The organism is Klebsiella sp. CTHL.F3a (assembly GCF_019890895.1).
Taxonomy (GTDB): Bacteria; Pseudomonadota; Gammaproteobacteria; order Enterobacterales; family Enterobacteriaceae; genus Klebsiella; species Klebsiella grimontii.
Genome location: NZ_CP082360.1, coordinates 1,596,052 through 1,826,737 on the forward strand (window position 1 = coordinate 1,596,052; position 230,686 = coordinate 1,826,737).

Here is a 230,686-nt window from a genome sequence, read left to right on the forward strand (position 1 = left end):
GCCTATCGGGCCTACAGTTATCACTACGTCTTGTAGGCCGGGTAAGCGAAGCGCCACCCGGCTTTTTTATTGAGTAGAAATCGTGAATACACTCGAACACACCATCGGCAACACTCCTCTGGTCAAACTGCAGCGCATGGGGCCGGACAACGGCAGCGAAATATGGGTCAAACTCGAAGGCAACAATCCCGCGGGCTCGGTGAAAGACAGAGCGGCGCTGTCGATGATTGTCGAGGCTGAGAAGCGCGGAGAAATTAAGCCCGGTGATGTGCTGATTGAAGCGACCAGCGGCAACACCGGCATTGCGCTGGCGATGATCGCCGCGCTTAAAGGCTATCAGATGAAGCTGCTGATGCCGGACAACATGAGCCAGGAGCGCCGTGCCGCCATGCGCGCCTACGGCGCGGAGCTAATTCTGGTGACGAAAGAGCAGGGAATGGAAGGTGCGCGTGACTTAGCGTTAGAAATGGCACAGCGCGGCGAAGGCAAGCTGCTCGATCAGTTCAACAACCCGGACAACCCGTACGCGCACTACACCACCACCGGGCCGGAAATCTGGCGGCAGACCGACGGGCGGATCACCCATTTTGTCTCCAGTATGGGCACCACCGGCACCATTACCGGCGTATCGCGTTTTCTGCGCGAGCAGGATAAAGCGGTGAGCATCGTCGGACTGCAGCCGGAAGAGGGGAGCAGTATTCCCGGAATTCGCCGCTGGCCTGCCGAATATATGCCGGGTATTTTTAACGCGCAGCTGGTGGACGTGGTGCTCGATATCCATCAACAGGATGCCGAAAACACCATGCGGATGCTGGCGGTGAAGGAAGGGATTTTCTGCGGCGTCAGTTCCGGCGGCGCGGTGGCGGGCGCGTTGCGCGTTGCCCGCGAAAATCCCGGCGCGGTAGTGGTGGCGATCGTTTGCGATCGCGGCGATCGCTACCTTTCTACCGGTGTATTTGGCGAAGAGCACTTTACCCAGGGCGCGGGAATTTAAACTTCGGGCATGTCGAGCAGGTCGGTTCCGTAGGAGTTGTCCACGGTGCAGAGCCAGCGTTCGCCCTGCTGACGAAAGACATAGGTTGCGCGCCGCGTGACCTGTGTTATCCCGGCTTCTGTCGGGATATCCAGTCGGGTCTCCATAATCACCAGCGCATTATCGCCGCCTTCGATGATCTCCATTTTTCCCTGCGTCACCACCAGCCGGTGCTGGAAATAGTCGGCAATGGCGATAAACGCGTTGCGAATATTTTCTTTGCCTCTGACCACCATGCCTGGTTTGACGACAAGCGCGGCGTCTTCAGCGTAATATTCCATCAGTGTTGCGTAATCTTCCTGGGAGATAGCGCGATCGCAGGCTTCGATGGCGGCTTTAAGTTGCGGGTTGGGATTGTGCATTTCTGGCGATCCTCGCATTGTCGGGCTTGAATAAAAGCGTTTTGCTTACTTTGCCGTCAGCTTATCAAGGAACACCCATAGCTTCTCATTCATTTCGCGATAATCCCAGGCGCGCATCTCCTGTTCACTGCGAATGAAACGCCTGCCTCTGGCGGCGCTGAGCTCCAGCTGTGAATGAGAGATCAGCAGCTCGATGACCTCAGCATCAAACTCCATGTGGCACTGGAAGCCATAGACCCGGTCGCTGTATTTCACAATTTGCCGCGGGCAGCCTTCGCTGGAGGCCATCACTTCCGCCTCTGGCGTCAGGCCAGGCATATCGTTATGCCAGTGGCCGACGACCAGCGAGGGGCCAAAATGGGCCAGTTTGTCATCCTGCAGACCTGCCGTGGTGAGCGTGATAGGATAGTGGCCGACCTCTTTTTCTGGACTCTGCATAACCGGCGCGCCCAGCGCTTCACCGATAAGCTGCGAGCCGAGACAAATCCCCACCACGATCCGCCCGGCGGCAATGGCCTGTGCAATCAAACGCTGCTCGGCGTGGCTATCAAACCAGGGGCACTCAGTTAATGTTGTGCGCGGAGATTGTGGGCCGCCGAGCACGACCAGCATATCAAAAGCATCGGCGTTTTCCGGGAGCGCATCTCCCGCATATACCCGCGACCAGCTGGTACCGTAGCCGCGCGCCTGCGCCCAGCGCAGGTAAGCTCCCGGCGCTTCAAAGACTTCATGGACGATAAAGTGGATCTGCATAGCGTTAACTCCCGTCACTGTTGTTGTAATATCTGGTATAAGTCATTGGCGAGCTTATTAATTTCATTATCGTTAAGCGTTGCAAGCGACAACCGCAGCCCGTGCGCTGGTTCGCGGATACCGAACGTTTCGCCTTCGCGAACCAGCCAGCCGGCGTGCGCCAGACGGAGCGCCACCGGCTGGCTCGGCTCCTGCAGCGGGAACCAAAAATTAAGCCCGTCTCCTGGCGTCAGGTGGGTGATTCCGCGGCTGGTGAGGGCGGCAATCAGCTTTTCATGCTGCTGACGATAGTGGCGCCGGGTTTCCGCCAGAGAGGCCATAAAGGCGTTGTCGTTAAGGCAGGCGATGACCAGATCCTGCAACAGATGGCTGACCCATTGGCTACCGGAATTCAGCCTCAGTCGCAGTGCCGCCGACGTGTCGGCGTCGCTGGCGACGATGGCCAGACGCATATCCGGCCCCAGGGTTTTTGACAGGGAGCGTACCAGCGCCCAACGCTGGCTTTCCACGGCGATAGGGGAGTACCAGGGCGTGGCGGAGAGCAGCGCGAAATGATCGTCAACAATTACCAGAACCTGCGGATAGCGGGCCAGTATTTGGCGTATTGCCCGGGCGCGGGAATCGCTGAGGCTACAGCCGGTCGGATTGTGTGCGCGCGGGGTGATAATGACCGCCCGGGCGCCGTTGCGCAGCGCCTCTTCAAGGGACTCAGGTTGCATGCCTTCCCCGTCGACCGGCACCGGGGAAGGGTGAAAACCGGCATAGCGCAGCATATTGATGCTGCTGAGAAAGCAGGGATCTTCGATGGCCACGCTATCGCCGGGCAGCAGCAGGGCGCATAGCAGGCGCTCAAGCGCATCGACGGCGCCGCTGGCGAGGTTAATCTCGGCGTCCATCTCCAGATCCGGGTTAACCCAGCGGCTGGCCCACGCGGCCAGCCGGGGCTCAACCGCCGCATCGCCGTACAGACGGGGCGCTAAAGCAATCGCACCGAGGGAGTGCTTGAGGTCCGCCAGGCGAGCGGGATCGGGATTGCCGCTGGAAATATCCTTCAGCGGCGAAGAGGGATCGCCCCCTTCAATGGCGGGAAGAGTATTATGCGTTTTAATGGCGGTGCCATTACGCCCCTGACTGATGGCCAGACCGGAGGTTACCAGGCGCTTATAGGCGGCAGCGACGGTATTGCGATTAACCGCCAGCTTGCCAGCCAGCTCGCGGACCGGCGGCAAAATATCGCCAGGCTTGAGCGCGCCGCTTTGTACCAGATGGCGGATGTTATCGAAGATCTCACTGGCAGTTTTTCCAACGATCATTATTGACCTATGACAAAATGAATTTTAGCATAGGACGAATGATAATCAGAGTCTGACTCGCTGTCCAGCGGGAGGAGAAAGGATGGATCAGCAAGATGAAATACAATCGGTGCTCTTTAACGATAAAAGCCGGGCGCTGCAGGTCGATATTGTGGCCGTGCAGTCGCAGGTGGTCTACGGCAGCGTAGGCAACAGTATTGCGATACCGGCGATAAAGCAGCATGGCCTGCGGGTCATCGCGGTGCCGACGGTGCTGTTCAGCAATACGCCGCACTATGATACTTACTATGGCGGCGTTATCCCGGAAGAGTGGTTTGCCGGCTATTTAAAGGCGCTGGAGGAGCGTGACGCGCTCCGCGAGCTGCGGGCGGTAACGACCGGCTATATGGGCAGCGCCGTGCAGATTAAGCGTCTGGCGCAATGGCTGCTGCGCATTCGCGAGCACCATCCTGAACTGTGTATTATCGTTGATCCCGTCATTGGCGATGTGGATAGCGGCATCTACGTCAAGGCCGAGATCCCTGAAGCCTACCGTGCGCATTTGCTCCCGCTGGCTCAGGTGATCACGCCCAATCTGTTTGAGCTGGAGACGCTAAGCGGCCTGCCTTGTCATAATCAGCAGGAGGCGATTATTGCCGCCCGTAGTCTGCTCTCTGATTCACTGAAATGGGTCGTTATTACCAGCGCACCGGGAGCGGATAGCGCCACGATCAACGTGCTGGTGGTTAGCGCAGAGTCGGTCGAGGTGATCGAACATCCGCGTGTAGAAACCGACCTTAAGGGAACGGGCGATCTTTTTTGCGCCGAACTGGCCTGCGGCCTGGTGGGCGGAATGCCGCTGGGCGACGCCGCTAAAGTCGCCGCGCAGCGGGTGCTGGCGGTTATGACGTGGACCGATGAACAGGGCTGCGATGAGCTCATTCTGCCGCCGAGAGGGGAAGGAGTATGAAGAGCTATCGCTTAGTGGTGCGTCAGCAGGGAAGAGTCGTCGGTCATTTTGAAACGACCGGCAGCGAAGCGCTGGAAGATATCTGCGAAATTGGTTCGCTCTTTGGCGCCGTGGGTGGATATCAGTGTGATTTGCTGGTTTCTGATAGCGAGAAGCGGATTCTGGAAAGCAGTCCAGAAGGGATGAAAATACTTTCGCGAGAGAAGCGCTACCGGCCGTTTAAAGCGGCGATATAAAAAAATGGCGCCGAGAGGCGCCATTCTTCTGCGGCAAGAATTACTTCTTGATGCGGATAACCGGAGTTTCACCCACGGTTACGCTACCGGACAGTTTGATCAGCTCTTTGATCTCGTCCATGTTGGAGATAACAACCGGAGTCAGGGTAGACTTGGCTTTCTCTTCCAGCAGCGGCAGATCGAATTCGATAACCGGGTCGCCGACTTTCACGCGCTGGCCTTCTTCAGCGATACGTTTGAAGCCTTCGCCTTTCAGTTCAACGGTATCAATACCGAAGTGAACGAACAGTTCAATGCCGCTATCAGATTCGATTGAAAAAGCATGGTTGGTTTCAAAAATTTTACCGATGGTACCATCTACCGGCGCAACCATTTTGTTGCCAGTAGGTTTGATAGCAATGCCATCACCCACAATTTTTTCCGCGAAAACTACATCCGGCACGTCTTCAATGTTGACGATCTCGCCAGAGAGCGGGGCAACAATCTCAATAGTTCCGGTGTCTTTTTTGTCATCAGAAACCAGAGATTTCAATTTATCGAACAAACCCATGATCTTCTCCTAAGCAGTAATTTGGGCCGCGCATCTCGTGAATTAGCAGATTGTTTTTTCTTCAATGAACTTGTTAACCAGCGTCATTAACTCGTCCGTTGTCGGTTGAGCAAGAGCCTGCTCTGCTAATACTTTCGCATCTTCGAAGTTCGTGTTACGGATAATCTTCTTGATGCGCGGGATGGAAATGGCGCTCATAGAGAACTCGTCCAGACCCATACCCAGCAACAGAAGTGTAGCACGTTCATCGCCCGCAAGCTCACCGCACATGCCAGTCCATTTGCCTTCAGCATGAGAAGCATCAATAACTTGCTTAATCAGCGTCAGCACGGACGGGGACATTGGCTGGTAAAGATGTGAAATCATATCATTACCACGGTCAACTGCCAGAGTATACTGCGTTAAATCATTGGTACCGATACTAAAGAAATCAACTTCTTTGGCTAAGTGACGAGCAATTGTCGCAGCGGCTGGGGTTTCCACCATCACGCCAATCTCAATGGACTCATCAAAAGCTTTACCTTCGTCGCGCAGTTCCTGTTTGTAGATTTCGATATCTTTCTTCAGTGCACGCACTTCTTCAACAGAGATGATCATCGGGAACATGATGCGCAGTTTACCGAAAGCGGAAGCACGCAGGATTGCACGAACCTGGTCGCGCAGAATCTCTTTGCGATCCATGGCGATGCGCACCGCGCGCCAGCCGAGGAACGGGTTCTCTTCTTTCGGGAAGTTCATATACGGCAGCTCTTTGTCGCCGCCGATGTCCATGGTGCGAACGATAACCGCCTGCGAGCCACACGCTTCGGCAACGGCTTTGTAAGCGGCGAACTGTTCTTCTTCAGTTGGCAGCGAGTCGCGGTCCATGAACAGGAATTCTGTACGATATAAGCCAACGCCTTCTGCGCCGTTACGCTCGGCACCTTCAACGTCGCGTACGGTACCGATGTTTGCGCAGACTTCAACCTGATGGCCGTCCAGCGTGATTGCCGGCAGGTCTTTCAGCTTAGCCAGTTCCGCTTTTTCTTCAGCGACCTGAGCCTGCAGGTTGCGCAGTTCTTCGATTTGTTGGTCGTTCGGGTTAACCAGAACCTGATTATTCACCGCGTCGAGAACCAGATAGTCGCCGTTTTTCACCTGGCTGGTCACGCTGCCGGTGCCCACGATGGCCGGCAGTTCAAGGGAACGCGCCATGATGGAGGTGTGGGAAGTACGGCCGCCTGCGTCGGTAATGAAACCCAGTACCTTGTTCAGGTTCAGCTGCGCGGTTTCAGACGGAGTGAGGTCAGCGGCAACCAGAATAACTTCATCCTGAATCGCGCTCAGATCGATGATGGCCAGACCGAGGATGTTGCGCAGCAGGCGCTTACCGATGTCGCGTACGTCAGCTGCACGCTCTTTCAGGTATTCGTCATCCAGTTCTTCCAGGGCAGTAGCCTGACCTTCGATAACTTCATTGGCTGCCGCATCGGCAGTCATATGCTTATCTTTAATCAGGGCTATGATTTCCTGCTCAAGCTCCTCATCTTCCAGCAGCATGATGTGCCCTTCGAAGATGGCTTCTTTTTCTTCACCGAAAGTTTCACCAGCTTTGGTTTTGATGACCTCCAGCTGGGCGGAGGCCTTGGAGCGGCCGTTCAGAAAACGTTCAACTTCCTGATCAACCTTATCGGCAGAAATTTTCTTCCGGTCGATGACAATTTCATCTTCTTTCAGCAGAAGAGCTTTGCCGAAAGCGATACCCGGGGATGCTAAAATGCCTGAAATCATAACCCTACCTTACTTGTGACTGATATTAAAAAGAACCCGTGAACTTACTCGAGTTCAGCCATCAGTTTAACCAGATGCTCAACTGCTTTCTGCTCATCTTCGCCTTCGGCAGAGAGAGTCACAACGGTACCCTGGGTCAGGCCCAGAGTCTGCAGTTTGAACAGGCTTTTGGCGCTGGCGCTTTTGCCGTTGGAGGTTACAGTGATCTCAGAAGTGAAGCCTTTTGCTTCTTTAACAAACTGAGCAGCAGGGCGGGTGTGCAGACCGTTCGGAGCGGTAATAGTAACTTCTTGCTGGAACATTATATTTCCCCAACTTATAGGTTTAGTGTTGTGGACCTAAAGTTTAGCCTAACGGCCAAACTTTAGCCTGTATCGTTAGCGCCGGCATCACGTATCCGGCTCCGGCACCAGCAGCGGTGAATCGCTGTGGAAACCTTCGGCCGTTAACGTCTACCACGTCATTAAACATTATGCCGCTAAAGGAAGACTTGAACCAAATCATAAAATCGATTCAGCTTATGGAAATCCAAATCGGAATAATTTCGCGCATCGAAATAAATGTGCTGGTTAAATACCAGACCCAACGAAGTGAATCAATGCCAGGAGGGGTAAAAGTTTGACGTGTGCCACAAAAAAGCACCTGAAAAGGTGCTTTTTTACACGATATTAACAAGCTGGCATTACTGTTGCAGTTCTTTCTCAGTGAAGAGATCGGCAAACAATGCGGTGCTTAAATAGCGCTCACCTGAAGAAGGTAGGATAACCACAATATTCTTATTGGTAAAGGATTCATCCTGCTGCAGCTTCAGCGCAGCGGCAACGGCGGCGCCGGAAGAGATCCCGGCCAGAATACCTTCCTCTTCCATCAGGCGGCGCGCGGTGGAAATGGCTTCTTCGTTGGTGATCGCAATCACTTTATCCACCAGTTTCAAATCCAGGTTGCCTGGGATAAAGCCTGCGCCAATACCCTGAATTTTATGCGGTCCGGGCTTAAGCTCTTCGCCCGCCAGCGCCTGGGCGATAACCGGGGAATCGGTGGGTTCAACGGCAACGGTAATCAGATCTTTTTTACCTTTGGTGCCTTTGATATAACGGCTCACGCCGGTCAGTGTACCGCCAGTACCGACGCCGGAGATAAATACGTCAACCTGACCATCGGTATCTTCCCAGATTTCCGGGCCGGTGGTTTTTTCATGAATTTCCGGGTTCGCCGGATTGCTGAACTGCTGCAGCAGGAGGAATTTTTCCGGATTGCTGGCGACAATCTCTTCGGCTTTCTGGATGGCGCCTTTCATGCCTTTAGCGCCTTCGGTCAGCACCAGATTGGCGCCCAGGGCCTTCAGCAGCTTGCGGCGTTCGATGCTCATGGTCTCCGGCATGGTCAGCGTCAGCTTATAGCCGCGCGCCGCAGCCACGTAGGCCAGAGCGATACCGGTATTACCGCTGGTCGGTTCCACCAGCTCAACGCCGGGTTTCAGCACGCCGCGTTTTTCGGCATCCCAAATCATATTGGCACCGATACGGCATTTTACGCTAAAGCTCGGGTTACGAGATTCTACCTTTGCCAGGATGCGCCCGTTACCGATGCGGTTCAGTCGTACCAGCGGCGTATGGCCGATAGTCAGGGAGTTGTCTTCAAAAATCTTACTCATGGCCCGTCCTTAACTGTATGAAATTTGGGAGTACGGCTTCAGCATACCCGCTTAAAGAATATGCGGAAGTAAGGATTTAGCATATCTATATTCGGAAGAGAAATAATGATAAGCCAGAAGTAATAAGGAGCGGCATAAGCCGCTCCGAAAGCGATAGCGCTACTTCCACATCGCGTGTTTGTCGCGGTAGCAATCAACCCACATTGCCGTCGCGCCGCAAATCGCGACGGGCAGGATGACCAGGTTCAGCACCGGGATCATGGTAAACAGGCTGGTCAGGGCGCCAAACTGCATATTGGTCACTTTACGCGTGCGCAGCGCCTGACGCATCGTTTTAAACGGTACCTTATGGTTATCAAAAGGATAGTCGCAGTACTGAATTGCCAGCATCCAGGCGCTGAACAGGAACCACAGCACAGGAGCTATGGTCTGGCCGATACCGGGAATAAAGTAGAGGATCAGCAAAACGATGGCCCGCGGGAGATACCAGGCGAACTTCTGCCACTCGCGCTTCATGATGCGCGGCACATCTTTCAGAATGCCGAAAACCCCGACGTCCGGCGGCGTCGCACCCGTCAGGCGCGCTTCAAGCTGCTCGGCCAGCAGGCCGCTGAAGGGAGCGGCAATCCAGTTGGCGATTGTCGAGAAGAAGTAGCCGAAGACAAGCAGAATCGAAATGACCACCATGGGCCACAGCAGATAGTTAAGCCATTGCAGCCATTCAGGAACATGGCTCATCAAAGAGGGGATCCAGCTGTCGAGACGCGTGAACAACCACCAGAATGCGCCGCCCATCAGAATAATGTTGACGAGCAAAGGGAGGAATACGTATCGACGTATCCCCGGCAGCCCGATCAGCTTCCAACCCTGCGAAAAGTAGTAGACGCCACTGCGCGGGGTCGTTACGGATGATGAAACCATAGTCAGGTAATGCTCCTTTTTTGACATCCAGGCTGAATGCCGGGCTATTTTATCGGGTTAGCAGACAATAACCAGTTAGGAAATGTTCGAAAAAACAGCAAAAAGCACGATTTAGTTCATCTTTATGTAGTGAAAGCCCCACACGCACTTGCACTTGATGTAATCGGCAAATACTCTTAGTGAGTAAATGTTTGCCGTGGTGGCAAGGTGTTAGAACAACAGAGAATATAATGATGCAGGATTTGCGTCTGATATTAATCATTGTTGGCGCGATCGCCATAATCGCTTTACTGGTGCACGGTTTTTGGACCAGCCGTAAAGAGCGCTCCTCGATGTTTCGCGATCGCCCACTGAAACGTATGAAGTCACGCGACGATGAAGAGTCGGAAGGCGACGACTTTAATGACGATGTTGAAGGCGTTGGTGAAGTCCGGGTTCATCGGGCCAGTCATGCGCCGAATGGCGTTCATGGGGAGCATGAAGCACCTCGTCAGCCGCAGCACCAGTATCAGCCTCCTTATGAGCGTCAGGCGCAGCAGCCACCTGTGCGCCCGGAAGAGCCTGTCCGTGCAGCGCAGCCGCCGCAACAACCGCCTGTTCACCCCCAGGCCCCGGTTCAGCAACCGCATCACGCCGTGCCGCCTCAACAGCCGGTGATGCAGTCGCCGCAGCAGGTCCAGCCGCCGCAGCCACAGCAACCTGTTCAGCATGTGCAGCAGCCGGTTCAACAACCTGCCGTCGCTCCAGAGCCTCAGCCGGCGCCAGAACCTCAGGCCCCTGCATCGCAGCAGGCCGCCCCGCAGCCTAAAGAGCGTAAGGAGACGGTCATCGTGATGAACGTCGCCGCGCACCATGGTTCACAGCTCAATGGCGAGCTGTTAATCAATAGCATCCAGCAGGCGGGTTTCAAATTTGGCGATATGAATATCTTTCATCGCCATCTCAGCCCGGACGGCAGCGGTCAGGTGCTCTTCAGCCTGGCCAATATGGTTAAGCCCGGCACCTTCAATCCGGACAGTATGGCGGATATGATGACGCCAGGGGTCACTATCTTTATGCAGGTTCCATCCTTTGGCGATGAACTGCAAAACTTTAAGCTGATGCTGCAGTCCGCGCAGTACATTGCCGATGAAGTCGGCGGCGTAGTACTGGACGATCAGCGTCGGATGATGACGCCGCAAAAACTGCGTGAATATCAAGATCGAATTCGTGAAGTGAAAGAGGCTAACGCCTGATTCATCTTCTTGCGTTTCATCTACTTATCCTGAACCCCCGCCCGTCGGGGGTTTTTTATCATTGATGGTGTGATATGGAATCGAACGAACAAAAACTGACTGAACTGCGAACCACGCTTCGCCATCATGAATACCTGTACCACGTCATGGATACGCCGGAAATTCCTGATGCTGAATACGATCGGCTGATGCGTGAACTACGTGAACTGGAAGCTCAACATCCTGAATTGATTACGCCCGATTCACCTACCCAGCGCGTCGGCGCCGCACCGCTAGCCGCGTTCAGCCAGATTCGCCATGAAGTGCCGATGCTGTCGTTGGATAACGTTTTCGATGAAGAGAGCTTCCTTGCGTTTAACAAACGCGTTCAGGATCGTCTGAAAAATACCGATGACCTGACCTACTGCTGTGAGCTTAAACTCGATGGCCTGGCGGTCAGTATCCTGTATGAAAACGGCGTACTAGTACAGGCGGCGACCCGCGGCGATGGAACGACCGGTGAAGATATCACCTCCAACGTACGCACCATTCGCGCTATCCCTCTGAAGCTACACGGTGACAATATTCCGCAGCGGCTTGAGGTTCGCGGAGAGGTTTTCCTGCCGCAGGCAGGGTTTGAAAAAATTAATGAAGAGGCGCGGCGAACCGGCGGTAAAGTCTTTGCTAACCCGCGTAACGCGGCGGCGGGGTCTTTACGCCAGCTCGACCCGCGGATTACCGCGAAGCGTCCACTCACTTTCTTTTGCTACGGCGTGGGCGTACTGGAAGGCGGCGAGCTGCCGCGTAGCCACTCAGCGCGCTTGCAGCAGTTTAAGTTCTGGGGGCTACCGGTTAGCGAGCGTGTAAAGCTCTGCCATTCGCCAGAGGAAGTGCTTACTTACTATCGCAAAGTTGAAGAAGATCGGCCGAATCTGGGGTTTGATATCGACGGTGTGGTTATCAAAGTGGATTCGCTTGATCTCCAGGAGCAGCTTGGTTTCGTGGCCCGCGCGCCGCGCTGGGCAGTGGCGTTTAAGTTTCCGGCCCAGGAGCAGATGACTTTCGTGCGCGACGTCGAGTTTCAGGTTGGCCGTACTGGCGCCATCACGCCGGTAGCGCGTCTGGAGCCAGTACAGGTCGCCGGAGTTCTGGTTAGCAACGCGACGCTGCATAATGCTGATGAAATAGAACGCCTGGGGCTGCGCATCGGCGATAAGGTGGTTATTCGCCGCGCCGGGGATGTTATCCCTCAGGTCGTGAACGTCGTCCTCTCAGAACGCCCGGAGGAGACGCGTGAAATCGTGTTTCCCACGCATTGCCCGGTATGTCATTCCGACGTTGAACGCGTAGAAGGCGAAGTGGTGACGCGCTGTACCGGCGGCCTGATCTGCGGCGCCCAGCGTAAAGAAGCACTCAAGCACTTTGTCTCCCGTCGCGCCCTGGATGTGGAGGGGATGGGCGATAAAATCATCGATCAGCTGGTCGAAAAAGAGTATGTGCATACGCCTGCCGATCTTTTTCAACTGACGCCGGTTAAGCTTACCGGGCTCGATCGCATGGGGCCAAAATCAGCGCAGAACGTGGTGGATGCGCTGGAGAAGTCAAAAGAGACCACCTTTGCCCGTTTCCTTTACGCGCTGGGGATCCGTGAAGTCGGAGAGGCGACGGCAGCCGGTTTAGCGGCCCACTTTGGCACCATTGAGGCGCTGGAGCAGGCATCGATTGACGATCTGCAAAAAGTGCCTGATGTCGGGATTGTGGTCGCCACGCACGTGCGTAATTTCTTTGCCGAAGAGAGCAACCGCGAAGTGATTGCTCAGTTGCGTAAAGAAGGCGTCCGCTGGCCGGCGCCGGTGGTGGTCAATGCTGAAGAGATTGATAGCCCATTTGCCGGGAAAACGGTGGTTCTGACCGGTAGCCTGAGCCAGCTCTCCCGTGATGAGGCGAAAGCCCAGCTGGTTGCGCTGGGCGCGAAGGTGGCGGGCAGCGTGTCGAAGAAGACCGACCTGGTCATCGCCGGGGAGGCGGCGGGCTCTAAGCTTGCCAAAGCGCAGGAGTTGGGAATTGCGGTGATCGATGAAAACGAAATGCTGCGTCTGCTCGGAGAGTCGCGTGGATAAAAATCAGCTTATTGAGATTGCCAATACGGAAATGCCGTTTGGTAAATACAAAGGGCGGCGTTTAATCGATGTGCCGGAAGAGTATTTGCTGTGGTTTGCCCGTAAGGATCAATTTCCCGCCGGGCATCTTGGCGAGCTGATGGCGTTAACGCTATTGATTAAAACTGAAGGGCTGACCAGCCTGGTCGAGCCCCTTAAGCGCCCGCGTTAGGCTTCGGAGGCGCGGCTTTTCTCCTGCGCCTGTAACGCTTCGGCCTGGCGCTTATAGCGCCGCGCCAGCACCGCGCAGACCATAAGCTGAATCTGATGGAAGATCATCAGCGGCAGCACCATTATCCCCAGGATAGAGGTCGGGAAGAGAATATTGGCCATCGGAATGCCGTTCGCCAGGCTCTTCTTCGACCCGCAGAAGACAATCGTAATTTCATCCGCTTTATTAAACCCGCACCTGCGCGCCACAAACACGTTGATAGCAATTACAATCGCCAGCAGCACGATGCTGACAATAACGATAAACAGTAGCGATCCAATGCCGACTTTGTGCCAGATACCGTTAACCACCGCCTCGCTGAACGCCGAATAGACCACCAGCAGGATGGAGGTCTGGTCGGTTTTCGAGATCCACTTTTTATGTTTTGCCACCCAGTTGCCTATCCACGGGCGAGAGAGGTGCCCCAGCACAAACGGCAGCAGCAATTGCAGCATAATCTTGCCGACCTGCTCCAGACTTCCGCCCGCGCCGTGCAGATTCATCAACAGGCCGACCAGCAATGGCGAAATGAAGATCCCGAGCAGGCTTGAGGCCGAAGCCGAACATACTGCAGCCGCAACGTTGCCGCCCGCCAGAGAAGTAAACGCAATGGCCGACTGGACGGTGGCAGGAAGAATACAGAGGTAAATAAACCCGGTGTAGAGCGCCGGATCGACGTTAACGGGCGCCCACCAGGCGAACAGCACGCCAAGAACCGGAAAGACGATAAACGTGCTGCACATGACCCAGAGATGTAAACGCCAGTGGCTGCCCCCGGCAACAATCGCCTCACGCGAGAGTTTGGCGCCGTGCATAAAGAACAGCAGCGCGATCGCGGCGGTCGTTAAATGTTCGAAGAAAGGGACAAATCCACCGCGAGCAGGGAAAAAAGAGGCCAGCAGTACGACGGTGACTAACGTCAGGGTGAATGGATCAAGAATGCGGAAAAATTTCATAAACGCTCCTGAAAATCGATGCCGCTATTGTGCTTTCTTTAGTTTGAGAAATAAAATCGATTTATTGCATCTATTCATGAAAAAAAGAGATGAATTATTCGCTGCGTCAGTTAAAAGTTTTTGTGACCGTTGCCCGCGTTAAAAGCTTTAGTCGGGCAGGGGAGAGTATTGGTCTTAGCCAGTCTGCGGTAAGCCATAGCGTAAAAGAGCTGGAGCATCAGACCGGCGTACGCCTGCTTGACCGAACGACGCGTGAAGTGGTGCTCACGGAGGCCGGACAGCAGCTGGCGGCCCGGCTTGAGCGCTTGCTGGATGAACTCAATAGCACGCTGCGTGAGGCCGGTCGCGTCGGGCAACAGCTGATGGGTACCGTCCGGGTGGCGGCCAGCCAGACCATTTCCGCCCATCTGATCCCACAGTGTATTGCCTACAGTAACCGGCGCTATCCGGAGATAGATTTCGTTCTGCACGATCGTCCTCAGCAGTGGGTGCTGGAGAGCATCCGCCAGGGAGAAGTGGATTTTGGTATCGTTATCGATCCCGGCGCCGCTACCGATTTACAGTGCGAGACGGTTCTCGCTGAACCATTCTTGCTGCTTTGCCGCAGCGATCACCCTTTTGCCGGACGGGACGCGGTGAGCTGGCAGGACCTACAGCCCCAGCGGCTGGTTTTGCAGGATTATGCTTCTGGCAGCCGTCCGCTGATTGATGCCGCGCTCTCAGGATTTGCTGTAACCGCGAACATCGTGCAGGAGATTGGGCATCCGGCCACGCTATTTCCGATGGTTGAGTCGGGGATAGGTATCAGCATATTACCCGCATTAGCGCTGCCGCTCCCGCAGGGAAGCCGTTTGCAAGTGAAGCGGCTGACTCCGGTAGTGGAACGCCAGTTGATGCTGGCGCGGCGCAAAAATCGCTCGCTGTCGACTGCCGCGGAAGCGCTGTGGGAGGTGGTGCGGCTGCAGGCGGCCCGGCTTACTGCCTTACGCGAGAACAACCCCTTGTATCAGAAATGAAATCAATAGCTTTTTGATATCAAACTTCCGGGAAAACTGTATTGGTAATCGATTGCGTCGCATCGTTATAACAAGATGGTAGCCAATCATTTTATCCATTCTTCAGTTTTTAAGGACAGCTTATGAGCGACACGCTTTTCTCACAGAACCCCTGGTATAGCGCCGATATTATTCGCGGATATAAGCCGGATTTTACGCCGCGGGTGGCCTTTATCCTGGGGTCGGGTCTTGGGGCGCTGGCGGAACAAATTGAAGATGCGGTGGCGATTTCCTACGAGAAGCTGCCCGGCTTCCCGGTGAGTACGGTCCACGGCCATGCCGGTGAACTGGTGTTGGGAAATCTGGCCGGCGTTCCCGTTGCCTGTATGAAAGGGCGTGGGCACTTCTATGAAGGGCGGGGTATGACGGTGATGACCGATGCTATCCGCACGCTAAAGCTGCTGGGGTGTGAACTACTGTTTTGTACTAACGCGGCCGGCTCTTTACGTCCGGAAGTCGGGCCGGGAAGCCTGGTGGCGCTCAGAGATCATATTAACACGATGCCGGGCACGCCAATGGTAGGCCTGAATGATGAACGTTTTGGCGAGCGTTTTTTTTCTCTGGCCAACGCCTATGATGCGGATTATCGCGCCGTTCTGCAGAGCGTGGCGGCGGAGGAAGGGTTTCCGCTGAACGAAGGTGTATTTGTTTCCTATCCCGGGCCGAATTTTGAAACGGCAGCAGAGATTCGCATGATGCAGATTATTGGCGGCGATGTGGTGGGGATGTCCGTTGTGCCGGAAGTGATTACCGCCCGTCATTGCGGATTAAAAGTGGTAGCAGTCTCAGCCATTACCAATCTGGCTGAGGGGCTGGGCGATGTGACATTATCTCACGCGCAAACCCTGGCGGCGGCCGAGCTCTCCCGACAGAACTTTATCAACCTGATCTGCGGCTTCTTACGCAAACTGGCCTGAAAGAATAATAAATATGACCCCGCTTGCGGGGTCTTACTTTAATGGCAAGGAACGGAAAAAATGAGTATCGCCTCTCGCTTAAAGCTCATGTCGTTTTTGCAATATTTCATCTGGGGAAGCTGGCTGGTCACCCTGGGTTCTTACATGATAAACACGTTGCATTTCACCGGCGCAAACGTCGGTATGGTCTATAGCTCCAAAGGGCTGGCGGCTATTATCATGCCCGGCGTTATGGGGATTATTGCCGATAAATGGCTACGTGCGGAACGGGCATATATGCTCTGCCACCTGGTCTGCGCAGCAGTGCTCCTTTATGCGACGACCGTAACCGACCCGGATACCATGTTCTGGGTGATGCTGATTAACGCGATGGCCTACATGCCGACCATCTCCTTGTCTAACAGCGTTTCCTACTCCTGCCTGGCGCAGTCCGGCCAGGATCCGGCGACCGCGTTTCCTCCTGTTCGCGTATTTGGCACTCTTGGTTTTATTGTCGCCATGTGGACGGTGAGCCTGATGGGACTGGAGCTGAGCAGCGCGCAGTTGTATATCGCCTCTGCCGCGTCGTTATTACTGGCGATTTATGCGCTTACGCTACCGAAAATTCCTGTGACCGAGAAGAAACCTGGCACCACATTGTCCGCGAGGATGGGACTGGATGCATTCGTATTATTTAAAAATCCGCGGATGGCCATTTTCTTTTTCTTCGCGATGATGCTCGGGGCGGTACTGCAAATAACTAACGTCTTCGGTAACCCCTTTCTGCATGATTTCGCCCGTAACCCGGCGTTTGCCGACAGCTTTGTTGTGCGTTATCCCTCTATTTTGCTTTCAGTTTCGCAGATGGCGGAAGTCGCCTTTATTCTCACCATTCCTTTCTTTCTGAAACGCTTTGGCATTAAAACGGTCATGCTGATGAGTATGCTGGCGTGGACGCTACGCTTTGGCTTTTTTGCCTTTGGCGATCCGTCTCCGTTCGGTTTTGTTCTGCTGCTGATGTCGATGATTGTCTACGGCTGCGCATTCGACTTCTTTAATATTTCAGGGTCGGTGTTCGTTGAGCAACAGGCGGGGGCACATATTCGCGCCAGCGCGCAAGGGTTGTTTATGACCATGGTGAACGGTGTTGGCGCATGGGTAGGTTCGATTCTCAGCGGCATGGCCGTGGATTACTTCTCTATTGATGGCGTAAAAGAGTGGCAGACCATCTGGCTGGTGTTCGCGGCCTATTCATTGCTGCTGGCGGCTATTTTTGCCGTTTTTTTCAAATATAAACATGAACCTGAGGAGCTAATGAAGAAAGAGTTGGCCCATTAATCCTCTTCTGCGGCGGGCACATGTTCCGCCGTTTCATTTTTTCTGATGCAGTGTGGTAACTTTGCGCATTATCTTTATGCCCCAGGAGCGCATGAGCCATGGAACGCACGCATCGTATTGATCTGAAGTTATTGCGCTATTTTCTGGCTGTTGCAGAAGAGCTGCATTTTGGTCGTGCGGCGGCCCGTCTGAACATGTCGCAACCCCCGCTCAGCATTCACATTAAAGATCTGGAGCAGCAGCTCGGCACGCTATTGTTTGTTCGTCACTCCCGCAGCGTGGCCTTGACCCACGCAGGAAGAATCCTCATGGAGGAGTCCCGTCGTCTGCTTTCCAGCGCGCATCAGGCGCTGGCGCGAGTGGAGCAGATTGGGCGGGGCGAGGCCGGGCGGGTAGAGTTGGGCGTGATAGGCACCGCAATGTGGGGAAAAATGCGCCCGGTGATGCGTCGTTTTTTGAAAGAGCATCCTAACGTGGAAGTGCTTTTCAGAGAGAATATGCCCGCGATGCAGATGGCGATGCTAGAACGACGCGAGCTGGATGCCGGCATCTGGCGAATGGCGACGGCGCCTTCCCCAGGATTTACCAGCCTGCGCTTGCATGAGTCCTCTTTTCTGGTGGCCGTACCGGAAGAGCACCCCCTTGCCGCGCGTAAGGCGATTCCGCTTGCGGCGTTGCGTAACGAATATTTTGTCACTATGCCCTCAATACATACCGACTGGACGTTTTTACAACGCGTTTGCCAGAGCGCCGGATTCTCGCCGATGATTATCCGTGAGGTAATGGAGCCGCAAACGGTGCTGGCGATGGTCAGTATGGGGATCGGTATTACGCTCATCGCCGACAGCTATGCGCAAATGATGTGGCCGGGGGTTGTGTTTCGTCCGCTGGAAGAGCGCATACCCGCTGATTTATATATCGTCTATGATCAGCAGCAGGCGACGCCCGCGCTGGAGAAACTGGTTGCGACGCTAGTGAACTAAGCGTTATTGGCGAATGGTAAAGTAAAAGCCTGCTCCGGCTTTGTGTATCGCAGATAGCAAAAAAGCGCCTTTAGGGCGCTTTTTACATTGGTGGGTCGTGCAGGATGACTCGCTTCGCTCGCCCTTCGGACAACGCTACGCGTTGTGCAAAATTGTTCCCAACAATTTTGTCGACTCGAACCTGCGGCAGGTTCGAATCTTACATATTGCAGATAGCAAAAAAGCGCCTTTAGGGCGCTTTTTTACATTGGTGGGTCGTGCAGGATTCGAACCTGCGACCAATTGATTAAAAGTCAACTGCTCTACCAACTGAGCTAACGACCCGAAGTGGTGGGTGATGACGGGATCGAACCGCCGACCCCCTCCTTGTAAGGGAGGTGCTCTCCCAGCTGAGCTAATCACCCACTTCGGTACTTCATTTTACGACAAGAAATCCAGCTGGCGAGAAAGTGGTGGGTGATGACGGGATCGAACCGCCGACCCCCTCCTTGTAAGGGAGGTGCTCTCCCAGCTGAGCTAATCACCCACTTCTCAATTTCTTGCTACACGGCGGAGACTACGTAAAGTAGTTGGTGGGTGATGACGGGTTCGAACCGCCGACCCCCTCCTTGTAAGGGAGGTGCTCTCCCAGCTGAGCTAATCACCCCCGCTGTGTGGAGTCGCATTATAGGGAGAGTTGAAAATGAGTCAACGCCTTTTCTAAATAATTTGTTTGTTCGTCGTAAAATTAAACAAAACGATCGCAATGTCATCTGTGGCGCATGATTTATAAACAAAAAGGGTAAAGCGTGACGTTGAAACGGTAACAACATTGAGGAATCAGCCCACGGTGTTAGAATATTCCCCCATAAAATCCAACGTACACTGCCGCATGTCGGCACCTTTATCAAACGTAAGGCCACTTCATGAAAATCAAAACTCGCTTCGCGCCCAGCCCGACAGGCTATCTGCACGTTGGCGGCGCGCGTACTGCTCTCTATTCCTGGCTTTTTGCACGTAACCACGGCGGTGAGTTTGTGCTGCGTATTGAAGATACCGATCTTGAGCGCTCCACGCCGGAGGCCATTGAAGCCATCATGGATGGTATGAATTGGCTGAGCCTGGAATGGGATGAGGGTCCGTACTTCCAGACCAAGCGTTTTGATCGCTATAACGCCGTCATTGATGAAATGCTGCAGGCGGGCACGGCCTATAAATGCTACTGCTCCAAAGAGCGTCTGGAAGCGCTTCGTGAAGAACAGATGGCGAAAGGTGAAAAGCCGCGCTATGACGGCCGCTGCCGTCATGGCCACGAGCATCATACTGACGACGAACCTTGCGTGGTCCGTTTTGCCAACCCGGAAGAGGGTTCTGTTGTTTTTGACGATCAGATCCGCGGTCCGATCGAATTCAGCAACCAGGAGCTGGACGATCTGATTATCCGTCGTACCGACGGTTCCCCGACCTACAACTTCTGCGTAGTTGTTGACGACTGGGATATGGAGATCACCCACGTTATCCGTGGCGAAGACCATATTAACAACACCCCGCGGCAGATTAACATCCTGAAAGCGCTGAATGCGCCGGTGCCGGTTTACGCCCACGTTTCGATGATTAACGGCGATGATGGTAAAAAACTCTCCAAGCGTCACGGAGCGGTCAGCGTTATGCAGTATCGCGACGACGGCTACCTGCCAGAAGCGCTGCTGAACTATCTGGTGCGTCTGGGATGGTCCAGCGGCGATCAGGAGATTTTCTCTCGCGAAGAGATGATTAAACTGTTCAGTCTGGGCGCGGTGAGCAAGTCTGCCAGCGCGTTCAACACGGAAAAGCTGCAGTGGTTGAATCACCACTATATCAATTCACTGGCCCCGGAATATGTGGCAACGCATTTACAGTGGCACATTGAGCAGGAAAATATCGACACCCGTAACGGGCCTCAACTGGCTGAGCTGGTGAAACTGCTGGGTGAGCGCTGCAAAACGCTTAAAGAGATGGCGGCGAGCTGCCGCTATTTCTATGAAGATTTTGCTGAGTTTGATGCCGATGCGGCGAAAAAACATCTGCGTCCTGTTGCCCGTCAGCCGCTGGAAGTGGTGCGCGACAAATTAGCCGCCATTAGTGACTGGACGGCGGAAAATGTCCATCATGCTATTCAGGCAACGGCCGATGAGCTGGAAGTGGGGATGGGAAAAGTGGGGATGCCGCTGCGCGTCGCGGTGACCGGCGCAGGCCAGTCTCCGGCGCTTGATGTAACCGTGCATGCAATCGGTAAGTCACGTAGCGTAGAACGAATCAATAAAGCGCTGGCTTTTATTGCTGAACGGGAAAGTCAATAATCCTGATAGTAATATCGGGAGTTTTAAAACGGTGGGGCAAGCTAACCCCGCCGTTTTTTTTGCCTATTTTTTAGCATCAGCAATCCCTAGCCGGGATAGAAAACCGCTAATCCCTTCGCGGGCAAGAAGATCGCGCAGGTGCAACTGCTCTGCGGGGGTCATCAGGCGCATGGTCTCGACAATCTGGCGCCAGATCGTATCAGCATCATTCACAAAGTATTTGACGACTGGTTCCGCCAGCTGGTTATCAATGGTCAAATGCCGCAGCGCCGGGATATTTGCCAGGAAATCGATTACTGCTTTGTCGATGACAATCAGGCGAGCGCGCCCGCCTTTCACTCCGGGTATGGCTTCCGTCCGCCAATTTTGCTCTCTGGCCCAACGGTTAATGGTTTGCCGGGCGAGGTTAAGGCACTCGGCGAGCTCCGCTGGGGTCATTTTATCTTTAAGTTTCATCATGCTTTCACCGATCGCGGATACCCAGTCGGTTGAGTAGCCCGGTGATCCCTTCACGCAGCAGCAGCGACATAAACAGCTTTTGCTCTCCCGGCGTCATCTCTTTACATAGCGTAAGCAGCAAAGATTCCAGATCGTTATCGGTTGCGGAATAGGGAACGGGGTTTTCGGCTACGCGCTGTGCGCTGCGGATAAACTCGCGAACCTGCTCATTAACATGTACGAGGCGCGCTTTACCGCCCTGTACGCCGGGACGCGGGGAAGTTTGCCACCCCTCTTTGCGTACCCATTTGTTAATCGTTTGCCGGCTGAAGCCAGTCAGATGCGCTATTTCTTCAGGTGTCATTCGTTCCTTGAGCATACTATTTCCTGAGTAAATATGTGGGAATTAGTTGCACATGTTATAGCATCCTTTTAAAGGAAAGCGTGACATGTTTAGCTTCTGGCTGCGATAAGGCTCGCAATGTCAGCCGTTTGCCTGCTTTTTCAGCGATCAAATAGCTGGGATTGATTTTGCCGTTGACACCTGGCGAAGGAATTCATATTATGCCGCCCGTCAACACGACACGCTTTACGTTACGGGGCTATAGCTCAGCTGGGAGAGCGCTTGCATGGCATGCAAGAGGTCAGCGGTTCGATCCCGCTTAGCTCCACCAAAACCTGCACCCATCAGGTTTGGTTCGTAAAGAGGTCCTGTGGGGCTATAGCTCAGCTGGGAGAGCGCTTGCATGGCATGCAAGAGGTCAGCGGTTCGATCCCGCTTAGCTCCACCAAATTCGGAACCCTCGCTACGGCGGGGGTTTTTTGTTTGTCTGACGGACCGAGGAAATGTAAAGCATTCTTTGAATAAGTCAGCAAACCTCTGCGTTAAGTAATTTCAGATTTTTTCACTATTTAAAATCTTGCCTGCCTTTATTAAGCAACATAATATCTGTTGCCTAAATATATTTATTGCAGCTGGAGTTTTAATTAACAATAATGATTGATCATCTTAACATTAAGATCAAAAAAACTCTGCTGGCACTTCTGGTCTGCCTTATCGCAATTCCGCTGTCCCGATTTATTTCCCCACAAACCATTATTGACGGAAATCAAATTTATCTGGCATGGTTACCGCTGAGCTTAATGTATTCCGTGCTTTTTATTTTTGGTCGCTACGCTGTTGCACCATTGATTATCGCGTTTGCGATCACCAATGCCTGGATAATCGATTTGACGCTAGCCCAGGCGCTGATCCTGCTATTCTGCCAGCTCTTCTCGGTTTTTGTCTCCTGCGCTATTATCCGCTTTCAGCTTGGAAGGCGCTGGCGCGCCGGGCTGACGGCAAAACATATGGGCGCGAGGATTTTTTGGGGAGGCTTTTTCGCCCCACTCCTGTTGAAGGTCACGATGTATCTGGCGGGGCGCTTTTTTTCGTTTCCGCTGGCGATCTCAAGCTATTTCGGCAATATGTCAGTTATTTACACCATTATCGATATACAAAGCCTGATTAGCGCCGCATTAATTTTTACGACATTCTTTTATTATCCGTTGCGGATGATTATCAGTCCGCGTTATGCGCGAGCATTCTACCGCAATCTTTGTCACGCGTGGCGGAAGCGCGAGCAGCGGGTATTTACGTTGTATTGGTTTGTGGCCCTGACGGCAATATTACTGGTGCTGTGTACGCCTTATGACTCTGTTTTTATTGCCGGTTATTTAGTCCCGCTTATTTTCATTTTATACTTTATTGGTATTAGCCGCCTGGGACATGCGCTGATTCGCATTTCATGGTCCATTTCCGCCTTTTTACTCGTAGCGTATAACGAGAATTTTTTACATGGGGTACAAACTGAATATTCACTATCGTTTGTTCTTTCAGTATTAATTTGTTTCACTATCTGCTTGTTTTATATGGCGGATATCTATGCACGCAGTGAAAGAATGAAGTTCAGATGGCGGGATCAGGCGGAAGAAGATCCGCTAACCGGTTTACCGAATCTACGCGCGCTGGAGAGTCACCTACGGCAAAACCCTGCTGTTGCCATCAGCAGCCTGCGTATTCAGAATCTGGATTTTCTGAGCCGCCATTACGGCATGATGATGAGAGTGGAGAGCAAAAGGCAGATTGCCCGCAAACTACAGCCGCTATTGGCTCAGGGAGAACGCATATATCAGCTCCCCGGCAGCGAGCTGTTGCTGGTACTCAATGGCCCGGAGCCAGAGGCGCGTTTAAATCATATTGTTTCCACGCTTAACCATAAAAAGTTTAGTTGGAACAACCAGGCGTTGGATCTGGAATTTGGCGCATCATGGGGCGGCTACAGCGGCATAGAATCTGAGCTTCACCCGATGCTTGGTCAGCTTAGCTGGTTATCGGAGCAGGCTGGGGCAGGGCGGCGCGTATTAGCGTTGGACGCGGCGCAGGAGCAGATATCCGATCAAACGAGCGAACAGGTACGGCTGCTGGCGAAAATTAAACAGGCGCTTAGTGAGCGCGGAGTGGTGTTATACGCTCAGCCGATCCGCAATGCCTGCGGAGAAGGGTACTATGAGATACTTAGTCGTATGCGCTGCGGTAATACCATCATTACACCCGATAGGTTTATTCCACTGATTGCGCAATTTAACCTGAGCCAGCGTTTTGATATGCAGGTACTGGAAACGCTGTTTAGTTCGCTCAAACACCACCACGGTCGGCATTTCTCCGTTAACCTGCTGCCCTATACGCTGATGCAAAAGGATAGCGCGGCGCAAATCATCGCTCTGTTTAAACGCTATAACCTGTCGGCAGAGGCGATAACGATTGAAGTTACCGAGGAGCAGGTGTTTTCCGATGTTGAGACCAGCATGCATAACATCCAGCTGCTGCGAGATTTCGGCTGTGGCATCGCGATTGATGACTTTGGTACCGGCTACGCTAACTACGAGCGCCTGAAAAGCCTGCAGGCCGATATCCTGAAAATTGACGGCTGCTTCGTGCGTGATATCGAGACCGATCCGTTGGATGCCATTATGGTCAAATCTATTATTGAAATGGCTAAGGTTAAGAAAATGAAGGTGGTGGCGGAATACGTTGAAACGCCTGAGCAGCGGGAAAAGCTTCTTGAGTTAGGTGTTGATTATCTACAGGGGTATCTGATCGGTAAGCCGCTGCCGTTGAGCGAACTGCAGGCATGAAAAAGCCGGGACTTGCCCGGCTTTCGCTAATTACAGAACCAGCGCGGCGATAGATGCAGAGAGCACGCTCACCAGCGTAGAACCGTACACCAGCTTCAGGCCAAAGCGGGAAACTACGTTACCTTGCTCTTCATTCAATCCTTTAATTGCCCCGGCGATAATACCGATAGAGGAGAAGTTAGCGAAGGAGACCAGGAAGATAGAGATGATACCTTCCGCACGCGGAGAGAGCGTGGCGGCAACTTTCTGCAGATCCATCATGGCGACGAATTCATTAGAAACCAGTTTGGTGGCCATAATACTCCCTACCTGCAGCGCTTCACCCGCCGGTACGCCCATTACCCACGCTACCGGATAGAAGATATAGCCGAGGATCCCCTGGAAGGAGATACTATAGCCGAACCAGCCGGTGACGGTGGCGAACAGGGCGTTCAACGCGGAAATCAGCGCGATGAAGCCAATCAGCATGGCGGCAACGATAATCGCCACTTTAAAGCCCGCCAGAATGTATTCACCCAGCATCTCGAAGAAACTTTGGCCTTCATGCAGGTTGGACATCTGCAGGTTTTCTTCGCTTTCGTCGACGCGGTACGGGTTAATCAGCGACAGAACGATAAAGGTGCTGAACATGTTCAGTACCAGCGCCGCGACCACATATTTTGGCTGCAGCATGGTCATGTACGCGCCCACGATAGACATGGAGACGGTAGACATCGCGGTCGCCGCCATGGTGTACATGCGGTTGCGGGACATCTTGCCAAGAATATCTTTATAAGCGATGAAGTTTTCAGACTGGCCCAGAATCAGGGAGCTGACAGCGTTAAAGGATTCCAGCTTGCCCATGCCGTTGATTTTGGACAGTACGGTACCGATAGCGCGAATGACGATAGGTAGAATGCGAATATGCTGCAAAATACCGATCAGCGCAGAAATAAAGACGATCGGGCACAAAACTTTCAGGAAGAAGAACGCCAGACCTTTGTCGTTCATGTTGCCGAAGACGAAGTTTGTCCCTTCATTAGCGAAACCGAGGAGTTTTTCAAACATCTCGGAGAAGCCCTTCACAAAACCCAGACCAATGTCAGAGTTCAGGAAGAACCAGGCCAGCAGCACTTCAATGACCAGCAGCTGAATGACATAACGAATACGAATCTGCTTACGGTTGTGGCTGACCAACAGGGCCAGAATGGCCACCACTACGATCGCGAGAATAAAGTGCAGGACGCGGTCCATATTTGCTCCAAACATGAGGCAGGTTAAATTTCTTTGCACATTCTATGTAACAAGCGCAAAGAAAACGAGAGCTGGAACACACTATTGCAAGGATATGTGACTAATGGCAAAAATAGTGATCAACCATGCATTTTTGTTATGTTACGTAAAGGTTTTAAAAGTTGCTCTCTTGTACTATTCTGGTGATTAATTAAAAGCGTTTATCAGTTCCCCGGTTTATCAGTTGCCGACCCGCTATCGTTCCCTCCTATCACAGCAATCATTATCACCATTTCAAATGAACTTGATAATCATTCGCATTTTGATAGCATGAAACATAGCAAAGGCTATATTTCCAGAGGCAGAAAATGACAAACAGTCGCGTTGAGAATAGCAGCGGTCGCGCAGCGCGCAAGATTAAGCTCGCCCTGATGGGGCCGGCGTTCATTGCTGCCATTGGCTATATCGATCCGGGTAACTTCGCCACCAACATCCAGGCCGGCGCCAGTTTTGGCTATCAGCTGCTATGGGTGGTGGTATGGGCTAACCTGATGGCGATGCTGATTCAGGTGATGTCGGCGAAGCTGGGCATTGCCACCGGAAAAAATCTGGCAGAACAAATTCGCGACCACTACCCGCGTCCTGTGGTGTGGTTTTACTGGGTGCAGGCCGAAATCATCGCGATGGCGACCGACCTTGCCGAATTCATTGGCGCGGCTATCGGATTTAAGCTGGTGCTCGGCGTGTCATTGCTACAGGGCGCGGTGCTGACGGGGATTGCGACGTTCCTGATTCTGATGCTGCAGCGTCGCGGTCAAAAGCCGCTGGAAAAAGCGATCGGCGGACTGCTGCTGTTCGTCGCCGCGGCGTATGTCGTAGAGCTTATCTTCTCCCAGCCCGCGCTGGCGCCGTTGGCGAAAGGGATGCTTGTTCCGTCTCTGCCGACTAGCGAGGCGGTATTTCTTGCCGCCGGGGTGCTGGGGGCGACCATCATGCCGCATGTGATCTATCTACATTCATCCCTGACTCAGCACCTGCACGGTGGCACGCGGAAAGAGCGCTATAACGCCACGCGCTGGGATGTGGCGATTGCCATGACGATCGCGGGCTTTGTTAATCTGGCAATGATGGCAACCGCCGCTGCGGCCTTCCACTTCAATGGTCACACCGGCGTTGCCGACCTTGATCAGGCCTATCTGACGCTTGAACCCTTGCTGAGCCACGCGGCAGCCACCATCTTTGGCCTGAGTCTGATTGCGGCGGGTTTATCTTCTACGGTTGTTGGGACCCTGGCGGGGCAGGTGGTGATGCAGGGCTTTATCCGCTTTCATATCCCGCTGTGGTTTCGTCGGGCGATCACCATGCTGCCGTCGTTTATCGTGATTTTAATGGGGCTGGATCCCACGCGTATTCTGGTGATGAGCCAGGTATTGCTGAGTTTCGGTATTGCCCTCGCGCTGGTGCCGCTGCTGATATTCACCAGCGACTCCCGCTTGATGGGCGATCTGGTCAATTCCCGGTGGGTAAAACTGCTGGGGTGGGCGATTGTCGCCGTCGTTGTAGCGCTTAACGGCTGGTTGATTGTTGGGACGATATTCAGTTAAGCGCGATAATGAAAAAGGGAGCCGGATGGCTCCCTTTTATGATGAATATTAATGGTGGCCGTGGCCATGTCCGCGACCGCCGCCTGGTCCACGACCCCAACCGCCGCGTCGGTCATCACGGTCATTCCAGCCTTCACGATAGCCGCGCTCGTAGGCTTTACGTTTATCCCAGCCGCGATGCCAGCCGTTATCGTGACGACGCCAGCGGTTATCGCGCCATTCATAGTGTCGACGCCAATAATCACGGTCGCGCCAGCCGCCACCGTCCCAGTAGTTACCATAATTGTCGCGATCGCCAATTTGTAATTTTATTGATGGCAACAGGGTGATTTCACCAGCATTAGCGACCAATGGCGCTGAAGCCAGAAGCACTGCAGCCAAAATCAGTGACCTGAACATACTCTTCTCCTTCACGATCGGGGCCGTTGTCGGCCTGTTAACCCGATATTACGGGGCGGTAAAGCCCCGTCGTATCGGAGGAACTCCTAAATCGCCAGTGAGAGCACTTTTTGCTAAAGTAACAATGAATTTACACCGCAAGGATCGCGTCGATGGTTGCCCGCTCTTCGGCGCTGAAATGGCGGTTTTCCAGCATGCCAACTGCATCGTCGAGCTGCGAGGTTTTACTGGCGCCAATCAGTGCTGAAGTGACTTTCTCATCGCGCAGCACCCAGGCCAGCGCCATCTGCGAAAGCTTCTGCCCGCTGGATTCGGCCAGCGCGTCCAGTTGGCGAACTTTTTCCAGTTTGCTTTCAGTAAGCTGATCCGGTTGCAGGAACCGGCTGCCGCTGGCGGCGCGGGAGTCAGTCGGTATGCCGTGCAGGTAACGGTTAGTTAACTGGCCGCCCGCCAGCGGTGAAAACGCTATACTTCCCACCCCAGCGGTGTGCAGGAAATCCAGTAATCCCTCTTCGACCCAGCGTTCAAACATCGAATATTTTGGCTGATGAATCAGGCACGGCGTGCCGAGATCGTTAAGGATGTTGACGGCTTGCCGGGCCTGTTCGAGCGGATAGTTGGACAAGCCGACGTACAGCGCCTTGCCCTGGCGGACGATGTGGTCCAGCGCGCGCATGGTTTCCAGCAGCGGCGTTTCGGGGTCAGGGCGGTGGTGGTAGAAAATGTCGACATAGTCCAGGCCCATTCGTTTAAGGCTTTGATCGAGGCTGGCGATCAGGTACTTGCGCGATCCCCAGTCGCCATAGGGGCCGTCCCACATGGTGTAACCGGCTTTGCTGGAGATGATCAGCTCATCGCGATAGGGCAAAAAATCCTCTTTCAGAATACGGCCAAAATTGCTCTCCGCCGATCCCGGCGGTGGCCCGTAGTTATTGGCTAAATCGAAATGGGTTATGCCGAGATCGAATGCGTGACGCAGAAGCTGACGGCTGGTTTCCACCCGCGTTTCATCGCCAAAATTATGCCAAAGCCCCAGAGAAATTGCCGGTAGCTTTAGTCCGCTATGACCGCAGCGGCGGTATTCCATCGTTTGATATCGCGTGGCGTTTGCCCGGTAAACCATACTTCCTCCGCAGATAAAACAGGGTTGTGTATACGTTTACACTAAAGAATGTTTGGCACCGAGTATACTCCCTGAACGCGTAAATTTTACTTGCCACCGCATTTGTTGGGTGCAATGTGGACAGCGCAACTGCTTATTCAATACTCAACTTATCTGTATGAGAGGAGAGTAGGGATATGCAACCGACTTACACCATTGGCGATTATCTGCTGGATCGTCTCGTAGACTGCGGTATAGACCGCTTGTTTGGCGTACCTGGTGATTACAATTTACAGTTCCTCGACAGCGTTATTGCGCATCGGAATTTAGGGTGGGTAGGTTGTGCAAACGAGCTAAATGCGGCTTATGCCGCTGATGGCTATGCGCGTATCAAGGGCGCAGGCGCGCTGTTGACTACTTATGGCGTCGGCGAGCTGAGCGCGCTGAACGGCATCGCCGGGAGCTACGCCGAACATGTACCGGTCCTGCATATCGTTGGCGCTCCCTGTACCGGCGCACAGCAGCGCGGCGAGCTGCTGCACCATACGCTTGGCGATGGCGATTTCAGCCACTTTTCGCGTATGAGTGAACAAATTACCTGCTCACAGGCGGTGCTGGCGGCGGGAAATGCCTGCCATGAAATAGACCGGGTTTTGAGCGAAATGCTAACCCACCATCGCCCCGGTTATCTGATGCTGCCGGCCGATGTGGCGAAGGCAAAGACCACCCCGCCTGCTCATCGTTTGCGTATTCAGGGGCTGCCCGCCGATGAGAACCAGCTGGCGGGTTTCCGTGAGTACGCCGAACGGATGCTAAGAAGCAGCCGTCGCGTATCGTTGCTGGCCGATTTTCTCGCCCAGCGCTATGGGCTACAAAACGCGCTTCGAGAGTGGGTGGCGAAGGTCCCCGTTGCTTACGCCACGATGCTTATGGGCAAAGGCCTTTTTGATGAACAGCAGAGCGGTTTTGCCGGGACTTACAGCGGGATAGCCAGCGCGGAGGAAACTCGCGATGCTATCGAAAACGCGGATACCATTATCTGCATCGGTACGAGTTTTACCGACACCATTACCGCCGGCTTCACCCAGCACCTTCCGCTGGAAAAAACGATAGAAATACAGCCCTTTGCCGTCCGGGTTGGCGATCGCTGGTTCAGCCGGGTGCCCATGGAAAAGGCGCTCGCCATTTTAATCGAGCTCTCTGCCAGCCTGGCGGCAGAATGGGTTTCGCCGAATTTTCAGGCGCCCGGCGTGAGCGGCGCGCCAGAGGGGAACCTGACGCAGAAAAATTTCTGGAATACGGTGCAGAAACAGCTTCGCCCTGGAGACATTATCCTTGCCGATCAAGGTACCGCCGCTTTTGGCGCCGCTGCGCTTAAGCTTCCGGTCGACGCGACGCTGATCGTCCAGCCGTTATGGGGATCGATAGGCTTTACCCTTCCAGCGGCCTACGGGGCGCAAATCGCGGCAGCGGAAAGAAGGGTGGTGCTGATTGTGGGCGATGGTGCAGCGCAGTTAACTATTCAGGAACTGGGATCGATGCTCAGAGATAAGCAGCCTCCGCTGATTTTGTTGCTCAACAACGAAGGCTATACGGTCGAGCGCGCCATTCACGGCCCCGAACAACGCTACAACGATATTGCGCTCTGGGACTGGAATCGTCTGCCTGACGCTTTTGCTCCCGACGTCCCTTCCCGCTGTTGGCGAGTGACGCGCACGCAGGAGCTGCAGGAAGCGATGAATAGCAGCGTCGCCTCAGACAGGCTGACGCTGGTGGAGGTGATGCTGCCAAAAATGGATATCCCCGATTTTCTGCGTACGGTCACTCAGGCACTGGAGGAGAGAAACAGCCGCGTTTAATCGTTGGGGCGTTTGGCGATCATCAGCGGTTTCCCGGCAAGTAATAGCCAGGCGGGAAGCATAACGATGCACAGCAGCGGAAGTAACGTGGAATCTGGCACCACGACCGCTGCCATAAACAGGCTCAACCAGCCATCGCGCGTCACCACCAGCGTCAGTCCGAGGATCGCACAGGAAACGGTGATCGCTGCCGGGACGGCATCCACGTGCGCATGAAGCATCAGTCCGAGCGCGACGCCGACGAACACTGCCGGGAAAATCCGCCCGCCGCGAAAACCGCAGGCGGCGGCCAGTACCAGCGCCGCCAGCTTCACCAGAGCAATAAGCATGAAATCGCCGGCGGTCAACGTCTGGCTAAAGGCTAATTGCTGCATTTCTTCAAGGCCTTTGAAAAGGGTGATATGTCCGCCGATGACGCCGAGGATCCCCAATAAAAATCCGCCGATACCGAGGGTTAAGATCGGATTTTTCAGTCGTTGCATCAGCGCGTGTAAACGCGGCAGGCACCAAACGCCAACCATGCCGACCGCAATAGCAATAAGCGTAACGATAGCCCCGCTAAAGATATCGACAAGCCGCCACTGATTGTAGTGCGCGATAGGTAGCGAAAAATTGGGGTGGAAAAAAAGCCCAGTGGTCAAAGAGCCCGCTGCCGCGGCAAGCATTGGTGCGAAGAGCCGGTCCCAAAGCGGGACATCGTTACTGCTGTTCAGCGTTTGCGAAAAGATCAGCGCCGCAGCAACAGGCGTACCGAATAGTGCTCCGATGGTGCCGGAAGAGGCGAGTATCGTCCAGTCGAGCGCGCTGACTCGGGGGAAAAGGCGCGAGCCAAGCGCCACCGTCAGAGCGATATTTATCACCATAATAGGATGTTCCGGCCCCAGGCTAACGCCGCCTGCCAGGCCGATTATCAGCGCCGCGAGCAGGCCGGGCAGCGCGCTGGGGCTCACCGGGGCGCCAATAAGCGACTCGGTGGCCGGATCGGGGCCGGCGTGCCCAGGGCTAAAACGTACGACCAGACCCACGGCAATGCCGGTGCAGGTGAGGATAGCAATCGTCCAGACAGGGCCGCTGGCGTTCATGCCCAGGGCTCCGGGTAGGCTACTCCAGAGAATATTCTGCAACATGGCTGCCGTTTTCATCGCCACAATTAATACCAGGCTGGCAGCAATACCGATCACGATTGCGGGTATCGATAACAACAGCATCGTTCTGGCGCGCGGGTGCAGCATGAAAATATCCTTCTGAAAATTTCGAAGCACTACTTTGCCCGGACGCGTTTAGGGCGTTGGCGCAAATGGTGCTGAAACGATAAAGTAACGAGGTAGCCTGGCGATCGTGCCGCACAATATTTTCATAAATTACAGCCTAACTGTGATGTAGGTCGCTAAACAAAGGGCGCTTATACGTTGGTCGTTGTTGTTAGGTCGTCATGAATTTAGAGTGTGCCAAAGAATCATTTTGACTTTAGCGGAGCCGTAACGGAATGACAAAATTTGCTTTAGTAGGGGACGTTGGCGGAACGAATGCCCGTCTGGCGTTATGCGATCTTGCAAGCGGAGAAATATCCCGAGCCAAGACCTATTCCGGGCTCGATTATCCCAGTCTTGAAGCCGTTGTTCAGGTCTATCTGGAAGAGCATAACGTCAAGGTAGAAGATGGCTGTATTGCCATCGCCTGTCCGATTACCGGCGACTGGGTGGCGATGACCAACCACACTTGGGCATTTTCTATCGCTGAGATGAAGAAGAACCTGGGGTTCTCACATCTGGAAATCATTAACGATTTTACTGCGGTATCGATGGCAATCCCCATGCTGAAAGCTGAACATCTGATTCAGTTTGGTGGCGCGAAGCCGGTGGAAGGCAAGCCGATTGCCGTTTATGGTGCTGGTACCGGGCTGGGCGTCGCTCATCTGGTACACGTTGATAAACGCTGGGTGAGTCTGCCGGGCGAGGGCGGCCATGTGGATTTCGCGCCCAATAGCGAAGAAGAAGGCATTATTCTGGAAGAACTGCGTACCGAGCTGGGGCACGTCTCCGCCGAACGCGTATTATCTGGACCTGGGTTAGTCAATCTTTATCGTGCGATCGTTAAGTCTGATGGGCGTCTGCCGGAAAACCTGCAGCCTAAGGATGTCACCGAACGCGCGTTGGCTGATACCTGCATCGATTGCCGTCGCGCCCTGTCGCTGTTTTGCGTCATTATGGGGCGATTTGGCGGTAACCTGGCGCTAACGCTCGGCACCTTTGGCGGCGTGTATATTGCTGGCGGCATTGTTCCGCGCTTCCTCGAATTCTTTAAAGCTTCCGGCTTTCGCGGCGGTTTTGAAGATAAAGGCCGGTTTAAAGCCTTCGTCCAGGATATTCCAGTGTATCTGATCGTTCACGACAATCCGGGACTGCTGGGCTCCGGCGCGCACCTGCGTCAGACGCTCGGGCAGGTTCTGTAAGCTCTGTCTCTTTTACCCGAATAAAATCATTATTCGGGTAAATCCTCTACAGATGCATGAGCTGGCGAAACTCTTTCACCTTGCTGCGGCTCACCGGAACCTGAAACTCAAGATCGCGAAGCCGCAGAATATAGGTGTTGTTGAACCAGGGTTCGATTTCGCGAATTTTGTTCAGGTTGACGCAGTACGAGCGGTGGCAGCGGAAAAAGTGCGCCGGCGGCAGCTTGTTGCAGAACTCCGTGATATTCATTGGCATCACGAACGACTCCTTCCGCGTATAAACAAATGTCATCTTTTCATGCGCTTCCGCGTAGTAAATATCGTGGATGCTGGTGACAATAATGCGCTCATCTTTAATCAGATTAATCGTGTCGTTTTCCCGGGTTGGATTGGGCGCTGCCCCGGTAGCGATGCTAGACTGCTGCTGTTGCAGCCAGGCGCTGTTGAGCTTTTGCAGCATGTTGATAATGCGTGATTCCTGGTAGGGTTTAAGGATGTAATCGAACGCCTCCAGCTCAAAGGCTTCCACCGCATGCTCCTTCCACGCGGTAATAAAAACGATAAAGGGCTTGTGCGCGAACTGGCTGATGTTTTGCGCCAGCAGTACGCCATCCAGCGACGGGATGTTGATATCGAGAAAAATAGCGTCGACTTTGTTGTGCTGTAAAAACTTCAGCACATCGAGTCCGTCGTCAAAGGTACCGACAATCTCCATTTCGCTATGGGTATTAATCAACCAGGTGAGCTCTTGCTGCGCGAGGAACTCATCTTCCACAATGATGACTTTCATTTTATCTCCGCTCATGACAGCAGCGACTCCGTAGCCACCTGGGGCGCGTAGTGGGTTGGCACATAGAAAGCGATTTCGGTCCCCGGCGTCAGGCGTCGGATATGCAGGCCTTCTCCGTACAGTAGCTTGACCCGATGATGAACGTTGAGTAAACCGATTTTATTTCCCGGCATTTCGTCAGCCTCTACCCTCGCTACCACCGCCGGGTCGATACCGTTCCCCGTATCGCGAACGCTAATCCGTACTCGATTCCCGCACTCATTAATGCCGATGGTCACCACGCCTTTCCCTTTGCAGGGCTGAATTCCGTGGACGATGGCATTCTCCACCAGCGGCTGAATAAGCAGACTGGGGATCATAAAGCTGACTTCATCATCAATATCATAAATCACCGTCAGCTTGTCGCCGAAGCGGGCCTGTTCAATCGCGATATAATCCTTGATTTGATACAGCTCCCTTTTGATATCTATTTGTTCATCATCTTTTAATTCAATGTTGTAGCGTAAATAGCGCGACAAATTAAAAATTAACTGGCGCGCGGTGTCTGGATTCATGCGAATCGACGACGAAATGGCGTTCAGGGCATTAAATAAGAAATGGGGATTAATTTTACTCTGCAGCGCGCGCAGTTCAGCTTTATTGGCCATTTCACGCAGCTGTTCAGCGCGGGAGACCTCCAGCTGCGTGGAGATGATTTGCGACAGGCCAATCGCCATTTCCTGCAATGAAGAGGTGATGCGGTGCGCGTGGCAGTAATAGATTTTTAGCGTACCGGTGACGACGCCTTTTTCCCATAGCGGAATGACCAGCATGGAGTGTATTTCCGGCGTCCGGTGAGCTTCATCATTGTTTTTAATAATGATTTTTCCATAGCGGATCGCCTGTTGCGTCGTTGGGCTAATAAAGTCGTCGTTGTTGCGGTAGTTGATTTCACCAACCCCGACGTAGGCCATGACGTGCTGGGTATTGGTAATGGCGACGGCATCGGCATTAATGTCGCGGCGGATAATATCGCAGACCTGACGCAGGGACTCGCTGTTGACGTGGCGAAACAGCGGTAGCGTTTTGTTGGCGATGTCGAGCGCCAGTTTTGCCTGGCGGGCGGCGCTGGCTTCCTTTTCGCCCTCAACACTCTGCACCAGTAAAACGATAAAGCCGATACATACGCTGCCGAGGATCATCGGAATACCGATTTTTGACACGATATCGATCCCCAGCGCCAACGAAGGCGCCCATACGACCACGAGGATCATGGTTAACGTTTCGCATAGCATGCCGGCGAGAATCCCCGCTTTCCAGCGCTGCGCTTTAGGCACTTTACGACTGATAAAACCGGAGAGCAGACCGGCGACGATGCTGGTAATAAAACAGGGGACGGCGGTGACGCCATCAATATCGATCAGGTAGCGATGTACCCCGGCGATCGCGCCGACAATCGCCCCAACCCAGGGGCCGAACAGGATCCCGCCGGACATGACCGCGATAATACGCACGTTGACCAACGATCCTTCGACCGGTACGCCTGACCAGGTACTGAACAGGGCAAAGAGGGAGAAGATCGCGGTAACGGCCAGCAGCTCTTTTGGCGTATGCGCGGATTTATGTAGAAGTTCACGAAACAGGCGCAGACGAATGAGGAAAAAGAGGCAAATCAGCATTAATGCCGCACGGTCAAAAACCGCCAGCAGCATAGTAAATATTTCGTGCATGTGTGCGCCGTGTTAATCGCGAGAAAGCAACATGATAGAAAACCTCGCGGCAGAAGGCCAGCTGAAGGCATGAATAGGGAAAAGTCTTACAAATAAAAGGGGATTAATGATAAAGACCTGAGATTCAATAGCGTCTACTGATGAAAAACGATTCAGGTCAAATTATAGATATCAATATGTTAATTTTAATGAGCCAGGCGAGATGGTGGAAGAACGTTGCTGCCCTATTTTGCTGAACTGATGCCCGTTTTTACCGCCAGAAATTTTTTTTGCCTTTCCCCTCGACAGCGGGAATTTTTTCGGGTTATTTTCTAAACGTGCTGCACATGCAGCAGCGTCGCTCGGACGGTCCGGGCGCTAACGTTAATCCGAGGAATCTATGGCTGAATTCAGTCCTGAACGCCGTTTTACGCGTATCGATCGTCTCCCCCCGTACGTTTTTAATATCACTGCTGAGCTGAAAATGGCTGCGCGACGCCGCGGCGAAGATATTATTGATTTCAGCATGGGTAACCCCGATGGCGCGACCCCGCCGCATATCGTTGAGAAGCTATGCACCGTTGCCCAGCGTCCCGATACGCACGGCTATTCCACCTCTCGCGGTATTCCGCGTCTGCGCCGGGCGATTTCTCGTTGGTATCAAGAGCGCTATAACGTTGAGATCGATCCGGAATCAGAAGCGATAGTAACCATTGGTTCAAAAGAGGGACTGGCGCATCTGATGCTGGCGACGCTTGACCATGGCGATACCGTACTGGTGCCGAATCCCAGCTATCCTATTCACATTTATGGGGCGGTAATCGCCGGAGCCCAGGTGCGTTCAGTACCTCTCGTTGAAGGCGTGGATTTTTTCAATGAGCTCGAGCGCGCCATTCGCGAGAGTTACCCGAAGCCGAAAATGATGATCCTCGGTTTCCCTTCCAACCCGACCGCGCAGTGCGTCGAACTGGAGTTCTTTGAGAAAGTCGTGGCGTTGGCGAAGCGTTATGACGTACTGGTTGTGCACGATTTGGCCTACGCCGATATTGTTTATGATGGCTGGAAAGCGCCCTCTATTATGCAGGTTCCCGGCGCGCGCGATGTTGCCGTCGAATTCTTTACGCTATCGAAAAGCTACAATATGGCGGGCTGGCGTATCGGCTTTATGGTTGGCAACAAAACGTTGGTTAATGCGCTGGCGCGTATTAAAAGCTACCACGACTACGGCACCTTCACCCCTCTACAGGTTGCGGCTATTGCGGCGCTTGAAGGCGATCAGCAGTGCGTTCGTGACATTGCCGAGCAGTATAAGCGCCGTCGCGATGTGCTGGTGAAAGGACTGCATGAGGCCGGATGGATGGTGGAATGTCCGAAGGCGTCAATGTATGTATGGGCGAAGATCCCTGAACAGTATGCGGCGATGGGCTCACTGGAGTTCGCTAAAAAGCTGCTGCAGGATGCTAAAGTCTGCGTTTCGCCGGGCATTGGCTTCGGGGACTACGGCGATACGCACGTACGCTTCGCTTTAATTGAAAACCGCGATCGTATCCGCCAGGCGGTGCGCGGCATTAAATCCATGTTTCGTGCAGACGGGCTGCTGCCCGCCTCGACGAAGTTAACCAGCGAAAGCAACGAATAAAAAAAGGAGCCGAGAGGCTCCTTTTTTAACACCGTTACAGCTAGATCATCAGGGCGAAAGTACCGGCCCAAACGATGACCATAAAAGAAATGCCCATTAAAAAATATTTCACGACTCATCACTCCGCGATCTCGGCGAGACGCCTTAAATGAATTTGCTCTTCATTGTCTGTTCAACTATCGCTCACAAAAATTCTCTTTTTCCGATGGCGATAGCTGTAAATTCTGAGCTCAAACGGCTCCAGATGGCGCTAATGTACGCCTAAAAAATGAGGGAAACAAGATCCATTTTTTTATTAATTTTTAGTTACTTACGAGTGTCGTGATTCGGCGACACATTAATTTCATTCGGTATTAAATTTTTTCCGGCGACGGTCGTCAGCGATAATTTTGTCTACCGATATAGTCGTTTGATTTTGGGCTTTTTTCTTCTGGAAAGCGGGGCGGGACAAACGCCCCGCGCGGTGAAAAACGGGTTTAGCGAATGGCTGAATGCGAACGCTGCCACTCTTGCGGATAGCGCGAGGGGGCAAAACGCAGCGTGATGACCATCAAGGCTAAGATACAAACGGCGTGCAGCATCCAGTCGAGCTGGTAGTTGCCGCTTAAACTTCGCAACAGCCCTGATAACCACGGAGAAAGTCCTGCAACAATAAAGCCCACTCCTTGCATAAAAGCCACCAGTCGGCCAGCAATGGCAGGGTGACTGGCGTGATCGAGCGCCAGTACCAGGCACAGCGGAAACGCGCCGCCTAAGCCAATACCGCAGCTGATAGCCCAGACAAAGGGTATCTGCTGCGGTAGCCAGATAAAGCCGCAGAAGCCGATGAGCTGTAATGACAACGCCGCCATCAGCAGCTTACGTCGATCTTCCTGTCTGGCCAGAATGGGCAGCAGAAGCGCTCCACCAGTCTGGCCGACGGTCATCAACGCCAGCAGGGTGCCGCTGAACTGCGCGCTGTATCCCGACTGCATATAGTATGGGGGCAGCCAGGCTATCAGGCTGGCATAACCGCCGTTGATCAAACCAAAATAGAGGCTGAGCGCCCATGCCCGACGATGGCGAAAAAGAGTCTCCGGGAGCCCTGATGGCGGCTGAGCGGGTAATGTACGGCTTAGTGGCCCCCAGCAGAGGAGCGCGGCGGCGGCGGGTAAGGCCCACCACGCAAGCGCGTGATACCAGATAGCGCTATGCTGCGCCAACCACGGTGTGAATGCGGCCCCCAGGCCGCCGCCACCCATCAGCGCCGCTGACCAGAGTCCCATCACCTGCGGCGTCCGACGATGAAAAAGACGCTTTATCACCGCGGGAATGAGCGCCTGAATCACACCAATGCCGATGCCGCCAAAGAGCGCGCTGCTGAGGAGTAGCATGCTCTGCGGCGCCAGCTCACGAAGCAAAGCCCCGGCGATTATCGTTAACAGGCCGAGGGCGATACTTTGCCGCTCGCTAAATTGAGCATTAATCCAGCCGCCGGCGAGCGCCAGCAGACCCATGGCCATTACCGGCAGCGCGGTGAGCAGGGAAGCGAGCGTGAAGCTCATTCCGCTCACCTGTAGGAGCTGCGGTAGGAGAGGGCCAACAGAGGTCAGCAGCGGACGCATATTTATACCAATAAGCACCAGCACCAGCAGCATGGCGCTATTGCGCTGCGTCAGATGCATCGCTGAGCCGCCGCGGTGAGTTTCGTGCTGTGGTAAGAATGGAGGCAACTCATGCCAATCTCCTGTGGCGTTTGGTCAAGAAGCGCGAACAGAGTACGTAACTTATTTCATAAGTTAAAAGACTTAATTATGATTGAGTTCATTTGAATTGCTTATGGATGAATTCATGTTGCTGCGCCACCTCAATTACTTCATTGCCGTCGCTGAACAAGGCGGTTTTACGCGAGCGGCAGCCATGTTGCACGTTTCGCAACCGGCTTTGTCGCAACAGATTCGACAACTGGAAGAAACTCTGGGCGTACAGCTTTTTGATCGCAGCGGGCGCAATACCCGCCTGACGGATTCAGGTAAGGTGTGGTTAATTTACGCGCGTCGGGTTTTACAGGGGTTGGCTGAAGGGCAGCGTGCGCTAAATGACGTTGAAGATCTGCAGCGTGGCACGCTACGTGTCGCGATGATGCCGACCTTTACCACGTATTTTATGGGGCCGCTAGCGGCTGCCTTTTATCAGCGTTACCCGAATATTACGCTGGATATACAAGAGTTAGCGCAGGATCGGATGGAGACCCTTCTGCTAAATGACGAACTGGATGTCGGTATGGCTTTTGAAGGCAGCAATTCGCGGGATATTGTATCTCAGCCGTTGTTCTCGGAAACCCTGGCGCTGGTGGTAGGACGCTATCATCCCCTGGCGGCGGCTCGCTGCATAGAGCTGACCGCGCTCAATGATGAGTCGCTGATTCTACTGAGTAGCGCTTTCGCCACCCGTGAACAAATCGATCGCTACTGCCGGCAGCGTGAGATTCAACCGAAAGTACAGATGGAGGCAAACTCGATTAGCGCAGTGCTGGCCGTTGTTGAACGCACGTCGCTGGCAACCCTACTTCCGGCTGCCATTGTTCTGGGGCGCGATGATTTAACCGCGATTGAACTCGCCCCATCGTTGCTGGAAAGAACCGCGTGTTTGCTACAGCGCAAGGGGGCCTGGCAAAGCGCCGCAGCCCGCCAATTTAGGCTAATGGCGCATCAGGCTGCAACAGAACTGAGCGCTGGGCTTTCAGAACTCGAATAAGAGATATTTAACGTTACGTTGATGTGCTGTTTAGAAAGTAATTCATAAACATGAAGCACCTTCATATAGGATAGTGTTATTATGAGGTGAATTCACATATGAATTCATATTGAAGTGCGTTTAACATATTAAGAATAAATTATGCGCCACCGTCCCCATGGCGCTAAAATGTTTCATCCTGAAATCATTATATTAAATACTTGTCATTTGAACGTGTATTCTGATGCCGGAAGATTAATGCTGCCGTAGCTTGAAACCACACCTTCAGACCTGAGTTTATCCATGGCAATATTAAAAATTTTATTTTTCCTGTTTTCCGTGGCGTTAAGAATGTTATCGCCAAAATGTGGATTGGATTGAATTATATGATTGATAAATTCGATGAGTAATTTATTTTGCATGATACTTGAGGAGGGGGCCATATCTTGATCGTCAGGCACGTTTAAGGTTTTTTCAGCAAGTTCGAGAGGGCGGCTGCTGATGGTATGTTCGTAAATTTTCTCAATCGCCTGACACGTGATATACAGCTTATTGAGCGTGATGGTTGGCCTCTCATCCTTATCAGGTATGAAGTGGCAAAAGAGGACATTTGTTGCAGGGGATATAATGCTAATCCTCTGCTCAGTAATGGTGCCATCGGCCGTTTCCAGTACCTCGGTTAAATTTCTGGTGTCGCAGTACCATAAGCCAGAGACGGAAACCCGGAGCTTCAGCTGGGTAACAGGCATGCCATATTGCGCTTCCTGTTTTGGTTCACTGTCATTGAACTTGAAAATTTTGTTTATTTTTGAATGCCGTGACCAGGATCTTTCGCTAATGCTCAATTCATCAATATTTGGTGCATTGAGAAAATAGAGATTGTTGCCGCCCTGGTCATGCTGGAACGCGCCCTTTAGTGTACCGTTGGTTCTACCCAATTTTGTGCAAAGGGTTATAGCACCAATATCATGCCAATGAAGCAAATCTTCTATTTCACAATTCAACAATTTTTTAGCGCGAGAGATTGAACAATATTCCAGAGGAGGAAGATTGTTTAGTTTCCATATGTTTCTTTCTTTTCTTTCCATGATCGCTATTATCTTATGAAAAATAGGTTGGTTGGGATATCTAAAGTTGACCTCTATCGGCGTTGCGATGATTTCTATTCACACTGAATATTTATCAGAACCGATAGCGTATATCAATTATTGCGTCTGAGTATCAATGTTGAATCTGGTCAGGGTACTATCTTTCACGCATCTTATCAGCTTCCCTGTAATAATTAAACGTATCGCTAGTAAAAAAATTATAATTGCTTGCTATTACTATAGGAAATTAATTGTTCTTTATTATTTTGTTTGAGAATTAAATTCATGGTTGTTATGTGAGGTTTTTGATAATACATGCGACTGATGCTTAATTACTAAACGAGCTATCTTGAATGCGGAACATCTTATTAAACGTTTCTGTTAGCCGATGCGATGGCTGGTATCACGTAATCATCTGTTTTAGCTCGGGCTCGTAGGCTAAAAATCCTGCTATCAAAGCAGGCTGAATGTCTTCTGCAGGAATTAAATTGCGGTATTGCCGGTGATCATACCAATGAAAATACGGTGGGTATACCCACCGTACTGTTTTTATTTTTTCACTGCACTTTTGGCAGCACTTTTTGCGTTATCGCAGGCAGCCTGGTTTTTTGCACAAGCGTCTTTGGCTGCTTTTGCTTCTTTCTGCGCATCGGCTTTTGCCGTTGACTTTGCCTGGGCGCACTGCGTTGGGTTGTCCTGGCAGGCTGATTTAGCCTTTGAAACGACCTGACCGTTTGCCGCGCTCGCAGCGCCACAAGCCATAAGTGCACAGATGCCCAACGCCATTGCGATTTTTTTCATCATATCTATCCAAATAATCAAATCAGGGAGGGCAAAAGGCTGTCCGCAAGTCCTGCATAGAACCCTATTCATGTTGCAGACATCCTGCCCCGTGAAGTCGCGGATCGCTGAGAGGGTAACTTCTCATCCGCCATAAACCGCCGGACGCGCTGCTTTTAAGCAGCGCTGATGCTGAAACAATCGCGGTTCAGCGCATCCGGCAGCGCGAAGAATACGTGACGCTAAAGATTTATCTACTGGGATTGTTTTGCGAATCGTAACGGCAGGAAACAATAAACAATGATAACTACTGTGAATGATAGGGTTTTATTTATCTTTTTGATTTTAATGGAATAAAATTTAAAGATGGGACCTGTTGCGCGGGATGATTCTGAAGAAGGCTACGGTAACAAAATATTCACCCTCCCCGGTAAGCAGTGTTGATGTCATCCAGACTGCTAATTCAGTCATGCTGTAGGCCGCTTCATCATCGGGGTAAAAAGGAGGGCGACTTATCCGATCGGAGCCGTAAGATAGATTAAGTTTATTCACTGACAGCACGGATAGTTCAGAGCGTCAGTGTGTCAAAAGCATACGCTGGGCTTATAGCAAGGGCACTCGTCATAAACGGGGTGTACAAATGGCGGGAGTGCGGAAATGGAGCGTATATGAAGATAAGAGAAGTGCTGATGGCTATTGCTGTGCTGTATCCGTTAGCGGGGTACTCAGCCAGTTTTGATTGTCAGAAAGCGATGCAGGCGGATGAGAAGGCTATCTGTGCTGACCGGAGCCTGAACGATATGGATGTTGCGATGGCAACGAAGTATCAGTTCCTGCGGGGGCTTTTTCCAATGGGGACGCGCGGTAGGATGATAGATGCACAAAAAGCATGGCTCCATAGCCGGCAGAAGTGTGGTAGCGATATCAGCTGTTTGACAAAATCATATGAAGGCCGATTACAGCAACTTGATGAGATCTATGCCGGGATTGATAAACCTCTGTGATTCAGATGATTCGATCTTAACGTTTTTTCTGCGGTAGTGATACTCAAGGGATTTTGCGAACTGAGCCGAACGACTCAAAAGTGTCCCCTGCAGGAATCGAACCTGCAACTAGCCCTTAGGAGGGGCTCGTTATATCCATTTAACTAAGGGGACAAAGCGCCGGGATTATAGCGTTATTTTCGGCGCACGTTAAGCTTGCGCGGGCCAACTGCTTAATCTATAGCCACTTAGCGCTTTTTTGCCTCTTCGGCTGCACGAGCCTTCTTCTCGTGACTCATGTCATTGCGGATCTGCGCATGGCTTAATAAAGCGAAAATAAAGGTCCCGCCGCATATGTTGCCGGCAAGTGTTGGCAGAGCAAAAGGCCAGATAAATTCCTGCCACGGCAGCGTTCCGTTAAATACCAGGTAGAAAATCTCGACGCTGCCAACCACAATATGCGTGGTGTCCGCCAGGGCGATAAGCCAGGTCATCAGAATGATGACGACAATCTTTGCGGAACCTGCGGCAGGGAACATCCACACCATTGTTGCGACCAGCCAGCCGGAAATAATCGCATTGGTAAACATCTCCAGCGGGGGATTTTGCATCACCTTCAGGCTAATTTTGAGAAAAGCCTCGCGAGTGGGCTCATCAAAAACAGGCATCACATCAAACGCCCATGCTGCGATCGCAGTCCCGATCAGGTTACCGGCCAGCACGACTCCCCATAGACGCAGCAGCAGGCCAATATTGCCGAGCGTGGGCTTGTGCATAATCGGCAGGACGGCGGTGACGGTGTTCTCGGTAAACAGCTGTTGGCGAGCGAGGATGACGATTACAAAACCAAAGGTGTAGCCGAGATTTTCCAGCAAAAAACCGCCGGGAAGTTCGCTAAGATGAACATGGAAGATACCTTTGGCGACCAGCGAAGCCCCCATTGAAAGCCCGGCGGCAATCGCTGACCAGAGTAGCGCCATAGCATCGCGCTCAAGCTCTTTCTCACCCTCCTGACGAATCACTTCATGGGTGGCCATTGCTTGTGAAGGCAGCCGTTCTTCATCAACCTCAATTTCTTCACCATTCTGTTTTTCATCACTTTCTACCTCAACATCTTCACTATCATGGTGAGTTTGCGGCTTCATCACTTTTCCTCAACGACGGGTCTTTATTATAATCGTAGAGCGGTTTCGGCTGTTTGGGTCGGATAAGCTCCTAAATTCTTCGCAATGACAAGATTAGCAATACGGAAATTGCAAAATGTGTATAGAATCGGGACATCAACAATGATGCTAAAAAAGGCTATGCTGAAAGCAGGCACATGCTTACGGGCGATATCTTAATGGAGGCAGCTGTCCCCCGATAACCCCCAGCGATAGCTAAATTTAACAGGGAGACACCTATGAATTTTCGCCTGTCGGCGCTTGCGCTTGGCGCCACATTGCTGGTGGGGTGCGCCAGTTCTAATTCTGGCGATCAACCACAGGGGCGTTCAGATCCGCTTGAAGGCTTTAACCGTACCATGTTCAACTTCAACTTTAATGTTGTCGATCCCTATGTTCTTCGCCCGGTCGCGGTGGCGTGGCGTGATTATGTTCCGCAGCCTGCGCGTAATGGTCTGAGTAATTTTACCAGCAACCTTGAAGAGCCAGCGGTAATGGTGAACTCCTTCCTGAAAGGCGATCCCTATAAAGGAATGGTGCACTTTACGCGTTTCTTCTTGAACACCATCCTTGGGATGGGGGGCCTGGTTGATGTGGCCGGGATGGCGAATCCGAAACTGCAGCGCGTTGAGCCTGCACGCTTCGGTAGCACGCTGGGTCACTATGGCGTCGGCTATGGTCCATATGTGCAACTGCCTTTCTACGGCAGCTTCACCCTGCGTGATGAAGGGGGGGATATGGCTGATGACTTGTATCCGGTTCTTTCCTGGCTGACATGGCCGATGTCTATTGGTAAATGGATGGTTGAGGGCGTTGAAACACGCGCGCAGCTGCTGGATTCAGACGGCTTGCTTCGTCAGTCCTCCGATCCGTATATCTTAATGCGTGAAGCCTACTTCCAGCGTCACGACTTTATCGCCAACGGCGGTAAACTTTCTCCGAATGAGAACCCCAACGCGCAGGCGATTGAAGGCGATCTTAAAGATATCGATTCACAGTAACCGACGGGTTGAAAGTAAAAAGGGTGAACATGATGTTCACCCTTTTTTGTTGCTGCTGAGGATCAGAAACGGTAGTTGAAGTTCGCGCCGTACAGCCAGGCTTTACCTTCTGATTTAAAGGTATACGGCCCTTCTGTAAATTCAACGTGCTGACCGTGCATATAAGACACACCGACGTCGACTGAGGCATCTTTATTAAAGGCGTAAGTCGTACCGGCGCTGAGCCACAGGCGATCCTGGTCCGGAATAGAGATAGAGCGATTGGAAGCCGGGACCGGGCTATCATCAAAGGCGATACCGGTACGGAAGGTCCAGTTATCGTCATAATAATAGGTGGTACCCAGCGCGATACGATAGGAATCTTTAAAACCTTCGTCTTTATAGAACAGCGTTTCGCCACCGCTGGTTTTGGTTGCTTTCAGCTCCTGGAACTGGCTCCAGCTGGTGTATGCCAGGCTGTAGTGAACGGCCCATTTTGGCGCCACGCGGTTATACCCTGAAATTTCCCACATTTCTGGCAGATTCAACGTTAGAGAACCGCCAATCGTGGAGCCGCCGGTGCCGTACGGCAGGCCCAGGCCCAGAGCAGAGTTGATGGGGTTGAGGGAAGACGGCAGGCTGCTCTTATAATCCCCATCAAAATCAACTTTAATTTCAGAGCGATAGGTCAAACCGTAGCGGTTGTTTTTATCGACTTCATATAAAATACCGGCATTCCAGCCAAAGCCCCATTCATCACCCTTCAGGCGAGCAATTTGGGTGTCGCGGCTGATACCGCCGGCCTGTTGACCAATTGCCGCCGCCTGAGCCGGGGAGAGTTTGCCTGCTTTCACCATTCCCGGTAGCTGAGCGCCGATGATTTCCGGTAAATCGCCCGCATAGCGCTCTAATTTCGCCCGCGCGTAGACGGCGTCAAAACCCAAACCAAAACTCCAGTGGTCGTTGAGGCGATATGCGCCGCTCAGGTTCAGGTTGAGCGTTTCGAGATCGGTCGTACCGCCCATCGAGCCTGCGGCAAAATCGTTGTTGAACTCGGTGGCTAAACCATAGTTCGACGTAAGGGAAGCTCCCCAACCGAACTGGTCGTTAATCGGCGCCACGAAGTGCAGATTCGGCACCCATGCGGTTGGCGCGATATTGTCCTGGCTGGCGTCATTACCTATAACTGAACTGCCGGTGACGTTGACATCAGGATCGACGAAAATGGCGCCGCCCGAGAAGGTTGGGCGGTCGAACATCATGATTAACGCCGGGTTACGGCTGGCGTTGCCCGCATCATCAGCAATAGCGCCTTCACCTGAATAGGCGCGACCAAGGCCCGATGAAGAGAATTCGTTTAGCTGGAAGCCTGCTGACCAGGCCTGGGTTGAAACCATTGCTACAGCCACTGCAAGGGCAGATTGGGTAAGGCGGGTTTTCTGGCTCATGCCCATAACCTCATAGAGTTATTTTTTATTTAAACAATGTTACATGCTGTAACAGGAGCGCGAAGTGTAGGGTCTGCTTTACGACAGAGAAATCAGACCAGTGCGCTGAGTATAGGTCTGACCAGATGATATGTTGCAAGTTTGTTTATAAGTTTTTTCAATTGTGATCTAAGAAACGCGATCCAGTTGGCAATTTTGCCGAGGCAGCTGATACCCAAAGTGGGCGGTTTTTGTTTTGGATCATTTTTAAGTGTGATTTCGGTCACTTATCCCGTTTGTCGCCATTAACGACTGGAGGCTGGCATGCCCCGGGCGTAAAATAAGCACATTGTTTGTCTGGCACTTTGAGTGCATATACAGAGGAAATCTACGATGAGTAAATGCAGTGCTGATGAAACCCCGGTTTGCTGCTGTATGGATGTTGGCACCATTATGGACAACACCGATTGCACCGCATCCTATAGCCGCGTGTTTGCGAACCGTGCCGAAGCAGAAGAAACGCTCGCCGCATTAAGCGAAAGAGCGCGTAACGTTGAATCTGAGCCGTGCAAAATCACCCCGAACTTTACAGACGTTGATGGCGGCGTGAAGCTGGATATCGATTTCGTGTTCAGCTGTGAAGCTGAAACTCTGATTTTCCAGCTCGGCCTACGCTAATCCTTCCCCCGGACGCCCCTCATGTCAGGGGCGTTACCTTTTCTAATCAATGTGTTTTGGCTCCCACTTTTTCGCTTCCCTGATTGGCTTAATGTAAAATATTAGTTAAAACTGTTATCAGGTCAGACCACTTTGTTTTATCGGTTAACAGGGGAGCGTTATGAGTCAGGCATTACCGCTAGTCACCCGCCAGGGCGATCGTATCGCGATAGTCAGCGGTCTACGTACTCCGTTTGCCCGACAGGCGACGGCTTTCCACGGCGTGCCGGCCGTTGATTTAGGTAAACTGGTGGTCGGCGAAATGCTGGCTCGCAGTACTATCCCCGCGGACATAATAGAGCAGCTGGTATTTGGTCAGGTGGTGCAAATGCCGGAAGCGCCGAATATCGCCCGGGAAATTGTACTGGGGACCGGCATGAGTGTGCATACTGACGCCTATAGTGTCAGCCGCGCCTGCGCGACCAGCTTTCAGGCGGTGGCCAACGTCGCGGAAAGCCTGATGGCAGGCACTATTCGCGCGGGTATCGCCGGCGGGGCCGACTCCTCTTCCGTATTACCCATTGGCGTCAGCAAAAAACTTGCCCGAACGCTGGTTGACGCCAATAAAGCCCGTACCCTGGGGCAGCGCCTTAAGCTATTTTCCCGTCTGCGTTTTCGCGACCTTCTGCCCGTACCGCCAGCCGTTGCCGAATACTCAACCGGGCTGCGAATGGGGGATACCGCCGAACAAATGGCGAAAACCTGGGGTATCACTCGCGAACGGCAGGATGCGCTGGCGCTTCGTTCGCACCAGCTTGCCGCCAAAGCCTGGGAGGAAGGGAAGCTATCGGCAGAAGTGATGACGGCATACACGCCGCCGTTCCGTGAGCCGCTGGAGCAGGACAATAATATTCGTAAAAATTCAACCCTGGCGGATTACCAAAAGTTACGCCCGGCTTTCGATCGTCAACACGGGAGCGTGACCGCCGCTAACAGTACGCCGCTAACCGATGGGGCGGCGGCGGTGATCCTGATGACCGAGTCCCGGGCGAAAGAGCTGGGTCTTGTCCCGCTGGGCTATCTGCGAAGCTACGCTTTCACCGCGATTGATGTTCGCCAGGATATGCTTCTGGGCCCGGCCTGGTCGACGCCGCTGGCGCTGGAAAGAGCGGGGCTGACGCTGGCTGATTTGACCTTAATAGACATGCACGAAGCTTTTGCCGCGCAAACGCTGGCCAACCTGCACTGTATGGCCAGCGATCGCTTTGCCCGCGAAGTGCTTGGCCGCTCTCAGGCTATCGGGGAAGTGGACGAGAGTAAATTTAACGTGCTGGGCGGCTCGATTGCCTACGGTCATCCGTTTGCCGCCACCGGCGCGCGGATGATCACCCAAACGCTGCATGAGCTGCGGCGTCGCGGCGGAGGTTTTGGGCTGGTCACCGCCTGCGCGGCGGGGGGATTGGGTTCAGCGATGGTTCTGGAGGCTGAATAATGGAAACCGTATCGGCATTTACGCTTGAGGTTCGCCCGGACAATATCGCCGTCATCACCATTGACGCGCCCGGCGAAAAAATGAATACCCTGAAAGCTGAGTTCGCCAGCGAGGTACGGGGGATCATCCGTCAGATCCGTGACAACAAGGAACTGCGCGGCGCGGTGTTTATCTCGGCAAAACCGGATAATTTTATCGCCGGGGCGGATATCAATATGATTGCCCGCTGCCATTCCGCGCAGGAGGCGGAGGCGCTTGCCCGTCAGGGTCAGCAAATCATGGCCGAGATCCACGGGCTGCCGATTCCGGTGATTGCCGCTATCCACGGCGCATGCCTGGGCGGCGGGCTTGAGCTGGCGCTGGCCTGCCACGGGCGGGTATGCAGCGATGACGATAAAACCCGGCTTGGCCTCCCGGAAGTACAGCTGGGGCTGCTGCCCGGCTCCGGAGGAACTCAGCGTCTACCGCGATTAATTGGCGTCAGCGGCGCGCTGGAGATGATCCTCACCGGTAAGCAGCTTCGCCCGCGACAGGCCCTGAAGGCGGGGTTGGTCGATGAGGTGGTGCCGCAGACTATCCTGCTGCGAACCGCGGTTGAACTGGCGCTCAAGGGCCGCCCGGCAAGCCGCGCTGTTCCGGCGCGTGAACGTATTCTCGCAGGCCCGCTTGGCCGCAGCCTGCTGTTTCGTCTGGTGGCGAAAAATACGCATCACAAAACCCAGGGGAACTACCCGGCTACAGAGCGCATTTTGCAGGTGATGGAAACCGGACTGGCGCAGGGCTGCAGCAGCGGATACGCCGAGGAGGCCCGCGCTTTTGGCGAGCTGGCGATGACGCCACAATCGCAGGCGCTACGGTCGATTTTTTTCGCCAGCACCGATCTGAAAAAAGATCGCGGCGCGGATGCTGAACCCGTCGCGCTGCGCAGCGTGGGTATTCTGGGCGGAGGACTCATGGGGGGCGGTATCGCTTACGTCACCGCCTGCAAAGGCGGATTACCGGTACGCATTAAGGACATCCAGCCGCGTGGGATAAATCACGCGCTGAAGTATAGCTGGGATCTGCTCGATAAACAGGTGCGCCGCCGCTATCTGCGCGCCAGCGAGCGCGATCGCCAGATGGGGTTAATATCCGGTTCGCTGGATTACCAGGGATTCGCACATCGCGATGTGGTGATTGAAGCGGTGTTTGAAGATCTTGCGCTCAAGCAAAAAATGGTCAGCGAAGTTGAACAGCATTGTCGTCCGGAGACGATCTTTGCTTCTAACACGTCGTCTTTACCGATCGGCGAGATCGCGGCGCATGCAAGCAGGCCGCAGCGGGTCATCGGGCTTCATTTCTTTAGCCCGGTAGACAAAATGCCGCTGGTGGAGGTGATTCCACATAGTGGTACGGATCGGCAGACAATTGCGACGGCGGTTAAGCTGGCTAAACTGCAGGGTAAAACGCCGATTGTCGTCGCCGATAAAGCGGGCTTTTATGTTAACCGCATTCTGGCCCCCTACATCAATGAAGCCATGCGCCTGTTGATGGAAGGCGAGCCGATAGAGCATATTGATAACGCTTTGGTTAAATTCGGTTTTCCGGTTGGCCCGATTCAGCTCCTTGATGAAGTGGGGATCGATACCGGCACCAAAATTATCCCAGTGCTGCAGGCCGCATGGGGAGAACGTTTTAGCCCGCCTGCAAACATCATTAGCTCGATTCTGAATGACGATCGCAAAGGGAGAAAAAATAACCGGGGTTTCTATCTTTATGCGGCAAAAGGGCGTAAAAGCAAAAAACGGCCCGATCCTGCGATCTACGCTTTACTGGGTATTTCCTCTCCACAGGCGCGCTTGTCCGCGCAGCAGGTGGCGGAACGTTGCGTGATGATGATGCTTAACGAAGCGGCGCGCTGCTTCGATGAGCGAGTGGTTCGCAGCGCCCGCGATGGCGACATCGGCGCCGTGTTTGGCATTGGTTTTCCGCCGTTTCTTGGCGGCCCGTTCCGCTATATGGATACCCTGGGAGCGGGGGAGGTGGCGGCGATACTGCAGCGCCTGGCCGCTCAATACGGCCCGCGTTTTACACCATGTGACACTTTGTTACACATGGCCGAGCAGGGGGCGACCTTTTGGCCCGCTGAGGAACGTACGACCTAAGTTGTGGTCAAAGAAGGTAAATCCGGCAATGAACGGCGCTGTGCTTTGGCGATTTTGTAAGCAATAGTTGACTATACTTACGCCATTGAGGTAAAAAACAGCGTTTCATTCGTTGAATGGATCAGGCACAATGCCCGGCCACCGGGTCACCTGCGTATCGTCTACGTGGGTAAGACCGCGGTGCTTCTGGTTAACAAAAGCGGTGCAATATGCAAGTTTTTATCATGCGTCACGGCGACGCTGCCCTCGATGCAGCCAGTGACTCGGTTCGTCCATTAACCGTCTGCGGTTGCGATGAGTCTCGTCAGATGGCTACCTGGCTGAAAGGTCAAAAAGTGGATATTGAGCGGGTTCTTGTGAGTCCCTACCTGCGTGCTGAACAGACGCTGGAAATTGTTGGGGAGTGCATGAATCTGCCAAAAGATGTCGACGTGATGCCGGAACTCACGCCGTGCGGCGACGTTGGCATGGTTAGCGCTTATTTGCAGGCGCTGGCAAATGAAGGTGTGGCGACGGCGCTGGTCGTGTCTCACCTCCCTCTGGTGGGGTATCTTGTCTCAGAGCTGTGCCCGGGGGAAACTCCCCCGATGTTCACCACTTCGGCGATTGCCTGCGTCACGCTTGATTCCAGCGGCAAAGGCGAGTTCAACTGGCAAATGAGCCCCTGCAATTTGAAGATGGCTAAGGCTATCTGATTCCCTCCGGGGCTGACGTTTACGGAAGCTCCGGCGGTTGCCACTCTTCAACTTCAATCAGTACCAGCAGTGCGGCGTCTCCGCCGTACTCTTTTGGTGCCTGATGAAACGCCATAATATGTGGGTGCTGAGCCAGCCACAGCGGCGTTTGCTGTTTGAGAATATGCTTCCCATGCCCGTGCATTACGCAGGCGCAGAATACGTGCTCGCGACGGCAGGCGGCAATCAAGGCTCCCAGTTCCTGCTTGGCCTGCTGCTGGGTTAAACCGTGCAGGTCGAGAAACAGCTCCGGCGAATAATCACCCCGACGCAGCTTTTTCAGCTCAAAATGGCTGACGTCTGAGCGCACATATTTAACCGACCCTTCGGTATTCAGTAGTGGCTGAAACTCATCGGAAAAATAGTGGCTGTTATCCGCTTGCTCCTGGAGCAGCCGCTTGGGCGGTACTTCAGCGATTTTTTTACGCTGCGGGCGATGAACGATGGTGTCTTGCTTAATCTGACGCGTGCCGGTCATCAACTGCCGGAACAATGCCTGATCCTCCTCGCTTAGCGATGTTTTCTTTTTCATTACCTGATCTCATTTTTTCTTTGTCGGTAGTTTACCCGACTCGCCACGCATCCAGGCAAGGAAAACCTATTTTTCCCCCTCCGCCTGACGTAAGAATGCTGATTTATCCCCGTCTTCGTGGCAAACTAGCCGCCGAATTTATAGCAGAGCGTGCCCTGGGGGATAGCGTGGATAAAATTTTTGTTGATGAAGCCGTTAATGAGCTTCATACCATTCAGGACATGCTGCGTTGGGCGGTAAGCCGCTTTAGCGCCGCAAATATCTGGTACGGACACGGCACCGATAACCCGTGGGATGAAGCCGTACAACTGGTGATGCCGTCACTGTATCTGCCGCTTGATATTCCGGAAGATATGCGTACGGCGCGTCTGACTTCAAGCGAAAAACATCGCATCGTTGAGCGCGTCATTCGCCGTATTAACGAGCGCATTCCGGTCGCTTATCTGACCAATAAAGCCTGGTTCTGCGGCCATGAGTTTTACGTTGATGAGCGCGTGCTGGTGCCGCGTTCGCCGATTGGCGAACTCATTAACAACCATTTTTCCGGCCTGATTGACCACTATCCGCAGCACATCCTCGATATGTGCACCGGCAGCGGCTGTATCGCTATCGCCTGCGCATACGCTTTCCCGGAAGCGGAAGTCGATGCGGTGGATATTTCTCCTGACGCGCTGGCCGTGACCGAGCAGAACGTGGAAGATCACGGCTTAATTCATAACGTGACGCCGATTCGCTCCGATCTATTCCGCGATCTGCCGAAGGTACAATACGATCTGATCGTGACCAATCCGCCGTACGTCGATGAAGAAGATATGTCCGACCTGCCGGGCGAATATCGCCATGAACCGGTTCTGGGACTGGCCTCCGGTAGCGATGGCCTGAAATTGACCCGCCGGATCCTGGCCTGCGCGCCGGATTATCTCAGCGATGACGGTATCCTGATTTGTGAAGTCGGTAACAGCATGGTACATCTGATGGAGCAATATCCTGACGTGCCGTTTACCTGGCTGGAGTTTGAAAATGGCGGCGATGGCGTCTTTATGCTGACTAAACCGCAGCTGATTGCCGCGCGCGCGCATTTCGGTATTTATAAAGACTAAAACAACACGCAAACATAACGACAAAAACGGAGCCGTGATGGCAGGAAACACAATTGGACAACTCTTTCGCGTCACGACGTTCGGCGAGTCGCATGGCCTGGCGCTGGGCTGCATTGTTGACGGCGTGCCGCCAGGCATTCCGCTAACCGAAGCCGATCTCCAGCACGATCTCGATCGCCGTCGTCCGGGAACCTCGCGCTATACCACCCAGCGCCGCGAGGCGGACCAGGTGAAGATCCTCTCCGGCGTATTCGAGGGCGTAACCACCGGGACCAGCATTGGCCTGCTGATTGAGAATACCGACCAGCGTTCTCAGGACTACGGCGCCATTAAGGACGTTTTCCGTCCGGGACACGCAGACTACACCTACGAGCAGAAATATGGCCTGCGCGACTATCGCGGCGGCGGTCGTTCCTCCGCGCGTGAAACCGCTATGCGCGTGGCCGCCGGGGCGATTGCCAAGAAATTCCTTGCCGCGAAATTCGGTATTGTGATTCGCGGTTGCCTGACCCAGATGGGCGATATCCCGCTGGCGATAAAAGCGTGGGATCAGGTAGAGCAGAACCCGTTCTTCTGCCCGGATCCGGACAAAATCGAAGCGCTTGATGAACTGATGCGCGGCCTGAAAAAAGAGGGCGACTCCATCGGGGCGAAAGTCACGGTGGTGGCCGATGGCGTACCGCCGGGGCTGGGCGAACCGGTGTTTGACCGTCTGGATGCCGATATCGCGCACGCGCTGATGAGCATTAATGCGGTGAAGGGCGTAGAAATTGGCGATGGTTTTGAGGTGGTGAAACTGCGCGGCAGCGAAAACCGCGATGAAATTACCAAAGCGGGCTTCCAGAGCAACCACGCGGGCGGCATTCTCGGCGGCATCAGCAGCGGTCAGCAGATCGTGGCGAATATCGCGCTGAAGCCGACCTCCAGCATTACCGTACCTGGACACACGATCAATCGCTTAGGCGAAGAAGTTGAGATGATCACCAAAGGGCGTCACGATCCTTGCGTCGGTATTCGCGCGGTACCTATTGCCGAAGCGATGCTGGCGATCGTGTTAATGGATCACTTTATGCGTCAGCGCGCGCAAAACGGCGACGTGACGACATCAATTCCACGCTGGTAATAGATGAAAAAAACCGTTATCGCACTGCTGGCGCTTCTCGCCAGCGGTACCAGTCTGGCGGCAACGCCGTGGCAGAAAATCACGCAGCCCGTTAGCGGCAGCCCGCAGTCCATTGGCGCGTTTGCCAATGGCTGTATCGTTGGCGCGCAGGCGCTGCCGTTAAACGCCACCGGCTATCAGGTGATGCGTACCGATCAAAACCGCTACTTCGGCCATCCGGACCTCGTGCAGTTTATTCAGCGTCTGAGCAATCAGGCGCACAATAAAGGCATGGGAACGGTGCTGATTGGCGACATGGGTATGCCAGCCGGGGGACGCTTTAACGGCGGCCACGCCAGCCATCAGTCCGGGCTGGACGTCGATATTTTTCTTCAGCTGCCGCAGGCGCGCTGGAGTTCAGCTCAGCTGCTGAAGCCGCAGGCTCTGGATCTGGTGGCCCGCGACGGCAAGCGCGTGGTGCCGTCGTTGTGGAGCCCGCAAATCAGCCAGCTGATTAAGATGGCGGCGGAAGATAGCGAAGTCACGCGTATTTTCGTCAACCCGGCGATTAAGCAGCAGCTGTGCCTTGATGCCGGTAACGATCGCGACTGGCTACGCAAGGTCCGCCCGTGGTTCCAGCACCGCGCGCATATGCACGTGCGCCTGCGCTGCCCGGCAGGCAGCCTCGAGTGTGAAGACCAGACCCCGCCTCCGGCCGGCGACGGCTGCGGCGCGGAATTGCAAAGCTGGTTTGAACCCCCTAAGCCGGGATCAACCCCTCCTGTGAAGAAGACGCCGCCTCCGCTGCCGCCTTCCTGCCAGGCGCTACTGGATGAGCATATTCTTTAATGGATAGTTTTCTCGACGTTTTTATGGTGTCACCGACGGTACTGGTCGTACTGTTCTTCGTGGCCATTCTGGCGGGTTTCATCGATTCTCTGGCGGGCGGCGGCGGGTTATTGACCGTGCCGGCCCTGATGGCGGCGGGTCTTCCCCCTGCGCAGGCGCTGGCCACCAACAAGCTGCAGGCCTGCGGCGGGTCGCTTTCCGCTTCGCTGTATTTCATTCGCCGCAAGGTGGTGAATCTGGCCGATCAGAAGCTCAATATTCTGATGACCTTTCTCGGCTCGACCGGCGGCGCGCTGCTGGTTCAGCACGTTCAGTCCGACGTTCTTAAGCAAATACTGCCCATTCTGGTTATCGGTATCGGCCTCTATTTTCTGCTGATGCCGAAGCTCGGTGAAGAGGACCGGCAGCGCCGTCTGTATGGCCTGCCGTTTGCCCTGATTGCCGGCGGCTGCGTTGGCTTTTACGACGGTTTCTTTGGCCCGGGCGCCGGATCTTTTTACGCGCTGGCGTTCGTCACGCTGGCCGGGTTCAACCTGGCGAAATCGACCGCGCATGCAAAATTGCTGAATGCGACCTCTAACGTTGGCGGCCTGCTGCTGTTTATCATCGGCGGTAAGGTCATTTGGGCTACCGGCTTTGTGATGATGGCTGGGCAATTTATCGGCGCTCGCGCGGGATCGCGGCTGGTGCTGAGCAAAGGACAGTCACTGATTCGACCGATGATCGTCGTGGTGTCGGCGGTGATGAGTGCAAAACTGCTTTATGACAGCCATGGACAGGAGATCCTCCACTGGCTGGGGATGAACTAATGAACAGCACGCATAAATATGAACAGCTGATCGAAATCTTCGACGGCTGTTTTGCTGACGATTTTAATACCCGTCTGATTAAAGGCGATGACGAACCGATCTATCTTCCGGCAGATGATGATGTGCCGTACAACCGCATCGTCTTTGCCCACGGCTTTTACGCCAGCGGACTGCACGAGATATCGCACTGGTGTATTGCCGGAAAGGCGCGCCGTGAGCAGGTTGATTTCGGTTACTGGTACTGCCCGGACGGCCGCGACGCGATGACCCAGTCTAAATTTGAAGACGTCGAGGTGAAGCCTCAGGCGTTTGACTGGCTGTTTTGCGTGGCGGCGGGATATCCCTTTAACGTCAGCTGCGACAACCTGGAAGGGGATTTTGAGCCTGACCGCATCGCTTTTCAGCGGCGCGTGCATGCCCAGGTGATGACCTATCTGGAGCAGGGGATCCCCGAGCGTCCCGCGCGTTTCATTCAGGCGCTGCAAGAATATTACCAAACGCCGCCCTTGACGGCAGAACAGTTCCCGTGGCCGGAAGACCTGCACTAAGGCCACGCTTTACATACTATGAGGAAAGAAGATGATCGCGGAGTTTGAATCACGCATTCTGGCGTTAATAGATAATATGGTCGACCACGCCAGTGATGACGAACTGTTTGCCGGCGGTTATCTGCGCGGCCACCTGACGCTGGCGGTGGCCGAGCTGGAAGGAGAGGACGAGCATACTGCGCAAGCGGTGCATGACAAAGTAGCCCAGAGCCTGGAAAAAGCCATCAGCGCGGGCGAACTGTCGCCGCCGGATCAGATTCTGGTGCAGGAAATGTGGAACAGTCTGTATCAGAAGGCGATGCAGAAATAGTTCTGCTCTTCGCCAAAGCCCGGCGATCGCTCCGCCGGGCCCGTTTTCCCTCAATTATTTCACCGCTTTCCCTTTCAGCAGCTTTCTGACCCACAGCCGGTTAGGGTTCAGCGCCGCCAGCGTTTCTTTATCCATGGGGAGTGGCTCATGGCTCATTTGCGACGCCAGAATTTCAGCCGCCAGCGGCGCGGAGCACAGGCCGCGTGAACCCAGCGCGCCCAGCATATACAGGTTGCGGTAAACCGGCGCTTCTCCGGCCTGCTCCTGATGTTCAGCTAACGAGGCATATGCGCTTAAGGTAGCGTCATAATCAGGTACGTTGCCGACCATCGGCAAATGATCGCGGGTTGCACAACGCACGCCGCTGCGTGACTGATTTGCGCTCACGTCTACCTCCCGCGTCCATTCCGCCTGCGGGAAGCAGTCAATCAGGCGTTGCCGATTCTGCTGCTGATCGTCGGCGCTAAATGCGGCTTCTGCTTGCCCTCGGTGGTAGCTTGCGCCAATGCAGTGTTGCTTATTATGCGGGTTTTGCGGCGTCAGGTAGCCGTTGTAGCACAGGACCTGGCGCAATTTCGATAGCCCTGGCGTCGTCGGAATATGGCTAACCTGACCGGCAACCGGGTACATGGGAAGATGCTCCGTCTGGCTGAAGTGGGTCAACTTATGGCCGTTGGCCAGTATCACGACCTCGTGGTACTGCCGTTGGTTTAACTGCCAGCCGCCATTGTCTGCGCTGAGAGCCTTTACCGGGTAATCATAGTGAACGAGGAGTCCGCGAGTCGCGGCGAGAGCCAGCAGCTCAGCGGTTAACTGCTGCGGACAAAGCCAGCCGCCTGCCGGATAGGCGATGCCGCCGCAGCCGGTTTCGACACCGGTTTGTTGCTCTGCGGCCTCGGCGTTCACGGCGACGGCGATTTCTGGCGGAAGATTAAGCTCAATCATCTGAGCGATTTTCTGCGCGCTTTTTGCATCCCAGCCCAGCTGCGTCACGCCGCACCATTCATGATCGAACATCACCGGCAGCGTGTCGTACAGGCGGCGGGCGAAAGTAAACGCCGCTGGGAAGAAGCGGGCAAGGGCGGGATCGTGCTGGCTGAGCAGCGGATAGAGCGCACCCTGGCGGTTTCCGGAGGCGCCTTCGGCCGGCGCGCTGTCGGCGCAGTATAACGTCACCTGCCATCCGCGGCGCAGCAGCGCCAGCGCGAGCAGGGCGCTGGCGATCCCCCCGCCGATAATCGCGGCATCGCGATGTTCCGTACCGCTGCGGGCAAACCACGGCGCGCGCGCGGGGATCTCCAGCGTCTGAAGCATTTCACCGGTGAGCATTTCGCGCTTGCGGCCAAAACCTTTGCGCTTCTGCATGCTGAAGCCGGCTTCCTGCAGCCCGCGACGCACAAAACCGGCGGAGGTGAAGGTCGCCAGGGTGCCGCCAGGTCTGGCCAGTCGGGCCATTGCCGCAAACAGCTCCGCTGTCCACATGTCCGGGTTTTTTGCGGGGGCAAAGCCGTCGAGAAACCAGGCATCTACCTGCCGATTAAGCGAATCATCGAGCTCGTTGGTCAGCTGATTAATATCGCCGAACCACAAGTCCAGCGTGACCCGACCCTCGTCCAGCAGCAGACGATGGCAGCCCGCGATGGGCAGAGGCCACTGCGCCTGCAGCTGCTCGGCCCAGGTTGCAAGTTCCGGCCAGCGCTGGTGAGCGAGGCGCAGGTCGTCTGCTTTCAGCGGAAATTTTTCGAAACTGATGAAATGTAATCTTTGCAGGGTAGCTTGTGGATTCTCACGGTGAAAAACGTCAAACGCCTGCCACAGCGTGAGGAAATTGAGGCCGGTACCGAACCCGCTTTCGGCAACCACAAAAAACGGGCGGGGATGTCCTGGAAAACGTTCATTGAGCCGATTGCCGCCGAGGAAGACGTAGCGCGTCTCTTCCAGACCGTTGTCATTGGAAAAGTACACATCGTCAAAATCTCGGGAAACAGGTGTACCCTCAGCGTTGAATTCCAGGTTGGCAGGTTGTATGGCGTTTTGTTTCACGTAAGTTACTCGAATCACAAGGCGTAGAACGATCTTAACGATGTGTGCCTGAGGGCGCAAATTTATACACAAATTGGCTGATCGGACTTGTTCGGCGTACAAGTGTACGCTATTGTGCGACTCGAAACTTACTATAGTGCGACTTACAGAGGTATTGAATGAAACGTGCAGTGATTACTGGCCTGGGCATCGTTTCCAGTATTGGTAATAACCAGCAGGAAGTCCTGGCATCTCTGCGTGAAGGACGCTCCGGGATCACTTTCTCTGAAGAGTTTAAAGATTCGGGAATGCGCAGCCACGTATGGGGCAACGTCAAACTGGACACCACCGGCTTGATCGACCGTAAAGTGGTTCGTTTCATGAACGATGCCTCTATCTATTCCTATCTCTCTATGCAGCAGGCTATTGAAGATGCTGGCCTGAAAGATGAAGTCTATCAGCAAAACCCGCGCGTGGGTCTGATTGCCGGTTCCGGCGGTTCTTCTAAATCTCAGGTTTTCGGCGCTGACGCAATGCGCAGCCCGCGCGGCCTGAAAGCGGTTGGCCCTTACGTGGTGACCAAAGCGATGGCGTCCGCGGTGTCCGCTTGCCTTGCAACACCGTTCAAAATCTACGGTGTGAACTACTCCATCAGCTCCGCTTGCGCGACTTCCGCACACTGCATCGGTAACGCTGTTGAACAAATCCAACTGGGCAAACAGGATATCGTGTTTGCTGGCGGCGGCGAAGAGCTGTGCTGGGAAATGGCGTGCGAATTCGATGCGATGGGCGCGCTGTCCACCAAATACAACGAAACGCCGGAAAAAGCGTCCCGTACCTATGATACCCACCGTGATGGTTTTGTTATCGCGGGCGGCGGCGGTATGGTTGTGGTTGAAGAGCTGGAACATGCCCTGGCGCGCGGCGCGCACATCTATGCTGAAATCGTTGGTTACGGCGCAACGTCCGATGGCGCAGACATGGTTGCCCCGTCCGGTGAAGGTGCGGTTCGCTGCATGAAGATGGCGATGGACGGTGTTGATACGCCGATTGACTATCTGAACTCCCACGGCACTTCTACCCCGGTAGGCGATGTGAAGGAGCTGGGGGCGATTCGTGAAGTCTTTGGCGATAACAGCCCGGCTATCTCCGCGACCAAAGCGATGACCGGTCACTCCCTGGGCGCCGCTGGCGTACAGGAAGCTATCTACTCCCTGCTGATGCTGGAACACGGCTTTATTGCGCCGAGCATCAACATTGAAGAGATGGACGAGCAGGCGGCTGGCCTGAATATCGTGACCGAGCCGACTGAACGCGCGCTGAAGACCGTGATGTCTAACAGTTTCGGCTTTGGCGGGACTAACGCTACGCTGGTGATGCGCAAATACAGCGCATAACGAGCACACTTTACAAGGGGAGCCCGTTGGCTCCCCTTTTTTGTATTCTTGACAGACCCCTGCGCGAAAAGGCAAACTCCTGCCACAACATTAGTCTCTCAGATAATGCGTAAGCGTTTAACGTCATCCAACGCGCCTTAACCCTGATAATCAGGTGGAGAGGGCGTGGCTATCACCTCGCCTTACTCTGCGAACTGGAGTAAAGCATGTCCGCAGTCACTGAAACAAAACATAACCCTTCAGCGAATGGTTCGCTGTTTCGCATCACTTTTGCCGTTTTTCTGACCTATATGACCGTCGGCCTGCCGCTACCGGTTATCCCCTTGTTTGTCCATCAGGAACTGGGATTCGGCAACACCATGGTTGGCATCGCTGTCGGTATTCAATTTCTGGCGACCGTATTAACTCGAGGCTATGCCGGCCGCCTTGCCGACCAGTACGGCGCCAAACGCTCTGTACTTCAGGGGATGCTGGCCTGCGCGCTGGCGGGCGGCGCCTGGCTGTGCGCGGCGCTGCTGCCGGTGCCGGTCATGGCGAAGTTTGGCCTGCTGGTGCTTGGCCGCCTGATTCTGGGGTTTGGGGAAAGCCAGCTGCTCACCGGGAATTTAAGCTGGGGGATGGGGCTGGTGGGTCCCATGCGATCCGGTAAAGTCATGTCGTGGAACGGCATGGCGATCTACGGCTCGCTGGCGGCCGGGGCCCCGCTGGGGCTGCTAATTTACAGCCATTACGGCGTCGCGGCGCTGGCCTGCGTCACCATGGTACTGCCGTTAGTGGCCTGGGCGATTAACGGCACGGTGCGTAAAATTCCTGCTCACGGCGGCGACCGCCCGTCGCTGTGGAGCGTGGTCGGAATGATCTGGCGGCCCGGTATCGGTCTTGGCCTTCAGGGCGTTGGCTTCGCGGTAATTGGTACCTTTGTCTCTTTGTATTTCGCCAGCAATGGCTGGGCGATGGCCGGCTTTACGCTGACCGCGTTTGGCGGGGCATTCGTGCTGATGCGCGTGCTGTTTGGCTGGATGCCGGATCGCTTCGGCGGGGTAAAAGTGGCCATCGTTTCGCTACTGATTGAAGCGATAGGCCTGGCGCTGCTTTGGCAGGCGCCCAATGCCTGGATCGCGCTGGCGGGCGCGGCGCTAACCGGCTGCGGATGCTCGCTTATCTTCCCGGCGCTGGGCGTCGAGGTCGTGAAGCGGGTACCACCGCAGGTACGGGGAACGGCGCTTGGCGGCTATGCCGCGTTTCAGGATATCTCTTACGGCGTCACCGGCCCGCTTACCGGGCTGCTCGCGACTTCGTTGGGCTACTCTTCGGTCTTCCTGGCTGCGGCGATATGCGCCGTGCTGGGGATCCTGGTTACCCTGGTGTCGCTGCGTAAGTAGCGCTTCATTCGGCCCGGCATGCGGGCCGAATGATATGTCCTTAAATCACCAACCACAACAGGGCAAGCACCACGATAACTGCCAACGCGATAACCCACGGTTTTTTCAATGCCAGCCGCGGTGAGGCGGGAGGCGCCTGAACCGGCGGGATCGCCAGCGTCTCCTGGGCTCTGGCTACCCTGAGCACAAAAATTTTGTTAAGCAGCGTCAACAGCTGCGCCGCGCTGAGCGGCGTGTGCGCCGTCGCGTGCCAGTGGGTTTGGGCAAAATCCATCACTCTTTGCCATTCTGCGGCTTCAAGCGGCTGTTTTAATGCGGCCTGCAGCGAGGTCAACGTCGGCGCAGCCTGCGAACTGAGCGTTTGCCGCGCGTGGAGCCAGTACGAGAGGGGCGTAAAGTGGGTCGCCGGGATCAGCTCTCCGCTCTTGACGCCGCTTAGCTCCAGCATGGATTGCCAGATAAGCTTGCTGGACTCGCCGGTGGCTGCGGCGAGTTTAGTCACCTGCTGATTGAGCGTGTTGTGTTCTGCTGGCAGCAGCGGACGATGCGTTGGCGGGCGCTGCTGCGGCTGAGGAATCGAGAGCTGGCCGCTTTGCAGGAGTTGCAGAACATTCTCCAGCTGCGGCTGGGTCAAGGCATGCAGCGCGGTTTGACCGTCATGCTGACGAATATAATCGCTGACCGCCTGGCGATTGTTGCCCTGGTTCAGCAGTTCGCTCAGCTGCGCCAGGATTTGCCGACGGTGATGATTTTGCTGGGCGAGGATTAAGCGCTGGTTCAGGCTGTTCTCGGCGGCGGCAAAATGGCTTGCCAGCAGCGGCGCGTCGTTTTTCAGGCTAAGATCGTGTTTTACGCAGGCCCACACTTCCGTATTTTGCTGCGAGGTTAAGGCCACCAGGCGCGTAATGAGCCGCTCAAGCGCGGTGCGCTGCTGAGTGGTGAGCGGAGGTTCGCCCGATCCCGGAGGGCGTTCGGACATACCTGAAACGGGTTGCGTCATGATTAATCCTTTGCGTATTGCTGTACTAAGGGCCGGGTGATGATGTTCCTGGCGGCCAGATTATGGCACACTTCCCCGGTTTACTCTCGCTCTCAGACAGGTACTGAACCGTGAAAATCCTCGTTGATGAAAATATGCCCTATGCGCGCGAGCTTTTTAGCCGCCTGGGGGAAGTCAAGGCCGTTGCTGGCCGCCCTGTCCCGGTCGATGCGTTGAATGACGCCGATGCGCTGATGGTGCGATCCGTCACCAAAGTTAACGAAGCGCTGCTTTCCGGCAAGGCGATCAAATTTGTTGGCACCGCGACGGCGGGTACCGATCATGTCGATCAGGCGTGGCTGCATCAGGCGGGAATCGGCTTTTCCGCGGCCCCGGGCTGCAACGCTATCGCGGTGGTGGAATATGTTTTTTCCGCGCTATTAATACTGGCCGAACGCGATGGTTTTGCGCTTAGCGACCGTACCGTCGGGATCGTGGGCGTCGGCAACGTGGGCGGGCGCCTGCAAAAGCGCCTTGAGGCGCTGGGAATAAAAACTCTGCTTTGCGATCCGCCGCGCGCCGATCGTGGCGATGAGGGCGATTTTCGCACCCTCGACGAGCTGGTGCAGGAAGCGGACATTCTGACTTTCCACACGCCGCTCTATAAGGAAGGGCAGTACAAAACGCTGCACCTGGCGGATGAAGCGCTGATTCGCCGCCTGAAGCCGGGGACGATTTTAATCAACGCCTGCCGTGGGCCGGTGGTGGATAACGGCGCGCTGCTGCAGCGGCTGCAGGCCAATCAGTCCTTAAGCGTGGTACTGGATGTCTGGGAGCCGGAGCCGGACCTGAATACCGAATTGCTCAAGCGGGTGGATATTGGTACGCCGCATATTGCCGGTTATACCCTTGAAGGAAAAGCGCGCGGTACGACGCAGGTTTTTGAGGCCTACAGCGCGTTTATTGGTCATCCACAGCAGGTGGCGCTGGACACGTTGCTGCCGGCGCCGGAGTTTGGCCGCATTACGTTGCACGGGCCGCTCGATCAGGCAACGCTAAAACGGCTGGCGCATTTGGTGTATGATGTGCGCCGCGATGATGCGCCGCTGCGAAAAGTCGCGGGCGTTGTGGGCGAGTTCGACAAACTGCGCAAAAATTATCAGGAACGCCGTGAATGGTCTTCGCTATACGTGCAGTGCAGCGATGCGCAGGCGGCGACGCTGTTGCGCCAACTGGGCTTCAACGCCGTACATCATCCTGTTCGTTAATATCATCTTAATGCTCCTGCTGGATAATCCGGCAGGGCTGCTTTTTTCTGGAGTACACCACCATGTCTGAAGGCTGGAATATTGCCGTACTGGGCGCAACGGGCGCCGTAGGCGAAGCCCTGTTCGAAACGCTTGCCGATCGTCAGTTCCCGGTGGGGGATATTTATGCCCTGGCGCGTAGCGATAGCGCCGGGGAACATCTGCGTTTTTCGGGCAAATCGGTTGTCGTACAGGATGCGGCCGAATTCGACTGGACTCAGGTCCAACTGGCCTTTTTTGCCGCCGGCGTCGAAGCGACAGCGGCGTATATCGAAGACGCCACAAACGCGGGCTGTCTGGTGATTGATTTAAGCGGTCTGTTTGCGCTGGAGCCGGACGTACCGCTGGTGGTGCCGGATGTCAACCCGTTCGTGCTGGCAGATTATCGCAATCGTAACGTTATTGCGGTACCGAATAGCCTGACCAGCCAGCTGCTGTCGGCGTTAAAACCGCTGATCGATCAGGGCGGCTTGTCGCGCATCAGCGTGACCAACCTGCTATCCGCCTCCGCCCACGGTAAAAAAGCGGTGGATGCGCTGGCAGGGCAGAGCGCCAAACTGCTCAACGGTATTCCGATCGATGAGGACGACTTCTTCGGCCGCCAGCTGGCGTTCAATATGCTGCCGCTGCTGCCCGATCGGGAAGGAAGCGTGCGCGAAGAGCGTCGTATCGTCGATGAAGTCCGCAAAATTCTGCAGGATGATGGCCTGATGATCTCCGCAAGCGTCGTTCAGTCACCGGTATTCTACGGTCATGCGCAGATGGTCAGCTTTGAAGCGCAGCGCCCGCTGGCGGCGGAAGAGGCGCGCGATGCCCTTAGCCGCGGCGAAGATATCGAGCTGTCAGAAGAGGGCGAGTTCCCGACGCAGGTCGGCGATGCTTCCGGTAATGCCCGCCTTTCCGTCGGCTGCGTGCATAACGATTACGGGATGCCGGAGCAGGTGCAGTTCTGGTCCGTCGCCGATAACGTCCGTTTTGGCGGCGCGCTGATGGCGGTGAAAATCGCTGAGAAGCTGGTTCAGGAGTATCTGTACTGATGTCTGAGATGGAGCAGCCGGCGGTCTACAAAATTGCGCTGGGCATCGAATATGATGGCAGCAAGTACTACGGCTGGCAGCGGCAGAATGAAGTTCGCAGCGTGCAGGAGAAGCTGGAAAAAGCGCTTTCGCAGGTGGCGAATGAGCCTATTAACGTTTTTTGCGCCGGCCGTACGGACGCCGGCGTTCACGGCACCGGTCAGGTGGTGCATTTTGAAACGCGCGCGCAGCGTCAGGATGCCGCATGGACGCTGGGCGTTAATGCCAATTTACCCGGCGACATTGCGGTTCGCTGGGTAAAGCCGGTTCCGCAAGACTTTCACGCTCGCTTTAGCGCCACGGCGCGTCGCTATCGTTATGTTATCTATAATCATCGTCTGCGACCGGCGGTATTGAGCCGCGGCGTAACCCATTATTATCTCCCGCTTGATGCGGAGCGGATGCAGCGCGCCGCTCAGTGTCTGTTGGGAGAGAATGATTTCACCTCGTTTCGTGCGGTACAGTGCCAGTCGCGCACGCCGTGGCGCAACGTGATGCACATCAACGTCACCCGTTATGGTGCATATGTGGTGGTGGACATCAAAGCGAATGCCTTTGTACATCATATGGTAAGGAACATTGTCGGCAGTCTGATGGAAGTAGGTGCCGGTAACCAGCCAGAGAGCTGGATTGCAGATCTTCTGGCGGCAAAAGACAGGACGCTTGCCGCCGCAACGGCAAAAGCGGAAGGATTGTATCTGGTGTCGGTGGACTATCCGGCCCGCTACGACCTCCCGGTCATGCCGATGGGCCCGCTGTTTCTGGCGGACTAACCGGATTATTAAGGGCTAACGCAAACTATGGACCTGATTCACTTTTTAATTGATTTTATCCTGCATATTGATGTGCATCTGGCTGAGCTGGTCGCGGAGTACGGCATTTGGGTATACGCGATTTTATTCTTGATTCTGTTCTGCGAAACCGGCCTGGTGGTCACGCCGTTCCTGCCGGGGGATTCGCTGCTGTTTGTGGCTGGCGCGCTCTCCGCGCTGCCGACCAACGATCTCAACGTGCATTTAATGGTGCTGCTGATGGTCATTGCCGCGATTGTTGGCGATGCCTTGAACTACACGATTGGCCGGCTGTTTGGTGAAAAGCTTTTCAGCAATCCCAATTCGAAAATTTTCCGCCGCAGCTACCTGGATAAGACCCATAGCTTCTACGAACGACACGGCGGTAAAACCATCATCCTGGCCCGTTTCGTGCCAATTGTCCGAACGTTTGCGCCGTTTGTGGCAGGAATGGGGCATATGTCCTATCGTCATTTTGCGATGTATAACGTTGTTGGCGCGCTGCTGTGGGTACTGTTGTTTACCTATGCAGGTTATCTGTTCGGCGATTTGCCGATCGTACAGGAAAACCTTAAGCTGCTGATTGTGGCGATTATCGTCCTCTCCGTATTGCCTGGCGTGATTGAAGTCATCCGCCACAAGCGGGCGGCGGCGAAACAGGCGAAATAACGCGGCGACGTTCTTCGGGCGGTATGCCGCCGTCCGAAGAGTGAAGTGTGAGCGGTTCGACCACTTTTTTATCCCATGTTACGGGATGTTATGATTTAATGTGCAACATTCATGGTCTGTGAGGGGCAAAAATGGCATTATGCGCCCCTTGCGACAAAACTGGCATCGACCAGGTTCAGGTAGAAAGGTTATCAATGAGCTGGATTGAACGAATTAAAAGCAATATAACCCCCACCCGTAAGGCAAGTATCCCTGAAGGTGTATGGACCAAGTGCGACAGCTGCGGACAGGTATTGTACCGCGCAGAGCTGGAGCGCAACCTGGAGGTTTGCCCTAAGTGCGATCACCACATGCGCATGTCGGCGCGCAACCGCCTGCATAGCCTGCTGGACGAAGGTTCTCTGGTGGAGCTGGGAAGCGAGCTCGAGCCGAAAGATGTGCTGAAGTTCCGCGATTCGAAAAAGTATAAAGACCGTCTGGCGTCCGCCCAGAAAGAGACTGGCGAAAAAGACGCGCTGGTGGTTATGAAAGGCACCCTGCACGATATGCCGGTTGTTGCCGCCGCTTTCGAATTCTCCTTTATGGGCGGGTCAATGGGCTCAGTGGTCGGCGCGCGCTTTGTTCGCGCGGTTGAGCAGGCGCTGGAAGACAACTGCCCGCTGATTTGCTTCTCCGCATCCGGCGGCGCGCGTATGCAGGAAGCGCTGATGTCGCTGATGCAGATGGCGAAAACCTCCGCTGCGCTGGCGAAAATGCAGGAGCGCGGCTTGCCGTATATCTCCGTGCTGACCGACCCAACCATGGGCGGTGTCTCGGCGAGCTTTGCAATGCTGGGCGATCTCAACATCGCTGAGCCAAAAGCGCTGATCGGCTTTGCCGGCCCTCGCGTTATTGAGCAGACCGTTCGCGAGAAGCTGCCGCCGGGGTTCCAGCGCAGCGAGTTCCTGATTGAGAAAGGGGCGATCGACATGATCGTACGCCGCCCGGAAATGCGTCTGAAGCTGGCCAGTATCCTGGCGAAGCTGATGAACCTTCCGGCGCCAAATCCGGAACCCGCTCACGAAGGCGAGGTGGTGCCGCCGGTACCGGATCAGGAACCAGAGGCCTGATAATGGAGAGGGCAGGCCTGACGGCGCTGCCCTTTTTTATACGCGTAGCGATCTTAACTCTTGCCGGACATCATGGAAAAACAACCTATTCCTCAGGCCACGTCGCCCCTGGCTACGTGGCTTTCTTATCTGGAGCATCTGCACAGCAAAACTATCGATCTCGGGCTGGCGCGCGTCAGCGAGGTCGCGCAGCGGATGGCGGTATTAAAACCGGCGCCGTTTGTCTTCACGGTGGCGGGGACCAACGGTAAAGGCACTACTTGCCGTACCCTGGAGTCGGCGCTGATGGCGGCGGGTTACAAGGTTGGGGTTTACAGTTCGCCGCATCTGGTGCGCTACACCGAGCGGGTGCGAGTGCAGGGCGAGGAGTTGACGGAGCTGGCGCATACCACCTCTTTTGCCGAAATTGAAGCCGCGCGCGGTGAGATTTCCCTGAGCTATTTTGAGTTCGGCACGCTTTCCGCGCTGTGGCTGTTTCAGCAGGCGCGGCTGGATGTGGTGATTCTTGAGGTGGGTCTTGGCGGCCGGCTGGATGCGACCAATATCGTCGATGCCGACGTGGCGGTGGTGACCAGTATTGCCCTCGACCATATCGACTGGCTGGGGCCGGATCGCGAAAGCATCGGCCGCGAAAAGGCGGGTATTTTCCGCGCCGGAAAAGCGGCCATCGTCGGTGAACCCGACATGCCGTTGACCATTGCTCAGGTGGCGGATGAAAAAGGGGCGCGGCTCCAGCGCCGTGACGCTGACTGGCGGTACGAGGCCGGGGAACAAGGCTGGTCTTTCTACGATCGGCTGGGGGCATTGACCGATCTGCCGCTGCCGCAGGTTCCGATGCCGAATGCGGCTACGGCGATTGCGGCCCTGCGCGCCAGCGGGCTTAAGGTTAGCGAGCAGGCGATTCGTGATGGCGTACAACGCGCGATGCTACCGGGGCGATTCCAGATAATTAGCGAGGCTCCCCGGACGATCCTTGATGTTGCCCATAATCCGCACGCGGCGGCATATCTCGCGGGGCGTCTCAGAACCTTATCGAAAACGGGGCGCGTGCTGGCGGTTATTGGTATGCTGCATGACAAGGATATTGCAGGTACGCTGGCAAATCTGCAGACGGAAGTTGACGACTGGTACTGCGCGCCGCTGGAAGGGCCGCGTGGAGCCACGGCGGAGCAGCTGCTGGAACATTTGCACACAGGCAAAGTCTATATTAGCGTCGCGCAGGCGTGGCATGCCGCGATGGCGGACGCCAGGCCTGAAGATACGGTGCTGGTATGTGGTTCATTCCACACGGTGGCGCATGTAATGGAAGAAATAGACGCGGGGAGAATCGGTGGCGAGTAAGTTTCAGAACCGTTTAGTCGGGACGATTGTGCTAGTGGCGCTGGGGGTGATTATCCTGCCAGGGCTGTTGGATGGTCAGAAAAAACATTATCAGGATGAGTTTGCCGCGATCCCGCTGGTGCCAAAGCCGGGGGATCGCGATGAGCCGGATATGCTGCCTGCAGCGACTCAGGCGCTGCCTTCGCAGCCTCCGGAAGGGGCGGCGGAAGAGGTGCGAGCAGGCGATGCCGCTGCGCCATCGCTGGATCCGTCGCGTATACCGGTGAACAACAACAGCTTTGATGTGGTGCAGGAGCCGGTTGTGACGCCTAAGCCACAGCCCAAACCTCAGCCGAAGCCTCAGCCTAAGCCGGTAGAGAAACCACAGGCGCAGCAGGTTGCGGCGCAGACGCCGCCGCCTAAACCGCAGCAGCAGGCTGAAATCCCGGCGCCGACCGGCAAAGCGTATGTTGTGCAACTGGGCGCGCTGAAGAACGCCGATAAGGTTAACGAGATTGTTGGTAAGCTGCGTGCTTCTGGCTTTAAAGTTTACACGTCGCCTTCGACGCCGGTGCAGGGTAAAATCACCCGTATTCTCGTGGGGCCGGATACTTCGAAGGATAAGCTGAAAGGCCAGCTAGGTGAGCTGAAGCAGATTTCAGGACTTAGCGGCGTGGTCATGGGCTACAGCCCGAACTAACTCTCTCTTTTTTAAAGGAGTAGAGGGCCGGAACCCCTGTCTGACGCGCCCTGAAGAGGCGAAAGACAGTATGGCGTTGAATGTTTTTTCAGCGCCATTTTTATTTCTGTAGGGCACGGAAATCCCTACGCAAACGTTTTCTTTTTCTGTTAGAATGCGCCCCGAACCGGACGACAGGGCGTAAAATCGTGGGACGTATATGGTCTGGATTGATTACGCCATAATAGCGGTGATTGGTTTTTCCTCTTTGGTCAGCCTGATCCGCGGCTTTGTTCGTGAAGCTTTATCGCTGGTAACCTGGGGATGCGCTTTCTTTGTTGCCAGTCATTACTACACTTACCTGGCTGTCTGGTTCACGGGCTTTGAAGACGAACTGGTCCGAAATGGGATTGCTATCGCGATACTGTTTATCGCAACGCTTATCGTCGGCGCTATCGTTAACTTTGTGATAGGTCAGCTGGTGGAAAAAACCGGCCTGTCGGGAACCGACAGGGTGTTAGGGATCTGCTTTGGCGCCCTGCGCGGGGTGTTAATCGTCTCAGCGATTCTGTTCTTTCTCGATAGCTTCACCGGTATGGCGAAAAGCGAAGACTGGCAAAAGTCTGAGCTTATCCCTCAGTTCAGTTTCGTTATCAGATGGTTCTTTGACTATCTGCAGAGCTCGTCAAGTTTCTTGCCCAAAGCATAAGCGTTGGGATGTAGCTTAACGAGGAAAAGACGTATGTGCGGTATTGTCGGTATCGCCGGTGTTATGCCGGTAAACCAGTCCATTTATGACGCGTTAACGGTGCTTCAGCATCGTGGCCAGGATGCCGCAGGCATCATCACCATTGATGCGAACAACTGTTTCCGTTTGCGTAAGGCGAACGGACTGGTGAGCGACGTTTTTGAAGCTCGCCATATGCAGCGTATGCAGGGCAATATGGGTATTGGTCACGTTCGTTACCCGACGGCTGGCAGTTCCAGCGCCTCCGAGGCACAGCCTTTCTACGTCAACTCGCCGTATGGCATTACGTTGGCGCACAACGGTAACCTGACTAACGCTCACGAGCTGCGTAAAAAGCTGTTTGAAGAAAAACGCCGCCACATCAACACCACCTCTGATTCCGAAATTCTGCTCAACATCTTCGCCAGCGAGCTGGACAATTTCCGCCACTACCCGCTGGAAGCAGACAACATTTTTGCGGCGATCGCTGCCACCAACCGCCAGATTCGCGGCGCTTACGCCTGCGTGGCGATGATTATCGGCCACGGTATGGTCGCCTTCCGCGACCCGAACGGCATCCGTCCGCTGGTGCTGGGTAAACGCGATATTGGCGATGGCCGCACCGAATATATGGTCGCTTCGGAAAGCGTAGCGCTGGATACGCTAGGCTTTGAGTTCCTGCGCGACGTGGCGCCTGGCGAAGCGGTGTATATCACCGAAAAAGGCCAGCTGTTCACTCGTCAATGCGCGGAGAACCCGGTCAGCAACCCGTGCCTGTTCGAATACGTTTACTTTGCGCGTCCGGACTCCTTCATCGACAAAATCTCCGTCTACAGCGCCCGCGTTAATATGGGGACTAAGCTGGGTGAGAAAATTGCCCGTGAGTGGGAAGATCTGGATATCGACGTGGTCATTCCTATCCCGGAAACCTCCTGCGATATCGCGCTGGAAATTGCCCGTATTCTCGACAAACCTTACCGCCAGGGCTTTGTTAAAAACCGCTACGTTGGCCGTACCTTTATCATGCCGGGGCAGCAGCTGCGCCGTAAGTCCGTGCGCCGTAAGCTTAACGCCAACCGCGCCGAATTCCGCGATAAGAACGTGCTGCTGGTGGATGACTCCATCGTGCGCGGCACCACCTCAGAGCAGATTATCGAGATGGCGCGCGAAGCAGGGGCTAAGAAGGTGTATCTGGCCTCCGCTGCGCCGGAAATTCGCTTCCCGAACGTGTATGGCATCGATATGCCGACCGCCAATGAGCTGATCGCGCACGGGCGTGAGGTGGACGAGATTCGCCAGATCATCGGCGCCGATGGCCTGATTTTCCAGGATCTGGACGATCTGATTGACGCGGTGCGCGCGGAGAATCCGGATATTCAGCAGTTTGAATGCTCGGTGTTCAACGGTATCTACGTCACTAAAGATGTCGATCAGCAGTATCTGGACTATCTCGATTCCCTGCGTAACGACGATGCGAAAGCGGTTCAGCTGCAGAACGAAGTCGAAAACTTAGAGATGCATAACGAAGGGTAATCCTTTGATTTGCCGAAAGCCCGTGGTCCGATGGCCGCGGGCTTTTTTATTTTCTCGCACCAATTGCGGGTCCGCGGTTGCGTCAGGGGCTATAATCCGGCAAAGTCTGCGCCATTGTGGGAAAAGGGCAATCAACGTGAAGCGACTCATTATCGGCATTTCTGGCGCCAGCGGCGCAATCTACGGCGTGCGTTTGCTCCAGGTCTTGCGCGAGGTTTCTGATGTCGAAACCCATCTTATTCTAAGCCAGGCCGCGCGGCAGACGCTGGCGCTGGAGACAGATTTCTCCCTGCGCGAGGTGCAGGCGTTAGCCGATGTGGTGCACGATGCCCGCGATATCGCTGCCAGCATCTCTTCCGGCTCTTTTAAGACCGCCGGAATGGTGATTTTGCCGTGTTCGATGAAGACCCTCTCAGGCATTGTTCATAGCTATACCGATGGTCTGCTGACCAGGGCGGCGGACGTGGTGCTTAAAGAGCGCCGCCCGCTGGTGCTGTGCGTACGGGAAACGCCGTTCCACCTTGGTCACCTGCGTCTGCTGGTCCAGGCGGCGGAAATGGGCGCGGTGATTATGCCGCCGGTTCCCGCGTTTTATCATCGGCCAAAGACCCTTGATGACGTGATAAACCAGACGGTCAACCGCGTTATCGATCAGTTTGATATTTCTCTTCCTGAAGACCTCTTTACCCGCTGGCAGGGAGCGTAAAGCGCACTAAGATAGTGCGCTTTATTCACATCTGCATTGCCGCAGTGCAATTTTGTAGCCTCGATCAAATCCTCAACATTTAATTTGTTTTTTTGCGCTGCGGCACTGCGGTTTATCCGTTATTGCTGGTATCTTCCCTTTTAAGACAAACTTGCAACCTTTATTTAACAAATTTAACGCCATTTGCAGCACGCACTGAGAAAATGGCATAAAACGTGCAAGATTTTATCGGCAGCACAAATAACAAAATAACGCATCGCATAACAACATCACGACACTTAAGGGTAACCTATGAAGAAGACGGTTCTGGCTCTCTCTTTAATGATGGGCATTTGCAGCGCCTCCAGCGCATTCGCTGCGCTGCCGCAGAGTATTCGCATTGGCACCGATGCCACCTACGCGCCTTTCTCTTCTAAGGATGCGAAAGGGGATTTCGTGGGTTTTGACATTGATTTGGGCAATGAGCTCTGTTCGCGTATCAAAGTAAAATGTACCTGGGTTGGCAGCGATTTCGACTCCCTGATCCCGTCGCTGAAGGCCAAGAAAATCGACGCCATCATCTCTTCGTTGTCGATTACTGAAAAACGCCAGCAGGAAATTGCGTTTTCTGACAAGCTCTACGCCGCCGACTCGCGCCTGATTGCCGCGAAAGGCTCGCCGATTCAGCCGACGCTGGAATCGCTGAAAGGCAAGCATGTCGGCGTGCTTCAGGGCTCTACCCAGGAGGCCTATGGTAATGAACGCTGGCGCAGCCACGGCGTCGATGTTGTGGCTTATCAGAACCAGGATTTGATCTACTCAGACCTCTCCGCTGGCCGTCTTGACGCCGCATTGCAGGATGAAGTGGCCGCGAGTGAAGGTTTCCTCAAACAACCCGCCGGTAAAGATTTTGCGTTTGCCGGTCCTTCCGTTAAAGACAAAAAATTCTTCGGTGATGGTACCGGCATCGGCCTGCGTAAGGACGATAGCGAGCTGAAGGCCGCGTTTGATAAAGCGTTGGCTGACATGCGTAAAGACGGCACCTACGACAAAATGGCGAAGAAGTACTTCGACTTCAACGTTTACGGTGACTAAGACGTCCGCTGGCCCGGACGCCGGGCCACGCGCATCTATTTCTGCCCCTTATTGGTGCGCTCACGCTTTTGTGGATCTTTTTGGTGCAAAAAATTCCACGCGGGATGTTAAAAAATGCATAGTTAAGCGTTTCTGGTGCGAAAAAATTTGCTTCCCGGCGCGGAATGTTTTGCCTTACCGGGGCGAATAATGGCACGATAACTGCCGTAAGTACTTCTAATAAATCCGTTAGAATGACAGTCTGTTGAGGATAGTTATGAAAAAACTGGCGTTGTCTCTCTCTTTAGCGCTGGCCCTTTCCAGCGTTTCCACTGTATTCGCAGCCATTCCGCAAAAAGTCCGCATCGGCACCGATCCTACTTATGCCCCGTTCGAATCCAAGAATGCACAGGGTGAATTGGTTGGTTTTGACATCGATCTGGCAAAAGAGCTCTGTAAGCGCATCAATACGCAATGTACCTTTATTGAGAACCCGCTGGACGCGCTGATCCCGTCTTTAAAAGCGAAGAAAATCGATGCCATTATGTCTTCGCTTTCAATCACCGAAAAACGTCAACAGGAAATTGCCTTCACCGACAAGCTTTACGCGGCGGATTCGCGCCTGGTCGTGAAAAAAGGCAGTGATATTACGCCAGACCTCGCGAAGCTGAAAGGTAAACGCGTTGGCGTTCTGCAGGGCACCACTCAGGAAACCTACGGCAACGAGCACTGGGCACCGAAGGGTATTGAAATTGTTTCCTACCAGGGGCAGGACAATATTTATTCTGATCTGACCGCTGGTCGTATCGATGCTGCGTTCCAGGATGAAGTCGCCGCCAGCGAAGGTTTCCTCAAGCAGCCTATCGGTAAGGATTATCAGTTCGGCGGCCCGTCGATTAAAGACGAGAAGCTGTTCGGCGTCGGCACCGGTATGGGGCTACGTAAAGAAGACAACGAACTGCGTGAAGCATTGAATAAAGCCTTTGCCGAGATGCGCCAGGACGGCACCTACGACAAGCTGGCGAAGAAATATTTCGATTTTAACGTGTACGGCGACTAATCATCCCGCGTACCCCATCGCGCGTGATTTCACGCGCGATGGTTGATGACAGACAGGGCAGACAGCATGCTGTACGGGTTTTCACAGGTTATATTTCAGGGCGCGCTGGTCACCCTTGAGCTGGCGTTAAGCTCGGTCGTTCTGGCGGTGCTTATCGGCCTGGCGGGCGCTGGGGCGAAACTTTCCAATAATCGTCCATTAGCGCTGATTTTTGAAGGCTATACCACTTTAATCCGCGGCGTACCCGATCTGGTGCTGATGCTGCTGATTTTCTACGGGCTGCAGATTGCGCTCAACAGCGTGACCGATGCGCTTGGTCTGGCGCAGTTTGATATTGACCCAATGGTGGCGGGTATCATCACGCTGGGCTTTATTTACGGCGCCTACTTTACCGAAACTTTTCGCGGCGCTTTCCTGGCTGTGCCGACGGGGCATATTGAAGCGGCGACGGCCTTCGGCTTTAGCGGCGGGCAAACCTTTCGTCGCATTCTGTTCCCGGCAATGATGCGCTATGCGCTGCCTGGAATAGGCAACAACTGGCAGGTGATCCTCAAAGCGACCGCGCTGGTCTCGCTGCTGGGGCTGGAGGATGTGGTCAAGGCAACCCAGCTGGCGGGTAAAAGCACCTGGGAGCCGTTCTACTTCGCTATCGTCTGCGGCCTGATTTATCTTGTATTTACAACGGTTTCCAATGGTGTGCTGCTGATGCTCGAACGCCGTTACTCTGTGGGCGTGAAGAGGGCTGACCTGTGATTGACATTATTCAGGAGTACTGGAAATCCCTGCTGTGGACCGACGGCTACCGCTTTACCGGCGTCGCGATTACGCTCTGGCTGCTGATCTCTTCCGTGGTGATGGGCGGCATCCTGGCCATTTTCCTCGCGATAGGCCGCGTGTCGAGCAACAAATTTATCCGGTTCCCCATCTGGCTATTCACCTATATCTTTCGCGGCACGCCGCTGTACGTTCAGCTGCTGGTGTTCTATTCCGGGATGTATACGCTGGAAATCGTCAAAGGCACTGAACTACTGAACGCCTTCTTTCGCAGCGGGCTGAACTGTACGGTGCTGGCGCTGACGCTGAATACCTGCGCCTATACTACGGAGATTTTCGCCGGGGCGATTCGTTCAGTGCCGGCAGGCGAGATAGAGGCCGCTCGGGCGTATGGTTTTTCCTCGGTTAAAATGTATCGCTGCATTATCCTCCCTTCCGCGCTGCGTATCGCTCTGCCTGCATACAGCAACGAAGTGATTCTGATGCTGCATTCCACCGCGCTGGCTTTTACCGCCACGGTGCCGGATCTGCTGAAAATTGCCCGCGATATTAACTCGGCAACCTACCAGCCGTTTACCGCCTTTGGTATTGCCGCAGTACTGTATTTAATTATCTCGTATGTGCTGATTAGCCTGTTCCGCAGAGCGGAAAAGCGCTGGCTCCAGCACATCAAACCTTCTTCGACGCACTGAGAACGCCATGTCCGACAATAAATTAAATGTAATCGATCTGCATAAACGTTACGGTGAGCATGAGGTACTGAAAGGCGTCTCACTGCGGGCGAAAGCCGGAGACGTGATCAGTATTATTGGTTCATCCGGCTCCGGTAAAAGTACCTTTTTGCGCTGCATTAACTTTCTTGAAAAGCCCAGCGAAGGGACGATTGTTGTTAACGGGCAAAACATTGGCCTGGTTCGCGATAAAGACGGTCAGTTAAAGGTTTCTGATAAAAACCAGCTACGCCTGCTACGTACTCGCCTGACGATGGTATTCCAGCATTTTAACCTGTGGAGCCATATGACGGTGCTGGAAAACGTGATGGAAGCGCCGATTCAGGTACTGGGTCTGAGCAAACAGGAAGCCCGCGATCGGGCGGTCAAATATCTGGCAAAAGTCGGTATTGACGAACGCCAGCAGATTAAATATCCGGTGCACCTCTCCGGCGGCCAGCAGCAGCGCGTTTCCATTGCCCGCGCGCTGGCGATGGAGCCCGACGTACTGCTGTTTGATGAACCGACATCGGCGCTTGACCCTGAACTGGTAGGCGAAGTGCTGCGCATTATGCAGCAGCTGGCGGAAGAGGGAAAAACCATGGTCGTGGTAACGCATGAAATGGGCTTTGCGCGCCATGTCTCTTCGCACGTGATTTTCCTGCATCAGGGCAAGATTGAAGAAGAAGGGCACCCTGACGATGTTTTCGGCAATCCGAAAAGCACGCGCCTGCAGCAGTTCCTGAAGGGCTCGTTAAAGTAGTACTGTCTATGCCTCCGGCGGAATCCCCTCCGCCGGGACGGCTAGCGCTCCAGCCGATACACCCAGTCATCGTAATCCATTCCGTTCAAATGATACGCTTTTTCGAGCACCTGAATGCGGATAAAACCGTGTTTTTCCAGCAGGCGGGAAGAGCCAGCGTTATTGCCCAGCACCCAGGCATTTATCGCGTGAACGCCGAGTTGGTTAAAGCCGTAGTCGCAAATCGCTTTTAACGCTTCGCTGGCATAGCCCTTTCCCTGTGCATCGGGCATAAGAGCGTATCCGACATCCGCTTCGTGCGGATTTTTACCACTGATGCGCAGGCCAATATCGCCAACCGCCTCGCCGCTGCCGTCGCGCAATACGAATACGCCAGGGTCAGCGCAGCGGGATTCAAACAGCGTCCGCAGCGCTGGCTCTTCAAGAACCTCGCCCATATAGCGCATCACTTCCGGGTCTCGCCGTAAGCGCAGGAAAAATGGCCAGTCGGATGCGTGAAACGGCGAGAGGCGCAGGCGCGGCGTAGTCAGTATTATCATCATGCAGTCCATAGAGGTGGATTATTCTGCCACCTTAACACCATAAAGCGCCGGAATGTTTACGCGTCTAAGCGAGCGTCGGTGAAGCCCGGTGCTGATTTTCGAGCCCGCGGAGATAGCGCAGCACGGTGTTGCTCTCTTGTGTCGCCCTCAACTGCAGCGCCAGGTTGAGGTTGTCCAGCACCTCGGCGTGGGCGACCAGCGGCGAATCCCCGGCAAGCCGTCCCTCCATCACCAGCCAGCCGACGACGGTTTTCCAGCGCCACAGCGGCGAATTGCCTTTCACGCGTTGTACCGGCCCTGGAAACTGCCCCGAGCCTCGTGCGCCATCTTTCAATAAGGCGATGGCCTGTCGCGTCAGGCCGGTGAGTTCAGCAATATCGCTTAATCCTACCAGCGCGGAATCGACGGATTCGACCCGCGCATTCAGGGCCGGAGCGGATTCGATATCGGCAATCGCTGACAAAATGGCCTGTTCGAGAGAGGCGCATTCGCGGTCGAACTCCACATAGACTGCCGTTCCGTAAAAGCAGACCAGGGCATCAGCGCAGCCTGCCGCATGCAGCGCATCCTCCAGCCCCACGGTATGCGCGGTGACGCCGGAGAGTGTGAGCGTAAAGTTATACAGCGCCATGGTTTAATCCTTCTTGTGGTTAATCTGACCCGATACGGGTATCAGACAGCGATCGACCATGCGGATGATTTGCCTGGCATGGTGAATGGGCACCGCCGGCGTTGACCAGATGCTCATCATGTGTTCCCGATGGCGGGCTGTTCCGCACATTAGTCGTCCAAAACAGTGCGCGCTTTTGCCGCCAGAGAGAAGAATCCAGCCGCGCGCCAGCGCGTAGTCAATTGCGGCTCTGATATGTTTATCCAGATGTTCCTTCATCAATGTGTCCTGCTAATATTGAATATGATGTTGACGAATGTCAACGACGGGGTAAGGTAAAATCACACGCAGGGGTTATGACAGAGTGAAGGGGAGTTCGCTGGAATGAGATTCACAGTTAAGACGCGACAAGCGTGGTGGTTTTTGCGCGCTGCGAGGAGGGTTCCACGAATAACAGATCAGGGAGATCGCCGGGATCTCCCTGAAGGCCCTGAACTATTTCAGCACATCGGCCAGGGCTTGTTCCAAATCGTACCAACGAAAGCCAAATCCGGCTGCTTCCAGGCGTTTTGGCAGCGCGCGCTGGCCGCCGAGTACCAGAACGGAAGATTCTCCCATCAGCAGGCGAATCGCCGCCGCCGGGACGCGGAAAATGGCGGGCCGATTCAACGCATGACCCAGCGCGTGGGAGAACTGCTCGTTGCGCACCGGGTAAGGGGAAACCATATTAAACGGCCCCCGCAGGTCGTTATCCAGCAGCCAGAGTATACCGTTGACCATGTCGTCGATATGGATCCACGCCAGATATTGCCTTCCGCTACCGATAGGGCCGCCGAGGCCCAGTTTAAAAGCTGGCGTCATTTTGGCCAGAATGCCGCCGCGCGGCGCCAGCACCACGCCGGTACGCAGCAGGCAGACGCGGGTGCGATCGCTCTGCGCTTCACAGGCGATTTGCTCCCAGCGGGCGCAAAGCTTATGGGTAAACTCGTTATGCGGCGGCTCTTCTTCGGTAACCACGACTTCACCGAGGTCGCCATAGTAACCGGTGGCGGAACCGCTTATCAGCACCGCGGGTGGCGTATCGCTGGCGTTGAAGAGCTTGACCAGCTTTTGCGTGATATCCCAGCGGCTGTGGCAGAGACGCTGTTTCTGCTCCGCCGTCCAGCGTTTATCGGCGATCGGCTCGCCTGCCAGGTTAATGACGGCATCAATGCCGTTGAGGTTCGCCTGATGCTCGAAATCGCGCCACAGGGTGACGCGCGAATCGAGGCGGCTTTTGGCCTTTTCAGGGCTGCGCGTTGAAACCGTTATGTGATGCCCCAGCTCCAGCAGCCGGGGAATCAGATGTCGGCCAATGAGGCCGGTACCGCCAGTAAGCAGAACGTTCATAGCGCCTCCCTAAGGTGATGCGTCTAACGCCGCCAGCTCATCGTCATGGATACCGAATCGGCGTAGCGCAGCGCGTGCAGTTTATCGATCTCTACTTCAGCATAAGTGACCCAGTGATGTTCGCGTGCGATATCGAGCACATCCTGAGTTAATTTTTCCAGCAGAGAGAAGCGGTTATTCTCAATATGGCTAATAATGCGCTTGGTGATGGTGCGGTAGTTCAGCGCATCGTTAATGTCTTCGCTGTTGCGTGATTTCTCCGCCGGATAGTGGATAGCGACGTTAACCACCACGTCCTGGCGGTTGGCGATCTCTTCCTCTTTAATTCCGATAAAAGTACGCAGGCGCAGGTTCTTAATTCGAATAATGGCGTCTGGTTGAGACATGGCAGGCTTCCTCCGTGTAGTAATTTCCGCCATCATACATCAAAGCTTCCCGGGCGAGCAGGGGGTTAATGGGCTTCTGTTTTCAGCAGCGCTTCAACGGTGGCCGGGCGCTGGCGAATGCGCTCAAACCAGTTATGCACCGCCGGAAAACTGGCGAGGTCGATACGCTGGCGCTGATGGGCATTCACCCACGGCCAGCAGGCGATATCGGCGATGCTGTAGTGGTTGCCGCCAAGCCAGGGGCTCTCGCCAAGGCGCCGATTGAGCACGCCATACAGACGCTGCGTTTCCACCTGATAGCGTTCAATGGCGTAGGGCACCGCCTGCGGAGCAAAGTGGTTGAAATGATGATTTTGCCCGAGCATCGGCCCTAACCCACCGACTTGCCAGAATAACCACTGTAGCGTAACGTGGCGTTCGCGGAGTTCGCCGCTCAGTAATTTGCCAGTTTTTTCAGCCAGATAAAGCAGGATTTCTCCGGACTCAAACAGGCTTAACGGGGCGCCGCCGTCGGCGGGAGTATCGTCAACGATCGCCGGGATCTTGTTGTTCGGTGAGATCGCCAGAAACGGCGGTTTAAACTGCTCCCCTTTACTGATATCCACCCGGATCAGGCGGTAAGGCAGCTGCGCTTCTTCAAGAAATAGCGTGATTTTGTGGCCATTAGGGGTGGGTGCATAGTAAAGATCGATCATGAGAGTCCCTCGCCGTCACAGGTCGCAAACTTTTCGAGTATAGGTGAACTGGCGTCATCCGGCAGGTTTACCTCATTCTGGATGACTTTCGCCGAGCGCGTACACCTCAGAGAAGTATGTAAGATCCTGAGGGTAGCGGTCAGTGACATCCTCTGAAAGACAGGATATGTTGGCGTATCGCCCCATTACATTAGCCATTGAGGATGCTATGAGCCAGCCCGCGATTACCCTGTGGTCCGACGCCGATTTTTTCTCGCCATATGTGATGTCCGTATACGTTGCCCTGCAGGAAAAGAGCCTGCCTTTTACCCTAAAAACCGTCAACCTTGACAGCGGCGAGCATCTGCAAAGCGGCTGGAAAGGCTACAGCGCAACGCGACGCGTACCGCTGCTGGAGATCGGCGAGTTTTTTCTGAGCGAATCCTCTGCGATTACCGAATATCTGGATGAGCGCTTTGCGCCCCCGGAATGGGAGCGGCTTTACCCGCATGATCTGCAAAAGCGCGCGCGGGCGCGTCAGGTACAGGCCTGGCTGCGCAGCGATTTAATGCCGATCCGTGAAGAGCGTTCCACGGACGTGGTCTTTGGCGGAGCAAAGAAGCCTCCGCTCAGCGACGCCGGGCGAAAAAGCGCCGCGAAGCTGTTTGAAACGGCTGGCTTACTGTTGTCCCACGGCGGGCAGAATCTATTTGGCGAGTGGTCCATTGCCGATACCGACCTGGCGCTGATGCTCAATCGACTGGTCCTTAACGGCGATGAGGTCCCCGCCGCGCTGGCGGATTACGCCGTCTTCCAGTGGCAGCGGGCGTCGGTCCAGCGCTACGTTGCACTCTCAGCCAAACGCGCGGGCTGATAAGCTTCAGCGGTTCCGTTATCATAGACGCATCGTCATGCGTGGAGATAAATTGTATGAAGCTGATGTTTGCCTCGGATATCCACGGCTCTCTGCCTGCCGCTGAACGCGTGCTTGAGCTGTTCGCGCGCAGTGGGGCGCAGTGGCTGGTTATCCTCGGCGATGTGCTTAATCACGGGCCGCGTAACGCGCTTCCCGAAGGCTATGCCCCAGCCCAGGTTGCGGAGGCGCTTAATAGCGTGGCGGAGCGGGTGATTGCCGTACGCGGCAACTGCGACAGCGAAGTCGATCAGATGTTGCTTCATTTCCCCATTACCGCCCCCTGGCAGCAGGTTTTGAGCGAGCGAACCCGCCTTTTTCTGACCCACGGACATCTGTATAGCCCCGATAATTTGCCTCCCCTCGCCGCTGGCGATGTGCTGGCTTATGGTCATACTCATATTCCGGTTGCCGAGAAACGCGGTGAGATTTTCCTCTTCAATCCCGGCTCGGTCAGCATCCCTAAAGGGGGATTTACCGCCAGCTACGGCCTGCTGAACGAGGGGCAATTGCAGGTTTTAGCACTCGATGATAATCAGGTTATTGCAGAGGTCGCAATTTACCCGTAATTTACCCCTCAACCGTATAGACGCGCCGTAAGAGCGCTTTAAAAAGTAAGGTTTCCTGATGGCGGAACAGAATCATTTGGCAAGCACAGAATGGGTCGATATTGTTAATGAAAACAATGAGGTGATAGCACAATCCAGCCGCGAACAAATGCGCGCGGAGTGTTTGCGTCATCGGGCGACCTACATTGTTGTTCATGATGGGATGGGCAAAATCCTGGTACAGCGTCGTACCGAAACGAAAGATTTTCAGCCGGGAATGCTGGACGCTACCGCCGGCGGCGTGGTGCAGGCTGACGAGCAAATGCTGGAGTCCGCGCGCCGCGAAGCGGAAGAGGAGCTCGGCATTGCCGGCGTGCCTTTCGCTGACCACGGCCAGTTCTACTATGAGGATAAACATTGCCGCGTCTGGGGCGGTCTGTTCAGCTGCGTGTCACACGGGCCTTTTGCTTTACAGGAGGAAGAGGTGAGCGAAGTGTGCTGGCTGACGCCGGAAGAGATCACCGCCCGCTGCGACGAGTTCACTCCGGATTCATTAAAAGCGCTGGCGCTGTGGATGACCCGCAATGCCAATAATGAGTCAGCAAAAGCTGAAAAGCAGGAAGAGGCCGAGTAGTTTTAACAGCTATCCCTCATGCATAAACTGGATGCGATGGGCCTTCTGTCGCTCCAGTTTCCCTCGCTAAGTCGCTCCAGTAGTGCACGGCCGGCTTCGATGCCAATCTTATGGTGCGGTACCGCCATCGTCGTTAACGGCGGCTGGCAGACCCGACTTACGTCGCTATCCCCAAAGCCGACAACGGCTAAATCATCAGGAACTTTGATGCGCCGACGCTGACATTCATACAGCGCTCCGCATGCCAGCTCATCGGAAACGCAAACCAGCGCATCCAGTTCCGGCCATGCGAGCAAAAACTCCGGCAGCTGCGAAGCGCCGGTGGAAAAGTTGGCGGGCAGCGCGGCGTTAATTACCCGGTTAGGCGACATATGATGGCGCAGCATGGCTTTATACCACCCCTGCAAATGCTGCTGAAAAATCCACTGTTCCTGATTGGCGCACAGTAGACCGATATTCTGATAGCCGCGGTGGATAAGCATTTCCGTCAGCTCGAACATCGCCGCCACGTTATCGATGCCGATATTCATGTCGATAGGATCGGCGCGCATCGCGCCCATCTCCACCACCGGAATCGAGGCGTTCTGCAGCCAGTGGCGTACGGTATCGCTGTGCTCAACGCTCAGTAGAATGGCGGCGGCGATGTTAGAAGCCAGCAGCGTTTCCAGTAGTTTCTCTTCCTGCTCCAGACGATGCTGCGATTCCGCCAGCATGATTTGATAACCTGCTGGCTGTAATATTTGCTGAAGTCCGGCGAACATTGCCGAGCAGCCCGCCTCCGTCAGATTCGGCACGACCATCGCTATGGTTCTTGAGGACGCGGAAGCCAGTGCGCTAGCGGCGAGGTTAGGCATATATCCCAGTTCTTGCACCGCCGCTTCGATTTTTTCGCGAAGCTTATCGGAAACCTGTTCCGGCGTACGAAGGGCGCGGGACACGGTCATGGTACCCACTCCAGCCAACTGAGCAACATCGGCGATGGTCACCTTTCCGGTGCTACGCCGTTTTCGGGTTAGAGACATACATATTCCTGCTAAACAGACGCTTTTTATTATCATCCATTACTTCACGTGTCAGGGAGTATACGCCTTAAACGGGACTATTTGCTGCGTTTTGATGGGATGATTGCGAATTGATAGCGCTATCACAAATCTGAATGTTCAACGTTGGTAGCGCTATCTTTGTGATCTTTATCCCAGATAACTATTGCCTGCTTGCATAAAGTTTGCCCATCTTTTGTTAAAAGACGAGGGGTAAAATGCTTAAGACATGGCTCTCTGATACCACCATCACGTTACGGCAGAAGGTAGAAAGCTGGCAGCAGGCACTGGACATCTGTGCCAGACCGCTGCTTGAAGCCGGAGTTATAGAACCTGAATATGTAGCGGCGATCATTGAGCAGCACCGTAAGCTAGGGCCTTACTATGTGTTGGCTCCGGGCCTGGCAATGCCGCATGCGCGGCCGGAAGAAGGGGCGAAAGGTTTAGGTCTCTCGCTGCTCAAACTCGAACAGGGCATTTCCTTTGGCTCTAAAGACTTCGACCCGGTCGATATTATTATTATGCTGGCGGCGCCGGATAAGCACAGTCACATTGAAACGATCTCTGCGCTGGCGGAATTATTTTCCAGCGATGAAGATATGAATAAATTACATCAGGCCACCACCCTGGAGGAGATAAAAACTATCATCACGCGTTTCTGATTTAATTTTATTATCCGACTTATAACCCATTACGCACCTGCGTGATGCGGACCTACTCTACCCAAAAAAGGTGATAACAATGAAAATTATGGCAATTTGCGGTTCCGGCCTGGGCAGCAGTTTTATGGTTGAGATGAATATTAAAAAAGTGCTCAAAAAACTCGAAATTGAAGCCGAGGTGGAACATTCCGATCTGTCCTCGGCAATCCCCGGTGCGGCAGATTTATTCGTCATGGCTAAGGATATTGCCGCCAGCGCCAGCGTCCCGGAAAGCCAGCTGGTGGTGATTACCAACATCATCGATATTAACGAACTCGAAGCGCAGCTGCGTGCGTGGTTCGCCAGACAATAACTATTTATAGCGAGGTGGATATGTTTATCCTTGAAACGCTGAATTTTGTTGTTGATATTCTAAAAGTACCCTCGGTGCTGGTCGGTTTAATTGCATTAATTGGCCTGGTAGCGCAAAAGAAATCTTTCTCCGATGTCGTCAAGGGAACCATTAAAACTATTCTGGGTTTTATTGTTCTGGGCGGCGGCGCGACGGTATTAGTCGGTTCGCTGAATCCACTGGGGGGCATGTTTGAGCATGCTTTTAATATTCAGGGTATTATTCCTAATAACGAGGCGATTGTTTCTATTGCGCTGGAAAAATACGGTGCTTCAACCGCGCTGATTATGGCGTTCGGGATGGTAGCGAATATTGTAGTCGCCCGATTTACGCGTCTGAAGTATATCTTCCTGACCGGCCACCACACCTTCTACATGGCCTGTATGATCGGCGTGATTCTTACCGTGGCGGGTTTTGAAGGTATCGGGCTGGTCTTTACCGGTTCCCTGATCCTCGGCCTGGTGATGGCGTTCTTCCCGGCGCTGGCCCAGCGCTATATGAAGCGTATTACCGGTACGGATGACATCGCTTTCGGCCACTTCGGCACCTTGGGCTATGTCCTTTCGGGATGGATCGGTAGCGTCTGCGGTAAAGGCTCGCGTTCAACCGAAGAGATGAACCTACCGAAAAACCTGAGTTTCCTGCGTGACAGCTCCATCTCCATTTCGCTGACCATGATGATTATCTATTTGATTATGGCGGTGAGCGCGGGGCGTGAATATGTTGAAAGCACTTTCAGCGGCGGCCAGAACTACCTGGTATACGCCATCATTATGGCGATTACCTTCGCCGCCGGGGTGTTCATCATCCTGCAAGGGGTACGTCTAATCCTGGCGGAAATCGTACCGGCCTTTACCGGATTTTCGGAGAAGCTGGTGCCTAATGCCCGTCCGGCGCTGGACTGCCCGGTAGTCTATCCCTATGCGCCCAATGCGGTACTGATTGGCTTTCTGTTCAGCTTCCTGGGCGGCCTGGTCGGGCTGTTCCTCTGCGGGCAGTTCAAGTGGGTGCTGATCCTGCCCGGCGTGGTGCCGCATTTCTTTACCGGCGCGACCGCCGGCGTGTTTGGCAACGCCACCGGCGGACGGCGCGGGGCGATGATAGGGGCGTTTGCCAACGGTCTGCTGATCACCTTCCTGCCGGTACTGCTGTTGCCGGTGCTGGGCGCGATTGGCTTTGCCAACACCACTTTCTCGGATGCGGATTTCGGCGCCGTCGGTATCGTGCTGGGCAACCTGGCCCGCTATCTGTCGCCGTTTGCTATTACCGGCCTTGTGGTGGCGTTGTTCGTACTGCTGGTGGTGTACAACGTTTTTGCGAAAAAGAGATCTGCGGGCGGCGGCGCGCAGGAGAACAGCGGAGCTAAATCATGAATGTGAAAGAAGTAACCCAACTGGCGCGGGACATTCGCGTCGCCACCCTTAAATCACTAACGGATCTTGGTTTCGGCCATTACGGCGGCAGTATGTCGGTCGTGGAGACGCTGGCGGTACTGTACGGCGCGGTGATGAAAATTGACCCCGCGGACCCGGACTGGCCAGAGCGCGACTACTTTGTGTTATCAAAAGGTCATGCCGGCCCCGCGCTGTACAGCACATTAGCGATTAAGGGATATTTTCCGCTGGAGGAGCTGAGTACGCTAAACCAGAACGGTACGCGGCTGCCAAGCCACCCGGATCGGTTGAAAACGCGCGGGGTGGATGCCACTACCGGCTCTCTGGGGCAGGGGATTTCCATCGCCGGCGGAATGGCGCTGTCGCATAAGCTGGCGGGACGGGCGAATCGGGTATTCTGCATCGTTGGCGACGGTGAGTTGAATGAAGGCCAGTGCTGGGAAGCGTTCCAGTTTATTGCCCATCATCGCCTGAATAATCTGACCGTGTTTGTTGACTGGAACAAGCTACAGCTTGACGGCAGGCTGGATGAGATCATTCGCGCTTTTAATCTGGAAGATAAATTCCGCGCCTTTGGTTTTGATGTTGTTACCGTCAAAGGCGATGACATCCCCGGACTGCTGGCGGCGGTTCAGCCCGTTCCTCCCGCCGATGCGCGCCCGCGGGTCGTTATTCTCGATAGCGTGAAAGGCCAGGGCGTGCCGTATCTCGAGAATCTCAGTAACAACCATCACTTGCGCCTGACTGACGAGATGAAAAAGACGCTAAACGAGACGATTCGCCAGCTGGAGGCCGAACATGATTAAAGTTGCACCTGCAGGACAAAAAGATGCCATAGAGATGCGTAAAGTCTATGCCGGGTTTGTCGCGCAGCAGATTGAAGCCCATAGCCCGATTATCGCCCTGGAAGCGGATCTGATGAGCTCTATGGCGATGGATGGCGTCGCGAGGCAGCATCCGCAGCACGTCATCAACTGCGGCATTATGGAAGCGAACGTGATCGGTACCGCCGCCGGACTATCGTTGACCGGGCGTAAGCCGTTTGTCCATACCTTTACCGCTTTCGCCAGCCGCCGCTGCTTCGACCAGTTGTTTATGGCGCTGGACTATCAGCGGAACAACGTCAAGGTGATCGCTTCTGACGCCGGGGTGACCGCCTGCCATAACGGCGGAACCCATATGTCGTTTGAGGATATGGGTATTGTGCGCGGCCTCGCGCATTCGGTGGTGCTGGAAGTGACCGATGCGGTGATGTTTGAGGATATCCTGCGGCAGCTTATCGATCTCGACGGTTTTTACTGGGTACGCACGATCCGCAAACAGGCGCCGAGCGTCTACGCGCCGGGTTCGACGTTTACGATTGGCAAAGGTAATGTGCTGCGCGAAGGTGACGACATCACCTTGATTGCCAACGGGATCATGGTGGCGGAAGCCCTTGAGGCAGCACGTCAACTTGAGCAGGAAGGGGTCAGCGCGGCGGTGATTGATATGTTTACCCTGAAGCCTATCGACCGTATGCTGGTGAAAAATTACGCCGAAAAAACCGGGCGTATCGTGACCTGTGAAAACCACAGTATTCATAACGGACTGGGATCGGCGGTGGCGGAAGTCCTGGTGGAGACCTGCCCGGTTCCGATGCGTCGTGTGGGGGTGAAGGAGCGTTATGGCCAGGTGGGAACGCAGGACTTCTTGCAGAAGGAGTATGGCCTGACGGCGCATGATATTGTCTCGGCGGCGCGAGAGCTGCTGTAAATAAAAAGGCGACCCTGAGGTCGCCTTTTTTCATGCAGCGGGCAGATTATGCTTGCTGCTGGGACGACTGAATCGCGGTCAGGGCGATGGTATAGACGATATCGTCAACCAGCGCGCCACGGGACAGGTCGTTCACCGGCTTACGCATCCCCTGCAGCATCGGCCCGATAGAGATCAGGTCGGCAGAACGCTGTACGGCTTTGTAAGTGGTGTTACCGGTGTTCAGGTCCGGGAAGATGAACACGGTAGCGCGGCCAGCAACCGGAGAGTTCGGCGCTTTGGATTTCGCTACGTCAGCCATAACCGCAGCATCGTACTGCAGCGGGCCGTCGATCATCAGGTCAGGACGTTTTTCCTGCGCCAGACGAGTCGCTTCGCGTACTTTCTCAACATCGCTGCCGGCGCCAGAGGTACCGGTGGAGTAGGAGAGCATGGCTACGCGCGGTTCGATGCCGAAGGCAATCGCGGAGTCTGCGGACTGGATAGCGATTTCAGCCAGCTGTTCAGCGGTCGGATCCGGGTTGATCGCGCAGTCGCCGTAAACGTAAACCTGTTCCGGCAGCAGCATGAAGAATACGGAGGAGACCAGAGAGCTACCCGGCGCAGTTTTGATCAGCTGCAGCGGCGGACGGATGGTGTTGGCGGTGGTGTGAACCGCACCGGATACCAGGCCGTCGACTTCGTCTTGTTCCAGCATCAGGGTGCCGAGAACCACGTTGTCTTCCAGCTGCTCGCGGGCAACCGCTTCGGTCATGCCTTTGCTCTTACGCAGCTCGACCAGGCGAGCAACGTAGCTTTCGCGAACCACTTCCGGGTCAACGATTTCAATACCGGCGCCCAGCTCTACGCCCTGAGAAGCGGCAACGCGGGTGATTTCATCCGGGTTACCCAGCAGTACGCAGGTCGCGATACCGCGCTCGGCGCAGATAGCCGCGGCTTTAACGGTACGCGGTTCGTTGCCTTCCGGCAGAACAACACGCTTGCCTGCTTTACGCGCCAGCTCGGTGAGCTGATAGCGGAAGGCTGGCGGAGAGAGACGACGGCTGCGCTCGGAAGTCGCGGTCAGGGATTCAATCCAGTCGGCGTTGATATAGTTAGCCACGTATTCCTGAACTTTCTCAATACGCTCGTGATCGTCAACCGGCACTTCCAGGTTGAAGCTCTGCAGGCTCAGAGAGGTCTGCCAGGTGTTGGTGTTAACCATGAATACCGGCAGGCCGGTAGCAAACGCGCGTTCGCACAGCTTGCTTACGCGCGGGTCCATTTCATAGGCCCCGGTCAGCAGGATAGCGCCGATTTCCACGCCGTTCATCGCGGCCAGGCAGGCGGCGACCAATACGTCAGGACGGTCTGCGGAAGTAACCAGCAGAGAGCCTGCGCGGAAGTGTTCCAGCATGTGCGGAATGCTACGCGCACAGAAGGTGACGGACTTCACGCGGCGGGTATTGATGTCGCCTTCGTTGATGATGGTGGCGTTCAGGTGATGCGCCATATCAATCGCACGAGTGGCGATCAGATCGAAGCTCCACGGCACCGCGCCCAGAACCGGTAATGGGCTACCGCTCTGCAGCTGAGCCGGATCGATCTTCACGACTTTTGCTTTGGAAGAGTCGTCAAAGATTTCCGACAGGTCCGGGCGAGTACGGCCCTGTTCGTCAACCGGTGCATTCAGCTTGTTGACGATGACGCCGGTGATGCTGGTGTTTTTCGCGCCGCCGAAGCTGCTGCGAGTCAACTCAATGCGCTCTTTCAGCTGTTCCGGAGTATCGGTACCCTGGGACATCACAAAGACGATTTCAGCGTTAAGCGTTTTCGCGATTTCGTAGTTCAGAGACTGGGCAAACTGATGTTTGCGGGTCGGGACCAGACCTTCAACCAGCACCACTTCCGCATCCTGCGCGTTGGCGTGGTAGTTGGCGATGATCTCTTCCATCAGCACGTCTTTCTGGTTGCTGGAGAGCAGCGACTCAACGTGGCTCATTTTCAACGGTTCTGCGGCCGGAAGGTCGGAGTTCGCGCGAATGATGGTGGTAGTCTGGTCTGGCGCATCGCCACCGGCACGCGGTTGAGCGATAGGTTTAAAGACGCTCAGGCGAACGCCTTTACGTTCCATAGCACGGATAACACCGAGGCTGACGCTGGTCAGGCCTACGCTGGTTCCGGTAGGGATCAGCATGATTGTACGGGACACGATATATCCTCTTTCGTTACCGCCAGTATCAGGCGGGATACAAAACTGCACCACCAGCTTCCCGTCATACTTCAAGTTGCATGTGCGTTGGCTTTACTCGCTCACCCCAGTTACGTACTACTCGTACGCTCCTGGGGATTCTCTGCGTCGCCGCCTTCCTGCAACTCGAATTATTTAGGGTTATGGCTGGCGGTGTGGAATCAGGCGGTCAGACGGTTGGCGTCCTGCGCGATGACCAACTCTTCGTTGGTCGGAATGACGATAGCCGGGCGAGTGCCTTCTTTGTTGATGAAGCCAGACTTACCGAAACGGGCAGCCAGGTTACGCTCGTGATCAACTTCAAAGCCCAGTACGCCCAGTTTACCCAGAGACAGTTCGCGAACCATCGCGGCGTTCTCACCGATACCACCGGTGAATACGACGGCGTCCAGACGACCATCCATCAGCGCTGTGTAGGAGCCGATATATTTTGCCAGGCGGTGGCAGTAAACGTCCATGGCACGTTTAGCGTCAGCTTTTTCCTGGTAGTTGTCTTCAACGTAGCGGCAGTCGCTGGTCACTTCGGTCAAACCGAGCAGGCCGGACTCTTTGGTCAGCATTTTGTTGATGGCGTCTACGCTCATGCCCAGGGCATCGTGCAGATGGAAAATGATTGCCGGGTCGATATCGCCAGAACGCGTACCCATCACCAGACCTTCCAGCGGAGTCAGACCCATGGAAGTGTCAACGCATTTACCGTTGCGGATAGCGGAAACGGAACCACCGTTGCCCAGATGGCAGGTGATGATGTTCAGCTCTTCAACCGGTTTGTTCAGAACTTTCGCGGCTTCCTGAGTCACATAGAAGTGGCTGGTGCCGTGCGCGCCGTAGCGACGTACGCCGTGTTCTTTGTACAGGCTGTACGGCAGGGCATAGAGGTAAGATTCTTCCGGCATGGTCTGATGGAACGCGGTGTCGAACACGGCAACGTTCTTGTCTTTCAGATTAGGGAAGGATTTCAGGGCTTCTGCGATACCGATCAGGTGCGCCGGGTTGTGCAGCGGGGCGAAAGAGGCGGAGTCTTTAATTCCCTGAATAACCGAGTCATCGATAACGACGGAGCTGGTGTATTTTTCACCACCGTGAACGATACGGTGGCCGATTGCGGTCAGCTGAGCAGACAGTTCTGGTTTTTGTGCCAGAATAGTGTTAACGATAAAGTTCAGCGCTTCACTGTGAGCAGCGCCAGCGCCTAATTCGGCTTCTTGCTTGCTGCCGTCCATTTTCCATTTGATACGGGCTTCAGGAAGATGGAAACATTCTGCTAAACCAGACAGGTATTCATCACCGTTGACGGCATCAAGGATAGCGAATTTCAGAGAGGAGCTACCGCAGTTCAGAACCAGTACTAACTTACTCGACATGGAAGTACCTTTTATGATACGTGGCTAAAAAAACGTCAGTGTGTCACAAAGCGTAGCGCAGGATGACATCGACATTTATGATTAACATCATGCCTTGTACTGTTTTCGGCACGATGAGAGAAGTACATTTGATTTTATGTCATTTTGCATAATTTTCAGCCAGTGGCAGAATATGCGATAATTTGACTAACCTGGTAAAAGGGTCTAACCGCCCCTCAGGTGCGCACAGAATACCTGATTGAGTGCGTCATTGCCAAAATCTTTTGAACGTTGTCATGCACAGTTGGTGTTTTGCACAAATTTTTTAAGTTTTATATGTAAAGTTGAGGTAAGCCATGTCCGGTCCCGAGAATCGCTCTGTGAGTTTTTTTGGCTTGTTTCGCCACGGGCAGCACTATGCAAAGACCTGGCCTCTGGATAAGCGCCTTGCCCCGGTGTTTATTGAAAACCGTATTATTCGCGCCACGCGTTATGCGATTCGTATCATGCCGCCGGTGGCGATTTTCACGCTGTGCTGGCAAATCGCCCTCGGCGGCCAGTTGGGCCCGGCCGTCGCCACCGCGCTGTTTGCGCTGAGCCTGCCGATGCAGGGTTTATGGTGGTTGGGTAAGCGTTCAGTGACGCCGCTGCCGCCGTCGATACTGAACTGGTTTTATGAAGTGCGCGGTAAACTGCAGGAGGCTGGGCAGGCGTTAACGCCGGTAGATGGCAAGCCCGATTATCAGGCTTTAGCTGACACGCTTAAGCGCGCCTTCAAACAACTGGATAAAACTTTCCTTGATGATTTGTAATTTCATCGGGAAAACGCATATAAAAGAAGGCGCATAATTCATGCGCCTTCTTTTTTCACGCCGTAAAAGTGCAACAGGAGTCAAAAATGGAAATGACCAATGCGCAGCGTCTGATTCTGTCGAATCAATACAAAATGATGACGATGCTCGATCCGGACAACGCTGAACGGTACCGCCGCCTGCAGACCATCATTGAGCGTGGATACGGGCTGCAGATGCGCGAGCTGGACCGCGAGTTTGGCCAGCTTACCGAGGAAACGTGTCGTACTATCATTGATATCATGGAGATGTATCACGCGCTGCATGTCTCCTGGACAAACCTGAAGGACGCCAGCGGGATTGACGAGCGACGGGTCACCTTCCTCGGCTTCGACGTGGCGACCGAAGCCCGCTATCTCGGTTATGTCCGCTTTATGGTTAACGTTGAAGGGCGCTACAGCCACTTTGACGCCGGTACTCACGGCTTTAACTCCCAGACCCCGATGTGGGAAAAATACCAGCGCATGCTGAGCACCTGGCACTCCTGCCCGCGTCAGTACCATTTAAGCAGTAACGAAATTAACCAGATTATCAACGCCTGATGGAGGTTCCCGTGCAGTGTAAAGGTTTCCTGTTTGATCTTGACGGGACATTGGTCGATTCGTTGCCGGTTGTGGAGCGTTCGTGGTGCAAATGGGCGGATCGATTCAGTATCCCTCATGATGAGGTGTTGAACTTCATTCATGGCAAACAGGCGATAACCTCATTACGTCATTTTCTTCCCGGCCGCAGCGAAGAAGAGATTCAGTCCGAGTTCGTCTGGCTGGAAAAGGTCGAAGCAACGGATACGGATGGCGTAACGGCGCTGCCGGGAGCGGTGGCGTTGCTGAGGACACTTGATGACGTGGGGATTCCGTGGGCGATAGTGACGTCAGGTTCGATTCCCGTCGCCCATGCTCGTCACCGCGCTGCGGGGCTGCCTGAGGCTGAGGTTTTCGTCACCGCCGAGCGCGTAAAGCACGGGAAACCCGCTCCGGACGCCTATCTGCTGGGGGCCGAGCTGTTAGGGCTGGCGCCGGGAGATTGCGCCGTGGTGGAGGATGCCCCTGCCGGGCTGCTCTCTGGGCTGAATGCCGGTTGTCGGACTATCGCGGTCAATGTGCCCGCCGATGCGCCGCGTCTTGATGAAGCTGATTTGGTGTTAACGACGCTTGAAAATCTGCTGGTTGAGCGCCTGCCTGACGGCAATGTGAATGTTAGCCTTAAAGATTAATCTCATGATTTAGCCCCGCGCCGACGGGGCTTTTTTATGCCAAACTTCCAACTCCATCTTCTGACAAGGATAAGTTGTGAACGGTGAACTGATTTGGGTGTTATCTCTTCTTGCCGTAGCCGTCGTACTCTTTGCCACCGGAAAAGTGCGCATGGACGCTATCGCGTTGCTGGTGATTGTCGCTTTTGTCCTTAGCGGCACCTTAACGCTCAGCGAGGCCTTCTCGGGATTTAGCGATCCCAACGTTATCCTTATCGCCGCGCTTTTCATTATTGGCGATGGGCTGGTGCGCACCGGGGTTGCCACCAAAATGGGCTCCTGGCTGGTAAAGGTTGCCGGTAATAGCGAAACCAAAATGCTGGTCTATTTAATGCTAACCGTTGCCGGATTAGGCGCTTTTATGAGCTCGACCGGCGTGGTGGCCATTTTTATTCCCGTGGTGCTCAGCGTGTCAATGCGCATGAACACGTCACCTTCGCGGTTGATGATGCCGCTCAGTTTTGCCGGACTTATTAGCGGGATGATGACTTTGGTGGCAACACCGCCCAACCTGGTCGTCAACAGCGAGCTGTTACGCGAAGGGCTGCAAGGATTCAGCTTTTTTAGCGTCACGCCTATAGGCCTGGTGGTGCTGGTTCTGGGCGTTTTCTATATGCTGGTGATGCGCTTCATGCTAAAGGGGGACGAAGGCGAACAGGTCCGCGATGGCCGTAAGCGAAGCACCTTCCGCGATCTTATCAAAGATTATCATCTCACGGGGCGCGCGCGTCGCCTGGCCATTCGCCCCGGCTCGCCGATGATTGGCCAGCGCCTGGACGACCTGAAGCTACGCGAACGCTATGGGGCGAACGTTATCGGCGTTGAGCGCTGGCGGCGCTTCCGGCGGGTTATCGTTAACGTTAACGGCGTATCGGAGTTCCGCGCCCGCGACGTTTTGCTGATCGACATGTCGGCCTCCGATGTGGATTTACGCCAGTTCTGTGGCGAGCAAATGCTGGAGCCCATGGTACTGCGCGGCGAATACTTTTCCGATCAGGCGCTTGACGTAGGGATGGCGGAAGTCTCTCTGATCCCGGATTCCGAACTGATTGGCAAGACGGTGCGCGAAATCGCCTTTCGTACCCGTTTCGATTTGAACATTGTGGGTCTGAAACGCGATGGCAAAGCTCTTGACGGCGCGGTCACCGATGAAGCTTTGCAGCTTGGCGATATCATGCTGGTGGTGGGGAACTGGCGGCAGATAGCCCTGCTGGCCAAGCGAGGTCGTGACTTTGTGGTGCTGAATATGCCCATTGAGGTCAATGACGCCTCGCCGGCGCACAGCCAGGCGCCGCATGCGATTTTCTGTCTGGTGCTGATGGTCGCGCTGATGCTGACTGACGAAATTCCGAACCCCATAGCGGCGATCGTGGCCTGTCTGCTGATGGGTAAATTCCGCTGTATTAACGCCGAAAGTGCCTATAAAGCCATTCACTGGCCGAGCATTATTTTGATCGTCGGGATGATGCCTTTTGCTCTGGCGCTGCAGAAAACCGGCGGCGTTGATCTGGTGGTACAGGGATTAATGGACGTGGCGGGAAGTAAAGGACCGTACCTGATGCTTGGCTGTCTGTTTGTGATGTGCGCGGCTATCGGCCTGTTTATATCCAATACCGCCACCGCGGTGCTGATGGCGCCCATTGCGCTGGCCGCGGCAAAGTCGATGGGCGTTTCGCCTTATCCTTTTGCGATGGTGGTCGCCATGGCTGCCTCGGCGGCGTTTATGACGCCGGTATCGTCGCCGGTGAATACCCTGGTATTGGGGCCGGGTAAATACTCATTCAGCGATTTTGTCAAAATCGGCGTGCCGTTTACTATCCTGGTGATGGTGGTGTGCGTTCTGCTGATCCCGATGCTGTTTCCGTTCTGATTCAGCAACGTTCTTCCCCGGTCAGGCTGAGGCTGGCCGGGGAGTGATTATTTTATAAAGGCGAATCCTGGCTGATTTCATCAAGCGAAAGGTGGAAGCTCGGCACGAAAACATGCATAAAGTAGTCCATCTCAGCGCTGCGGCGCGATTCCAGCGTTTTCTCAAGGCGGCCTTTGGCCAGCAGAAATTCATTATTCCCCGCCGATAGCTCTTCCAGACACTTCAGGTAGGCACAAAGCGCATCGGCCTGCTTAACAAGGGATTTTTCCTCTTCGCTGTAGTGCTGTTCGTCGATGAGCGGCTCAAAAATATCGCGCAGTTCATCAGGAACCATATCGACCAGCTTCTGCTGGGCGATTTTCTCGATGGCTTTGTATTCTTGCGCGATCTGCGAGTTGAAATATTTTACCGGCGTCGGCAGGTCGCCGGTCAGGACTTCCGAGGCATCGTGATACATCGCCAGCAAGGCAATGCGCTCGGCGTTAACCTGACCGCCAAATTTACGATTTTTGATCGCCGCCAGCGCATGGGCCACCATCGCGACCTGTAAGCTGTGTTCGGAGACGTTTTCGGTGCGCACATTACGCATCAGCGGCCAGCGGTTGATCAGTTTCAGGCGGGAGAGGTGGGCAAAGAAATGACTCTGACTCATAGGAACCCTTAATCAGTTACAACGTCGGGTGACATTGTGCGCAGGGATTGCCGCCGGATGCAAATCCCGGCGGCTGGGTAGATGCAATCAGAGCTGGTGGTAGCCGGAAAGGAAACGGCCGAAACGGGTAATTGCCATTTCAAGATCGTCTTCGCGCGGAAGGGTCACAATACGCACGTGGTCCGGCCACGGCCAGTTAAAGGCGGTACCCTGAACCAGCAGGACTTTTTCCTGTAGCAGAAAATCGAGCACCATTTTTTGGTCATCGTGAATATTAAAGCGCTTAGCGTCGATTTTCGGGAACATATACAGCGCGCCTTTCGGCTTGGTGCACGATACGCCTGGAATGTCGTTAATCAGCTCCCAGGCGCGATTGCGCTGTTCATATAAACGCCCGCCTGGAACAATAAATTCGCTGATGCTCTGATAGCCACCGAGAGCGGTTTGGATCGCATGCTGGGCCGGGACGTTGGCGCACAGGCGCATAGAGGACAGCATTTCCAGGCCTTCGATATAGCCTTTTGCGTGTTTCTTCGGCCCGTTAAGCACCATCCAGCCCTGGCGAAAGCCGGCAACGCGGTAGGTTTTTGACAGGCCGTTAAAGGTCACGGTGAGCAGGTCCGGGGCCAGCGGCGCAATTGAGTGGTGCTGCGCCTCATCATAGAGGATCTTATCGTAGATCTCATCGGCGAAAATAATCAGATTATGCTGGCGGGCGATCTCGACGATCTCCATCAGCAGCTCTTTTGAGTAGACCGCGCCGGTTGGGTTATTCGGGTTGATAATCACGATACCGCGGGTACGCGGGGTGATTTTCGCGCGGATATCGTCGAGGTCCGGGAACCAGTCGGATGACTCATCGCAGAGATAATGCACCGCTTTACCGCTGGAAAGCGCGACCGCGGCGGTCCAGAGCGGATAATCCGGCGCCGGAACCAGCATTTCATCGCCGCTGTTCAGCAGCGCCTGCATGGCCTGAACGATAAGTTCGGAAACGCCATTGCCGATATAAATATCTTCGACCGTCACATCGCGCATGCCGCGAGCCTGGTAATGCTGCATGATGGCCTTACGTGCGGAATAGAGGCCCTTTGAATCGCTATAGCCCTGGGAAGTCGGGAGATTGCGGATGACGTCAACGAGGATTTCGTCAGGCGCGTCAAAGCCAAACGGCGCTGGGTTGCCGATGTTCAGCTTCAGGACTTTGTTGCCTTCTTCTTCAAGGCGTTTTGCCTCTTTCAGAACCGGGCCGCGGATGTCGTAACAGACGTTATCTAACTTGCTGGATTTTTCGATGGGGGACATGAACCTTGACCTTTTAGCTGTTATCGCCACTCCCTGCCGTGGAAGTCAGCACGGAATAATGTACTCCGCATCCCCGCTGTTTTGAAGGGTTAACAGGAGAAGATTTTGCTATTCATATTTTTTTGGATTAATTGATTTCTCTGGTGGGGTAGTGTTTTGTTTATACAATAAACCTTCAATGCTTTCATTGGTGGTCATAAATTGTGTTCTTTTCTAATTCTATAAACGTTTATCTGGTTTGTTGATTTGACGGGAATGCGTGCTTATTTCTTGCGCAAAAGCCGCGTCACTTTCTTATGTACGTTTAATTCACAATACACAGAATGTGTTAACAACTTTACCAGGTATTTTTAATGAAAAGCATTTAATTGATAAATGGGTTTTATTTTATGCAAGGAATATTCTTAGGTTTGTAATTTAATTAAAGTGCTGGTCAGCATTTAAAATTGCCTGAGATAATACTGATTAACGCTTATAAATATTGTGGTTTTCGGTTAGAATAACATCGTTAATACTGATATATGACTATGCCAGGTAGCCTGTTTCTTTATTAATACATTGTTATTGCAGGTTTTTGTTATCTTCCTGAGCGCTATGGCAAAGTTTGTCGCTGGTGCAGATGCAGGCAATGGTCATTGACGGCTATTTTTTGCGTCTCATCACAAAAAACAATGCGCCGTAATTAAAAGCGCTCAGGCATACGAGCAAAATATTACTCTGAAATTCCGCGCATTTGCTGCTGATGAGTGCTTTCTAATGCAATAACGTTCGTCCAGTTGTTCATCCGTCTGTCCGTGGCGGGTAACGCGAAGCTTAAGGATTAGCCGGAAACCTGGAGCACAGCATCAACAAGGCAGGTAAGCATTAGCCGCCTGAATGTGAAGCAAATATGATAAATGAAAATCGTTCGATACTAAATTTAGACCTCGACCTCTTGAGAACCTTTGTTGCCGTCGCCGATCTCAATACATTTGCCGCTGCTGCCGTAGCGGTATGCCGGACTCAGTCAGCGGTAAGCCAGCAGATGCAGCGGCTGGAGCAACTGGTTGGCAAAGAGCTTTTTGCTCGCCACGGGCGCAATAAGCTTCTGACCGAGCAGGGCATTCAGCTGTTGGGCTATGCGCGGAAGATTCTGCGTTTTAATGATGAAGCCTGTATGTCGCTAATGTTTGGCAGCCTGCAGGGAACGCTGACCGTGGGAGCCTCTGATGAGACAGCGGATACCATTTTACCGTGCCTGTTAAACCGGATTGGTAGTTTTTATCCCAGGCTGACGCTGGAAATCAAAGTCCTCAAACACCTTGATATCGTCGATATGTTGAAGAGTGGGGCAATCGATCTTGCGCTGACCACCCGACAAACCCAGGGGTCTGACATGCTGACGCTGCGCACGTCGCCAACGCTGTGGTACTGCGCAGCGGATTATGTCCTCCCTCAGGGCGAGTCTGTCCCGCTTGTTTTGCTGGATGCCCCGGATCCGTTTCGGGAAGAGATCGTAGAGGTACTCAACGCCGCCGGCATTATGTGGCATCTTTCCCATGCGGCAAGCTCAATGGCGGGGGTGAAGGCGGCGGTGAAAGCCGGGCTTGGCGTAACCGCGCAACCGGTAGAGATGATGAGCCCCGAATTTCGCGTACCGGGCCGGAGTGATGGTTTACCCGTGCTGCCGGATACCCACTACATGCTGAACTGCAATCCGCAGAAGGCAAGCGAGCTGACGCAGGCCATTTTTCAGTCGCTGAGCGCAGAGTACCAGCCGTGGTCCACGCCACGCGTTTATACCCCTGAAGGGGGAGATAATTCCCTTATTTCCTGAGCGGGAAAAGCTAACAAACATCACAAAAACTGGTAACAAAATGTAAGTGTAAAAACGAACCCCAGACGTGTGAAATCGCCGCTGCGGTTCGTTTTTTTCAAATTTTATTGATTAATAGAAAGTTTTGTTGATATCTTTTGAGCTAAATCAGTAAGTTAGAACTGCTCCTCCTCTCATTTCTCGACTTTTCTCTGCACTTTCAATACTTCCTGCTAATGTTAAAAAACCATCTGGTTTGTTGCTGTTTTCTTGGTTGAATTAACAAAAGCGTGTCGCAGATCAAGAAAATACCCCTCCTTAGGGGGAGGAATCGTGTCTGAATCCTGTCAAAATAGGCGGGTCATTTTGATTTACGGCGGAAACGGACACGATTCAACAACACTAAAGCCGAACAGTATGCAAGGTTATTCCGCATGAAAGGGCATTTAATGTTAATGAAAAAAATCCAATGTAAATTAATGTTGTGAAAACTTTTGTTAAAGTTGACAAAAGGTTAATGAAAGGAGTAAAAAGCCACCGCAACTGGCCTTCCACATCACCCAGGGACGCTTTTTTGCACGGCTATTTTTTTATTCCTCCCCGTGAAACGCTGTGGCGTTCATCTGCCAGTAAGAGCAGAGGGTTTTAGCGCTACACTTTTTTGGTTAAGCAATGCGTATGTCAACATCCACTGAAGTCATCGCTCATCATTGGGCATTCGCTATATTTCTCATCATCGCTATCGGCCTGTGCTGCCTGATGCTCGTCGGCGGCTGGTACCTTGGCGGACGCGCGCGCGCGCGAAGCAAGAACACGCCGTTTGAATCCGGGATCGACTCCGTCGGTTCGGCTCGCTTACGTCTTTCTGCGAAGTTTTATCTGGTTGCCATGTTCTTCGTTATCTTTGACGTGGAAGCCCTGTATCTCTACGCATGGTCGACCTCTATCCGTGAAAGCGGTTGGGTCGGCTTTGTGGAAGCCGCAATTTTCATTTTAGTGCTACTGGCTGGTCTGGTTTACCTCGTTCGTATTGGCGCTCTGGACTGGACGCCTGCGCGCTCCCGTCGCACGCTGGTTAACCCGGAAACAGACAGTCCCACTAACCGTCATACGCAGTAAAAGCGAGGCAATAAGATGGATTATACGCTCACCCGCATCGATCCTAACGGTGAGAACGACCGTTACCCCCTGCAAAAACAGGAGATCGTAACCGACCCCCTGGAGCAAGAAGTCAACAAAAGCGTGTATATGGGGAAACTCGAACACGCCTTGCATGACATGGTGAACTGGGGCCGTAAGAACTCAATCTGGCCTTACAACTTCGGCCTTTCTTGCTGCTACGTGGAAATGGTGACGTCATTCACCGCGGTGCATGACGTTGCGCGCTTTGGTGCAGAAGTATTACGTGCCTCCCCGCGTCAGGCTGACCTGATGGTGGTCGCCGGCACCTGCTTTACCAAAATGGCGCCGGTCATTCAGCGTCTTTATGACCAGATGCTGGAGCCGAAGTGGGTTATCTCGATGGGCGCATGCGCCAACTCCGGCGGAATGTACGATATTTACTCTGTCGTGCAGGGCGTGGATAAGTTTATTCCGGTCGATGTTTACATCCCGGGCTGCCCGCCGCGTCCGGAAGCGTATATGCAGGCGCTGATGCTGCTGCAGGAATCCATTGGTAAAGAACGTCGTCCGCTCTCTTGGGTGGTAGGCGATCAGGGCGTTTATCGCGCCAATATGCAGTCGGAACGCGAGCGTAAACGCGGCGAACGTATTGCAGTGACCAATCTGCGGACTCCGGACGAGATTTAACTTGCGCCTGCGGGCGGGATGAAAACTTCGCAAATCAATCTACTACAGCGCGAAGTCTCGCCGGCAGTCACCACGGACCTTTTGCAATGGTGAACAATATGACCGATTTAACCGCGCATGACGCCGCACCAGCCTGGCAAACCCGCGATCACCTTGATGACCCGGTGATCGGCGAACTGCGCAACCGTTTTGGGCCGGATGCCTTTACCGTTCAGCCCACCCGCACCGGCGTTCCGGTGGTTTGGGTGAAGCGCGAACAGCTGCTTGAGGTGGGTGATTTCCTGAAGAAGTTGCCGAAGCCTTACGTGATGCTGTTTGACCTGCATGGCATGGACGAACGTCTGCGCACGCACCGCGATGGTTTACCCGCCGCGGATTTTTCCGTTTTCTATCACCTGATTTCAATCGACCGCAATCGCGACATCATGCTCAAGGTTGCATTGTCTGAAAACGATCTGCATCTGCCGACCTTCACCAAACTGTACCCGAACGCCAACTGGTATGAGCGTGAAACCTGGGAGATGTTTGGCGTCACCTTCGATGGTCACCCGAATCTGCGCCGCATCATGATGCCGCCGACCTGGGAAGGCCACCCGCTGCGTAAAGACTACCCGGCGCGCGCAACCGAATTTGACCCGTTTGAGCTGACCAAAGCCAAACAGGATCTGGAAATGGAAGCGCTGACTTTCAAACCGGAAGAGTGGGGCATGAAGCGCGGGACCGAAAACGAGGACTTTATGTTCCTTAACCTCGGCCCGAACCACCCCTCCGCGCACGGTGCGTTCCGTATTATTTTGCAGCTTGATGGCGAAGAGATCATCGACTGCGTTCCGGATATCGGCTACCACCACCGCGGCGCTGAGAAGATGGGTGAGCGCCAGTCCTGGCACAGCTACATTCCGTATACCGACCGTATTGAATACCTCGGCGGCTGCGTTAATGAGATGCCGTACGTGCTGGCGGTGGAGAAACTGGCGGGAATAACCGTACCGGATCGCGTCAATGTCATCCGTGTAATGCTTTCCGAGCTGTTCCGTATCAACAGCCATCTGCTGTACATCTCCACCTTTATCCAGGACGTCGGGGCGATGACGCCGGTGTTCTTTGCCTTTACCGACCGCCAAAAGATCTACGATCTGGTGGAAGCGATTACCGGCTTCCGTATGCACCCGGCCTGGTTCCGTATCGGCGGCGTCGCGCACGACCTGCCCCGCGGTTGGGATCGCCTGCTGCGTGAATTCCTCGAGTGGATGCCGAAGCGTCTGGATTCCTATGAAAAGGCCGCGCTGCGCAACTCCATCCTGATCGGTCGTTCGAAAGGGGTTGCCGCCTACAACGCCAAAGAAGCGCTGGAGTGGGGCACCACCGGCGCGGGCCTGCGCGCGACCGGCATCGGCTTCGACGTGCGTAAATGGCGTCCTTATTCTGGCTATGAAAACTTCGACTTTGAAATCCCGACCGGCGGTGGCGTCTCCGACTGCTACACCCGCGTGATGCTGAAAGTGGAAGAGCTGCGCCAGAGCCTGCGCATTCTTCAGCAGTGCCTCGATAACATGCCGGAAGGCCCGTTCAAGGCGGATCACCCGCTGACGACGCCGCCGCCGAAAGAGCGCACGCTGCAGCATATCGAAACCCTGATTACGCACTTCCTGCAGGTTTCCTGGGGCCCGGTCATGCCGGCGCAAGAATCCTTCCAGATGATTGAAGCGACCAAGGGTATTAACAGTTACTACCTGACCAGCGACGGCAGCACCATGAGCTACCGTACCCGCGTGCGCACGCCAAGCTTCGCACACCTGCAGCAGATCCCGGCCGCTATTCGCGGCAGTCTGGTCTCCGACCTGATTGTCTATCTGGGTAGTATCGATTTTGTTATGTCAGACGTGGACCGCTAATTATGCACGAGAATCAACAACCACAAACCGAGGCTTTTGAGCTGAGTGCGGCAGAGCGTGAGGCGATTGAGCACGAAAAGCACCACTACGAAGACCCGCGTGCGGCGTCCATTGAAGCGCTGAAGATCGTTCAGAAGCAGCGCGGTTGGGTGCCGGACGGCGCAATCTACGCTATCGCCGATGTGCTGGGGATCCCGGCCAGCGACGTAGAAGGCGTGGCGACCTTCTACAGCCAAATATTCCGCCAGCCGGTAGGCCGTCACGTGATTCGCTACTGCGACAGCGTGGTGTGCCATATCACCGGGTTCCAGGGCATTCAGTCGGCGATCGAGAAGAAGCTGGATATCAAACCGGGTCAAACCACCTTTGATGGCCGCTTCACTCTGCTGCCGACCTGCTGCCTGGGCAACTGCGACAAGGGGCCGACCATGATGATTGATGAGGACACTCACAGTTATCTGACGCCGGAAGCGATTCCTGACCTCCTGGAGCGGTATAAATGAAAACCATTATTCGTACTGCCGAAACCCATCCGTTAACCTGGCGTCTGCGCGACGACAAACAGCCGGTATGGCTGGATGAATACCAGAGTAAAAACGGCTACGCCGGGGCGCGTAAAGCGCTCTCCGGCATGGCGCCGGATGAAATCGTCACTGCGGTAAAAGACGCCGGCCTGAAAGGGCGCGGCGGCGCGGGCTTTTCCACCGGTCTGAAGTGGAGCCTGATGCCGAAAGACGAGTCCATGAACATCCGTTACCTACTGTGTAACGCCGATGAAATGGAACCGGGCACCTATAAAGATCGCCTACTGATGGAACAGCTGCCGCACCTCCTGGTGGAGGGCATGCTGATCTCCGCGTTCGCGCTGAAAGCCTACCGCGGCTATATCTTCCTGCGCGGCGAATATATCGAAGCGGCGCAGCACCTGCGCCGGGCCATTGCCGAAGCGACCGAAGCGGGTCTGTTGGGTAAAAATATCCTTGGCACCGGTTTTGACTTCGAACTGTTTGTGCACACCGGGGCAGGGCGCTATATCTGCGGCGAAGAAACCGCGCTGATCAACTCCCTCGAAGGCCGTCGCGCCAACCCACGTTCGAAGCCGCCGTTCCCGGCCAGCTCCGGCGTCTGGGGGAAACCGACCTGCGTAAACAACGTTGAAACCCTGTGCAACGTTCCGGCGATTCTGGCCAACGGCGTCGAGTGGTATCAGAACATCTCTACCAGTAAAGACGCCGGCACCAAGCTGATGGGCTTCTCTGGCCGAGTGAAGAACCCGGGCGTCTGGGAGCTGCCGTTCGGCACCACCGCGCGCGAAATTCTGGAAGATTACGCGGGCGGCATGCGCGATGGTCTGAAGTTTAAAGCCTGGCAGCCGGGCGGCGCGGGCACTGACTTCCTGACCGAAGCGCATCTCGACCTGCCGATGGAATTCGAAAGCATCGGTAAAGCGGGTAGCCGTCTGGGCACCGCGCTGGCGATGGCGGTTGACCACGAAATCGGCATGGTATCGCTGGTGCGCAACCTGGAAGAGTTTTTCGCCCGAGAGTCCTGCGGCTGGTGTACGCCCTGCCGTGACGGCCTGCCGTGGAGCGTGAAAATTCTGCGCGCTCTCGAGCGTGGCGAAGGCCAGCCGGGGGATATCGAGACGCTTGAGCAGCTGTGTCGATTCCTCGGTCCGGGTAAAACCTTCTGCGCGCACGCGCCGGGTGCGGTTGAGCCGCTACAGAGCGCGATTAAATATTTCCGCGAAGAATTCGAAGCTGGCATTAAACAGCAGTTCAGCAATACCCATGCAATCAACGGGATTCAGCCGAACCTGCTTAAGACGCGCTGGTAATGTATCCACAAAATCATTCAGGTTGCCTCTACGTTGGCTGCCTGAATGAATAAGTGGAAAAGATTTTTTTACTTTGGAAGCACGCTAATGGCTACGATTCATGTAGACGGCAAAGAGTACGAGGTCAACGGAGCGGACAACCTGCTAGAAGCTTGTCTCTCTTTGGGCCTGGATATTCCATACTTTTGCTGGCATCCGGCGCTAGGGAGCGTCGGTGCTTGCCGCCAGTGTGCGGTGAAGCAATATCAGAACGCGGAAGACACGCGTGGCCGCCTGGTGATGTCCTGTATGACACCGGCATCCGACGGCACTTTTATTTCCATCGACGACGCAGAAGCGAAGCAGTTCCGCGAAAGCGTAGTTGAGTGGCTGATGACCAACCACCCGCACGACTGTCCGGTGTGCGAAGAGGGCGGCAACTGCCACTTGCAGGATATGACCGTAATGACCGGTCATAGCTTCCGTCGCTACCGCTTTACCAAGCGTACTCACCGCAACCAGGATCTTGGGCCGTTCATCTCTCACGAAATGAACCGCTGTATCGCCTGCTACCGCTGCGTTCGCTATTACAAAGATTATGCAGACGGCACCGATCTTGGCGTTTATGGCGCTCACGACAACGTCTACTTCGGACGCCCGGAAGACGGGACGCTGGAAAGCGAGTTCTCCGGCAACCTGGTGGAAGTCTGTCCGACCGGCGTGTTTACCGATAAAACGCACTCCGAGCGTTATAACCGTAAATGGGACATGCAGTTTGCGCCAAGCATCTGCCAGCAGTGTTCCGTCGGCTGTAACATCAGCCCCGGCGAACGCTATGGCGAACTGCGTCGTATCGAAAACCGCTATAACGGTACCGTTAACCGCTACTTCCTCTGCGACCGCGGTCGTTTCGGCTACGGCTATGTGAATCTCAAAGACCGTCCGCGTCAGCCGGTTCAACGCCGCGGCGACGATCTGATTACCCTTAACGCCGAGCAGGCGATGCAGGGTGCGGCGGATATTCTGCGTCAGTCGAAGAAAGTAATCGGTATCGGCTCTCCGCGCGCCAGCCTCGAAAGCAACTTCGCGCTGCGCGAACTGGTCGGCGCCGGGAACTTCTATACCGGCATTGCTAAAGGTGAACAAGAACGCCTGCAGATGATGCTGAAAGTGCTGCGCGATGGCGGTATTCATACCCCGGCGCTGCGCGAGATCGAATCCTACGATGCGGTGCTGATCCTCGGCGAAGACATCACCCAGACCGGCGCGCGTATCGCGCTGGCGGTGCGTCAGGCGGTGAAAGGCAAAGCGCGTGAAATGGCGGCGGCGCAGAAAGTCGCCGACTGGCAGATCGCCGCGATCCTTAACATCGGCCAGCGCGCGAAGCATCCGCTGTTTGTCACCAATATTGATGACACCCGCCTCGATGACATCGCCGCATGGACCTACCGCGCGCCGGTGGAAGATCAGGCGCGCCTCGGTTTTGCCATCGCCCATGCGCTGGACGAAAGCGCCCCGGCGGTAGAAGGGCTGAGCGGCGAGCTGAAAGGCAAAATTGACGTGATCGTTCAGGCGTTAGCCGGAGCGAAAAAACCGCTGATTGTCTCCGGAACCAACGCCGGCAGCATTGAAGTTATTCAGGCGGCGGCCAACGTGGCGAAAGCCCTGAAAGGTCGCGGCGCCGATGTCGGCGTGACGATGGTCGCCCGCGCGGTCAACAGCGTTGGCCTCGGCATGATCGGCGGCGGCTCGCTTGAAGAAGCGCTGAGCGAACTGGAAACCGGCTCTGCCGATGCGGTTATCGTGCTGGAAAACGACCTGCACCGCCACGCTTCAGCCGCCCGCGTTGATGCGGCGCTGGCGAAAGCGCCCCTGGTGATGGTGGTTGACCATCAGCGTACGGCGATTATGGAAAAAGCGCATCTGGTGCTCTCCGCGGCAAGCTTTGCGGAAAGCGACGGTACCGTGGTCAACAACGAAGGTCGCGCCCAGCGCTTCTTCCAGGTTTACGACCCGGCCTACTACGACGCGAAAACCGTAATGCTGGAGAGCTGGCGCTGGCTGCACTCATTGCACAGCACCGTGAACAACCGTCAGGTTGACTGGACCCAGCTGGACCACGTGATTGACGCCGCCATTGCCGCCCTGCCGCAGCTGGCCGGGATCAAAGACGCCGCGCCGGATGCGACCTTCCGCATTCGCGGCCAGAAGCTGGCCCGTGAACCGCACCGCTACAGCGGTCGTACGGCCATGCGTGCCAACATCAGCGTGCATGAACCCCGTCAGCCGCAGGATAAAGACACCATGTTCGCCTTCTCCATGGAAGGGAACAACCAGCCGTCCGCGCCGCGCTCGCAAATTCCGTTTGCCTGGGCTCCGGGCTGGAACTCACCGCAGGCGTGGAACAAGTTCCAGGATGAAGTGGGCGGTAAACTGCGCCACGGCGATCCGGGCGTGCGTTTGATTGAAGCTTCCGCCAGCGGTCTTGAGTACTTTACCGCGGTACCAGCAAGTTTCCAGGCAGAAGACGGGAAATGGCGTATCGCGCCTTACTACCATCTGTTCGGCAGCGACGAGCTGTCGCAGCGTTCTCCGGTATTCCAGAGCCGCATGCCGCAGCCGTACGTTAAGCTGAACCCGGCAGATGCCGCGAAGCTTGGGGTGAACGAAGGTGCAATGGTCTCTTTTAGCGTTGATGGCCAGGCGCTTAGCCTGCCGCTGGTGATTTCGGCGGGTCTGACGGCAGGGCAGGTTGGCTTACCGATGGGCATGCCAGGGATTGCGCCGGTGCTGACCGGAGCGCGTATTGATACTCTGCAGGAGGCGAAAGCATGAGTTGGTTAACTCCCGATCTCATCGACATTCTGTTAGGCATCCTTAAAGCGGTAGTGATTCTACTGGTGGTGGTCACCTGCGGCGCGTTTATGAGCTTCGGCGAACGTCGTCTGCTGGGCCTGTTCCAGAACCGTTACGGACCTAACCGCGTGGGCTGGGGCGGTTCGCTGCAGCTCGTCGCCGACATGATCAAGATGTTCTTTAAAGAGGACTGGGTTCCGCGCTTCTCGGATCGCGTGATCTTTACTCTGGCGCCGGTGATCGCCTTTACTTCGCTGCTGCTGGCCTTCGCCATCGTGCCGGTCAGCCCGACGTGGGTGGTGGCCGATCTGAATATCGGCATTCTGTTCTTCCTGATGATGGCAGGCCTGGCGGTCTATGCGGTACTGTTCGCCGGCTGGTCGAGCAACAACAAATACTCGCTGCTTGGCGCGATGCGTGCTTCTGCCCAGACCCTGAGCTACGAAGTGTTCCTCGGGCTTTCCCTGATGGGCGTGGTGGCGCAGGCCGGTTCATTCAACATGACCGATATCGTCAACAACCAGGCGCATCTGTGGAACGTCATCCCTCAGTTCTTTGGCTTCGTGACCTTTGCGATTGCGGGCGTAGCGGTATGTCACCGTCATCCGTTTGACCAACCGGAAGCGGAACAGGAGCTGGCCGACGGTTATCACATCGAATACTCCGGCATGAAGTTCGGTCTGTTCTTCGTCGGTGAATATATCGGGATTGTCACCGTATCGGCGCTGATTGTGACGCTGTTCTTCGGCGGCTGGAATGGCCCATGGTTACCTCCTTTCATCTGGTTCGCGCTGAAAACCGCGTTCTTTATGATGATGTTCATTTTGATCCGCGCATCATTACCGCGTCCGCGTTATGACCAGGTAATGTCCTTTGGCTGGAAGGTATGCCTGCCGTTAACGCTGATCAACCTGTTGGTAACGGCGGCTGTCATTCTCTGGCAGGCGCAATAAGGGGTGAATTGACCATGACCTTAAAAGAATTATTGGTAGGGTTTGGCACCCAGGTCCGCAGTATCTGCATGATCGGGATGCACGCCTTTGCCAAACGAGAAACTCGGATGTACCCGGAAGAGCCGGTATATCTGCCGCCGCGCTACCGTGGCCGCATCGTGCTGACGCGCGATCCGGACGGCGAAGAGCGCTGCGTTGCCTGTAACCTGTGTGCGGTAGCCTGTCCGGTAGGCTGTATCTCTCTGCAAAAAGCGGAGACCAAAGACGGTCGCTGGTACCCGGAGTTTTTCCGCATCAACTTCTCGCGCTGTATTTTTTGCGGCCTGTGCGAAGAAGCGTGCCCGACCACGGCGATTCAGTTGACCCCGGACTTTGAGCTGGGCGAATACAAACGTCAGGATCTGGTGTACGAAAAAGAGGATCTGCTGATTTCCGGTCCGGGTAAATATCCGGAATATAACTTCTACCGGATGGCGGGTATGGCAATCGACGGCAAAGATAAGGGCGAAGCAGAGAACGAAGCTAAGCCTATCGACGTCAAGAGCCTGTTACCGTAAGGAGAGGGCAATGGAATTCGCTTTTTATATCTGTGGCCTGATAGCCATCCTCGCAACCCTGCGGGTGATCACCCACACCAATCCGGTGCACGCGCTGCTGTACCTGATTATTTCGCTGTTGGCGATTGCCGGGGTGTTCTTCTCGTTAGGGGCCTACTTTGCCGGTGCGCTGGAAATTATTGTCTACGCCGGGGCCATTATGGTGCTGTTCGTGTTCGTGGTGATGATGCTCAATTTGGGCGGCAGCGAAATCGAACAGGAGCGTCAGTGGCTGAAACCCGGGATCTGGATTGGTCCAGCCATTCTTTCCGCGGTGCTGCTGGTGGTGATCGTTTACGCCATTCTCGGCGTTAACGATCAGGGTATCGACGGCGCGGCGATTAACGCCAAAGAGGTGGGTATCGCGCTGTTTGGGCCGTACGTACTGGCGGTGGAGCTGGCCTCCATGCTGCTGCTTGCGGGCCTGGTTGTCGCCTTCCATATCGGCCGTGAAGAACGCGCCGGGGAAGTGCTGAGCAACCGTCCGAACGACAGCGATAAAAGAAAAACGGAGGAACACGCATGATCCCCTTAACACATGGACTGATCCTCGCCTCTGTCCTGTTTGTCCTCGGCCTGACGGGGCTGGTTATCCGCCGCAATCTGCTGTTTATGCTGATTAGCCTGGAGATCATGATCAATGCCGCCGCGCTGGCTTTCGTGGTTGCAGGGAGCTACTGGGGCCAGACCGATGGCCAGATAATGTATATCCTCGCCATCACGCTCGCCGCCGCGGAAGCGAGTATCGGCCTGGCGCTGCTGCTGCAGCTCCATCGTCGTCGCCAGAACCTGAACATCGATTCAGTAAGTGAGTTGCGCGGATGAACATGCTTGCCTTAACCATTCTTTTGCCATTGATTGGCTTTGTTTTGCTGGCCTTCTCCCGTGGCCGCTGGTCGGAAAATTTATCCGCCACCGTGGGTGTGGGCTCGGTAGGCCTGGCGGCGCTGGTCACGGCGTTTGTCGGCGTTGACTTCTTCGCCAACGGCAAACAGGCGGTCAGCGTACCGCTGTGGACCTGGATGTCGGTCGGCGACTTCAACATCGGCTTCAATCTGGTGCTGGACGGCCTCTCTCTGACTATGCTGTCCGTGGTCACCGGCGTCGGCTTCCTGATCCACATGTTCGCCTCCTGGTATATGCGCGGTGAAGAGGGTTACTCCCGCTTCTTCGCCTATACCAACCTGTTTATCGCCAGCATGGTCGTTCTGGTGCTTGCGGATAACCTGCTGCTGATGTACCTCGGCTGGGAAGGCGTGGGCCTGTGCTCCTATCTGCTGATCGGCTTCTACTACACCGATCCGAAGAACGGCGCGGCAGCGATGAAAGCGTTTGTGGTGACCCGCGTCGGCGACGTATTCCTGGCGTTCGCGCTGTTCATTCTCTACAACGAGCTGGGCACCCTGAACTTCCGCGAAATGGTCGAACTGGCGCCTGCGCACTTCGAAGCAGGTAATAACATGCTGATGTGGGCAACCCTGATGCTGCTGGGCGGCGCGGTGGGTAAATCTGCCCAGCTGCCGTTGCAGACCTGGCTGGCGGACGCGATGGCGGGTCCAACCCCTGTCTCCGCGCTGATCCACGCCGCGACCATGGTCACCGCCGGTGTTTATCTGATTGCTCGAACTCACGGCCTGTTCCTGATGACCCCGGAAGTACTGCATCTGGTGGGGATTGTCGGGGCGGTGACGCTGGTACTGGCAGGTTTTGCCGCCCTGGTGCAGACCGATATCAAACGCGTACTCGCGTATTCCACCATGAGCCAGATTGGCTACATGTTCCTCGCGCTTGGCGTGCAGGCATGGGATGCGGCAATTTTCCATCTGATGACCCATGCGTTCTTTAAAGCGCTGCTGTTCCTGTCGTCCGGTTCGGTGATTCTCGCCTGCCATCACGAACAGAATATCTTCAAGATGGGCGGCCTGCGTAAGTCAATTCCGCTGGTATACGTCTGCTTCCTGGTAGGGGGCGCCGCGCTGTCCGCGCTGCCGCTGGTGACTGCCGGCTTCTTCAGTAAGGATGAGATTCTGGCGGGCGCGATGGCGAATGGTCATCTTAATCTGATGGTCGCCGGTCTGGTCGGGGCGTTTATGACCTCCCTGTACACCTTCCGTATGATTTTCATCGTGTTCCACGGTAAAGAACAAATTCACGCTCATGCAGGGAAGGGGATTACCCATCATCTGCCGCTGATTGTGCTGCTGGTGCTCTCGACCTTTGTTGGCGCGCTGATTGTGCCGCCGCTGGAAGGCGTGCTGCCGCAGACCACCGAGCTTGAACACGGACGCGTCATGACGCTGGAAATCGCCTCCGGGGTGATTGCCATCGCCGGCATTCTGATTGCCGCCTGGCTGTGGCTGGGTAAACGCACGCTGGTGACGTCGATTGCCAACAGCGCGCCGGGTCGTCTGCTCGGTACCTGGTGGTACAACGCCTGGGGCTTTGACTGGCTGTATGACAAAGTGTTCGTTAAGCCGTTCCTCGGCGTGGCGTGGCTGCTGAAGAGCGATCCGCTGAATGCCCTGATGAACATTCCGGCGATCCTTTCCCGCTTCGCAGGCAAAGGCCTGGTGGTGAGCGAGAATGGCTATCTGCGCTGGTATGTTGCTTCTATGGGCATCGGCGCGGTCGTGGTGCTGGCGCTGCTGATGGTATTGCGTTGAGTTTGTTGGCTGGTTGAACGATTGCCGGATGGCGCTGTGTTTATCCGGCCTACAAACCCAAAATTATTTTTAGAATTCGTTTAAAATCTGTTCCTGAAGTACAGGCGTCATCGGCGAAGTCAGATCGGAGACCGCCAGCGCAGATCGACCGGAGCGTACTTGAGTACGTGAGGATGATTCGCGAAGCTCACCCCTACGGGGCCGTCCTTACGGACGTTCGAAACGCGCTGCGTTTTGTGTGAGCACTGGCAGGATTCGGGCTGGCGAGCGAGATAGCCTGAGCAGGAGTAAAATATAAGGGACATACTTAGCTATGTTATTACCCTGGTTAATACTAATTCCCTTCATCGGCGGCTTCCTGTGCTGGCAGACTGAACGCTTTGGCGTGAAGATGCCGCGCTGGATCGCGCTGATCACTATGGGATTGACGTTTCTGCTTGGCCTGCAGTTGTGGATGCAGGGCGGCTATTCTCTCACGCAATCTACCGGTATTCCGCAGTGGCAGTCGGAATTCGTGATGCCGTGGATCCCGCGATTCGGTATTAGCATTCATCTGGCTATCGACGGTCTGTCGCTGCTGATGGTGGTGCTGACCGGGCTGCTCGGCGTGCTGGCGGTGCTCTGTTCATGGCGCGAAATTGAAAAATATCAGGGCTTTTTCCATCTTAACCTGATGTGGATCCTCGGCGGCGTGATCGGCGTATTCCTGGCTATCGACCTGTTCCTGTTCTTTTTCTTCTGGGAAATGATGCTGGTGCCGATGTACTTCCTGATCGCGCTGTGGGGCCATAAGGCCTCCGACGGTAAAACGCGTATCACGGCGGCAACCAAGTTCTTCATTTATACCCAGGCGAGCGGGCTGGTGATGCTGATTGCCATCCTGGCGCTGGCGTTTGTCCACTTCAACGCTACCGGCGTGTGGACCTTCAACTATGAAGAACTGCTGAAAACCCCGATGTCCCACGGCGTGGAATACATGCTGATGCTGGGCTTCTTTATCGCTTTCGCGGTAAAAATGCCGGTGGTTCCGCTGCACGGCTGGCTGCCGGATGCGCACTCTCAGGCGCCGACCGCCGGTTCTGTTGACCTCGCGGGGATCTTGTTGAAAACCGCGGCCTACGGCCTGCTGCGTTTTGCGTTGCCGCTGTTCCCGAACGCTTCCGCCGAATTTGCCCCTATCGCCATGTGGCTGGGCGTCATCGGTATTTTCTACGGCGCGTGGATGGCCTTCAGCCAGTACGATATCAAGCGTCTGATTGCTTACACCTCTGTTTCCCATATGGGCTTCGTGCTGATTGCTATCTACACCGGCAGCCAGCTGGCTTACCAGGGCGCGGTGATTCAGATGATTGCCCACGGCCTGTCCGCTGCTGGCCTGTTTATTCTTTGCGGCCAGCTGTACGAGCGCCTGCATACGCGCGATATGCGTCAGATGGGCGGCCTGTGGAGCAAAATTAAGTGGCTGCCGGCGCTATCGATGTTCTTTGCGGTCGCGACCCTCGGGATGCCGGGTACCGGTAACTTCGTCGGCGAATTTATGATTCTGTTCGGCAGCTATAAAACCGTACCGGTGATTACTATTATTTCTACCTTCGGTCTGGTGTTCGCTTCCGTGTACTCGCTGTCGATGCTGCATCGCGCGTACTTTGGTAAAGCAAAAAGCGAAATCGCCGCGAAAGCGTTGCCGGGAATGTCCCTGCGTGAACTGTCGATCATCCTGCTGCTGGTTGTTCTGCTGGTGCTGCTGGGCTTCTTCCCACAGCCGATTCTGGACACCTCGCACTCTGCGATGAGCAACATTCAGCAGTGGTTTGTTAATTCTGTTTCTACTACAAGGCCGTAATTCGCCATGACAATAACTCCACAACAACTGATCGCACTGCTACCGCTGCTGATCGTCGGCTTGACGGTGGTGGTTGTGATGCTCTCCATTGCGTGGCGACGCAATCATTTCCTCAATGCCACGCTGTCGGTTCTCGGCCTGAACGCCGCGCTGATATCACTCTGGTTCGTGGGTCAGAACGGAGCGATGGACGTCACGCCGTTGATTCGCGTAGATGGCTACTCGATGCTCTACACCGGGCTGGTGCTGCTGGCGAGCCTCGCCACCTGTACTTTCGCCTACCCATGGCTTGAGGGTTACAAGGACAATAAAGAAGAGTTCTATCTGCTGGTGCTGATTGCCGCGCTGGGCGGCATTCTGCTGGCGGGCGCTAACCATCTGGCGGCGCTGTTCCTCGGCATCGAACTGATTTCGCTGCCGCTGTTCGGCCTGGTCGGCTACGCCTTCCGCCAGAAACGCTCGCTGGAAGCCAGCATCAAGTACACGATTCTGTCCGCGGTTGCCTCTTCGTTCCTGCTGTTCGGTATGGCGCTGGTTTATGCCAATTCCGGTAACCTTTCGTTCCTGGCGCTCGGTAAGAGCCTGACGGATGGCATGCTGCACGAGCCGCTACTGCTGGCCGGTCTTGGTCTGATGATTGTCGGCCTTGGCTTTAAGCTGTCGCTAGTGCCTTTCCACCTGTGGACGCCGGACGTTTACCAGGGTGCGCCTGCGCCGGTCTCCACCTTCCTGGCGACCGCCAGTAAGATCGCCATCTTCGGCGTGGTGATGCGTCTGTTCCTCTATATGCCGGTTGGCGGCAGCGAGGCGGTACGCGTGGTGCTGGGCCTGATCGCCTTTGCGTCGATTATCTTCGGTAACCTGATGGCGCTGAGCCAGACCAATATCAAACGTCTGCTCGGCTACTCATCCATTTCCCATCTTGGCTACCTGCTGGTGGCGCTGATTGCCCTGCAGAGCGGCGACATGTCGATGGAAGCGGTGGGGGTTTACCTGGCCGGTTACCTGTTCAGCAGCCTCGGCGCGTTCGGCGTGGTGAGCCTGATGTCCAGCCCGTACCGCGGCCCGGATGCCGATTCGCTCTACTCCTACCGCGGCCTGTTCTGGCATCGTCCGATTCTGTCGGCGGTGATGACGGTGATGATGCTGTCTCTTGCCGGTATCCCGATGACGCTAGGCTTTATCGGTAAATTCTACGTGCTGGCGGTAGGTGTGCATGCGCACCTGTGGTGGCTGGTCGGGGCGGTAGTGCTGGGTTCAGCGATTGGCCTCTACTACTACCTGCGCGTGGCGGTGAGCCTCTATCTGAGCGCGCCGGAGAAACTGAATCGCGATGCGCCGTCTAACTGGCAGTACAGCGCCGGGGGCATCGTGGTGCTGATCTCCGCGCTGTTGGTGCTGGTGCTGGGCGTATGGCCGCAGCCGTTAATCAGTATCGTACAGTTGGCTATGCCGCTGATGTAATGATATTGGTCGTGGGTAAAAAGGATCGCTTCGGCGATCCTTTTTTTATCTGCGCGAAAACGGTGGGCTCTACTCTTTAATATTTTTTGTAATATTCATGCTTTTTATCATATTAAGCTCACTTTACATTTCCACTCATCCTCTTATTTTCCGTACTATTATTACTACGCACAATGTTGTGTTTTGTAGATGGAGAAAATGAATGAAAACAAGGCGTAAGCATTTGACCGTCGGGGAGGTTCAGCGTTTGGTTGAAGCCGCCAGGCGGGGGGCTAACCCGGAACGCGATGTCTGTTTACTGTGGATGTGTTTTAATCATGGGTGTCGGGTGAGCGAAATTCGCCACTGGAAGCTCTCTGATATCGATATTCAAAGTGGGGTCATTTATATTCGTCGGCTGAAAAATGGCTTTTCAACCACGCATCCTATTTACAAACAAGAGGTAAAGGTACTCAACGAGTGGCTGCGCGTGCGTAATAATTACCCCGGGAATAATTCCGGCTGGCTCTTTTTATCACGAAATGGCCAGCCTTTATCCCGCCAGAGAATATATCAGATGATGAAAAATCTGAGCCTTGTTGCTCAGTTGGAAATCAATGCGCATCCGCATATGCTGCGCCACGCGTGCGGTTTCGCGCTGGCGAATAACGGGGTGGATACACGATTAATCCAGGATTTCCTTGGACACCGGAATATTCAGCATACGGTTATCTATACGGCAAGTAATGATGCAAGATTTAGAGAGGTTTGGTAAATGGAATAGTCATTTTGTATCAAACTGACTCCTATGCTATCCACAGGTGGTAACAATGTCAATTTATGATTAACAATATTTTTTATTATTACTTTCATGTGGTTATATTAAATATAGGTGTCATTTATTTTCTTGGTTTCTTTAATTGGCTTCATGTATGGTTTGTGCCTCTTCCCACTCTTTAGTTTTTTATCGTGTTTATTAGGCTTTTCCCTGGTAAATATGAAATAAAAAATGCCTTCCCTGGCGATATATATTTCAATTAATTGAAGTGGTCAAATTGATACATAATGACCACTTCGTAATATTATATCCATTTCATGGGTCAATGTTTTGTTGCGTTATTAGTATCAAACGTAAATAAAAGGATGCGCAGGGTATTGCGCTTATAAGTGAATGCATTGACTGCATTGAAAAGGATAAATCATGAAAAAAACATTACTTGCTGCTGTTGTCGCTGGTTGCGCGGCGTTCTCTGGTGCTGCGCTGGCGGATGACGGTCAGGTGAAGTTTATCGGCGATATCATTGATGCTGGCTGCGACGTGGTGAACGACCTGTCCAACCCGCTGGAAGTTCAGATGGGGCAGATTGCCAAGACCGCGTTTAGCGGTACCGGGTCTACTGCGGCTGAACAGAATTTCGCGATTAAACTGGAAAACTGCCCGACTACCGTCGCTAAAGCATCGGTACTGTTCTCCGGCGCCAACGTCAACGGGGATAATGATAAACTGCAGCTGACCGGCGCGGGCGTCGATCCGGACGTGGCGACCGGCGTGGCCCTGCAGCTGGTTGATGCTAGCAGCAACTCGACGCTGCCGCTTTATACTCGTTCTGCCAGCCTGTCCATCCCGGCTACCGGCAATATCGATCTGCCGTTCCGCGTCCGTTATATCCAGACTGAGACCTCCATCGTTGCCGGTAAGGCTGACGGTACAGCCAACTTCACCATCAGCTATAACTAATTTTCCGTCTATATGACAGTGTTAGCGAGCCCTATGTGGCTCGCTTTTCCAGGGAGCTGGAGATGCAAAAATACCTGAAAGTGCTAATAGCTGGATGGCTGTTGGTCGGTGCCGCGGCGCATGCGGGAGTGGTTACCGGCGGTACTCGCCTGATCTATCCCGGCGGTAAAAAAGAGTCCTCACTGAGCGTAACCAATAATGACGCTACGCCTTATCTCATTCAAAGCTGGGTTGAGAGTAATAAAGGTGCTGCCCCTTTTCTGTTAACGCCGCCTTTATTTCGCCTTGAGGGCGAACAGCAAACCCGACTGCGGGTCATTTACAGCGGCGGTTTAGCGGAAAATAAAGAAAGCATGTTCTGGATGAACATTAAAGCGATTCCCTCCTCGCAGGCTAAAGCCGGCGCCAATACCTTACAGATCGCTATCAAAACGCGTATCAAATTGATTTATCGCCCCAAATCCGTCGAAGGAACACCGGAAATGGTGACGGAGCAGCTTCGCTGGACGCGTAGCGGTAATACCTTACAGGTCACTAATCCCACCGCCTTTTATATGAATTTTGCCGAAGTCAAAGTTGGCGGCGCCGAAGTCAAAGACGCGAACTGGGTGGGGCCGGGGGAAACGGCGCGTTTTCAATTGCCGAACGTCAGCGCCGGCGCTTTGCAGTGGAAACTGATTAACGATTACGGCGGTATCGGCGCGCTGCACCGCGCGAGTTTGTAGAGGCTTTCAGGCCAGGGAGTTCCAGAGAAAATGAAGAATAATCATAATAAATGGCGGCTTAACCGGATAGCCGGCGCTCTGGCCGTTGCGCTGCTACCGCTGAGTGATGAGGTCCTGGCGCGGGATGTTTTTAACCCGGCACTGTTGGAAATGGATGGCCCCCATACGGGCGTCAGGGATTTATCCGCTTATGAGCAGGCGGGCGGGCAGCTGCCGGGCACCTATCGGGTAGATATTTATCTTAACAACGTTTTTATGGATACCCGCGATGTGGCTTTTCAGCAGAGCAAAGGCCCGGGAGCTACGGAATTGCAGCCTTGCCTGACGGTAGAAGAGCTTGCCGCATGGGGCGTGCGCGTCGTCCAATTTCCTGAATTAGGGCACAAGTCACCCCACTGCGCGGATATTAGCGTTATACCGCAGGCAAAAGCCGATTTTCGCTTCAGCCAGCAGCGCCTGCTACTAAGCTTTCCTCAGGCGGCGGTGTCCAGCGCAGCCCGAGGCTGGGTAGATCCGAAACAGTGGGATGACGGAGTGACGGCGCTGCTGCTCAATTACTCGTTTAGCGGGGCAAATAACTGGTCACGCCAGAACGATACGCCGGACAGCGATAACCAATACGTTAACATGCGTCCCGGAATCAACATCGGGCCGTGGCGTCTGCGGAACTACACGACCTGGGCGCGCAGCAGCAGCGGTGGAGAATCCAATAATAGTTGGGACACGGTATATACCTATGCGCAGCGCAGCATCAATGCGCTACAGGGGGTGATGACGCTGGGCGATAGCAGCACGGATGCCGATGTTTTTGAGGGCGTTCCCTTCCGTGGGGCGATGCTGGCTTCCGATGACGATATGCTGCCGGAAAGCCTGCGCGGCTATGCGCCCGTCGTTCGCGGGATTGCGCGTACTAATGCTCAGGTCATTATTCGCCAGAACGGCTATGAGATTTACCAGACCTACGTTGCGCCTGGCGCTTTTGAAATCACCGATATGTACCCGACCGGCGGTTCCGGTGATTTAGCCGTCACCATCAAAGAAGCGGATGGCAGCGAGCAGAATCTGATCGTCCCTTACGCTTCGCTCCCGGTCCTGCAGCGCGAAGGGCGCCTGAAATATAGCGTCACCTCTGGCGTATATCGCGCCTACGACAACAGCATTGACGAAACGCCTCTCAGCCAGGCGACGGCGATTTACGGCTTGCCCTGGGGGTTAACCCTTTACGGCGGCGGCCAGTTTAGCAGCAAATACCAGTCGGTGGCGTTGGGTATGGGGAAAAACCTCGGTGAACTGGGCGCCGTCTCGACCGATATCATCCAGGCCTGGTCGACAAGACAGGATAAAGAGAAAGAGAGCGGGCAGTCGGTACGTGTCCGTTACAGTAAAGACCTTCCTGGTTTGGGAACCAACGTGAGTCTGGCAGGGTATCGCTATGCGACCAGCGGTTTCTGGGATATGCAGGAAGTGCTGGATACCTATCGGGATGACACCTACACGCCTTCTATTGAACGGCGGCGCAATCGGGGAGAGGTCACGGTCAGCCAGAGCCTGGGCGAAGAGTTGGGATCGCTGTCGCTGAGCTATATCCGCGAAGACTACTGGAACAGCGGTCGCACCATGGAGTCCGTTGGCGTTGGATATAACAACAGCTGGCACGGCATCAGCTATAGCATGAACTACAGCTATAACCGCAACACTACCGACCAGAACACCGGTAAGCGTAATGACGAAGACCACCTTTTCGCCCTGAGCATCAGCGTGCCGCTGGGGGAATGGCTGCCGAAGCCGGTTTATGCCAACTACTCCCTGAACAGCAGCAAAAATGGCTCAACCAGCAATAACCTGGGTCTCTCCGGCACCTTGCTGGAGCGTAACAACCTGAGCTGGAGCGTACAGGAAGGCTATACCAGCCAGGGAAGAGGGGAGAGCGGTAGCCTCAACGCAGACTGGCGGGCGACCTACGCTGAGATTACCGGCGGCTACAGCCATGATAAATACAGCCATCGTCTGAACTACGCCCTGCGCGGCGGAGCGCTGGTGCATGAAAACGGCCTGACGCTGGGGCAGCCTTTCGGCGAAACCGTTGCGTTAATCAAGGCGCCCGGCGCCGCGGGCGTCGGCGTGAATAGCCAGACCGGGGTCAGAACCGACTGGCGGGGCTACACCGTTGTACCTTACGCCTCGCCGTATCGTAAGAATATCCTGACGCTCGATACCACGACGATGCCGGATGATGTCGACCTCGAATTGGCGACTCAGACCGTTGTGCCTACCCGTGGGGCGGTGGTTCGCGCAAATTATGCCACCAGCGTGGGTAATCGGGTGCTGATGACGGTGCGTCAGGAGAGTGGACAGCTTCTCCCTTTCGGCGCCATGGTCAGCGTCCCCGGGACGGCGTCATCTGAGCAGGCTTTTATCGTTGGAGATGGCGGACAAGTCTACCTGACCGGACTGGAATCTAACGGCATTCTTAACGCGAAGTGGGGCGCCGGGACGCAGGAACGCTGCCAGATCCACTATACGCTGCCGTCAGCAAAACAACTTACCGGCATCATTGTAGCCCAGGCGCTTTGCCGTTAATCGAAAGGATGCAGAGACAATGAAACGATTTTCATGGGGAATAGTAGCGGGCCTGATGGCGCTGGCGATATCGCCGCAGGCGATGGCGGCATCCGGGTGGTGTCAGACGACTAGCGGGAGTGCTTTTCAGGACAGTTTTTCTTTTACTGAAACATTTACTAATCCCTCGCAAAACCAGGCAGGGATGGAGTTTCTTCGTATATATGAATGGAATACCGGGGGAACGTATCAGGCGAGGTGTGAATGTGATGCGACCACGCTTAATACATCGACTTTTTTTAAAACGACAATTCCTGGCCTTGCTGCAACGCAAACGCGAAATGGCTTAAATTATTATCGTCTGAATCCATACCTGGAAATCGCTAGTGAGCTATATATCGCCGGAAAATTAAACCAGTTTGTGCCGACGCCGGTACTGGATAAGAGTAACAATTACATTAACTCATTCCCATGTAATACCACGGGTACAATTTTTGACACCGGTTCGAAAGGGTATATTTCACTCTATTTTACCCGGCCGTTCGTTGGCCGGGTGACAATCCCCCCGACGATAATCCTCAATGTTTATGGGACGCGAAAGAAGGGGAGTTATAGCGCTACTCCGATGACCCAAATCACCATGAACGGTTCGGTTACGGTTCCGCAATCGTGTGAGATAAATACCGGTCAACCGATTAACATTGATTTTGGCGATATTGCCGCCAACCACTTTAAAACAATAAATCAGATGCCCACAGGATTCACCCCGCACACGGTAAATATGACGGTGGCGTGCACCAACATTTCCGCCGGGGTAAAAATAGCGCTCTCATTCCAGGGCGCGGCCGATACCCACGACAGCACTGCGCTGGCGACTACCAATAGCGATATTGCGGTGCGCATTGAAAATATTACCGGCGTCAAAATACCCGTTATTTCAGGGATGCTGCCGGTCAATTTTAATTACCCGAGCCAGAGTGGGGACACGACCATGAAAATCTATCCGATTAATACCACGGGGCATTTACCCGGCGGAGGTGGATTTACCGCTACGGCGACCATTCAGGCAGAAATTGAATAGCAGGAGTGAATAATGAAAAAGGCGCTATGGCTGGTATTATTGCTACCCGTTTTTTCATCTTCGGGCGGGGTCCCTTTGAATGTTAAGGGCAATATTTATTACCTCCCCTGTGACGTAAGTACCGATACGCAATATCAAGAGGTGAATTTCGGCCCGCTTCCAAATATCGACTTTCAAACGCCCGGCAACGCTTCTGAGTGGAAAACTTTTTACCTGAATGTCGAAAATTGTCCGGCCGGGACTACGAAAGCCACGGTAAAATTTGATGGTGTGACGGATGGCGACGATGCCACTCATTTCGCCAATATGGCCGCCAGCGACGCGGCGCAGTATATCGCGCTGCAAATAACCAGCAGCGATCATTCTACAACCTATAAAAATCAGGATCAGATGAGCATTGCTATCAACGGAAGCACCGGAAAAGGTATTTTCCCGCTGGCTGCCCGTTTATATTCAACCCGGGGTGGTGCAAAGGTGGGTAAATTTGAGTCTGTCGTACAGCTGACGTTTACCTATCAGTAACCTTATAAGCTAAATGGATGAAAAGGAATGGCGTATGCAGGAAGATACGGAATATCTGAGCGTAAAGGATGTTGAGCGTCTGGTACTTGCCGCACATTATTGTGCTCACCCGGAAAGAAATAGCTGCATGATCCAAATGTGCTTTTTGCACGGTTGCCGAATTAATGAAATTACCGCTCTGACTTTGCAGGATATCGATCTACCGCGGAAAAGGGTTTATATCCGCCGAGCGCGTCACGGTATCTCAGGTTATCACCCTTTACAGCCAAAAGAGGTTGTCTCGTTACAGCGCTGGCTGCTGGCCAGAGAGTGTTATCCTGCTCATAATGATTTGCTGTTTATCTCCTCCCGGGGAAACCAGATGACTCGCCAGCGTTTCTATCAAATTATTCGTGAGTGCTGCGAGCTGGCGAAGCTAAAGCAAAATATTCACCCGCGGATGCTGCGCCATGCCTGCGGCTATGAACTGGGGAAAAAAGGTATTGATGACGACTCTATCCAGGATTACCTGGGTTATCGGAATTTGAAATCTATCCTGCGTTATAACAGCTACGTTGAAGAGTAGCTGGCGGCGCATTCGCGGCTTTTTTATCTGCCGCGTTACGCCTCTTTTTTATTCTACGGTATAGACCATGAAATCTTCCGCCAGCACGGTAGATGGGAATATCTCTTGGCATTCTGCCAGCAGACGCTGGCAGCCTTCAGCGTCATAGCGAGAACTAAAATGCGTGGCGATAAGGGTACCGACGCCAGCGTCGTGCGCCAGCGCGGCGGTTTGCTGGCTGGTCGAATGCCCGCGGCTGTTCGCTTTTTCCGCCATCGCCTGTTCGAGCGTCACCTCATGGACCATAACATCCACGCCGCGGGCCAGCTCCAGCGCCGCCGGGCAGGGGGCGGTATCGCCGAAAATTGCCAGCTTCTTACCCGGCGTCGTAGGGCCGAGATAGCGTCTACCGTCAATCACACGTCCATCTTCCAGCTCAACCGTCAACCCCTGTTTTAAGCGCTGGAACAACGGACCGGGGGGCACGCCTTCGGCGATAAGCTGAGCGGCATCAAGGGTACCCGGCTTATCATGCTGTTCGATACGATAGCCGTAGCATTCGACCGGATGGTTTAACGGCCTGGCGGTAACCCGAAAGCCAGCTTCATCAAGCACCAGCCCTGGCTCGACTTCGACGATAGCCAACGGGTAATCGGTCCAGGAACCGCTCAGGCGCAGCGCGGTTTCCACAAACTCTTTAAGCCCCTTTGGCCCGTACAGCGTCAGCGGCAGAGTATTGCCCTGCATCGAGCGGCTGCACAGCAGGCCGGGGAGGCCGAAAAGGTGATCGCCATGTAAGTGGGTGATAAAAATCTTGTTCAGTTTGCCGGGGTGACAGGCGGTGCGCAGAAACTGATGCTGAGTTCCCTCTCCGCAGTCGAACAGCCACATCTCCGCCATTGTTGGCTGTTGCAAATTCAGCACTATCGACGTCATATTACGCGTACGGGTCGGCACGCCAGCGGATGTCCCCAAAAAAAGTAATTCCATCGTCCAGTATCCTCAGGGCGTGGGTCAAAAAGTAAAGTATACCAACTAAGGAACCGCAGATGATGACATGGCAGGATCTTCACCACGCCGAACTGACCGTCCCCCAGCTATATGCTGTGCTGAAATTACGCTGTGCGGTGTTTGTTGTCGAACAATCCTGCGTCTATCAGGACGTCGACGGCGATGATCTGGTGGGAGAGAATCGCCATCTTCTCGGCTGGCGCGGCGATGAACTTGTGGCCTACGCGCGCATTCTCAAGAGCGATGACGAGTTTGAACCGGTAGTGATTGGCCGGGTGATTGTCAGCCCGGCGGCGCGCGGCGAGAAGCTGGGTTATCAGTTGATGGAACAGGCGTTGGCCAGCTGCCGTCAACACTGGCCGCAAAAGGCCATCTATCTTGGCGCCCAGGCGCACCTGCAAAAATTCTACGCCAGCTTCGGTTTTGTGCCGGTGACCGAGGTTTACGACGAGGACGGCATCGACCATATCGGCATGGCGTACGAAATCGCCACCCACTGACCGTCGCGCGAATTAAAAACCCGCTCCCTCATCGTGGGTACTGCTATTCCTCAGTAGTACCCCGTATAATGTGGGGTTTTTACTCCGTGGAGGTTCGCGTGCTGTCTGTTTCCACCGCGCTGGAAAGCCTATACCGCTGCCTGGATGAAGCGTTCCCGCCATCGCCCGGCACGCGAATTTTCGATGTTCCCTTTGCGCTGAATGACGCTTTTGATCCGCTGCTGTGGTGCGGTCATCAGCGGCAGTGGCCGCAGTTCTACTGGCAGCAGCGCAGCGGCGATGAAGAGCTGGCGGCGCTGGGGGCGGTAAAAACCTTTGCTTCCCTGACGCTGGCGCACGCTTTTTTGCGCCAGCAGGGGCGTGATGACCTGCGAATTTGCGGCCTTAACGCCTTTCATCCTCAGCGGGGTTTGCTGCTATTGCCGAGGCTGGAGTGGCGTCGCCTGGGCGGCAGCGCCACGCTGCGTCTGGCGCTATCCAGCGAGACGTCGCTTTGCGACGATGCCCGCGCGGCGCGTGAATTTCTCGATTCTCTGGTGGCGAAACAGGCGCAACCTACTGCGGTGCCCTCTCTGCTTAGCGAACAGCATTTCCCGGCTTATCCGCAGTGGCGAGCGTTGATTACGCAGGCGACGCAGGCGATAGCGGCGGGGGAAATGGACAAAGTGGTCCTGGCTCGCGCCACCGATTTGCATTTCGCCGCGCCGTTAAACGCCGGATCGATTATGGCCACCAGCCGCCGCAGTAACCTCAACTGCTTCCACTTCCTGATGGCCTTCAACCCGAGAGAGGCATTCGTGGGTTCAACGCCGGAACGGCTGTGGCGGCGGCGCGGCGCGCTATTGCGTACCGAAGCGCTGGCGGGAACCGTCGCCGGCGATGCGGACGATCGGCAGGCCCAGCGTTTGGGCAACTGGCTGATGGGCGACGATAAGAATCAGCGCGAAAATATGCTGGTGGTAGAGGATATCTATCAGCGGATGCAAGGTGAGACGCGCGCGCTGGAAGTGCTGCCGCCGCAGATTGTCCGTTTGCGTAAAGTTCAGCATCTGCGGCGCTGCATATGGGCCGAGCTGGACAACCCCGATGATGCCCGCTGTCTTCATCTGCTCCAGCCCACGGCGGCGGTCGCGGGTTTGCCGCGCCAGGTGGCGCTGGATTTTATCAGCCGTCATGAGCTTTTTACCCGCGGCTGGTATGCAGGCTCCGCCGGCTATCTGTCGCTGGCGCAAAGCGAATTTTGCGTCTCTCTGCGTTCGGCGAAAGTCGAAAACCATACGCTCAGACTGTACGCCGGGGCGGGGATCGTCAGCGGCTCCGACCCTGAGCAGGAGTGGCAGGAAATTGAAAATAAAGCCGCAGGATTGCGTTCGTTACTGCTTACAGAAACATAGATAAAACGATGCATATCAAAACGGCAACAGTCTGCTTTATCTATACTTAGCCTCAATATTTGATACTGGACAAATTCATGTCAGTAAGCGCATTTAACCGACGCTGGGCGGCGGTGATCCTTGAAGCTTTGACGCGCCACGGCGTGCAGCACATCTGCATTGCGCCCGGATCGCGCTCGACGCCTTTAACCCTGGCGGCGGCGGAAAACCGCGCGTTTATTCACCATACCCACTTTGACGAACGCGGTCTTGGCCATCTGGCGCTAGGACTGGCGAAAGCCAGCGGCCAGCCGGTGGCGGTGATTGTGACCTCCGGTACCGCGACGGCCAACCTCTATCCGGCGCTGATTGAAGCCGGGCTGACCGGCGAAAAACTCGTTTTGCTGACCGCCGACCGGCCGCCGGAGCTGATCGACTGCGGGGCGAATCAGGCCATACGCCAGCCGGGCATGTTCGCCTCGCATCCGTCGCACACAATATCCCTTCCGCGCCCGTCGCAGGATATCTCCTCCCGCTGGCTGGTCTCGACCCTCGACCAGGCGCTCGGCGCGCTGCATGGCGGCGCCGTTCATATTAACTGTCCGTTTGCCGAACCGCTGTACGGCGATATGGACGACAACGGCGCCGAGTGGCAGCGGCAGCTTGGCGACTGGTGGCAGAGCGATAAGCCCTGGCTGCGCCAGTCTCTGCAGACCTCAAGCGAAAAGCAGCGCGACTGGTTTTTCTGGCGCCAAAAACGCGGCGTAGTGGTCGCCGGGCGGATGAGCGCGGAAGAGGGCGTAAAGGTTGCCGAGTGGGCGAAAACGCTCGGCTGGCCGCTGATTGGCGATGTGCTCTCGCAAACCGGGCAGCCGCTTCCCTGCGCCGATCTGTGGCTCGGCAACGGAAACGCGGTCAGCGAACTGGCGCAGGCGCAAATCATTGTCCAACTGGGCAGCAGCCTGACCAGCAAGCGCGTTTTGCAGTGGCAGGCCACCTGCGAACCCGAAGAATACTGGCTGGTGGACAACCTACCGGGGCGTCTGGATCCTGCCCAGCATCGTGGTCGTCGCCTGGTCTGCGCCATCGACCGCTGGCTTGAGCAGCACCCGGCGGAAAAACGCCAGCCGTGGGCCGTCATTATTCCTGAACTGGCGCGCCAGGCCTGGCAGGCGGCGGTCGCCAGCAGCGAGGCGTTCGGCGAGGCCCAGCTGGCGCAGCGAATCCGGCGCTATCTGCCGGATCAGGGCCAGCTGTTTGTCGGCAACAGCCTGGTGGTACGTTTAATTGACGCGCTGTCGCAGCTACCGGCAGGTTACCCGGTCTACAGCAATCGCGGGGCCAGCGGAATCGACGGCCTACTGGCGACGGCGGCCGGGGTGCAGCGCGCCAGCGCGCGCCCTACGCTGGCTATCGTCGGCGATCTGTCGGCGCTTTACGATCTCAACTCGCTGGCGCTACTGCGTCAGGCTTCAGCGCCGATGGTGCTGATTGTCGTCAACAATAACGGCGGGCAGATTTTTTCCCTACTGCCCACGCCGCAGGAGCAGCGAAGCCAGTTCTATCTGATGCCGCAGAATATCCATTTCGCGCACGCGGCGGCGATGTTCGATCTGACTTATCATCGCCCTGCGGACTGGAATGAACTGGAACAGGCGCTGGACGTTGCCTGGCGAGCCCCCGGCGCGACGCTGATTGAGCTGGTGGTCAACGAAACCGACGGTACGCAAACTTTGCAGCGGCTGCTGGCCCAGGTGAGTCAGCTATGATCCTCCACGCGCTGGCCGAACGCGGCCAGCCGGGCCATCCCTGGCTGGTCTTTTTGCACGGTTTTTCTGGCGATTGTCGCGAATGGCTGACGGTCGGGCAGGCGTTCGGCGCGTATTCGCGTCTCTATATTGACCTGCCGGGCCACGGCGGTTCAGCGAAAATTGCGGCAAACAGCCTGGCCGAGGTTAGTCATCTTATTGAGAAAACGCTTAATAGTTACAACATACTTAAGTACTGGCTGGTGGGTTACTCCCTCGGCGGACGGGTGGCAATGTACTTTGCCTGCCAGCCGCGCGAAGGGCTCTGCGGGCTGGTTGTTGAGGGAGGGCATCCGGGGTTAGCGGATGAAAACCAGCGCTTGTTGCGCCGTCGCAACGATGCCGCCTGGGCGGAACGCTTTCGCCGCGAGCCGCTGACCCAGGTGTTTGCCGACTGGTATCAGCAGCCGGTCTTTGCTTCCCTTGATGCAGCGCAGCGAGCGGCGCTGATTGCGCTACGCAGCCGCAATAACGGCGGTACGCTGGCGGCAATGCTGCAGGCCAGTTCGCTGGCTGAACAGCCCGATCTGCGCGAGGCGTTACGGGCGCGCGAGTTCCCTTTTCACTACCTTTGCGGCGAACGCGACAGCAAGTTTCGCGCCATCGCCGATGAGCTATCGGCCACCACGCACGTGATTAATCATGCCGGACACAACGCGCATCGGGAAAACCCCGGTGCAGTCGTAGCTTGTCTGGCACAGTTTTTAGCGAGTTAACTGAAGGACACTTTATGATCTCTCTTGATGAAGCAATGCTTTACGCCCCGATTGAATGGCAGGACTGCTCCGAAGGCTACACCGACATTCGTTACCAAAAATCGGCGGACGGGATTGCCAAAATCACCATCAACCGCCCACAGGTACGCAACGCATTTCGTCCGCTGACCGTCAAAGAGATGATTCAGGCGCTGGCGGATGCCCGCTATGACGACAATATCGGCGTCATCGTGCTGACCGGTGAAGGCGATAAAGCGTTTTGCGCCGGCGGCGATCAGAAGGTCCGCGGCGACTACGGCGGCTATCAGGATGATTCCGGCGTTCATCACCTCAACGTTCTCGATTTCCAGCGTCAGATCCGCACCTGCCCGAAACCGGTGGTGGCGATGGTTGCGGGTTATTCCATCGGCGGTGGCCACGTCCTGCATATGATGTGCGATCTGACCATCGCGGCGGAAAACGCTATCTTTGGCCAGACCGGCCCAAAAGTCGGCTCTTTCGACGGCGGCTGGGGCGCCTCCTATATGGCGCGCATCGTCGGGCAGAAAAAAGCCCGTGAGATCTGGTTCCTGTGCCGCCAGTACGACGCGCAGCAGGCGCTGGATATGGGTCTGGTCAATACCGTGGTGCCGCTGGCGGATCTGGAAAAAGAGACCGTGCGCTGGTGCCGGGAAATGCTGCAAAACAGCCCGATGGCGCTGCGCTGCCTGAAGGCGGCGCTGAACGCCGACTGCGACGGTCAGGCGGGACTGCAGGAGCTGGCGGGTAACGCCACCATGCTGTTTTACATGACCGAAGAGGGTCAGGAAGGGCGCAACGCTTTCAATCAGAAGCGTCAGCCGGACTTCAGCAAATTTAAACGGAATCCGTAATGCGGCAGGCGCAGGTCTACCGCTGGCAGCTACCGATGGATGCGGGAGTGGTGCTGCGTGAACGGCGGTTAAAAACCCGCGATGGTTTGCTTCTGCACCTGCGCGACGGCGAGCGTGAAGGCTGGGGGGAAATTTCTCCCCTGCCCGGATTCAGCCTGGAAACGCTGGATGAGGCGCAGACGGTGCTGTTGGCGTGGGCAAGCGCCTGGCGCGATGGCGAGGGCGGCGCGCTGCCGACCCTGCCGTCAGCGGCTTTCGGCGCGAGCTGCGCGTTGGCGGAACTGTGCGGCGAGCTGCCGCAGACGGCGGATTATCGCGCGGCGCCGCTCTGTTCCGGCGACCCGGACGAGCTGTTCGCCAGGCTTTCGCTGATGCCCGGCGAGAAGGTCGCCAAGGTCAAAGTCGGCCTGTATGAGGCGGTGCGCGACGGCATGGTGGTCAATCTACTGCTGGAGGCGATTCCCGATCTGACGCTGCGCCTCGACGCTAACCGCGCCTGGACGCCGCTGAAAGCGCAGCAGTTCGCTAAATATGTTAATCCGCACTATCGCAGCCGCATCGCCTTTCTCGAAGAACCCTGTAAAAACCGCGACGATTCACGCGCTTTTGCGAAAGAAACGGGTATCGCTATTGCCTGGGATGAGAGCCTGCGCGAGGCGGACTTTAGCTTTGCCGCCGAGCCGGGGCTGCGGGCGGTAGTGATTAAACCGACGTTGACCGGCAGCCTGCAAAAAGTGCGGCAGCAGGTGGCGCAGGCGCATGCGCTGGGGCTGACGGCCGTCATCAGCTCATCCATTGAGTCGAGCCTTGGCCTGACGCAACTGGCGCGAATCGCCGCCTGGCTGACCCCAAACACGATACCCGGTCTGGACACCCTGAGCCTGATGCGTGCCCAACTGGTGCGCCGTTGGCCGGAAAGCGATCTGCCGTGTCTGAACGTTGATGACCTGGAGCCGCTGCTGTGACCTTTAGCGACTGGCCCTGGCGCCACTGGCGGCGGCTGCGGGAAGAGGCTCAGGCGCTGCGCCTGAACGAGCGGCGGCTAAGCTGGCGGGAGCTGTGCGCGCAAATTGATGCGCTGGCGGCGGGATTTCACGCCCGGGGCGTTCGCGACGGCGATGGCGTGCTGCTTCGTGCTTACAACCAGCCCGATGCTCTGCTGGCGTGGCTGGCCCTCCTGCAGTGCGGCGCGCGCGTCCTGCCGCTGAATCCTCAGTTGCCGGCTCCTCAGCTGGCGGAACTGCTGCCGTCTTTGGGTCTGCGCCACGCGCTGGTGCTAAACGGCGGCGACCTTCCGGCGGCGCTTAATCCATTAGCGTTGCACGCCGGCGACGGCGTCCACGCGGTCGACTGGCGAGAAGATCGTATCGCGTCCATGACGCTAACCTCGGGGTCGACGGGACTACCGAAAGCGGCGGTGCACGCTTTTCGCGCCCATCTTGCCAGCGCAGAAGGCGTGCTGGCGATGATACCCTTTGCGCAGCAGGACGACTGGCTGCTGTCGCTGCCGCTGTTTCACGTTTCCGGCCAGGGTATTCTCTGGCGCTGGCTGTTTGCTGGCGCAGGCCTGACGGTACGCGACAAGCAGCCGCTGGAACACGCTTTACGCGGTTGTACCCACGCCTCCCTGGTACCGACTCAGCTTTGGCGTCTGCTTAACGGCGACGCCAGGGTGTCGTTAAAAGCGGTTCTGCTCGGCGGCGCGGCGATTCCGGTGGCGCTAACCGAGCAGGCCGGTCAGCGCGGTATCCGCTGCTGGTGCGGCTACGGGCTAACCGAGTTTGCCTCGACGGTATGCGCCAAGGAGGCGGACGGCCTGGCGGACGTCGGGCGGCCACTGCCGGGGCGCGAACTGCGGATTGTCGACGGTGAGGTCTGGCTGCGCTCGGACAGCATGGCTGAAGGCTACTGGCGCGATGAGCAAATAGTTCCACTGGTTAATGAACACGGCTGGTTTGCTACCCGCGATCGCGGCAGGCTTGATAACGGCAATCTGACCATTCTCGGAAGAATGGATAATCTCTTTTTCAGCGGCGGGGAGGGCATTCAACCGGAAGAGGTGGAGCGGGTCATTGGCGCTCACCCTTGGATCCAGCAGATTTTTATCGTGCCGCAGGATGACGCGGAGTTTGGCCAGCGGCCGGTGGCGGTGGTGGAGTGCGGCGAGCATTACGACCCGTCCGCGCTGGCGTGCTGGTGCGCCGATAAGCTGGCTCGCTTTCAGCTGCCGGTGCGCTGGCTGCGGTTGCCTGAATCGCTGAAAACCGGCGGCATTAAAATTTCCCGCCGGGCGCTACGTGACTGGGTCAACCAGCAGGCCATACCCGGCTCAGACGCGCTGGACGTTCAGTAGCTGCTTCGTATGCCAGCGGCCCAGCGCAAAAACGGTGGTCAGCGCGCCGAGCAGGGCGCAAAACATATCCGACTGGGTATCCCAGGGATCGCCCTGGGTGCCGAGAAACTCCTCTGCGCCCTGTCCCAGCGCCAGCGCCGCCCACCATTCGATCAGTTCATAGACGGCGCTAATCGCCAGCGCAATACAGCAGACCAAGAAACCGAGCATTTTCCGCCCGTGAACGTAGCCACCGCGCAGCAGAATCTCCCGCGCCGCCAGCGCCGGCACCAGTCCCTGGAAAAAGTGCCCCAGCTTGTCATAGGGGTTACGGCTCAGTCCCAGCCATGCCTGTACGTCAAAACCGATGGGCACTTTCGCATAGGTGTACATGCCGCCGACCATCAAAATGATGGCATGGAAGAAAATCAGCGTGTAAAGCAGCGGCGTCAGCGGATAGCGCGAGCGCGTGGCCAGCAAAAGCGGAACGATGATGATCACCGGCGTGACTTCCATCAGCCAGGTAAGCTTATCCCCCGCGCTGATACCGGTGTAAACAAGAATCAGGGCCAGCGCCAGCGCGGCGAATGTTAACCCCGAACGGGATGCGGCGACGGTCATAACGGATCACCAGAAAGTTAAAACGATAACTATCAGGCAGATGTGGTGGAAATTCAACGTATACCGTCATTGGCGGCGCTGAGCGACCGCCAATGACGTTGAGCATCAGGAGGAGGGCAGATCGCCCTGCGTATTAAGCTGACGTTTGCGCCAGTACCGCAGCAGCGGGGGGACAACAATCACCGCGATGGCCAGAAACAGAAGCGTTTTCGTCACGCCGCTTTGCCACAGAATCGCCACGTTGCCATTGCTGATGGACAGCGCGCGGCGCAGGTTCTGCTCCAGCATCTCTCCCAGCACAAACCCTAAGATCAGCGGCGACATCGGGAAGTGCATCTTACGCATAATGTAGCCCAGCACGCCCAGCCCAACCATCAACAGCAGGTCGAAGGTGGTGCTGTGTACGGCGTAGACGCCGACCGCGGACACGGCGGCGATAGCCGGGGCCAGAAACCATAGCGGTATCGTCAGCATGCGGGTGAACAGGCCGATCAGCGGAATGTTCATAATCAGCAGCATCACGTTGGCGATCAGCAGCGCGGCAATTAACCCCCAGACGATATCCGGCTGTTCGGTAAACATCGCCGGTCCCGGCGTGATGTTGTAGAGGGTCAGGGCGCCCATCATCACCGCGGTGGTCCCGGAGCCGGGAACGCCGAGCGTGAGCATCGGAATAAACGAGCCGCAGGCGGAGGCGTTGTTCGCCGCTTCCGGCGCCGCGACGCCGCGAATATCGCCCTTCCCGAAGGTGTCGCTATTGCCGCTGAGCTTTTTCTCGGTCATATAGGTGATAGCGCTGGCAATGGTCGCCCCTGCGCCCGGCAGAATGCCGACAAAGAAACCCACCACCGATGAGCGCAGGGTCGCGCCCACGCACTGGCCCGCCTCTTTGGCGTTAAACAGCATGCGTCCGGTTTTCCGTACCAGCTTCTGCCCGCCGCTGGTGCTTTCCAGCATCAGCAATATCTCCGAAACCGAAAAGAGCCCGATCACCACCACGATAAACTGCACGCCATCGGAAAGATGAACGCTGTCGAAAGTGAAGCGGTACACGCCGGTATTGGCATCAACGCCTACCGTCGCCAGCCCCAAACCGATTAACGCGGCGAGAAACGACTTCAGCGGATTTTCCGCCATCATGCTACCAAGGCAGGCGATGGCAAAAATCATCAGGGCGAAATATTCTGCCGGACCGAACGCCAGCGACCACTGCGCCAGCACCGGCGCGAACAGGATGATCCCGCCGATAGCGATCATTGAACCAACAAAGGAGCTCACGGCAGAGATCGACAGCGCTACGCCGCCACGTCCCTGCTGCGCCATCGGATAACCGTCGAGAGCGGTCATAATGGCGGCGGCATCACCGGGGACGTTAAGCAGGATAGACGAAATGCGCCCGCCGTATTCACAACCAATATAGACCGTAGCCAGCAGGATTAACGCTGATTCCGCGGGCAGGTGCAGAGCAAAGGCCAGCGGCAGTAAGATCGCGACACCGTTAATCGGGCCCAGACCCGGCAGGAGACCGACGATAGTGCCCACAAAGCAGCCAATTAGCGCGATGGTCAGGTTGCCCGGCGTCATGGCAACGGCGAAGCCCTGTGATAAATAAATCCAGATATCCATAACCTTCTCCGTTAACTCAACCAGATGCCGAGCGGCAGGGTGACATCAAGCAGGGCGTCAAAGACGTACCACAGCGCGATGCCCATCGCGACGCCGGCTACCCCGGCAGCGGGCAGCGTGGCGCCAAACAGCAGGCCAAACACGGCGGTCAGCAGCGCGGTGGCCAGAGGAAAACCCAGCCATTCAAAACCCCACGCATAGATCCCCAGCGCCACCACCATAGTTAATAGACGTTGTAAAACCCGGCGCCCGGGCCACGTGATAGCGTCGGGCCGACGCAGAAGCAGCAAGACAGAGCACACCAGCATCAGGCCGATAATGCCGACCGGGAAAGGACGTGGGCCGACAGGCTCATAGGCGTATTCGCTGTGAATTTGCCAGGCGATAAACATTCCACCCGCGCAGAGCAGCAGCCACACTCCGGCAAAAATACGATCGCTCATCGCAACCTCCGCAAATTATTTGGCCAGGCCAAAGGATTTCGCCTGCAGGCGATACGCTTCCACCTGTTTTTTGACATAGGCGTCCAGTTCCTTACCGTTCATGTTGAATTCAAACAGGCCGCGCAGCTCGCGCTGCTTTTTGAACGCGTCGGTCTGCTGCAATTTCGTGAACTCATCCACCCACCACTGATAGTCGGCGTCGCTGACTTTCGGACCCACGAAGAAGCCGCGAATAATCGGCCAGACCAGGTCGTAGCCCTGCTCTTTGGCGGTGGGGACATCGGCGAGCGCGCCCGGTAGCCTTTCGTTAGCGAACACCGCCAGCACGCGGATTTTATTGCCCTGGAGATAAGGCACCATTTCGCTGAGATCGCCGGAAACCGCCTGCACGTGATTGCCCAGCAGCGCGGTGACCGGTTCGCCGCCGCCCTCAAAGGCCACGTAGCGCATTTTGTGTGGATCGACGTTCGCTTTTTGCGCCAGCAGCGCCGCTTTCATCCAGTCCTGGCTACCGATTGAGGCGCCAGCGCCGATGACGATACTGGCGGGATTTTTTTCCATCGCCGCCATAAACGACGGCAGGTCTTTCCACGGCGAGTCGGCGCGGACGGCGATCATGCCGTAATCGGTGCCGACGCTGGCCAGCCAGCGCACATCATCCACGCCGTAGCGGCCAAACTTACCCTGCGCCAGGTTGAGCAGCGAGCCGCCGGAGAAAGCGACTACGGTACCGGGTTCGCCGGGGCGCTGGGCGACGATCGCGTTGTAGGCCACTGCCCCTACGCCGCCGGGCATGTAGGTGACGCGCATCGGTTTTTCGATGGCGCCGGTTTCCATCAGGCTGACCTGGATCAGCTTGCAGGTGAGATCGAAGCCGCCGCCGGGCTTGGCGGGCGCGATACATTCGGTACGGGAAGGCGCCTCGGCGGCCAGGGCAGAGGCGGTTAAAAGGCATAATGCAATGGCGCTAGCACGGCGCAGGAATGGCATATTCATAAGCTTCCTCAGTCAGATACAGGGGACGTTTTTTTAATTATGTGAACCGGCATGTGGCTATTCGGTTGCGTGATTGTTAAAACAATTACCTTTCATTTCCCTTTCAATGCAGCAGCAACTTTTCAGGATGTGATATGCGTCTCTTACTGGCAGAAGATAACCGTGAGCTGGCTCACTGGCTGGAGAAAGCGCTGGTGCAGGGCGGGTTTGCCGTGGACTGCGTATTTGATGGCCGGGCGGCCGATCATCTGCTGCAAAGCGAAAAATATGCGCTGGCGGTGCTGGATATCGGCATGCCGGGACTCGACGGCCTGGAGGTGGTGCAGCGCTTGCGAAAGCGCGGGCAGACCCTTCCCGTCCTGCTGTTAACCGCCCGCAGCGCGGTGGCGGATCGGGTTAAAGGGCTGAACGTCGGCGCCGATGACTATTTACCAAAACCTTTTGAGCTCGAAGAGCTGGATGCCAGGCTGCGCGCGCTGCTGCGGCGTAGCGAAGGCCAGGTGCATGAGGTGCAACAGATCGGTTCTCTGGAATATCGTGATGAAGGCTATTTTTTACTCTGCGGACAAACGCTGTCATTGACGCCGCGCGAGCAGGCGCTGCTGACGGTGCTAATGTTTCGCCGTACGCGGCCGGTGTCGCGCCAGCAGCTATTTGAACAGGTTTTCAGCCTGAACGATGATGTCAGCCCGGAAAGCATCGAGCTATATATCCATCGTCTGCGTAAGAAACTTCAGGAGAGCAACGTGCGTATCGTGACCCTGCGCGGCCTGGGCTACGTGCTGGAGCTCGCTCATGAGATGGGGTAAACCGCAGTCGTTATTCTCCCAGCTGCTGCTGTTTCTCGGCCTGCCGCTGGTTTTGCTGTGGGGGCTGTCGGCGTTTAATAGCTACGTCAGCGCCCTGCAGGCGGCGACCCAGGCTTACGATCGTACGCTGCTCTCCTCTGCCCGCACGGTGGCGGAGCGCCTGGTGGTACGCCACGGCAGGCTGGAAGTGAATGTTCCCTGGGTGGTGCTCGATAGCTTCGAACTCAATATGAACGATCGCCTGTACTATAAAGTTCTCGATCCCGAGAGACGGGTGATTTCCGGTTTTGACGACCTGCCATCGATGCCGCCCTCAACCTCTCGTACCGAGCTCTATCCGGCGCTGGCGTGGTTTTATCATACCGAGTATCGCGGTCAGGCCATCCGCGTGGCGCGGCTGCTGCAGCCAGTTAACGAAGGCGGCGTTGTCGGAATGGCGGAAATCTATATCGCCGAAACGCTGCAGTCGCGGCGATGGCTGGCGGGGCAGCTGCTGTTTTCATCATGGATCTCGCAGGGGCTATTAGTGCTATTGACGCTGGTGCTCGCTGGCTGGTTGCTGCGCCGCGTGCTACGGCCAATGCGTCGGCTTTCGGCGCTGATGGTGCGGCGTGAACCCGGCCTGCTGACGCCGCTGCCGGAGCTGCTGCCGTGGTCGGAAACCCGTCTGCTGATCGTGGCCTTTAACCGCTATATCGACCGGTTACGGGTGATGATCTCCCACCAGGAACGGTTTAGCGCCGACGCGTCTCATCAGCTCAAAACGCCGTTAGCGGTGTTGAAAACGCAGGCCTCAGTGGCGCTGGCGAGCGGCGATCCCCGGCTGTGGCGAGAGAGCCTGGAGGCGATGAGCGGCACGCTTGACAGTACGATTCTGCTCACTGAACGCCTGCTGCAGCTGGCCACCATCAAACGTAAAGAGCAGGGCGAACACGCGTTTCCGCCGGTGGACCTGTATGAGATTGTCCACAATAGCTGCTTTTCGCGTCTTCAGCAGGCGCGGAGCAAGGCTATCGATCTCGGCTATGAGGGCGAACCCTCGACGGTGACCATCGCCGGCGATGGCGTGCTGTTGAGCGAGCTGTGCGCGAATCTGCTGGATAACGCGATTCGCTATACGCCGCAGGGCGGTATCGTCACCGTCAGCCTGCATCGTGATGGAGAGGCGGTATTGCTGGACGTCGAAGACAGCGGGCCGGGTATCGATGATGCGCAGATTCAGCAGGCACTCATGCCGTTCCACCGTCTGGAAAACGTGGGTGATAACCCCGGCGCCGGGCTTGGCCTGGCGCTGGTCAGCGATATTGCGCGCCTGCACCGCAGCCATCCGCAACTGCTGCGCAGCGAAACGCTGGGCGGGCTGAAGGTCAGGCTGCGCTTTTTGCGCGCTTTTTCAGAGTAAGCCTTTCAGGGTGAGGGTCCTGCGGGTCGCCACGTTCAAATCATAGTGGGGAAGATCTTCGGCTTTCACCCAGGCGTAGTCCTGGAACTCTTCGTTGATTGTCACGTCGCGATTGGCGCTGATGCAGTCGAAGATCAGGTAAATCATATAAATCTCTTCCCGGTGGCCATCGGCGTAAGTTTTAACCCGGACGTCGTCGCTAAAGGTCCACGGAGTGATGTCGGTCAGCTGCAGTTTTTCGCCCAGCTCTTCACGAATTTCTCGTCGCAGCGCCTCTTCAATGCGTTCGCCCGGCTCGACGCCGCCGCCGGAGATCGCCCACTGGCCGGGAAATACGCCACGATCGTCGGCCATTTTGCACAGCAGGTAGTGGCCTTCATGTTGAATGAGCGGACAGACGATAGTCCTTTGACGCATGATTTCTCCTTAATGATGACAGGGATACTAACGGGAAGGCCCAGTTTGCGAGCCGCCCCGGCAAACCGCAAGCGAAAACGCGCGGCGAAGATGAGCGGTGTTAGGGTAAGCGCAGGGTATTGGGTCAGGGGCCATCATGGAACAGATAGCGCAAAATGGCAGCCTTAAGGGCTGCCATCAGTACTTATTCTCCGTGCTTTAAGAGCTGCAACGCCGCTGCAACACCTGCGCCGTAGTCGGGGTGGACTTCGCTGAACAGGCCAATTTGTCGCTGCTGAATAAAGTCAGGGATATCCCGCATATCATTGGCGATACGCTGAAACATACGCTGATGCTCATCTTCGCTTAATAGCTCAAACAGCCTGCGCGGCTGGCTAAAGTAGTCGCTATCTTCCCGGTGATCCCAGTGTGCCGCCGCGCCTTCAAGGCTTAAAGGCGGCTCGCTAAAGTCCGGTTGTTCCTGAAACACGCCAAAACTGTTGGGCTCATAGGTGACGCCGTTGCCGCTATTGCCATCAACGCGCATCGCGCCGTCGCGGTGATAGTTATGGAACGGGCAGCGCGGCGCATTGACTGGAATTTGATGATGGTTAATGCCCAGACGATAGCGCTGGGTATCGCCGTAGGAAAACAGCCGTCCCTGTAGCATCCGGTCCGGAGAGAAGCCCACGCCAGGCACCACGTTCGCTGGATTCATCGCGACCTGCTCAACCTCAGCGAAGTAGTTATCCGGGTTGCGGTTAAGTTCCAGTACCCCGACTTCAATCAGCGGATAATCGCCGTGCGGCCAGATTTTGGTCAGATCGAAGGGGTTGTAAGGGACCCGGCTGGCTTCTGCTTCCGGCATTATCTGCACGTAGAAGGTCCAGCGCGGGAAATCGCCTCTCTCAATCGACTCATAGAGATCGCGCTGCGAACTCTCGCGATCTTCTGCCACCAGGCGTTTCGCTTCATCATCCATCAGGTTGGCGATCCCCTGCTGGGATTTGAAGTGGAATTTCACCCAAAAACGTTCATTTTCAGCGTTGATAAAGCTGAACGTGTGGCTGCCGAAACCGTGCATATGGCGATATGAGCGCGGGATGCCGCGGTCGCTAAAGTCGATGGTTAACTGGTGCAGCGTTTCGGGAAGCAGGGAGAAAAAATCCCATTTCCAGGTCGGATTACGCAGGTTGGTCCGCGGGTCGCGTTTGACAACGTGGTTAAGGTCGGGAAATTTCAGCGGGTCGCGAAGGTAAAAAATGGGCGTATTGTTGCCCACCAGATCCCAGTTGCCCTCTTCGGTATAGAACTTGATAGAGAAGCCGCGGATATCGCGCTCGGCGTCAGCGGCACCGCGTTCTCCGGCGACGGTTGAGAAGCGCAGGAACAGATCGGTGGTTTTACCTATTTCGGCGAACAGTCTTGCGCGCGTATAGCGGGTGATATCGTGGGTGATAGTCAGTTTACCGTAAGCGCCGGAGCCTTTAGCGTGCATTCGGCGTTCCGGGATTACCTCACGGTCAAAGTGGGCCAGTTTTTCCAAAAACCAGACATCCTGCAGCAGCATCGGGCCGCGAGGACCTGCAGTGACGACATTATTATTATCGACGACCGGCGCGCCGGCGCCGGTGGTTAGTCCTTTCTTGCTCATCTTTATCTCCTGACAAAGTTTTATGTAACTTATTCATCTCCCTGAAGGAAAGAAATAAGCTGAGCACACTTTGTAGAATAAATAGCCAGCACGGACAATCTGGCTCTGGCTATCGAATTGATACCCGGAGCCGTTGGCAAAATCCCGGTAGCAACTGGTTACAATCACAATGGCAAACGTCGCTTTAGTTCATTGATTCCTTAGCATTCGGCAGTACAATTTCGCGGTTTTTTGGGATTTTCTTATTATTATTTTTCTGGATAGATAAAAATGAAAAAAAGCATATTTATGGCCCTCGCTGGCATGATGTTCGTCTCGACGGCGGCAAATGCGATCAGCGTCAGCGGGCAGGCCGGTGAGCACTACACCAATCTTGGCGTTGGATTCGGCACCGAATCGACCGGTCTGGCGTTAACCGGCAACTGGCTGCACAATGATGACGACGGCGATGCGGCGGGTCTGGGATTGGGCCTGAACATCCCCCTCGGGCCATTCCTGGCCACCGTGGGCGGCAAAGGCGTTTACACCAATCCAAACAACGGCGATGAGGGCTACGCGGCGGCGGTTGGCGGCGGTCTGCAGTGGAAAATCGGCGACAGCTTCCGTCTGTTCGGCGAATACTATTACTCTCCGGATTCACTCTCCAGCGGCATCGACAGCTATCAGGAAGCCAATGCCGGCGCGCGCTTTACCATTATGCGTCCTCTGAGCATCGAAGCCGGCTACCGCTACCTCAACCTGGCGGGTAAAGACGGCAACCGCGATAACGCAGTCGCGGACGGTCCGTACGTCGGCGTCAACGCCAGCTTCTAATCTCTTCGGCGCGGTATTCTGCCGCGCCTGATTTTCAGGCTTTTTCGCCAGCCGCTTTGCGATATAGTATTTCTACTTATCAGGCTGGAGTTCACAATGTTAAACGTGGAAATGCTGTCCACCGGCGATGAAGTGCTGCATGGGCAAATCATCGATACCAATGCCGCGTGGCTGGCGGATTTCTTTTTTAATCAAGGATTACCCTTAAAGCGTCGCCATACCGTTGGTGACGATCTCGACTCCCTGGTGGCGATTTTACGCGAGCGTAGCGAGCATGCCGATGTGCTGATCGTCAACGGCGGTCTGGGGCCGACCAGCGACGACCTGAGCGCGCTGGCCGCCGCGACGGCCAAAGGCGAAGGGTTGATTTTGCACGAAGCGTGGCTGGAAACCATGACCCGTTTCTTTGCTGAGCGTGGAAGGCCCATGGCCGCCAGCAATCGTAAACAGGCGGAAATTCCGCAAAGCGCCGAGATGATCGATAACCCGGTTGGAACCGCCTGCGGTTTTGCCGTGCAGCTAAACCGCTGCCTGATGTTTTTTACCCCCGGCGTGCCTTCTGAATTTAAGGTGATGGTCGAGCAGGAAATTTTACCGCGCCTGCGCGAACGTTTCCCGCTGCCTAATGCGCCGCTGTGTCTGCGTTTGACCACCTTCGGCCGTTCCGAAAGCGAACTGGCGCAGAGCCTCGATCATCTGCAGCTGCCGCCGGGCGTGGTGATGGGGTATCGCTCCTCGATGCCGATTATTGAACTGAAGCTGACCGGGCCCGCTGAACAGCGCGAGGCGATGCTGGCGCTGTGGCCGGAAGTGCAGAAAGTGGCCGGAGAGAGCATGATTTTCGAAGGCACCGAAGGCCTGCCCGCGCAGATCGCCCGTCGTCTGCAGGAGCGTCAGCTAAGCCTGACCCTGAGCGAGCAGTTTACCGGCGGCCTGCTGGCGTTACAGCTTTCACGCGTCAATGCGCCGCTGTTGGCCAGCGAAGTCATTCCTTCGCAGGAAGAGACCCTGGCGCAGTCCGCGCGCTGGGCGGCGGAGCGGCGCGAGAAACATTTTGCCGGCCTGGCGCTGGCGGTCAGCGGCCAGGAGAGCGATCACCTGAATTTTGCGCTTTCCACGCCGGACGGCACCCACGCGCTGCGGGTGAAATTCACCACCAGCCGCCACAGTGTCCAGGTGCGTCAGGAGGTATGCGCGATGATGGCCCTGAACATGCTGCGCCGTTGGCTAAATGGCCAGCCGGTGGCTGGCGAGCACGGCTGGATTAACGTCGTCGAATCTCTCTCGGTGTAAAAAAGCCTCCGCGTCGGGAGTCCTTCCCGACGCGGGCTGAGTCCAGCCAGCTGTACTTGCTTTTAAATATTCTGTGCACTACCTCGCATTTTTATCCCTCCAAACGTCCACCCTGCTGGAATAGCGTCGTCATTTGAAGCCGCTCACAATTTATCCGCCTGACAACCGCAACACTGATTCCAGTATTCAGGATTGGAGTCCAGTATGTTGGAATCAAGCAAAGTCCCGGCGCTGACCCGCGCCATTGATATTCTCAATTTGATCGCCCGCATCGGTCCCTGCAGCGCGGCGACCATTATTGACGAACTGGGTATTCCGAAAAGTACCGCCTATCTGCTGCTGGGAGAGCTGAAAAAACAGCGCTTCCTCAGCATGGATAATCAGGATAACTACTGCCTGTGGACCAAGCTGGTTGAGCTGGCCGGGCAGGCGCTGAGCAAAATGGACCTGCGCGAGCTGGCGCGTCCACGCCTGACGCAACTGATGGATCAGTGCGGGCTGCTCTGCCACCTGGGCATTATCGACAGCGGCAACGCCTACTACATTCTGAAGATTGAGTCCCCGGCCACCATCAGCGTGCGCTCGCATGAGGGTAAGAGCCTGTCGCTGTATCGCTCCGGTATCGGTAAATGCCTGCTGGCCTGGCAGCCCGAGCGGGTTCAGGAGTCGATTATCAGCGAGCTGCGGTGGGAACGGGCGACGCCAACCACTATCACCAGCGCCCAGCAGCTTCGTGATGAGCTGGGGCGTATTCGCGCCCGCGGCTGGAGCTTCGATAACGGCGAAGACTATCCCGACGTTCGTTGCGTGGCCGCGCCGGTGTTTAACGCCAATAACGAGCTGACCGCCGCCATTTCCGTGGTGGGTACTCGTCTGCAAATCAATGAAGACAATCGCGATTACCTCGCCGGTAGGGCGATTGCCTGCGCCAAAGATATTTCCCGTCTGCTGGGGTGGAAGAGCCCCTTCGAACAACAAGCCTCATAATAAGGAGAAGATCATGACCCTACCGAAAATTAAACACGTCCGCGCCTGGTTTATCGGCGGCGCTACCGCAGAGAAAGGCGCTGGCGGCGGCGATTATCATGACCAGGGGGCAAATCACTGGATTGACGATCATATCGCCACGCCGATGAGCAAATATAAACAGTATGAACAGTCCCGCCAGTCGTTTGGCATCAACGTTCTCGGCACGCTGATCGTTGAAGTGGAAGCCGAAAACGGGCAGACCGGTTTTGCGGTGTCGACCGCGGGCGAGATGGGCTGCTTTATCGTGGAAAAACATCTGAACCGCTTTATCGAAGGTAAGTGCGTCAGCGATATCAAACTGATTCATGACCAGATGCTCAACGCCACCCTGTACTACTCCGGATCTGGCGGCCTGGTGATGAATACCATCTCCTGCGTTGACCTGGCGCTGTGGGATCTATTCGGCAAAGTGGTTGGGCTGCCGGTTTACAAACTGCTGGGCGGCGCGGTGCGCGATGAAATTCAGTTCTACGCCACCGGGGCACGTCCGGACCTGGCAAAAGAGATGGGCTTTATTGGCGGCAAAATGCCGACCCACTGGGGGCCGCACGATGGCGACGCGGGGATCCGCAAAGATGCCGCGATGGTGGCCGATATGCGCGAAAAATGCGGACCGGACTTCTGGCTGATGCTGGACTGCTGGATGAGCCAGGACGTTAACTACGCCACTAAACTGGCCCACGCCTGCGCGCCGTCTAACCTTAAGTGGATCGAAGAGTGCCTGCCGCCGCAGCAGTACGAAGGCTACCGCGAGCTGAAACGCAATGCGCCAGCCGGCATGATGGTCACCAGCGGCGAGCACCACGGCACGCTGCAATCTTTCCGCACGCTGTCGGAAACCGGCATCGATATTATGCAGCCTGACGTGGGCTGGTGCGGCGGCCTGACCACGCTGGTGGAAATTGCGGCGATCGCCAAATCGCGCGGCCAACTGGTGGTGCCGCACGGCTCGTCGGTCTATTCGCACCACGCAGTTATTACCTTTACCAACACGCCGTTCAGCGAGTTTCTGATGACCAGTCCGGACTGCTCAACGATGCGTCCACAGTTTGACCCGATTCTGGTTGACGAGCCGGTGCCGGTAAACGGGCGCATTCATAAAAGCGTGCTGGATAAACCGGGCTTCGGCGTCGAGCTGAATCGCGACTGCAACCTGAAACGTCCTTATAACCACTGATCCCGTCGTGCCGCACAGCGCAGATGTGCGGCCCATTGTTGAGGATATTACGATGAGCAACACCTTGCTTGAGAGCGTGGTGAAGAAAAACCGCGCCCGTTTGATCCCTTTTATGCTGGCGCTGTACGTGCTGGCGTTTCTTGACCGTTCGAATATCGGCTTTGCCAAAGAGACTTACCAGCTGGATACCGGCCTGAGCAATGAGGCCTATGCGCTGGGGGCGGGGATTTTCTTTGTGGTGTACGCCTTTCTCGGGGTGCCTGCCAACCTGCTGATGCGCAAATTCGGCGCAAGAAAATGGATCGGCTGCACCACCTTGCTGTGGGGGCTTCTCTCCGCGGCGATGGCGTGGGCGGATACCGAAGCGAAGTTTCTGCTGGTGCGCACCCTGCTGGGCGCCGCGGAAGCGGGCTTCTTCCCGGGTATGATCTACCTGACTTCCCAGTGGTTCCCGCAGCAGAACCGCGCCAGCATTATGGGGCTGTTTTATATGGGCGCGCCGCTGGCGCTGACCCTCGGGTCGCCGCTCTCCGGCGCGCTGCTGGAAATGCACGGCTTTATGGGGCATCCCGGCTGGTTCTGGATGTTTATCATTGAGGGGCTGCTGGCGGTCGGCGCCGGGTTCTTTACCTTCTTCTGGCTTGACGATACGCCGCAGAAGGCGCGTTTCCTGAGCGCTGCCGAAAAACAGGCGTTAATCAGCGAGCTGGCCAGCGAAGAGCAGAAAAAGGTGACCTCGCGTTTGTCCGATGCGTTGCGCAACGGCCGCGTCTGGCAGCTGGCGATTATCTATCTCACCATTCAGGTGGCGGTTTACGGCCTGATCTTCTTCCTGCCAACCCAGGTTGCCGCGCTGCTCGGCACCAAGGTGGGGTTCGTGGCGTCGGTGGTGACCGCGATCCCGTGGGTGGCCGCGCTGTTCGGTACCTGGCTGATTCCCCGTTATTCCGATCGTACCGGCGAGCGGCGTAATGTGGCGGCATTTACCCTGCTGGCAGCAGCAATCGGCATCGCGGTCTCTGGCCTGGTTTCACCGGTGCTGGCGATTATCGCGCTGTGCGTTGCCGCCGTGGGCGTCATTGCCGTACAGCCAGTGTTCTGGACCATGCCGACGCAGCTGTTGTCCGGTACGGCGCTGGCCGCGGGCATCGGTTTCGTCAACCTGTTTGGTGCCATCGGCGGTTTTCTGGCCCCGATTATCCGCGTCCAGGCTGAAACAATGTTCGCGAGTGATTCTGCCGGATTAGTGACGCTCGCCTGCGTGGCGATTGTCGGAGTTGTTATTATCTTTTCGCTGCGCGTCAATCGCACGGTACCGCAGGCTGGCAGCGTACAGCATTAATGTAAGGGAGAACTATGAACGCAATTTTATCGAACTCATTTAAAGCGGGATTGTTGCAAGGGGAAGCGCAAATCGGCCTGTGGCTGAGCTCAACCTCTTCGTATATGGCTGAGATTGCCGCCACCTCGGGTTACGACTGGCTGCTGATCGACGGTGAACATGCGCCCAATACCATTCAGGACCTGTATCATCAGCTGCAGGCCATCGCGCCCTACGCCAGCCAGCCGGTTATTCGCCCGGTGGAGGGCAATCGTAGCCTGATTAAACAGGTGCTGGATATCGGCGCCAGAACGCTGCTGATCCCGATGGTCGATACCGCTGAACAGGCGCGGGAGATCGTCTCGGCTACCCGCTATCCGCCGGTGGGCACCCGCGGCGTCGGGGCCGGGGTGGCCCGCGCCGCGCGCTGGGGGCGGGTGGCGAACTATATGGCGCAGGCCAACGATGAACTGTGCCTGCTGATTCAGGTGGAGAGCAAAACGGCGCTTGATAATCTGGATGCGATCCTCGAAGTGGAAGGGATTGACGGCGTCTTTATCGGCCCGGCTGACCTATCGGCCTCGCTGGGGTTTCCGGATAACGCCGGTCACCCGGAGGTGCAGCGGATCATTGAGCAGAGCATCCGCCGCATTCGCGAAGCGGGAAAAGCCGCTGGATTCCTGGCCGTTGACCCGGAGATGGCGCACAAAGCGCTGGCGTGGGGGGCCAATTTTGTCGCCGTGGGCGTTGATACCAACTTGTATACCAGCGCGCTGGATAAACGGCTGGCGATGTTCAAGCCGATAGCCGAACAGGCGGAGGGAAAGGGGAGCTATTAGTCCCCCCGCAGCCGGTGCTGGTATCAGGCCAGCGCCTGCGCCAGCAGAGAGATGGGATGTTCGCAGCGTTTGCTGGTGGACATCTCAATCTGCCATTTGCAGGTTTCACAATCGGTCACCACCAGGTCAGCGCCGCTCTCCTCAATTTGCCGGAACAGCGGCGCGCCAATGGCCTGCGATGAGTCGTAGTTCTCCGACTTAAACCCGTAGGTGCCGGCAATGCCGCAGCATTGAGAGTCGAGTACCTCCAGCTGCAAACCGGGGATCAGCCGCAATAGCTCAAGGGTATACAGCGACCAGCCCATTTTCTCCATATGACAGGGGGTATGGTAGACCACCTTCAGCGGCAGCGGTTTTAGCTGCAGAGGCCGCCCATCATCCAACTGACGCCAGATCCAGCGGGTAGCCAGCTCAATGCGATCGCGAACGTCGCGGTTCTCAATATCGAGTACGTGCGGGTATTCATCGCGTAGGGTAAAGGTGCAGGTTGATGAGGTGGCAATAATGGGGAGGCTATTTTCCCGCATTGCAGTGACGTTGCTCTGCGCCTGTTTGCGCGCCCTGGCAAAGAAACCGTTGGCAATCAGCGGCACGCCGCAGCACTTCTCCTTACTTAATAACTGCACGCCGATGCCCATGGCGTTCAGCACCCGGATAAGATCTTTGCCCAGCTGTGGGTGGTTGTAGTTGACATAGCAGCCGTGAAAAAACGCCACCTGTTCGGCGTACTGCGCCTGCTGAGCTGACAGCTGACGATACGCGCGGCGAAAGGTGCCAAAACCATATTTCGGCAGCGTGCGGCGGTGATCGATTTTAAGCGCGGCATCAAGGAGTCGCCGTACCGGCTTCAGCCCGGTAGTGGCGTTCACCAGCGGGGCAAATGGCGTGGAGAGGGTGCCCATCAGGTCGGTGTGGCTGAGGATCGTATCGCGCAGCGTGGGCTTTTGTCGGCTGTACTCCATGCGCGCCCGCTGGATAATATCGCCGATTTTGACGTCTGAAGGGCAGGCGACTTCGCAGCGTTTGCAGTTGATGCAGTATTTTAACGCCTCGTCGTAGAGCGTGCCGTCTTTCAGGCGCAGGCGCTCGCCGTCCGGCCCGGCCTGTTTTGGCCCAGGATAGCGCGGGTTAACCCGGCTGACCGGGCAGGCGGTGGTGCAAACGGTGCATTTAATGCAGTGTTCAAAACGCGTGTCGTTCATGACTCACCTCCGGCAAGCTCGCCGATTAGCCTTGCGGCGTGCAGCGCGGTGATCGCGCAGACGCCGCCGCCGCATCCCAGCGCGATGGCATCAAAACCGCCGAGAATGGAACCTACGGCGAACAGATTCTCCAGCGTCTGTCCCTGAAGCTGCGGACGCAGAGCCGTATCGGTTTTCAGGCCGAAACGCTGCCAGGGCTGGGAAGCAAAAAAGTCCTGCTGATACCAGCTCTCCCGCGGCAGCGTCTGCTGTAGGTCAAGGCCAAGAATCGGCTCGCGCACGCCGCTGCGTTCGGCGACCAGACCATTGCTGAAAAAGCTGCCGCTGGCCAGCACCGCGAAGCGCGGGCGCAGCGGGATATCACCGTGGTTGCGCGTCCAGATAGCATTAACGATACCGTTCTGCTGGCTGATATTGATGACTTCGTCCCCGGTAAGCCAGGTACCGCCGCCGCGGATAAAATGCCGCTGGAGCTGGGCGTGCAGGCGCATCCCCGGCACCGACGGCGGCAGCGTAGGCAGCAGGCGCAGCGGGCAGGGAAGACGCTGCTGTAGCCACTGGTACAGGCGATCGTCGGCGAGGCCGAAGCAGGCGGGCATGATAATGAAACTGTGCCGCTGCGCCAGCGGGCGCAGCGCCGCCAGCATCGCCGGCCACTGCGTTTCATCATCCAGACGGCGGGCGATATTGGCGGCGCGAAATTCGGATGGGCTATCGCGCAGAACATCAAGGAGCGGTAAATCTATCTCCTGCGCTTCGGCGTTAACGCCGTACTGGTTCAGCGAGGCGGCGGCAAGATGCGGCTGGAAGTCGCCGAATCCGCTGATGCCGACCACGCAGACGCCCTTGGCGGGCAGCGGAGCGGTGGCAATCTCCTGTGGCGAAAGCCAGGCCGCGCGTAAGGTTCCCAGCGGCGTCACGCGCAGATGAGGCTGGCTGGCCTCTCCCTGCATGGCGATACCGCAGTCGGCAAACAGGGCCTGTGCCTGGCTGGCGTAATCCATTACCCGTTCGACGCCAAGCCTGGCATAGGGATGCTCGGGAAGCTGGCGGGCCAGCTGGCTGATGCCGTGAGCAACATCGGTGACGGTTTCGCCATTTGGCAGCGTCGAGAGCAGATCCAGCGAGGCGGAAGAGAAGTGCAGGGCGCTTTGACCGCGGCTAATAATCACGCTGCGCAGGCCGCGCCGATTAAGCGCCAGCCCGCAGAGTAGTCCGGCGAGACCGCCGCCGATAATGGCGCAATCAAACTTCATCCTGATGCTCCTTTTGTAATCCGCACAGGCCGAGATAGACCCAGCGGGTGAACTCGCTTTCACGCAGCGCGTCTCCCCAGGCCACCGGCTGGACGCCTTTCCAGCGTTCGTTCAGAAATTCAGACAGCTGGGTAAGGGAGCGCGCGGAGGTGGTGACGTTAAAACGCGCGAGCAGCCCGGCGGCCCGGCAGGCGCACAGTTCGCCCTGACAGGTGCCCATGCCGACGCGGGTGCGCCGGCGCAGGTCGAGCAGGTTTTTCACCGCCAGGTTTTCGACCGCGTACTGAACCTCGCCGGCGGTGACCGCTTCGCATTCGCAGACCAGGCTGCGGTGCTGGCGGCTATCGCCAAGCCAGACGGGGGTACGATCGCCGTGGCGGTAAATGGCCGACCCGCGCAGCGATGCCGGTAAAGAGATGATTTTGCGTAGCGTGGTTTCCGTCGGCTCCTGCGAGCCGGGAAGCGGCGCATCAGCGGTTGTACAGGGGGCGGTATTGCCGAGCTTCCGGCATACCGCATCCGTAGCCCACTCCGCCATCAGGCGGTAGGTCATCAGCTTACCGCCGGTGATAGTGATAAAACCTTCCATGCCGTCGCGCCGGGCGTGGTCGAGCAGCACGATGCCGCGGCTGACGCTGCGTCCACTGGGATCGTCATCGCTGGCGACCAGCGGACGTACGCCGGAGTAGGCGCGCAGTATCCGGGTCCGCCCCATGATCGGCGCCAGCTTTTCCCCCTCGCGCAGTAGCGTATCGACTTCCCCGGCCGTCACCCGGTTGTCGTCAATTTCATCATAGGGAATGTGCATCGAGGTGGTGCCAATCAGCGAAATGGTATCGCCGGGTACCAGGATATCGGCGTCAGCCGGTTTGCGGCAGCGGTTAATAACCTGACGGTTAATGCGGTGGTCGAGGATCAGCAGCGATCCTTTTGCCGGAAACATCGCGATGCGCAGGTCGGCATACTCTGCGATGCGCTGCCCCCAGATACCGGCGGCGTTGACCACCACCTGAGCGCGCAGGTTGAGCGGTTCACGGCGCTGACGATCGTAGAGCGCTACCCCCAGGACGCGATCGCCCTCGCGCAGCAGGCCGGTGACTTCGCAGCCGGTGAGGATAGTGGCGCCATGTTCGCGGGCATCGAGCATATTCGCGGCGGTGAGGCGGAACGGATCGACGGTGCCGTCCGGTACCTGCACCGCGCCAAGCAGCGCGGGGTTCACGGCAGGCTCCAGGCGCAGCGTCTCGGCGGGCGTCAGAGGCTGGGCTTCAATACCCGCCTGCTGGCAGGCGTTGATAAAGGTGTGTTGATACGCCGGATCGTCTTCCGGCAGGGTAATAAAGAGTCCGCTGGTGGGCTCAATGCAGTGGCGGGCGATGCGACGTAAGATGCGGTTTTCGCTGATGCACTCGCGCGCCGATTCGCTATCGGTTACCGCATAGCGCGCGCCGCTGTGCAGCAGGCCGTGGTTACGCCCGGTCGCGCCGGTAGCGATATCGTAGCGCTCAACCAGCGCCGCCTTCAGTCCGCGCAGCGCGCAGTCGCGCGCGATGCCGGCGCCGGTTGCGCCGCCGCCAATAATAATGACGTCATATTCACGACTATCGGCCATCTCCCTGTCCTCTGTTTTCGTTTTACATCATTTAGCCACATCAATAGCGTTTAATGTTTGATTTCGAGCATATTTGCGCGTAATTCGAGCATTTGTTGTGACTTTGTGCGCATATTAGAAAGCGATGTCATATTTCTGTAACAAAGTGTGCGACATTTCACAGTATTAGATTTACGCTTTGCCTACTATCGCGACCAAATCAGAAGTCAGTGAATAAATTACGTTTTTTTGCGTCGACGTCAGAAGAACAGCAATGGCCACGGAGGCTGATATGTTAAGTATATTTAAACCCGCAGCGCATAAGGCGCGTTTGCCAACGGCGGAAATCGACCCCTTATATCGTCGATTACGTTGGCAGATCTTTATCGGTATCTTCTTCGGATATGCCGCTTACTATCTGGTTCGTAAGAACTTTGCTTTGGCGATGCCCTATCTTATCGAACAAGGATTCTCCCGTGGCGATCTCGGCTTTGCGCTTTCCGGTATCTCCATCGCCTACGGGTTTTCGAAATTCATCATGGGCTCGGTCTCAGATCGTTCGAATCCGCGCATTTTTTTACCGGCAGGGCTGATCCTGGCCGCGCTGGTGATGCTGGTCATGGGCTTCGTCCCCTGGGCGACCTCCAGCATTATGGTGATGTTCGTGCTGCTGTTCCTGTGCGGCTGGTTCCAGGGGATGGGCTGGCCGCCGTGCGGGCGCACGATGGTGCACTGGTGGTCGCAAAAAGAGCGTGGCGGTATTGTGTCGGTATGGAACTGCGCGCATAACGTCGGCGGCGGGATCCCGCCGCTGCTGTTTCTGCTGGGAATGGCGTGGTTTAACGACTGGCACGCGGCGCTGTATATGCCGGCTTTCGGCGCGATCCTGCTGGCGATTTTCGCCTTCGCGATGATGCGCGATACCCCGCAGTCCTGCGGCCTGCCCCCTATCGAAGAGTACAAAAACGATTATCCTGACGACTACAGCGAGAAGCATGAAGAAGAGCTGACCGCAAAGCAGATCTTTATGCAGTACATCCTGCCGAACAAGCTGCTGTGGTACATCGCCGTCGCTAACGTATTTGTCTATCTGCTGCGCTACGGCATTCTTGACTGGTCGCCGACCTATCTGAAGGAAGTTAAGCACTTCGCGCTGGATAAATCATCCTGGGCCTACTTCCTTTATGAATACGCGGGGATCCCGGGCACGCTGCTGTGCGGCTGGATGTCGGATAAAGTGTTTAAAGGCAACCGCGGCGCGACCGGCGTCTTCTTTATGACCCTGGTCACCATCGCCACCGTCGTTTACTGGCTGAACCCGCCGGGTAATCCGGGCGTGGATATGGCCTGCATGATCATCATCGGCTTCCTTATTTATGGTCCGGTGATGCTGATTGGCCTGCACGCGCTGGAGCTGGCGCCGAAAAAAGCCGCCGGCACCGCCGCGGGCTTCACCGGCCTGTTCGGCTATCTCGGCGGCTCGGTAGCCGCGAGCGCTATCGTTGGCTATACCGTCGATTTCTTCGGCTGGGACGGCGGCTTTATGGTAATGATCGGCGGCAGCGTGCTGGCTGTCCTGCTGTTGATTATCGTGATGCTGGGTGAACGACGTCATCACCAGCAGATGAAACAAGGCTAAGGAGCTGCGATGAAAAGTCAATTAACCGCCCTGATGAGCGGAATGCTGCTGGCCGCTACCGCGCTCTCTTTCAGCGCCGTCGCAGGGGAGAAAATCGTTATCGCCCACCGCGGCGCCAGCGGCTATCTGCCGGAACATACCCTGCCGGCGAAAGCGATGGCGTATGCTCAGGGGGCCGATTACCTTGAGCAAGACCTGGTGATGACTAAAGACGACCGGCTGGTGGTACTGCATGACCACTATCTGGACCGGGTGACCGACGTGGCGCAGCGTTTCCCGCAGCGGGCGCGTAAGGATGGCCGCTTCTACGCCATCGACTTTACGCTCGCCGAGATAAAGTCGCTGAAGTTTACCGAAGGGTTTGAGCCGAAAGATGGCAAGAACGTGCAAACTTATCCGGGCCGTTTCCCGATGGGGAAATCTGATTTCCGTATTCATACCTTTGAAGAGGAGATTGAGTTTGTGCAGGGGTTGAACCATTCGACCGGCAAAAACATCGGCATCTACCCGGAAATCAAAGCACCGTGGTTCCACCATCAGGAAGGCAAGGATATTGCCGCCAGTACGCTGAAGGTGCTGAAAGAGTATGGTTATACCCGCAAGCAGGATAAGGTCTATCTGCAGTGTTTTGACGCGGACGAGCTCAAACGTATTAAACACGAGCTGGAGCCGAAGATGGGGATGGATCTCAATCTGGTACAGCTTATCGCCTATACCGACTGGAATGAGACCCAGCAGCGGCAGGCCGACGGCAAGTGGGTGAACTACAGCTATGACTGGATGTTCAAACCAGGGGCAATGGCGCAGATAGCACAGTACGCTGACGGCATTGGTCCGGACTACCACATGCTGGTGGCCGAAGGTTCGAAGCCAGGTGAGGTGAAGCTGACGGCCATGGTGAAAGAAGCTCACGCCAGCCATATGCAGGTCCATCCGTATACGGTCCGCGCCGATCAGTTGCCGGAGTACGCAACCGACGTCAATCAGCTCTATAACGTGCTGTATCGCCAGGCGGACGTTGACGGCCTGTTTACCGATTTCCCGGATAAAGCGGTGCAGTTTCTGAACGCGAAGCAGTAAAAAGCCGGGTTTACCCGGCCTGTGAACGGCAGTTTCATAGGTCGGGTAAGCGCAGCGCCACCCGATAAAGATTACATCTCGATTTCAATATCGCCTTGCGCCCGGCAGCAGCAGGGCAAAATCTCACCCGGCTGGACAAACGCCAGCGGCTCGGTGAGCCAGTCAACCTGGCCCGAAACCAGCCGTAGACGGCAGGAGCCGCAGTAGCCTTCGCGGCATTGATACTCCACGTCGATATTGTGCGATTCCAGAGCCGCCAGCAGAGAGGGATGTTCATCCTGACACTCAAGACGAGTGTCAGAAATCTTCAAAAAAATGCGTTTCATCAGAGCTGGAAGTTGCTCAGATCGTCGGCGTCGACTTCGGAATCGATCTGCCCGACGAGATAGGAACTGACTTCCACTTCCTGCGGCGCAACCTGCACGTTATCGGACACCAGCCAGGTGTTGATCCACGGGATCGGGTTGGAGCGGGTCTGGAACGGCAGATCGAGACCCACCGCCTGCATGCGGATGTTGGTAATGTACTCAACGTACTGGCAGAGAATATCTTTGTTCAGGCCGATCATCGAGCCGTCGCGGAACAGATAATCCGCCCACTCTTTTTCCTGCTGCGCCGCCTGCACGAACAGGTCGTAGCACGCCTGTTTGCACTCTTCGGCGATTGAAGCCATCTCCGGATCGTCGACGCCTGAACGCAGCAGGTTCAGCATATGCTGAGTACCGGTCAGGTGCAGCGCTTCGTCGCGGGCGATCAGACGGATAATCTTGGCGTTACCTTCCATCAGCTTGCGCTCGGCAAAGGCGAAGGAGCAGGCAAAGCTGACGTAAAAACGGATGGCTTCCAGCGCGTTCACGCTCATCAGGCACAGGTAGAGTTTCTTTTTCAGCTCGCGCAGGTTCACGGTGATAGTTTTACCGTTCACGCTGTGGGTGCCTTCGCCCAGCAGATGCCAGTAGCTGGTTAGCTCAATCAATTCATCGTAATAGCTGGAAATCCCTTCCGCGCGTTTCTGGATCTGCTCGTTGGTGACGATATCGTCAAACACCATCGCCGGATCGTTAACGATATTGCGGATGATGTGGGTGTAGGAGCGCGAATGAATGGTCTCTGAGAACGCCCAGGTTTCAACCCAGGTTTCCAGCTCCGGAATCGAAATCAGCGGCAGCAGGGCGACGTTCGGGCTGCGTCCCTGGATCGAGTCAAGCAGCGTCTGATATTTCAGGTTGCTGATAAAAATGTGCTTTTCGTGTTCCGGCAGCGCCTGGTAGTCGATGCGGTCGCGGGAAACGTCAACTTCTTCCGGACGCCAGAAGAAGGAGAGCTGTTTTTCAATCAGCTTTTCGAAGATGTCATATTTTTGCTGATCGTAGCGGGCGACGTTCACCGGCTGACCAAAAAACATCGGCTCAAGCAGCTGATCGTTTTTGGTCTGAGAAAAAGTGGTATATGCCATGAGTGAGGATCCTGTCCTGGAATTACAAGCCGGGTGGCACTTCGCTAACCCGGCCTACAATATACCGTAGGCCCGGCAAGCAACGCGCCGCCGGGCAATATTATCAAATCTTACATGCGCCGCTTTCGCAGCCGTCGTCCTGGATGGACGGCGCCAGATCATCCTGAGCATCTTCCGCGCCATCGCGAGTGTTGTGATAGTACAGCGTTTTGACGCCGAACTTATAGGCATTGAGCAAGTCTTTCAGTAATTGCTGCATCGGCACTTTACCTGACGGGAAGCGAGTCGGATCGTAGTTGGTGTTGGCAGAAATCGACTGGTCGATAAACTTCTGCATAATACCGACCAGCTGCAAGTAACCGTCGTTGTTCGGCATTTCCCACAGCAGCTCGTAGCCGTTCTGCAGTTTTTCGTAATCCGGCACCACCTGGCGCAGGATCCCGTCTTTCGATGCTTTGATGCTGACGTGGCCGCGCGGCGGCTCAATGCCGTTGGTGGCATTGGAGATCTGCGAAGAGGTCTCGGACGGCATCAGCGCGGAGAGCGTGGAGTTACGCAGGCCGTGCGTTTTGATCGATTCGCGCAACGCTTCCCAGTCGTAATGCAGGGATTCATTGACGATCGCATCCAGGTCTTTTTTATAGGTATCGATCGGCAGAATGCCTTTGGCGTAGGTGGTTTCGTTGAACCACGGGCACGCGCCCTGCTCGATAGCCAGTTCGTTAGAGGCTTTCAGCAGGTAGTACTGAATCGCTTCGAACGTTTTATGCGTCAGGTTGTTGGCGCTGCCGTCGGAGTAGCGTTTACCGTGCTTCGCCAGATAGTAGGCAAAGTTGATCACGCCAATACCCAACGTGCGACGGCCCATGGCGCCGCGTTTGGCTGCCGGGATCGGGTAGTCCTGATAATCCAGCAGGGCATCCAGCGCGCGAACCGCCAGTACCGCCAGCTCTTCCAACTCATCAAGGCTATCGATAACGCCGAGGTTGAAAGCGGAGAGGGTGCACAGCGCAATCTCACCGTTTTCGTCGTTCACATCTTCCAGCGGCTTGGTCGGCAGGGCGATTTCCAGGCACAGGTTGGACTGGCGCACCGGCGCGACAACCGGGTCAAACGGGCTGTGGGTATTGCAGTGGTCGACGTTCTGGATGTAGATACGGCCGGTGGAGGCGCGCTCCTGCATCATCAGCGAGAACAGCTCTACCGCTTTGATGCGCTGCTTGCGAATGCTGTCGTCCTGCTCATATTTTGTGTACAGACGCTCGAACTCGTCCTGATCGGCAAAGAACGCATCGTACAGGCCCGGGACGTCTGATGGGCTGAACAGGGTGATATCGCCGCCTTTCAGCAGGCGGGTATACATCAGCTTGTTGATCTGTACGCCGTAGTCCATGTGACGAACGCGGTTGGCGTCGGTGCCACGGTTATTTTTCAGCACCAGCAGGCTTTCGACTTCCAGATGCCACATCGGGTAGAAGAGGGTCGCCGCACCGCCGCGCACACCACCCTGGGAACAGGATTTTACCGCGGTCTGGAAGTGCTTATAGAACGGGATACAGCCGGTGTGGAACGCTTCACCGCCGCGAATCGGGCTACCCAGCGCGCGGATGCGGCCAGCGTTGATGCCGATACCGGCGCGCTGAGAGACGTATTTAACAATGGCGCTGGAGGTGGCGTTAATCGAATCCAGGCTGTCGCCGCACTCGATCAGCACGCAGGAGCTGAACTGGCGGGTTGGGGTGCGCACGCCGGACATGATCGGCGTGGGCAGGGAGATTTTAAACGTCGACACCGCGTCATAGAAACGCTTGATGTAGTCCAGACGCGTCTCGCGCGGGTAGTTGGAGAACAGGCAGGCGGCAACCAGAATGTACAGGAACTGGGCGCTTTCGTAGATCTCGCCGGTGACGCGGTTCTGCACCAGATATTTACCTTCGAGCTGCTTAACCGCCGCGTAGGAGAAGGTCATATCGCGATCGTGCTCGATGAACGAATCCATCTGCTTGAACTCTTCTTCCGTGTAGTCTTCCAGCAGATGAGTATCGTATTTGCCGTTTTTCACCATTTTCGACACGTGGTCGAACAGCGCTGGCGGCTCAAACTGGCCGTAGGCTTTTTTACGCAGGTGGAAAATCGCCAGGCGGGCGGCGAGATACTGGTAATCCGGGGCATCGCGGGAAATAAGGTCCGCGGCGGCTTTGATAATGGTTTCGTGAATGTCAGCGGTTTTGATGCCGTCATAGAACTGAATGTGGGAACGCAGTTCTACCTGGGAGATGGATACGTTATTCAGCCCTTCTGCCGCCCAATCCAGCACGCGGTGGATTTTATCGAGATTGATGCGCTCGGTGCTACCGTCGCGCTTTGTCACCAGCAGACTCTGATTCATGTGGATTATACCTGTCCGTGAAAGAAAATATCCCCCCACTTATCCACAGATCGCCGTTGTGACTAACTCTGTGGATAAATACTATATGTAGGGGGTTGTCGATAAAAGAAACGCTATATGGTGAGTATTCTAGTAAGGATTCTTTTGAGTACAAGAGTTGATTTTGAGGTTAAATTGAGGTTGCGGAAGGGTAATGATCGCGAAATCCACGCCACATAAGGCCTGGAGAAGATGTCAATAAAACAGAAAAAAAAATGAAAATTTGATCGAGTGCTGATTTCTTCATCGGAAGAAAAAATCACGCGGCTTGATGCCGCGCAATCATCATAGGAAAAACAGCTGACGCTATGCCTTCGTCGCCGTTGTATGCAACATATAGTTAACATCAACGCCCGGCGCCAGCTTGAAGGTATTGGTCAACGGATTGTAGTGAAGACCGGTAATATGCTGCTCTTTCAGAATAGTCTCATCAACCCAGCCGATCAGCTCCGCTGGTTTAATAAATTTCTTCACGTCATGGGTACCTTTTGGCACCATCTTCATCACGTATTCGGCGCCCACGACCGCCATCAGCCACGCTTTACCGTTACGGTTAATGGTCGAGAAGAAGACCTGGCCGCCGGGTTTGACCAGCCGCGCGCAGGCGTGGACCACCGACTGCGGGTCCGGGACGTGCTCCAACATCTCCATGCAGGTCACGACGTCATACTGCTGGGCATGCTTCGCCGCGTGCTCTTCAACGGTTTCCTGGACGTATTCGACCTGAATACCGCTCTCCAGGGCGTGCAGCCTGGCCACCTGTAACGGTTCGAAACCCATATCCAGACCGGTCACCGTCGCGCCTTCCCGAGCCATGCTTTCAGCCAGGATGCCGCCGCCGCAGCCGACATCGAGCACTTTTTTGCCAAACAGGCCTCCGGCGCGCTCCGCGATATAGCCAAGACGTAGAGGGTTGATGCGATGTAACGGCTTGAATTCGCCTTCTAAATCCCACCAGCGCGAGGCGACGGCTTCAAATTTAGCGATTTCATTATGATCAACATTGTGGGCCACCGACGGTTTTTCGGCATTCATGGGCGCTTTTACTCCTGTTCAGTTCAGACCCGCGAGTATATCAGGCCTCAGGGATGAATAAACCGTCTATCCCTGTCGCCTTCCGCCGCGCGAAAATCATTGGGTATAGGTTTACCCGTATCACTACGGGTGTGTTATAATTTGCGACCTTTGAATCCGGGATACAGTAGAGGGATAGCGGTTAGATGAGCGACCTTGCGAGAGAAATTACACCGGTCAACATTGAGGAAGAGCTGAAGAGCTCGTATCTGGATTATGCGATGTCGGTCATTGTTGGCCGTGCGCTGCCGGATGTCCGAGATGGCCTGAAGCCGGTACACCGTCGCGTACTATACGCCATGAACGTATTGGGCAATGACTGGAACAAAGCCTATAAAAAATCTGCCCGTGTCGTTGGTGACGTAATCGGTAAATACCACCCTCATGGTGATACTGCCGTATACGATACCATTGTACGTATGGCGCAGCCATTCTCCCTGCGTTACATGCTGGTAGATGGCCAGGGTAACTTCGGTTCTGTCGACGGCGACTCCGCCGCAGCGATGCGTTATACGGAAATCCGTATGTCGAAGATCGCTCATGAACTGATGGCCGACCTGGAAAAAGAGACGGTGGATTTCGTCGATAACTATGACGGCACGGAAAAGATCCCTGACGTTATGCCGACCAAAATCCCGAACCTGTTAGTCAACGGTTCGTCCGGTATCGCGGTAGGTATGGCGACCAACATTCCGCCGCATAACCTGACCGAAGTGATCAACGGCTGTCTGGCCTACGTTGAAAACGAAGACATCAGCATTGAAGGGCTGATGGAACATATTCCGGGTCCGGACTTCCCGACCGCCGCGATCATCAACGGTCGCCGCGGCATTGAAGAGGCCTATCGTACCGGTCGCGGTAAAGTGTACATTCGCGCGCGCGCGGAAGTGGAAGCTGACGCGAAAACCGGTCGCGAAACCATCATCGTGCATGAAATTCCGTATCAGGTGAACAAAGCGCGCCTGATTGAGAAAATCGCTGAGCTGGTCAAAGACAAACGCGTCGAAGGCATCAGCGCGCTGCGCGACGAGTCTGATAAAGACGGCATGCGTATCGTGATAGAAGTGAAGCGCGATGCGGTGGGTGAGGTGGTTCTTAACAACCTTTATTCGCAGACTCAGCTCCAGGTCTCCTTCGGTATCAACATGGTTGCCCTGCACCATGGTCAGCCGAAGATCATGAACCTGAAAGAAATTATTGCCGCGTTCGTGCGCCACCGCCGCGAAGTGGTGACCCGCCGTACGATTTTTGAACTGCGTAAAGCCCGCGATCGCGCGCACATCCTCGAAGCGCTGGCGATTGCCCTGGCCAACATCGATCCGATTATTGAGCTGATTCGCCGCGCGCCGACGCCGGCGGAAGCGAAAGCTGGCTTAATCGCCCGTTCATGGGATCTGGGCAATGTTTCCGCGATGCTGGAACGTGCAGGCGATGACGCCGCGCGTCCGGAATGGCTGGAACCTGAATTCGGCGTGCGCGACGGCCAGTACTACCTGACCGAACAGCAGGCACAGGCGATTCTGGATCTGCGTTTGCAGAAACTGACCGGCCTTGAGCATGAAAAACTGCTCGACGAATACAAAGAGCTGTTGGAACAGATTGCGGAATTGCTGCACATTCTGGGCAGCGCCGATCGCCTGATGGAAGTTATCCGCGAAGAGCTGGAGCTGGTCCGTGAACAGTTCGGCGACGCGCGCCGTACCGAGATCACCGCTAACAGCGCCGATATCAACATCGAAGACCTGATCAACCAGGAAGATGTTGTCGTGACCCTTTCGCATCAGGGCTACGTGAAGTATCAGCCGTTAACCGACTACGAAGCGCAGCGTCGCGGCGGCAAAGGCAAATCTGCGGCGCGTATCAAAGAAGAAGACTTTATCGACCGTCTGCTGGTGGCCAACACCCACGACACGATCCTCTGCTTCTCCAGCCGCGGTCGTCTCTACTGGATGAAAGTTTATCAGTTGCCGGAAGCCAGCCGCGGCGCGCGCGGTCGTCCGATCGTCAACCTGCTGCCGCTGGAAGCCAACGAGCGCATCACCGCGATCCTGCCGGTCCGCGAATACGAAGAGGGCGTGAACGTCTTTATGGCGACCGCCAGCGGTACCGTGAAGAAAACGGCGCTGACCGAATTCAGCCGTCCGCGTTCCGCCGGTATTATCGCGGTTAACCTTAACGAAGGCGACGAACTGATTGGCGTCGATCTGACTTCCGGTCAGGACGAAGTCATGCTGTTCTCAGCCGCCGGTAAAGTGGTGCGCTTTAAAGAGGACGCCGTCCGCGCGATGGGCCGTACCGCCACCGGCGTGCGCGGCATCAAGCTGGCCGGCGAGGACAAGGTGGTCTCGCTGATCGTTCCGCGCGGCGAAGGCGCCATCCTGACCGTCACGCAGAACGGCTACGGTAAACGTACCGCGGCTGAAGAGTATCCAACCAAGTCGCGTGCGACCCAGGGCGTTATCTCTATCAAAGTCACCGAACGCAACGGTTCCGTTGTGGGCGCGGTGCAGGTAGATGACTGCGACCAGATTATGATGATCACCGATGCGGGCACGCTGGTACGAACCCGCGTTTCTGAAGTGAGCATTGTGGGTCGTAACACTCAGGGCGTGATTCTGATCCGCACCGCGGAAGATGAAAACGTGGTTGGCCTGCAGCGCGTAGCTGAGCCGGTTGATGACGAAGAGCTGGATGCCATCGACGGCAGCGCGGCGGAAGGCGATGAGGATATCGCGCCGGAAGCGGATACTGACGATGATATTGCCGAAGACGAAGAGTAATTCTCTGCGGTGATTGTTCTGAAAGGGTCGGGGCTATCCCCGACCCTTTTTGTTTTCCCGTTGCGGGACCGTTGTTTTATCGTTACCTTAACGCCATTCTGTTGAGCCCCTGACGGCCGAGCATCGCCACATTGAAATATCTAGCTTCTTTCCATAACACGTTAAAGGTTTCACGCTATCTATTCAGAGCGCTGGCGGTACTACTGTGGGTGCTGGTCGCTTTTGTGTCGGTGTTTTACATCGTCAATGCTTTGCACGATCGCGAATCGGAAATTCGCCAGGAATTTAATCTCAATGCCGATCAGGCGCAGCGCTACATCCAGCGTACCGCCGATGTGATCAAAGAGCTGAAGTACGTTGCGGGCAACCGGCCGATGGACGGCGGCGAAGGCGGTGATACGCCGGTTCAGCGCGGCGATATCGCGATACCTAATTTTGAACCGCTCTACCCGGACTCCGACTGCGCGCTGATGAGTACGACCTGGCGTAATTCGCTACAGTCACTGGCGTGGTTTATGCGCTACTGGCGTGACAATTTCTCAACGGCCTACGACCTCAATCGTATTTTTTTGATTGGCAGCGACAATCTGTGTATGGCCAACTTCGGTCTGCGCGATATTCCGCTGGAGCGGGACCAGGCGTTAAAAGTGCTGCATCAGCGCATTGAGCAGTATCGCGACGCGCCGCAAAACGAGCGCGGTAATAATCTGTTCTGGATAAGCCAGGGCGTGCGTCCGGGCGTTGGTTATTTCTATGCGTTGACCCCAATCTATGTAGCGAATCGCCTGCAGGCGATGCTCGGCGTAGAGCAAACCATCCGTATGGAAAGCTTCTTTACTCCTGGTAGTCTGCCGATGAACGTCACTATCCTCGACGATAACGGTCAGTCGCTGATTTCGCTTGCCGGGTCGGACAGTAATATTAAAGCGGATGCGAAGTGGATGCAGGAGCGTCTGTGGTTCGGCTATACCGCCGGTTTTCGCGAGCTGGCGATGAAAAAAAACCTGCCGCCATCATCCCTGAGTATTGTCTATTCGGTGCCGGTGGATCAGGTGCTGGAACGCATCCGGATGCTGATACTGAACGCTGTGGTGCTCAATCTGCTCACCGGCGTGCTCCTCTTTGTCCTCGCCCGAATGTATGAACGGCGTATTTTTATTCCGGCAGAAAATGACGCCCAGCGGCTGGAAGAGCATGAGCAGTTCAACCGAAAAATCGTTGCCTCCGCGCCGGTGGGGATCTGTATTTTACGTACGCTCGACGGCACCAACATCCTGAGTAACGAGCTGGCGCATAACTATCTCAACATGCTAACCCACGAGGACAGGCAGCGGCTGACGCAAATTATCTGCGGCCAGCAGGTGAACTTTGTCGATGTGCTGACCAGCAATAACACTAACCTGCAAATCAGCTTTGTCCACTCGCGCTACCGTAATGAGAATGTGGCGATTTGCGTGTTGGTGGATGTCTCGGCGCGCGTCAAAATGGAGGAGTCGCTGCAGGAGATGGCCCAGGCTGCCGAGCAGGCCAGCCAGTCGAAATCAATGTTCCTCGCCACCGTCAGCCACGAACTGCGCACGCCGCTGTACGGGATTATCGGTAACCTTGATTTATTGCAGACCAAAGAGCTGCCGAAGGGCGTCGATCGCCTGGTGACGGCGATGAACAACTCTTCCAGCCTGCTGCTGAAAATTATTAGCGATATCCTCGACTTCTCAAAAATTGAGTCCGAGCAGCTAAAAATTGAGCCGCGGGAGTTTTCGCCGCGCGAGGTCATGAACCATATTTCCGCCAACTATCTGCCGCTGGTGGTGCGTAAGCACCTGGGGCTGTACTGTTTTATTGAGCCCGACGTACCGCAGCTGATGTCCGGCGATCCCATGCGCCTGCAACAGGTTATTTCCAACCTGCTAAGTAATGCGATTAAGTTTACCGATACCGGCTGTATTGTCCTGCACGTAGAGCGGGCGGATGATTATCTGCGCATCAGCGTACGCGACACCGGCGAAGGGATCCCGGCGAAAGAGGTGGTACGCCTGTTCGATCCATTCTTCCAGGTCGGAACCGGGGTGCAGCGCAACTTCCAGGGGACGGGACTCGGTCTGGCGATCTGTGAAAAGCTTATCAGCATGATGGATGGCGATATTGCCGTCGAAACCGAGCCCGGCATGGGCAGCCGGTTCACCATTCGTATCCCGCTTTATGGCGTACAAAATACGCCGCCGCTACTGATTGACGGCCTGGCTGAAAAATGCTGCTGGTTGGCGATTGATAACAGCTCGCTGGCGGTGTTCGTCGAGCAGTTGCTGACATTTCACGGCGTCCCGGTCCGTCGTTTTGACGGGCAAACGCCGGGAGCGGAAGATATTCTGTTAACCGATAGCGAGACGTATGAAGCCTGGACCGGCTGCGCAATGGTGATCTTCTCTCGTCGGCATATCGGTATTCCGCAGGAGCGGGCGCCCGGCGAATGGCTGCATAGTGTGGCCACGCCCCATGAACTGCTGCCGCTTCTGGGACGCATCTTCCATATCGCCGTGGCCAGCGCGGAAAACGGGCCCGCGCTATCCGCGGCGGATGCGGAAACCACCAGCAATGATGACATGATGATCCTGGTGGTAGACGATCATCCTATTAACCGACGTCTGCTGGCCGATCAGCTGGGATCGCTGGGCTATCAGTGCGTGACGGCAAATGATGGGGTCGATGCGCTGAATGTTCTGAGCAAGCAGCATATTGATATCGTGCTTAGCGACGTCAACATGCCGAATATGGACGGCTATCGCCTGACCCAGCGCATACGCCAGCTGGGACTCACGCTGCCGGTGATCGGGGTCACCGCCAACGCCCTGGCGGAAGAGAAGCAGCGCTGCCTGGAGTCGGGTATGGACAGCTGCCTTTCTAAGCCGGTGACTCTGGATATTATCAAGCAGACCCTGACGGTCTACGCAGCACGGGTACGTAAGGGAAGGGAGTAAGGCAGTTTCCCGGATAGCGCTGCGCTATCCGGGAAGGGAGACGTTAGTCTTTATCCGTGGAGCTCAGGGAAACGGAAGAGAGGTAGTTAAGCAGGGCAATGTCGTTTTCCACACCGAGCTTCATCATTGCCGATTTTTTCTGGCTACTGATGGTTTTGATACTGCGGTTGAGCTTTTTGGCAATCTCTGTGACCAGGAAGCCTTCGGCGAACAGACGCAATACCTCACTCTCTTTAGGCGACAAACGTTTGTCGCCGTAACCGCCGGCGCTGATTTTTTCCAGCAGGCGCGAAACGCTTTCCGGGGTGAATTTTTTGCCCTTTTGCAGCGCGGCCAGCGCTTTAGGCAGATCGGTTGGCGCACCCTGTTTCAGGACGATCCCTTCGATGTCCAGATCCAGCACCGCGCTCAGGATCGCCGGGTTGTTATTCATTGTCAGGACAATGATGGACAGATCCGGGAAATGACGCTTGATGTATTTGATAAGCGTAATGCCATCGCCGTATTTATCACCGGGCATGGATAAATCGGTAATCAGGACGTGTGCGTCCAGCTTTGGCAGATTGTTGATTAATGCGGTGGAGTCTTCAAACTCGCCGACAACGTTCACCCACTCAATTTGTTCAAGTGACTTACGAATACCGAACAGTACGATCGGATGGTCATCGGCAATAATTACGTTCATATTGTTCATGTATTAGGCTACCTTGCTACAGCAAGCTCTTGACGTAGTCGTCAATGTCGCTGATATATTTTTCTATGCCTTGCGCATCTTTTTCTCGAATCAGATGCTCAAGCGTTTCACATAACTGCTTGCCGGGTACCAGATTTAGCATAGCAAACGCCCCTTTGAGGCGGTGAGCGGTCTGCGCCAGCGCGGCGAAATCGCCTGTTGCCCGTTCATTATACAGCCTCTTAACATCATCTGGTACCGTGTCTGCAAACAGCGTGTAATAGCCGCTGGCATGCAGTTCGGCGTTACTTTCGCTACCGGCTGAGGAAGGGGGCTCCTCTTCCTCAGCAAGCTGCTGCTCAATCAGCTGGAGGATAGCTTCCTGCATCGCAGCGCTGATATTAAAGTTTACGCGGAGCTGACCAGGACCAATCTTATGAACCCGGACTTCATCATCGCTTAAAAGCAAGCCCGAAGCAGTAAGATTAGACGGATTATCCGTTAAAAAGAGATCATATTGTTGACTTGTGATTCTGTCATCCGGCGTGATGCAGGTGGCCCCCCAGCTTTCAAGCTGGCGGGTGACGATACGGCGGACTTCATGGGCCGTTACATCAAGCAGTATTACGACCTCATCCAACAGATGTTCCCCTGAATCACTCTCCTCTGCGCTGGCGGCCATTTTTAGATGCAGGGAGTAGCGGGTGCCCAGCGACTCGCGCGCTTTGATATTGAGCTGCCCGCCTAGCTTGCGGGTCAGGCGATCGCAGAGCCAGAAGGTGAGGGCGTTGGCTTTGCCGTAAAGGTCTGCCTGCGTCTCGTTGAGGAACGGGAAGTGCATATTGTCGATTTCATTCGCCGAAACGCCGTTGCCGGTATCCAGAATACGGAAGGTCAGGCGGTCGTCAGCTGATTCATCTTTACTCACTTCCAGGGTGATTTTGCCGATAGGCGTGGTGGTAACCGAATATTGGATGAGCAGTAAAAGTGTGCGGCGCAGGGCGTCGCGATCGCCGTAGCGTTGCTCATTGGCCGGCAGCGAGTTGTTAATCAGCAGCTGAAGACCTTTACGTTTGATGATGGGCAGGACTTCAGGCACCACTTCATCTATCAATTCCTGAATGGAGAACAGACCCTGCGCGCTCTTCCAGCTATCGGTCTCCAGCAGGTTTGCCAGCTGTATTTCATCGACCAGTTGGACCAGTTCATCTGCATGCTGGGCCAGCTTGCGGCTTTCAGCTATGCCGAGCGCCGCGGCTTCTTCCGCCAGCGTTTGCGCTGGCTGCTTCAGCGCCATACCGATATGCTGCATAAAAGCAGTGCGGCCCTGCTGGTTTTTCTCATACAGGCGCTGGGCCTGCTTGAGCTTCTTATTCACCAGCACTTCACGGTCCTGATCGCGAATAATAAAGATTTGCGTACGCGGCGAAACCTGGCTGCGGAAATGACGGATTTCATACAGTTCATTGTTCACCGTCGCCTGAATCACGCCCTGATGCTGATCGGCCATGTTAATGATGTTTTGCAGGTTCAGATGCGGCAGCAGATGATCGGCAATCGGATTGCTAATCACCGTACGGTTAGCGTCCAGATCGTGCACCAGAAGCCCTAGCGGCAGCAGGGAAACAATCTCTTCGTGAATGGCGCGCTGGGCGCGCAGCTCATTATTGGCTGCCGAAGAGACCGCCGTTCCCACGATGCTTTTACGGCCGCTGTAGTGGCGAAAGGTCGTAAATCCGAACAGCGCCAGCGCCAGCAGACCAATATTCAGCAACAGCGGCAGTAAGATACTCTGCAAGGACTCCAGAATCAGCTCGCTAAAGGGCACCATCCAGACCAGACGCATACCGGTGGTATTAATGGTGGTGAGAATTTCAATCTGCGGGCCGTTAAAGTTAATGCTAACGATGTCGGCGGCTTCTTTATCCGGGTTGCTGTTGACGCTTTGCGACGGATCGGGCTCCAGCCGGAAGCTCTCCAGCGACATACTAGGAGGAATGAGATCGTTAATGGGCAGATCGAAGGCGACAACGGTCGCCAGGTGACCGGGCTGGTTGAATGTCGTGCGTAAAGTAAAGTAGTAGCCGTTTTGCCAGGCAAGGTGGCGCAGCGACGAAAAGGTCTCGCGTTCATCTAAGGTGTTGGCCTGAAGCAGCATTTCTGCCCGTCGTGATTCGACGACGCTGCTGATGGTCGACTCTTTGAAGCTGGAAGAGAGGTCTTTTAAGGGCAGCGTTGAAACCAGAATCAGGCTGTTATCAAGCCCGTTCAGGTAATACATCGACCAGGGGATCGTCTCGGCGCCCCACAGGATATCGAGATAGTTGGAGATTTTTTGCGTCATTTCCAGCGTTGAGCCGTCATGCGAGCCAAAAATCAGCGCTTCTGTTTTGCGCCGGGGTTTCTCCAGGTAGTAAACATCCTGTTTTAAACGCGTTTCCTGGAGCCCTGTCTCTGAGACTGAACTGGACGAGGTCGCAGCGATATTGTCATAAATCTGCCAGGTGGCGTAGCGCCAGGTATCGATGCGTTTATGTAAGTCGTAGCTGACATCGACCACCTGGTAGCTTTTGTCTTTAAGCCAGGTGTTAACGGCGCTTTGGATCATGACCCCCATCGTCGCCAGTAGGACGATGACCATGAGAATAAAGAAGCGAGTAATGTTGCCGGGTATCAGGGAAAATTTTTTCGGGGTCATCGTGTGAGAATACGACTCATCATTGTGTGTAAACGGACTGTTGCACCAAGTTAACCGGGGGCAGCGCAGATGCTACGAACAGTATAAGGGTTAACGTCCAAAATCCATACATCTGAATATCCTACAATGACTTTTTGCCTTGAGATTGATGCCAAACCAGCGGGGCGTACAAAGATGTACGTCCCGGTTATTTTTGTACAATTATTTACGGATTCGATAATGTAAATAGCACTAAATAACAAGAAATTATATAAATTACTCCGATTTTAGCCGTAAGTTGTTTGATTAATAACCGTTATTTTTTTCGCGGTTAGCAGGGAATAATTAAAGATGTGTAAAGAAGGGTAAAAAAAACCGGATGCGAGGCATCCGGTTGAAATAGGGGTAAACAGACATTCAGAACTGAATGACGGTAATAAATAAAGTTAATGATGATAGCGGGATTAATTTTAGTCCCAGATGAGAATTTTGTTTTACCATTCAGTGCTATAGGTGTGTAACTGTGTAACTCTTTGACATTGATTGATAATTTTTATTTTTTGATTATTAGTGCTTATTTTTATGGGCTTTTTGTGCAGAAAAAAAGTTCCCTTACATTTACAATTTGAAACATCTTGTGGGTATTTTGAAACATCTTAGAAGTTTTAGTATCATATTCTTGTTGGATTATTCTGCATTTTGCAGCACAATGAAATAGCCGACTGATTAGAAGGGTAATCAGTAAGCAGTGGCAATAATAAAAGGCATATAACAAACAGAGGGTTAATAACATGAAAGTTAAAGTACTGTCCCTCCTGGTACCGGCACTGCTGGTAGCGGGCGCAGCGAATGCGGCTGAAGTCTATAACAAAGATGGCAACAAATTAGACCTGTACGGTAAAATCGACGGTCTGCACTATTTCTCTGACGACAAAGGTCAAGATGGCGACCAGACCTACATGCGTCTGGGCATCAAAGGCGAAACCCAGATCAATGATCAGCTGACCGGTTACGGCCAGTGGGAATACAACGTCCAGGCTAACAACACCGAAAGCTCCAGCAATCAGGCGTGGACTCGTCTGGCGTTTGCAGGTCTGAAATTCGGCGACGCGGGTTCTTTCGACTACGGTCGTAACTACGGCGTTGTTTACGACGTAACTTCCTGGACCGACGTTCTGCCGGAATTCGGCGGCGACACCTACGGTTCTGACAACTTCCTGCAGTCTCGCGCTAACGGCGTGGCAACCTACCGTAACTCTGACTTCTTCGGTCTGGTTGACGGCCTGAACTTTGCTCTGCAGTATCAGGGTAAAAACGGCAGCGTAAGCGGTGAAGGTTCGACCAACAACGGTCGTGACTGGAACAAACAGAACGGCGACGGTTACGGCACTGCTGTGACCTATGATATCTACGACGGTATCAGCGCTGGTTTCGCGTACTCTCACTCTAAACGTACCAGCCAGCAGAACACTGTTCCTGCTCTGGGCCGCGGCGACAACGCTGAAACCTACACCGGTGGTCTGAAATATGACGCCAACAACATCTACCTGGCGACTCAGTACACCCAGACCTACAACGCAACTCGCGCTGGCAACCAGGGCTTTGCTAACAAAGCGCAGAACTTCGAAGTGGTTGCACAGTACCAGTTCGACTTCGGTCTGCGTCCGTCCGTGGCTTACCTGCAGTCCAAAGGTAAGGATCTGGAAGGTTACGGCGATCAGGATCTGCTGAAATATGTTGATGTAGGCGCGACCTACTACTTCAACAAAAACATGTCCACCTACGTTGACTACAAAATCAACCTGCTGGACGACAACCGCTTCACCCGTGCTGCCAATGTGTCTACCGACGACATCGTTGCTCTGGGCCTGGTTTACCAGTTCTAAGTACGCAGAAGTTTGAAAAAAGGCGCCGATGGCGCCTTTTTTTATGCCCGGTTTAACCTTACTGGTGTACTCTTTGCGCCTTAGCCAGAGGAAGCCAATTTTATGGATATCACTTTTTTCCGCGCCGCCCTGTTCGGCGCCTGCGTATTACTTTCAGGCTGTGATTCAGCCACCTCTCCCCAGACGCCAAAATCCGCCGCCACCGTGCTGGATGGCAAAACCATGGGCACATTCTGGCGGGTCAGCGTCATCAACCTTGATGAGGCGAAGGCCGAGGCGCTGCGCCAGAAAGTGCAGGCTCAGCTCGATGCCGACGACCGTCTACTTTCTACCTGGAAGAACGATTCAGCGTTGATGCGCTTTAACCATTCGTCGGGAACGTCGCCGTGGCCGGTCAGCGAGGCGATGGCAGATATCGTGACGATGTCGCTGCGCATTGGCGCGAAAACCCATGGCGCCATGGATATCACCGTCGGGCCGCTGGTCAATTTATGGGGCTTTGGTCCGGATAAACAGCCGGTAAAAACGCCGGATGCGCAGCAGATTGCTGCGGCGAAAGCGCGCAGCGGATTACAGCATCTGACGGTGATCAACCAGGCCGGCCAACAGTATCTGCAAAAAGACATTGCGGATCTGTTCGTCGATCTCTCTACCGTGGGTGAAGGCTACGCCGCCGATCATCTGGCGCGCCTGATGGAGCAGGAGGGGATCTCGCGCTATCTGGTCTCGGTGGGCGGCGCGCTGGTGAGCCGGGGTATGAATGCGGAAGGGCAGCCCTGGCGGGTGGCGATCCAGAAGCCAACCGATCGCGAAAACGCGGTGCAGGCGATCGTTGATATCAACGGCCACGGCATCAGCACCTCCGGCAGCTACCGCAACTACTATGAGCTGGACGGTAAGCGCATCTCGCACGTTATCGATCCGCAAACCGGGCGGCCTATTGATCATAAACTGGTTTCGGTGACCGTTATCGCCCCGACGGCGCTGGAGGCCGACGGCTGGGATACCGGGCTGATGGTGCTGGGGCCGGAAAAAGCGCAGGACGTGGTTCGCGAACAGGGGCTGGCGGTATATATGATTGTCAAAGAGGGTGACGGGTTTAAAACCTGGATGTCGCCGCAGTTCCGCGCGTTCCTCGTTGGCGAGAAAAATTAAAGCGCAAGATTTCGGGTTTTTGTTAACGGACTTCGGGCCACACTGCAGATACACTTACAGCAGGAGTCCGTGATGAAACCGATAATGATTGATACCGATGAGCGCCGCTGGCAGGCGGTATGCGAACGTGATGCCCGCGCCGATGGTCAGTTTGTTTTTGCCGTGCTGACCACCGGCGTTTGCTGCCGTCCGTCCTGTCGTTCGCGTCGCGCGCTGCGGGAAAATGTTCGCTTTTACCCTGACGTTGCAACCGCGCAGGCGGAAGGCTTTCGCCCCTGCAAACGCTGCCAGCCGGAAAAAACCGACCCGCAGCAGCAGAAGGTAGAGAAAGTGGCCGCCGCGTGCCGTCTGCTGGAGCAGGAAATGCCGGTGACGCTGGAGGCGCTGGCGCGTCAGGCCGCGCTCAGCCCCTTTCATTTTCACCGCCTCTTTAAATCCGTCACCGGAATGACCCCTAAAGCCTGGCAACAGGCCTGGCGCGCTCGCCGTTTACGCGAAGCGCTGGGGCAGGGGGAGAAAATTACCGATGCGGCGCTGTCGGCCGGCTTCCCGGACAATAGCAGCTACTATCAGCAGGCAGATGCCGCGCTGGGGATGACCGCCCGCCAGTTTCGCCGCGGCGGCGAGGATCTCGATATTACCTGGGTATGCGGCGATGGTCCGCTGGGACGCTGTCTGGTGGCTGAGAGTAAGCGGGGCGTGTGCGCCGTGCTGCCGGGAGAGAGCGATGCTTTGCTCTACGCTGAATTAGCCAGCCTGTTTCCCAATGCGCGGCTGCATCCGGGCGATGATGCTTTTCGTCAGCGGGTGGCGCAGGTATTTTCCCATCTTGATGACCACCGGCAGCCGTTTTCCCTGCCGTTGGATTTGCGCGGCACGGCTTTTCAGCTTCAGGTCTGGCAGGCGCTACGTCAGATCCCGGCGGGAGAGACCCGCAGCTATCGCCAGGTCGCGCAAAGTATCGGCCGCCCCCGCGCGGTGAGAGCAGTGGCAAGCGCCTGTGCCGCTAATAAGCTGGCGCTGGTTATTCCCTGCCATCGGGTCGTTCGCCAAGATGGGGCGCTATCCGGCTATCGTTGGGGAACGGCGCGCAAGGCGCTGTTGCTGGCGCGAGAAGCGTCATCCGAGGAGAAATAATGTTCGATCTTTTTGCCGATACGCCGCCCTGGCAGGAGCCGCTGGCTCCGGGGGCGATAATTTTGCGCCGCTACGCCCGAGAGCGCGCCCCGGCGCTGTTGCAGGCAATCGCCGGGATTGCCGATCGTTCGCCTTTTCGCCAGATGGTCACCCCCGGCGGTTATACGATGTCGGTGGCGATGACCAACTGCGGCGAGCTGGGCTGGACGACGAACCAGTTTGGCTATCTTTATGCTGCCGACGATCCGCTGACCGGCAAGCGCTGGCCGCAGATGCCGCCGCCTTTCCGCGAGCTGGCCGCAGAGGCCGCGGCGGCGGCTGGCTATGCGCGCTTTACCCCGGATGCTTGTCTTATCAACCGCTACCAGCCCGGCGCGAAGCTGTCGCTGCATCAGGATAAAGACGAGCATAACCTGCGAGCGCCGATTGTCTCCGTCTCGCTGGGGCTGCCGGCAATATTTCAGTTCGGCGGGCTGCGGCGTAACGATCCGCTACAGCGTGTGCTGCTGGAGCACGGCGATGTGGTGGTCTGGGGCGGCGAATCGCGGCTGTTTTACCACGGTATTCAGCCGCTCAAAGAGGGCATCCACCCGGAGACCGGCGCCTGTCGTTACAATCTCACTTTCCGCCTGGCGGGTAATAAAGAATAAAAATAAGAATTATTCTTGCTGTCATCGTCGAGCAGTTTAAACTGCTGGCTGTTTTTGCTTGCCCGGATTATGCGTTATGGAACTTCTTCTTCTTGTCTGGCGTCAATATCGCTGGCCGTTTATCTCCGTCATTGCCTTGAGCCTGCTGAGCGCGGCGCTGGGTATTGGGCTTATCGCCTTCATTAACCTGCGCCTGATAACCCTTGTCGATACCTCCCTGACGGTCCTGCCGGAGTTCCTCGGGCTGCTACTGCTATTGATGGCGGTCACCCTCGGCTCGCAGCTGGCGCTGACCACGCTTGGCCACCATTTCGTCTACCGCCTGCGCGGCGAATTTATTAAGCGCATTCTGGATACGCAAATCGAGAAGATCGAGAAAATCGGCAGCGCGTCTCTGCTGGCCGGGTTAACCAGCGATATCCGTAATATCACCATTGCCTTCGTGCGCCTGCCGGAGCTGGTGCAGGGGATTATTCTCACCTTCGGTTCCGCCGCCTATCTGGCCTGGCTGTCGGGAAAAATGATGCTGGTTACCGCCCTGTGGCTGGCGTTGACCATCTGGGGCGGATTTATGCTGGTATCGCGGGTTTATAAGCATATGGCGTCGCTGCGCGAAAGCGAAGATAAGCTATATCACGACTACCAGACGGTGCTCGAAGGTCGCAAAGAACTCACTCTCAACCGCGAGCGCGCCGAATATGTGTTTAATCAGCTCTATCTGCCGGATGCGCGAGAATACCGGCACCATATTGTTCGCGCCGATACCTTCCATCTGAGCGCGGTTAACTGGTCGAATATTATGATGCTGGGCGCGATTGGCCTGGTCTTCTGGATGGCCAACAGCCTGGGCTGGGCCGATACGGCGGTGGCGGCGACCTACTCGTTGACCCTATTATTCCTGCGCACGCCGCTGCTTTCCGCAGTTGGCGCGCTGCCCACTCTGCTCAGCGCGCAGGTGGCGTTCAACAAGCTGAATAAGTTTTCGCTCGTGCCGTACCGCGCTGAATTTCCGCAGCCGCAGGCGCATCCCCACTGGCAGACGCTCGAGCTGCGCGACATCACCTTCCATTATGCTGACAACAGCTTTGCGGTTGGGCCGATTAATATGACCCTCAAGCGCGGCGAACTGGTCTTTCTGATTGGCGGCAACGGTAGCGGGAAATCGACGTTGGCTATGTTGTTGACCGGTTTGTATCAGCCCCTTTCCGGGCAGATCCTGGTCGACGGGCAGCCGATGGCGGCGGATAAGCCGGAAGATTATCGCAAGCTGTTCTCGGCGGTGTTTACCGACGTCTGGCTGTTTGACAGACTGCTGGGGCCGGAAGGAAAGGCGGCTGACCCGGCGCTGGTGGAGAAGTGGCTGGGTTATCTGCAGATGAACCATAAGCTACGGCTCGACGATGGCAAAATCCTCGACCTGAAGCTGTCAAAAGGGCAGAAAAAGCGCGTGGCGCTGCTGCTGGCGTTAGCGGAAGACAGAGATATCATTATGCTTGATGAATGGGCGGCGGATCAGGACCCCCATTTCCGCCGTGAATTCTACCAGGTGCTGCTGCCGCTGATGAAGGAGATGGGTAAAACCCTCTTTGCTATTAGCCATGACGATCACTACTTTCAGCACGCCGACAGGCTGCTGGAAATGCGCGGCGGCCAGTTGTCTGAGCTGACCGGAAATGAGCGCGAGCTGGCGACGCGCGACGCGGTCGCCCGTACCGCCTGATCGCTTTATGCCGTCCCGGAGGCGCCAGCCGACCTCCGGGCTTCCCGCAGGCTGCTGTTTTTTCCGTCGACTGAATTCATAGCGGTTATTATTTCCGCCTCCTCGCGCTATGCTTAAGGCTTCCGGCCTGCTGGTCTGACAGATATTTTTACAAGGATTGCCTGACCGATGTCCGTTTTGCATAAAAAAAGCGCCAGATTGCGTGACGAAGAGCGCGCCCGCCTCATTTGGCTCCTGAGCACCGATAAAGCCGTCACATCTTCGCTGCTGGGTAAATTAACCCTCGCTGAACGTTACGATGACAGCACGCTTGCCGACGATCTGGCGGAAGTGGAGATGCTGGTTTCCCACCTGCCGCCCCCGGACCTTGCCGATGCGCTTGAGGCTCTGCCTTATGATGCGCGCAACGCGCTCTGGCGGCTGGTCGCAGACGATAAGCGCGGTGAAGTGCTGCTGGAGGCATCGGAAAGCGTCTGGGGCGACCTCATTGAGGAAATGAGCGATCACGACCTGCTGTTCGCGCTGCAAAATCTCGATATTGATGAACAGGTCTACCTGCTGCAGCACCTGCCGCGCGATCTGACCGGACGTTTGCTGGCAACGCTGCCCGCGGATAAGCGCGCGCGTATTCGCCAGATGATGCGCTACGCCGACAATACCGTCGGCGCGATCATGGAGTTTGAGGTCATTACCGTTCGTCCGGAAGCCACTCTTGCGGCGGTACAGCGCTATCTGCGGCGATTAGGGAAAATGCCGGAGAACACCGACAAACTGTTTGTGACCACCCGCAATAAGCTGCTGCTCGGCGAACTCGAGCTGCAAACCATTCTGCTTAACGATGCGCAGAAGCGGGTAGGGGAAGTGATGGAAGGCGATCCCGTCACCTTCCAGCCGCACGAGGATGCGGAAAAAGTGGCGCGTACTTTTGAACGTGATGACTTACTCAGCGCCGCAGTGATTGATGCCGACGGCAAGCTGATGGGGCGTTTAACTATCGATGAGATCGTTGATGTGGTCTATGAAGAGACGGACAACGATTTACGCCGGATGGGCGGCCTGAGCAACGATGACGACGTTTTTGCCCCGGTCAGTAAGGCGGTGAAGACCCGCTGGGCCTGGCTGGCGGTGAATCTATGCACCGCATTTATCGCCTCCCGCGTTATCGACGGTTTCGAACACACCATCTCCCAACTGGTGGCGCTGGCCTCACTGATGCCGATTGTCGCCGGGATCGGCGGCAACACCGGCAATCAGACGATCACCATGATCGTACGGGCAATGGCGTTACAGCATATTCAGCCGGGAAGCTTTTCGTTTCTGATCTTGCGTGAGATGGGTGTTGCGCTGATCAATGGGATCGTCTGGGGCGGGATTATGGGGGCCATTACCTGGTGGCTGTATGACGATCCGCAGCTTGGCGCCGTGATGACCCTGGCGATGATGCTCAACCTGCTAATGGCGGCGATGATGGGCGTGATTATCCCGATGGTGATGGTTAAGCTAGGTCGCGATCCGGCGGTCGGCTCCAGCGTGATGATTACCGCGATTACCGACACCGGCGGATTCTTTATTTTTCTTGGGCTGGCGACGATTTTTCTGATGTAGACCGCGCTTGATTACGCAGGCGACGGGGGATCAGCACCATCGAAACCAGGCCTGCCAGGACGCCAATTGCCAGATTGCTGGTGCCGACGGTCGCGCCGACGGTTACCAGCATCACCAGCGTTTCCGGCCACGGGTTGCGCGCCAGCTCCGCCGGACGAACGCTGTGCCAGCTAAAGGTTTTTACCGCCACAATCACCATCACGCCGGCGAGAACGGCCATCGGGATTTTCGCCATCACTTCGCTGAGCGCGGTCACCAGCAGGAGGAGCACCAGGCCTGCGACAATGGTCGAGACGCGGCTGCGCGCTTTACCCATTTCAACGTTAACGATGGTCTGGCCGATCATTGCGCATCCGGCGATGCCGCCATAAAACCCGGCGAGGATATTGGCGATGCCCAGACCGGCGCTCTCGCGCGCCTTACTGGAAGGGGTATGGGTCAAATCATCGACCAGCTTCGCCGTCAGAAGTGACTCCATCAGGCCGACAAAAGCGATGCTCAGCGCGCAGGGCCAGATAATGCTCAGCGTGGTTAAGTCCAGAGGCACCATCAGGCTGGTTAATCCCGGCAGTCCGCCGTTCATGGAGCCTTCGTCGCCGACGGTCGGCAGCAGCTGGCCGCTGAAAACGGTAAACAGGGTCAACAGAACGATAGCAATCAGCGGAGAAGGGACTGCCTTAATAAAGCGCGGCGCCCACAGCACAATCAGCAGCGTTAACACGAACAGGCCGATAATCAGCGGCTGCTTGCTCCAGAAATGCGGTACCTGAGCAAAAAAGATGAGAATACCCAGCGCGTTAACAAAACCGGTCATCACCGGCTGCGGGATAAAGCGCATCAGCCGCGCCATGCCGCAAATGCCAAACAAAATTTGAATAACGCCTGCCATCACGACCGCTGGCAGAATGTAGCCGACGCCGTATTGATGCACCATTGGACCAATAACCAGCGCCACCGATCCGGCGGCCGCGGTGACCATGGCTGGCCGTCCGCCCAGGAGCGACATCGCCATACACAGCACCACGGAGGCAATCAGGCTAACTTTCGGGTCAACGCCAGCGATAACCGAGAAGGAGATGACCTCAGGGATGAGCGCCAGTGCGGTGAGCACGCCAGCCAACGTTTCACGCGTCAGCAGCGCGGGCGAACGCAGTATCTGGCCTAATGCGCCAGCGTTAGCGGAGGTAGCGGGATCAGAAACTGGAGGCATAAAAAAAGTTCGCAGATTTTAAAAATTTGGCGGCAGGATCGATCGCTGCTTACGTGCGGTCGGTCACAAAACCGAGGATAATAGCGCGTAAGCGTCGCTGACACCAGTACAAAATGTGATTTGTGATACACATTTATTAAACATTTTTATAACAGATCTCAAAACTCAACTTAAAATTTAAACAATATTTAAATTTTTTTCTTCAGTGTTACCTTTGAAGCCGAGAATCGTTTCACCTGCGCTAAATAAAAAAGCGAGTAAAGTAAGGCTCAAATCCGATGAAGAAAAAGATGGCCGTACCCAGCTCACAGGCGGTTGGTTCCAATAACACTCGGACCAACACCCGCCATGAGCAAGAGACGGATGTATTGTTGATTGGCGGCGGCATCATGAGCGCCACGTTGGGAACCTGGCTGCAGGAACTGGAGCCGGACTGGTCTATTACCATGGTCGAGCAGATGTCCAGCGTCGCGGAAGAGAGCTCGAACGGATGGAACAACGCGGGCACCGGCCACGCGGCGCTGATGGAATTGAACTATACGCCGCAAACCGCTAACGGTATCAATATCGATAAAGCGGTCGATATCAACGAATCTTTCCAGATTTCTCGTCAGTTTTGGGCCCACCAGGTGACCCGGGGCATTCTGAAAAAGCCTAAATCCTTTATTAACAGCGTGCCGCACATGAGCTTCGTCTGGGGCGAAGACAACGTTAACTTCCTGCGCGCCCGCTATGCGGCGTTACAACAAAGCGAGCTGTTCCGCGGTATCCGCTACTCCGAAGATCATCAACAAATTAAAGAGTGGGCTCCGCTGGTGATGGAAGGACGCGATCCGCAGCAGAAGGTGGCCGCAACCCGCTCGGAAGTCGGCACCGACGTGAACTACGGTGAAATCACCCGTCAGCTGATCGCCGGGCTGCAAACCCATGACAATTTCTCGCTTCAGCTGGGTACCGTGGTACGTCGCTTTAAGCGCAACGCCGACAATAGCTGGAGCGTCACGCTGGCGGATGCGAACAATCGCCACCAGAAACGGGTTATCAGGGCTAAATTTATCTTTATCGGCGCCGGCGGCGCCGCGCTGACCCTACTGCAGGAAACCGGTATTCCGCAGGCGAAGGAGTACGCGGGCTTCCCGGTCGGCGGTCAGTTCCTGGTCTGTGAGAACCCGGAAGTGGTTAACCATCATCTGGCTAAAGTCTATGGCCAGGCGGAAGTGGGCGCGCCGCCGATGTCGGTTCCGCACATCGACACTCGTATTATCGACGGCAAACGCGTGGTGCTGTTTGGGCCGTTCGCGACCTTCTCAACCCGCTTCCTGAAAAATGGTTCGCTTTGGGATCTGCTGGCTTCCACCAACACGTCGAACATCATGCCGATGCTCAACGTCGGGCTGGATAACTTCGATCTGGTCAAATACCTGATTAGCCAGGTGCTGCAAAAGGACAAAGATCGTCACGCGGCGCTGTGCGAGTATTACCCGGAAGCGCGCAAAGAAGACTGGCGCTTATGGCAGGCCGGCCAGCGCGTGCAGATTATCAAGCGTGATGAGAAGAAGGGCGGCGTTCTGCGTCTGGGTACCGAAGTCGTCAGCGATGATGAAGGTACCGTTGCCGCGCTGCTGGGCGCCTCGCCGGGGGCTTCCACTGCGGCGCCAATCATGCTGCAACTGATGGAGAAAGTGTTCAAAGAGAAGATTAACTCCGCGGACTGGCAGGCGAAACTGAAAGCGATCATACCGAGCTACGGTACGCGTCTGGATGGCAACGCGGCGGAAATTGAAAGGGCGTTGGCGTGGACCAGCGAAGTGCTGGAATTGCACTATGAGCCGCTTACCGCTGCTGACGATGTGCCGCAGGCGACGCTGAAACCGCTGCCTGAAGGCAAACCTATCGCGGATATCGCGCTGTAAATGCTTTCCGGCGGCTCAGGCCGCCGGAATCTGACTTAACCATTAACGCTCAACGGCAGTGCCGATGGTTTCGTCCGCTCGCCAGATACGATATTTCACGTCGATATTAGCCGGGGTGTAAACCACAATAGGTAACCTGCTGTTGTAACGCAGCATTCCCGCATCGCCCAGGCCAGCCATCACAAACTGTTTCTCTTTTTTACCGTCCGGGCAGGCCATCATGGTTGAGACGGGTGACGTCACTTTATCAAACACGTAGTAGTCGTAGCCCCAGCCTTCCAGGGTTCTGCTTTCCAGCTGGCCGCCAAGGCGGTGGCGATTGCAGTCGACTTCCAGCGTCTGGCCAATTAACAGCTCTACTTTTAATGCGGACTCATCCTGCTGCTGCGGCAGCTGAATCACCTGACGCTTCATCCCTTGTTCCGCCTTAGGATACGGAGCGATTTTTTCCAGCGGCTGCTCAGCAGCAACGGCGCTCGCGGAAACGCAGGCGATGGCCAGCAGGGAGGCGGCAAACGTAGTGATTTTTTTCACGAGAGTAATCCTTTGTTATCAATCATAAACAGCACAATGTTAGCATTGGTTTGCGTTATGGGTAGTGGTGCTTACCAAAGTTTTCATAGTTTCTAGTTATAAGTTCTGCTGGTGTGGTGAAGACAGTTGTTCATCCCCTACGGCAGTCCGCGGTTTCCCCTTGCAGCCAATTATTGGTAATGTGAATTTTAAAATGATTATGATCAACAAAAGAATTAATTTACATGTGAAATTATTTCATTCGTTATATTTATCTTTCGTCATTTAGAATGTTTTATAAGGGAAATTAATTGAAAGGGAATTGTTCATTTAAATAATTGATATGAGTGATGGTAGATGAAAGTGAAAAAGGTTTTACTGGTTGCGTCGCTGGCGGTTTTTTCGCTATTGGCAGGGTGTACTTCCGAGTCACAGCGTTTGGCGAACTGCGAGGCCAAGGGGATTTCCCGCGATACTTGCTACTTAGCGGAGCAAAATCGTCAGGCCTCGATGAATGCAGCTTATGAGAAGCAGGCCTTAGAAAACGCCGCTGCTGCCGTTCAGCATAGTCAGAGCGCGAAGGTGAAAACCCGGCATTTTAACGGCATGGAGATTAAAGGCACCAGTACCGGCTTAAGTATTGATGGTAAAGCGGCGGCGGTGATTGAGAAAAATAAAGACGCGACCGTTTACCAGCAGGGGCTTTACAACTTTATCGTTTACGCCAACGGTAAAATTGCCGTCACTCAGGACGGCGTGTTTAAAGGCTACGCCAAATAAAAGCGCCGATCGGGGGGATATGCTCCCCCTGTATGCCTGCGCTGCGGCGGTCCAAAAGGAACGCGTTATTCCTCGTGATTTTTACCCTCTTCTAAGAAATCCTCATCAAGCTCGTCGATATTTCCGGCGTGATCGCGTCCGGACAGCAGGTTCCAGCAAGCGATAAACAGGGCGGCGATCAGCGGGCCGATAACAAAGCCGTTGATGCCGTAGATTTCCATGCCGCCGATGGTGGTGATCAGGATCAGGTAGTCCGGCATTTTGGTATCTTTGCCTACCAGTAAAGGGCGGAGAATGTTATCGACCAGGCCGACGATGATCACAAAAAAGCCAACGATAAACGCCCCCTGCCATAGCTGACCGGTCGCGAAGAGATAGACCGCCGCAGGAACCCAGATGATCGCCGAGCCCACCGCCGGAATCAGCGACAGAAACGCCATCAGCGCGCCCCACAGGATGCTGCCATCAAGACCCACGATCCAGAACGCCAGTCCGCCAAGCGCGCCCTGCGCGAGGGCGACCGCCACGGTTCCTTTGACGGTTGCCCTGGAGACGGCGGCAAATTTGGCGAAAAGATGCTGCTTCACGTGATTTGATAGCGGCAGGGATTCAAGGATCAGCCTGACCAGGTACGGACCATCTTTTAGCAGGAAAAACAGCAGGTAAAGCATGATGCCGAAGCTGATGGTAAAACCGAACGTGCCTTTACCAATCAAGAATGCGCTACCGGCCAGGTACTGGCCTCCTTTAAGCGCAACGTCCGAAAGCTGGCGCTGAATTTGTTCCGCGCTATCAAGGTTATGCTCTGAGAGGAAGCTCCTTGCCCATTCTGGCAGGTGCGCAAAGAGGCTGGCTACCACTGTCGGGAACTGGGTATCGTTATGCTGCAGTTTGGTGTAAACCACGTTTAGCTCGAAGGCCAGCGACGAGAGTATGATCGCCAGAGGGGTAAACACGATCAGACAGATAATCACTATCGTCAGAAACGCCGCCAGGCCGTTGCGCTCGCCAATCCGATCGCGCAGTTTGTTCTTCACCGGGTGGAAGATTACCGCCAGAATTGCTGCCCATAAAATAGCTGAATAATAGGGGGAGAGAACGTCGAAAAAAGCAAGGGTGACGATCAGCACGATCAGGATGAAAAATCCCTTCGTAAGTCCATTAACTCTCATGTGAATCCTTCATAAAAATGACGTGTACCATCAAATAATAGAAGCTTTTCCATGATTTACAATCAAAGTGGCTGGTGCAGTTTGCTGAGAACAGGGAGGATATATGACATTAAAAAACCCGCAGTCTTTGTAAGAGTGCGGGTTCTTAAGGGGTTACCGATTTAATCGGTGAATAATTTGGTCGGCACGAGAGGATTTGAACCTCCGACCCCCGACACCCCATGACGGTGCGCTACCAGGCTGCGCTACGTGCCGATTCGTGGGGAACAATATTACCCGTTCCCCAAGCGAATGCAAGCCGGGAAATGACTGATTGATTTATAAATAATCAATCAGTTAGCGATAAAGCGTTTTTCATCGGTCAGCACCTGCAGCAACAGGCTGAGCTGCGGTTTTTGATCGTTAATTTTCTCGCCGTCGCTGTTCCATGTTCGGTAAGTACCGTTGTGATTAAGCACGACGGTGACCTTCGGCGTGGTAATGGCCAGCGTATCGCTATTCGCTGCGGTGACCCAGGCACGGCGACGGGCGGCGCTAAACAGATCTTCGCCTTGCGAATACTCGTTTGCCGGGGTCGAAACGTGGAGCAAACGCTGCATCAGCGTCGTCATCACGTCTTTGTTATCCGTCAGCGTCGCGATTTCCTGAGCCGGCGTACCTGGCCAATGGATCACCAGGGGAACCTGCAGCTGCTCGCGCGACCAGCCAAACTGCTCATGCTGCGGGTTCAGCGGCATTCCGCGGCCCGCCGTCACGATCACCACCGTGTTGTCGAGCTTGCCCGCTTCGCGCAGCGCGTTCAGTACGCGACCAATTTGCGTATCGACCGCACCGGCAGCGCTGCTGTAGCGACGGACAAAGTTTTGCTGCTGACCGTCGTCAAGGGTGGTGCCGTTGAGCGAAACCCATGAGAACCAGCGGTTTTCATCCTGGGCGTAGCGGTCCAGCCAGTTAATCCACTGGTTAGCCGTCTGCTCATCGCTTTGCGCTTTCGCGGCTGGCAGTGAAAAATCGGACAGCAGCGCCTGGCGGTAGAGCGGGCTGCTAAAACCGTCGGACGAGAACAGGCCCAGCTGGTAGCCCTGTTGGTTCAGCGAAGTAATCAGCGCTGCGGGAATACGCGCTGAGAGGACGCCGTCCATATAGCTCGGCGAAATACCGTAGAACAGGCCAAACATGCCGCTGTCAGCGGTGTTGCCGGAGCTCATATGCTGGGTAAAGTTAACGTTCTCTTTCGCGAACCCGGCCAGCGCCGGCATGTTTTTCTCAAAGCGTGAATAATTAAGATTATCAACGGTAATCAGCAGCACATTATAGCCGGTACCGAGATCGCGATAACGCAGATCGCTCAGCGGGTATTGCACCGAGACGGCTTCCGGCGCGCCTTGTTCCACCAGGCGGCGCTGGTAGTCCTGCGCGTCGAGCAGACCGTGTTTTTCGAGGAAACGGCGCGCCGTCATCGGATAGGAAAGCGGCAGGTTGGCCCGCTGCATGGTTATTGGGCGATAGAAATTGGCGTCCGCCCAGATATAGACCAGGTGGCTACTGATAAAAGAAATAAAGAAGAACCAGGCAACGGGACGCGCATAGTGGCGGCGACGCGTCAGGCTGCGCAGCTTCTGCCAGCTCCAGGTCGCAAACAGCATCTCCAGCAGGAAAATGATCGGCACGCTGATAAACATCAGCTGCCAGTCGCGCGCCATCTCGTTCTGGTCAGGGTTAATCACCAGTTCCCAGACAAAGGGATTAAGATGCAGGTGAAAACGGGTGAAAACTTCGCTATCGATCAGCAGCAGCGTCATGCCCACGGTCGCCAGAACAACCGAGATAAAGCGCATTAAGCGCTGAGAGACGACGATAAAAGTCAGCGGGAAAAGAATCAGCACGTAGCTGGTAAAGACCAGGAAGCTGAAGTGACCAACGAGACTGACGTACGAAAAGAGGCGTCCGGCAAGCGTCGTTGGCCAGTCGGCGACAAACAGATAGCGACTGCCGAGCACCATAGCCAACAACATGTTGAAAAGGGCGAACCAGTGCCCCCAACTGACCATCTGGGAGACTTTTTCTCGGTAGGGCTGACGAAGAGTCACCATATACTGTTGTTCGTTATCCTTAGTGCGCCGGATCGTCGTTGATAGATGACTGCAGCGCCTGGGCAAAAGAACGGGCGATGGCCTGACGCTGCGCCGGCGCGACGCTACTATTGATCAGGTTAGTCACCATATTGCCCAGTACCATCAGTGACAGGTCAACGGGCGCTTTATGTGTTTCCAGAACGCTCGTCAGCTCGCTGAGCAGCTGTTCGACGTGTTCATCGCTATAGCGGGATAATTGCGGCATAAATTCAAAATCTGTTTGTTCGTGAAAGGGCAACATATTACCGTAGCAGCAGCTTTTTTTCCGCATTTTTTCGCCGCGACGCAAAAGCGCGCGGCTTCGCTCGCAAAGAGTCACGCGGCGGTTGCGTCGTCGCCCCGCCGGTGGTTGAATACCGCCCGGTCTAAAAGGAGAGTTTAACATGAGTCTGGATATCGACCAGATTGCCCTGCATCAGTTAATCAAACGTGATGAACAAAATCTGGAGCTGGTGCTGCGCGAGTCACTGCTGGAGCCGACGGCGACGGTGGTGGAGATGATGGCCGAACTGCATCGTGTCTACAGCGCGAAAAATAAAGCCTACGGCCTGTTTAATGAAGAGAGCGAGCTGGCGCAGGCGCTGCGCGGGCAGCGTAAGGGCGAAGAAGCGTTCCTGCCGTTTAGCCGCGCCGCTACCGGTCGCCTGCGCGACGAACTGGCAAAATATCCCTTTGCTGAAGGCGGAATCGTGCTGTTTTGCCAGTATCGCTATCTGGCGGTGGAATATCTGATGGTGGCGGTGCTGAACAACTTAAGCAGCATGCGTGTTAATGAAGAGTTGGATATCAGCTCCACCCATTATCTGGATATCAATCACGCGGATATCGTCGCCCGTATTGATTTAACCGAGTGGGAAACCAATCCGGAGTCAACGCGCTACCTGACCTTCCTGAAAGGCCGGGTAGGGCGCAAGGTGGCGGATTTCTTTATGGACTTCCTCGGCGCTAGCGAAGGGCTGAACGCGAAAGCGCAGAACCGCGGCCTGCTGCAGGCGCTGGATGATTTCGCCGCCGATGCGCAGCTGGATAAATCTGAGCGTCAAAACGTGCGCCAGCAGGTATACAGCTACTGCAACGAACAGCTGCAGGCCGGTGAGGAAATCGAGCTGGAGTCGCTATCAAAAGAGCTGGCGGGCGTCAGCGAGAAGACGTTTCAGGAATTTACCGCGGAACAGGGCTACGAGCTGGAAGAGAGTTTCCCGGCGGATCGCAGCACTTTGCGTCAATTAACCAAGTTTGCCGGCAGCGGCGGCGGGTTAACCATCAACTTTGACGCGATGCTGCTGGGCGAGCGGGTGTTCTGGGATCCGGCCACGGATACCCTAACCATTAAAGGCACGCCGCCTAACCTGCGCGATCAGCTGCAGCGCCGCACCTCCGGCGGAAATTAAAACGCGAAATCCCGACGCCGAGTCGGGATTTTTTTAGCCTTGGGCCTGAGCTATCCGGCGCAGACGATCTCTACGCCATCGATGGCTAACTGCTGGCGCAGCGCCTCATCTAATGTCGTATCCACGATCAGCGTACTGACCAGACCCAGCTCGCCGATAGCAAAGGCCGACGCGGAGTTCAGCTTCTCTTGTGACGCCATCACCACCGTTTCGGCAGCCCGCGTCGCCAGCGCGCGCTTGATTCCCGCTTCTTCATAATCGCCGGTGGTGAATCCCGCCCGCGGGTGAACGCCGGTGACGCCCATAAAAAACAGATCGGCATTGATGCGGGAGATACTTTCCAGGGCGGCGGACCCGACGCTGACCACCGAATGTTTAAACAACCGGCCGCCAATCAAAATCACCTCGATCAACGGTTTATCCACCAGCGCGACGGCGATCCCCGGGCTATGGGTGACAACTGTACACGCGAGGGTAGCCGGTAGCAGACGTACCATCTCTCCGGTGGTGGTGCCGCCGTCGATAATCACTACCTGGCCGGGTTGAATGAGCTCTACCGCGCGCTGGGCAATGGTCTGCTTTGAGGCGATTTGCACGCTCTTTCTTGTTTCAATGGGCGCGATGGCTTCGGAAACTGGCAGCGCGCCGCCGTGGACGCGCTGCAGTTTGCCTTCCGCGGCCAGCTCCCGCAGATCCCGGCGAATGGAGTCTTCTGAGACGCTAAAGCGCTGGCTGAGATCCCCTGACATTACCTGTTTTTCCTCGGCGAGGATCTGCAAAATCTGCTGTTTTCTCTGGCTGGCAAGCATCAAAATACCTTCATGAGTGATCTTGTTTGTGCACGATTATGCATGTTATGTTGCTCTCTGTCACCTAAAAGGGGAAAAACATGCACGATGATGCACCGCGCGTTCGCCATATTCGCGAAACGCTATTATCGGACAACTGGTACACACTCAAGAAATATACCTTCGAATTATTACGCCGGGACGGGCGCTGGCAGGAGCTGAGTCGGGAAGCTTACGACCGCGGCAACGGCGCGGTGATCCTGCTCTACAATCGTGAAAAGCAAACGGTAGTGCTGGTTCGCCAGTTTCGCTTTCCGGTGTGGATTAACGGTCATGATGGCTTTTTGATCGAAGCCGCAGCCGGACTGCTGGATAACGCTTCTCCGGAGGCGCGCATCGTTGCCGAAGCCGAAGAGGAGACCGGTTTTCGCGTCACGCGGATTGAGCCGGTATTCACCGCTTACATGAGCCCCGGTTCGGTGACGGAGAAGCTTTACTTTTTCATCGCCGAATACTCTGCCGACGATCGGCGCGGCGACGGTGGCGGTCTGGCGACGGAAGGGGAAGATATCGAGGTGCTGGAGTGGCCGCTGGAAAAAGCGCTACAGGCTATTGGTGAAGGGGAAATCGTCGATGCGAAAACGATTATGCTGCTGCAGCATCTGGCACTGAATGCGGCAACGTTGTTAGCCCGATAAACAAAACGCCCCGAACCTTGCGGAGCGGGGCGTTTGGCATACAACTTTCAGTCGGCGATTAAGCGCGAACGAAGTCGATGTGAGTCAGCTTCGGCTTGAACGGGTGACGCTGAACAGCCTGAGCTTTAACTTTCTCTTCTTTGCCATCAACAACGAGGGTCAGAACTTCGTTGTAGAACTCAGCGTTGTTCTGCATGTTCCACACTTTGTCGTGATCCAGTTCGATTGCTACTGGCGCAGCTTCGCCGCCATAGATGATGGCCGGGAATTTGTTAGCTGCACGCAGGCGGCGGCTCGCACCCTTACCCTGCTCTTTACGTAATTCTGCATTGATAGTAAACATTGATGTCTCTCTATATATAAATCCTGCTACAGGCGACCCAGCAGCAGGCAGATTATCTGCTTTGCGAATGCAAAAGCGGGCGGCATTATAGCCGCCATACGTTTTTGCGGCAACCAAAACCTCAGGCGTGCGGAGGATTAACGCAGTTCATTGGCCCGGCGGAATCGGCCCTGATAATCAAATACTTTCTCCCGCACCTGCCAGTATTGCCCCTTCATGCGCGCCACGACAAAGTCCGGATGGCGCAGCAGCGCCTGCTGGGCGAGGATATCGGCGGGCGTTATCCAGCGCAGCGGCACGCCCGGCGTTCGGGTGTGTGGGCGGATAAAGAGCTGCTCAAAGGCGGTGCGCTGGGCGGGGGTATGCAGGCGGAAGCGCTCGCTGACCTCCGCGCCATCTTCGTCGTAATAGGTGATTTTCAGCCAGTTGCCTTTATCATCCGCGCCGTGCTGCAGATCCATTCCGCTACAGCGCAGCACCAGCGCGTCTTTTAGCTTCAGCGCGGCTTTCAGCATGTCATCGGGGTCGACCAGAATGGTATCGCACTCGCGGCAGCGGCGGGCGGCGATATCGTTTTCCGCGTTACACTGCGGGCAGTTTTTGAAGCGAAAGCGAAAATCACACTGCTCGCGATGGCCTTCGTCATCTTCAAACCAGCCCTGGCAGCGGCGGCCAAAGTGTTCAATCAGCGTGCCGTCGGCGGTGGTTTTCCCCCAGAAAGTATTGGCGAAACCGCATGCCGGGCAAAACACCTGGACCGGCACGTTGTCGCTTTTTCCTTTCGGCGTCCCCACTTCCGGGGCATAGAGATCGTGCGGATTCCCGGCGTAATCAAGGATCAGGCAGTCGGTTTTACCCGGCGCCAGGCGCAGGCCGCGGCCGACGATCTGTTGGTAAAGACTCACCGACTCGGTCGGGCGCAGGATGGCGATCAGATCGACATGCGGCGCATCAAATCCGGTGGTCAGCACCGCGACGTTGACCAGATAGCGATACTGCTGGGCTTTAAACGCTTCAATGATGCGATCGCGCTCTGGACCCGGCGTTTCACCGGTGATTAAAGCCGCTTCGCCCTGCGGAAGTAACCCGGTCACTTCGCGGGCGTGTTCAACGGTGGCGGCGAAAATCATCACTCCTTTGCGCGTGTGGGCGAACTCGACGATTTGGCTAACGATATGCGGCGTGACGCGCTGCTGTTTTTTCAGCTCATGGTTCAGGTCGGACTCGCTGAACAAGCCATTGCTTTGCGCCTGGAGACGGCTGAAGTCATACTGAACCACCGGCATATCCAGCCGCTCCGGCGGCGTCAAATAGCCGTTCTTAATCATATAGCGCAGCGGCAGCTCGTAGATGCAGTCGCGAAACAGCGCTTTTTCATCGCCGCGCACCATGCCGTGGTAGTGGAATTGGTAAATCCATCCCTTGCCGAGGCGAAAAGGCGTGGCGGTCAGCCCCAGCAGACGCAGATGCGGATTGACCTGCTGAAGGTGACTGATGATCTGCTGGTACTGGCTGTCATCATCGTCGCTGATGCGGTGGCACTCGTCGACGATCAGCAGCGAAAACTCGCCCTGAAACTGGTCAAGGTTGCGGGCGACCGACTGCACGCTGCCAAAGACCACTTTACCGTGGCTCTCTTTGCGCTTAAGGCCCGCGGCGAAAATATCCGCCTCCAGACCGAGCGCGCAATACTTGGCGTGGTTCTGTGCCACCAGCTCTTTAACGTGCGCCAGCACCAGTACCCGACCGCGCGCCAGGCGTGCCAGTTCGGCGATGACCAGGCTTTTACCTGCGCCGGTCGGCAGGACAATCGCGGCGGGTTCATGGTGGCGGCGAAACCAGGCGAGCGTGGCGTCGACCGCTTCTTTTTGGTAGGGACGTAGTGTAAAGGTCATGAATTTATAGCGGTTAATTAACTCGCGAATAGTATGCCACGAATCTTTTCCCTTGAGTGGTGTTAATAGCTCGTTATACTACCTATGAAATTCTTCTTTTTCGGGCGCGTTGCCCGCTCCAGCACTCTTACAGGCTAAAAAATCTCATGCGACTTGATAAGTTTATCGCTCAGCAACTTGGCGTTAGCCGGGCTATTGCCGGGCGTGAAATCCGCGGCAGCCGCGTTACCGTGGACGGCGACATTGTAAAAGACTCCTCCTTCAAGCTTCTGCCGGAGCATGACGTCGAGTATGACGGCAATACGCTGGTTCAGCAGACCGGCCCGCGCTACTTTATGCTCAACAAGCCGCAGGGTTACGTGTGTTCCACCGACGATCCGGATCATCCAACGGTCCTTTATTTCCTCGACGTGCCGGTGGCGCACAAGCTGCATGCCGCGGGTCGCCTGGATATCGACACGACCGGGCTGGTGCTGATGACCGACGACGGCCAGTGGTCCCACCGCATTACTTCTCCTCGCCATCATTGTGAAAAAACCTATCTGGTGACGCTGGAAAACCCGGTTGACGAGACGACCGCCGAGCAGTTTGCCAAAGGCGTTCAGCTGCATAATGAGAAAGAGCTGACCAAACCGGCGGTGCTGGAAGTCGTGACCCCGACCGAGGTCCGCCTGACCATTAGCGAAGGGCGCTATCATCAGGTTAAGCGAATGTTTGCTGCGGTGGGTAACCATGTGGTGGGCCTGCATCGCGAACGTATTGGCGACATTGCGCTTGATGCGGCGCTGGCGCCCGGTGAATATCGTCCGCTGACAGAAGCTGAAATTGCCAGCGTCGGCGGCCAACATGCGCGGAGTAAAACGTGACGGCAAAGCAGAATTCTTCGTTAGGGATTGTGTTTATTCTAGGCCTGCTGGCGATGTTAATGCCGCTGTCGATTGATATGTATCTTCCGGCGCTGCCGGTGATCGCGGCGCAGTTTAACGTGCCGGACGGCAGCGCGCAGATGACGCTGAGCACCTATATTCTGGGCTTTGCCCTCGGCCAGCTGTTGTATGGCCCGATGGCGGACAGCTTAGGGCGTAAGCCGGTTATTCTTGGTGGTACGCTGGTTTTTGCCGCGGCGGCGGTGGCCTGCGCGCTGTCGCAGACTATCGATATGTTGATTACCATGCGCTTTTTCCACGGTCTGGCGGCCGCAGCGGCGAGCGTGGTGATTAACGCCCTGATGCGTGATATCTATCCCAAAGAAGAGTTTTCGCGGATGATGTCGTTCGTCATGCTGGTGACGACCGTCGCGCCGCTGGTGGCGCCGATGGTCGGCGGCGCTGTGCTGGTGTGGTTTAGCTGGCATGCGATATTCTGGATCCTCGCGCTGGCTGCACTCTTAGCCTCGGCGATGATCGCGTTCTTTATTAGCGAGACCCTGCCGCCGGAACGCCGGCAGAAGTTTCACATTCGTACTACGTTAGGTAACTTCGCGACCCTGTTTCGCCATAAGCGGGTGCTTAGTTATATGCTGGCAAGCGGCTTTAGCTTCGCCGGGATGTTCTCGTTTCTGAGCGCCGGCCCGTTTGTGTATATCAATATTAACCACGTTTCGCCGCAGCACTTTGGCTACTATTTTGCGCTGAACGTCGTGTTCCTGTTTGTCATGACTATGATCAACAGCCGGTTTGTGCGGCGGGTTGGGGCGCTAAATATGTTCCGCGCCGGGCTGTGGATCCAGTTTGCCATGGCGGTATGGATGGTGGTATGCGCGCTGTTTGACGTGGGTTTTTGGGCGCTGGTGTTTGGCGTAGCGGCTTTCATCGGCTGCGTTTCGATGGTCTCTTCCAACGCGATGGCGGTGATTCTCGATGAGTTTCCGCATATGGCCGGGACGGCTTCCTCGCTGGCAGGCACTTTCCGTTTCGGCATTGGCGCCATTGTCGGCGCGCTGCTATCGATGGCAACGTTTACCACCGCCTGGCCAATGCTGATTTCGATCGCCTTCTGCGCCAGCAGCTCCATCCTCTTTTATCTCTACGCCAGCCGACGGCGCAAAGCCGCGCGCTAAGCGACTTTCAGGGGGCGATATCGCCCCTTTTTTTGATGCATGTCAACCGAATCCGGCTTCTCAGTTCAGTAATTTGTTTATTTTATGTAAAATCAAATCGCTCTAAAAGTCGCATGATTGCGATAAAAAAGTTGTTTTAGATCACAGAAACGGGTACATATAGCCCGAAGATGTTCCACCTGCACAATTATAAACTTTTACATTACAAACCAATAACACGGCTATGCCACTGGTGTAAGCGTTTTCTGTGCAGGATCAGGACTAGTTGTCAATAATGTGTTAGTATTGATGTAAAATTATTGTGAAGTATTTTGCTTCCGGGGTAAACACGTGAATACACTGCAACTCTCTATCGTACACCGTCTGCCGCAGAGCTATCGCTGGCTGGCCGGTTTTGCAGGTTCAAGAGTTGAACCGATTCCGCAAAACGGCGCCCAGAGCGAAAATAGCCTTGTGGCGTTGAAATTACTCAGCCCCGATGGCGAAAGCGCGTGGCCGGTCATGCATAAGCTCAGCCAGGCGCTTAGCGACATCGAGGTCGATAGCTCTGTCGTTGAATGCGAAGGGGAACCGTGCCTGTTTGTTAACCGTCAGGACGAATTTGCCGCAACCTGTCGCCTGAAAAATTTCGGCGTGGCGATTGCAGAACCCTTCTCCGGCAACAACCCCTTCTGACTGTCAGCTCAACGCCAGCAGCTGACGGGTATACTCCTGCTGCGGAGCGGTAAATACGCGCTCGCACTCACCCTGCTCGACGACTTCTCCCTGCCGCAGCACCATTACCTGATGACACAGCGCCCGCACGACGCGTAAATCATGGCTGATAAAAATATAGGCCAGCTGATGCTTTTGCTGCAACGCCTTCAGCAGAGTGAGGATTTGCGCCTGCACGGTTTTATCCAGCGATGAGGTTGGCTCATCCAACACAATAAGCTGTGGTTTGACGACCAGCGCCCTGGCGATAGCGATGCGCTGACGCTGGCCGCCGGAGAAGGCGGCAGGGTAGCGATGCCGGGATTGCGGATCGAGCCCTACCTCCTGCATCACCTGAATCACCGCCTGTTCCCGTTCGGCGGGCGTAAGCGTCGGCTGATGAACGCGCAGTCCCTCTTCAATAATTTGCAGCACGTTGAGCCGCGGGTTTAGCGATGAGTTAGGGTCCTGAAACACCACCTGCATGCGGCGACGTAGCGGCAGCATCTGCCGACGGTTGCGTCCCTGAAGCGCCTCACCGTCAAAGGCGATCGCGCCAGCGGAATGAATCAGACGCAGAAGCGCCAGCCCGGTGGTGCTTTTACCCGATCCTGACTCGCCGACCAGCCCCAGCGTTTCTCCCGCGCGCAAATGAAAGCTGACGGCATTAACGACGCGGTTATGATCGACAACCCGTCGCAGCAGACCTTTACGTATCGGAAAGGCGATACTCAAGTTTTCCGCCCGCAGTAATACCGGCGCATCGGGCGCGAGCGGGACGGGATCGCCCGACGGCTCGCTGTCCAGCAGGCGGCGGGTATAAGGGTGTTCGGGGGCGGAGAACAGCGCCTGGCAGCCGTTTTGTTCAACGCAGCGGCCATTCTGCATCACCGCGACGCGATCGGCGAGCTGACGAACGATGCTCAGATTATGGGTGATAAACAGCAGCCCCATATTTAACTCTTGCTTCAGCTCGCGCAGCAGCGTGAGGATTTGCGCCTGCACCGAGACGTCCAGCGCGGTTGTGGGTTCGTCGGCGATAAGCAGCTCCGGGCGGGTCAATAGCGCCATGGCGATCATCACCCGCTGGCGCTCGCCGCCGGAGAGCTGATGCGGATAGTCAGCCAGCCGCCGGGGCGCATTGCGGATCCCGACGCGCTCCAGGCAGTCGAGGATTTCTCCGCGGGCCGCTTCTTTACGCATCCCGCGATGCAAGGAGAGCACTTCGTACAGCTGTTTTTCCAGGGTATGCAGCGGATTAAGCGAAACCATCGGTTCCTGGAAGATCATCGCGATGCGGTTACCGCGCACGCCGCGCAGGGTGCGTTCATCGGCATGCAGTAGCGACTGACCGTGAAAGCGGATATCGCCGGTGGGATAGCTGACCGGTGGCGACGGGAGCAGCCGCAGCACCGATAGCGCGGTCACGCTCTTACCGGAGCCGGACTCGCCGACCAGCGCAAGGGTCTCGCCGACGGCAATCTGCAGCGACAGTTCGCTGACGACCGAAGTGGTTTCTCCCTGCTGACGAAAGGCGATGGAGAGATTATCGATATCTAACAGAGGTTGCGTCATGCTACACCGCCTTGCTTGGATCAAAGGCATCGCGAACCGCCTCACCAATAAAAATCAATAACGTCAGCAGCACCGCCACCGATAGAAAGGCGGCGATGCCCAACCAGGGCGCCTGAAGGTTGTTTTTACCCTGCAACAGCAGCTCACCCAGCGAAGGGGAGCCCAGCGGCAGGCCAAAGCCGAGAAAATCGAGCGAGGTCAGGGTGGTTATTGAACTACACAGAATGAACGGCAGAAAGGTCAGGGTGGCGACCATGGCGTTAGGCAGCATATGGCGTAGAATAATCGCGCGATCGCTGACGCCAAGCGCCTGCGCGGCGCGGATATAATCATAGTTACGGGTGCGCAGGAACTCGGCACGGACGACGCCGACCAGCGTCATCCAGCCGAACAGCACGGTAATGGCCAGCAGCCACCAGAAGTTGGCCTGCACAACGCTTGAGAGCAGGATAATCAGAAACAGCGTCGGCATTCCCGACCATACTTCGATAAACCGCTGTCCCCAGAGGTCAATTTTTCCGCCGTAATACCCCTGAACGGCGCCGGCCATCACCCCCAGCACGCTGGAGAAGAAAGTCAGCAGTAGACCAAAGAGAATGGAAATGCGCGTACCGTAGAGAATTCGCGCCAGCACGTCTCCGCCGTTGGCATCGGTGCCCAGCCAGTTCTGGGCTGACGGCGGCGAAGGGAAGGGCGCGTCGGTGGCGAAATTTATGGTCGTCGCGCCGAACCGAACCGGCGCCCACAGGGCCCAGCCGTTATCGTCCAGCCGCTTTTGCAGCCACGGGTCCTGATAGTCGGCGGCGGTGGCAAAGCTGCCGCCGAAAGTGGTCTCGCTGTAGTTTTTCAGGAGCGGGACGTAGAGGCTGCCCCGGTACTGGACGAGCAGCGGCTTATCGTTAGCAATCAGCTCAGCGCACAGGCTACAGGCGAAAAGCGCTAAAAAGATCCATAGCGACCAGTAGCCGCGGCGGTTGTGGCGAAAACGCGCCCAGCGGGCCTGGTTGACGGGACTAAAAAATGACATTAGCGGCCCTCAAAATCGATACGCGGATCGACCAGCGTATAGCTGATATCGCTGATGATATTCAGCAGCAGGCCAATCAGGGTAAAAATATACAGCGTGCCGAACATGACCGGGTAATCGCGAGATACGGTGGCCTCATAGCCCAGTAGCCCCAGTCCGTTTAGCGAGAACATCACTTCAATCAGCAGCGAGCCGGTAAAAAACATACTGATAAAGGTGGCCGGGAAACCGGCGATTACCAGCAGCATGGCGTTGCGAAATACGTGTCCCCAGAGGATCTGCTTTTCGCTGACCCCCTTGGCGCGGGCGGTAACCACGTACTGCTTGCGGATTTCATCAAGAAAGCTGTTTTTGGTCAGCATAGTGAGGGCGGCAAAACCGCCGATCACCGTTGCCAGCACTGGTAGGGTGATATGCCAGAGATAGTCGAGGATTTTTTGGTACCAGTGCAGGCTGTCGAAGTTGGCTGACACCAGCCCGCGCAGCGGAAAGAGATCGAAATAGCTGCCGCCAGCAAAGATAACGATCAGCAAAATGGCGAACAGGAATGCCGGGATTGCATAGCCGATAATAATCAGCGTACTGCTCCAGACGTCAAAATGGCTGCCGTTGCTGACCGCTTTACGGATCCCCAGCGGAATCGACACCAGATAGATAATGAGCGTACTCCATAAACCCAGGGTGATAGAGACCGGCAGGCTGTCTTTAATCAGCTGTAGTACCGATGAGCTACGAAACAGGCTATCGCCAAAATCAAAGCGCAGGTAATCTCCGAGCATTTTAAAATAGCGCTCGTGCAGAGGCTTATCAAAGCCGTAGCGGTGGGTTATCTCTGCAATCACCTCCGGGTCCAGCCCGCGCCCGCCGCGATAGTGCCCATCGCTGATGTTGCTGACCCCGGTACGCGCATGACTGGCGGCCATGCCGCCGTCTCCGGCGCCAGGTAAGCCGCCGCGGTCGCCGAACTCAATCGCCGCAATCGCCTGATCGACCGGACCGCCGGGTGCGATCTGCACAATAAAAAAGTTAATGGTGATAATCGCCCACAGGGTGGGGATGATGAGCAGTAGTCGGCGGAGCAGATATGCACCCATCTTAATTCCTTAGCGTCTGTCCGCGGGGAGTCTGGCCGCTTTGCTTGCGTCGTACCACCAGTTTTCGAAACCGGAGGAGTAGACCGCGCGGGTCTGCGGGAAGGAGAATTTGTCCCAGTAAGCGGTTCGGTCCTGCGCCATATACCACATCGGCAGCATGTAATAGTTCCAGGTCAGCACGCGGTCGAGAGCCCGGCCCAGCGGCAGCAGCTTTTCTTTATTACCCTGCCAGCGAATAATCTGCGCGATGAGCCGGTCGACCGCCGGGTTTTGTACTCCTGAGGCGTTGTAGCTGGAGTTTATATATTCGGAGTCCCAGGAGACTTGCAGGTCGGTGCCGGGCCAGGGGGTGGCGCGCCAGACGTTAGGCATCATGTCGTAATCCCGGCTGCGCTTGCGGTTACTGTATTGGGAGTTGTCGACCTGGCGAATATCCATGACGATGCCGAGCCGCTGGAGGTTGTGCTGGAAGGGCAGGACCCAGCGATCGCTACTGCCGGAGGGGAGCAGCAGCTCAAAGCGTAACGGTTTGCCGCTCTGCGCGTTTACCCGCTGCTGGTTTTTCACTATCCATCCCGCCTGGTTGAGGATGGCATCGGCTTTGAGTAAATTCTCTCGCGCAAAACCGTCGCCGCTGGAAACCGGCGGCCGGTAAATCTGCGTGAAGACTTCAGCCGGGATCTCTTTTTTCAGCGGCGTCAGCAGGGCGAGCTCGTCGGCATCTGGATAATCGCGCGCCGCATATTCGGTATTCTGAAAGAAGCTGTTGGCGCGGCTGTAGGAGCGATAAAACAGCGCCTTATTCATCCATTCAAAATCAAAAGCAAGGGTAATGGCTTCGCGTACCCGGCGGTCGGCAAATACCGGGCGCTGAATATTAAACGCCAGCCACTGCGTGTTCTGCGCCGAGGTGCTGGTGTATTCGTCTTTTACGATATAGCCGTGGGTAAAATTGCGCCCGACGTAACGAGTAGCCCAGTTTTTGGCAACGTTCTCTTCGCGACGGTCAACGGCGCCGGCCTTAAAGGCTTCGAAAGCAACGTTGTCGTCCAGGTAATAGTCGTAGCGCAGCGTATCGAAATTCCAGCGTCCGCGGTTGACCGGTAAGTCGGCGGCCCAGTAGTCCTTTACCCGCGAGTAGGTAATGTACTGGCCCATGCGCCAGGCAGTGATGCGATACGGACCACTGGCCAGCGGTGGCGCAGAGAGTGGATCGCTAAGCTTATGGTGCTGCCAGTATTTTTCCGGCATAACGGGCAGCGTCATCAGGCTAAGCATGTTCTCTTTGCCTGGTTTGGCTAAATCAATGCGGACGGTGAGTGGAGCGATGGCTTTTACCGTGGTGCCTTTATAATAGAGGCGAAACTGCGGTACCCCTTCGGTCATAAACTTCTGGAAGGTAAACGCAACATCGCTGGCGGTGATGGGGCTGCCGTCGTGATAGCGGGCGCGCGGATTGAGCGTAATCTCCATCCATGAAAAATCATCGGCATAGCGCGCATGCTCGGCGATCAGCGGATAGTAGCTGCCGGGCTCATCGTCAGAGGTGGTGAAGAGCGTATCGTATAAACTTTCGGTACGAATACCCGGGTTGCCGCGCATGGCGTAGCGGTTGAAATTATCAAAGGTGCCGATGGCGGCGAGGGTAATTGCGCCGCCTTTAGGCGCGGCGGGATTGGCATAATCGTAATGGGTGAAGCCTGCGGCGTATTTCGGCTCGCCGATAATCGCGAACCTGTCGCTCTCTTTAATGGTTTGCGCCTGGCTGTGCAGGCTAAATAAGGTCAGCAGTATCAGGCTGATGCGCGCAAAAATAACCAGGATATCGTCCTCCCATGCCGGGCCTGAAACGGCCTGACCTCTGATAGCAAATAATAAAGGACACTTAGCGGGTTGTGAAATATTTCGCCGGTTCATCATGGGCGGCGATCAGCGCTTCCAGCGTCAGCGGTCGGCTTAACCAGTATCCCTGCAAATAATTTACCCCATGATCGCGCAGCCATTCCGCCTGCTCCTGCGTTTCCACGCCTTCGGCGACGGTGGTGAGCTTCAGCCGGCGGCTTAGGGTGATAACGGCGTCCAGCACCGGCGAGGTCACGGTCTCCGTGCCGATAGCCTGTACGAAGCCGCGGTCTATTTTCAGGTAATCAAAGTTATAGCGTTCCAGATAAATTAGCGCGCTATGGCCGGTACCGAAATCATCAATCGCGATTTCAAAACCCTGCTCGTGCAGCCAGTCGAAGTTTTCTAAGGAACGATTTTTATCGATCATCGCGCGCTCGGTGATTTCCAGCACCACGCTAAAATGGTCGGCCGGCATGGCGGCGGTGAATCGCTGCAGATCCTGCTGAAAGCTCCCGGCGTGTAGATGCATGGGGGAAATATTGATCCCCAGCTTGCTCCCGGCGGGCAGGAGCGTTTGCAGAACAGGCGCATCCTGCGCAATCAAGGTTAAGAGATGGCGGGTAAGCGGAATGATGATCTGCTGGGTTTCCGCAAGGTTGATAAAGACATCGGGAGGGATCTCGCCGGCCACCGGATGCCGCCAGCGCATCAACACCTCAATGCCGCTAATTTGTAGCGTCTCTGACCTCACCACCGGTTGATAGACCACGTAGAACTGATCGTTTTTGATGGCCAGTAGAAGCTCTTTGCGCGGGTCCGACTTAATGGTGAGGACGTAGTAGCTTAAAAGCCCGGCCAACAGTCCGCAAACGACGCCCAACAGCAGAGCAAACTGCGTATTCTCCGCCAGCCAGCTGTTGGCGTAGAGATAGACTTTCAGCGGCAGGCCGTCAATTTGCGTCTGGCGAATGGGTGGCGAGATCAGGGTCTGCGGGTCGATGAGTTGGTTACTGAAGGTGGAAATGGCGACGTCCTTAATAGCCAGCGCCAGGCCGCTGAAATCATTCTGTCGCGCTGAATAGAGGATATAGGGCGTCAGGTTGGCATTAATCGAGACAAAAATACCGTCTTTCCCACCGTGGGGGCTACGGACCCACAACGCCAGCGCTGCGCTTTTGGGCATCATTGGCGTCCCGGGCAGAATCGCCATATCGACCGCTTGCGTTACATCAAGCTGCGGTATGAGCTGGGTTAAGGGCGTACTCATGACGCCTGTAGCGGAGGAACAAAACGCGAGGCCATTTTTGACCAGCAGGACAGCGCGGACGTTTGGGCTGAAGGCCGCATGGGCGGTTAAGCCTGAGGCGACGTTCTCACATGGCTCATCGACCAGCGGCTGCAGGTCGTGGATAGTCTGATTTAAATCGTGAAAATAGTCCTGCAGATAGGTATGGACGTTGTTAATAATGGCGTCGAAACGCTCCGCCCGGTTGTGATAAATCACCATAAACTGGATGCTACCGGCCAGCAGGGCGACGGCTATTCCAATACATATACTTGTCAGCCAGATTTTTCGCCGGGGAGCGAGGTGACGGGTAGGCATAGGCTATATTGTCAGTCCGTATTGTTGATGTGCGCCAAAGGGCTGAGAGAAAACGTTTTTTCTATCCCTGCTTAAAGACATAGCGTATTTTACGAAGTTTATTGGCTGGCGAGCAAAAAAAAACACCGCCTCGGCAGTGTTTTTTTGTTTCTACCGTTGGCCAAGGGATTAACCAACGGTAGAAGACGATTACGAACGACTCAGAACGCGTCGCGCTTCGTTATAGCGCTTTTTCCAGTACGGTTCATCCATGCTTGAAATGGTCACACCGCTGCTGGTGGATGCATGAACAAACTGATTGTTGCCGATATAGATGCCAACGTGGCGGCCCGTGGAGCCGGCGCGGAACAGGACTAAATCACCGGTACGCAGCTGGGCGCGGCTGATCGATTTTCCAGAATCCTGCTGCTCTGAAGTGGAGCGGGGCAGTTCCAGGCCAAACTGTTCACGAAAAGTCCGTTGCACAAAGGCGGAACAATCGATGCCTTTACGGGTGCTGCCGCCGAGGCGGTAACGCACGCCCTTCCAGCTGGCATACTGATCCATCAAGCGGGACTTGACGTCCAGGTTGCGGACCATCGTTTCAAATTCATCCTGAGAGGCTTGCAGTGATGATAAATCGCCACTACCCACAGCAAGCGTCTCAGAATGCATATTCCTGGCGGTACTATTTGAACTACACGCGGAAAGCAGAACCGCAACTGCAATCGCGGGGGCGACCCGCAAGATATATCTCAAAATCGGCTGAGATTTGACCATGCTGTGTGTTATCCCTTGTTGTCCTTAACGACAATGTCGTTATAAAAAATGCCAAACGTGTTAGAGCCTAATTACCTGGTCGCAATGAGACAATTCCGTAAGCATAAAACTGTGGAGTCACGCACAAATTTATTCATTCTTTGAATTGATGTCGCTGACGAGGCAAAACGAGATTGAGGTTACCCGATCAACCGGGGGATGGCGAGCGGTTTTACGCATTTTCTTATAAGTATTTTTGCGACAAAAAGTGAATCATCGGCAAAGGACAAAATAGCGGCAGTGATGGGTAAAAAATACGCAATTTACTCATTTTTAAGATGATTAATATGACAGAAAGATGATGCAGGATGAGAAAACAGGCGAGGGCAAAAAAAGGGACCCAGAACGATCCCTTATGAATGATATTAATTAATTGTAAAGATAGATTTAAATTTTTGCTTTTCTACCCGGAAGGTGGCGCTCAAATAAGGCAATAACACTATCGCTCAATGAGGTCATCAATACCCAGGGGGCGCCTATGAGCACTGCCGTTAATGAGCCGACGGCAATATCGGTAAACCAGTGGGCGCCAATCATCACGCGTGGGAAAGCGAACACCACGAATATTACCAGCGCGATAGCAAACGCCCGGCGGCCAAAATAACGCCACATAAATGACGCAAATATCAGCAGCATCATCCCGTGATCGCCCGGGAAACTGTCTTTTGAAGCATCTTTGGTGGGGAATGAGATCACATCGCTCACTTTGGTGATGTCGGTAAAAGAGAGCGAAGGGCTGGCGCGCTTAACCGGCATCAGGTGCTGGGCCAGCTGATTGATAATGACGGCAGCCAGCAGCATCACCAGGCCGATGATAATCACCCGCCGGCGTCCGGCGCTCTGCTCTTTAAACCAGAAGCTCAGCATCAGGCTGCCCATCGCCAGTAGCGAGCAGGCGTCAAAGGCACGGTTATTGATAATCGCCAGCAGCCAGGTATAGGCGGTGCTCACGCCAACCAGGTGATTAAAGAAATAGAAGATCGCCGAGTCCAGCGGATTCCAGAAACCATGGTTAACGGGAAGGTACCATGAACAAAAAAGCGCTATACCCGCCGCGTTCAGCAGCAGAATAAGGGGAATTCGATTTTTAATCATAACTATCGTGTATTGGGTAAACGACGGCAACCATAGCCGTCTTAACTTAAACGAATCCTCAACAAGGAGGCCTGCAGTGCATTCCAGTCGGTCTCGGTATCGGCAATCAGCTCGATGCGGCTGTCGGGAGGGGAGACGTTCTGCGTCTCAATATGCAGATCAAGCTGTTGGCGATTGATCCGTACCAGCCCCTCCGCAATGCGCATCACGCCTTTGACGCGCCCGACCGGCGCCAGGCGCGCCCATTCGAGCAGGGCAACGGTGTCGAAAACGGTTTCAGCGTCAAAAATCCAGCCGCAGGCGTGATAGCCCTGACCGCTATTCAGGCTGCGACGCCAGCGCTGATGGGCGGGGAGGCTAAGTGCCGCAAGGCCTTGTTTCTGCCCGTGGCTGTGCGCGTGTTCGGCGCTGGCGGGGAGCGGCGCAATATTGCGGCGCGGTAAATCAAGCAGCATCGGGTCGATATTGCCCCGCGTGGCGCTGACGAACCGGCGATCGCCCGCGTAGGCCTGCCACCATGCGGCAAAGGCGCGTTGACTTTCCTCCGTCGAGCGGTCGGCTTTATTGCTGATAATAACGTCAGCGGCCGCCAGCTGGTCGCGAAAGTTGTCGTTGGTCACCGCTTTTTCGTCAAGCAACTGGCGCGGGTCCAGCACGCACAAGGTGGCGCGCAGGTCGATCCACGGCTCGTATACCGCGGCGGTCAGCATATCGAGGATCTGTTTAGGATGGCCCAGCCCGGTGGGTTCTATCAGCAGGCGATCGGGTTTGCCCTGGCGTAGCAGGGTATTAAGCCCGACCTGCATCGGCAGGCCGTTTACACAGCACATGCAGCCGCCGGGGATCTCTTTGAGCAGCGCGCCGCTTTCCGCCAGCAGCGCGCCGTCAATACCCACTTCACCAAACTCGTTGACCAGCACGGCCCATTTTTCATCCGCGGGCTTATTGGCCAGCAGATGCAAAATCGTCGTGGTTTTACCGCTGCCGAGAAACCCCGTGATCAAGTTGGTTTTGGTCACTTTTTCTCCATGATAAATGTAATGTTGTAACAGTTACGCCTATCCTGACGAAAAAAAGCGAAAAAGAGAAGTCTTAGCGCGGACAGAAGGGGACTCTGTCCGCTAAAAGGCAGTTATTGTTAAGCGTTCAGCGTGGCGGCAATCGCCTGACGCGCACCAAAGGCGGCAAGCTGATGCCATGCGGCGGTGATGTGAGCAACAAACTGCGGATCCTGCGGCAGGTCGTGACCGAAGATCTCCTCAAGCGTAAGCAGGGCCGCTACGCGCTGGTGTTCATCGCTGGCGGAGACCAGTTTCTGTATCTTATCGGCCAGCGGATCGCGAATATCAATGGCATTTCCGCCATCATCAATACCGCTGACGTAGCGCATCCAGCCCGCGACGCCGAGCGCCAGGAGCGGCCAGCGGCTGCCTTGCGTAAGGTGGACGCGAATACCGTCAAGCATACGTTGCGGCAGCTTCTGGCTGCCGTCCATGGCGATTTGCCAGGTCCGATGCTTCAGCGCCGGGTTGCTGAAGCGTTCGATCAGGCTGTCAGCATACGCCGTCAGATCCACGTCCTGAATAGATAAGGTCGGCGCCTGTTCGTCAAGCATCAGGCGGTATGCGGCGCTGCGGAAAATCGGATCCTGCATGCAGTCGCTAATATGCGCATGACCTGTCAGATAGCCAAGCCAGGCGAGGAACGAGTGGCTGCCGTTGAGCATCCGCAGTTTCATCTGTTCCCACGGCAGGACGTCATCGGTCATCTGGACGCCCGCGGTTTCCCAGGCCGGGCGTCCGGCAACGAAGTTATCTTCGATGACCCATTGAATGAAGGGTTCGCAGCTGATAGCGCAGGGGTCTTCTACGCCCAACGCGGCGCTAATTTCCGCCAGCGATTCATCGGTGGCGGCTGGCACAATACGGTCAACCATGGTGCCGGGAAAACTGACGCGCTCGGCGATCCACTGCGCCAGCTCCGGGCTCCGTTTTTCTGCCATTCCCAGCACGGCGTTTTTCACCACATGCCCGTTGTTGGGGATGTTATCGCAGGAGAGGACGGTAAACGGCGGTAGTTCACGCTGACGGCGGCGCGATAACGCTTCGACCAGAATGCTGGGAACCGATTGCGGCAGCGTCGGGTTTTGCAGATCGTGGATAATGCGCGGCTGCGTCATGTCCAGCAGGCCGCTGGCCGGATCGATGCAGTAGCCTTTCTCGGTGATGGTCAGAGAGACGATGGCGACCTGTGGTTCGCAAAATTTCTCAATAATCGCGGCCAGCGAATCCAGTTTTGCGTTCAGGCATTCATGGACGGCGCCGACCACGATTGGCTGATTGCCCTCGGCGCCTTTTTCCAGCACGGTAAACAGGTGGTTCTGCTGGCGAAGCTGGCTCATCAGCCGATCGCCGCTGAACAGACTGATCTCACAAATCCCCCAGTCCCCGCCGCCGGCGTTAAGCACCCGATCGGTGAGGAGCGCCTGGTGCGCGCGATGAAACGCGCCGAAACCAAAATGCACAATACGCGAACGCAGCTGGCTGCGGTCATATTGAGGGAGCTGTACGCCTTCCGGCAGCGTAGCCGTAGCAATGGTAGTCATTCTTAACACACCTGATTAACGGATAATTAACATTCCCAGTGTAAAGTTATATGACAACAAATTAAATTGGTGAGCCTTATTTATCCGCTTAATGTGAGCTCGATCATCAATTGTTAGCTGCATACCCGGCTGTTCTGAAAAGTGGGCGCGCTTAATGGAGGAGAGGAGCGATAGTTTAATTACTTTTGGTATAACAACTTTGCAGCGAGTGAAGGGAGAGCAACGTTGCCAGCAGAGAGAGGGCCAGGCGCTGCGGAAAAGGTGCGAAAAAAAGGACAGCCGCTGGCTGCCCTTTATGATGTTGCAAACGCAGAGTTTAGTCCGCGCGGCCCATATAGCGGCTCTCTTCGATATGGATACGAATGCGCTCGCCCGCGCTCAGGTATTCAGGCACCTGAACAACAAGGCCGGTGCTCAGCGTCGCCGGTTTGTTACGGGCGCTAGCGGATGCGCCTTTAATACCTGGCGCCGTCTCAACGATTTCCAGATCCACGGTCTGCGGCAGCTCCAGCGCCAGCAGCTGGCCGTCCCAGGTCAGAACCTGCATATCCGGCATGCCGCCTTCCGGCATAAACAGCAGCTCTTCTTCGATTTGCTCTTTGGTAAAGATATACGGGGTGTAATCTTCTTTATCCATAAAGACGTATTCGTTGCCATCGATATAGGAGAAGTCAACGAAGCGGCGGGTCAGGGTGACGGTATCAACGATGTCGTCGCCTTTGAAGCGTTCTTCCACTTTCAGGCCGGTGCGTACATCGGAGAAACGCATTTTGTACAGCGTCGCTGCGCCGCGGGCGCTGGGTGACTGAATATCAATATTTTTAACAATCAGCAGTTTGCCGTTGTAATTCAGCACCATACCTTTTTTAATTTCATTCGCTCTTGGCATTGCAGTAATCCTGTCACTTAAAGGGTCGAAAATATCGCGTAAAACTACTCGCGCCGGGCCTTTCAGGCAAGTGGAATTCGTCTGTTTTGCTATCTTCAGGTAAAACGTTTAGGCTGGGCTGCTAAAAGCGTTATCGGAAGAGTCGATTATGGAATGCCGCCCTGAATGCGGAGCTTGCTGTATCGCTCCTTCTATCTCCAGCCCTATCCCGGGCATGCCGCAAGGCAAGCCGGCAAACACCCGATGCATACAGCTATCAGACAGCAACCTGTGTAATATTTTTGGCTCGCCGTTAAGGCCTAAAGTGTGTGGCAGCCTGAAGCCTGAAGTGGAGATGTGCGCGACGAATCGCGATGACGCGATGACCTGGCTTCTTCATCTTGAACAGAGCACCTCTGCGTAGTGCATTTACCCGTCATACTTCAAGTGGCATGTGCGTTGGCTTCACTCGCTCACGCCTCCTGAAACTTGAATTATTTAGGTTATAAATTTTGTAAAAGCTTAATGCAATAAATCAGAAAAATTATGCTCAGGATCCATCTCCCGCGCGAGGGCGATCAGTTTCTTCTTATTACCAAGAGCGTAGCCGGATTTCTGTTTAACCAGCAGGCCTTCCTGACAGAATTGTGCGATCACATATAATAAATGACGATACGACACTCCCATATATTCCGCCGCCGGGGTATGTTTTTCGTGATAAATATCACAATGCTGAGTTAATAAAATAAATGCTGCCAGACGATTCACCAGTGGAAAAGATTGATTTTGGGTGAGCGACACGATGTTACGGTAGTTTTTTTGGCTTAACGCGATACAGAGATTACGCAGGAAAATGACGTCATTCAGCAACAAAGGGCGGAATGAAGCGATGGGCAGCGCCAGGCACCAGCACGCTTCGATGGCCTGAACGCCACGCGGATCGTGATGTTTATCAATGAGTTCTATCTCGCCGATAAAGCAGGGTGCGCCAAAGAAGTCGATCAGCGAGACCCGACCATTAGCTGATGTGGTGTAAAGCTTAGCCCGGCCGCGTGCGAGGTAAAAAAGGTGCGCGGGTTGAGCCCCCTCTTTAACAATATAATCCCCTGCCACAGCGTGGAACAATCGTGTATCCCGCACAACATCGACGGAAAATTTTTCCAGGTACCCCGAGTCGCTTATCAATTGCTGCTTGAGATTTTCATTTTGGATTTCTTTCACGGTCGCTTCCCGGTATGAGATTTCTCATATTCAGTATCAGTTTTCGCCTGGTATGCTGCAAACGTTAATCCGATACCTGTTTAATCCTGCTGTAATAACATAAAAATGGCGTAAAAGCGAAAAGAGGGAATAAAAATGGAAAAAAGAAAAATTATACTCGACTGCGATCCAGGTCACGATGATGCTATTGCGATAATGATGGCGGCCAGACATCCGGCAATTGATTTATTAGGAATAACAATTGTTGCGGGTAACCAAACGCTGGATAAAACGTTAGTCAATGGATTAAATGTTTGCCAACATTTAGATGTCAATGTGCCGATTTATGCCGGGATGCCACAGCCAATTATGCGTCAGCAAATTGTCGCTGATAATATTCATGGTGAAACCGGACTGGATGGGCCGGTATTTTCACCGTTAACTCGTCAGGCAGAAGAAACGCATGCGGTTAAATATATTATTGACACGCTCATGGCTAGTGAGGGTGACATCACGCTGGTGCCCGTTGGCCCACTGACCAATATAGCCGTCGCCATGCGAATGCAGCCGAAAATCCTGCCGAAAATTCGCGAGATTGTATTAATGGGCGGTGCTTATGGTACCGGAAACTTTACGCCATCGGCAGAGTTTAATATTTATGCCGACCCTGAAGCCGCTCGCGTGATATTCAGCTCGGGTGTCCCTCTGGTCATGATGGGTCTCGATTTGACTAATCAGACGGTCTGCACCGCTGATGTTATTGCACGCATGGAAAAAGCCGGCGGTCCGGCGGGACAGTTGTTTAGCGATATCATGAATTTCACCCTCAAAACGCAGTTTGAAAACTACGGCTTAGCGGGTGGTCCGGTGCATGATGCCACCTGCATCGGCTATCTGATTAATCCTCAGGGCATCAAAACACAGGACATGTATGTTGAGGTAGATGTTAACAGCGGCCCCTGCTATGGCCGTACGGTCTGCGACGAACTGGGCGTACTCGGTAAAGCGCCGAATACCAAAGTCGGCATCACTATTGATACCGATTGGTTTTGGGGTTTAGTCGAAGAGTGCGTGCGGATGTACCGCTAATTCGTTTTGTACCAGGCGTGCGGAATATCCCTCATCGCCTGATATACCCGTCGTCTTTCAAGCGGCTTCTTTGTTGGCTACGTTCGTTCACCCCAGACACTTACTTGAGTAAGCTCCTGGGGCTTTAATGAGGGACATCCGTGTCCCTTACCAAAGGCAGCCTTTGGCTGTTCAAATTCGTACCAGACGAATTTGTCTCTCTTGCCGCCTCTAAGCAACTTGAAATCCATTGGGTATAGAAACAGGCGGGCAGTAAGCTGTCGCCCGTAATAAAATCAGACATACCAAAACCTGGCGTAATGCCGGGTTTGCTGGCATCAAGAGATAATCATTATGGATATAATGAGAAGTGTTCTGGGTATGGTGGTATTACTGGCAATCGCTTTTCTGCTGTCAGTAAATAAAAAAAGAATTAGTCTGCGTACGACTGGCGCGGCGCTGGTACTGCAAATTGCTATTGGTGGTATTATGCTCTATTTTCCGCCAGGAAAATGGTTGGCGGAGCAGGCGGCTTTCGGCGTACATAAAGTGATGACCTACAGCGATGCCGGTAGCGCATTTATTTTTGGTTCGCTGGTCGGGCCGAAAATGGATCTCTTATTCGATGGTTCTGGTTTTATTTTTGCTTTTCGGGTATTGCCAGCCATTATTTTTATCACCGCATTGGTAAGCCTGCTTTATTATATTGGCGTAATGGGAATACTGATCCGAACTCTTGGCGGAATTTTCCAGAAAGCGCTGAATATTAGCAAGATTGAGTCGTTTGTTGCCGTGACCACCATTTTCCTTGGGCAAAATGAGATCCCGGCGATCGTTAAGCCCTTTATTAATAAGCTAAATCGTAATGAGCTATTTACCGCGATTTGCAGCGGGATGGCTTCAATCGCCGGGTCGACGATGATTGGCTATGCCGGGCTGGGCGTGCCGATTGATTATCTGCTGGCGGCATCGCTGATGGCGATTCCCGGCGGTATTCTGTTTGCCCGCCTTCTCAGCCCGGCGACTGAAGTATCGCAGGTGACTTTCGAAAACCTCTCCTTCACCGAAACTCCGCCGAAAAGTTTTATTGAAGCCGCGGCTAGCGGCGCGATGGCTGGGGTAAAAATTGCCGTGGGCGTGGCGACGGTAGTGATGGCGTTTGTGGCAATTATCGCTCTGATCAACGGCGTGATTGGCGGTATCGGCGGTTGGTTCGGTTTTGGTCACGCGACTCTGGAGGGGATTTTCGGTTATATCCTTGCACCGCTGGCCTGGTTAATGGGCGTTGACTGGAGTGATGCGACGCTGGCGGGCAGCCTGATTGGCCAGAAGCTGGCGAATAACGAGTTCGTAGCCTACCTCAACTTTTCGCCGTTCCTGCAAACGCCGGGAGCGCTGGATGTGAAAACTATCGCCATTATTTCTTTTGCGCTATGCGGTTTCGCCAACTTTGGTTCTATTGGCGTGGTGGTTGGCGCATTCTCGGCAATTGCACCCCAGCGCGCGTCTGAAATTGCCCAATTGGGGATGAGGGCGCTGGCTGCGGCAACGCTGTCAAACTTAATGAGCGCAACAATTGCCGGGTTTTTTATTGGCCTGGCGTAATACTCTGGTGTGCCGCTGATGCGGCACACCGCTGCTTTATACGTCTTTAATACGCCACAAGCAGGCCTGGGTAGCTACGCCCATGACCAGCGCAATCCAGAAGACGGCGTGATAGCTCCAGATTTCCGCGACGACGCCCGCCAGCGAACCGGCGATAATCCAGCCAACGCGCGTGGTATTGGTATAAAGCGTAGTGGCCGCGCCCGCCTGTCCGGGCATCAGATCCTGAAAATAGAGCATGCCGATACCGGCGAGAATGCCGATAAAAATGGCGTTCAGCGCCTGCAGGGCCAGCAGCAGTCCGGGGGTATGTACGGTTAGCATGCCAACGTAAAACAGCACGCCGGCCACCGCTGAGATGCGCATCAGGAAGCGCTTGCCGAAGCGTTTGGCATAATAGCCCGCAATCAGCATGGTCGGGATTTCAAGTCCGGCGGCGGTGCCCATCATGACTCCGGCCAGCTTCTCCGATAAATGCAGCTCATTGATGATAAACAGCGGCATATTAATGATGTACAGGCTGTTGATTCCCCACATCAGCGTACAGATGATAAACAGCAGCAGCGCGTCGCGGCGGTTGGTGCGCGGCGTTTCGAGATGTCCCGTAGCGATCTTCGGCTCTTTACGCATGCTGGGAAGAAAAAACCAGACCATTGCGCCGCAGATCACAAAGGCGACCGCCGCGCTGAGATACATCACGGTAAAGCCGAAACCCATCGCCAGCGCGTAGGCCAGCGGCGGCCCGATAACCCATGCCAGAGACACCTGAGCGCGCAGAATCGAGCTGAACATGACCGCCTCGCGGCCCGTTTTGTCCGCATGCTCGCGGGCGAGGGCAAACATCTGCGGGTTCGCGGTGGAGCCGAAGCTGCTGAGGAATACGCCGATAAACAGCAAAATAAAGTAGTTACGGTTCCAGGCGAAGAGCACGCAGGCCAGCACGCCCATCAGGCAGCAGAAGACGATCAGCCGCTTGCGGTCGCCTTTGCGATCCGAACGCCCGGCGAGGAACTGGCTTACCAGAATGCCGATCACCGCGCTGCCGGTAAAAAAGAAGCCGACCATCGCCGGTCGGACGTGAACCTCGTTAGTCAGAAACAGACTCAGCGTCGGCGTCTGGAGTGCCCCGGCGATACCCGTCAGGAAGGCGACGATCAGAAAGGCGGAAGAGGTGAAATCAAACCCGCGTCGTGGCAGGGCGGCGCTACTGTTTTGCATGTCGGCGTTCATCGGTTTTCAGGAGTCGCGGAGTTTACGCCGTCACTCAGAAAATGAACAGTACCAGGGCACGAATAAATCAAAAAGACGTTTCAAAATCAAACTTCAGCAGAAAGCTGAAGTTTTCCCTTCATCGCAGCTCCTGCTTCAGCAAAAGTGTGCTGTATCTCTAACTTCTGTTATCAGGAAACGAACTTTTCTTGCCTGGCGGCTAATAAAGGTACAGACTTCTTGAAACGTTTCAGCGTCATCGGGAGATTCTCCAGCAGGTAGATGACGCATTTTTTCTCAAAGTAGCTGAAACGATTCAATTCAGCAGGAGAGGAGAACCATGTTCCAGTTATCTGTGCAGGATATTCATCCCGGTCAGCAGGCCGGTAATAAAGAAGAGGCTATTCGTCAGGTTGCCTCCGCGCTGGTCAGCGCGGGCAACGTGGCAGACGGCTACGTCAACGGGATGCTGGCTCGCGAGCAGCAAACCTCCACTTTCCTTGGCAACGGTATTGCGATTCCGCACGGTACCACCGACACCCGCGACCAGGTGCTGAAAACCGGCGTTCAGGTTTATCAGTTTCCGCAGGGCGTGACCTGGGGCGAAGGGCAAACCGCCTACGTCGCCATCGGTATCGCCGCCAGCTCGGATGAACACCTTGGGCTGCTGCGTCAACTGACCCACGTGCTGAGCGACGACTCCGTTGCTGAACAGCTTAAGTCCGCGACGACCGCCGAAGAGCTGCGCGCCCTGCTGATGGGCGAAAAGCAGAGCGAAGCGCTGAAGCTGGATAATGAGACGCTAACCCTGGACGTTGCGGCCAGCGATCTGCTGACCCTGCAGGCGCTGAACGCCGCGCGGCTGAAAGAAGCCGGCGCCGTCGATGCTTCCTTTGTTAGCCGTACGATTAATGATAAACCGCTGAACCTCGGTCAGGGCATCTGGCTGAACGATAGCACCGAAGGCAACCTGCGCAGCGCCGTTGCCGTCAGCCGCGCGGCCAACGCCTTCACCAGCGATGAGCAGCCGGTTTCTCTGCTGATTACCGTCGCGATGGCCGATGACCAGCCGACGGCGGTGCTTAATCGCCTGAGCAATCTGCTCCTTGATAAAAAAGCTGACCGCTTGCTGAAGGCTGATGGCGCCACGCTGCTGGCTCTTCTGACCAGCGACGATGCGATTGCCGAAGATGTTCTCAGCGCGGAATACGTTATCCGCAACGAGCACGGGCTGCACGCGCGTCCCGGCACGATGCTGGTTAATACCATTAAACAATTCTCCAGCGACATTACCGTCACCAACCTTGATGGTTCGGGCAAGCCGGCAAACGGCCGCAGCCTGATGAAAGTCGTGGCGCTGGGCGTTAAGAAAGGTCACCGCTTGCGCTTTACCGCGCAGGGTGAAGATGCGCAGCAGGCGCTGGATGCGATTGGCGAAGCGATCGCCGCAGGCCTTGGGGAGGGCGCATAAATGAGCAGACGTGTCGCAACGATTACTTTAAACCCGGCCTATGACCTGGTGGGTTTTACCCCGGAAATTGAACGCGGTGAGGTTAACCTCGTTCGCACCACCGGTTTGCACGCCGCAGGGAAGGGGATCAACGTTGCAAAAGTGCTGAAAGATCTCGGTATTGACGTCACCGTTGGCGGTTTCCTCGGTAAAGACAATCAGGATGGTTTTCAGCAGTTGTTCAGCGAGCTGGGCATCGCAAACCGTTTTCAGGTCGTTCAGGGCCGTACCCGTATCAACGTCAAGCTGACTGAGAAAGATGGCGAAGTTACTGACTTCAACTTCTCCGGCTTTGAAGTGACGCCGGGCGACTGGGAGCGTTTTGTTAATGATTCTCTTAGCTGGCTGGGCCAGTTCGATATGGTCTGCGTAAGCGGTAGCCTGCCGTCCGGCGTTAGCCCGGAAGCGTTCACCGACTGGATGACCCGTCTGCGTAGCCAGTGCCCGTGCATCATTTTTGATAGCAGCCGCGAAGCGCTGGTTGCGGGGCTGAAAGCGGCTCCGTGGCTGGTTAAACCTAACCGTCGCGAGCTGGAAATCTGGGCTGGACGCAAGCTGCCTGAGATGAAAGATGTCATTGAAGCTGCTCATGCGCTGCGTGAGCAGGGCATCGCTCACGTGGTTATCTCCCTGGGCGAAGAAGGCGCCCTGTGGGTTAACGCATCCGGAGAATGGATTGCCAAACCGCCTTCAGTAGAAGTGGTTAGCACCGTTGGCGCCGGCGATTCAATGGTTGGCGGCCTGATTTATGGCCTGCTGATGCGTGAGTCCAGCGAGCATACGCTGCGCCTGGCAACGGCAGTCGCCGCGCTGGCGGTGAGTCAGAGCAATGTCGGTATTACCGATCGTACCCAGTTGGCCGCAATGATGGCGCGCGTCGACTTACAACCCTTTAATTAACAGCAGGAGAGGCATAATGAAAACGCTGCTGATTATTGATGCCGGGCTTGGACAGGCTCGCGCCTATGTGGCGAAGACCCTGTTAAGCACCGCGGCGCAAAAAGCGCAACTCGAACTGATTGATAACCCAAATGACGCTGAGCTGGCGATTGTGCTGGGGACGGCGCTGCCGGCCGACAGCGCGCTGAATGGCAAAAAGGTCTATCTCGGCGATATCAACCGCGCCGTGGCTCACCCGGAGCTGTTCCTCGGGGAAGCCAAAAGCCATGCGACGCCTTACGCCGCTCCGGCCGCTGCTGCGTTGCCGGCTGCAGCTAACGGTCCAAAACGTATTGTGGCGGTCACCGCTTGCCCGACCGGCGTCGCGCACACCTTTATGGCGGCGGAAGCGATTGAAACCGAAGCTAAAAAACGCGGCTGGTGGGTGAAGGTTGAAACGCGCGGCTCCGTAGGCGCGGGCAATGCAATCACCCCGGAAGAGGTTGAACAGGCGGATCTGGTGGTCGTCGCTGCCGATATCGAAGTGGATCTGGCGAAATTCGCCGGTAAGCCGATGTATCGCACCACCACCGGCCTGGCGCTGAAGAAAACCGCGCAGGAGCTGGATAAAGCCGTGGTTGAAGCGAAACCGTATCAGCCTGCGGGTAAATCCCAGGCCGCGGCGGAAGGCAAAAAAGAGTCCGCGGGCGCCTATCGCCACCTGCTGACCGGCGTGTCATACATGCTGCCGATGGTGGTGGCGGGCGGTCTGTGTATCGCGCTCTCCTTCGCTTTTGGTATTAAAGCTTTTGAAGTGAAAGACACCCTGGCCGCGGCGCTGATGCAAATCGGCGGTGGCTCAGCCTTCGCGCTAATGGTACCGGTCCTGGCGGGCTTTATTGCCTTCTCTATCGCTGACCGTCCTGGCCTGACGCCGGGTCTTATCGGCGGTATGCTGGCGGTGAGCACTGGTTCTGGCTTTATCGGCGGTATTATCGCCGGTTTCCTTGCCGGCTACGTGGCGAAAGCGATCAGTACGAAGCTGAAGCTGCCGCAAAGTATGGAAGCGCTGAAACCGATCCTGATCATTCCGCTGGTTTCCAGCCTGATCGTCGGTCTGGCGATGATTTACCTGATTGGTAAACCCGTTGCCGGGATCCTCGAAGGTCTGACCCACTGGCTGCAAACGATGGGGACGGCGAACGCGGTTCTGCTCGGTGCTATCCTCGGCGGTATGATGTGTACCGATATGGGCGGTCCGGTGAACAAAGCGGCCTACGCGTTTGGTGTTGGCCTGCTGAGTACCCAGACCTATGCGCCGATGGCGGCTATCATGGCGGCGGGTATGGTTCCACCGCTGGCCCTGGGCCTGGCGACGCTGATTGCGCGTAAAAAGTTCGACAAAGCGCAGCAGGAAGGCGGCAAGGCCGCGCTGGTTCTCGGCCTGTGCTTTATCACCGAAGGGGCGATTCCGTTCGCCGCACGTGACCCGATGCGCGTCCTGCCTTGCTGTATCGTTGGCGGCGCGGTGACCGGCGCGATGTCCATGTGGGTTGGCGCGAAGCTGATGGCGCCGCACGGTGGTCTGTTCGTCCTGCTGATCCCTGGTGCGATTACGCCGGTGCTTGGCTACCTGATGGCGATTGTGGTCGGTACGCTGGTCGCAGGTCTCTCCTACGCGGTGCTGAAACGTCCTGAAGTTCAAGCCGCCTGATAGACGTAGCAAACGCTTCTCAAGGGCAGAGTCTTCTCTGCCCTTTTTTTATGCCGCATTCTTCCTCCGTCCTCCCGCCGTATGTGCTCTTCTTCGCATTTTTAAACTGTTTAAAAACCATACTGGCCAAATTTTGTGATTTTGTTCATGTTCATATGAAAATCCTATTTTGCCTCTCTTTACTTTAAAATTATTCCGCTTACCATAAACACATGTTCACATTCAAACATGTGTTTAAATGAGGGGCTGTGAATCGTGAGGTGTTTATTTACTGATATTAAATAATTTTACTGCCATAGCGTTTTTTATGCTGGAGGGTATTTTTATGCCTGAAAATGATTACGTTGTGATTATTGGATCGGCAAACATGGATGTGGCTGGTTATTCCAATGTGTCGCTAAACTACGCTGATTCTAATCCTGGGAAAATAAAATATACTCCCGGCGGCGTGGGGCGCAACATTGCGCAAAATATTGCCTTATTGAATAAAACGGCGTGGCTATTATCCGTTGTTGGTGACGATTTTTATGGTCATTCATTATTAAATCAAACGGCCCAGTCCGGGGTTCACGTCGATAAATGTAAGATAATCCCGGGTGAAGGCACATCAAGCTATTTGTCGCTGCTTGATAATACCGGTGAAATGCTGGTGGCGATTAATGATATGAGCATCACTGAGCATATTACGCCGGCCTTTTTAAGGCAGCATCAAGATTTTATCTGCGGCGCTGCGGTGATTGTTGTTGACTGCAATATTAGCGAGTCGGCGCTGGCCTGGCTAATGGAAAATAGCGGCTCGACGCCCATTTTTGTTGACCCGGTTTCTGCCTGGAAATGCGTGAAAATCAGCCAGCACCTGGGGCGTATTCACACCCTGAAACCGAACCGGATTGAGGCTGAAACGCTGAGCGGCATCGCGCTGTCCGGCACTGAAGATGTGGCTCGCGTAGCCGACTGGTTTCACCATCATGGCCTGAAACGCCTGGTGTTGAGCATGGGCGGCGACGGCGTTTACTACAGCGAGAAAGATGGGGAACGCGGCTGGTCCGCGCCGCTGAAAACCCAGGTTGTCAATGTCACCGGCGCCGGTGACGCGATGATGGCCGGTCTGGCCTGCTGCTGGCTCGACGGCTGCTCATTTTCGCAAGCGGTGAAGTTTGCTCAGGGATGCTCTTCTCTGGCGCTTTCATCGGAATTCACCAATAACCCTGAATTATCTTACGCCAACGTAAAAAAGTTAGTGGAGAAAGAATATGTCTGAATTAAATATTTCCTCTGAATTATTACAGATTTCTGCGGAAGTTCAGCAGGCGTTAAAAAATAACCAGCCGATAGTGGCGCTGGAATCGACGATTATTTCTCACGGCATGCCGTTTCCGGAAAATGCGCAAACGGCGCTGGAAGTAGAAGAAACCATTCGTCGCCAGGGGGCGGTGCCGGCAACCATCGCAATTATTCATGGCGTAATGAAAGTTGGCTTAAGCCGTGAAGAAATTGAACTTCTGGGTCGCGAAGGTCATAACGTCGCCAAAGTCAGTCGTCGTGATTTACCCTTTGTTGTCGCCGCAGGATTAAATGGCGCGACCACCGTGGCGTCTACCATGATTATTGCGGCGATGGCCGGAATTAAAGTCTTTGCGACCGGCGGTATTGGCGGGGTACATCGTGGCGCCGAGCACACATTTGATATTTCTGCCGATTTACAGGAGCTCGCTAATACCAACGTTACCGTGGTCTGTGCCGGTGCGAAATCTATTCTCGATCTCGGTTTAACCACCGAGTATTTAGAAACGTTTGGCGTCCCGCTTATTGGTTATCAAACTTCGGCGCTGCCGGCATTCTTCTGCCGAACCAGCCCGTTTGACGTCAGCATTCGCCTCAATAGCGCCAAAGACATCGCCAAAGCGATGGCGGTGAAATGGCAGTCGGGTCTGAATGGCGGCATGGTGGTGGCAAATCCTATTCCTGAAGCGTTCGCGATGCCGGAAGAGAAAATCAATGCCGCCATCAACCAGGCGGTGAAGGAGGCGGAAGAGCAGGGCGTAGTGGGTAAAGCGAGCACGCCGTTCCTGCTGGCGCGCGTCGCGGAACTGACCGGCGGCGATAGCCTGAAATCCAACATTCAGCTGGTCTTCAACAACGCCGTTCTGGCCTGCGAGATTGCCAAAGAGTATCAGCAGATCGCCTGACGACAGTCGCGGGCCGTTTGCGGTTGCCCGCCCCGATATCAACGATACCGAAAGCCTGGCCTGCGCCGGGTTTTCCACCAGGTAAGGATATCATTATGGACATCATGAGAAGTCTTCTGGGGATGGTGGTGTTGCTGGCCATTGCCTTTGCGCTGTCAGTTAATAAAAAACGCATCAGCATCAGAACGGTAGGGGCAGCGCTGCTGCTGCAAATCGTGATTGGCGGGGTGATGCTCTATTTTCCCCCTGGCAAGTGGCTGGTCGAGCAGGCCGCGCTTGGGGTACACAAAGTCATGTCCTATAGCGACGCCGGAAGTGCGTTCATTTTTGGTTCACTGGTCGGCCCGAAGATGGACGTGCTGTTTGACGGCGCCGGCTTTATCTTCGCCTTTCGCGTTCTGCCCGCCATCATTTTTGTTACCGCGTTGATCAGTCTGCTTTACTACCTCGGCGTGATGGGGCTGCTGATCCGAATCCTCGGCGGGATCTTCCAGAAAGCGCTGAATATCAGCAAGATCGAGTCTTTCGTCGCCGTGACCACCATTTTCCTTGGGCAAAACGAGATCCCGGCGATCGTCAAACCGTTTATCAACAAGCTCAACCGCAATGAGCTGTTTACCGCGATTTGCAGCGGGATGGCGTCGATCGCCGGGTCGATGATGATCGGCTATGCCGGTATGGGCGTGCCGATTGATTATCTGCTGGCCGCTTCGCTAATGGCCATCCCCGGTGGGATTCTGTTTGCCCGTATGCTGAGTCCGGCAACGGAAGCATCCCAGGTTACTTTCGACAATCTCTCTTTCACCGAGACGCCGCCGAAAAGCGTGATCGAGGCAGCGGCGTCAGGGGCGATGACCGGCCTGAAAATTGCCGCCGGGGTGGCCACCGTGGTGATGGCATTTGTGGCGATTATCGCGCTGCTGAACGGTATTATCGGCGGCATTGGCGGCTGGTTTGGCTACGGTCACGCGACGCTGGAGGGGATTTTCGGCTTTCTGCTCGCACCGCTGGCGTGGATCATGGGCGTTGACTGGAGCGATGCGACGCTGGCAGGCAGCCTGATTGGCCAAAAGCTGGCGATCAACGAATTCGTTGCCTATCTCAACTTCTCGCCCTACCTGCAAAGCGGCGGAAACCTGGACGTGAAAACCGTTGCGATTATTTCGTTTGCGCTGTGCGGTTTCGCCAACTTTGGCTCGATCGGCGTGGTTGTCGGGGCGTTTTCGGCTATTTCACCGCAGCGCGCGCCGGAAATTGCCCAGCTTGGACTGCGCGCCCTGGCGGCGGCCACGCTCTCTAACCTGATGAGCGCCACCATCGCCGGGTTCTTTATTGGGCTGGCATAATGTGATGCGCGCGCCGCGTCTGCGGTGCGCTGCTATCCGTTGGGAAGTAAATTGAGCGCGTTATCAACGGACAAAGAGGGGTTGTTGATGCTGTCGCTGGCTCGGGTGATGGCGGTGCAGGCCATGGCGAAAGCGGCGCTCTCTTTAAAGTCGCTGCCGTCGAGGTAGCTATAAAGTAGCCCGGCCATCAGCGCATCGTCGGCGCCGAAGCTGTCAATCGTCGTATGGCCCGGCAAACTCATCCGGAAGCGTTCGCCGCCGGCTTCGCTACAGAAAATCGAATCATCTTCCGAGCAAATCACCACCCGCTGGGTGCCTTTTTCGTGTAGCCATGCTAGCGCCCGATCGCGATCGGCCTCGTTTTCAATGGGCTCGCCCCAGAGAATCTGCAGTTCGCGCAGCGTGGGTTTCAGCGTGTGGATCTTTCCCAGCCACGGGCGAATGCGGTGCGCTTTAAACTCTGACACGGTATCAACAAACACCGGAATAGCGTTGGTCAGAGTAAACACCCACTCCAGCGACTGTTCCGTTAAATTACAATCAACCAGAACGACGCCTGCATGCGTCAGTAGATCCCGATACTGATTCAGCAGCTGCGGCGTGAGCGACTGTAAAATATGCGTATCGTTAATCGCCAGCACCGTCTCTTCCTGCGGATTGGCGATGGAGAGGTAGGTGGCGGTATTGTGACCGTGCAGGCGGATACAGCTTTGCACGTTAACCCCGGCCTGTCGGGTCTGCTCCAGCAGCGTTTCGCCATAAAAATCGCTGCCGACGGCGGAAATCAAATGCACATCGCGGCCCAGCAGCGCTAGGTTATGCGCGATATTTCGCGCCACGCCGCCAGCGGAGCACTGGATATTACCCGGATTTGACACCGGTTGAGGATAATGGATATCGGCAATTCCGCGGATATCCATATTCACCGCGCCCAGCGAGACGCAATACTCCTGCTCGGTAAGGATGTAGCCTTTGCCCTTGATGGCCCCCTTACGCGTGAGGTCCATAATATGCGCGGCTACGCGGGAGCGGCTAATCTGCAGAATATCGGCAATCTCATGCTGCTGAATCAGCGGGTTGCGCCGCAAAATTTTGAGGATCTGCTTTTCCCTGTCGTTCATATCAGACCGTAGCCTCTTCCGTTTGCTGAGCCCGCAGCCAGGCGATCTCTTCCGCCCAGATATCAGGATTGATCGTTTCCAGAATCAGCGGGATACCGTCAAAGCGGCTGTCCTGCATAATCCAGCGGAAAGCATCATGGCCGATATTGCCTTCACCCAGGCTGTGGTGACGGTCAACGCGGCTGGCGAACGCGCTTTTCGCATCGTTCAGATGCATACCGCGCAGATACTGAAAACCGACAATCCGTTCGAAATCAGCAAAGGTTTTTTCACACTCTTCGGCGCTGCGCAGATCGTAGCCGGCGGCGAAGGCATGGCAGGTATCAATGCATACGCCGACGCGTGATTTATCTTCTACGCCGTCGATGATGGCCGCCAGATGCTCAAATTTAAAGCCCAGGTTACTGCCCTGGCCGGCGGTGTTTTCAATCACCGCCGTAACGCCTTCGGTTTTTGCCAACGCGATATTGATCGATTCGGAGATTCGCGCCAGACATTCGTCTTCCGGGATTTGCTGCAGATGGCTACCCGGATGGAAATTCAACAGCGTCAGGCCGAGCTGCTGGCAGCGGGAGAGTTCATCAATAAACGCATCGCGGGATTTTTCCAGCGCATCCTCAACCGGATGGCCGAGGTTTATCAGATAGCTGTCGTGCGGCAGAATTTGCCCCGGACCGAAATGGTGCTTTTCGCAGGCGGCTTTAAATTCAGCAATGGTTTCGTCGCTCAGAGGCGCGGCGCGCCACTGGCGCTGGTTTTTGGTAAAGAGGGCAAATGCGGTCGCGCCGATTTCGGCTGCGCGAATGGCGGCGTTGGCTACACCGCCGGAGGCGCTGACGTGCGCTCCAATATATTTCATAAAAAAACTCCAGATAAGCCGCTGGGGGGAGGGTAATGATAGCGGCTTAGCCGGAGAGTTACATCATCCTTAATACAACCTGAGTCGCGAGGGGCTTCAGGCCATCAGGCCATCAGGCTATGAATGGCCAGGTTAATCGCGCCGCCGCCGACAATCAGCCAGGCGAAGAGCATCAGCGCCATCAGCAGCGGTTTGGCGCCGGCTTTTTTCAGCGCGCTGACGTGGGTGGTCAGGCCGAGGGCGGCCATCGCCATCGCCAGCAGTACGGTATCCAGCGTGACCAGCATATCGACAACCGCTTTCGGCAGCAGGTGGAAGGAGTTAAACACCGCCACCAGAATAAACAGGATCGCAAACCACGGAATGGTGATTTTGCTTTTTTCCCCGCCGTTGGCCGGGGCTAGTTGTTTCACGCGCGCGGCGAGGAACAGCAGGAACGGAGCCAGCATCATCACGCGCAGCATTTTTGCAATCACCGCCGCGTTTTCCGCGTCCGGACCCACCGCGTGGCCCGCAGCGACAACCTGAGCAACCTCATGCATCGTCGACCCCATATAAATGCCGTAGGCTTCCGGCGTAAACCAGTGCGCCAGGAAGGGGTAAATAGCCGGGTACAGGAAAATGGCAATGGTGCCGAAAATGACCACCGTGGCGACGGCAACCGTCACTTTGCTGGCTTCCGCTTTGACGACCGGTTCGGTCGCCAGCACCGCTGCGGCGCCGCAGATGCTGCTGCCGGCGCCAATCAGCCAACTGGTATGTTTATCCAGGCCGAAAACCTTTTGCCCAAGAAAGCAGGCGATAAAAAAGGTGCTGGAAAGTGTCAGCGCGTCAATGACGATACCGCCTATGCCGACGTCGGCAATCTGGGCGAACGTCAGGCGAAAGCCGTATAAAATGATGCCGAGACGCAGCAGGTGCTGCTTGGCAAAGATCACGCCGCCGTCGCAGGGCTGCCAGATTTTCGGGTAAACCGTGTTACCGATGACCATGCCGAATAAGATAGCCAGCGTGAGGGCGCTGAAGCCCGCGCCGGCGATAGCCGGATAACTACCGGCCCACAGCGCTGCGCCGGTGAGAACGGCGGTCAGCGCCAGTCCAGGTGCAAAGTGCCGCAATGGGCGATGTTTAGTCGGTAAAGTGAGTGCTGTCATAACCTTCTCCTTTGTCTGGGAAAAGCATACGACCCGCTGGTTTAAATATAAAATTGATTATATATTTATAATTAATCGAAATAAGTGGTAAATGCGCGATTTCGCGGTTTGAGATCGATGGACCTCAGCCTCACGCCGCGGATCGCGAGTTGTATATAAAGGCAGGAAAAATCATGCATATCACGCTAAGGCAGCTGGAAGTTTTTGCTGAAGTATTAAAAAGCGGTTCGACGACGCAGGCATCGCAAATGCTGGCGCTTTCCCAATCGGCGGTTAGCGCGGCGCTGACCGATCTCGAAGGGCAGCTGGGCGTGCAGCTATTTGACCGCGTAGGGAAAAGGCTGGTGGTCAACGAGCACGGCAGGCTGCTTTATCCGCGGGCGCTGGCGCTGCTGGAGCGGGCGCTGGAGATAGAACAGCTGTTTCGCGGCGACAACGGCGCGATCCGCGTCTACGCCAGCAGCACCATCGGCAACTATATTCTGCCGGAAATCATTGCGCGCTATCGACGCGATCTGCCGGATTTACCGCTGGAGCTGAGCGTAGGCAATAGCCAGGACGTGATCAATGCGGTGGCCGATCTGCGCGTGGATATCGGGCTGATTGAAGGTCCCTGTCACGCCGCGGATATTATTGCCGAACCCTGGCTGGAAGATGAACTGGTTGTCTTTGCCGCGCCGGATTCGCCGCTCCTCGAAGGGGAGGTGACGCTGCAACGGCTGGCGGAAGCGCCGTGGATTTTACGCGAGCATGGCTCCGGGACCCGGGAAATCGTCGACTATTTATTACTCTCGCATTTACCGGCGTTTCATCTGGGGATGGAGCTGGGCAACTCGGAAGCCATCAAGCACGCTGTGCGCCATGGCTTAGGCATTAGCTGCCTGTCGCGACGCGTGGTGGCGGAGCAGCTTGAAGTGGGGTCTTTGGTAGAGCTGACGATTCCGCTGCCGCGTTTAACCCGCACCTTGTGGCGCATTCATCACCGGCAGAAACATATTTCCAAGGCATTACAGCGATTTCTGCATTATTGCGACGTGTAAAAGTGACACAATGCGCGCTGGCGTTTCCGGGATTTCATGCTTTACTAATAATCCATGCTCGATCATGAAGCTCTCTTATAACTTTGCAATTGTATCGGATGGATCACAGACACTCTGCTACAATCTCGCCTCGTTTTTTGGATGGATAGCATTTTCACATGGTTTCGGATACTAAAACCACAGAAGCGCCCGGTTTACGTCGTGAACTGAAGGCGCGCCACTTGACCATGATCGCGATTGGCGGTTCCATAGGTACAGGTCTTTTTGTTGCCTCTGGCGCAACGATTTCTCAGGCGGGCCCTGGCGGGGCGCTGCTCTCTTATATTCTCATCGGCCTGATGGTTTATTTCCTGATGACCAGCCTCGGCGAGCTGGCGGCGTTTATGCCGGTGTCCGGCTCTTTTGCGACCTACGGGCAAAATTACGTTGAGGAAGGCTTTGGTTTTGCCCTGGGCTGGAACTACTGGTACAACTGGGCGGTAACCATCGCCGTTGACCTCGTTGCCGCTCAGCTGGTGATGACCTACTGGTTCCCCGATGCGCCCGGCTGGGTCTGGAGCGCGCTGTTCCTCGGCATCATGTTCCTGCTGAACTGGATCTCAGTAAAAGGCTTTGGTGAAGCGGAATACTGGTTTTCGCTGATCAAAGTCGCCACCGTCATCATCTTTATTATTGTCGGCGTGATGATGATCTTTGGCATCTTCAACGGCGCACAGCCTGCGGGCTGGAGCAACTGGATCGTCGACGATGCGCCGTTTGCCGGCGGCTTTGCGGCGATGATTGGCGTAGCGATGATTGTCGGCTTTTCGTTCCAGGGAACCGAGCTTATCGGCATCGCGGCCGGCGAGTCGGAAAACCCGGAGAAGAATATTCCGCGCGCCGTACGGCAGGTGTTCTGGCGTATCCTGTTGTTCTATGTGTTCGCGATTCTGATTATCAGCCTGATCATTCCGTATACCGATCCGAGCCTGCTGCGTAACGACGTTAAAGATATTTCCGTTAGCCCGTTCACGCTGGTCTTCCAGCACGCGGGGCTGCTGTCGGCAGCGGCGATTATGAACGCGGTTATCCTGACGGCGGTACTGTCGGCGGGTAACTCTGGGATGTACGCGTCCACCCGCATGCTCTACACTCTGGCCTGCGATGGCAAAGCGCCGCGTATTTTCTCTAAGCTGTCCAAAGGCGGCGTGCCGCGTAATGCGCTGTATGCCACCACGGTGATTGCAGGGCTGTGCTTCCTGAGCTCGATGTTCGGTAATCAGACCGTTTACCTGTGGCTGCTGAATACCTCCGGCATGACCGGTTTTATCGCCTGGCTGGGGATTGCTATCAGCCACTATCGCTTCCGTCGCGGCTACGTGCTGCAGGGGAACGATCTCAACGACCTGCCGTATCGTTCAGGCTTCTTCCCACTGGGGCCGATCTTCGCTTTCGTGCTGTGCCTGATCATTACCTTGGGCCAGAACTACGAAGCGTTCCTCAAAGATACCATCGACTGGGGCGGCGTGGCGGCAACCTATATCGGTATTCCGCTGTTCCTGGTGATCTGGTTCGGTTACAAGCTGGCGAAAGGGACGCGTTTTGTACGCTACAGCGAAATGAAGTTCCCGGAGCGCTTTAAAGGCTAAACCGCGCTCGCATAGTCAGATAAAACCCTCTCATGAAGAGGGTTTTTTTATGTCCCCAGCCCTTACAAATTGACACATTTCTCCATAATTTTATTGATAACTGTAATCATTATCTTTATCATTTCCGCCAAATTCAGGATGAAGCCAATCCCCGTATCTTGCAGAGGGTCAGACTGACAAGGGGCGACCAGCCACATCTACTGTAAAAAATTGCGCGCATACGCCGTTAGAGCGCTATGCCGACAGTACCTGTGAGCAGGACCTTTTTGTTTGTTTTGTTGTACACCTCATGGAGATATGGAATGTTCAGGCTAAACCCTTTTGTCCGGGCCGGATTATGCGCGTCCGTCGTATCCCTGGCGTTTCCGGCGCTCGCCGACGTCAATGAAGAAACGCTGGTCGTCACCGCTGCGGCAACTGAACAGAGCGTCAAAGATGCGCCCGCCAGTATTAGCGTTATCACCCAGCAGGATCTGCAGCGTAGACCGGTACAAAACCTGAAGGATGTCCTGCGGGAAGTGCCGGGCGTGCAGCTCACCAACGAAGGGGATAACCGCAAAGGGGTGAGCATTCGCGGCCTCAGCAGCGGCTATACGCTGATCCTCGTTGACGGCAAACGCGTTAACTCGCGCAACGCCGTTTTCCGCCACAACGACTTTGATCTCAACTGGATCCCGGTTGATGCCATCGAACGTATCGAAGTCGTGCGCGGGCCGATGTCCTCACTCTATGGTTCCGACGCCCTCGGCGGCGTGGTGAATATCATCACCAAAAAAGTCGGCCAGCAGTGGACCGGCACCCTCAGCGCGGACACCACTCTTCAGGAACACCGCGATCGCGGCGATACGTACAACGGTCAGTTCTTTACCAGCGGCCCGCTGATTGACGGCGTGCTGGGGATGAAAGCCTACGGCAGCCTGGCGAAGCGCGCCAAGGACGATCAGCAGGCTTCCAGCAACGCAGCGGGCGAAACGCCGCGTATTGAAGGCTTCACCAGCCGCGACGGCAACGTCGAATTCGCCTGGACGCCAACCGATAATCAGGACATGACCGCAGGCTACGGGTTTGATCGCCAGGATCGGGATTCCGACTCTCTTGACCGCAACCGCCTTGAGCGCCAGAACTACTCCCTGAGCCACAACGGCCGCTGGGATGTCGGCAATAGCGAGCTGAAATTCTACGGCGAGAAAGTGGATAATAAAAATCCGGGTCAGGCCGGGACCATCACTTCTGAGAGTAACTCGGTTGACGGCAAATACGTTCTGCCGTTGGGAATGATTAACCAGCTGCTGACCTTCGGCGGCGAATGGCGTCACGATAAGCTGAAAGACCCGGTCAATCTGAGCAGCGGCAGCCAATCCACCTCCGCCAGCCAGTACGCGCTGTTCCTCGAAGATGAATGGCGGATCATCGAACCTCTGGCCTTGACCACCGGCATTCGTATGGACGATCACCAGACCTATGGCGATCACTGGAGCCCGCGCGCTTATCTGGTGTATAACGCCACCGATACCGTGACCGTGAAGGGCGGCTGGGCGACGGCATTTAAAGCGCCATCCCTGCTGCAGCTGAACCCGGACTGGACCACCAACTCCTGCCGCGGCTCGTGCAGCATTATCGGTAACCCGGATCTGAAACCGGAAACCAGCGAAAGCTTCGAGCTGGGCCTGTACTATCGCGGCGAAGAGGGCTGGTTTGACGGCGTGGAAGGAAGCGTCACCACCTTCCAGAATAACGTTGACGATATGATCGATATCCTGCGTACCTCCAGCGCCAGCGAAGCGCCGGGCTACCCGAACTTTGTCGGCTGGAAAACGGTGAACGGTAAACGCGTGCCGATCTTCCGCTACTTCAACGTCAATAAGGCGCGTATCAAAGGGGTAGAAACGGAATTGAAGGTGCCGTTCGGCGACGAATGGAAGCTGACGGTTAACTACACCTATAACGATGGCCGCGACCTGAGCAACGGCGGCGATAAACCGCTGCAAACGCTGCCGTTCCATACCGCTAACGGTACCCTCGACTGGAAACCTCTGGACGACTGGTCCTTCTACGTCACCGCCAACTATACCGGCGAACAGCGTTCGGTCAGCGCGACGGGCAAAACGCCCGGCGGCTACACCATGTTTGATATCGGCGCGGCCTGGAACGTCACCAAAAACGTCAAGCTGCGCTCCGGGGTACTCAACGTTGGCGATAAGGATCTGAGCCGCGACGACTATAGCTATACAGAAGAAGGCCGCCGCTACTTTATGGCCGTCGATTACCGCTTCTAACTGGGCGATAAAAGAGGGCTGGCGGGGAAACCTGCCAGCCCTCGCAAAAGGCGCTCAGGGTGAAGCCAGACGGAAAAGCATCAATGCGCCGGGAAGGAGCTTCACGACGCATTGAGATGATCAGGCGAAGAGGTACCGGGCGTGGAAGCGCAGGTGGTCCTCAATAAATGAGGCGATAAAGTAGTAGCTGTGATCGTAACCGGGCTGAATGCGCAGGGTTAACGGCCAGCTTTTCTGCCGCGCGGTTTCCGCCAGTACTGCCGGCTGCAGCTGCTCGGCAAGAAATGCATCGCTGTCACCCTGATCAATCAGGGTTGGAATCGCATCTGACTCGCTGCTGGCCTGCATTAACGCGCAGCTGTCCCAGGCCTGCCAGGCCGCTTCATCCGCTCCCAGATAGGCGGTAAAGGCTTTTTTGCCCCAGGGAACCTGGGTCGGGTTAACGATAGGCGCGAACGCGGAAACGCTGACGAAGCGGCCCGGATTCTTCAGCGCCATCACCAGCGCGCCGTGGCCGCCCATGGAGTGTCCGCTGATGGCGCAGCGATCGCTGAGAGTGAACTCGCGGGCAATCAGCTGCGGCAGCTCGTCGCGAAGGTAATCGTACATGCGGAAATGCGCTGACCACGGCGCCTGGGTGGCATTGAGGTAAAAGCCCGCGCCTTTACCCAGATCGTAAGCGCTATCGTCGGCAACATTATCACCGCGCGGGCTGGTGTCCGGCATCACCAGCGCAATGCCCAGTTCGGCGGCGACGCGCTGAGCGCCCGCTTTGGTAGTGAAGTTTTCATCATTGCAGGTCAGGCCGGAGAGCCAGTAGAGAACCGGCGGCGGCGCGTCCGCTTTGGCGGGCGGTAAAAAGATGCTGAAGGTCATTGCGCAGTTCAGCGTTGCGGAGTCGTGCCGCCAGCGTTGCTGCCGACCTTCAAAACAGCGGTGCTCTTCGAGCAGTTCCATGCAGGGCTCCTTAAGTGTCTCAGGCGTAATTTTCCATAATACAGATATTTCATGGTCTCGTGAGTAACTTTCACTTCCTCCTTTTCGGAACGTATTGCATCATTAATGCAACTTTTAACCAACATGCTGACCTTGCCGTAGCGGCAGGAGTCGCGCTATGGGGCGGCGATTGGGTTGGTTGCGGCAAGGTGAGCAGGGCGTTGCGTGACGCATCGTAGTGCGCTGGTCTGGCGGCGTGGAACGAGAGGTGACGCCAATTTCAACAATTATCGATGCGGCTACTGGATTCTGTGCGTCACCTCACGCACAATGAATACAAACTTTGCCCTCAGAAGAGCAAAGAGCGCCACACCTGCAGGAGAACAAAAATGTCATCACTGAGTAAAGAAGCCATACTCGTTCATGAAGCGCTGGTCGCTCGTGGGCTGGAGACGCCGCTGCGTCCACCAGTACAAGAAATTGATAATGAAACTCGCAAGCGTCTGATCGCCGGACACATGACCGAGATTATGCAGCTGTTAAACCTTGATCTAAGTGATGACAGCCTGATGGAGACTCCGCATCGCATCGCCAAAATGTACGTCGATGAAATTTTCTCCGGCCTGGACTACGCCCGGTTCCCTAAAATCACCGTCATCGAAAATAAGATGCAGGTTGATGAAATGGTGACCGTACGCGATATCACCCTGACCAGCACCTGCGAACACCATTTTGTCACGATCGACGGCAAAGCGACGGTGGCCTATATCCCGAAAGATTCGGTAATTGGCCTGTCGAAAATTAACCGCATCGTGCAGTTCTTCTCCCAGCGCCCGCAGGTGCAGGAGCGACTGACGCAGCAGATCCTCACCGCGCTGCAAACGCTATTGGGAACCAGCAACGTCGCGGTTTCCATCGATGCGGTGCACTACTGTGTGAAAGCGCGCGGCATTCGCGATGCGACCAGCGCCACCACCACCACGTCGTTGGGCGGCCTGTTTAAATCCAGCCAGAATACCCGCCAGGAGTTCCTGCGCGCCGTACGTCACCACAACTAAAACGGAGCAGGGTACATGGAGAGAAATGTCACGCTGGACTTTGTCCGCGGCGTCGCCATCCTCGGTATCCTGCTACTGAATATCAGCGCCTTCGGTTTACCGAAGGCCGCTTACCTCAACCCGGCGTGGTCCGGGAGCATCTCCGATAGCGACGCCTGGACCTGGGCGATTCTCGATCTGCTGGCGCAGGTCAAATTCCTGACCCTGTTCGCCCTGCTGTTTGGCGCCGGGCTTCAGCTTTTACTGCCGCGCGGCAAGCGTTGGATCCAGTCGCGCCTGACGCTGCTGGCGCTGTTGGGCTTTATACACGGTCTGTTTTTCTGGGACGGCGATATTCTGCTGGCTTATGCGCTGGTAGGGCTGGTGGGATGGCGAATGGTGCGCGACGCCCACGATGTCAAATCGCTGTTTAATACCGGCGTGGTGCTGTACGTCATTGGCGTGGCGGTCCTGCTACTGCTGGGATTGATTTCCGGCAATACGCCCAATCGTTCGTGGGTGCCGGACGCGGCCAATTTGCAGTACGAGCAGTACTGGAAGCTAAAAGGCGGCTTTGAGGCGGTGAGCAATCGCGCGGATATGCTGTCGGATAATCTGCTGGCGCTGGGCGCGCAGTACGGTTGGCAGCTGGCCGGTATGATGCTGATGGGCGCCGCGCTAATGCGCAGCGGCTGGCTCAAAGGGCAGTTCAGCCTTCACCATTACCGGCGTACCGGCGGGCTGCTGATTATCGCCGGAATGGCGGTCAATTTGCCCTCTATCGTCGCCCAGTGGCATCTGGGCTGGGATTATCGTTGGTGCGCATTTTTGCTACAGGCGCCGCGCGAGCTGAGCGCGCCGCTGCAAACCATCGGCTACGCGGCGCTGGCCTGGGGCTTCTGGCCGCAGCTGTGTAAGTTTCGTCTGGTGGGGGCGATTGCCTGCGTCGGGCGCATGGCGCTGACCAACTATCTGCTGCAGACCCTCATTTGCACCACCCTATTTTACCGCTTCGGCCTGTTTATGAAGTATGACCGCTTACAGCTGTTAGCCTTCGTGCCGCCCGTATGGGCGGTGAATCTTCTCTTCTCGTGGTTTTGGCTACGTCATTTCCGCCAGGGGCCCGTTGAGTGGCTATGGCGCCAATTCACCCTGCGTGCGTCGGGGACATCATTAAAAGATACATCCAGATAACGATCTGGATCACAATCATTAACAAAATGGATGTAACCGTTTCCATCCCTGTGACCTCACTCACGTAGCGTACGGCACGTCGCTGCCAGAATAGCCTCCTTGCTGAACACAGGAGGTGAGTGTGACGTACTGCAATGCTCTACAGGTTGGTGAGTATGATCACCATTCGTGATGTCGCCCGCCAGGCGGGGGTTTCCGTCGCGACGGTTTCGCGCGTGCTGAATAACAGCGCGCTGGTGAGCCCGGATACGCGAGAAGCGGTAATGAAGGCGGTAACGCTATTGGGCTATCGGCCGAACGCCAACGCGCAGGCGCTGGCGACGCAGGTCAGCGATACCATCGGCGTGGTCGTGATGGACGTGTCGGACGCCTTTTTTGGCGCGCTGGTCAAAGCGGTTGATACCGTCGCCCAGCAGCATCAGAAATATGTGCTTATCGGCAATAGCTATCATGAAGCGGAAAAAGAGCGTAACGCCATTGAGGTGCTGATTCGCCAGCGCTGTTCAGCGCTGATCGTCCATTCCAAGGCGCTGAGCGACGCGGAGCTGGGGGATTTTATGGAGCATATGCCGGGAATGGTGCTGATTAACCGCATCGTGCCGGGGTACGCCCACCGCTGCGTTGGGCTGGATAACGTCAGCGGCGCGCTGATGGCGACCCGCATGCTGCTCAATCATGGTCACCAGCGCATCGGCTACCTCTCTTCCAATCACGGCATCGAAGATGATGAATTACGGCGGGAAGGATGGTTCAGGGCGTTACATGAACACGGCATTGTCGCTCCCGAAAGCTGGGTGGGATCCGGATCTCCGGATATGCAGGGCGGCGAGGCGGCGATGGTCGAACTGCTGGGGCGCAACCTCGGTCTGACCGCGGTCTTCGCCTATAACGACAGCATGGCGGCCGGCGCGCTCACGACGCTTAAAGATAACGGCATTGCCGTACCGCAGCATCTCTCGCTGATCGGTTTTGATGATATCCCCATTTCCCGTTACACCGACCCGCAGCTGACGACGGTGCGCTACCCGATTATGTCGATGGCGAAACTGGCGACCGAGCTGGCGCTACAGGGCGCGGCGGGGAAGCTGGATCGTGAAGCCAGCCACTGCTTTATGCCGACGCTGGTGCGCCGGCATTCGGTGGCGCAGAGGCAAATTGTGGGGCCGATCACTAACTAATTATCTGCCTGATGTAACCGCTTTCAATATGTGAGTGATTTCACAGTTTGTTAACATTAAGCTGACTATGATTGCTGCGTTTACAAGTCTGAACATACTATGTCACGGTGATTAATCACTTTTACAGCAGTAATCGGCGTTAAACGATGAATAAAGCCGTTTTTCAGGAGCGGTACCCTACACGGAAGACAGAATTACAGTCGTGAATGTCGCTGTGCAGTAACATTAATGTAACGCTCGCCAGCCATTTTCACACCAAAGACCCTGCATAATAAAACCGGAGATTCCATGAATAAGAAGGTGTTAACCCTGTCTGCTGTAATGGCCAGCATGTTATTCGGCGCCGCGGCGCACGCAGCAGATACGCGTATCGGCGTGACGATCTATAAATACGACGACAACTTTATGTCGGTGGTGCGTAAGGCAATTGAGAAAGACGGCAAATCGGCGCCGGATGTTCAGCTGCTCATGAATGACTCGCAAAACGATCAGTCCAAGCAGAACGATCAGATTGACGTCCTGCTGGCAAAAGGCGTGAAGGCGCTGGCGATTAACCTGGTTGACCCGGCGGCGGCGGGGACGGTCATCGATAAAGCCCGTAGCCAGAACGTGCCGGTAGTATTCTTTAACAAAGAGCCATCCCGTAAGGCGCTGGATAGCTACGATAAAGCGTACTACGTCGGTACCGATTCAAAAGAGTCCGGCGTGATTCAGGGTGACCTGATTGCCAAGCACTGGAAAGCGAACCCGAACTGGGATCTGAATAAAGATGGCCAGATTCAGTTTGTCCTGCTGAAAGGCGAGCCGGGCCATCCAGATGCGGAAGCGCGTACTACCTACGTGATTAAAGAGCTGAACGACAAGGGCTTCAAAACCCAGCAGCTGGCGTTAGACACCGCCATGTGGGACACCGCTCAGGCGAAAGATAAGATGGATGCCTGGCTGTCTGGCCCGAACGCCAACAAAATTGAAGTCGTTATCGCTAACAACGATGCGATGGCGATGGGCGCGGTAGAAGCGCTGAAGGCCCACAATAAGAGCAGCATCCCGGTATTCGGCGTCGATGCGCTGCCGGAAGCGTTAGCGTTGGTTAAATCCGGCGCTATGGCGGGTACCGTACTGAACGATGCCAACAACCAGGCGAAAGCCACCTTCGATCTGGCGAAAAATCTCGCCGATGGCAAAGAACCGGCTGCCGGCACTAACTGGAAAATTGAAAATAAGATTGTCCGCGTACCGTACGTGGGCGTTGATAAAGACAATCTGAGTGAATTTATCGGTAAGTAATAGCTTAATAAGCTGCGGGCGTGCGCGCTGTACGCCCGATTATTCCTGATACAGAACCCGTCCCTGTTCGTCGTTAATTCGTCGGCTGGGGTATGCACGCACGCAGCCAGGTATAACTATGGTCAGCAATAATAGCGAACGGTCAGGCGAATATTTGTTGGAAATGACCAACATCAACAAATCGTTTCCTGGCGTCAAGGCTCTCGATAATGTGAACCTCAAGGTTCGTCCCCACTCTATTCACGCCTTAATGGGGGAGAACGGCGCGGGCAAATCAACATTATTAAAATGCCTATTTGGGATCTACCAAAAAGATTCCGGCAGTATTCTTTTTCAGGGGCAAGAGATCGATTTCCATTCGGCTAAAGAAGCCCTGGAAAACGGTATTTCAATGGTTCATCAGGAATTAAACCTGGTCTTACAACGTTCGGTGATGGACAACATGTGGTTGGGACGTTATCCCACCAAAGGCGTGTTTGTCGATCAGGACAAAATGTATCGTGATACCAAAGCGATTTTCGATGAGCTGGATATTGATATCGACCCGCGCGCTCGCGTCGGTACGCTATCGGTATCGCAAATGCAGATGATTGAAATTGCGAAGGCATTTTCCTATAACGCCAAAATTGTCATTATGGATGAGCCGACCTCTTCGTTAACCGAAAAAGAGGTCAACCATCTGTTTAAAATTATCCGTAAGCTAAAAGAGCGCGGCTGCGGTATAGTCTATATTTCCCACAAAATGGAAGAGATCTTCCAGCTGTGCGATGAAATTACCATCCTGCGCGACGGCCAGTGGATCGCCACTCAGCCGTTGGAAGGGCTTGATATGGATAAGATTATCGCGATGATGGTCGGTCGCTCCCTCAATCAGCGCTTTCCGAACAAAGAAAATAAGCCGGGTGAGGTGATTCTCGAGGTGCGCAATTTAACCTCATTGCGCCAGCCGTCGATTCGCGATGTCTCTTTCGATCTGCACAAAGGTGAAATCCTGGGTATTGCCGGACTGGTTGGCGCGAAACGTACCGATATCGTCGAGACGTTATTTGGTATTCGCGAGAAGGCCGGTGGGACGATCAGGTTGCACGGTAAGAAGATTAATAATCATAGCGCCAATGAAGCCATCAACCACGGCTTTGCCCTGGTGACCGAAGAGCGACGCTCGACGGGAATTTATGCCTACCTGGATATCGGTTTTAACTCGCTGATCTCCAATATTAAGAAATACAAGAATAAGGTCGGATTGCTGGATAATTCACGCATGAAAAGCGATACCCAATGGGTGATTGATTCGATGCGCGTGAAAACCCCAGGGCAGCACACGCAAATTGGTTCGTTGTCCGGTGGTAACCAACAAAAAGTGATTATCGGTCGTTGGCTATTAACCCAGCCGGAAATTTTGATGCTCGATGAACCCACGCGTGGGATTGACGTTGGGGCGAAGTTCGAAATTTATCAGCTGATCGCCGAGCTGGCAAAAAAAGACAAAGGGATCATTATTATTTCCTCCGAGATGCCGGAGCTGCTGGGTATTACTGACCGTATTCTGGTAATGAGCAATGGTCTTGTTGCCGGAATTGTTGAGACTAAAACCACCACGCAAAACGAAATTCTCCGTCTTGCGTCGTTGCACCTTTAAGATCAGGGGCTCCTCATGAGTGCGTTAAATAAAAAGAGTTTTCTCACCTATTTGAAAGAAGGTGGGATTTACGTGGTTCTTTTAGTATTGCTGGCTATTATTATTTTCCAGGATCCGACATTCTTAAGTTTGCTGAACTTAAGTAATATTCTGACCCAGTCTTCGGTGCGTATTATTATCGCGCTCGGCGTGGCCGGACTTATTGTCACTCAGGGTACCGACCTTTCAGCCGGACGTCAGGTCGGTCTCGCGGCGGTTATCGCCGCCACGATGCTGCAGGCGGTGGACAATGCCAATAAGGTGTTCCCGGAGATGGCTACGATGCCGATCCCGCTGGTTATCCTACTGGTGTGCGCGATCGGCGCGGTCATTGGTCTTATCAACGGTATTATTATCGCTTACCTGAACGTGACGCCGTTTATCACCACTCTTGGCACGATGATCATCGTTTACGGTATCAACTCCCTGTATTACGACTTTGTTGGCGCGTCGCCGATTTCCGGCTTCGATAGTCACTTCTCGCAGTTTGCCCAAGGGTTCGTGGCGCTGGGCTCATTCCGCCTGTCGTATATTACCTTCTATGCGCTGATTGCGGTGTTCTTCGTATGGATCCTGTGGAACAAAACCCGCTTTGGTAAAAACATTTTTGCTATCGGCGGTAACCCGGAAGCGGCGAAGGTTTCCGGCGTCAACGTCGCTCTGAACCTGCTGATGATTTATGC

General features: G+C 55.3%; 206 protein-coding genes and 8 tRNA genes (1 of these 214 cut by a window edge). 131 read left to right on the forward strand and 83 right to left on the reverse strand.

The genetic code is table 11. The features are described from left to right. The first annotated feature begins 82 nt into the window (after positions 1 to 82). The gene (gene cysM / locus K7H21_RS07645; RefSeq protein WP_004123372.1) at positions 83 to 994 is read left to right on the forward strand and encodes a cysteine synthase CysM; all 912 of its coding nucleotides are present in this window, start codon (positions 83 to 85) and stop codon (positions 992 to 994) included. Here cysM and K7H21_RS07650 read toward each other — a convergent pair. From K7H21_RS07650 to ptsJ, 3 genes are read right to left on the reverse strand one after another with little or no spacing between them, the layout of a single operon-like run. Beyond that, positions 991 to 1,395, reverse strand: coding sequence for a YybH family protein (locus K7H21_RS07650; protein ID WP_004123370.1), 405 nt, complete (start codon positions 1,393 to 1,395; stop codon positions 991 to 993). The two genes, cysM and K7H21_RS07650, sit on opposite strands and share 4 nt — an antisense overlap. A 45-nt stretch (positions 1,396 to 1,440) precedes the next feature. Beyond that, a complete protein-coding gene (locus K7H21_RS07655) occupies positions 1,441 to 2,148 on the reverse strand; it encodes a type 1 glutamine amidotransferase (protein WP_049113205.1) in 708 nt (235 codons plus the stop codon). A 14-nt stretch (positions 2,149 to 2,162) separates the two neighbouring features. Then, positions 2,163 to 3,461, reverse strand: coding sequence for a MocR-like B6 salvage transcription factor PtsJ (gene ptsJ / locus K7H21_RS07660; RefSeq protein WP_142471472.1), 1,299 nt, complete (start codon positions 3,459 to 3,461; stop codon positions 2,163 to 2,165). An 82-nt stretch (positions 3,462 to 3,543) separates the two neighbouring features. On the opposite strand from ptsJ, the gene pdxK reads away from it, so the two are divergent. Beyond that, complete coding sequence (pdxK, locus tag K7H21_RS07665) at positions 3,544 to 4,410, forward strand: pyridoxine/pyridoxal/pyridoxamine kinase (RefSeq protein WP_004123362.1); 867 nt, start codon at positions 3,544 to 3,546, stop codon at positions 4,408 to 4,410. Then, a complete protein-coding gene (locus K7H21_RS07670; protein ID WP_004123360.1) occupies positions 4,407 to 4,646 on the forward strand; it encodes a hypothetical protein in 240 nt (79 codons plus the stop codon). Before pdxK ends, K7H21_RS07670 begins: the two co-directional genes overlap by 4 nt. A gap of 40 nt (positions 4,647 to 4,686) precedes the next feature. Here the strand turns inward: K7H21_RS07670 and crr are convergent, their stop codons facing one another. From crr to cysZ, 5 genes are all read right to left on the reverse strand, one after another. Further along, the gene (gene crr, locus K7H21_RS07675; protein WP_000522253.1) at positions 4,687 to 5,196 is read right to left on the reverse strand and encodes a PTS glucose transporter subunit IIA; all 510 of its coding nucleotides are present in this window, start codon (positions 5,194 to 5,196) and stop codon (positions 4,687 to 4,689) included. Between the two features lie 42 nt (positions 5,197 to 5,238). Next, positions 5,239 to 6,966: a phosphoenolpyruvate-protein phosphotransferase PtsI gene (ptsI, locus tag K7H21_RS07680; protein ID WP_223035685.1), complete on the reverse strand. Its 1,728-nt coding sequence runs from the start codon at positions 6,964 to 6,966 to the stop codon at positions 5,239 to 5,241. A 44-nt stretch (positions 6,967 to 7,010) separates the two neighbouring features. Next, a complete protein-coding gene (ptsH, locus tag K7H21_RS07685; protein ID WP_002913505.1) occupies positions 7,011 to 7,268 on the reverse strand; it encodes a phosphocarrier protein Hpr in 258 nt (85 codons plus the stop codon). Positions 7,269 to 7,648: 380 nt separating this feature from the next. Further along, on the reverse strand, positions 7,649 to 8,620 hold the full coding sequence (cysK, locus tag K7H21_RS07690) for a cysteine synthase A (RefSeq protein WP_004123356.1): 972 nt from the start codon (positions 8,618 to 8,620) through the stop codon (positions 7,649 to 7,651). A gap of 159 nt (positions 8,621 to 8,779) precedes the next feature. Then, positions 8,780 to 9,541 (reverse strand): sulfate transporter CysZ, encoded by a 762-nt coding sequence (gene cysZ / locus K7H21_RS07695; RefSeq protein WP_004123354.1) that lies wholly within the window; start codon positions 9,539 to 9,541, stop codon positions 8,780 to 8,782. 230 nt (positions 9,542 to 9,771) lie between these two features. Here cysZ and zipA point away from each other — a divergent pair, with 230 nt between their 5' ends. From zipA to K7H21_RS07710, 3 genes are all read left to right on the forward strand, one after another. Continuing rightward, the gene (gene zipA, locus K7H21_RS07700) at positions 9,772 to 10,776 is read left to right on the forward strand and encodes a cell division protein ZipA (protein WP_004123351.1); all 1,005 of its coding nucleotides are present in this window, start codon (positions 9,772 to 9,774) and stop codon (positions 10,774 to 10,776) included. A 74-nt stretch (positions 10,777 to 10,850) separates the two neighbouring features. After that, entirely contained in the window at positions 10,851 to 12,875 is a 2,025-nt protein-coding gene (ligA, locus tag K7H21_RS07705) for an NAD-dependent DNA ligase LigA (RefSeq protein ID WP_223035686.1), read from the forward strand. Continuing rightward, positions 12,868 to 13,086, forward strand: coding sequence for a DUF3820 family protein (locus tag K7H21_RS07710; RefSeq protein WP_142446730.1), 219 nt, complete (start codon positions 12,868 to 12,870; stop codon positions 13,084 to 13,086). Before ligA ends, K7H21_RS07710 begins: the two co-directional genes overlap by 8 nt. On the opposite strand, the gene K7H21_RS07715 is transcribed toward K7H21_RS07710, so the two are convergent. After that, a complete protein-coding gene (locus tag K7H21_RS07715; protein WP_004123343.1) occupies positions 13,083 to 14,081 on the reverse strand; it encodes a bile acid:sodium symporter family protein in 999 nt (332 codons plus the stop codon). The genes K7H21_RS07710 and K7H21_RS07715 overlap by 4 nt on opposite strands. An 89-nt stretch (positions 14,082 to 14,170) precedes the next feature. Here K7H21_RS07715 and K7H21_RS07720 point away from each other — a divergent pair, with 89 nt between their 5' ends. The 4 genes from K7H21_RS07720 to K7H21_RS07735 all read left to right on the forward strand — a co-directional run bounded on the left by K7H21_RS07720 (position 14,171) and on the right by K7H21_RS07735 (position 18,353). Beyond that, positions 14,171 to 15,097 (forward strand): LysR family transcriptional regulator, encoded by a 927-nt coding sequence (locus K7H21_RS07720; protein WP_223035687.1) that lies wholly within the window; start codon positions 14,171 to 14,173, stop codon positions 15,095 to 15,097. Positions 15,098 to 15,219: 122 nt separating this feature from the next. Continuing rightward, entirely contained in the window at positions 15,220 to 16,053 is an 834-nt protein-coding gene (gene xapA / locus K7H21_RS07725) for a xanthosine phosphorylase (protein ID WP_223035688.1), read from the forward strand. Between the two features lie 60 nt (positions 16,054 to 16,113). Beyond that, complete coding sequence (locus K7H21_RS07730; protein WP_123828988.1) at positions 16,114 to 17,370, forward strand: nucleoside permease; 1,257 nt, start codon at positions 16,114 to 16,116, stop codon at positions 17,368 to 17,370. 98 nt (positions 17,371 to 17,468) lie between these two features. Continuing rightward, entirely contained in the window at positions 17,469 to 18,353 is an 885-nt protein-coding gene (locus K7H21_RS07735) for a LysR family transcriptional regulator (protein WP_004123327.1), read from the forward strand. A gap of 248 nt (positions 18,354 to 18,601) precedes the next feature. Here the strand turns inward: K7H21_RS07735 and K7H21_RS07740 are convergent. The 4 genes from K7H21_RS07740 to K7H21_RS07755 form a co-directional block, all read right to left on the reverse strand. After that, positions 18,602 to 18,677: transfer RNA gene (locus K7H21_RS07740), tRNA-Lys, on the reverse strand. Positions 18,678 to 18,681: 4 nt separating this feature from the next. Continuing rightward, positions 18,682 to 18,757 (reverse strand) — tRNA-Val (locus K7H21_RS07745). Positions 18,758 to 18,803: 46 nt separating this feature from the next. Beyond that, positions 18,804 to 18,879: transfer RNA gene (locus K7H21_RS07750), tRNA-Val, on the reverse strand. Positions 18,880 to 18,923: 44 nt separating this feature from the next. Continuing rightward, positions 18,924 to 18,999 (reverse strand) — tRNA-Val (locus K7H21_RS07755). 259 nt (positions 19,000 to 19,258) lie between these two features. Between K7H21_RS07755 and gltX the strand changes: the two genes are divergently transcribed. Beyond that, the gene (gltX, locus tag K7H21_RS07760) at positions 19,259 to 20,671 is read left to right on the forward strand and encodes a glutamate--tRNA ligase (RefSeq protein WP_004123325.1); all 1,413 of its coding nucleotides are present in this window, start codon (positions 19,259 to 19,261) and stop codon (positions 20,669 to 20,671) included. Between the two features lie 63 nt (positions 20,672 to 20,734). Here the strand turns inward: gltX and K7H21_RS07765 are convergent, their stop codons facing one another. Together K7H21_RS07765 and K7H21_RS07770 are read right to left on the reverse strand one after the other, a co-directional pair. Further along, complete coding sequence (locus K7H21_RS07765) at positions 20,735 to 21,130, reverse strand: YfeC-like transcriptional regulator (protein WP_004123323.1); 396 nt, start codon at positions 21,128 to 21,130, stop codon at positions 20,735 to 20,737. A gap of 4 nt (positions 21,131 to 21,134) precedes the next feature. Next, positions 21,135 to 21,488, reverse strand: coding sequence for a YfeC-like transcriptional regulator (locus tag K7H21_RS07770; RefSeq protein ID WP_004123321.1), 354 nt, complete (start codon positions 21,486 to 21,488; stop codon positions 21,135 to 21,137). Positions 21,489 to 21,707: 219 nt separating this feature from the next. Between K7H21_RS07770 and K7H21_RS07775 the strand changes: the two genes are divergently transcribed. From K7H21_RS07775 to K7H21_RS07785, 3 genes are all read left to right on the forward strand, one after another. Beyond that, positions 21,708 to 21,783, forward strand: a tRNA-Ala gene (locus tag K7H21_RS07775). A 41-nt stretch (positions 21,784 to 21,824) separates the two neighbouring features. Beyond that, a tRNA-Ala gene (locus tag K7H21_RS07780) sits at positions 21,825 to 21,900 on the forward strand. Positions 21,901 to 22,105: 205 nt separating this feature from the next. After that, positions 22,106 to 24,286 carry an EAL domain-containing protein gene (locus tag K7H21_RS07785; protein WP_049114640.1) on the forward strand — a complete coding sequence of 727 codons (2,181 nt, stop codon included), beginning with the start codon at positions 22,106 to 22,108 and terminating at the stop codon, positions 24,284 to 24,286. Between the two features lie 30 nt (positions 24,287 to 24,316). Here the strand turns inward: K7H21_RS07785 and K7H21_RS07790 are convergent, their stop codons facing one another. Continuing rightward, complete coding sequence (locus K7H21_RS07790; protein WP_004104312.1) at positions 24,317 to 25,519, reverse strand: NupC/NupG family nucleoside CNT transporter; 1,203 nt, start codon at positions 25,517 to 25,519, stop codon at positions 24,317 to 24,319. Between the two features lie 347 nt (positions 25,520 to 25,866). Between K7H21_RS07790 and K7H21_RS07795 the strand changes: the two genes are divergently transcribed. Continuing rightward, positions 25,867 to 27,102 carry an Nramp family divalent metal transporter gene (locus K7H21_RS07795; protein ID WP_004123315.1) on the forward strand — a complete coding sequence of 412 codons (1,236 nt, stop codon included), beginning with the start codon at positions 25,867 to 25,869 and terminating at the stop codon, positions 27,100 to 27,102. 48 nt (positions 27,103 to 27,150) lie between these two features. On the opposite strand, the gene K7H21_RS07800 is transcribed toward K7H21_RS07795, so the two are convergent. Together K7H21_RS07800 and mgrA are read right to left on the reverse strand one after the other, a co-directional pair. Beyond that, entirely contained in the window at positions 27,151 to 27,501 is a 351-nt protein-coding gene (locus K7H21_RS07800; protein WP_004123311.1) for a DUF2502 domain-containing protein, read from the reverse strand. A gap of 130 nt (positions 27,502 to 27,631) precedes the next feature. After that, positions 27,632 to 28,624: an L-glyceraldehyde 3-phosphate reductase gene (gene mgrA, locus K7H21_RS07805; protein ID WP_223035689.1), complete on the reverse strand. Its 993-nt coding sequence runs from the start codon at positions 28,622 to 28,624 to the stop codon at positions 27,632 to 27,634. A gap of 176 nt (positions 28,625 to 28,800) precedes the next feature. Here mgrA and K7H21_RS07810 point away from each other — a divergent pair, with 176 nt between their 5' ends. Further along, entirely contained in the window at positions 28,801 to 30,462 is a 1,662-nt protein-coding gene (locus K7H21_RS07810) for an alpha-keto acid decarboxylase family protein (protein ID WP_223035690.1), read from the forward strand. Here the strand turns inward: K7H21_RS07810 and K7H21_RS07815 are convergent. Next, positions 30,459 to 31,694, reverse strand: a complete 1,236-nt coding sequence (locus K7H21_RS07815) for an ion channel protein (protein WP_223035691.1) — start codon at positions 31,692 to 31,694, stop codon at positions 30,459 to 30,461. The two genes, K7H21_RS07810 and K7H21_RS07815, sit on opposite strands and share 4 nt — an antisense overlap. A 254-nt stretch (positions 31,695 to 31,948) precedes the next feature. Between K7H21_RS07815 and glk the strand changes: the two genes are divergently transcribed. After that, entirely contained in the window at positions 31,949 to 32,914 is a 966-nt protein-coding gene (gene glk, locus K7H21_RS07820; RefSeq protein WP_004123300.1) for a glucokinase, read from the forward strand. Positions 32,915 to 32,960: 46 nt separating this feature from the next. On the opposite strand, the gene K7H21_RS07825 is transcribed toward glk, so the two are convergent. After that, the gene (locus tag K7H21_RS07825; protein ID WP_004123296.1) at positions 32,961 to 33,704 is read right to left on the reverse strand and encodes a LytR/AlgR family response regulator transcription factor; all 744 of its coding nucleotides are present in this window, start codon (positions 33,702 to 33,704) and stop codon (positions 32,961 to 32,963) included. A gap of 11 nt (positions 33,705 to 33,715) precedes the next feature. Then, positions 33,716 to 35,413: a sensor histidine kinase gene (locus K7H21_RS07830; RefSeq protein ID WP_004123293.1), complete on the reverse strand. Its 1,698-nt coding sequence runs from the start codon at positions 35,411 to 35,413 to the stop codon at positions 33,716 to 33,718. 379 nt (positions 35,414 to 35,792) lie between these two features. Here K7H21_RS07830 and alaC point away from each other — a divergent pair, with 379 nt between their 5' ends. Then, positions 35,793 to 37,031 (forward strand): alanine transaminase, encoded by a 1,239-nt coding sequence (alaC, locus tag K7H21_RS07835; RefSeq protein ID WP_004123291.1) that lies wholly within the window; start codon positions 35,793 to 35,795, stop codon positions 37,029 to 37,031. 40 nt (positions 37,032 to 37,071) lie between these two features. Here alaC and ypdK read toward each other — a convergent pair whose 3' ends face one another. Further along, positions 37,072 to 37,143, reverse strand: a complete 72-nt coding sequence (gene ypdK / locus K7H21_RS07840) for a membrane protein YpdK (RefSeq protein ID WP_077777854.1) — start codon at positions 37,141 to 37,143, stop codon at positions 37,072 to 37,074. Positions 37,144 to 37,507: 364 nt separating this feature from the next. Continuing rightward, entirely contained in the window at positions 37,508 to 38,695 is a 1,188-nt protein-coding gene (locus K7H21_RS07845; protein ID WP_275955106.1) for a cyanate transporter, read from the reverse strand. 166 nt (positions 38,696 to 38,861) lie between these two features. Between K7H21_RS07845 and cynR the strand changes: the two genes are divergently transcribed. After that, complete coding sequence (gene cynR / locus K7H21_RS07850) at positions 38,862 to 39,767, forward strand: transcriptional regulator CynR (RefSeq protein WP_223035692.1); 906 nt, start codon at positions 38,862 to 38,864, stop codon at positions 39,765 to 39,767. Positions 39,768 to 39,970: 203 nt separating this feature from the next. Here cynR and K7H21_RS07855 read toward each other — a convergent pair whose 3' ends face one another. Together K7H21_RS07855 and K7H21_RS07860 are read right to left on the reverse strand one after the other, a co-directional pair. Beyond that, on the reverse strand, positions 39,971 to 40,834 hold the full coding sequence (locus tag K7H21_RS07855) for a hypothetical protein (protein WP_004123282.1): 864 nt from the start codon (positions 40,832 to 40,834) through the stop codon (positions 39,971 to 39,973). Positions 40,835 to 41,383: 549 nt separating this feature from the next. Then, entirely contained in the window at positions 41,384 to 41,707 is a 324-nt protein-coding gene (locus K7H21_RS07860; RefSeq protein WP_224325836.1) for a late histone H1, read from the reverse strand. A 575-nt stretch (positions 41,708 to 42,282) separates the two neighbouring features. On the opposite strand from K7H21_RS07860, the gene K7H21_RS07865 reads away from it, so the two are divergent. Then, entirely contained in the window at positions 42,283 to 42,618 is a 336-nt protein-coding gene (locus K7H21_RS07865) for a lysozyme inhibitor LprI family protein (RefSeq protein WP_004123279.1), read from the forward strand. Positions 42,619 to 42,699: 81 nt separating this feature from the next. Here K7H21_RS07865 and K7H21_RS07870 read toward each other — a convergent pair. Beyond that, positions 42,700 to 42,771 (reverse strand) — tRNA-Arg (locus K7H21_RS07870). Positions 42,772 to 42,845: 74 nt separating this feature from the next. Next, positions 42,846 to 43,742, reverse strand: a complete 897-nt coding sequence (locus tag K7H21_RS07875) for a formate/nitrite transporter family protein (protein WP_112165563.1) — start codon at positions 43,740 to 43,742, stop codon at positions 42,846 to 42,848. A 257-nt stretch (positions 43,743 to 43,999) separates the two neighbouring features. Between K7H21_RS07875 and mlaA the strand changes: the two genes are divergently transcribed. After that, the gene (gene mlaA, locus K7H21_RS07880; RefSeq protein WP_004123272.1) at positions 44,000 to 44,761 is read left to right on the forward strand and encodes a phospholipid-binding lipoprotein MlaA; all 762 of its coding nucleotides are present in this window, start codon (positions 44,000 to 44,002) and stop codon (positions 44,759 to 44,761) included. Between the two features lie 62 nt (positions 44,762 to 44,823). On the opposite strand, the gene fadL is transcribed toward mlaA, so the two are convergent. Continuing rightward, entirely contained in the window at positions 44,824 to 46,188 is a 1,365-nt protein-coding gene (gene fadL, locus K7H21_RS07885; protein ID WP_075208544.1) for a long-chain fatty acid transporter FadL, read from the reverse strand. A gap of 372 nt (positions 46,189 to 46,560) precedes the next feature. On the opposite strand from fadL, the gene K7H21_RS07890 reads away from it, so the two are divergent. The 4 genes from K7H21_RS07890 to sixA all read left to right on the forward strand — a co-directional run bounded on the left by K7H21_RS07890 (position 46,561) and on the right by sixA (position 51,155). Continuing rightward, positions 46,561 to 46,845 carry a YfcZ/YiiS family protein gene (locus K7H21_RS07890; RefSeq protein ID WP_049079446.1) on the forward strand — a complete coding sequence of 95 codons (285 nt, stop codon included), beginning with the start codon at positions 46,561 to 46,563 and terminating at the stop codon, positions 46,843 to 46,845. Between the two features lie 160 nt (positions 46,846 to 47,005). Further along, positions 47,006 to 48,316 (forward strand): acetyl-CoA C-acyltransferase FadI, encoded by a 1,311-nt coding sequence (gene fadI, locus K7H21_RS07895; protein WP_004123265.1) that lies wholly within the window; start codon positions 47,006 to 47,008, stop codon positions 48,314 to 48,316. Next, on the forward strand, positions 48,316 to 50,460 hold the full coding sequence (gene fadJ, locus K7H21_RS07900) for a fatty acid oxidation complex subunit alpha FadJ (protein ID WP_223035693.1): 2,145 nt from the start codon (positions 48,316 to 48,318) through the stop codon (positions 50,458 to 50,460). Before fadI ends, fadJ begins: the two co-directional genes overlap by 1 nt. Before the next feature lie 209 nt (positions 50,461 to 50,669). Beyond that, positions 50,670 to 51,155: a phosphohistidine phosphatase SixA gene (gene sixA, locus K7H21_RS07905; RefSeq protein ID WP_032741921.1), complete on the forward strand. Its 486-nt coding sequence runs from the start codon at positions 50,670 to 50,672 to the stop codon at positions 51,153 to 51,155. A 19-nt stretch (positions 51,156 to 51,174) separates the two neighbouring features. Here the strand turns inward: sixA and smrB are convergent, their stop codons facing one another. Continuing rightward, positions 51,175 to 51,726 (reverse strand): endonuclease SmrB, encoded by a 552-nt coding sequence (gene smrB, locus K7H21_RS07910; RefSeq protein WP_004123257.1) that lies wholly within the window; start codon positions 51,724 to 51,726, stop codon positions 51,175 to 51,177. A 167-nt stretch (positions 51,727 to 51,893) separates the two neighbouring features. Between smrB and prmB the strand changes: the two genes are divergently transcribed. From prmB to K7H21_RS07940, 6 genes are read left to right on the forward strand one after another with little or no spacing between them, the layout of a single operon-like run. Next, the gene (gene prmB / locus K7H21_RS07915; RefSeq protein WP_009652591.1) at positions 51,894 to 52,826 is read left to right on the forward strand and encodes a 50S ribosomal protein L3 N(5)-glutamine methyltransferase; all 933 of its coding nucleotides are present in this window, start codon (positions 51,894 to 51,896) and stop codon (positions 52,824 to 52,826) included. A 37-nt stretch (positions 52,827 to 52,863) separates the two neighbouring features. Then, positions 52,864 to 53,949, forward strand: coding sequence for a chorismate synthase (gene aroC / locus K7H21_RS07920; RefSeq protein ID WP_223035694.1), 1,086 nt, complete (start codon positions 52,864 to 52,866; stop codon positions 53,947 to 53,949). A 3-nt stretch (positions 53,950 to 53,952) separates the two neighbouring features. Continuing rightward, positions 53,953 to 54,777 carry a penicillin-insensitive murein endopeptidase gene (gene mepA / locus K7H21_RS07925; RefSeq protein ID WP_004123249.1) on the forward strand — a complete coding sequence of 275 codons (825 nt, stop codon included), beginning with the start codon at positions 53,953 to 53,955 and terminating at the stop codon, positions 54,775 to 54,777. After that, positions 54,777 to 55,586 carry a sulfite exporter TauE/SafE family protein gene (locus tag K7H21_RS07930; protein ID WP_004123247.1) on the forward strand — a complete coding sequence of 270 codons (810 nt, stop codon included), beginning with the start codon at positions 54,777 to 54,779 and terminating at the stop codon, positions 55,584 to 55,586. The genes mepA and K7H21_RS07930 overlap by 1 nt, the downstream gene beginning before the upstream one ends. After that, positions 55,586 to 56,134, forward strand: coding sequence for an elongation factor P hydroxylase (locus K7H21_RS07935; protein ID WP_004123243.1), 549 nt, complete (start codon positions 55,586 to 55,588; stop codon positions 56,132 to 56,134). Before K7H21_RS07930 ends, K7H21_RS07935 begins: the two co-directional genes overlap by 1 nt. A 31-nt stretch (positions 56,135 to 56,165) precedes the next feature. Then, entirely contained in the window at positions 56,166 to 56,444 is a 279-nt protein-coding gene (locus tag K7H21_RS07940) for a YfcL family protein (protein ID WP_004123241.1), read from the forward strand. Between the two features lie 54 nt (positions 56,445 to 56,498). On the opposite strand, the gene mnmC is transcribed toward K7H21_RS07940, so the two are convergent. Continuing rightward, positions 56,499 to 58,487 (reverse strand): bifunctional tRNA (5-methylaminomethyl-2-thiouridine)(34)-methyltransferase MnmC2/FAD-dependent 5-carboxymethylaminomethyl-2-thiouridine(34) oxidoreductase MnmC1, encoded by a 1,989-nt coding sequence (gene mnmC, locus K7H21_RS07945; RefSeq protein WP_112165717.1) that lies wholly within the window; start codon positions 58,485 to 58,487, stop codon positions 56,499 to 56,501. A 158-nt stretch (positions 58,488 to 58,645) separates the two neighbouring features. Between mnmC and fabB the strand changes: the two genes are divergently transcribed. Both fabB and K7H21_RS07955 read left to right on the forward strand, forming a co-directional pair. Then, entirely contained in the window at positions 58,646 to 59,863 is a 1,218-nt protein-coding gene (fabB, locus tag K7H21_RS07950) for a beta-ketoacyl-ACP synthase I (RefSeq protein ID WP_004123236.1), read from the forward strand. Positions 59,864 to 60,069: 206 nt separating this feature from the next. Further along, a complete protein-coding gene (locus K7H21_RS07955; RefSeq protein ID WP_004123233.1) occupies positions 60,070 to 61,245 on the forward strand; it encodes an MFS transporter in 1,176 nt (391 codons plus the stop codon). A gap of 40 nt (positions 61,246 to 61,285) precedes the next feature. On the opposite strand, the gene flk is transcribed toward K7H21_RS07955, so the two are convergent. Next, the gene (gene flk, locus K7H21_RS07960) at positions 61,286 to 62,245 is read right to left on the reverse strand and encodes a flagella biosynthesis regulator Flk (RefSeq protein ID WP_223035695.1); all 960 of its coding nucleotides are present in this window, start codon (positions 62,243 to 62,245) and stop codon (positions 61,286 to 61,288) included. A 110-nt stretch (positions 62,246 to 62,355) separates the two neighbouring features. On the opposite strand from flk, the gene pdxB reads away from it, so the two are divergent. The 15 genes from pdxB to hisP all read left to right on the forward strand — a co-directional run bounded on the left by pdxB (position 62,356) and on the right by hisP (position 76,501). Beyond that, positions 62,356 to 63,492: a 4-phosphoerythronate dehydrogenase PdxB gene (pdxB, locus tag K7H21_RS07965; RefSeq protein WP_049114649.1), complete on the forward strand. Its 1,137-nt coding sequence runs from the start codon at positions 62,356 to 62,358 to the stop codon at positions 63,490 to 63,492. A 62-nt stretch (positions 63,493 to 63,554) separates the two neighbouring features. Beyond that, positions 63,555 to 64,568 carry an aspartate-semialdehyde dehydrogenase gene (locus K7H21_RS07970; protein WP_004123225.1) on the forward strand — a complete coding sequence of 338 codons (1,014 nt, stop codon included), beginning with the start codon at positions 63,555 to 63,557 and terminating at the stop codon, positions 64,566 to 64,568. Next, positions 64,568 to 65,380, forward strand: a complete 813-nt coding sequence (gene truA, locus K7H21_RS07975) for a tRNA pseudouridine(38-40) synthase TruA (protein WP_112165571.1) — start codon at positions 64,568 to 64,570, stop codon at positions 65,378 to 65,380. Before K7H21_RS07970 ends, truA begins: the two co-directional genes overlap by 1 nt. 27 nt (positions 65,381 to 65,407) lie before the next feature. Continuing rightward, positions 65,408 to 66,067 carry a DedA family protein gene (locus tag K7H21_RS07980; RefSeq protein WP_004123217.1) on the forward strand — a complete coding sequence of 220 codons (660 nt, stop codon included), beginning with the start codon at positions 65,408 to 65,410 and terminating at the stop codon, positions 66,065 to 66,067. Positions 66,068 to 66,261: 194 nt separating this feature from the next. Continuing rightward, on the forward strand, positions 66,262 to 67,176 hold the full coding sequence (gene accD / locus K7H21_RS07985; protein WP_004870882.1) for an acetyl-CoA carboxylase, carboxyltransferase subunit beta: 915 nt from the start codon (positions 66,262 to 66,264) through the stop codon (positions 67,174 to 67,176). Between the two features lie 72 nt (positions 67,177 to 67,248). Beyond that, complete coding sequence (gene folC / locus K7H21_RS07990; protein WP_049114651.1) at positions 67,249 to 68,517, forward strand: bifunctional tetrahydrofolate synthase/dihydrofolate synthase; 1,269 nt, start codon at positions 67,249 to 67,251, stop codon at positions 68,515 to 68,517. Next, positions 68,507 to 69,196, forward strand: a complete 690-nt coding sequence (gene dedD, locus K7H21_RS07995; RefSeq protein WP_087829167.1) for a cell division protein DedD — start codon at positions 68,507 to 68,509, stop codon at positions 69,194 to 69,196. The genes folC and dedD overlap by 11 nt, the downstream gene beginning before the upstream one ends. 199 nt (positions 69,197 to 69,395) lie before the next feature. Then, positions 69,396 to 69,884, forward strand: coding sequence for a colicin V production protein (cvpA, locus tag K7H21_RS08000; protein ID WP_004104143.1), 489 nt, complete (start codon positions 69,396 to 69,398; stop codon positions 69,882 to 69,884). A 33-nt stretch (positions 69,885 to 69,917) separates the two neighbouring features. Then, the gene (gene purF / locus K7H21_RS08005) at positions 69,918 to 71,435 is read left to right on the forward strand and encodes an amidophosphoribosyltransferase (RefSeq protein ID WP_004123211.1); all 1,518 of its coding nucleotides are present in this window, start codon (positions 69,918 to 69,920) and stop codon (positions 71,433 to 71,435) included. A 136-nt stretch (positions 71,436 to 71,571) separates the two neighbouring features. Further along, positions 71,572 to 72,141: a UbiX family flavin prenyltransferase gene (locus K7H21_RS08010; protein ID WP_049114653.1), complete on the forward strand. Its 570-nt coding sequence runs from the start codon at positions 71,572 to 71,574 to the stop codon at positions 72,139 to 72,141. 291 nt (positions 72,142 to 72,432) lie between these two features. After that, positions 72,433 to 73,215 carry a lysine/arginine/ornithine ABC transporter substrate-binding protein ArgT gene (gene argT / locus K7H21_RS08015; protein ID WP_004123206.1) on the forward strand — a complete coding sequence of 261 codons (783 nt, stop codon included), beginning with the start codon at positions 72,433 to 72,435 and terminating at the stop codon, positions 73,213 to 73,215. A 256-nt stretch (positions 73,216 to 73,471) separates the two neighbouring features. Beyond that, entirely contained in the window at positions 73,472 to 74,254 is a 783-nt protein-coding gene (gene hisJ / locus K7H21_RS08020; protein ID WP_004123203.1) for a histidine ABC transporter substrate-binding protein HisJ, read from the forward strand. Between the two features lie 66 nt (positions 74,255 to 74,320). Then, the gene (locus tag K7H21_RS08025; protein WP_004123199.1) at positions 74,321 to 75,007 is read left to right on the forward strand and encodes a histidine ABC transporter permease HisQ; all 687 of its coding nucleotides are present in this window, start codon (positions 74,321 to 74,323) and stop codon (positions 75,005 to 75,007) included. Further along, positions 75,004 to 75,720: a histidine ABC transporter permease HisM gene (hisM, locus tag K7H21_RS08030; protein WP_004123196.1), complete on the forward strand. Its 717-nt coding sequence runs from the start codon at positions 75,004 to 75,006 to the stop codon at positions 75,718 to 75,720. The genes K7H21_RS08025 and hisM overlap by 4 nt, the downstream gene beginning before the upstream one ends. Before the next feature lie 7 nt (positions 75,721 to 75,727). Beyond that, positions 75,728 to 76,501: a histidine ABC transporter ATP-binding protein HisP gene (gene hisP / locus K7H21_RS08035; RefSeq protein WP_223035696.1), complete on the forward strand. Its 774-nt coding sequence runs from the start codon at positions 75,728 to 75,730 to the stop codon at positions 76,499 to 76,501. A gap of 41 nt (positions 76,502 to 76,542) precedes the next feature. Here the strand turns inward: hisP and K7H21_RS08040 are convergent, their stop codons facing one another. From K7H21_RS08040 to yfcG, 6 genes are all read right to left on the reverse strand, one after another. Next, positions 76,543 to 77,040 (reverse strand): GNAT family N-acetyltransferase, encoded by a 498-nt coding sequence (locus K7H21_RS08040; protein ID WP_004123190.1) that lies wholly within the window; start codon positions 77,038 to 77,040, stop codon positions 76,543 to 76,545. Between the two features lie 67 nt (positions 77,041 to 77,107). Further along, a complete protein-coding gene (locus K7H21_RS08045; protein ID WP_049114654.1) occupies positions 77,108 to 77,674 on the reverse strand; it encodes a hypothetical protein in 567 nt (188 codons plus the stop codon). Positions 77,675 to 77,677: 3 nt separating this feature from the next. Next, positions 77,678 to 77,932: a hypothetical protein gene (locus tag K7H21_RS08050; protein WP_004123187.1), complete on the reverse strand. Its 255-nt coding sequence runs from the start codon at positions 77,930 to 77,932 to the stop codon at positions 77,678 to 77,680. Between the two features lie 216 nt (positions 77,933 to 78,148). Beyond that, positions 78,149 to 79,042, reverse strand: coding sequence for a TIGR01777 family oxidoreductase (locus K7H21_RS08055; RefSeq protein WP_004123185.1), 894 nt, complete (start codon positions 79,040 to 79,042; stop codon positions 78,149 to 78,151). 23 nt (positions 79,043 to 79,065) lie between these two features. Continuing rightward, positions 79,066 to 79,428 carry a dihydroneopterin triphosphate 2'-epimerase gene (gene folX / locus K7H21_RS08060; RefSeq protein WP_004104107.1) on the reverse strand — a complete coding sequence of 121 codons (363 nt, stop codon included), beginning with the start codon at positions 79,426 to 79,428 and terminating at the stop codon, positions 79,066 to 79,068. A 65-nt stretch (positions 79,429 to 79,493) separates the two neighbouring features. Next, positions 79,494 to 80,123: a GSH-dependent disulfide bond oxidoreductase gene (yfcG, locus tag K7H21_RS08065; protein WP_004123183.1), complete on the reverse strand. Its 630-nt coding sequence runs from the start codon at positions 80,121 to 80,123 to the stop codon at positions 79,494 to 79,496. A gap of 208 nt (positions 80,124 to 80,331) precedes the next feature. Between yfcG and yfcF the strand changes: the two genes are divergently transcribed. From yfcF to yfcD, 3 genes are read left to right on the forward strand one after another with little or no spacing between them, the layout of a single operon-like run. Then, the gene (gene yfcF / locus K7H21_RS08070; protein ID WP_004123181.1) at positions 80,332 to 80,976 is read left to right on the forward strand and encodes a glutathione transferase; all 645 of its coding nucleotides are present in this window, start codon (positions 80,332 to 80,334) and stop codon (positions 80,974 to 80,976) included. Between the two features lie 56 nt (positions 80,977 to 81,032). Next, positions 81,033 to 81,584: a phosphodiesterase gene (gene yfcE, locus K7H21_RS08075; RefSeq protein ID WP_004123174.1), complete on the forward strand. Its 552-nt coding sequence runs from the start codon at positions 81,033 to 81,035 to the stop codon at positions 81,582 to 81,584. 58 nt (positions 81,585 to 81,642) lie between these two features. Beyond that, the gene (gene yfcD, locus K7H21_RS08080) at positions 81,643 to 82,197 is read left to right on the forward strand and encodes an NUDIX hydrolase YfcD (RefSeq protein WP_004123172.1); all 555 of its coding nucleotides are present in this window, start codon (positions 81,643 to 81,645) and stop codon (positions 82,195 to 82,197) included. Between the two features lie 2 nt (positions 82,198 to 82,199). On the opposite strand, the gene K7H21_RS08085 is transcribed toward yfcD, so the two are convergent. Then, positions 82,200 to 83,219 carry a LacI family DNA-binding transcriptional regulator gene (locus K7H21_RS08085; RefSeq protein ID WP_004123170.1) on the reverse strand — a complete coding sequence of 340 codons (1,020 nt, stop codon included), beginning with the start codon at positions 83,217 to 83,219 and terminating at the stop codon, positions 82,200 to 82,202. Positions 83,220 to 83,455: 236 nt separating this feature from the next. Between K7H21_RS08085 and K7H21_RS08090 the strand changes: the two genes are divergently transcribed. From K7H21_RS08090 to K7H21_RS08110, 5 genes are all read left to right on the forward strand, one after another. Next, positions 83,456 to 83,899 carry a PTS sugar transporter subunit IIA gene (locus K7H21_RS08090; RefSeq protein ID WP_004123168.1) on the forward strand — a complete coding sequence of 148 codons (444 nt, stop codon included), beginning with the start codon at positions 83,456 to 83,458 and terminating at the stop codon, positions 83,897 to 83,899. Positions 83,900 to 83,978: 79 nt separating this feature from the next. Next, complete coding sequence (locus tag K7H21_RS08095; RefSeq protein WP_004123166.1) at positions 83,979 to 84,251, forward strand: PTS sugar transporter subunit IIB; 273 nt, start codon at positions 83,979 to 83,981, stop codon at positions 84,249 to 84,251. Between the two features lie 20 nt (positions 84,252 to 84,271). After that, positions 84,272 to 85,663, forward strand: a complete 1,392-nt coding sequence (locus tag K7H21_RS08100; protein ID WP_049087141.1) for a PTS ascorbate transporter subunit IIC — start codon at positions 84,272 to 84,274, stop codon at positions 85,661 to 85,663. Beyond that, a complete protein-coding gene (locus tag K7H21_RS08105) occupies positions 85,660 to 86,490 on the forward strand; it encodes a transketolase (RefSeq protein ID WP_139529135.1) in 831 nt (276 codons plus the stop codon). The genes K7H21_RS08100 and K7H21_RS08105 overlap by 4 nt, the downstream gene beginning before the upstream one ends. Continuing rightward, a complete protein-coding gene (locus K7H21_RS08110; protein WP_004123160.1) occupies positions 86,483 to 87,436 on the forward strand; it encodes a transketolase family protein in 954 nt (317 codons plus the stop codon). The genes K7H21_RS08105 and K7H21_RS08110 overlap by 8 nt, the downstream gene beginning before the upstream one ends. Positions 87,437 to 87,482: 46 nt before the next feature. Here K7H21_RS08110 and pta read toward each other — a convergent pair whose 3' ends face one another. Beyond that, the gene (gene pta / locus K7H21_RS08115; RefSeq protein WP_004123158.1) at positions 87,483 to 89,627 is read right to left on the reverse strand and encodes a phosphate acetyltransferase; all 2,145 of its coding nucleotides are present in this window, start codon (positions 89,625 to 89,627) and stop codon (positions 87,483 to 87,485) included. 200 nt (positions 89,628 to 89,827) lie between these two features. Continuing rightward, a complete protein-coding gene (ackA, locus tag K7H21_RS08120; RefSeq protein ID WP_004123156.1) occupies positions 89,828 to 91,030 on the reverse strand; it encodes an acetate kinase in 1,203 nt (400 codons plus the stop codon). Positions 91,031 to 91,365: 335 nt separating this feature from the next. On the opposite strand from ackA, the gene yfbV reads away from it, so the two are divergent. The 4 genes from yfbV (at position 91,366) to K7H21_RS08140 (ending at position 94,982) form a co-directional block, all read left to right on the forward strand. Beyond that, on the forward strand, positions 91,366 to 91,821 hold the full coding sequence (gene yfbV / locus K7H21_RS08125; protein ID WP_004123154.1) for a terminus macrodomain insulation protein YfbV: 456 nt from the start codon (positions 91,366 to 91,368) through the stop codon (positions 91,819 to 91,821). 86 nt (positions 91,822 to 91,907) lie between these two features. Next, entirely contained in the window at positions 91,908 to 92,402 is a 495-nt protein-coding gene (locus K7H21_RS08130; RefSeq protein WP_004123152.1) for a YfbU family protein, read from the forward strand. Between the two features lie 11 nt (positions 92,403 to 92,413). Beyond that, a complete protein-coding gene (locus K7H21_RS08135; RefSeq protein WP_032742182.1) occupies positions 92,414 to 93,073 on the forward strand; it encodes a sugar phosphatase in 660 nt (219 codons plus the stop codon). A 76-nt stretch (positions 93,074 to 93,149) separates the two neighbouring features. Then, positions 93,150 to 94,982, forward strand: coding sequence for an SLC13 family permease (locus tag K7H21_RS08140; RefSeq protein WP_004123147.1), 1,833 nt, complete (start codon positions 93,150 to 93,152; stop codon positions 94,980 to 94,982). 52 nt (positions 94,983 to 95,034) lie between these two features. Here the strand turns inward: K7H21_RS08140 and yfbR are convergent, their stop codons facing one another. Both yfbR and alaA read right to left on the reverse strand, forming a co-directional pair. Next, a complete protein-coding gene (gene yfbR / locus K7H21_RS08145; RefSeq protein WP_004123145.1) occupies positions 95,035 to 95,634 on the reverse strand; it encodes a 5'-deoxynucleotidase in 600 nt (199 codons plus the stop codon). 87 nt (positions 95,635 to 95,721) lie between these two features. Next, a complete protein-coding gene (alaA, locus tag K7H21_RS08150; protein WP_004123143.1) occupies positions 95,722 to 96,939 on the reverse strand; it encodes an alanine transaminase AlaA in 1,218 nt (405 codons plus the stop codon). An 889-nt stretch (positions 96,940 to 97,828) separates the two neighbouring features. Here alaA and K7H21_RS08155 point away from each other — a divergent pair. From K7H21_RS08155 to K7H21_RS08255, 21 genes are all read left to right on the forward strand, one after another. Next, positions 97,829 to 98,755, forward strand: coding sequence for a LysR family transcriptional regulator (locus K7H21_RS08155; protein WP_142445920.1), 927 nt, complete (start codon positions 97,829 to 97,831; stop codon positions 98,753 to 98,755). A gap of 651 nt (positions 98,756 to 99,406) precedes the next feature. Further along, a complete protein-coding gene (nuoA, locus tag K7H21_RS08160) occupies positions 99,407 to 99,853 on the forward strand; it encodes an NADH-quinone oxidoreductase subunit NuoA (RefSeq protein ID WP_004123140.1) in 447 nt (148 codons plus the stop codon). Positions 99,854 to 99,868: 15 nt separating this feature from the next. Continuing rightward, positions 99,869 to 100,543, forward strand: a complete 675-nt coding sequence (nuoB, locus tag K7H21_RS08165) for an NADH-quinone oxidoreductase subunit NuoB (RefSeq protein ID WP_002913178.1) — start codon at positions 99,869 to 99,871, stop codon at positions 100,541 to 100,543. 86 nt (positions 100,544 to 100,629) lie between these two features. Beyond that, entirely contained in the window at positions 100,630 to 102,438 is a 1,809-nt protein-coding gene (gene nuoC, locus K7H21_RS08170; RefSeq protein ID WP_004123133.1) for an NADH-quinone oxidoreductase subunit C/D, read from the forward strand. 2 nt (positions 102,439 to 102,440) lie between these two features. Further along, positions 102,441 to 102,941 carry an NADH-quinone oxidoreductase subunit NuoE gene (gene nuoE / locus K7H21_RS08175; protein ID WP_004104075.1) on the forward strand — a complete coding sequence of 167 codons (501 nt, stop codon included), beginning with the start codon at positions 102,441 to 102,443 and terminating at the stop codon, positions 102,939 to 102,941. After that, positions 102,938 to 104,275, forward strand: coding sequence for an NADH-quinone oxidoreductase subunit NuoF (gene nuoF, locus K7H21_RS08180; RefSeq protein ID WP_112165583.1), 1,338 nt, complete (start codon positions 102,938 to 102,940; stop codon positions 104,273 to 104,275). Before nuoE ends, nuoF begins: the two co-directional genes overlap by 4 nt. An 87-nt stretch (positions 104,276 to 104,362) precedes the next feature. Beyond that, positions 104,363 to 107,089, forward strand: coding sequence for an NADH-quinone oxidoreductase subunit NuoG (nuoG, locus tag K7H21_RS08185; RefSeq protein ID WP_004123129.1), 2,727 nt, complete (start codon positions 104,363 to 104,365; stop codon positions 107,087 to 107,089). Then, positions 107,086 to 108,063 (forward strand): NADH-quinone oxidoreductase subunit NuoH, encoded by a 978-nt coding sequence (gene nuoH, locus K7H21_RS08190; RefSeq protein WP_004104068.1) that lies wholly within the window; start codon positions 107,086 to 107,088, stop codon positions 108,061 to 108,063. Before nuoG ends, nuoH begins: the two co-directional genes overlap by 4 nt. Positions 108,064 to 108,077: 14 nt before the next feature. Continuing rightward, on the forward strand, positions 108,078 to 108,620 hold the full coding sequence (nuoI, locus tag K7H21_RS08195; RefSeq protein WP_004104066.1) for an NADH-quinone oxidoreductase subunit NuoI: 543 nt from the start codon (positions 108,078 to 108,080) through the stop codon (positions 108,618 to 108,620). A gap of 10 nt (positions 108,621 to 108,630) precedes the next feature. Continuing rightward, entirely contained in the window at positions 108,631 to 109,185 is a 555-nt protein-coding gene (nuoJ, locus tag K7H21_RS08200) for an NADH-quinone oxidoreductase subunit J (protein ID WP_004123127.1), read from the forward strand. After that, positions 109,182 to 109,484: an NADH-quinone oxidoreductase subunit NuoK gene (gene nuoK / locus K7H21_RS08205; RefSeq protein WP_004104062.1), complete on the forward strand. Its 303-nt coding sequence runs from the start codon at positions 109,182 to 109,184 to the stop codon at positions 109,482 to 109,484. Before nuoJ ends, nuoK begins: the two co-directional genes overlap by 4 nt. Beyond that, positions 109,481 to 111,322: an NADH-quinone oxidoreductase subunit L gene (gene nuoL / locus K7H21_RS08210; RefSeq protein ID WP_004123124.1), complete on the forward strand. Its 1,842-nt coding sequence runs from the start codon at positions 109,481 to 109,483 to the stop codon at positions 111,320 to 111,322. Before nuoK ends, nuoL begins: the two co-directional genes overlap by 4 nt. A 313-nt stretch (positions 111,323 to 111,635) precedes the next feature. Further along, positions 111,636 to 113,165, forward strand: a complete 1,530-nt coding sequence (gene nuoM, locus K7H21_RS08215; RefSeq protein WP_004870953.1) for an NADH-quinone oxidoreductase subunit M — start codon at positions 111,636 to 111,638, stop codon at positions 113,163 to 113,165. Between the two features lie 6 nt (positions 113,166 to 113,171). Then, on the forward strand, positions 113,172 to 114,629 hold the full coding sequence (nuoN, locus tag K7H21_RS08220) for an NADH-quinone oxidoreductase subunit NuoN (RefSeq protein ID WP_004123120.1): 1,458 nt from the start codon (positions 113,172 to 113,174) through the stop codon (positions 114,627 to 114,629). A gap of 202 nt (positions 114,630 to 114,831) precedes the next feature. Further along, positions 114,832 to 115,383 carry a tyrosine-type DNA invertase gene (locus K7H21_RS08225; protein WP_004123118.1) on the forward strand — a complete coding sequence of 184 codons (552 nt, stop codon included), beginning with the start codon at positions 114,832 to 114,834 and terminating at the stop codon, positions 115,381 to 115,383. Between the two features lie 426 nt (positions 115,384 to 115,809). After that, on the forward strand, positions 115,810 to 116,346 hold the full coding sequence (locus tag K7H21_RS08230; protein WP_004123117.1) for a fimbrial protein: 537 nt from the start codon (positions 115,810 to 115,812) through the stop codon (positions 116,344 to 116,346). Positions 116,347 to 116,408: 62 nt separating this feature from the next. Further along, positions 116,409 to 117,071 (forward strand): fimbrial biogenesis chaperone, encoded by a 663-nt coding sequence (locus K7H21_RS08235; RefSeq protein WP_004123115.1) that lies wholly within the window; start codon positions 116,409 to 116,411, stop codon positions 117,069 to 117,071. Between the two features lie 30 nt (positions 117,072 to 117,101). Beyond that, complete coding sequence (locus K7H21_RS08240) at positions 117,102 to 119,651, forward strand: fimbria/pilus outer membrane usher protein (protein ID WP_123829017.1); 2,550 nt, start codon at positions 117,102 to 117,104, stop codon at positions 119,649 to 119,651. A 19-nt stretch (positions 119,652 to 119,670) separates the two neighbouring features. Further along, positions 119,671 to 120,711, forward strand: coding sequence for a fimbrial protein (locus K7H21_RS08245; RefSeq protein WP_223035697.1), 1,041 nt, complete (start codon positions 119,671 to 119,673; stop codon positions 120,709 to 120,711). Between the two features lie 12 nt (positions 120,712 to 120,723). Further along, a complete protein-coding gene (locus K7H21_RS08250; protein ID WP_004123111.1) occupies positions 120,724 to 121,233 on the forward strand; it encodes a fimbrial protein in 510 nt (169 codons plus the stop codon). Positions 121,234 to 121,267: 34 nt separating this feature from the next. Beyond that, positions 121,268 to 121,798 (forward strand): tyrosine-type recombinase/integrase, encoded by a 531-nt coding sequence (locus K7H21_RS08255; protein ID WP_004123110.1) that lies wholly within the window; start codon positions 121,268 to 121,270, stop codon positions 121,796 to 121,798. 48 nt (positions 121,799 to 121,846) lie between these two features. Here K7H21_RS08255 and rnz read toward each other — a convergent pair whose 3' ends face one another. Further along, the gene (gene rnz / locus K7H21_RS08260; protein WP_142481744.1) at positions 121,847 to 122,767 is read right to left on the reverse strand and encodes a ribonuclease Z; all 921 of its coding nucleotides are present in this window, start codon (positions 122,765 to 122,767) and stop codon (positions 121,847 to 121,849) included. A gap of 59 nt (positions 122,768 to 122,826) precedes the next feature. Here rnz and K7H21_RS08265 point away from each other — a divergent pair, with 59 nt between their 5' ends. From K7H21_RS08265 to menE, 7 genes are all read left to right on the forward strand, one after another. Then, positions 122,827 to 123,288, forward strand: coding sequence for a GNAT family N-acetyltransferase (locus K7H21_RS08265; RefSeq protein ID WP_004123108.1), 462 nt, complete (start codon positions 122,827 to 122,829; stop codon positions 123,286 to 123,288). A gap of 98 nt (positions 123,289 to 123,386) precedes the next feature. Next, positions 123,387 to 124,682 (forward strand): isochorismate synthase MenF, encoded by a 1,296-nt coding sequence (gene menF, locus K7H21_RS08270; protein WP_223035698.1) that lies wholly within the window; start codon positions 123,387 to 123,389, stop codon positions 124,680 to 124,682. A 77-nt stretch (positions 124,683 to 124,759) separates the two neighbouring features. Beyond that, a complete protein-coding gene (menD, locus tag K7H21_RS08275; RefSeq protein ID WP_004123105.1) occupies positions 124,760 to 126,430 on the forward strand; it encodes a 2-succinyl-5-enolpyruvyl-6-hydroxy-3-cyclohexene-1-carboxylic-acid synthase in 1,671 nt (556 codons plus the stop codon). After that, a complete protein-coding gene (menH, locus tag K7H21_RS08280) occupies positions 126,427 to 127,185 on the forward strand; it encodes a 2-succinyl-6-hydroxy-2,4-cyclohexadiene-1-carboxylate synthase (RefSeq protein ID WP_004123103.1) in 759 nt (252 codons plus the stop codon). Before menD ends, menH begins: the two co-directional genes overlap by 4 nt. A 14-nt stretch (positions 127,186 to 127,199) precedes the next feature. Continuing rightward, the gene (menB, locus tag K7H21_RS08285; protein WP_004123101.1) at positions 127,200 to 128,057 is read left to right on the forward strand and encodes a 1,4-dihydroxy-2-naphthoyl-CoA synthase; all 858 of its coding nucleotides are present in this window, start codon (positions 127,200 to 127,202) and stop codon (positions 128,055 to 128,057) included. Further along, positions 128,057 to 129,022 carry an o-succinylbenzoate synthase gene (gene menC / locus K7H21_RS08290; protein WP_123829020.1) on the forward strand — a complete coding sequence of 322 codons (966 nt, stop codon included), beginning with the start codon at positions 128,057 to 128,059 and terminating at the stop codon, positions 129,020 to 129,022. The genes menB and menC overlap by 1 nt, the downstream gene beginning before the upstream one ends. Then, on the forward strand, positions 129,019 to 130,410 hold the full coding sequence (menE, locus tag K7H21_RS08295) for an o-succinylbenzoate--CoA ligase (RefSeq protein ID WP_049114238.1): 1,392 nt from the start codon (positions 129,019 to 129,021) through the stop codon (positions 130,408 to 130,410). Before menC ends, menE begins: the two co-directional genes overlap by 4 nt. Here the strand turns inward: menE and K7H21_RS08300 are convergent. The 4 genes from K7H21_RS08300 to K7H21_RS08315 all read right to left on the reverse strand — a co-directional run bounded on the left by K7H21_RS08300 (position 130,387) and on the right by K7H21_RS08315 (position 134,069). Further along, complete coding sequence (locus K7H21_RS08300) at positions 130,387 to 131,010, reverse strand: DUF2238 domain-containing protein (RefSeq protein ID WP_004123096.1); 624 nt, start codon at positions 131,008 to 131,010, stop codon at positions 130,387 to 130,389. The genes menE and K7H21_RS08300 overlap by 24 nt on opposite strands. A 105-nt stretch (positions 131,011 to 131,115) precedes the next feature. After that, entirely contained in the window at positions 131,116 to 132,636 is a 1,521-nt protein-coding gene (locus tag K7H21_RS08305; RefSeq protein ID WP_004123094.1) for a tripartite tricarboxylate transporter permease, read from the reverse strand. An 11-nt stretch (positions 132,637 to 132,647) separates the two neighbouring features. Continuing rightward, on the reverse strand, positions 132,648 to 133,079 hold the full coding sequence (locus tag K7H21_RS08310; protein ID WP_004123092.1) for a tripartite tricarboxylate transporter TctB family protein: 432 nt from the start codon (positions 133,077 to 133,079) through the stop codon (positions 132,648 to 132,650). A gap of 15 nt (positions 133,080 to 133,094) precedes the next feature. Further along, on the reverse strand, positions 133,095 to 134,069 hold the full coding sequence (locus K7H21_RS08315; protein ID WP_369894088.1) for a Bug family tripartite tricarboxylate transporter substrate binding protein: 975 nt from the start codon (positions 134,067 to 134,069) through the stop codon (positions 133,095 to 133,097). 140 nt (positions 134,070 to 134,209) lie between these two features. On the opposite strand from K7H21_RS08315, the gene tctD reads away from it, so the two are divergent. Both tctD and K7H21_RS08325 read left to right on the forward strand, forming a co-directional pair. Then, positions 134,210 to 134,884 (forward strand): transcriptional regulator TctD, encoded by a 675-nt coding sequence (gene tctD, locus K7H21_RS08320; RefSeq protein WP_004123089.1) that lies wholly within the window; start codon positions 134,210 to 134,212, stop codon positions 134,882 to 134,884. Beyond that, complete coding sequence (locus tag K7H21_RS08325) at positions 134,871 to 136,286, forward strand: sensor histidine kinase (RefSeq protein WP_223035699.1); 1,416 nt, start codon at positions 134,871 to 134,873, stop codon at positions 136,284 to 136,286. Before tctD ends, K7H21_RS08325 begins: the two co-directional genes overlap by 14 nt. Here K7H21_RS08325 and nudI read toward each other — a convergent pair. Together nudI and K7H21_RS08335 are read right to left on the reverse strand one after the other, a co-directional pair. Then, on the reverse strand, positions 136,278 to 136,703 hold the full coding sequence (gene nudI / locus K7H21_RS08330) for a nucleoside triphosphatase NudI (protein ID WP_049115596.1): 426 nt from the start codon (positions 136,701 to 136,703) through the stop codon (positions 136,278 to 136,280). The two genes, K7H21_RS08325 and nudI, sit on opposite strands and share 9 nt — an antisense overlap. Positions 136,704 to 136,887: 184 nt before the next feature. Continuing rightward, positions 136,888 to 138,336, reverse strand: coding sequence for a catalase (locus K7H21_RS08335; RefSeq protein WP_049115595.1), 1,449 nt, complete (start codon positions 138,334 to 138,336; stop codon positions 136,888 to 136,890). A gap of 270 nt (positions 138,337 to 138,606) precedes the next feature. On the opposite strand from K7H21_RS08335, the gene K7H21_RS08340 reads away from it, so the two are divergent. From K7H21_RS08340 to yfaU, 6 genes are all read left to right on the forward strand, one after another. Then, positions 138,607 to 139,149, forward strand: a complete 543-nt coding sequence (locus K7H21_RS08340; protein ID WP_049115594.1) for a YfaZ family outer membrane protein — start codon at positions 138,607 to 138,609, stop codon at positions 139,147 to 139,149. Positions 139,150 to 139,245: 96 nt separating this feature from the next. Then, a complete protein-coding gene (locus K7H21_RS08345; protein ID WP_223035700.1) occupies positions 139,246 to 140,442 on the forward strand; it encodes a nicotinamide mononucleotide deamidase-related protein YfaY in 1,197 nt (398 codons plus the stop codon). A 204-nt stretch (positions 140,443 to 140,646) separates the two neighbouring features. Then, positions 140,647 to 141,429 (forward strand): IclR family transcriptional regulator, encoded by a 783-nt coding sequence (locus K7H21_RS08350; protein ID WP_004123072.1) that lies wholly within the window; start codon positions 140,647 to 140,649, stop codon positions 141,427 to 141,429. A 13-nt stretch (positions 141,430 to 141,442) separates the two neighbouring features. Continuing rightward, positions 141,443 to 142,648 carry an L-rhamnonate dehydratase gene (gene rhmD / locus K7H21_RS08355; protein ID WP_004123070.1) on the forward strand — a complete coding sequence of 402 codons (1,206 nt, stop codon included), beginning with the start codon at positions 141,443 to 141,445 and terminating at the stop codon, positions 142,646 to 142,648. Between the two features lie 52 nt (positions 142,649 to 142,700). Beyond that, positions 142,701 to 143,990 (forward strand): MFS transporter, encoded by a 1,290-nt coding sequence (locus tag K7H21_RS08360; RefSeq protein WP_004123068.1) that lies wholly within the window; start codon positions 142,701 to 142,703, stop codon positions 143,988 to 143,990. A 14-nt stretch (positions 143,991 to 144,004) separates the two neighbouring features. Continuing rightward, complete coding sequence (yfaU, locus tag K7H21_RS08365; protein WP_049115591.1) at positions 144,005 to 144,808, forward strand: 2-keto-3-deoxy-L-rhamnonate aldolase; 804 nt, start codon at positions 144,005 to 144,007, stop codon at positions 144,806 to 144,808. A gap of 23 nt (positions 144,809 to 144,831) precedes the next feature. Here yfaU and glpC read toward each other — a convergent pair whose 3' ends face one another. The 3 genes from glpC to glpA are packed head-to-tail and all read right to left on the reverse strand — an operon-like array spanning position 144,832 to position 148,878. Then, positions 144,832 to 146,010, reverse strand: a complete 1,179-nt coding sequence (gene glpC / locus K7H21_RS08370) for an anaerobic glycerol-3-phosphate dehydrogenase subunit GlpC (protein WP_087829149.1) — start codon at positions 146,008 to 146,010, stop codon at positions 144,832 to 144,834. Further along, positions 146,007 to 147,266 (reverse strand): glycerol-3-phosphate dehydrogenase subunit GlpB, encoded by a 1,260-nt coding sequence (glpB, locus tag K7H21_RS08375; RefSeq protein WP_142446750.1) that lies wholly within the window; start codon positions 147,264 to 147,266, stop codon positions 146,007 to 146,009. The genes glpC and glpB overlap by 4 nt, the downstream gene beginning before the upstream one ends. Next, positions 147,256 to 148,878, reverse strand: a complete 1,623-nt coding sequence (glpA, locus tag K7H21_RS08380; protein ID WP_004123063.1) for an anaerobic glycerol-3-phosphate dehydrogenase subunit A — start codon at positions 148,876 to 148,878, stop codon at positions 147,256 to 147,258. The genes glpB and glpA overlap by 11 nt, the downstream gene beginning before the upstream one ends. 271 nt (positions 148,879 to 149,149) lie before the next feature. Here glpA and glpT point away from each other — a divergent pair, with 271 nt between their 5' ends. Next, positions 149,150 to 150,496 (forward strand): glycerol-3-phosphate transporter, encoded by a 1,347-nt coding sequence (gene glpT, locus K7H21_RS08385; protein WP_004123062.1) that lies wholly within the window; start codon positions 149,150 to 149,152, stop codon positions 150,494 to 150,496. Between the two features lie 9 nt (positions 150,497 to 150,505). After that, positions 150,506 to 151,576, forward strand: coding sequence for a glycerophosphodiester phosphodiesterase (gene glpQ / locus K7H21_RS08390; RefSeq protein ID WP_112165599.1), 1,071 nt, complete (start codon positions 150,506 to 150,508; stop codon positions 151,574 to 151,576). Positions 151,577 to 151,647: 71 nt separating this feature from the next. Here the strand turns inward: glpQ and yfaE are convergent, their stop codons facing one another. The 4 genes from yfaE to ubiG all read right to left on the reverse strand — a co-directional run bounded on the left by yfaE (position 151,648) and on the right by ubiG (position 156,495). Further along, complete coding sequence (yfaE, locus tag K7H21_RS08395) at positions 151,648 to 151,902, reverse strand: class I ribonucleotide reductase maintenance protein YfaE (protein ID WP_004123060.1); 255 nt, start codon at positions 151,900 to 151,902, stop codon at positions 151,648 to 151,650. Beyond that, positions 151,902 to 153,032, reverse strand: coding sequence for a class Ia ribonucleoside-diphosphate reductase subunit beta (nrdB, locus tag K7H21_RS08400; protein ID WP_004123058.1), 1,131 nt, complete (start codon positions 153,030 to 153,032; stop codon positions 151,902 to 151,904). The genes yfaE and nrdB overlap by 1 nt, the downstream gene beginning before the upstream one ends. Positions 153,033 to 153,135: 103 nt before the next feature. Next, positions 153,136 to 155,421, reverse strand: a complete 2,286-nt coding sequence (gene nrdA / locus K7H21_RS08405; protein ID WP_004123055.1) for a class 1a ribonucleoside-diphosphate reductase subunit alpha — start codon at positions 155,419 to 155,421, stop codon at positions 153,136 to 153,138. A gap of 345 nt (positions 155,422 to 155,766) precedes the next feature. Further along, positions 155,767 to 156,495 carry a bifunctional 2-polyprenyl-6-hydroxyphenol methylase/3-demethylubiquinol 3-O-methyltransferase UbiG gene (gene ubiG, locus K7H21_RS08410; RefSeq protein WP_004123052.1) on the reverse strand — a complete coding sequence of 243 codons (729 nt, stop codon included), beginning with the start codon at positions 156,493 to 156,495 and terminating at the stop codon, positions 155,767 to 155,769. Between the two features lie 185 nt (positions 156,496 to 156,680). Between ubiG and gyrA the strand changes: the two genes are divergently transcribed. After that, positions 156,681 to 159,314, forward strand: a complete 2,634-nt coding sequence (gyrA, locus tag K7H21_RS08415; RefSeq protein WP_004123050.1) for a DNA topoisomerase (ATP-hydrolyzing) subunit A — start codon at positions 156,681 to 156,683, stop codon at positions 159,312 to 159,314. Between the two features lie 131 nt (positions 159,315 to 159,445). After that, entirely contained in the window at positions 159,446 to 162,292 is a 2,847-nt protein-coding gene (gene rcsC / locus K7H21_RS08420; protein WP_004123047.1) for a two-component system sensor histidine kinase RcsC, read from the forward strand. Positions 162,293 to 162,335: 43 nt separating this feature from the next. On the opposite strand, the gene rcsB is transcribed toward rcsC, so the two are convergent. Together rcsB and rcsD are read right to left on the reverse strand one after the other, a co-directional pair. Continuing rightward, positions 162,336 to 162,986: a response regulator transcription factor RcsB gene (gene rcsB, locus K7H21_RS08425; protein WP_004103995.1), complete on the reverse strand. Its 651-nt coding sequence runs from the start codon at positions 162,984 to 162,986 to the stop codon at positions 162,336 to 162,338. A 16-nt stretch (positions 162,987 to 163,002) separates the two neighbouring features. After that, the gene (gene rcsD / locus K7H21_RS08430) at positions 163,003 to 165,663 is read right to left on the reverse strand and encodes a phosphotransferase RcsD (RefSeq protein WP_223035701.1); all 2,661 of its coding nucleotides are present in this window, start codon (positions 165,661 to 165,663) and stop codon (positions 163,003 to 163,005) included. 770 nt (positions 165,664 to 166,433) lie between these two features. Here rcsD and K7H21_RS08435 point away from each other — a divergent pair. The 6 genes from K7H21_RS08435 to mgtE all read left to right on the forward strand — a co-directional run bounded on the left by K7H21_RS08435 (position 166,434) and on the right by mgtE (position 173,795). After that, complete coding sequence (locus tag K7H21_RS08435; RefSeq protein ID WP_223035702.1) at positions 166,434 to 167,528, forward strand: porin OmpC; 1,095 nt, start codon at positions 166,434 to 166,436, stop codon at positions 167,526 to 167,528. Between the two features lie 102 nt (positions 167,529 to 167,630). Further along, positions 167,631 to 168,683, forward strand: coding sequence for an FAD:protein FMN transferase ApbE (gene apbE / locus K7H21_RS08440; protein WP_142445927.1), 1,053 nt, complete (start codon positions 167,631 to 167,633; stop codon positions 168,681 to 168,683). 72 nt (positions 168,684 to 168,755) lie between these two features. Continuing rightward, complete coding sequence (gene ada / locus K7H21_RS08445) at positions 168,756 to 169,820, forward strand: bifunctional DNA-binding transcriptional regulator/O6-methylguanine-DNA methyltransferase Ada (protein ID WP_004123023.1); 1,065 nt, start codon at positions 168,756 to 168,758, stop codon at positions 169,818 to 169,820. Further along, positions 169,820 to 170,470: a DNA oxidative demethylase AlkB gene (alkB, locus tag K7H21_RS08450; protein WP_142446754.1), complete on the forward strand. Its 651-nt coding sequence runs from the start codon at positions 169,820 to 169,822 to the stop codon at positions 170,468 to 170,470. Before ada ends, alkB begins: the two co-directional genes overlap by 1 nt. Before the next feature lie 76 nt (positions 170,471 to 170,546). Continuing rightward, on the forward strand, positions 170,547 to 172,190 hold the full coding sequence (locus tag K7H21_RS08455) for a multidrug ABC transporter permease/ATP-binding protein (protein WP_087829144.1): 1,644 nt from the start codon (positions 170,547 to 170,549) through the stop codon (positions 172,188 to 172,190). Positions 172,191 to 172,358: 168 nt separating this feature from the next. Further along, positions 172,359 to 173,795, forward strand: coding sequence for a magnesium transporter (gene mgtE / locus K7H21_RS08460; RefSeq protein WP_004123017.1), 1,437 nt, complete (start codon positions 172,359 to 172,361; stop codon positions 173,793 to 173,795). Here the strand turns inward: mgtE and K7H21_RS08465 are convergent. Beyond that, positions 173,758 to 175,005, reverse strand: coding sequence for a SulP family inorganic anion transporter (locus K7H21_RS08465; protein WP_228751070.1), 1,248 nt, complete (start codon positions 175,003 to 175,005; stop codon positions 173,758 to 173,760). The two genes, mgtE and K7H21_RS08465, sit on opposite strands and share 38 nt — an antisense overlap. A 278-nt stretch (positions 175,006 to 175,283) precedes the next feature. Here K7H21_RS08465 and mqo point away from each other — a divergent pair, with 278 nt between their 5' ends. Then, positions 175,284 to 176,918: a malate dehydrogenase (quinone) gene (mqo, locus tag K7H21_RS08470; protein ID WP_004123013.1), complete on the forward strand. Its 1,635-nt coding sequence runs from the start codon at positions 175,284 to 175,286 to the stop codon at positions 176,916 to 176,918. Between the two features lie 42 nt (positions 176,919 to 176,960). Here mqo and eco read toward each other — a convergent pair whose 3' ends face one another. Next, positions 176,961 to 177,452, reverse strand: a complete 492-nt coding sequence (gene eco / locus K7H21_RS08475; RefSeq protein ID WP_004123012.1) for a serine protease inhibitor ecotin — start codon at positions 177,450 to 177,452, stop codon at positions 176,961 to 176,963. Between the two features lie 336 nt (positions 177,453 to 177,788). Between eco and K7H21_RS08480 the strand changes: the two genes are divergently transcribed. Next, positions 177,789 to 178,211: a hypothetical protein gene (locus K7H21_RS08480; RefSeq protein ID WP_004123010.1), complete on the forward strand. Its 423-nt coding sequence runs from the start codon at positions 177,789 to 177,791 to the stop codon at positions 178,209 to 178,211. Between the two features lie 65 nt (positions 178,212 to 178,276). Here the strand turns inward: K7H21_RS08480 and K7H21_RS08485 are convergent, their stop codons facing one another. From K7H21_RS08485 to K7H21_RS08500, 4 genes are all read right to left on the reverse strand, one after another. Further along, on the reverse strand, positions 178,277 to 179,383 hold the full coding sequence (locus tag K7H21_RS08485) for an AI-2E family transporter (RefSeq protein ID WP_004123009.1): 1,107 nt from the start codon (positions 179,381 to 179,383) through the stop codon (positions 178,277 to 178,279). A gap of 178 nt (positions 179,384 to 179,561) precedes the next feature. Beyond that, positions 179,562 to 179,638: transfer RNA gene (locus tag K7H21_RS08490), tRNA-Pro, on the reverse strand. A 77-nt stretch (positions 179,639 to 179,715) separates the two neighbouring features. Continuing rightward, the gene (yejM, locus tag K7H21_RS08495; RefSeq protein WP_004122956.1) at positions 179,716 to 181,476 is read right to left on the reverse strand and encodes an LPS biosynthesis-modulating metalloenzyme YejM; all 1,761 of its coding nucleotides are present in this window, start codon (positions 181,474 to 181,476) and stop codon (positions 179,716 to 179,718) included. A gap of 19 nt (positions 181,477 to 181,495) precedes the next feature. After that, a complete protein-coding gene (locus tag K7H21_RS08500; RefSeq protein WP_004133900.1) occupies positions 181,496 to 181,723 on the reverse strand; it encodes a YejL family protein in 228 nt (75 codons plus the stop codon). A 178-nt stretch (positions 181,724 to 181,901) separates the two neighbouring features. Between K7H21_RS08500 and yejK the strand changes: the two genes are divergently transcribed. Next, complete coding sequence (gene yejK / locus K7H21_RS08505; RefSeq protein WP_004122954.1) at positions 181,902 to 182,909, forward strand: nucleoid-associated protein YejK; 1,008 nt, start codon at positions 181,902 to 181,904, stop codon at positions 182,907 to 182,909. A gap of 50 nt (positions 182,910 to 182,959) precedes the next feature. Here the strand turns inward: yejK and K7H21_RS08510 are convergent, their stop codons facing one another. Beyond that, positions 182,960 to 183,718, reverse strand: a complete 759-nt coding sequence (locus K7H21_RS08510) for a DeoR/GlpR family DNA-binding transcription regulator (RefSeq protein WP_004122952.1) — start codon at positions 183,716 to 183,718, stop codon at positions 182,960 to 182,962. An 80-nt stretch (positions 183,719 to 183,798) separates the two neighbouring features. On the opposite strand from K7H21_RS08510, the gene K7H21_RS08515 reads away from it, so the two are divergent. Beyond that, positions 183,799 to 184,395 carry an NUDIX domain-containing protein gene (locus K7H21_RS08515; protein ID WP_004122950.1) on the forward strand — a complete coding sequence of 199 codons (597 nt, stop codon included), beginning with the start codon at positions 183,799 to 183,801 and terminating at the stop codon, positions 184,393 to 184,395. A gap of 58 nt (positions 184,396 to 184,453) precedes the next feature. Here the strand turns inward: K7H21_RS08515 and rplY are convergent, their stop codons facing one another. Continuing rightward, positions 184,454 to 184,738 (reverse strand): 50S ribosomal protein L25, encoded by a 285-nt coding sequence (gene rplY / locus K7H21_RS08520; RefSeq protein WP_004122948.1) that lies wholly within the window; start codon positions 184,736 to 184,738, stop codon positions 184,454 to 184,456. 137 nt (positions 184,739 to 184,875) lie between these two features. Then, positions 184,876 to 186,633, reverse strand: a complete 1,758-nt coding sequence (locus K7H21_RS08525) for a DEAD/DEAH box helicase (RefSeq protein WP_049112169.1) — start codon at positions 186,631 to 186,633, stop codon at positions 184,876 to 184,878. A 146-nt stretch (positions 186,634 to 186,779) separates the two neighbouring features. Between K7H21_RS08525 and rsuA the strand changes: the two genes are divergently transcribed. The 3 genes from rsuA (at position 186,780) to K7H21_RS08540 (ending at position 189,367) form a co-directional block, all read left to right on the forward strand. Further along, positions 186,780 to 187,499 carry a 16S rRNA pseudouridine(516) synthase RsuA gene (gene rsuA / locus K7H21_RS08530; protein WP_087829141.1) on the forward strand — a complete coding sequence of 240 codons (720 nt, stop codon included), beginning with the start codon at positions 186,780 to 186,782 and terminating at the stop codon, positions 187,497 to 187,499. Next, positions 187,496 to 188,692: a Bcr/CflA family multidrug efflux MFS transporter gene (locus K7H21_RS08535; protein ID WP_004122939.1), complete on the forward strand. Its 1,197-nt coding sequence runs from the start codon at positions 187,496 to 187,498 to the stop codon at positions 188,690 to 188,692. The genes rsuA and K7H21_RS08535 overlap by 4 nt, the downstream gene beginning before the upstream one ends. A 330-nt stretch (positions 188,693 to 189,022) precedes the next feature. Next, the gene (locus tag K7H21_RS08540) at positions 189,023 to 189,367 is read left to right on the forward strand and encodes a YejG family protein (protein ID WP_004122937.1); all 345 of its coding nucleotides are present in this window, start codon (positions 189,023 to 189,025) and stop codon (positions 189,365 to 189,367) included. A 3-nt stretch (positions 189,368 to 189,370) separates the two neighbouring features. On the opposite strand, the gene yejF is transcribed toward K7H21_RS08540, so the two are convergent. From yejF to yeiP, 10 genes are all read right to left on the reverse strand, one after another. Continuing rightward, positions 189,371 to 190,960, reverse strand: coding sequence for a microcin C ABC transporter ATP-binding protein YejF (gene yejF / locus K7H21_RS08545; protein ID WP_032741910.1), 1,590 nt, complete (start codon positions 190,958 to 190,960; stop codon positions 189,371 to 189,373). A gap of 1 nt (position 190,961) precedes the next feature. Next, a complete protein-coding gene (locus K7H21_RS08550) occupies positions 190,962 to 191,987 on the reverse strand; it encodes an ABC transporter permease (RefSeq protein ID WP_004132447.1) in 1,026 nt (341 codons plus the stop codon). Beyond that, positions 191,987 to 193,081 (reverse strand): microcin C ABC transporter permease YejB, encoded by a 1,095-nt coding sequence (locus K7H21_RS08555; RefSeq protein ID WP_223035703.1) that lies wholly within the window; start codon positions 193,079 to 193,081, stop codon positions 191,987 to 191,989. Before K7H21_RS08555 ends, K7H21_RS08550 begins: the two co-directional genes overlap by 1 nt. 9 nt (positions 193,082 to 193,090) lie before the next feature. Beyond that, positions 193,091 to 194,896, reverse strand: coding sequence for an extracellular solute-binding protein (locus K7H21_RS08560; RefSeq protein ID WP_223035883.1), 1,806 nt, complete (start codon positions 194,894 to 194,896; stop codon positions 193,091 to 193,093). Positions 194,897 to 194,966: 70 nt separating this feature from the next. Continuing rightward, on the reverse strand, positions 194,967 to 196,529 hold the full coding sequence (locus K7H21_RS08565) for a cyclic di-GMP phosphodiesterase (RefSeq protein ID WP_004122925.1): 1,563 nt from the start codon (positions 196,527 to 196,529) through the stop codon (positions 194,967 to 194,969). A 189-nt stretch (positions 196,530 to 196,718) separates the two neighbouring features. Then, entirely contained in the window at positions 196,719 to 197,288 is a 570-nt protein-coding gene (gene mepS / locus K7H21_RS08570) for a bifunctional murein DD-endopeptidase/murein LD-carboxypeptidase (RefSeq protein WP_004122922.1), read from the reverse strand. A 426-nt stretch (positions 197,289 to 197,714) separates the two neighbouring features. After that, complete coding sequence (locus K7H21_RS08575) at positions 197,715 to 198,428, reverse strand: phosphatase PAP2 family protein (protein WP_162626038.1); 714 nt, start codon at positions 198,426 to 198,428, stop codon at positions 197,715 to 197,717. Between the two features lie 35 nt (positions 198,429 to 198,463). Beyond that, positions 198,464 to 199,441, reverse strand: a complete 978-nt coding sequence (locus K7H21_RS08580; RefSeq protein ID WP_223035704.1) for a CobW family GTP-binding protein — start codon at positions 199,439 to 199,441, stop codon at positions 198,464 to 198,466. Between the two features lie 119 nt (positions 199,442 to 199,560). Then, a complete protein-coding gene (locus K7H21_RS08585) occupies positions 199,561 to 201,027 on the reverse strand; it encodes a mannitol dehydrogenase family protein (protein WP_223035705.1) in 1,467 nt (488 codons plus the stop codon). Between the two features lie 316 nt (positions 201,028 to 201,343). Then, positions 201,344 to 201,916: an elongation factor P-like protein YeiP gene (gene yeiP / locus K7H21_RS08590; RefSeq protein ID WP_004122911.1), complete on the reverse strand. Its 573-nt coding sequence runs from the start codon at positions 201,914 to 201,916 to the stop codon at positions 201,344 to 201,346. 148 nt (positions 201,917 to 202,064) lie between these two features. On the opposite strand from yeiP, the gene K7H21_RS08595 reads away from it, so the two are divergent. Beyond that, on the forward strand, positions 202,065 to 202,319 hold the full coding sequence (locus tag K7H21_RS08595; RefSeq protein ID WP_223035706.1) for a YkgJ family cysteine cluster protein: 255 nt from the start codon (positions 202,065 to 202,067) through the stop codon (positions 202,317 to 202,319). 98 nt (positions 202,320 to 202,417) lie between these two features. Here K7H21_RS08595 and K7H21_RS08600 read toward each other — a convergent pair whose 3' ends face one another. Next, positions 202,418 to 203,116, reverse strand: coding sequence for a transcriptional regulator YeiL (locus K7H21_RS08600; protein ID WP_004122908.1), 699 nt, complete (start codon positions 203,114 to 203,116; stop codon positions 202,418 to 202,420). Positions 203,117 to 203,251: 135 nt separating this feature from the next. On the opposite strand from K7H21_RS08600, the gene rihB reads away from it, so the two are divergent. Together rihB and K7H21_RS08610 are read left to right on the forward strand one after the other, a co-directional pair. Then, positions 203,252 to 204,184 (forward strand): ribosylpyrimidine nucleosidase, encoded by a 933-nt coding sequence (gene rihB / locus K7H21_RS08605; RefSeq protein WP_049115684.1) that lies wholly within the window; start codon positions 203,252 to 203,254, stop codon positions 204,182 to 204,184. A gap of 333 nt (positions 204,185 to 204,517) precedes the next feature. Continuing rightward, the gene (locus K7H21_RS08610; protein ID WP_223035707.1) at positions 204,518 to 205,768 is read left to right on the forward strand and encodes a NupC/NupG family nucleoside CNT transporter; all 1,251 of its coding nucleotides are present in this window, start codon (positions 204,518 to 204,520) and stop codon (positions 205,766 to 205,768) included. A 36-nt stretch (positions 205,769 to 205,804) separates the two neighbouring features. On the opposite strand, the gene setB is transcribed toward K7H21_RS08610, so the two are convergent. Further along, complete coding sequence (gene setB, locus K7H21_RS08615) at positions 205,805 to 206,986, reverse strand: sugar efflux transporter SetB (RefSeq protein WP_032742168.1); 1,182 nt, start codon at positions 206,984 to 206,986, stop codon at positions 205,805 to 205,807. 331 nt (positions 206,987 to 207,317) lie between these two features. Between setB and fruB the strand changes: the two genes are divergently transcribed. The 6 genes from fruB (at position 207,318) to K7H21_RS08645 (ending at position 214,615) form a co-directional block, all read left to right on the forward strand. Then, the gene (gene fruB, locus K7H21_RS08620; protein WP_004870368.1) at positions 207,318 to 208,448 is read left to right on the forward strand and encodes a fused PTS fructose transporter subunit IIA/HPr protein; all 1,131 of its coding nucleotides are present in this window, start codon (positions 207,318 to 207,320) and stop codon (positions 208,446 to 208,448) included. Next, positions 208,449 to 209,387 carry a 1-phosphofructokinase gene (gene fruK / locus K7H21_RS08625; protein ID WP_004103928.1) on the forward strand — a complete coding sequence of 313 codons (939 nt, stop codon included), beginning with the start codon at positions 208,449 to 208,451 and terminating at the stop codon, positions 209,385 to 209,387. Positions 209,388 to 209,403: 16 nt separating this feature from the next. Continuing rightward, positions 209,404 to 211,080: a PTS fructose transporter subunit IIBC gene (gene fruA, locus K7H21_RS08630; protein WP_004122895.1), complete on the forward strand. Its 1,677-nt coding sequence runs from the start codon at positions 209,404 to 209,406 to the stop codon at positions 211,078 to 211,080. A 325-nt stretch (positions 211,081 to 211,405) separates the two neighbouring features. After that, a complete protein-coding gene (locus tag K7H21_RS08635; RefSeq protein WP_004122894.1) occupies positions 211,406 to 212,341 on the forward strand; it encodes a pseudouridine kinase in 936 nt (311 codons plus the stop codon). Next, positions 212,334 to 213,269, forward strand: coding sequence for a pseudouridine-5'-phosphate glycosidase (locus tag K7H21_RS08640; RefSeq protein ID WP_004122893.1), 936 nt, complete (start codon positions 212,334 to 212,336; stop codon positions 213,267 to 213,269). Before K7H21_RS08635 ends, K7H21_RS08640 begins: the two co-directional genes overlap by 8 nt. Before the next feature lie 95 nt (positions 213,270 to 213,364). Continuing rightward, the gene (locus tag K7H21_RS08645; RefSeq protein WP_004122892.1) at positions 213,365 to 214,615 is read left to right on the forward strand and encodes a NupC/NupG family nucleoside CNT transporter; all 1,251 of its coding nucleotides are present in this window, start codon (positions 213,365 to 213,367) and stop codon (positions 214,613 to 214,615) included. 32 nt (positions 214,616 to 214,647) lie between these two features. On the opposite strand, the gene K7H21_RS08650 is transcribed toward K7H21_RS08645, so the two are convergent. The 3 genes from K7H21_RS08650 to K7H21_RS08660 form a co-directional block, all read right to left on the reverse strand. Then, a complete protein-coding gene (locus K7H21_RS08650; protein WP_004122891.1) occupies positions 214,648 to 215,736 on the reverse strand; it encodes a sugar kinase in 1,089 nt (362 codons plus the stop codon). A 1-nt stretch (position 215,737) separates the two neighbouring features. Continuing rightward, positions 215,738 to 216,595: a deoxyribonuclease IV gene (nfo, locus tag K7H21_RS08655; RefSeq protein WP_223035708.1), complete on the reverse strand. Its 858-nt coding sequence runs from the start codon at positions 216,593 to 216,595 to the stop codon at positions 215,738 to 215,740. A 104-nt stretch (positions 216,596 to 216,699) separates the two neighbouring features. Continuing rightward, a complete protein-coding gene (locus tag K7H21_RS08660; RefSeq protein ID WP_004122887.1) occupies positions 216,700 to 217,749 on the reverse strand; it encodes a YeiH family protein in 1,050 nt (349 codons plus the stop codon). A 173-nt stretch (positions 217,750 to 217,922) separates the two neighbouring features. Between K7H21_RS08660 and yieE the strand changes: the two genes are divergently transcribed. The 3 genes from yieE to cirA all read left to right on the forward strand — a co-directional run bounded on the left by yieE (position 217,923) and on the right by cirA (position 222,693). Continuing rightward, on the forward strand, positions 217,923 to 218,789 hold the full coding sequence (gene yieE / locus K7H21_RS08665; protein ID WP_004122885.1) for a DNA-binding transcriptional regulator YeiE: 867 nt from the start codon (positions 217,923 to 217,925) through the stop codon (positions 218,787 to 218,789). Between the two features lie 158 nt (positions 218,790 to 218,947). Beyond that, positions 218,948 to 220,417 (forward strand): amino acid permease, encoded by a 1,470-nt coding sequence (locus tag K7H21_RS08670; RefSeq protein WP_154902449.1) that lies wholly within the window; start codon positions 218,948 to 218,950, stop codon positions 220,415 to 220,417. Between the two features lie 302 nt (positions 220,418 to 220,719). Then, positions 220,720 to 222,693: a catecholate siderophore receptor CirA gene (gene cirA / locus K7H21_RS08675; RefSeq protein WP_004122881.1), complete on the forward strand. Its 1,974-nt coding sequence runs from the start codon at positions 220,720 to 220,722 to the stop codon at positions 222,691 to 222,693. A gap of 120 nt (positions 222,694 to 222,813) precedes the next feature. On the opposite strand, the gene fghA is transcribed toward cirA, so the two are convergent. Further along, a complete protein-coding gene (gene fghA / locus K7H21_RS08680) occupies positions 222,814 to 223,650 on the reverse strand; it encodes an S-formylglutathione hydrolase (protein WP_004122866.1) in 837 nt (278 codons plus the stop codon). A gap of 368 nt (positions 223,651 to 224,018) precedes the next feature. Here fghA and folE point away from each other — a divergent pair, with 368 nt between their 5' ends. The 6 genes from folE to mglC all read left to right on the forward strand — a co-directional run. After that, the gene (folE, locus tag K7H21_RS08685) at positions 224,019 to 224,687 is read left to right on the forward strand and encodes a GTP cyclohydrolase I FolE (protein WP_004103895.1); all 669 of its coding nucleotides are present in this window, start codon (positions 224,019 to 224,021) and stop codon (positions 224,685 to 224,687) included. A gap of 15 nt (positions 224,688 to 224,702) precedes the next feature. Beyond that, positions 224,703 to 225,860 (forward strand): DUF418 domain-containing protein YeiB, encoded by a 1,158-nt coding sequence (gene yeiB / locus K7H21_RS08690; protein ID WP_004122865.1) that lies wholly within the window; start codon positions 224,703 to 224,705, stop codon positions 225,858 to 225,860. Between the two features lie 155 nt (positions 225,861 to 226,015). Beyond that, complete coding sequence (galS, locus tag K7H21_RS08695; RefSeq protein WP_004122864.1) at positions 226,016 to 227,038, forward strand: HTH-type transcriptional regulator GalS; 1,023 nt, start codon at positions 226,016 to 226,018, stop codon at positions 227,036 to 227,038. Positions 227,039 to 227,326: 288 nt separating this feature from the next. Then, a complete protein-coding gene (gene mglB, locus K7H21_RS08700) occupies positions 227,327 to 228,325 on the forward strand; it encodes a galactose/glucose ABC transporter substrate-binding protein MglB (protein ID WP_004122863.1) in 999 nt (332 codons plus the stop codon). A 118-nt stretch (positions 228,326 to 228,443) separates the two neighbouring features. Continuing rightward, positions 228,444 to 229,964 (forward strand): galactose/methyl galactoside ABC transporter ATP-binding protein MglA, encoded by a 1,521-nt coding sequence (gene mglA / locus K7H21_RS08705; protein ID WP_004122862.1) that lies wholly within the window; start codon positions 228,444 to 228,446, stop codon positions 229,962 to 229,964. 15 nt (positions 229,965 to 229,979) lie between these two features. Beyond that, positions 229,980 to 230,686, forward strand: the 5' portion of a protein-coding gene (mglC, locus tag K7H21_RS08710; protein ID WP_004122861.1) for a galactose/methyl galactoside ABC transporter permease MglC. It continues 304 nt past the right edge of the window; 707 of the gene's 1,011 nt are visible here — the first part of the coding sequence; its start codon is at positions 229,980 to 229,982; its stop codon lies off the right edge, out of view.

Bases quoted from the DNA above. Each gene is read 5' to 3' on its own strand.
- K7H21_RS07650 (WP_004123370.1), bottom strand. From the start codon at position 1,395: ATGCACAATCCCAACCCGCAACTTAAAGCCGCCATCGAAGCCTGCGAT.
- K7H21_RS07655 (WP_049113205.1), bottom strand. From the start codon at position 2,148: ATGCAGATCCACTTTATCGTCCATGAAGTCTTTGAAGCGCCGGGAGCT.
- ptsJ (WP_142471472.1), bottom strand. From the start codon at position 3,461: ATGATCGTTGGAAAAACTGCCAGTGAGATCTTCGATAACATCCGCCAT.
- pdxK (WP_004123362.1), top strand. From the start codon at position 3,544: ATGGATCAGCAAGATGAAATACAATCGGTGCTCTTTAACGATAAAAGC.
- K7H21_RS07670 (WP_004123360.1), top strand. From the start codon at position 4,407: ATGAAGAGCTATCGCTTAGTGGTGCGTCAGCAGGGAAGAGTCGTCGGT.
- crr (WP_000522253.1), bottom strand. From the start codon at position 5,196: ATGGGTTTGTTCGATAAATTGAAATCTCTGGTTTCTGATGACAAAAAA.
- ptsI (WP_223035685.1), bottom strand. From the start codon at position 6,966: ATGATTTCAGGCATTTTAGCATCCCCGGGTATCGCTTTCGGCAAAGCT.
- ptsH (WP_002913505.1), bottom strand. From the start codon at position 7,268: ATGTTCCAGCAAGAAGTTACTATTACCGCTCCGAACGGTCTGCACACC.
- cysK (WP_004123356.1), bottom strand. From the start codon at position 8,620: ATGAGTAAGATTTTTGAAGACAACTCCCTGACTATCGGCCATACGCCG.
- cysZ (WP_004123354.1), bottom strand. From the start codon at position 9,541: ATGGTTTCATCATCCGTAACGACCCCGCGCAGTGGCGTCTACTACTTT.
- zipA (WP_004123351.1), top strand. From the start codon at position 9,772: ATGATGCAGGATTTGCGTCTGATATTAATCATTGTTGGCGCGATCGCC.
- ligA (WP_223035686.1), top strand. From the start codon at position 10,851: ATGGAATCGAACGAACAAAAACTGACTGAACTGCGAACCACGCTTCGC.
- K7H21_RS07715 (WP_004123343.1), bottom strand. From the start codon at position 14,081: ATGAAATTTTTCCGCATTCTTGATCCATTCACCCTGACGTTAGTCACC.
- K7H21_RS07720 (WP_223035687.1), top strand. From the start codon at position 14,171: ATGAATTATTCGCTGCGTCAGTTAAAAGTTTTTGTGACCGTTGCCCGC.
- xapA (WP_223035688.1), top strand. From the start codon at position 15,220: ATGAGCGACACGCTTTTCTCACAGAACCCCTGGTATAGCGCCGATATT.
- K7H21_RS07730 (WP_123828988.1), top strand. From the start codon at position 16,114: ATGAGTATCGCCTCTCGCTTAAAGCTCATGTCGTTTTTGCAATATTTC.
- K7H21_RS07735 (WP_004123327.1), top strand. From the start codon at position 17,469: ATGGAACGCACGCATCGTATTGATCTGAAGTTATTGCGCTATTTTCTG.
- gltX (WP_004123325.1), top strand. From the start codon at position 19,259: ATGAAAATCAAAACTCGCTTCGCGCCCAGCCCGACAGGCTATCTGCAC.
- K7H21_RS07765 (WP_004123323.1), bottom strand. From the start codon at position 21,130: ATGATGAAACTTAAAGATAAAATGACCCCAGCGGAGCTCGCCGAGTGC.
- K7H21_RS07770 (WP_004123321.1), bottom strand. From the start codon at position 21,488: ATGCTCAAGGAACGAATGACACCTGAAGAAATAGCGCATCTGACTGGC.
- K7H21_RS07785 (WP_049114640.1), top strand. From the start codon at position 22,106: ATGATTGATCATCTTAACATTAAGATCAAAAAAACTCTGCTGGCACTT.
- K7H21_RS07790 (WP_004104312.1), bottom strand. From the start codon at position 25,519: ATGGACCGCGTCCTGCACTTTATTCTCGCGATCGTAGTGGTGGCCATT.
- K7H21_RS07795 (WP_004123315.1), top strand. From the start codon at position 25,867: ATGACAAACAGTCGCGTTGAGAATAGCAGCGGTCGCGCAGCGCGCAAG.
- K7H21_RS07800 (WP_004123311.1), bottom strand. From the start codon at position 27,501: ATGTTCAGGTCACTGATTTTGGCTGCAGTGCTTCTGGCTTCAGCGCCA.
- mgrA (WP_223035689.1), bottom strand. From the start codon at position 28,624: ATGGTTTACCGGGCAAACGCCACGCGATATCAAACGATGGAATACCGC.
- K7H21_RS07810 (WP_223035690.1), top strand. From the start codon at position 28,801: ATGCAACCGACTTACACCATTGGCGATTATCTGCTGGATCGTCTCGTA.
- K7H21_RS07815 (WP_223035691.1), bottom strand. From the start codon at position 31,694: ATGCTGCACCCGCGCGCCAGAACGATGCTGTTGTTATCGATACCCGCA.
- glk (WP_004123300.1), top strand. From the start codon at position 31,949: ATGACAAAATTTGCTTTAGTAGGGGACGTTGGCGGAACGAATGCCCGT.
- K7H21_RS07825 (WP_004123296.1), bottom strand. From the start codon at position 33,704: ATGAAAGTCATCATTGTGGAAGATGAGTTCCTCGCGCAGCAAGAGCTC.
- K7H21_RS07830 (WP_004123293.1), bottom strand. From the start codon at position 35,413: ATGCACGAAATATTTACTATGCTGCTGGCGGTTTTTGACCGTGCGGCA.
- alaC (WP_004123291.1), top strand. From the start codon at position 35,793: ATGGCTGAATTCAGTCCTGAACGCCGTTTTACGCGTATCGATCGTCTC.
- K7H21_RS07845 (WP_275955106.1), bottom strand. From the start codon at position 38,695: ATGCATCTGACGCAGCGCAATAGCGCCATGCTGCTGGTGCTGGTGCTT.
- cynR (WP_223035692.1), top strand. From the start codon at position 38,862: ATGTTGCTGCGCCACCTCAATTACTTCATTGCCGTCGCTGAACAAGGC.
- K7H21_RS07855 (WP_004123282.1), bottom strand. From the start codon at position 40,834: ATGGAAAGAAAAGAAAGAAACATATGGAAACTAAACAATCTTCCTCCT.
- K7H21_RS07860 (WP_224325836.1), bottom strand. From the start codon at position 41,707: ATGAATAGGGTTCTATGCAGGACTTGCGGACAGCCTTTTGCCCTCCCT.
- K7H21_RS07865 (WP_004123279.1), top strand. From the start codon at position 42,283: ATGAAGATAAGAGAAGTGCTGATGGCTATTGCTGTGCTGTATCCGTTA.
- K7H21_RS07875 (WP_112165563.1), bottom strand. From the start codon at position 43,742: ATGAAGCCGCAAACTCACCATGATAGTGAAGATGTTGAGGTAGAAAGT.
- mlaA (WP_004123272.1), top strand. From the start codon at position 44,000: ATGAATTTTCGCCTGTCGGCGCTTGCGCTTGGCGCCACATTGCTGGTG.
- fadL (WP_075208544.1), bottom strand. From the start codon at position 46,188: ATGAGCCAGAAAACCCGCCTTACCCAATCTGCCCTTGCAGTGGCTGTA.
- K7H21_RS07890 (WP_049079446.1), top strand. From the start codon at position 46,561: ATGAGTAAATGCAGTGCTGATGAAACCCCGGTTTGCTGCTGTATGGAT.
- fadI (WP_004123265.1), top strand. From the start codon at position 47,006: ATGAGTCAGGCATTACCGCTAGTCACCCGCCAGGGCGATCGTATCGCG.
- fadJ (WP_223035693.1), top strand. From the start codon at position 48,316: ATGGAAACCGTATCGGCATTTACGCTTGAGGTTCGCCCGGACAATATC.
- sixA (WP_032741921.1), top strand. From the start codon at position 50,670: ATGCAAGTTTTTATCATGCGTCACGGCGACGCTGCCCTCGATGCAGCC.
- smrB (WP_004123257.1), bottom strand. From the start codon at position 51,726: ATGAAAAAGAAAACATCGCTAAGCGAGGAGGATCAGGCATTGTTCCGG.
- aroC (WP_223035694.1), top strand. From the start codon at position 52,864: ATGGCAGGAAACACAATTGGACAACTCTTTCGCGTCACGACGTTCGGC.
- mepA (WP_004123249.1), top strand. From the start codon at position 53,953: ATGAAAAAAACCGTTATCGCACTGCTGGCGCTTCTCGCCAGCGGTACC.
- K7H21_RS07930 (WP_004123247.1), top strand. From the start codon at position 54,777: ATGGATAGTTTTCTCGACGTTTTTATGGTGTCACCGACGGTACTGGTC.
- K7H21_RS07935 (WP_004123243.1), top strand. From the start codon at position 55,586: ATGAACAGCACGCATAAATATGAACAGCTGATCGAAATCTTCGACGGC.
- K7H21_RS07940 (WP_004123241.1), top strand. From the start codon at position 56,166: ATGATCGCGGAGTTTGAATCACGCATTCTGGCGTTAATAGATAATATG.
- fabB (WP_004123236.1), top strand. From the start codon at position 58,646: ATGAAACGTGCAGTGATTACTGGCCTGGGCATCGTTTCCAGTATTGGT.
- K7H21_RS07955 (WP_004123233.1), top strand. From the start codon at position 60,070: ATGTCCGCAGTCACTGAAACAAAACATAACCCTTCAGCGAATGGTTCG.
- flk (WP_223035695.1), bottom strand. From the start codon at position 62,245: ATGACGCAACCCGTTTCAGGTATGTCCGAACGCCCTCCGGGATCGGGC.
- K7H21_RS07970 (WP_004123225.1), top strand. From the start codon at position 63,555: ATGTCTGAAGGCTGGAATATTGCCGTACTGGGCGCAACGGGCGCCGTA.
- truA (WP_112165571.1), top strand. From the start codon at position 64,568: ATGTCTGAGATGGAGCAGCCGGCGGTCTACAAAATTGCGCTGGGCATC.
- K7H21_RS07980 (WP_004123217.1), top strand. From the start codon at position 65,408: ATGGACCTGATTCACTTTTTAATTGATTTTATCCTGCATATTGATGTG.
- accD (WP_004870882.1), top strand. From the start codon at position 66,262: ATGAGCTGGATTGAACGAATTAAAAGCAATATAACCCCCACCCGTAAG.
- folC (WP_049114651.1), top strand. From the start codon at position 67,249: ATGGAAAAACAACCTATTCCTCAGGCCACGTCGCCCCTGGCTACGTGG.
- cvpA (WP_004104143.1), top strand. From the start codon at position 69,396: ATGGTCTGGATTGATTACGCCATAATAGCGGTGATTGGTTTTTCCTCT.
- purF (WP_004123211.1), top strand. From the start codon at position 69,918: ATGTGCGGTATTGTCGGTATCGCCGGTGTTATGCCGGTAAACCAGTCC.
- argT (WP_004123206.1), top strand. From the start codon at position 72,433: ATGAAGAAGACGGTTCTGGCTCTCTCTTTAATGATGGGCATTTGCAGC.
- hisJ (WP_004123203.1), top strand. From the start codon at position 73,472: ATGAAAAAACTGGCGTTGTCTCTCTCTTTAGCGCTGGCCCTTTCCAGC.
- K7H21_RS08025 (WP_004123199.1), top strand. From the start codon at position 74,321: ATGCTGTACGGGTTTTCACAGGTTATATTTCAGGGCGCGCTGGTCACC.
- hisP (WP_223035696.1), top strand. From the start codon at position 75,728: ATGTCCGACAATAAATTAAATGTAATCGATCTGCATAAACGTTACGGT.
- K7H21_RS08040 (WP_004123190.1), bottom strand. From the start codon at position 77,040: ATGATAATACTGACTACGCCGCGCCTGCGCCTCTCGCCGTTTCACGCA.
- K7H21_RS08045 (WP_049114654.1), bottom strand. From the start codon at position 77,674: ATGGCGCTGTATAACTTTACGCTCACACTCTCCGGCGTCACCGCGCAT.
- K7H21_RS08050 (WP_004123187.1), bottom strand. From the start codon at position 77,932: ATGAAGGAACATCTGGATAAACATATCAGAGCCGCAATTGACTACGCG.
- K7H21_RS08055 (WP_004123185.1), bottom strand. From the start codon at position 79,042: ATGAACGTTCTGCTTACTGGCGGTACCGGCCTCATTGGCCGACATCTG.
- folX (WP_004104107.1), bottom strand. From the start codon at position 79,428: ATGTCTCAACCAGACGCCATTATTCGAATTAAGAACCTGCGCCTGCGT.
- yfcG (WP_004123183.1), bottom strand. From the start codon at position 80,123: ATGATCGATCTTTACTATGCACCCACCCCTAATGGCCACAAAATCACG.
- yfcF (WP_004123181.1), top strand. From the start codon at position 80,332: ATGAGCCAGCCCGCGATTACCCTGTGGTCCGACGCCGATTTTTTCTCG.
- yfcE (WP_004123174.1), top strand. From the start codon at position 81,033: ATGAAGCTGATGTTTGCCTCGGATATCCACGGCTCTCTGCCTGCCGCT.
- yfcD (WP_004123172.1), top strand. From the start codon at position 81,643: ATGGCGGAACAGAATCATTTGGCAAGCACAGAATGGGTCGATATTGTT.
- K7H21_RS08085 (WP_004123170.1), bottom strand. From the start codon at position 83,219: ATGTCTCTAACCCGAAAACGGCGTAGCACCGGAAAGGTGACCATCGCC.
- K7H21_RS08090 (WP_004123168.1), top strand. From the start codon at position 83,456: ATGCTTAAGACATGGCTCTCTGATACCACCATCACGTTACGGCAGAAG.
- K7H21_RS08095 (WP_004123166.1), top strand. From the start codon at position 83,979: ATGAAAATTATGGCAATTTGCGGTTCCGGCCTGGGCAGCAGTTTTATG.
- K7H21_RS08100 (WP_049087141.1), top strand. From the start codon at position 84,272: ATGTTTATCCTTGAAACGCTGAATTTTGTTGTTGATATTCTAAAAGTA.
- K7H21_RS08105 (WP_139529135.1), top strand. From the start codon at position 85,660: ATGAATGTGAAAGAAGTAACCCAACTGGCGCGGGACATTCGCGTCGCC.
- K7H21_RS08110 (WP_004123160.1), top strand. From the start codon at position 86,483: ATGATTAAAGTTGCACCTGCAGGACAAAAAGATGCCATAGAGATGCGT.
- ackA (WP_004123156.1), bottom strand. From the start codon at position 91,030: ATGTCGAGTAAGTTAGTACTGGTTCTGAACTGCGGTAGCTCCTCTCTG.
- yfbV (WP_004123154.1), top strand. From the start codon at position 91,366: ATGTCCGGTCCCGAGAATCGCTCTGTGAGTTTTTTTGGCTTGTTTCGC.
- K7H21_RS08130 (WP_004123152.1), top strand. From the start codon at position 91,908: ATGGAAATGACCAATGCGCAGCGTCTGATTCTGTCGAATCAATACAAA.
- yfbR (WP_004123145.1), bottom strand. From the start codon at position 95,634: ATGAGTCAGAGTCATTTCTTTGCCCACCTCTCCCGCCTGAAACTGATC.
- alaA (WP_004123143.1), bottom strand. From the start codon at position 96,939: ATGTCCCCCATCGAAAAATCCAGCAAGTTAGATAACGTCTGTTACGAC.
- K7H21_RS08155 (WP_142445920.1), top strand. From the start codon at position 97,829: ATGATAAATGAAAATCGTTCGATACTAAATTTAGACCTCGACCTCTTG.
- nuoA (WP_004123140.1), top strand. From the start codon at position 99,407: ATGCGTATGTCAACATCCACTGAAGTCATCGCTCATCATTGGGCATTC.
- nuoB (WP_002913178.1), top strand. From the start codon at position 99,869: ATGGATTATACGCTCACCCGCATCGATCCTAACGGTGAGAACGACCGT.
- nuoC (WP_004123133.1), top strand. From the start codon at position 100,630: ATGGTGAACAATATGACCGATTTAACCGCGCATGACGCCGCACCAGCC.
- nuoE (WP_004104075.1), top strand. From the start codon at position 102,441: ATGCACGAGAATCAACAACCACAAACCGAGGCTTTTGAGCTGAGTGCG.
- nuoF (WP_112165583.1), top strand. From the start codon at position 102,938: ATGAAAACCATTATTCGTACTGCCGAAACCCATCCGTTAACCTGGCGT.
- nuoG (WP_004123129.1), top strand. From the start codon at position 104,363: ATGGCTACGATTCATGTAGACGGCAAAGAGTACGAGGTCAACGGAGCG.
- nuoH (WP_004104068.1), top strand. From the start codon at position 107,086: ATGAGTTGGTTAACTCCCGATCTCATCGACATTCTGTTAGGCATCCTT.
- nuoI (WP_004104066.1), top strand. From the start codon at position 108,078: ATGACCTTAAAAGAATTATTGGTAGGGTTTGGCACCCAGGTCCGCAGT.
- nuoJ (WP_004123127.1), top strand. From the start codon at position 108,631: ATGGAATTCGCTTTTTATATCTGTGGCCTGATAGCCATCCTCGCAACC.
- nuoK (WP_004104062.1), top strand. From the start codon at position 109,182: ATGATCCCCTTAACACATGGACTGATCCTCGCCTCTGTCCTGTTTGTC.
- nuoL (WP_004123124.1), top strand. From the start codon at position 109,481: ATGAACATGCTTGCCTTAACCATTCTTTTGCCATTGATTGGCTTTGTT.
- nuoM (WP_004870953.1), top strand. From the start codon at position 111,636: ATGTTATTACCCTGGTTAATACTAATTCCCTTCATCGGCGGCTTCCTG.
- nuoN (WP_004123120.1), top strand. From the start codon at position 113,172: ATGACAATAACTCCACAACAACTGATCGCACTGCTACCGCTGCTGATC.
- K7H21_RS08225 (WP_004123118.1), top strand. From the start codon at position 114,832: ATGAAAACAAGGCGTAAGCATTTGACCGTCGGGGAGGTTCAGCGTTTG.
- K7H21_RS08230 (WP_004123117.1), top strand. From the start codon at position 115,810: ATGAAAAAAACATTACTTGCTGCTGTTGTCGCTGGTTGCGCGGCGTTC.
- K7H21_RS08235 (WP_004123115.1), top strand. From the start codon at position 116,409: ATGCAAAAATACCTGAAAGTGCTAATAGCTGGATGGCTGTTGGTCGGT.
- K7H21_RS08240 (WP_123829017.1), top strand. From the start codon at position 117,102: ATGAAGAATAATCATAATAAATGGCGGCTTAACCGGATAGCCGGCGCT.
- K7H21_RS08245 (WP_223035697.1), top strand. From the start codon at position 119,671: ATGAAACGATTTTCATGGGGAATAGTAGCGGGCCTGATGGCGCTGGCG.
- K7H21_RS08250 (WP_004123111.1), top strand. From the start codon at position 120,724: ATGAAAAAGGCGCTATGGCTGGTATTATTGCTACCCGTTTTTTCATCT.
- K7H21_RS08255 (WP_004123110.1), top strand. From the start codon at position 121,268: ATGCAGGAAGATACGGAATATCTGAGCGTAAAGGATGTTGAGCGTCTG.
- rnz (WP_142481744.1), bottom strand. From the start codon at position 122,767: ATGGAATTACTTTTTTTGGGGACATCCGCTGGCGTGCCGACCCGTACG.
- K7H21_RS08265 (WP_004123108.1), top strand. From the start codon at position 122,827: ATGATGACATGGCAGGATCTTCACCACGCCGAACTGACCGTCCCCCAG.
- menD (WP_004123105.1), top strand. From the start codon at position 124,760: ATGTCAGTAAGCGCATTTAACCGACGCTGGGCGGCGGTGATCCTTGAA.
- menH (WP_004123103.1), top strand. From the start codon at position 126,427: ATGATCCTCCACGCGCTGGCCGAACGCGGCCAGCCGGGCCATCCCTGG.
- menB (WP_004123101.1), top strand. From the start codon at position 127,200: ATGATCTCTCTTGATGAAGCAATGCTTTACGCCCCGATTGAATGGCAG.
- menC (WP_123829020.1), top strand. From the start codon at position 128,057: ATGCGGCAGGCGCAGGTCTACCGCTGGCAGCTACCGATGGATGCGGGA.
- K7H21_RS08300 (WP_004123096.1), bottom strand. From the start codon at position 131,010: ATGACCGTCGCCGCATCCCGTTCGGGGTTAACATTCGCCGCGCTGGCG.
- K7H21_RS08305 (WP_004123094.1), bottom strand. From the start codon at position 132,636: ATGGATATCTGGATTTATTTATCACAGGGCTTCGCCGTTGCCATGACG.
- K7H21_RS08310 (WP_004123092.1), bottom strand. From the start codon at position 133,079: ATGAGCGATCGTATTTTTGCCGGAGTGTGGCTGCTGCTCTGCGCGGGT.
- K7H21_RS08315 (WP_369894088.1), bottom strand. From the start codon at position 134,069: ATGCCATTCCTGCGCCGTGCTAGCGCCATTGCATTATGCCTTTTAACC.
- tctD (WP_004123089.1), top strand. From the start codon at position 134,210: ATGCGTCTCTTACTGGCAGAAGATAACCGTGAGCTGGCTCACTGGCTG.
- K7H21_RS08325 (WP_223035699.1), top strand. From the start codon at position 134,871: ATGAGATGGGGTAAACCGCAGTCGTTATTCTCCCAGCTGCTGCTGTTT.
- nudI (WP_049115596.1), bottom strand. From the start codon at position 136,703: ATGCGTCAAAGGACTATCGTCTGTCCGCTCATTCAACATGAAGGCCAC.
- K7H21_RS08335 (WP_049115595.1), bottom strand. From the start codon at position 138,336: ATGAGCAAGAAAGGACTAACCACCGGCGCCGGCGCGCCGGTCGTCGAT.
- K7H21_RS08340 (WP_049115594.1), top strand. From the start codon at position 138,607: ATGAAAAAAAGCATATTTATGGCCCTCGCTGGCATGATGTTCGTCTCG.
- K7H21_RS08345 (WP_223035700.1), top strand. From the start codon at position 139,246: ATGTTAAACGTGGAAATGCTGTCCACCGGCGATGAAGTGCTGCATGGG.
- K7H21_RS08350 (WP_004123072.1), top strand. From the start codon at position 140,647: ATGTTGGAATCAAGCAAAGTCCCGGCGCTGACCCGCGCCATTGATATT.
- rhmD (WP_004123070.1), top strand. From the start codon at position 141,443: ATGACCCTACCGAAAATTAAACACGTCCGCGCCTGGTTTATCGGCGGC.
- K7H21_RS08360 (WP_004123068.1), top strand. From the start codon at position 142,701: ATGAGCAACACCTTGCTTGAGAGCGTGGTGAAGAAAAACCGCGCCCGT.
- yfaU (WP_049115591.1), top strand. From the start codon at position 144,005: ATGAACGCAATTTTATCGAACTCATTTAAAGCGGGATTGTTGCAAGGG.
- glpC (WP_087829149.1), bottom strand. From the start codon at position 146,010: ATGAACGACACGCGTTTTGAACACTGCATTAAATGCACCGTTTGCACC.
- glpB (WP_142446750.1), bottom strand. From the start codon at position 147,266: ATGAAGTTTGATTGCGCCATTATCGGCGGCGGTCTCGCCGGACTACTC.
- glpA (WP_004123063.1), bottom strand. From the start codon at position 148,878: ATGGCCGATAGTCGTGAATATGACGTCATTATTATTGGCGGCGGCGCA.
- glpT (WP_004123062.1), top strand. From the start codon at position 149,150: ATGTTAAGTATATTTAAACCCGCAGCGCATAAGGCGCGTTTGCCAACG.
- glpQ (WP_112165599.1), top strand. From the start codon at position 150,506: ATGAAAAGTCAATTAACCGCCCTGATGAGCGGAATGCTGCTGGCCGCT.
- yfaE (WP_004123060.1), bottom strand. From the start codon at position 151,902: ATGAAACGCATTTTTTTGAAGATTTCTGACACTCGTCTTGAGTGTCAG.
- nrdB (WP_004123058.1), bottom strand. From the start codon at position 153,032: ATGGCATATACCACTTTTTCTCAGACCAAAAACGATCAGCTGCTTGAG.
- nrdA (WP_004123055.1), bottom strand. From the start codon at position 155,421: ATGAATCAGAGTCTGCTGGTGACAAAGCGCGACGGTAGCACCGAGCGC.
- ubiG (WP_004123052.1), bottom strand. From the start codon at position 156,495: ATGAATGCCGAAAAACCGTCGGTGGCCCACAATGTTGATCATAATGAA.
- gyrA (WP_004123050.1), top strand. From the start codon at position 156,681: ATGAGCGACCTTGCGAGAGAAATTACACCGGTCAACATTGAGGAAGAG.
- rcsB (WP_004103995.1), bottom strand. From the start codon at position 162,986: ATGAACAATATGAACGTAATTATTGCCGATGACCATCCGATCGTACTG.
- rcsD (WP_223035701.1), bottom strand. From the start codon at position 165,663: ATGACCCCGAAAAAATTTTCCCTGATACCCGGCAACATTACTCGCTTC.
- K7H21_RS08435 (WP_223035702.1), top strand. From the start codon at position 166,434: ATGAAAGTTAAAGTACTGTCCCTCCTGGTACCGGCACTGCTGGTAGCG.
- apbE (WP_142445927.1), top strand. From the start codon at position 167,631: ATGGATATCACTTTTTTCCGCGCCGCCCTGTTCGGCGCCTGCGTATTA.
- ada (WP_004123023.1), top strand. From the start codon at position 168,756: ATGAAACCGATAATGATTGATACCGATGAGCGCCGCTGGCAGGCGGTA.
- alkB (WP_142446754.1), top strand. From the start codon at position 169,820: ATGTTCGATCTTTTTGCCGATACGCCGCCCTGGCAGGAGCCGCTGGCT.
- K7H21_RS08455 (WP_087829144.1), top strand. From the start codon at position 170,547: ATGGAACTTCTTCTTCTTGTCTGGCGTCAATATCGCTGGCCGTTTATC.
- mgtE (WP_004123017.1), top strand. From the start codon at position 172,359: ATGTCCGTTTTGCATAAAAAAAGCGCCAGATTGCGTGACGAAGAGCGC.
- K7H21_RS08465 (WP_228751070.1), bottom strand. From the start codon at position 175,005: ATGCCTCCAGTTTCTGATCCCGCTACCTCCGCTAACGCTGGCGCATTA.
- mqo (WP_004123013.1), top strand. From the start codon at position 175,284: ATGAAGAAAAAGATGGCCGTACCCAGCTCACAGGCGGTTGGTTCCAAT.
- K7H21_RS08480 (WP_004123010.1), top strand. From the start codon at position 177,789: ATGAAAGTGAAAAAGGTTTTACTGGTTGCGTCGCTGGCGGTTTTTTCG.
- K7H21_RS08485 (WP_004123009.1), bottom strand. From the start codon at position 179,383: ATGAGAGTTAATGGACTTACGAAGGGATTTTTCATCCTGATCGTGCTG.
- yejM (WP_004122956.1), bottom strand. From the start codon at position 181,476: ATGGTGACTCTTCGTCAGCCCTACCGAGAAAAAGTCTCCCAGATGGTC.
- K7H21_RS08500 (WP_004133900.1), bottom strand. From the start codon at position 181,723: ATGCCGCAATTATCCCGCTATAGCGATGAACACGTCGAACAGCTGCTC.
- yejK (WP_004122954.1), top strand. From the start codon at position 181,902: ATGAGTCTGGATATCGACCAGATTGCCCTGCATCAGTTAATCAAACGT.
- K7H21_RS08510 (WP_004122952.1), bottom strand. From the start codon at position 183,718: ATGCTTGCCAGCCAGAGAAAACAGCAGATTTTGCAGATCCTCGCCGAG.
- K7H21_RS08515 (WP_004122950.1), top strand. From the start codon at position 183,799: ATGCACGATGATGCACCGCGCGTTCGCCATATTCGCGAAACGCTATTA.
- rplY (WP_004122948.1), bottom strand. From the start codon at position 184,738: ATGTTTACTATCAATGCAGAATTACGTAAAGAGCAGGGTAAGGGTGCG.
- K7H21_RS08525 (WP_049112169.1), bottom strand. From the start codon at position 186,633: ATGACCTTTACACTACGTCCCTACCAAAAAGAAGCGGTCGACGCCACG.
- rsuA (WP_087829141.1), top strand. From the start codon at position 186,780: ATGCGACTTGATAAGTTTATCGCTCAGCAACTTGGCGTTAGCCGGGCT.
- yejF (WP_032741910.1), bottom strand. From the start codon at position 190,960: ATGACGCAACCTCTGTTAGATATCGATAATCTCTCCATCGCCTTTCGT.
- K7H21_RS08550 (WP_004132447.1), bottom strand. From the start codon at position 191,987: ATGTCATTTTTTAGTCCCGTCAACCAGGCCCGCTGGGCGCGTTTTCGC.
- K7H21_RS08555 (WP_223035703.1), bottom strand. From the start codon at position 193,081: ATGGGTGCATATCTGCTCCGCCGACTACTGCTCATCATCCCCACCCTG.
- K7H21_RS08565 (WP_004122925.1), bottom strand. From the start codon at position 196,529: ATGCCTACCCGTCACCTCGCTCCCCGGCGAAAAATCTGGCTGACAAGT.
- mepS (WP_004122922.1), bottom strand. From the start codon at position 197,288: ATGGTCAAATCTCAGCCGATTTTGAGATATATCTTGCGGGTCGCCCCC.
- K7H21_RS08585 (WP_223035705.1), bottom strand. From the start codon at position 201,027: ATGACTACCATTGCTACGGCTACGCTGCCGGAAGGCGTACAGCTCCCT.
- yeiP (WP_004122911.1), bottom strand. From the start codon at position 201,916: ATGCCAAGAGCGAATGAAATTAAAAAAGGTATGGTGCTGAATTACAAC.
- K7H21_RS08595 (WP_223035706.1), top strand. From the start codon at position 202,065: ATGGAATGCCGCCCTGAATGCGGAGCTTGCTGTATCGCTCCTTCTATC.
- rihB (WP_049115684.1), top strand. From the start codon at position 203,252: ATGGAAAAAAGAAAAATTATACTCGACTGCGATCCAGGTCACGATGAT.
- K7H21_RS08610 (WP_223035707.1), top strand. From the start codon at position 204,518: ATGGATATAATGAGAAGTGTTCTGGGTATGGTGGTATTACTGGCAATC.
- setB (WP_032742168.1), bottom strand. From the start codon at position 206,986: ATGCAAAACAGTAGCGCCGCCCTGCCACGACGCGGGTTTGATTTCACC.
- fruB (WP_004870368.1), top strand. From the start codon at position 207,318: ATGTTCCAGTTATCTGTGCAGGATATTCATCCCGGTCAGCAGGCCGGT.
- fruK (WP_004103928.1), top strand. From the start codon at position 208,449: ATGAGCAGACGTGTCGCAACGATTACTTTAAACCCGGCCTATGACCTG.
- fruA (WP_004122895.1), top strand. From the start codon at position 209,404: ATGAAAACGCTGCTGATTATTGATGCCGGGCTTGGACAGGCTCGCGCC.
- K7H21_RS08635 (WP_004122894.1), top strand. From the start codon at position 211,406: ATGCCTGAAAATGATTACGTTGTGATTATTGGATCGGCAAACATGGAT.
- K7H21_RS08640 (WP_004122893.1), top strand. From the start codon at position 212,334: ATGTCTGAATTAAATATTTCCTCTGAATTATTACAGATTTCTGCGGAA.
- K7H21_RS08645 (WP_004122892.1), top strand. From the start codon at position 213,365: ATGGACATCATGAGAAGTCTTCTGGGGATGGTGGTGTTGCTGGCCATT.
- K7H21_RS08650 (WP_004122891.1), bottom strand. From the start codon at position 215,736: ATGAACGACAGGGAAAAGCAGATCCTCAAAATTTTGCGGCGCAACCCG.
- nfo (WP_223035708.1), bottom strand. From the start codon at position 216,595: ATGAAATATATTGGAGCGCACGTCAGCGCCTCCGGCGGTGTAGCCAAC.
- K7H21_RS08660 (WP_004122887.1), bottom strand. From the start codon at position 217,749: ATGACAGCACTCACTTTACCGACTAAACATCGCCCATTGCGGCACTTT.
- yieE (WP_004122885.1), top strand. From the start codon at position 217,923: ATGCATATCACGCTAAGGCAGCTGGAAGTTTTTGCTGAAGTATTAAAA.
- K7H21_RS08670 (WP_154902449.1), top strand. From the start codon at position 218,948: ATGGTTTCGGATACTAAAACCACAGAAGCGCCCGGTTTACGTCGTGAA.
- cirA (WP_004122881.1), top strand. From the start codon at position 220,720: ATGTTCAGGCTAAACCCTTTTGTCCGGGCCGGATTATGCGCGTCCGTC.
- fghA (WP_004122866.1), bottom strand. From the start codon at position 223,650: ATGGAACTGCTCGAAGAGCACCGCTGTTTTGAAGGTCGGCAGCAACGC.
- folE (WP_004103895.1), top strand. From the start codon at position 224,019: ATGTCATCACTGAGTAAAGAAGCCATACTCGTTCATGAAGCGCTGGTC.
- yeiB (WP_004122865.1), top strand. From the start codon at position 224,703: ATGGAGAGAAATGTCACGCTGGACTTTGTCCGCGGCGTCGCCATCCTC.
- galS (WP_004122864.1), top strand. From the start codon at position 226,016: ATGATCACCATTCGTGATGTCGCCCGCCAGGCGGGGGTTTCCGTCGCG.
- mglB (WP_004122863.1), top strand. From the start codon at position 227,327: ATGAATAAGAAGGTGTTAACCCTGTCTGCTGTAATGGCCAGCATGTTA.
- mglA (WP_004122862.1), top strand. From the start codon at position 228,444: ATGGTCAGCAATAATAGCGAACGGTCAGGCGAATATTTGTTGGAAATG.